This is a genomic window from Brevibacillus centrosporus (assembly GCF_046622605.1).
GTDB classification, from domain to species: Bacteria; Bacillota; Bacilli; order Brevibacillales; family Brevibacillaceae; genus Brevibacillus; species Brevibacillus centrosporus.
The window spans coordinates 5,437,672-5,668,357 of sequence record NZ_CP176856.1 but is presented as its reverse complement, the minus strand read 5'-3'; the positions used below and the strand labels follow the sequence as shown (position 1 = coordinate 5,668,357).

Here is a 230,686-nt window from a genome sequence, read left to right as displayed (position 1 = left end):
ATTCTCGACCACGTAAAAACCGCCCTGGTTGCGAATGACTTCGTTCGCCGCCACCATCATGTCATGTGGATTGTGACCGACTACCAACAGGTTGTGATTATCGTGGGAATAACTCGTCGCTACTGCTCCGCGTTTGATCGTATCGCCGCTGATCAAGCCGTAGCCGCGGTTGCCGTTTTTCCCATACCGTTCAAATACGGCAATCAGCCCATAAGGACTCTCCTGCCAGCATAGCTCGCCGTCTTTGACTTCGACAATCCCGCGATGGTCTTCGGTAAAGGTGGAGCCGTTTTGCACGAGCATCACACGGCAAGGATAACGGTTGTCTGGCGCATCCGCCTGCACTGTAAAATCGGCTTCGTTCAATGGGGACAGTTGAATGCTCGAGTAAAAATGGTCAGGGAACTGACGGGGCTGTTCCGCTTGTACGTACGCTTCCTTTGCGTCATACGCCTTTTTTCCGTTTTTGTAGACTTGATCAATCGCAAGCTCACGCAGGTCAGACACCAGCAGGAAATCCGCAATCTTTCCTGGTGCGATCGCACCGCGGTCATGCATGTTCATTCTTTTGGCCGGCGTATAGGTGCTCGCATAAATCGCACGCTCTGGCTCCATGCCCATCGCCATTGCCTTTTTCACGATGTGGTTGAGATGGCCTCGCTTGTACAAGGAATCGGTCATGACATCATCCGTCACAAAGCAGAAATGCTCGGAAACATCCTGCTTGATCAAATACTCCATGACTTCCTCGGTCATTGACTTCTCCTGAATCTCGAGGAACATTCCGGCAGCGATCCGCGCCTCCATTCCTTCCGGTGTTTGATGCGTGTGGTCGGAATCGACTCCCGCGAAGAGCATCTGGTGCAAATCCAGATCGAGCAGCTTCGGAACATGACCCTCGATCACGAGATGCGGATACTCTTTGCGAATGTGCCTTAGGATCTGATTCGTTTTGCATTCCGGGTCGGAAATGACATCCACGTAGTTCATAATCTCGCCCAGGCAAATGATCTCCTCGGAGCGCAGCAATTCATCGATATCTGCGATCTCAACGGAGCCGCCCGTCGTCTCCATCGAGGTAGCTGGAACCGAGCTTGGGATCGCGTACTTCATGTCCACGACGCAGTCACGGCTCACGCGAATCATTTCCTTGATCCCTTCGATGCCAAATACGTTTGCCATCTCATGCGGCTCAGGTACAATCGTCGTCACCCCGTTTTGAATCAGAGCGAAGGAGAACGTCTCTGGCGTCACCATCGTGCTCTCGATATGCAGATGAATATCGACCAGGCCCGGAATCAGATAACGCCCTCCACCGGCGAGCACTTCGCCCGGTTCAAACGTCCCTGTACCTTGTTTTCCGATATAAAGAAACCTTCCGTCCAGAACGGCTACGTTTCCCTCGGTAAATTTTTTGAAATAGCTATTGTAGACGCGAACGTCCTGAATCAGCAAATCAACTTTCATGAAAAACGCCTCCTGTTGTTAATCCACCAGCACCATTTTGTCTTTGGGGAACAGCAGATTGACCTTTTGGCCGCTCCTGTACGGGGTCTCCATTTCTTGATTCACCGTGAAATCGCCCAGATCCGTCTCCACGACATATTGATAGCTGCGTCCCAGGAACGTACTGACTTTGACGCTTCCCCTCAAACGGTTCATCGCTTGATCCTGTGTCTCTTCCGTCGTCACCATCAGGTCATCAGGGCGAAGCGCGCATTTTTTGCCCGACGGATTCGCGGTGCCCGGATGATTGGCTGCAAGAAACGAGTGATCGCCTACGCGCAGGCTGATTTCTCCGTTTTGATTCGTGCGTTCGGCAAACGCAATGAAGTTGGTGAAGCCGATAAAGCGTGCAATGAATTCTGTTTTTGGGTATTTAAAAATCGTTGCCGGATCGTCCAGCTGCTCGATGACTCCTTTGTTCATGATCGCCACCTGATCGGAAATGGAGAAGCACTCCTCCTGATCGTGGGATACGTAAACCGTCGTGATGCCCAGCTCCTGCTGGATGCGGCGGATTTCGACCCGCATGTTGATGCGCAGGTTTGCATCCAGGTTGGAAAGTGGCTCGTCAAACAGCAGCAGGTCCGGCTGGATAACCAGCGCACGGGCAATCGCTACCCGCTGCCTTTGCCCACCGGAAAGCTCTTTCGGATGACGCTTTTCAAAGCCGTTCAGGCTGACGACATCCAGAATGTCCATGACGCGCTTTTTCACTTCGGTTTCGTTTACTTTTCGCAGGCGAAGACCGAATGCTACGTTGTCAAAAACGGACAGGTGCGGGAACAGCGCGTAGCTTTGAAATACGAACCCGAAATTGCGCCTGTTGACCGGAACGCGCGTGTAGTCTTTTCCATCAAACAGAAACTTGCCGTCCTTCGCTTCGAGGAATCCCGCGATCAGACGCAGCGTCGTAGTCTTCCCGCAGCCGCTCGGTCCCAGCAAGGAAATGAGCTGACCTTTTTCGATGTTCAGATTGAAATTTTGCAAAATGTACTGATTGTCGTAGGCAACCGATACGTTTTCCAGCGTGAGCAATGCCATGGTTTGATGCCTCCGTTATCGTTTAGTAAAGGCAGAAAGCCCCATAAGACGTTCGATGATGAACATGAGAATGGCCGTCACGATCATGAGCAGCACGGAAATAGCAGCAATCGTCGGGTCAAAGTTGTTTTCCACGTACGTCAGCATCTGGATCGGCAGCGTGCTTACCCCAGGACCTGTCATAAAGACGGAAATATCTACGTTATTGAACGACTCCAGAAAGGCGATCAGGATCGCAGCAATAATCCCGGAGCGAATGTTCGGCAGCACAACTTTAAAGAACGTTCCCAGGCGTCCTGCTCCCAGACTCAGCGCCGCTTCCTCGACGGCAAAATCAAAGTTGGACAAGCTCGAAGCCACGACTCGGATAATGAACGGCAGCATGACGACGGTGTGTCCCACCAAGAGCCCTGCGTAAATCGGCAAATCGTACACAACGATGACGTATTTGAGCATCGCAAAGCCCATGACAATGCCCGGAATGAGAACAGGCGAAATGAAGACCGCATTGAGCGCTGCTTTGCCCTTGAACTGAAAGCGACTCAGCGCATAGGCTGCGGGAATCCCCAAGATCAATGCAAGCAGATTGCCGATCAACGAGACAAACATGGACGTCTTGAACGTCGTCATGAACATCTCTACTTTGAAAATATTTTCGTACCAGCGCCAGGAAAAGCCCTCTGGCGGAAATTTCAAAACCGTCCCCGGTTCAAATGACGTAAAGGAAATGATGATGAGCGGCCCCAGCAAAAACAGAAACACCAGAAGCGTAAACAGGGCCAACCCGCGATTTTTCTCCTGCATAGCTTCTACCCCTTCGGATTTAATTTCGTCGCCAGTTTGTTCATCAGGAAAATCACCACAAAGGTAATGACAATCATGATCGTGGCAATGACGGATGCCATGTACCAGTCATTTAGCGTAATAGCATTTTGATAGAGAAACGTGGAGATGACCCGCTGCTTCCCACCCAGCAAAGCCGGTGTCGTATAAGCGGTCAAGCTGCCTACGAATACAAGAATGCTTCCGATGATGAGTCCTGGTACACTGAGCGGCACGATGACCTTGCGAAACGCCGTAAACTTGGACGCTCCCAGGCTTTCGGCAGCTTTGATCAGGTCCGGATCGATGTTTTCCATGACCCCTACCAGCGTGATAATGATCAAAGGCAGGAACAGATGGATCAAGCCGATCATCATCGCGGTAGGCGTGTACAATATTTCCAACGGCTTTTCGATCAGCCCTATCGAGATCAGGGAGCTGTTCAAAAGCCCTTTTTTTCCGAGAATAATCATCCAGCTAAACGAGCGTACAACCGAGCTCGTCAGCAAAGGAAAAATTGCCAAGGCCAAGAGAATGCCTTTTTTGCGAGCACCCAGCTTGGAGATGTAATAGGCAGCCGGGAAGCCTAACAGGATGCAAACAATCGTGGTTACGAGACTTACCTGCAAGGTAGTCAGCAGGATCTTGATAAAATACGGATCGGTCAGAAACTTGAGATAGCCTTCAACGGTAAAGCTTCCTTCATGAAAGAAGGTGGACGCAATCGTCATCACGATCGGAATGATCATGAACAGCGTCAAAAACAGAACGCCTGGCAGCAATAACAGATAAAGACCCTTTTTCTTCATGCATTAACTCCTGTTCCCGGAATCGTCAGGCTTTCAGGGCGCGGATAAAGCGTTCAAAAAACGCTTCGGCATCCACGGCCAGGCAGACGTTCACGTTGGGTTCTTTCCCCCAGCGATTCTGGAAATCGCACACGGTTTGTCCATCACACAGCTCACTTCTCGTTTCCACATCTACGTAAAGCTTCTGGGTCGTCACGAGATTGCGGTTCAGTGCCACTCCTACAGCAAGCGGGTCATGCATGGCGCAGGCTCTCACGCCATTGCGCTCAAAATAGCGTTCCAGGTAATCGGATGTGCTCTGTTTTACGTAACGGGCAATCGATGTATCTCCCAGCTCGCGAATATGGTCTTCGTTCAGCAAAACTTTTCTTGTCACATCGAGACCGACCATCGTCAGCTCTGGGAAGCCTGCGTGCAGTACGACCTTTGCTGCTTCCGGATCGACGTACATGTTGTACTCTGCTGTTGGTGTGACATTCCCGTGTTCGCGAACGACACCGCCCATAAAAATGACTTCCTTCACATGGTGCACGAGCTCCGGACATTTCCGTACGGCCAGTGCGAGGTTGGTCAAAGGACCTGTCATGACCAAGGTCACTTCCCCCGACTGCGCAAGCACATTTTCGATGATAAAATCAGGCGCAAAGCCCTTCGTCGGCTGCGTCACGACTGTTGCCTCGCGCAAAGCTCCTCCAAGACCGTCTTCCCCGTGTACCCGATGCTCGAAAAACACTGTCCGCAATAATGGCTGGGAAGCTCCCGGCACGAGAGGAATCTGCTCTCCCACTTGAAGCAGATCGAGAATCTTGCACGTATTTTCCGTCGCCTTTCCAAGCGACACGTTACCGTTCACCGTTGTGATTCCGATCAGATCCATTTCCCCGCTTTTGACAGCGAGAATAATCCCCAATGCATCATCAATGCCGGTATCCACATCCAGAATGATCTTGTGCTTCATGAGCGAGCCTCCTGCTTTTTCTCGAAAGAAAGATCAAGGGCATAAACGAGATTGCTTCGCCTATACCCTTGTCGCTTTCCAAACGGTTTACTGGGTGATTTCGCGGTTCCAACGATCAATCCATGCTTTGGAATGCTCGTTCACGAATTTCATGTCCAGCTTGTGCAGTTTGTTGATGGTTTCTTCCCCGTACGTTACGCCTTTTGCTTCCTCGTCGGTCAGCTTCACGCCTGTGTTTACAGGAGAATCCACTTTTGCTTTTGCTGTTTTTTCTTGAACGTCCTTGCTCAGCTGCCAGTTGATGAAGTCTTCAGCGAGCTCTTTGTTTTTGCTGCCTTTTACGATGTTCACCGTATTCATGACTGCGTAGCCGCCCTCTTCTGGGGTCACGAATTTCGCTTCCGGAACAGCAGCCTGGATGTCTTTGAAGTACATTTCCATGATTGGTCCTGCCGCGATTTCTTCTTGGCTGAACATGTTTACATACTCAGAGGTCTTGTCGTAGTATTTCACGACGCCCTTGTTTGCTTCTTTCATTTTCGCGAAAGCTTGGTCTTCATTGAATTCTTTGCTGCCTGCCACTTGGGAAGCGGCAACCAGAATCATTGGGCCTGTAGTGGAAGTGATGTTTGGCAGCGTCAGCTTGCCTGCTACCTCAGGACTCCACAGGTCTTTCCAGCTTTTTATTTCCGTTTTGATTACGTTTGGATTGTAAGCAATCCCAAATTGTCCAATGGTGTAAGCCGGGCCGTAGTCTTCACCCAGCGGTGCTTTAGTGATGTCGTAGATCTCACTTAAGTTTGGAATACGGCTGCGGTCGATCTTTTCAAACGCACCACTTTCGATTCCTTGCTGCGCATAGTAGTCAGAGAGGTAGATCAGATCCACATCAGAGCTGCCTTGGCGAATTTTGTTCAGACGCTCAGCGTTGTTCCCGATTTCCAGCACGATTTTGACGTTGTGTTCTTTTTCAAATGGTTCATATACTTCTTTGCGGAAAAAGTCTTCAGAAAAGCCCCAGGTAGAAATCACCAGCTTTTGCGGTTCTCCTTTTGCCGCTCCGCCAGCTGCATTGTCTTTTGGCTGCTCGCTGCTGCCGCAGCCTGCCAGCGCCATGGAAATCATCGAAAAGGAAAGAACCCCTGTTAACCACTTTTTCATCGTTATATTCCTCCATATTTTCGTCTTCTATTGAATTGATTGTTTCCATTGGCCTTATGGGTCTATGCGCCATCACACCTTTAAAAGGAATTATCTGGTAGAAAAAGAAAAGAAAAGTGCCCTTGATTAGAACGTAGCATTCTAAACAAGAGCACTTTTCTTCGTAAACAAAGAGTAGCGACACCCGTTTTCCGTTGTCATCGGTCTTCCCCTCAGATAGATCCAAAGGGAAAATCCGAACGACTTCGTTAGGTATTCGATTGTGGTTCAGCCAAAATCACATTGGTGATCGCGATCTGCGTAGCCGCGTCGTAATCCCTCAAAACTGCTTCCATGTCGAGATTCATCTCTTCTTCCAAACGCTCTCGCAGCTTCTTTTTATAGAGCAGCGACATTCGGAAATCGACCTCGAGCTTCAGAGCAGGCGCCTCCCCTTCCAATGCAGCTGAACGCGGTGAGCGCCGATGCTTCGCATAGAAGGTGACGATATTATTTTCGATAGTTACTCTCAGTAAAGTTGTCCCAAATCCGAACAACTCCTTGGCTATCTCGTTGTAGATGGCAGACAGCCTTTTTCTGCTTTCGTTTGTGTCCTGTAAAGTCATGACATCACCTACGAGAGTAAGTATCAAGGTTATTGATTTTTTCTCATTATACATATGATAAACGTCATTATCAAGTAATCATTCGTATTTTGATCGATTTACCAAAATTCAGAATGCGAGAAAGTTGTCGAATAACATTTGACATGCATAAAAATGCGAGATATAATCCTACTATCCAAATGAGAATTGCACCTTATTAAACTTCATATCTCAATCTCTTATAAAGAGAGGCGGAGGGACTGGCCCTATGAAGCCTCGGCAACCTATCTCCTATTAGATATGGTGCCAAATCCAGCGGGAGAATTTCCGGAAGATAAGAGAGGCATGAGTAACTGACTAACTCTGACAGTTTACGACAACCTCTTCTTTCGGGAAGAGGTTTTTCTTTTACCCTCATGGTTTTATTTTTCAAAACATACACACTCAATAGAAAAAAGGGGAGAAATTCATCATGAAAAAGACGGGAATTTTGCTTAGCACACTACTGCTCGCAGCATCCTTGCTGACTGCTTGCGGCGCAAAACAAGAAGCTGCACCAGCAGCAAATGGCGCAGCTGCCGAACAAACAAAAGTGAAAGTCGGTGTAACTGCCGGTCCTCACGAAGAAATCCTAAACAAAGTAAAAGAGGTCGCAAAAGCTCAAGGCCTGGAAGTTGAAGTCGTCGTATTCAATGACTACGTACAGCCAAACCAAGCTCTCGATAAAGGTAATCTGGATGCAAACAGCTTCCAAACCATTCCGTTCCTTGACAAATTCAATGTAGACCACAAAACTAAAATTGTCGAAATTGGCAAAACAGTAACTTTCCCAATGGGTCTCTACTCCACCAAGCACAAGAAAGTGGAAGAAGTCGCTGAAGGCGGTGTAGTGGGCATCCAAAACGATCCAACAAACCGTGCTCGTGCACTGTTGCTGTACCAAGCAGCCGGTCTGATCAAACTAAAAGATGGCGTAGGCAATAACGCAACTCCATTGGATATCATCGAGAACCCGAAAAAATTGGAATTTAAAGAACTTGAAGCTGCTTTCCTGGCACGCTCCCTGAACAACGTAGAATTGGCGAGCATCAACACCAACTTTGCTATGGAAGCTGGCTACAGTCCAAAAAAGGATTCCATCTTCTCTGAAACATCCGATTCTCCATACGTAAACGTCTTGGCTGCAAACGAAGCAAACAAAGATAACCCTGCACTGAAAAAACTGGTTGAGATTTATCGTTCGGAAGAAGTGAAAAAGTTCATCGACGAACATTTTGAAGGAGCTGTGCTCCCATCCTGGTAAGCACTAAATATCGAACAACAAGGAGACTGGAGAGATGATACAGCTAACCGACATCCATAAGTCGTATACAGTAGGAAACAAGCAGGTTCAAGCCTTGAAGGGCGTCACCTTGAACGTGGAGAAAGGACAGATTTTCGGCGTGATCGGCTTCAGCGGAGCAGGGAAAAGCACCCTGCTTCGTACGATCAACCTGCTCGAGAAGCCGACCAGCGGCTCCGTCGTCGTCAACGGTCAAAATATGCTCTCGTTGAAAGAAAAGGATTTGCGCAATGCCCGCAAAAAGATCGGGATCATCTTTCAGCACTTTAACCTCTTATCCTCTTATAACGTCTTTGACAACGTAGCCGAGATTTTGCGAATGAACCGGGTACCAAAGGATGTAATCAAGAAGAAGGTAGAAGATCTATTGCGATTGGTTGGGCTTGAAGACAAAGCAAACTCCTATCCTTCCCAGCTGTCGGGTGGTCAAAAGCAGCGCGTTGGGATCGCTCGCGCCCTGGCGACGGATCCGGAGATTCTTTTGTGCGACGAAGCTACCTCTGCCCTCGACCCGCAGACGACCGAATCGATTCTCGAGCTTCTTCTGGACATTAACCGGAAATTCAATCTGACCATCGTGCTGATTACGCACGAAATGCAGGTCATCAAAAAAATCTGCGACAACGTAGCGATCATGGAAAACGGTGTGGTCATCGAACAAGGCTCTGTTCTCGATATTTTCAGCAATCCACAGCAGCAAACCACCAAGAATTTCATCAAGACCATTTTTGATGACAATGTACCAAGCGAGATTGTAGACAACATCAAGCAGAGTGGCCCTGCCGCCAAGATCCTTCGCGTGGCTTTCCGCGGCGATGCTGCACTCGATCCTGTCCTCGGTACTTTGTCGGCTCGTTTTCCGGTCAGCACCAACCTGCTGTACGGATCGATTACTTCCATAAAAGGAACGGCACTGGGCATCCTGCTCCTGCACATTTCCGGTGAGGAAAAAGATGTAGAGGCAGGCATCCAGTTTCTACGCGATTCTGTCTATAACGTAGATATCGTGTCTCGAGAGGGGGGAAGCAACTAATGGAACGTTTGGCAGAAATGATCCCGGTTTTTGGACAGTCTTTGCAGGAGACGATCATCATGGTCGGCTTCTCCCTGGTCATCGCGACATTGGTGGGGATTCCTTTGGGGATTCTGCTCGTGATCACGCAAGGCAATCATTTGTTTCCGAACAAATGGATTTACCACACCTTAAATACCATTATTAACGTTGTACGCTCCCTCCCCTTCATCATCCTGATGGTCGCGATCATTCCGTTCACGGAGCTGATCGTCGGCACTTCCATCGGAATCGAGGGGGCGATCGTTCCCCTAATCGTGTACACGGCGCCGTATATCTCTCGCTTGATGGAGACAGCCCTACACGATGTAGATCGCGGCGTAATCGAAGCTTACCAGGCGATGGGCGCATCTCGCACGCAGATTATTTTCCGCATCATGCTTCGTGAAGCACGTCCGGGTATCGTCCTTTGCTTGACGATCGCCACGATTGGTTTGATCGGAGCAACTGCGATGGCAGGTGCAGTCGGTGCAGGCGGCTTGGGTGACCTGGCACTTCGCTACGGCTACCAATCCTGGGACATCGAAGTGATGGTCATTACCGTGGTGATCCTCGTCGTCCTGGTTCAGCTGATTCAATCTCTAGGCAACTGGGCTGCGAGAAAACTGAAAAAGAGTTCCTAATTCATCGAACCTCTAACTGTCATACGGTTAGGGGTTCTTGTATGATCGTAATAGAGACGAACATTGAAACGGAGGCATTCAAAAATGAACGGCATCCCCCATACGCTTTTAGAGGATCTGAAAAAAATCACGGCAGACGACCGTGCAACCACTAATGAAACCATGCTCGAGCAGCACAGCAAGGACGAGTCCCATCATACACCGGTACTCCCTGACGTCGTTGTTTTTCCGACTACGAAAGAAGAGGTATCGGCCATTTTGAGATACGCCAATGAACACCGTATTCCCGTTGTTCCTTTTGGGGTGGGCTCCAGTCTGGAAGGACATTGCATCCCGCTTAAAGGCGGTATCTCCATCGATTTTCAGCAGATGAACCAAATCATTGAGGTGCGTCCCGATGACTTTCTCGTGCGCGTACAGCCAGGTGTGACACGCACACAGCTCAATGCCGCTTTGAAAAAGCACGGACTCTTTTTCCCCGTAGATCCAGGTGCAGATGCGACTATCGGCGGCATGACAGCTACGAATGCAAGCGGCACGACCAGCGTACGATACGGCATCATGCGCAGCCAAGTCCGTGACCTCGAAGTCGTAATGGCTGACGGCTCCATCATTCATACAGGCGGCCTTTCCGCCAAATCCTCCTCCGGCTACCATCTCACCGGTTTGTTTGTCGGTTCGGAGGGTACGCTGGGCGCATTCACGGAAATCACCCTCAAGGTGTACGGCATTCCTGAAACGGTCATCGCTGGTCGTGCGACGTTCCCTACGATTAAACAGGCTGTCGATGGGGCAATGTCCTTGCTGGCAGCCGGAATTGCCATTGCCCGTGTCGAGCTGGTGGACAGCACCTCGATCCGCCAAGTGAATCTGCATAGCGAAACGGAATATTTGGAGCAGCCTACCCTGTTCCTCGAATTTCACGGCAATGAGGCTGGACTGACGCACGATGTCTCCTTTGCCCAAGAGCTGCTCGAAGAAAATGGCTCTATCGACTTTTTGGTTGAAACAGATTCCAAAAAAAGGGCAAAACTATGGGAAGCGCGCCATAATCTCGCCTACGCCTTCAAGCACGGCTTCCCCGGTAAAGAAATGATGCTTACGGATGTATGCACCCCCCTATCCGAACTGACAGGAGCGGTCGTCTATGCTCGCGAGGTCATCGATCAAAGCGGACTGGCTGGCGGTGTTTTAGGTCACGTGGGCGATGGTAACTTCCACACCACGCTGATGTTCAACAAGCAGGATCCAGCCGAAGTACAGCTGGCCGAGGAGGTCAATGCCAAAATCGTCGAATACGCCCTGCAAAAAGGCGGTACCTGCACAGGCGAGCACGGCATTGGCATCGGGAAGAAAAAGTACCTGCAAAAAGAGCATGCGGACACGCTTCCCTGGATGAAGCTGATCAAGCAGCAGTTCGATCCCCACAACATCCTGAATCCGGGCAAAATCCTGGATTAACTGCGTCTGACGCGTCCGTTTACCATATTGTTCACGGAATGTTTGGTGGTAATCCGGGACATATTCGTGTACACTTATGTCTATAGGGTCATATCTAAGAGAGGGGCTACTACAAACACATGAAAAAACTGCTCATGCTTTTGGTTGCCGTAACACTCGTTTTCGCATCTGGCGGATTCATTGATCATGCGGACGCAAAAGGCTACAAATCCGGGAAAAAATCCTTTAATTCCAATACGGCTCCAACGAACACGCAAACACCTACAAAAGGTGATTCCAACTTAAACAGCACGACGACGAATAAAGGCACGACAACTCCTGCAAGCACACCTTCCACTGCAGCTCCAAGCAAAAGCGGCGGCTTCATGAAAGGTCTTCTGGTTGGTGGACTGGCCGGTATGCTGTTCGGTGGACTGTTTGGCAATATGGGTGCACTGGGTGCCATCTTCGGCTTCCTGATCAACATGCTGGCGATCGTTGCCTTGATCGTCCTGATCCGCAAAGTATTCGTTTACTTTAAGACGCAACGCCAGAAGAAACAGGAAATGAACGCATGGAAAAGATAAAGTTTGATGAGCAAGTCCTGATCAACGCCATCTGCCTGCATGTGGCGAGCAAGAAGCAGATTCAGCCGCAAGAGGTCGAGGTTGAACTGATGTGGGACGAGGAGTACGGCTTCTCCGCCGAGGTCTATACCATGGGTAGGAAGCAGGTTTTCATCGAGATCAACCTGATCGAAGCCATCCGCTACTATCTGGAGACACAGCTTCAGCGCAATCCCTTTTCTGCCGGGATCGAGCTGGTGCTGGACGACGAAGAAGGCATTCTCGCCTACGTAACCTATCAGGGCTAAAGGGCTCCTACCAGTTTCAAGGAAAGCCAATCCGTTAACGGGTTGGCTTTTTCTGTTGTCCACTCCCAAGAGGAATGGCCACATTGGGTTTTGCCATCACACAGTGGATGACCTCTTCCCACAGCAGGTGTATGCACACCAAGTCACGGGCAGGGTGGGCCTTAAAATAAAGAAGACCACCCTCAAGCTGTGGTTGAGAGTGGTCTTGTATTTCGGTTCTGCTGCTTATTTCAGGTCGGCCAAAATTTCATCCGCCATGTTAGCGGTAGACACCAGTCCGCCTCCGGAGAGGTACCAGTAGTTCGCATCGAGATATATGATTTGACCGTTTTTATATGCTTTTGTGTTTTTGATCAAGTCATTTTCTATCGTTTTTTGTGCTGGAGTCGCTGCATCTTTGTTTGTAGCAACTGCCGTAGTGCGGTCAACGACAAACAGATAATCTGGATCTTTCTCTACAACATATTCGAACGAAACGCTTTGACCATGCGTGGATACTTCGATGTTTTTATCTACAGCTGCAAAGCCAAACACGTCATGCAAAATACCGAAACGGGAGCCTGGGCCGTATGCGCTGAGTTTTCCTTCGTTTGCAAGTACGATCAGTGCATTTTTGCCGCTGGCAGTTGCTTTTTCATTCAGTTTTTTGATGGACTCGTTGATTTTCGCCAATTCTTCATCTACTTGTGCTTCTTTCCCAAAGATCGTACCCAATGTTTTCATGTTCTCCGTAAAGGAATCCATGTATTTGGATGTATCTACGCCCAGGAAGATCGTTGGTGCGATTTTATTCAATTCCTCGTAAGCTTCTTGCTGACGACCGGAGATGAAGATCACATCCGGCTTCATGGCATTGATTTTTTCGAAGTCTGGCTCCTTCAAGCTACCTACGTTGGTATACTTCGCGTCTTTGAACTTTTCCAGGTACGGAGGAACATTGGCTTGTGCAACCCCTGTTACTTCAATGCCCAATTTATCCAATGAGTCCAGAACACCATAGTCAAATGCAACAACGGTTTTCGGATTTTTCTTCAGCTTTGCTTCGCCCAGTTTATGTTTGATTGTGACTTCTTCATTCGATGCCTCAGGAGCCTTTGCATTCTGAGCAGGTGCTGGTGCTGGTGCTGCACTATTTGATCCGCATGCTGCTGTAAATACTGCCAGCAGAACTGCCATAAACATCATGATCCATTTCTTGTTCACTTCTATCACCTCTACGTAAGATTGGGTTTATATAAAATTACTGATGGACAAACCATCATAATAATTTTAATGAAAGAAAAAGATTCTCATTCTCAAGTGTAAGAAAAACAAAATCAGGCATAGTACACGCAGATTTTGTTTTCGTCGATGTCTTGGATCTGAATATCCATGTCATAGACATCTTTCAAGGTCTGGGCGCTGATGATTTCCTCTGTCGTCCCTTCCTTTACGACCTTGCCGTCTTTTAGTGCAACGATGTAGTCGGAATAGCATGAAGCGAAATTGATATCGTGGATGACAATAACGACGGTTTTCCCCATCTCGTTTACGAGACGTCGCAGCACTTTCATGATCTGCACGGAATGCTTCATATCCAGGTTGTTCAATGGCTCATCGAGGAGAATGTACTCTGTATTCTGCGCGACGACCATCGCGATATAGGCACGCTGTCTTTGTCCGCCACTCAGCTGATCCAAATACTTGTGCTGAATGTCCTCGAGCTCCATATAGCGGATTGCTTCATCTACATACCGCCAATCTTCCTTGGTCAGGTTGCCCTGCGAATACGGAAAGCGGCCAAAGCTGACCAGCTCGCGAATCGTCAAGCGGATGGTTATGTGATTGGTCTGCTTCAGGATCGAAATCTTCTTGGCCAGATCGTTGCTCTTGCATTGGCTGATTTCGGTTCCCTCCAAAAGTATCTCTCCCTGATCCTTCGACAGCAGACGACTGATCATGGACAGCAGGGTGCTTTTCCCCGCGCCATTTGGCCCGATGAATGACGTGATTTTCCCTTTGGCGATCTTCAGCGAAACGTTTTCCACGACATTTTTGCTTCCATACTGTTTCGAGACATTCCGGACTTCTACCATGATTTATTCTCCTTTAACAGAAGATAGATGAAGTAAACCCCACCGATGAAGTTGATGATGACGCTCAAGGTTGTGGAGAACGTAAACACGCGCTCTACAATTAACAAGCCGCCTACCAGCGCAATGATGCTGATCAGCACCGAGCCAGCTATCAAGTACTTGTGCTGGTACGTTTTCATTACCTGATGCCCAAGATTGGCTACCAATAGGCCTAAAAAGGTGATAGGACCCACGAGCGCAGTCGCGATCGATACCAGAATCGCAATGATGATCAAAAACCGCTTAATCACAAAATCGTAGGGGACACCCAGATTGATGGCCTGGTCTCTTCCCAGCGACAGTACGTCCAAATACTTTATGTACTTCTTGAAGTACAGCGTCACGCCAATCAAGAGAACTACGCTGATGATCAGCAAATCACTGTTCACATTATTAAAGCTGGCGAACATTTTATCCTGAACCACTTGGAATTCATTCGGATCAATCAGCACCTGCATAAACGTGGACAGGCTGTTGAACAAGGTCCCGAAGATGAGCCCAATCAGCAGCAGAAAGTAAATGTTTTGCCCTTCTCTTTTAAAGAGCCATTTGTACAGCAGCCCTGCAAAGAGTACCATCAACCCCGCTGAAAGCAAAAAGTTGATATTTTTGTTCATCAACGTCATATGGGTCGATCCAAAGACAAAGATGACAAAGGTCTGGATGAACAAATACAGCGAATCCAATCCGATGATGCTCGGGGTAAGGATACGGTTGTTCGTGATGGTCTGGAATACCATCGTGGAAAAGGCGATGATGCCGCCCGTCAATACGATGGCCAAAATCTTTTTAAACCTGCGTGGAAGAACGTAATCCCAGTTTCCTCCTGCATCGATGGACATAAAAATGGCTATTAGCACGATGGCGATGATCGCCAAAACCCATATCTTCGCTTTCATCGGTCATACGCCTTTCTTCTCATAAGTAGGAAAATGAAGATCCCGCTACCGATTACTCCCACCATCAATCCGATGGATATTTCGTAAGGGAAGATGATCAGGCGTCCCAATATGTCGCAGACCAGTACGAATACGGCACCTAAGAGAGCAGTGTGGGCCAAGCTTTTTTTCAGGTTATCCCCCAGGTACAACGTCACAATGTTAGGGATAATCAAGCCTAAAAACGGAATCGTCCCGACCGTCAGAATCACGACGGAGGTCACCATAGCTACAATACAAAGCCCGATATTGACTACCTGCTTATAGTTCAGACCCAAGTTGATGGCGAATTCCTCACCCATGCCTGCAATCGTGAACTTGTTGGCAAACAGGTACGCGATGATGACGAGCGGAATACTGACATACAGCAGTTCGTAGCTGCCTTTCAAAACCGAGGAAAAATCCCCATGCAGCCACGCAGACATATTTTGAATAAGGTCGTACTTGTAGGCGAAGAACGTCGTGATGGAACCGATGATATTCCCAAACATCAAACCAACCAATGGAATGAAAATCGAATCCTTGTACTTGACCTTATCGAGAATCTTCATAAAAACAAACGTACCCAGCAAAGCAAACACGAAAGCTACCAGCATCTTCAGCAGTGGGCTCGCGTCTGTGAACAGCATCATCGAGACCAAGATACCGAATCGGACAGAATCCTCCGTACCGGCCGTGGTAGGCGATACGAATTTGTTCCTCGTCAGCTGCTGCATGATCAAACCTACGATACTCATGCTGACACCAGCGATGATGATACTGATCAAACGTGGGACTCTACTGATCCACATTACCTGCGTCTTTTCTTCCGCGAGATCGAACAGCTCCAGCGGAGAAATGTCCTTCACACCAATAAACAAGGAAGCTATCGACAGCAGGATGAGTGCTATAACTAAATATCTCTTCTTCATCGCGTTCCCTACTTTTCCCCAGTAAAGATATTCATTCTCAGTAATAAAGAGATTCATTCTCAATTGCATCTCATTTGCTATATTAGCATTTCTTTATTGCTGATTAAAGAACTTTTTTGTTAGTCGGCTAATATATTTTTTGAATTGTCGCCGAAAAGTCATGATTGAAAGGATGAGTGTTATTGCGTTAACTATTTTGACTCGGATTTTAGTACCTATCCTGTCTGGGGCAGGCACGATCACAGCGAGAGATTTGTCCAACCAGAAGAAGTGGAAAAAAAGGAAATGAACGATCTCATCGAGCTGCACTTTTTTCTGAGAAAAGTGCGTGGGAAACTGGCAGGACACCTGGATGTGGGGGGCGACAAGTGAAGATGGACATCCATTCGCCTGCACACAACAAAGAGCCGCTACCTTCAACGAGGTAACGGCACTTGTTCCTGCTCTATCAGACTTTTTTGCTCCCAGATCCGACTGCGCCAGCGGAAAAACATCACGACTCCTCGTATCCATTCGTCCACAGCTACAGCCAGCCACACACCTGCCAACCCGAGATTGGCCTGAAACGCCAGGACATACCCGAGGGGCAGACTCACACCCACCATCGAGATCAATCCCATATAGACGGGAAATTTGGCATCACCGGCTGCGCGCAAGGAGCTGATCAAAATGATGTTGAATACCCGTCCGCTCTCCAGGAAAATGCTCAGCAAAATCACCTGTGTACTGATTCTGATCACGTCCGGATCTTTTGTGAACAGTCCCATGATCGGCTCCCGAAACAAGATGACGAGCAGATTGATGATCAGCGTACAGATTAATCCCCAACGCAGGCTTTTCCAGACCTGCCCGTACGCCTCATCATTCCTGCCTGCCCCCACCAATCTACCCGTGATAATCGCTGTCCCCATTCCAATCGCGACACTAAACAAGTAAATCAGCATCGAAATGTTCGATACATACTGTCTGGACGCAAGAGCCGCAGCTCCGAGAAAAGTCACGTAGTACAAAAAGATGGACTGACAGCCGTTGTACGTAATTTGTTCAAATGCCGCGGGAATTCCGACTCGGCAAATTTTACGGACGTAGGATTTGTTGATTTGGATGTAATCCTGAAAAGTGACTTTACAATCGACCAACCGGTAGTACGCCCAGAAAAAGACGAGCAGCCCTACACCTCGGCTCAAGACGGTAGAAATCGCCGCCCCCTCTACCCCGAGCTCTGGAAAACCCAGGTTTCCAAAAATCAGCAGATAGTTCCCTCCGACGTGCACGATGTTAATTCCCAAAGAGATCAGCATGCTTTCTCGCGTAAACCCGTACGTGCGAATCAAACTCGCCAGCGTATTGATCAAGGCCTGTAGAAACAAACCTCCCCCAACGATCGCTATGTACGACTTTGCCAATGACAGGATCTCGCCTTGCAGATTCATCGCCACGAGCAGCGTGTTTCCGAACAGCAAAAAACAAACGCTGATCAGAATCCCTATCGCCAAATTTAAGGTGACGGCGATCGCGCCAATTTTTGCTGCCTCCTGAAGCTTCCGTGATCCAATGTACTGCGAAACGACTATGGAAGCGCCATGTCCAATGACCTCTAATACGAGAATGGCAATGAAGACGAACTGGTTGGCTGCACCTACGGCGGATACAGCCTCATCGGAAACGCCGCTAAGCATGAAGGTATCAGTAATCCCGATCAAGGTAAACAATAGCAGCTCCAAAAAAATGGGCCAGGTTAAAGAGAAGAGTCGCAGGCCCTTTGCTTCACTGGCCATCAACGAAACGGGTTCAGTCTGGGTGTCCATGGTGTCACCTTTCTTTGGCATTGGTAGCGCCATTTTACACCGATTGCTGCACCGATTGTAGCGTTTTGGCTGTTTCTTTACATGAAATTTATCTATCCTTGACGTATATTCCCTATATTCTGGGCAGATTATCCTATAATTATCTTGCGACGTTTTTCCTACCAATGGTATTGTTAAAGGGATATCCCCCCACTACTTGGCTGGACGCACTTCAGGAGGATTTATGGCACGGATACTTATTGCTGATGACTCCATCGTCGTTCGAGAATACCTGAAAGTTACGCTGGAACGAGCGGGTCATCAGATCGTCGCAGAAGCAACCAGAGGAACCGAAGCGTTTCAAAAGTACATTGCCTACAAGCCAGACCTAGTGACCATGGACATCAACATGCCAGAGATGAATGGAATCGAAACCGTCAAAATGATTATCAATCGATTCCCCGATGCAAAAATTATCATGGTGAGCTCCCACGGCCTAAAGCCGCTTGTTTTTGAAGCAGTCTCTGCCGGTGCCACACATTACATTATCAAGCCCATCAACGAGGAGAAGCTTCTGGTCACCATCGAAAATGCCCTAATCTAAACGATCAACGAAAAACGTTCCACCCTCCAAGAACGCGATGCACTGGAGGGCTTTTTTACGTGGGCTGCAAAGTGCTTTCGGCTTCTGTGAGCGGGATTCGGAAGTGAAAGCGAGTCCCATTCCCTTTTCGGGTATTCACTTCCACTGTTCCTCCAAGCCGCTCGACCTCCCGCTTTACGATTGATAGACCAACGCCTCTGCCGGACCATTCCGTGACATGATCTTTGCTCGTGCTAATATCCTCGATAAACAGCGTATTGAGCCAGTCCTGATCGCTCCGTAAATCCACCCACCCTTTTTCCTGTCCCAATAATTTGAGTCGGTCCATGTCCACACCTTTGCCGTCATCTGAAATGATCATGTGCATGAAGTCATTCTCGCGCTTGACCTGGCAGCGGATCGTTCCCCACCGCTCCTTGTTTTGCCTCAAACGTTCTTCCTCTTGTTCGATGCCATGATCCAAGGCATTGCTGAATACGTGGATCAAGCTGCTGATAAAACGTCCAAAACGTTTCGGATCCACCCAAATATCATCAGCCTCGATCTGCAACGGGTAGACTCGCTTCTCCAGCCTCTCAGATGCCTTCGCTACGTATTCGCCATACCGGGACATCAGCTCAGTGATCGGACGATCGTGGAGCTGGGCAAACTCCTGGCGCAAGTGGCCATGTCCCTCCTCCTGCAAAAGCGACGACAGCTGGTCAGAGAATGCACTCCACCTCTCCGCAGAAAAGGAGATCGTTTGCTCATTTACCTGCAAAATGTCCTTCCCCAGCTGCTGCTTCATGAGATCCATATCTTGCCCGATCGCTGCACAAATGGAGTCGATCCCGTTTTGAATCTCGCTTTCCATGACTTTATCTTCTTCCACCTGCTTGGACATTTCGGACAATCTGGATTCCATGTCATGTATCTTTCGCGGTGTATGAATCAAATAAAATTGGCTAAAATCTCCCTTGAACTGATGGAGGCGGCTGATGATCTGATACATTTTTTCCGCAGGTGCACCTGCTTCCCTCCAGATTGCTTTCCACTCATTCGCAACGAAGGAGGTAAAGCCTTTCAAAACGGATTGAAAGAGTTCAAGACTGATTGCGACGGTGACAGACATCTTCATCCGCTGCCATTCTTGCTCCATTTTATTCTCCAGCGCCCGCTGTTCGCTTCGATCCGTCAAAATGAGCATCAAGCCACCGGAAAACTCCCCCCGGCCCTCGTCAATCTGCTTGCATTCCAGCTTCAATGGCAGTTGATTGACGGTGATCTCTGTTGGAAACAGACTGAGATACAGCTCTCTTTGTGCTTGATTTTCCAGCTGAAAATACTTGTTCAGTAAGGATTGGATAAAGCCCTGGTCCTCCTTGCTTTGCGGGTACAACAGCTCGGCTACAGAAAGTCCTGCCAGCTCCTTGTCAAAAATCCGCACGCACTCCCGGCTGTACTCGGAGTGAACCCGCAGGTCTTTGCCGAATGAAAGGAAACCCTGTCCCGCATTGTTTAGCAGGTTTTTATTGGCACGCAGCAACGACTCGATCTCATCTGTTCGCTCACCCACCATTTTCTCCAGGGAATGATTCCACTGCTCCAGCTGATGGTACAGGCGGGCGTTTTCAATGAAGGTCGCAATTTGCGAGAACAGCAACCGCAAAAGCTCGGTGCGTCCCTCGTTGAATACATGGGTCGACTCGTTGTTTTCGAGATAAACCACCCCGACCATTTTTCCTTGCTGCCATAACGGCGCACAGAGAATGGACTTGGGCATGTTTTTGGAGATGTACGGATCCTTGAAAAAGATCGCCTCCACATACGCCTCATGCAAGACAAGCATTTCCTCTGTTCGCATCACGTAGTTGACGGTCGCGACGGACAAAAGAGTGCCCTGCTCATAGGGAATCGACTGCAAAATCTCCATGTCCTCGTCGATACTGCCTGCCGCCTCGATGAACCACTCACTGTCCTTTTTCAGGATGATGAATCCTCGCTGGGCACCAGCGTTGCTCATAACCGTCCGCAGCATCGTCGTCAGCAGCCTGTCCAGCTTGATTTCACTCGCGATGGTTTGCGACGCCTTGATAACGGTCATGAAATCTACCATATCCGGGGTATTGCCTGCCACAGCCATATTCGTCATAGCCTGATGACTGCCCGTGCTCTCCAGATAATATTGGTACTTCACTTCCAGATCTCTAGCTTTGGCTGCGGCTCCCCATTGCATATAGGCAAAATGCGCTTCCGTCATGTAAATCCTCGCAACCGTGTTCATGCCCATTTGCAAAAAGTGTTTCGCAGCCAGCTCGTAGGCCAGTGCTTCGTTTTGCAGGAATCCACTCTTCTTCGCCGCCTGAATGGACTGCTCGTAGAAAGGCGTCGCTGCCTCGGGCTTGCCATTTACACGTACCCACTCCGCATACATCAACAAGTATTTGTGCTGGAAGTTATCTGCACAGTTGGCGGCCCACTTCTTCATTTTTTTCAAATTCGCTTTGATCTTTTTGCCATACTTTTGCTTGTCCGACCAGCTAGCCTGCGGATAAAGGCCAGTCAGTGCCAAAGCCTGTATAAAGACGTGCTCGCTGACCAGCAGCTGACCGCTGACCGTCTCGATCCACTGCTCAGCCTCGGTAGACATCCGCGCAGCTTCCTGGTAGTTGCCGTAGAGCAGATGCACCATCGATTTGTAGTAGTGGTACATGTAGCGCTTATAGTTGGTACCCTCCGTCCGTAGAGCTTGGACGTACACCTCTTCATCAAAGTCTCCTGCGCAAAAAGTCGTCTGGTCAACGTCCTCCCAGTGGGTCAAGCTGTGGAGCGCCTGCTTGAGCAGCAAGAGTCGGTCATCGTGATCGACTACCTTGAGCTGACGGATCAAATCTTCATACTGATCGATCTGTTGATGCAATTCTTCGATCGGCGAACCGCAGAAAAGCATCGCCTCCAGCAAACCGTGCGCACTGTAGGCGACGTAGATATTCCCGCCGCTTTCCAGCCCGTGCTGGATCGCCTTTTTCAAGAGAGGAATGTTCGTCTTGGCATGATCCCGCCAATGGTTGATCATGATGGCGAACGCCCCGTACGCTTTGGACATGGCGATCGGGTCATGGAAGCTGTCGGCTACACTGCACGCGAGCAGCCCGTAGTCATATCCTTCCTGGTACTTCCCAAACTGAGTGGCTTGCACGATCCCATATCCGGTATACCCGTTGGCCGAGGCTACATCATTTCCGTGTACGAGTGAAAGATGCAGCACCCGCAAAATAGTCAGGGCAAACCAGTTCAAGTCGACAAAGTAAGAGGAGGGACCCGCATAGCTGATCATGGTCATTGCCATCCGATAGTTTTCGTCCGGTACGTCAGGCATGTAGAGCAGCTCATCTGCTTTGCGGCCTTTGAGATTTTTCTTGATATGCCACATCTCTTTTAAAATGTCCAGCTTGCCTGGCTTTGCTGGAATGTGGACTCCCAACAGCTTCAGCGCCTGACTGGCAAGCTCGACAACCAGAGGGAACTTCGCCAGGGTAGTATACATGTGCACCTGAATTTGCAAGATCCGCACCTGCTCAGCATTGGTCTTTGCATACTCTTTCACGAGCGCAAACAAAGACTCCGCTGTCTCAAAGTTGTTGCACAAATACTCGGCTTCCGCCCGCATGGTGTACAGCTCGACCATGAGCTGGCGATTGGCTTCCCAGCCCTCCTCGCGAAGCACCTCTGTTCCATGTCGAAAAAAACGCAGCGCAGCATCAAAGGCAGTGGATAGCTTGGCTCGTTGGCCCGCCAGCAGATGACAGCGCGCGACTTGCACGCGCTCGGCCTGTTCATCGATGAGTTCTGCTCCCTCGTACATATGATTGCAGATCTCAAACAAAAGGGATGATTCGTAGGAGTTGCTCAGCTCTCTCATCATTCTTCCCAGCTTGAGATGGACCATTTTACGCTCTACCTCGGACAAAAGCGAGTACGCTGCTTGCTGAATACGGTCATGCAAAAAGGTAAAATGAATCTTGTTGTGAGCAGCCGCATCCTCCTCTTCTAGCGCTGTATAAGCTAAATAGCCGTCTCCCTCCAGCGGGTACAGCAGCCCTTCCTCGACAGCTGGCCATATATGGCGAATCGTTTCAGACTCCTTTAGATTTCGTGCCTTGGCTACCATGTGCAGATAAAAGTGATTGCCGAGGCAGGCCGCGTGCGCGAGAAGCTTTTGGGTCAGCATCGGCAGCAATCTCATCCGTTCGACCAGGAAATCGGCGACATTTTCTGCCGTTTCCAGCTTTTCGATCTCCTCTAGATTCCACGCCCATTTGCCCATATCCGGGACGTATGTCATCAGGCCCTTCTCATACAAAGATTTGATGAACTGACGGGTAAAAAACGGATTCCCCGCAGTCTTCTTGTGAACGATTTGTGCCAAGGCTTGTGTTGCTTGCGGCTCCACTTGAATGGAATCAGCCAGCAGATGCGATACTTCTCCGACCTCGAGCGGATGCAAGGAGAATTGGCGGAGGATACGACTCTGACTTCCCATCTCGATTAGCGCACTCAACAGCGGATTCAGCTGACCCTGCTCCTGTTCGCGATAGGAGCATAGCAATAAAAAGTGACTGACCTGCAGATCACTGATCATTTCTTGAATCAAAAACAGCGAGGAAGGATCCGCCCATTGCAGATCGTCCAGAAACAAAACCAGTGGATGCTCAGGCTTGGCCCAGATACGTACAAAGCGCTGCATCACCATTTGAAAGCGATTCTTTGCCTCTGCAGCAGGAAGCTCCGGCACGGACGGCTGCTTGCCAATGATCATCTCCAGCTGCGGGATGACATCGACGATTACCTGCCCCATCCCCTGCAATGCCTCCGCAATCGTCTCCCTCCACATGTGCAGTTCTCGTTCGTTGCCTGCCAGGATCTGGCGTATCAGGTCTTGAAAGGCGAGCAATATCCCCGAATACGGAGCGCTTTGCTTGAATTGATCAAACTTCCCTGAGATGAAGCGGCCTTTTCCTTGAAGAAAGGTTTTCTGTGCCTCACGCACCAGCGCGGACTTTCCTACCCCTGCACTGCCATTTAACATGACCAGACGCGTAGCACCGTTGCTGATCTGTTCAAAGGACTCGGTCAACAGGGCAAGTTCCGGCTCCCGACCGTAGAGCTTCTCCGAAATATGCAGTTTGTCCGCACGATCCTGCATACCCAGCGAAAAATCAGAAATATACCCAGCCGTCTGCAGCTGTGATAAACATTGCTGCAAATCCGCGATGAGTCCTGCGCTGCTCAAATAGCGATCTTCTACATTTTTGGAAAGGCATTTCAATACGAGATCAGATAAAACCGGGGAAATCGATGGATGTGTCTGGTTAGGGGGGACGGGCTTTCGAGCCATATGCGCATGCACCAGCTCCAGTGCATCCGTCGCAAGAAACGGCGGCTTGCCCGTCAGCATCTCATAGAGTGTGATCCCAAACGAATAGTAATCCGAACGATAATCGACCGTCCGGTTCATTCGCCCCGTCTGTTCTGGAGATATGTATCGCAAATTTCCCTGCCATTCTTTTGGGTTCATGGCACTTTGATACTCTTGATAGAGCCTTGTAGACAAGCCGAAATTGATCAGCTTCACTTCCAGCGTATCCGGGTAAACCAATATGTTCATCGGGTTGATATCTTTATGAAGGACCCGTTTCTCATGAATTGTCTTCATGCATTGGGCAATCCCCAAAGCGATGGTCAGAATCTCCATCGTCGAAAATTGTCGTGTTTTCAGCAAGCTCGAGAGCGGCAAGCCACCGTGATCCTCCGTAATCAGCAAGGTCTCTCTATCATTGTGTACGAGCTCTACGAGGGTTTCGACCGCATCGGATTGAATGGACTCCAGCACTCGATATTCATGCTTTAGCTTCCATATCGAATCATTGCGAGGGATCCCCTTTTGTTGCGTCTTAATGATCACTGGCAAATTGTCCACGATCCTGAATGCGCGGTAGATACCCATATTTACATGATTTGAGATGAATTCTTTAATCCTGTATCCAGGAATCGATAACTTGCCGCTCATTCTTTTTTCACTCCATTTTGGTAGGCCTTTTGTCTTACCGTATTGTTCGTTGCTTTGGAATCATCTATATTTAAACTATATTCTGACACAAAACACCATCTATCGAAATAATATTCGGGAGGATTGTCATGTCAAATTTAAGTCGTACGGTAGGAAATCCCCATAATGGGGAAAGCGTAACCTTTTTAAAGACTACGGAAGAAACAAATGGAGAGTATCTTTTATTCCGCACAGACCTTCCACCCAATGTTGGAATCTTCTTACACTATCATACCGAACTTGTAGAAACCTTTGAAGGTGTTACGGGGAAATTAGACCTAACAGTCGACGGAAAAACGATCACTTTGCAAAAAGGAGAGAAAGCTGTCGCTCCCCTGCACAAGAATCACTGCTTTAATAATAACACGAATGAATTGGTCAGCTTTAACGTAGAAATTCGTCCTGCTGGCAACTTTGAGGCCTTTGTACGCTGCGGATACGGTCTGGATACAGACGGAAAAAGCTTCTACATGCCATTTTTGAAGCAATACCTCCCCAAGAACATCCTGCTTTTGGGCACTCTCTTTGAAATGGGAGCATTCTATGTCCCCTATCTGCCTCTCTTTCTGCAAAAAGGAATCTTTGGTTTGTTGGCTAAGCTCTCTACGTGGACGGGTGCGGCAAAAACGTTGGAAAAGTACTATATTCCGACAAAGGAAAAGCAGCGTATCTCGTAATACCCGGACTTTTCTTCTCATGAAAAGGGCACCCTGCCCATTAATTCGCAGCAGGATGCCACACGAAAGCTCCTATCTTCCTTCCCTTTACATCAGCGCAACTTCACCAATACATGTTAACGGTCTTTTTCTTTCCTATCATGCATCTGAAGCCATAGTCATCCCGACCTGCCTCGTATTTTGCAAGCGCAGGTCGGGTAAGCTGACTACTCTGCGACTGCCCCATCATCGCTAGCTGGCTTTTCATCCGAAGCAGTAGTATCGGATTGATTCTGCTGCCATTCCAGCATGAGCTTGAATGCAGGAACGAATTCTACCTGCTGAGTCGGTTCTGGACGAGGCTGCTCGGCAACCTCTCCACCGCCCTGCGCTTCAGGAGAAACAGGCACCGAAGCAGGCATCCATAGAAAGAAGCCGCTTGCTGCCCCTACTGCAATGACAATGGCCACACTCAGGAGCGCCGTCGATTTGCGTTGAAACAGCTTCATGAAGGGACTGGATGTTTCCCTTCGTACCTCCTCGACGAGCTTGCGGAAATCTGCATGCCGTACCGTTTGCCAACGCTTCTTCCATTCCTTGTCGCGCAATCTCCTGCCTTTGTTTTCGAGCAGTAGGCCTTTGAGAGCATGTCGATAGCCAGGTGAAATGTATTTGCCTGTGAAAAACATTCGCTGTGTCATGCTCCATTGAACAAAGGAATACAGGAGCTCTTCCTCTCCGTTTTCTCCGACAAACCGCAGCATATCAGCAAAGGAAAAAGTATCCTGTCCATGGGAATCCGCCTGATAAAACACCAGTGCTACCAATGGGAAGCTATCTTGCTTCACAGGACACTCCAACAAATGGACGATCAACTGCTGCAAAGCAGAGATCTGGCTTTCATCCCACTGCCGAAAGAAATCCTCTGGCGCAGGAACATCCCGATTTCCAGCTAAGGATGCCATATGATGAATGTGTGCGAGCTTTTCTCTGCTTTCCAGATCGAGCTCCCCTATAAACGTCTGCGGCTTTTCCTCCAGCAAAGTGATGATCTTGCCAAAATCGCCCCACGCCATTTCCCCCAGCATGAGTTGTTTGAGCAGGGCTTTATCCAGCTCGTCCAGCAGCTCATCCGCATAGCTGCTCATTGCGTCCTGACGCTCAAAGTAATCGTGAATCGCTAGCGCTGCTTGCAGCTTCTCACTTTCACGGGCAAACAGTTCAAGCACTTTTTCTCGGGTAGCCGTCATAAAAAACGGATTTCGCAGGGCCAGTGGCGCCACTTGGGCCCAGAGGTTGATTTCCTGCAAAACCTGGGCAAGCGTAGAGAAGGAAGCCAGCCGCTCCTTCAGATAGTCTTCAAACAATGGCTTTACGACCTGCTTGTAGCCAAGAACGGATCGCATCAGAAAGCCAAAGAGCTCGGGATAACCCGACAGCTCCTGATAGACCTTTGCTACAAAAGCGTTTTGTCGTGTCGCCTTTCCCTTTAGCAGCACGTTCATCAAATACGTGACAAGCTCTGTGGAAATGCGGTCGTTTGGTATGGCGCAAAATGCCTTGAGTATCTGCTGGATGGTCTCGGCAGCAGGAAGCCCCTGGTCCTTCAGCGCAGTGTTTTCCAGCCGAAAGAGCACCTCGCGCAGCTCGCGTAAACGAGCTCTGTTCTCCAAGGCAGGCTGACCCAAGTATTGCTGAAGTACCTGCCAAACGCCCGCCGGATTTTGCTCGTAGCGCTCCAGGCGCCCTTTTTCCACTTCATACAAAGCGCAAAGCTCATAGTAGGTAGCCAGTCTCAGCAGGAATGACGTATCCGCCCCCTCCAGCACTTCCTCGCAAAAGGCATGAAAGTCGGCAAGTACACGTGGCTCGTCCAGATGCTCCCAAGCAAAGTCTAGGTAGGCGTGCGCTCCCTCCTGCCAATCCAGCTGCAAAATTCGCTGCTGAGCCAGATCAAAGATGTAGTCCTTTTCTGTGATGCCGGTCCCTACCCGGATGCTCCCTTTTTCCACGAACATGACGTGAATATGCTTCTTGCTCTGCGGTTCATGGCTGTACGTGAGAAAACCAAAATGCCTGCGCATCTCATAAGGCAGGCAGCTATACAAAATTTCCAGCAGCTGTCGGGCGTCTGCTGCAGCTGCCCCGACCTCTCCATCTAGGCTGATGTAGACCTTTCTTTTGGTGGAGAGCGACGTCATCACCGCATACAGGAGCTGCTTGAAAATCCGTTCATCGATGCCTATGCGGCTGAGCCATTGCTTGCGATCGGGGGTTGTCTCTGCCTGAAAGGGAAGCTCGCTGATCACCGGCAGTTCTTTGCCTGTGGAGTGATCATGATCCTGTACAAAGGCTCGCAAGCCAAACAGCCTTGCTGGTTCTTTGATAAATTCGTCCCGACGATCGGCAGGGATGACGTAATTGTGGCTGAAGAAGGTGTTTCGTTGACCGGTAAAATCCGCGCCCACGAAGACGCTTCTCCCAATTACCAGCTCGCCTGACTCCGTTCGAAAGGAGACGAGCGCCTCCGGATAGAGCGCCAAATCGCTTTCTCCACGCTCTTGCAAGGCACGAGGCGCATCGTAGGCGCAAAACGGATGAAGCGTTTTTTTAATGAATGCGTTGTCCAACGCTGCCGATTTGGCAACGGTATCGTAGCCTTCGTTAGAACGGAATATCCCCTGTCGCCCGCGGGTGTAGTATTGCTGCAAAATGGGCTGACGGCTCACTACCGCTCCCTCCCTTCGATGTAATCCAGCTGATGCATGAGCCAGATAAACGGCTCATCGACCCGGATCGGAGTCACGACTCCGCTCACCTTTTGATTAACCGGGTTACTTCCCAGCGCAGATACAGCGAAATAGGCCGTATTGGTAAAGTAGACTTCCAATGCATCCTTGAACGGTCGATCCACCTTTTCGATGAAGCGGCTGATCTCCCCGTTGATGTTTTCGAATTCCGTCATGTTCAAGTACTCTTCATGGACGAAATTGCGGAATACGTTGCTGTTGGACTTGATGTACTCACCATCGTCCTCCTTGATCAGGTGCAGCATATCGCTCTTGGTCAGGACGACCGCTGTCGGGATATCCGTCTGGCTCTGCTCCTGATAGCCGATGAAGTTCTCAAACAGTGTAATGACGACCTCGCGCGGCTCATCATAGCGGGCTGTGAATTCCCCTGGCTCATCTCCTGCACGCAGCATGACTCTGTCGCGAATCGTCCTGATCTGCAGCGGATCGACGAGGAACAGGATACCGGAAGAGTTTTTGACGTGTGCGGCGTACAGCTCCAAATACTCACGATCAACCATGCCCTCGCCCGCGACATCAAAAAAGACAAGGATGAGCGGCGCCTTTTCTTTGTCCTTAAAAATGAATTGGAAGATAAACGGCTCCTGTCGCTTCTCCTTTTGGGTAGAATCAAGGAGCTGTCCTCTTTCAAACAGAGGCGCTTCGTAATTTTCCCGGAACTTGCGGCTGATTTGGGCATTGAGCGGCATGCAAGCCGCATCGAAGTGATTCGCAGTCGTATTTTGCAGCGTGTGGATCAGCGAGGTCATGTATACTGACTTGCCGACCTGCGACGCTCCCACGATCGAGATGATGTTGCTCGGTGCCTTCCCCGCCGTGATCGGCAGCTCGTTGTGGCATTTCGGGCACAGCCTGCGCTTGGAAACGACCCCATAGCGGTCAGTTACGCCGACAAGGATGTTATCGACATACAGGTGGCTCTCTTCCGGGATGGTATCCGGATCGATGATCGCCTCCAGCTCGTCGATGGCATCCAGTCCAAATTTGTCCCGATAGCGGTTTAATAGCTCGTCCTCCTGCAGCGCGTAATCCTCGTCGTCCAGGCGGTGATGGGCAGCGCGAAATACGACCTGATCAGGCGCGTATTTGGCAAAGCAGTATGGGCAAACGATATCGTAAAAAGGCAAGCGCTCCGGTGCCGGCTGTTTCTTTTCAAACATGCTTTTCAAAAAGGTCAGCATGACGGTCCCCTCCTATTCGGGAATCAGCTCGTACAATTCCCCGTATTTTTTTCCGTCCGTAAAAAAGAGGCGGATGACATCCTTTTTTCTGACTTCAATTTCTGGCAGCAAATTCTCACCCGGCTGTATATCTCGGATAAAGGCATACTGCGTACCATCATCCTTGCTTACAGGAGTCGAGCCTTCCTTTTTGACGTAGCAAAGCACGTCCTTTGAGACAGGAATCTCTGAAAAAATGCGGATCTGCAAGGACTGATAGGCGCTAAACCAGCTTCGCCCCCGCTTGAACGAGTACCATATCTTTGCCTTTCCCGTGCGAACGTGGACGATGTGCGCCTCTCCTGGTGGGATGAGCATGACGGGCTTGCCCTGCTCCAAGCGGCACGGGAAAATGCGGTACGTATACCGCCCGATTCCCTCGCTTTTTCCCCGAAGGCCTTTATGGGCCTTGTATTCCTCTCGCGTGTACAGCTTAAGCTCGGTATCGCTGATCTGGCTTACGTCAAACGGTTCCCCATACGAAGAACGATGAACGTAAACACAGGGAACCTCATCCGCCCAATGCCAGTTGATCACGTATTCATTGCCTTGCAGCTGACAGACGACATCCTTGATGGAGAGCTGTGTAGTCTCTTCCCATTTGATCATCACTCATCATGCTCCTACTCTACAGATCAAAGCGCTTGCTGGTACGATTTCCCGACTCCAGCAGCCTTGCTGACGAACGTTTTCCCTGATCCATTCCGTTTTTGAACGAAGTCTGCCCTCCGCTCGCTGAAGCCGGAATAAAAGCGGTGAACAACGTCATCACGACAGCCAGCAAAGCGCAGGCGAGCATACGTACCGTCGTGTCCAGCCACTGCGCCGAAGTCAGTCCCGACTCCAGCAGCAAACCTGCGAGAATACCCGCTACCGCTCCCCCAATCGTGAAGCTTTTTGCGAGATGACGGTTGTCAAAAATCAGGCCCAGCGACAATCCGAGCAGGCCCCCGATGATCAGCATGCCAATAACGCGAATGATTGCAAAAAACGTGCTGTCAGCTGTTGCGCCTGTGCGTTCCGAGACAAAATTCCGGTCCTGGCGGCTCATGTCGTAGATTTGTCCAAAAATACCTGTTAGCTCTTCCGCATGGTCCACATTAAAATACGTACCGCCCGTCTCCTCGGAAATACGTTTCAGCAGGTAGGTTCCATCGGCATCCACCTGACTCATGCCCACTGTGTGAATATGCATGCCTGCTTGCTTGTAAGGCTCCATCACCTTTTGCAGATCGACGTTGCTGTAGCCATCCGACATGAGCACCACTGTGCTGTTCGGATTCAGCTGCCCCGCAGACTGCAGCTGATCCAGAGCGGCTTGCAGGGCCTCGTCGATTTGTGTCCCTCCGCTAGGTCCGGGATAGTTCTTCAACTTGGCGATGACGGTGTCCTTGACGTTTTGATCCTTTAGCAAAACAAGTGGCTGCAGCACTTCTGCCCGGCTATTAAATGTGATCACACCGACTTGCATATCACTGTCCATTTTCCCGACAACATCAGCAGCCGCTTGGAACAACTGATTGTTCGGGTCTGTCTGCTTCATGCTATCGGACGTATCCAGCAGCATGACGATATTGTCCGTACTGCTCGAGCGCTGATAGGAAAAGCCGTAAAGCAGCTGCAAAAGCATGGCAGCAACCCCTACCATGACCAAGGTGCTTGGCACCAGCATCCTCCACGATGCGCCTGCATAACGCTGCTTCCAGCCATGTCCGTTTAGACGAGGGGAGATCATTTCCGCCACCAGGCACATCAGCCCTACGAACAAAGCGAACTGTCCGAAATACAAGCCCATCAAAAGCCATTGCGGAAGCTCTGCGGACAGCTGGGACAAGATGACTTCTCCCACGACAAAGCCAATCGCACCCCCGATCAGGCTGCACACGATCATCAGCAGGCTCAGCTTTCTTTGACTCATGACAATTCCTCCTTTCCTTGGCGGTGAAAGACGTATCCGTTATCCATGTAGGAAGAATGGTATTTCTTGTTGTTTCGGTAATACATCAAGTCATCCAGGCCAAATCCACCCATCAGATTCATTTTTTCTATACCGCTCTTCCCGGCTTCGTGAATGCAGCCTTGCTTGTAGGTTCTCGTCGCTTCCGTCTCCCGCAGCACGTACTGTACGAAGTCGTTTTGAAGGTCGGCAAACCAGTATTTCTCTTCGTACCGATGCTTTTGCAGGAAATGAAAGACTTCTACATGCACGGCTGCCCGCTCTTCGAGGACGAGAGATAAGTCTTGGAACAAGTCCTCCCTCGTCAGGACTGTCCGGTTGTCGTAGGCAGCCGCTACATTCGCTCTCGCCAGCAGCTCTGCCTCAAAGGACAACGCAAACGGCGAGCGAGTCAAAATCTCTGTTCGGCAAAAAGCACAAAGGCGTTCAAGCAATCCCGATATTCCGTGCGTAAAGAGCAGCGCGCCGCTGCCAATATAACGGTTGTCCAGATAAAACCCTTGGCCGCGCTGGGATTCCTGCGATCGGATCGTCTCTGTGACGACTGACTCGTAGTACTCGTCCATGTTCTTGCCCAGGTAGTCTGCTGCTTCCTTGACGCTTTTTTGGGCAATCGCTCTCAGCTGCTTTTGCAGCTCCTCCAGCTGCGCTACCTGCTCGCCGATTCGTTTATGGAGCTGCTTGGCTTGCTGCTCGTAGCCCAACAGGACCTGCAGCACAAGCTCCCATTCCAGGATCTCCGCCTTTTTGTTATATACCTTTGCGAACAGATGGCGGACAAAGGTGCGGACGCGCTCTTTATCCCTCGTGAAGAATCCCCCTACACGAAGCTCCTGCTGATCCACCCGCTCTTGGCAGATGTCGTCCAGCTCGGCTTTTGTCAGCTCCAGCTGTCTTTGCGTTTCCTTGATTCCTGTTCGCAGCTCATCGAGCAGATTCGCCCCAATCGCTGTTTCCGAAGTGAGCTGATACGCCGCATACAGTCCGTATCGTTCATCCTCGATAATTTCCTGCGAAATCAGCTGTGCGAGTGACGACTTTTCCAGCAAGCCGTCCAGATTGCGGCGAGCCAGCTGAACGTAATGGTGCTCAAAAAAGGACTGACTATTGCCATCAAACAAGGCCAGCTCTGCCTCCCGCAGATTCATGCCAGACAGCTCACTGTAGCTGACTCCCGAGGTCATGAGCCCGTTCATTTCCGTCAAAATGTCCTGGTCAGGAAAGGCTGCGCTTACGATCCGCTGCACATCATGCGCGGTTAAACCCAGCTTTTCACGGGCTTTTGTCTTCGGCAGACTGTCACCCTCCTGCAGACGCTCCCAGTAGCGGTCGAATACGGCAGCCAGTACAGTCAGCGCGATCGCGTGGGTAGGACGCTTTACCTTGGAGAGTCCAGCTGACGCAAAGGTGGCTTGCCCGCTATCGACAGTAATACTGCGAATAAACTGCAGCTTGTTGTAGCCTTCGCTGTTCTCATCTACGGCCGTCTCCGCCTCTTTGTTGTTCAGCAGTACCAGATTGCTGATCAGCTCATCGTTCTCCGCAAGCCCACCGTCCAGAAACAGACCATGCTCAGTCTTGTCACTGAGCAGGTAGGTGAGTGAAAACAGCGGTGCTTGTGCATGCAGGGCAGGCAGCTTGATTCCATCCTCGGTGACCATCAGATTGGCCCCGTAGCGATAGTCGCTTCGTTGGAATTGATCGACCTCTTCCAAAAACTGAACCCCGAGTGCCGAGGAGAAGCCAAAGCCGTCGCCGCCGCTTTTTTCCTGCAGCAGTACATACAGATCCGCCGAAACGTTTTTGAACATCTCCTGCAAATAGCTTTTGAGTAGCATCGTCAATTCCGGCAGCAGGATGTTTGCCGGATCATCCGAGCGGGTCACTACAGCAATGTTCACCTGTTGAAACGAAGCAAACAGCTTGCCCATCTCTGCGACGCGGATGCTGACCTGCTTCATGAACTTGTTGACGTCCATGATGAGCGATTCATCCTTCATGAACCGCTCAAAGAGGGAGGCACGCATCGTCTGTCTGTTTGCATCCAGTTTTGGCAGCTGGCAGCCGAAAACCTGGGGATGCTCCCAAGTCTCCTCATTGTAGGCGTGGACGTAGAGAACGCCTTGGCTGTTTTGCCACTTTTGCTCATTGATCTCACAGACGGACTGCAGAGCCTGCCTGCTTTTGTCTCCGATAAAGAGGAACAGCACGGGATTTTGAATGCTTCGCTGTCCGTGTCCGCGATCCAGTTGTCCTTCCAAATCCGTAACGTATTCGGTTGCGAATTGCTCCATCAAATCCTTCATGCCTATCCCCCGCCAATCCGTCATTCTTTATTGCAGCGTTTTGCGCATATCATTTACCTTTGCCCACACTTTTTTGTAAAAGCGGTACAGCTCTTCGCCGTTTACGAACTCATCGCGATCGTACTCCAGGTCATTTTTGGTACCCTGGAAGGCGGCTGCGATCTCGTCGAGGCTGCTGATCAGAGCTGCTGTATCCTCAGAGGCTGTCATCGCATCGCTGCGTCTCGTCGCTTTGCGGTTGAGCAAGGCCATCTTTTTCGAATCGAGGGCACGGAATTGCTCGTAGAGAGCGTACTCCACATGCTTGTTCACCTTCATGAGATTGAGGAACGGATCCCATGCCTCTTCTTCCTCATCCTTGTCGTAGACGTAGAGCGCACCTTTTTTGTAGATCGTACCGGTGTACAGCGCCTCGATGAAGCGTGTCACAAGCTCTTCTTCTCCTTGGATCGCGCCCATCAATTGGTCCAGCTCCGCGATCTTCTGCTCGATCTCTTCGTATTTACGCACTTCCTCTTGCATCAAACGGATCAGCTCCGGATAGCGAATCAGATTTTCCTTTGCCATGTCCTCGTTGATGCTGCCAAAAATATCGCGCGTAAATTCGCGCTCCAGACCTTCCTTCATGAAGCCTTTCAGCTCTAGAAGAAGTCGCTTCATTTCACCTGGATTGAGCTTTGCGCTGTCTTTTGGCAGCTGCTGTGCCTCCAAATACGACGCGATGCTGAAAGGTTTGGTAATGATGCACTCGTAGCGGCTGCTCGTTTTGCTGTCGCTGCCTTTCTCCCGGATGCTGCCGAAGCCTTGCGCCCGATCGAACAGAGAGCGGACACCTGCATTGTACGCTTTGATCCGATTGTTTTCGTACGTATCTCCCCACGATTTCTCAGGGATAGGGGACGGCAGGTACGCCCAGTTGTTTTTCTCGGTCTGCACGAGGTGGCGACCAATCCCTTCTCGTTCCAGAATGGTGCGCTCATAGCTTTCCTCGTACACCTTCAGCGGCGTATAGACAAACAGGGGAATCCCGTTCTTGGTGTTCAGCCAGAAGATGCGGTTTTTGACTTCGCTCTCTTTGACCGTAAAGCGAGACCCGCTGATCGCTGTATCCTGATAGTTTTTGATCCCTTTGAGAATCGCCGGTGCTTTCAATGGCACCGAGACGAAGCCCCAGGAAGGGAAGTGCATGTTGCCGAGGTTGTTGCTCAGATGGAAGACAGGGATCGCCTCGTCATCCAGCTTGCTCGCAATCTTGCGCTCTACGATACGATCCAGCGTCTCGTCCTGACCGTACTTGATCACCAGGAAATCCTCCATGGACTTGGTGATCAGCTCCCCGAATTTCTCCGACAGGAAGTCTGAGATTGAGCTGACAATATCCAGCTCCTGCTCCTTGACCCATTGGTCGGAGCGCTCCAGCAGCTCGCTTGTGAAATCGCGGATCAGGTCGTCGGCATCCTTTTGCTCCAAAATATTTCCGATGACCTTGGCGATGTCCGGTACGTTCACGATGTTCCAGTAGTACGTTTTGTTGCCGGTGCGATCGCTCTCCTCGCCGCCGCCTATCAGGATGTCGCCGTTCTTTTCAAAGATCTGATTGAGCGTATTTAGCACTTCCGTAAACACGCTGTAGATGCGGTTGTTTTCCGCATTGAGCAAACGGTGGAGCTCTTCGTAAAACTCGATCATCTGCTCCAGCTTTTCCTGGTCAGCCAAGAGCTGGTATTCGTTAATCTTTGCATCGATGTAGATGTTTTTCTTTTTCTCTTTGGAAATGAAGGCACTGCGAGCGTCACCCAGCTTTTCCTGGGCTGTCTCGCGCGCTCCCTCGATCTCACGCGGGAAGCTTTCCAGATTCGCTTTCAGGCTCTCTACGTAAGACAGAATCATCTTCATCAGGCAGAAGCCTTTGTCCGATTGAATCAGACGTGATGCGTAGAAGGGACCTTGCTCGGGATGCAGGAACACCCGCTTAATCATGTCTCCGAAGACTGCGATCAGCTCACCTGGCAGCTGCTTTTTTGACTTGATGTACTGCTCTCTCGCCTTGGCCAGATAGCCTTGCTCCAGCTCGTGGTCGACGCTCACGACCTGCTGGCTGATGACGTTGCTGTAGTTCATTCGCTCGCTGTTTTCATAGCCTGGCAACGGCTCTGGTACGCGCTCCTCAAACTTGCGAGAGATCGAGTCGATATCGATGCCGAGCTTGCGTGCAAACTTCTCCGCGTCCTCTTGTGTAGGCGCTACAGTGAACATCTTCTCCATCTTTTTAAACAGGCGATACGCCAAGTAGGTCGTCATTTCCTCGATCGGCAGCACCGCAGAGGAAGCACCGATGACATTGTACTGGTAGTTGGCCGCGTACGCCTTTGGCATCTGGTTGATATTCGTACGGATGTTGCTGATATAGTCATGGATCGCAAACTCTTCGCCGGAGCGCTTTTCCTCACTCGCCATGAAGTTCGTGATATTCTCTGCTGTCACGTTCATGCAGTAATCGTAGGCGTTTTCCAGCGCTTTGCCTTCCAGATTGGTGGCTGAAATCAGGTGGCACAGGTTGAACGGCGGCATCGGCGATTGTACGTTTAGCACGCTGCCGTACTGCTGACGGAAGCGCTCGCCCCGCTCGTCTGCGTTCATCCAGTAATCCAGTTCCTTCAGCGCTGCATAGCCGTTTTTCATGATGTAGTCGCGCGTATGGGAGCTGAGGCTTTTGTTGGACAGATTGACGTCAGGCGTAAACAGATAGCCCAGCGTATTGACCTTATCCACTCCTGCGCTGCCGAAGTCGCGTTCCAGAATCCCGCGAACAATGTAGGCGATGTCGAGGAAGCAGCCGCTTCCCGTACCACCGGAAATCCCGCTCAGCAGGAAAACTGTCAGCTTCTTGTTAGTGCCTTCGCACAGCATTTTGATCTTTTTCTCGATGGTCTGCACGACCTGAGTGATTTTTGTAAACAGGAGCAAACGACCTGCCTGTCGCACACCGGATGCCCCGCTGATCCCATCCGTGATCGTCAGCTCTGGAGAAAGCCACTCCGTGATGTACGGCTCGAGAATACTGCGGTTTTGCAGCACGCCCCCGATCTCGGGATTGGAAAGCAGGACAAACTCGGTAACTGGGTCGAGCCCGATGCCCTTGTACTTCTTGTTGCGGTCATGCTCGTTGGTCTCAAATGCGATAAACTCGATGTTGTCCGGCTTTTCCTTGCGTTTCTTGGAAAGATGGTCCACCGGGAGTTTGAAGCGTCGGTTCACTTGATATTTCAGGCGCAAAAGCGCGTCGATGCCTGTCCCACCCAACCCAATCACGAGCATCGGATTGTCGATGGTGTCTACCCGAATCTTGTCGCTGACGATTCCTCCTCCAAGCGATACGTCCAACTGCTGAATATGCTCTCTTACTACTGCTTTCATATGGGATCCACTCCTAGACGATGTAGTCTACAAAAACGGACTTATTGACACTGGTCATTGAAATCTTGATGCGATCGTTTTTCTTCAGTTCCTTGCCCTGGCTCATGTCGAGGACGCGTCCAGCCTTCTCAATTCGACAGCTGGAACGGTTCTCGATGATCAGCGTATCGTTTTTGCCTGGCAACAGAATGACTTTGTCCGTCTCCTGAAACTCCGGCGCCAGCTGAAGCAGCTGATGGAGACGGACCTTGCCTTTGAAGCTGCTGAGCTTTTTGTACTGCGGGTTGGACTTGTCGCCCGTATCCTCATCCACGATCTCGATTGCTACTTGCCCAGCAAAGCCTTTGTTCGCTTTGCGATAGATGGAGAGGGCGTACAGAGCTCCTGCTGCCACGATCAGGAGAATGACTGCTCCACCTGCAACCAACAGCCACGGGAACGGCTTCTCATCTGCATCTGCTCCCGTCGTCGGCTGCCCGGAAGTAGTACCTGCTCCTGCCGTCGAAGAGGCATCGACGAGAAGAGGCGGTGTCTCCCGATAAAAACTAGCGTCCTCCGCTTTGATTTTCAATTCGTACGCGTGGTCAGCAGGAATCGTAAAGCTTCCTTCAAAGCCGCTGCCCGTGTTGGTCAAAGGCTCTTCGCTTGTTTTCTGATCGGTTTTGTCCGTGATGATCAAAGTCCCTTTCATCTGCTTGTACAAATCGGGACTGTTTACTTTTTGTCCATTGCTCACCAAAGCTGCTTTTACAGGTACCACGTCGCCCGCTTGGAAGGTCTGGTTCTTGAGCGGCTCCATCTCCAGCTGCAGGTCGTAATTGTAAATCATGTTGATGTCGATCTTTTCCTTGGGCACCCCTTTTACCTGAAGCGACCAATCGCCCTGTTGGGGTTTTACCAGCTTGAGCATCGTATACGCGCTCGAACGGGAGAGGCGAACATCGTTAGACGGAATCGCCACTTCCTTGCCCGCCGGATCGAACAATTTCAACTCAACCGATTTTTGCGACATGATGGAGATGTTTGCTTCCAGCACATTTGCATTCGGAATGTTGATCGGCACTTCCTGGATTTGACCGTTGGAAGTGAAGCTTTTTATCGGCACGACCTTTAGCTTGAGATGGTTGGCAAAGATTTCGCTTAAAATGGCAGGCAGCTTGTCCGCCGTGCTCGTTTCAAAAAACTTCCCCTTCGTCTGCGTCGCGATCTGCTGCAGGGTCGTCCGGTTCAGCTGTCCATCCGCATTCAGACCAATCGTATAGATCGGATAGCCTTTGCTCTGTGCAGCCTTTACCGCATCCTGCAGCCTTTTGTCCGACTGGGCCGCAGATCCGCCTGCCGCTTCGTTCAGGTAGTTGTTTCCGTCAGCGAGAAGTACGATGATCGGCGCGTTTGCCGGATCATGACCCGCATCGAGAATTTTCACGGCTTCGGTGACACCGACAGATATATCCGTGTAGGCTCCCTTTTGCAGGCTGTCGATGAACGATTTGATGTCGTTCTTGTCTTGCTCGGAATTCACCTCGATCAGTGCCTTTTCACGTTCGATCTTGTCGGTATAGGAGATGATTCCAATTTTGTTCTTCTCGATCGACGTCATGTCCACGAACATTTTCATCGCTTCGTTGCTTACCTTGTTTTTATCGCTTTGGGTCATGGAGTTGCTGACGTCCACGACTAGCACGGCATCCATGTTGCTTGCGCTGGTTTGTGCAAAACTCATTTGTGTCCCCGTCAGGGCGAAGACCAGCAGCAGTGCTGTACAAACGACGTATCGACACAACACGCTGAAACGTATCATTCTTTAGAACCTCCGCTGTACACAGTATTTGCGAACTATTGCAAAAAAAGGTAGACTATGACACTATTACCACTATTTTCAGAGGTAGCAGTAGCCAAAAAGACATGTATGATTGCCTCTATCACGTAATACGATACAACCCGTTTCTTTGTTACAGATTTCGACACTATCAATTTTTAGGAGAGAAATTATGGTATCCTACTTCCTTCTCGCTGCAGCTTTTGTCCTACTTGCCGTGCGCTTTACCAAGCTGCTTCGGTTGAAGCGGCGTAATCTCTCAGCCAGAGAAATCGATCAGCATTTGCACGCCTTGCTGAATGAAAAGAGGGAACGCCCATGAGGAAAAAAATCGGGGTCCTGTTCCGGAAAACGCAAAAAACAGCCTACACCTTTGAACGCCTGAAAGCGTGCAAGCACTGCCATACCTATCACGTTTTGTGGGACACGCACTGTGAGGAGTGCGGGCGTGAATACCAGCCCATTCGCAAGCTGTCTGCCTCGGTTACCCGCCGTTATGTGCAGACGCGCTTTTTACTCATGGTCCTGTTCGTCTGTCTGGCTATCCTCTGTGCCAAATCCCTCTCGCAGATTTTGATTGCAGGCGGTGTAGGGATCTTGCTGTTTGCCCTTTTTTACTGGATGCAAAAAAAATACGGCTCCTATGAAAGAGACGCTCAGTTTCTACCTTTCCTTTCGCAAGAGCAGGACGCGATCAAGAAATCGCTCGTGCATCATCTCGAGGAGATCGGTGCGGATGTGAAAGCCGAGCGCTATAAGGAAGCGTACGAAAAGATACGTGAGATCGGGCATTTCATCCACTCGGATACGATCAAAATCCGCAAGATCATGTTTCTCAACCACTTTATCCTGCGCAAGGACATGGAGCTGGAGCTGGAGACGGTCACCCCCTCCACCTATGACAAGGATTTCGTCGAGTATTTGCGCGAGGTGATCAAGGTCCAGCCGTCTCTCGTCAAAAAGTCGGTACTCGACTACGCCAGACGCTACAAGGCCTATATCCTTTTGCAGGAAAACGGCGAGCAGCTGATGGGACAAATCGCAGGGGCAGCTCTTCGCATGAGGCCGTACATCGATCAGTATCAGGACCTGATCATCGAGTTCATCGACTTCATCCCACGCGATCGTTTTCTGCGTCTCGCCAAATTGGTGCACACCCATCGCCACGAAGGCTGGGAGCTGCTGTATGCGGCAACGAAAAGGCGCGTAGATGCACAGTTCGCTTTTGACCCCGACTTTGCCGGTATCTCGTAAAGGAGCGCGAAGCCATATGATTTCCTCCTATCAAAAATCGCTTTGGTCTCGCAATCTGATGCTGGCACTCGTCGTGGTTGCCATAATCGGCGTCGCGCTGAAAATCGGGTGGAGCCTGCAAAAGATCAAGCTGTATGATCAGGCGCTGGCTTACTACGAAGCCAAGGATCTGGTTAAAGCAGAAGAAACCTTCGCAAAAGCAAATGAACATGCAGGCATCGAGTACGGGGATGAGGCGTGGACTACTCAGATGTCGGGTCTGACGGACATTCGAGAGGAGCTGGAATCCCTCTCCAGGCAGGCTCAGCCTGCTATCAAGGACAACCGGGAAGAAGAGGTTCTCCAAGCCTATCGCAGCTATCAATCCTTCAAACGAGAGGTAGAAGGGCGACAGGAAGCACAGGCCGCTACCTTTTTTCAGACGATCTCTACTCGGCTTGGCCTGGAAAAGGGCTGGAGTGCGTACTACCAGCAAGCAATCCAAAAAGCGAAAGCTCAAATGCAGTCCTTGCAGGTCAGCGATCAGCAAGCCTTGATCCATACGCTCGTCCTCGTTCCTGATGAATATTTCGGAGGCACGGAAAAGAAGGCGCAAGAGCTCGAAACACTCTTCCGCCGCTATGAAACGGCCAAGCTTCAAGAACGGGCGGATTCGCTCTCGTTTCTGGATGTCATCACGCAAACCGCCAAGAGCATCGAGCTGTACAGACAGGAGGGAATATCCTCCGATTGGCTCCAAAAGCAGCTCGAGCGCTATGCCAAAGGCGAAATTGGGCGAGTCATCAGGCAAAACGACCTGCCGGGCTTTGTCGCCATGGCAAAGGCGTACCGGCAAATCCAAAATGTGCTGCCGGATAAATCGGAGGTCTTAGCGACGATCGAGTCCCATTTGCAGAGTCTGATCGAGCAAGCGGAGAATTACGCCAAGCAGCATAAATTCACGAAGGCGACAGACCTGTACCAGGAGCTCAGCGGTTTATTGGACACCTCCTCACTGCTGACTGGAGTGGACGAGCTTTGGACGCAGTTTGATCCCTCTCGTCTCCTGCAGCAAAAATACCCGGATCAAGCGTTCGATCCGGTTTTTACAGGCAGCGACCACTGGGGTGCGAAGACCTATGCGATCGGCGTCGATCAGAAGGAGCGCCGCATCTATTTTGCAGCAAAGCCCACCGAGAACGAGGCTCCCGTATCCTTCGATCTAGCCTTGGACATCGATACAGACTTTACCTTTACGCTCTCCAAGCTGGAGGATGATCGCGATAGCCCCGTCCTCCTCGTTCAGTCAGTAGGGAAGGAGCGCGCTTACGTATATACAGGTCTCGTTCCGCAGCTATCCAAAAACAGTTTCGATACGCGATTCGTCATCGAAGCAGATGACTTGACCGTAGAAGATGCGGCGCGGGTCATTGTGAAGAATGCTGTAGGACCGGGTGAAAACGAGTTGGCTTCGTTTGAATTCGGCAGAAAAGGCTTGGAGTATGTAGAAAAGCTCGAGGATCTTCAGCCGGAATCCGAAGAGCCAGCTGATCCTGCCGTGCCCTCTGCGACTGAGGAAGAAGGGGACTCTCAAAGCGGGCAAGGCACCCCAGAGCTTCCAGGCGCGCCATCAGTAGAGGTGCCTCACACTCCATCTGCAGGGCATTCAGTAGACGTTTATGCCGGTCCTGGCAAGGAATACAAAGTCATTGGCCAAGTCTCTCTGGACAGTTCCATCCAGGTCGTTACCGATCTGAATGGCTGGTACCAAATCCAGTTTGACGGCAAGGAAGGCTGGATTGAGACGCCGAAAACAGCGAACTAGCCCTGCCAAAAACGAAAAGCTTCAGTAGCAGGAAGGCACCCCTTTCCTTCCTACTGAAGCTTGTATTTTATAATGGCCTCGCTCTTCGTCAGGATATCGAGATGGTTGGCCTCTACCACGTATTTCTCCCCTTGCAGGGCAAAGACGCTATCCATCATCACGTTCCCGTCTCCCATATCGCTGTGGATCGCACCCACGACACGTCCGTCGACCCATTTTACCGGGGAGAGGGGAGGCACCGTTTTGAGGTACTGAACGGTATTTTGGCCAATTCCGGCAACGAGCGTGACAGGAATGCCCCTGGCGGGAATGATGTGCATCTGTTCATTTAATTCATCCAGCACTCTGTTTTTGACGAGCAAGGAGTCGTACGGGACGAACATCTCGATTCCGTCCCTTCTCTCCAGCAAATAGTCCCCGTACGCGCGGGCAGGCACGAGATCGAGCAGACTGGGGAAATTGCGGTGAATCGCCTCGATCTTGTTGCGGGGCAGCCCACGCTCCAAATACGCCAGATACACCGTCATGTACAGCTCCACTACGTTCTTTGTCGGGGCAACGGATTGCGGCAGCTTTCCACCAGCCCAGTAGCAATAGCTGACCGGAGATCCCGCATTCGGCGTAGCTAAAATAATCATCTGTGCGACATCGTTTTGATACGCATCGCTTTGTACGTAGGCACGCCCCACAAGTCCGCCCATGCTATGGCAAATCAAATGGACCATGTCAAATCCCGTTTCCTGCTTTGCCCAAGCGATCGTCTGCATGAGGTACTCGGCCGTATAGGCGATAGGCTGTCTCCAGTCGTAAAAAGCGATGAACAGCTCTTTCCCCATACGATAGCCCATGCTCTCCAAGAGCTGCATCATCGGCTCGTAGGCTGTTTTCGCCAAACCAAAATTCCAATCCCCTGTTCCGGGCACAATCTGATCACTCATGGAACCAAACAAGCCAGGAACAAAAACAATCGGCATCTTTTGCGTGTGGAGGTAGACCACGTTTCCCTTCCTCTCTTTGCTGCGTGGAAAAATCGCTATGTCTTTGCCTATTCCGGTTTGGCTTGGATGGTTCCGAGCTATTCGGATCGCGAGTGCGAATCTATGAAAATGATACAATTGTCCCCTCTTTCTATCGAAACAAAGCGCTATAATAAACGTCTAACGTTACAGAATCCCTATACGGTTTGAAACGTTTCCTTTTGGATGAAAAACATTACTTGTCGGAGGATTGGCAAAATGAAGTTGCGCAAGTGGTTTACGCTTTTGCTCATGTTCGTCCTGTGCATACCCGCGATAGGCCTATCCGTGCAGGCACAATCAACACCCGAGATCAGCATTTACTTAGACGGACAGCAGGTCAAAAGTGACGTCGCTCCGTACATACTTCCCAAAGTAAACGTCACAATGGTGCCCCTGCGGGTAATCAGCGAAAGTCTGGGCGCCGAAGTTTACTGGGATCAAAACAAGCAAACCGCAACGATCTTAAAAGATGACACCGTTCTGTCCATGACGGTCAACCAAGCATACGCGCTGGTCAACGATGGAAGCGTACCGCTGGATGCTTCCGCACAAAACAAACAAGGCCGCGTCATGGTCCCCCTCCGCTTTGTTTCCGAGCAGCTTGGCCTCAAAGTCAGCTGGGAGCAGTCGACGCGAACCATTACCTTGCGCACGGACACAATCGACATCGATGCACCTGCCAATGAGGAGATCGACATCCCCATAACTGATCAAGAAATCGATCCTGTTCCGGTCCCTGTTCCGACTACACCTGTCGATACGGGAGGCTCCATGCGCGGTGTTTGGATCTCCACGGTTTTCAATCTCGACTGGCCGTCCACCGGCTCTTACAACAATCAAACCAAACAGCAGCAGGAGTACGTCCAGCTGCTCGATGAACTGCAAGGCATGGGCATGAACACCGTATTTGTGCAGGTACGCCCTTCAGCAGATGCGCTGTATCCGTCCTCCCTCGTTCCTTGGTCAAAAGTTTTGACGGGTACACAAGGCAAAAATCCGGGATACGACCCGCTCGCTTTCATGATTGAGGAAACACATAGACGCGGCATGGAGTTCCACGCCTGGTTCAACCCGTTCCGAGCCAATACAGACGCCAAGACGGATCAGCTCGCCGCCAATCATGTCGTGAAGCAGCATCCAGACTGGATCGTCAATTCCAGCAGCAAGCTGTACATCAATCCAGGGATTCCGCAGGCGCGTCAGCAGATCATCAGAGAAATCATGGAAGTGGTCTCGCGCTACGACATCGATGGTGTCCACCTGGATGACTACTTCTATCCATCCAACGGCACCTTTAACGACGATGCTACCTATAAAACCTACAACAGTAAAAAAATCGCGAACAAAGCCGACTGGCGCCGCGACAACATCAACCAGTTTGTCCAGCAGCTGAACGCATCGATCAAAAGCGCGAAGCCAGGTGTACAGTTCGGTATCAGTCCGTTTGGTGTTTGGCGGAACATAGCCGTCGATCCAACCGGTTCCGATACAAAAGCGGGTGTCACCGCGTACGACAACATGTATGCAGACGTGCGGACTTGGATCAAACAAGGCTGGCTGGACTACGTGACTCCGCAAATTTACTGGAGTATGTCCTTTGCACCAGCTCAATACGACAAGCTCGTCACCTGGTGGTCCGACGAGGTACGCGGTACGAACGTGAAGCTCTACATCGGTCACTCTCCTTACAAGCTGGGAACCGCCGAGGCTGGCTGGCAAAATGCACAGGAAATCATCAACCAGCTCGATTACAACGCTCTTCATCCAGAAGTGAAGGGCAGCATCTTCTTCAGTGCCAAAGACTTGCGGAAAAACCCGCTCGGTCTGATACAGGCGCTCAGCAGCTACTACAGCCGCTAGGTTAGATAGCAGCAAAAACCCCCGAGCAGGAGCAGCGCATAATCGCTGTCAGGTTCGGGGGTTTCCTATTGGCATCTTCCATGCTGTATTCAGCTATATTTGGGGGGAATCCGGCTTTGCCTGGTAGTGGAAATTCGGCGATTCCATCCGGTTATCGTAGGAGCTGTGAAAAATGTGCGTAGCTGCAGGTGAAATCGGTGGAATCAGCCACGTCCAATCCCCTGTAACCGCGCGCTCCTTTTTCTTTTCCCGCTCTTCAAACCGCTGGAATTGCTGGCTCGCCGTGTGGTGATCGACAATAGACACGCCTTGCTCCCTAAAAGAATGCAGCACCGCTACGTTCAGCTCGATCAGCGCTTTATCCCTCCAGAGTGTTGATTCGCGGCTAGTGTCCAGATTCAGGAGATCGGCTACTTTCGGCAGCAGGTTGTAGCGCTGCTCGTCCGCGAAGTTTCTCGCTCCGATTTCCGTTCCCATGTACCAGCCGTTGAACGGCGCCGACAGATAATTGATGCCCCCAATTTCCATGCGCATGTCCGCGACAATGGGGACCCCGTACCACTTCAACTGCAAATCAGCAATTGATGCGTGCTCGGGATGCACGATCGGGACCTCGATCACCAGCTCTCGCGGAATTTCAAAAAACTGTGGACGGTTGTCCCCCAGCTGAAGGACCAGCGGCAGGATGTCGAAGTGAGTGCCTTCTCCCTGCCAGCCCAGGCTCTCGCATAGTCGGGTCAGCGCAAGCGACGCCGGATCGCCCAGCACGCCGTATTCCGTCTCATAGCCAGCATACCGGATCAACTGGTGATTCCAAATACGCAGCTGCGGCTGGCCCTCGCGATGAGGCGCAAATACGGTAATGGTCGGACGTATCTTCCCGCCGTTTGTCGCGTACTCGATATGATGAAACAAGGCTTTGGCCATCTGTTCCTCGGTTTTGACCTCGCGTGCATTAAATACATGCAGCGTTTCCCAAAAAAATCGTCCGATGCAGCGATTGCTGTTTCGCCATGCCATTTTTGCTCCATGGCGCAGCTCCTCGGCTGTATGCTCATACGTTCCATGTGCCGCGATCGATTCGCGCACTTCCTGCAGGCGTTTTTCCAGCTCTTGCGGTGTTTTCTCCAGCTCGCCGTAGCACGTGTGGATGAAGCGCTCAGCGGCCGCTAACAGTTCTCGATGTTCCATAGTGCCCTCTTTTCACGCTCGTGTTGTCCCCATTATAGTTTTTTACCGGGCTCATTACCAATCTCCTAGCACATACGTCACAGATCTGTTAGAAACCCCGTTACGCAGCATTATTTTGGTGCTTCCGCCCGCCGCAGCTACCGCACCACTGGGACAAAATACATCCAGATCGCCACCAGCACAATCAAAGAACCCGAGATCACAAACCACATCGCTACTCCCAATACCTCTGCCAGCCCAGATACGCCCATCAGGCAAGCGATCACGACGAAAGCGATATAGCCGGAAGTCGGCAAAAGGCCCGATCAACGCCTGCGGCAAAAAGCCCGCCATGGATGCCTACTCGATAAGGGAAAGTGTGTCAATTGGAAGTCACGACCTTATTTGGACATAGTAGTGACATAATCCATGGTTATCCTACATATTGAGGTGTTTTTTTATGAAGCTGTTAATTATTGAAGATGACCATCATCTGTCGGATACGATCAAGGAAACGGCACAATCCCTGTTTGAAACGACGCAGGCCTTTGACGGCGAGGAAGGCTTGTTTTTAGCTGCACAAAACATATTTGATGTCATCATTCTGGACATCATGCTGCCCCATTTGAACGGCTATGAGGTGCTCGAACAGCTCCGCGCGCAGCACGTAACGACTCCCGTCATCATGCTTACCGCCAAGGACGGGATTGATGACAAAATCCACGGCTTCAAAAAAGGAGCCGACGATTATTTGGTGAAGCCGTTTCACCGGGAGGAGCTCCTTCTGCGTCTCGAAGCTCTCGTACGTCGCAGAGTCGGTGATTTTAACGACCAGACGCTGCGCTTTTTGGACCTACAAATCAACACGAAAAACTATCAGGTCAGCATCGGCGACGAAGTACTCAAATTGAGCGGGAAACAATACGACCTGCTGGAATACCTGCTCAACAACCGCAATACCATCCTGACCAAGGAGCAGATTTTTGATCGCATCTGGGGCTTTGACTCCGATACGTCCACGTCAGTCGTCGAGGTGTACGCCAGCAACCTCCGCAAAAACCTGAAGAAGTACGGCTACGACAAGTACATCAAGACATTTCGCGGACTCGGGTACATGCTGACGGAATCCGGTGATGGCGATGAGTGAGAATAAAATCATTACCCGGCAGAAAATGACCTTCGTGATCTACAATTTCATCGCCTTCACCCTGATCTTTTCCATATTCGGTCTGATCATTTTCAGCCAGATGAAGCTGACGCTGTACTCCAAGACGGATGTGGACCTTTTTTCGTTCAAAAGAAACATCGAGCAGCAGGGTTTGCCTCCGCTGCAAAAGCGAACCTACGGCCCACCTGATGAAAGACAGCGCGGTCCCATGCCGTTCATGCCTAATCCGCGCATCACGATTCTTACCTGGAATCAAAACGGTGAATTAATCAACACGGAAGGCAACATCGGATATTACGGAGATATTTTCTCAGATCTGGCTTTGGTGCCGAGTGATCCGCCAACGACCATTGTCATCGATGGACAATACCACTTTCGATCACTGACGCTGCCTGATCCCAATCCACAGGACGAGATTGCCACCATTCAGCTTTTAGTCAACGTCGATGGGGAGCAGAACGTCATTCACAATTTTCAAACCATCCTGATCATCTGTTCCGTTCTTTTCATTCTGTTGTCGTTGGCAGCGAGCTTTATTTTGTCCCGCCAGACAATGAAACCCATCATACGCTCGTGGAACAAGCAGGTCGAATTTGTGGAAAACGCTTCGCACGAGCTGCGCACGCCGTTGACGATTATTCAAAACAAGGTTGAGCTTTTGCTCACGACACCTTATGAAAAGATCATGGACAGGTTCGAGTCAATCGCTCTGGTTCTCTCCGAAACACGCCGTTTATCCAAGCTCACGACTGATCTACTGACTTTGGCGAGAGCCGACTCCAGCGAGACACAGCTGGTCAAGCAACCCCTTGAGCTCGATCCTTTTGTCCAGGAGGTTTGTGAGCCGTACATCGAGCTGGCGCAGTCGCAATCCAAGCATCTATGGGTCGAGGCACAATCTGGCGCGACCCTTCAAGCGGATAAGAGCAGAATCCATCAGCTCCTGGTGATTCTTTTGGACAACGCGATCAAATACACAGGAAAAAACGACAGCATCCTCGTCAAAACCAGCTCAGACGACCACTTTGTCCACTGTGAAATCAGCGATACGGGGATTGGCATCAGCGAGGAAGGACTGCAGCAAATTTTTGACCGATTTTATCGCGAGGACAAAGCACGCTCCCGGGAAAAAGGAGGCGCCGGACTCGGGCTCTCCATCGCTCAGTGGATCGTGAACAGTCACCACGGGACGATCAAGGCCCTTCACAACCAGCCAAAAGGAACGATCATTCGAATCAAGCTGCCAAAGTAACGCTATACAAAACGACCTGCCTCAACCGTCGCGACGATGGCGGATGGCAGGTCGTTTTTTCTTGTCCGGGCGTTTTAAGCTTTCTTTAAGTTTTAGTAAATATACTGTGAATCAAGCAAGAGACAGCCTGACATAAAGGAGTGTGAGCAGCGATGCACAAATCGGAACAGCCTGCATTCAAGGGGCGTGTAGAGCTCAAGCATGAGATTTCCAAGATGGATTGCTTCCTTCTTCGACATAATCTTCAGCACATGATGAAGCCTGATCCCCATGCGAATGAAAACGGAAGGTACGTAATCCGCAGCGTTTACTTCGACAATCTCGATGACAAGATCATGACGCAAAAGAAAGAGGGCTTCTATCGCCGCGACAAATATCGGGTAAGGCTGTATGACTACAATACCGAGCTTTTGCATCTGGAGAAAAAGTCCAAGGTCGACAACCTGTGCCAGAAAACAAAATGCAGAATCACCGCCGAGGAATACGAACGCATGCGGCACGGGGATATCGAATGGATGCACGCCGACCCCCGCGACCTGATCCGGGAGCTTTACGTGCAGATGACCCTGTATCAGCTAAAACCCGTTACCATCGTCGATTACGAACGTGAGGTCTTCATCTATGAGCATGGGAATGTTCGCGTGACCTTTGACAGCTCGATCAAAACCAGCTTCCGGAACAATGATCTGCTGAATCCAGACGTGATCATGATCGATACACTCGAACCAAACATGGTCGTGCTGGAAGTGAAATACGACGAATACCTGCCCGATATTATCCGGAAAATGCTGCAGGTGACGGACCGCCGTAAAAGCGCTTTTTCCAAATACCAGATCAGCAGAATGTTTGGATAACAACTACTTAGGAGGATCAGAAAGATGAACACCAATACCATCAACTTTAGCGACATTTTCAAGTCGAGCTTTCTTGAGAATACGACCAGCTTTTCCGTCGTCGACTCCCTGATTTCGCTCGCAGCGGCTTTTGCCGTCGGACTCTTTATCTACGTTGTTTACAAAAAGACCTTTGCAGGTGTGATGTACTCGCATACATTCAGCATCTCCCTCATCGTCATGACGATGGCTACGGCCCTGATTATTATGGGTGTCTCTTCCAACGTCCTGTTATCTCTCGGGATGGTCGGTGCACTGTCGATTGTTCGTTTCCGTACGCCGATTAAAGACCCGATGGACATCGTCTACATTTTCTGGGCCGTTGCTTCCGGTATCCTGTGCGGCGCTGGCTTCATCCCGCTGGTCATTATCGGTGCCATCCTGATCGGCTTGGTTCTCTTGTTCTTCATCAACCGTCTGACCGTCGAAAATCCGTTCCTGCTGATCGTACGCTACAACGATCCTGCTATCGAAACTTCGCTAGCGCACATCGTGTCTGCCCAAGCCATCAAGCACTCTGTCAAATCGAAATCCGTAACACCTGGCAACGATCTGGAGATGATTTACGAGATTCGCGTTAAGAAAAACGACACGGGGTTTGTGAATAAAATCTCGAGCATGGAAGGTGTGCAGTCGGCCATGATGCTCAGCTACGACGGCAATTTCACTGCATAGAAAAGGTTCCCAGAAAGCGAGCATGGATCTTTCCTCTATGCTCGCCTTTTTTCTAGGGAAACGAAAGGAGTACTATGGCATGAAAAACAAGTACATTGTGGCCTCCGTCGCTTTTATGCTGGTCATTTTCATCGTCGTCATGGGCGTGCTTCCCAAGCTCGGTGTCACCATCAACGGGCAGGGGCAAACGTACGCGACCGATGTATTTGACCAAAGCAAAGTGACGACTGTCGATATCACAGTCGATGAGGCGGATTTTAAAAAAATGCTGGAAAGTCCACTGGATGAAGAGATGTACTCCGCCGATGTCGTCATCAACGGCGAGAAGGTAGAAAATGTAGGCTTTCGGACAAAAGGGAACCTGACCTTGCGTTCCGTGGCGCAAATGGAAGACTCTGATCGTTACAGCTGGAAGATTGATTTTGACAAGTACGTGGATGAACAAAATTTGCACGGCTTAAAAAAGCTGAATCTCAACAATAACTACTCGGATCCATCACAAATGAGGGAGTATTTGGCGTACTCCTTGATGAAAAAGATGGGGGTCCCCACTCCGAATTTTTCGTACATGTACGTCACGATTAACGGCAAGGAATGGGGCTTGTACCTCGGTGTGGAAGCGATTGAGGAGACATTCCTGCAGCAAAACTTCGAAAATGCCCGGGGCGATTTGTACAAGCCGGATGGAACCGGCAGTGACCTGAAGTGGATCAGCGACGACATCTCCGATTATTCTGGGATGAATCTGAAAACCAACAAGGACACGAAAGACCAGTCCGAGCTGATCGAAATGCTCGATGCCATCAATCACGGCGGCGACATTGAGAAGTACTTGGATGTGGACGAGATGCTCCGCTACTTCGCTGTAAATACAGCCGTGGTCAATCTGGACCATTATCAGGGCAACCTAAAGCACAACTACTACCTGTATGAAGAAAACGGCGTCTTCTCCATCTTGCCGTGGGACTACAACATGTCGTTTGGCGGCTTCGGAGTCGGCGGTATGGGGGGCGGAGGTGGAGGCAGACCAGGGGAAGCTGGGCAGCAAAACAACGCAGGCAAGCAGGCAGAAAATAAAGCAAATGCTCAGCAAGCTGCTAACCCGAACGCCAACCAAGCCGCCGCTAACAAAGCGGGGAACGGGCAAAACAACATGCAGAGAGGACAATTTCCTGGCGGTGGCGGCGGAATGGCAGATATGGCTGCCAATTTTATGAGTGAGGATAACATCAATTTCAGCATCACGACGCCTGTCTCCGGTACCACGCTGGAAGACCGTCCACTGCTGAATGCCCTCTTGTCTAACGATGAATATCGGGCGAAGTATAACGAGTATTTGCAAGAGATCGCTACCGACTACTTTACGGAAGAATACATGGGGACGATGACCGCAGACATCGCCAACCTGATTACACCGTACGTTGAAAAAGATCCGACCAAATTTTATACGACCGAGCAATTTAAAGAGAGTGTGTCGGGTGAAAAAAGCTTGGTGCAGTTCGCGGTGAAACGTGCAGCCTCCATTTTGGCACAGCTGTCCGGGGAGCTGGTAGTAGAAGCCAATACCACGGGCGGAATGGGCGGCCCCGGAGAGATGCCTCAAATGGGTGACGGACAGAACCAGGGAAATTGGCAACCACCTCAGATGGGCGATGGGCAGAACCCTGGCAACATGCAACCGCCTCAGATGGGCAACGGGCAAAACCGTGGCGAACGCCCACCTATGGGGGCTGGTGGTACCGGTGGCAAAGCTGCGGCCAACCAAGGTTACTCGATGACTACCATCATGGAAATATCGAGCTTCATCGTCATCCTCCTAGTAGGGATCGTCTACGCGTTCTTTTACAAACGCAGGAGATCGTAGACATAGTAAAGCCCGAGCGCTTCTGCCTCGGGCTCTTACTTTATACCTGCTCCTGCTCCGTCAAGCTTCTTCTTTTGCAGCTATTTCTTCTTCCTGCCAAAAAGCAAAGCCCCGACAGTCCCCACCAGCAAGACTACCAAAATAACAGGCACGAACGGAAAACCTGCGCCCTCCTCCTGTACTGCGGGATCTGTCTGCCCGTGATTCGCATGATTGGCATGATCGTTATCCGCTGTCTGACTCGCTGCTTGCTGTGCCTGCTCTGTCGATTTTGTGAATTGAATGAGCTGAAGCTGCTTTTCCTGACTGCCGTCGCTGCTCACCATCCACGATTCCTCTATGGTTCTCCCTTCCCATTCGGTAGGGTCCACAGGTGCCTGTACAATTTTCGGGTGCGCCGTGATCTTGTATGGCTGGTCAGCGATTTTCACGATATACGACTTCGTGCTATTCCCAGCCGCATCCTTTTCCTCCAGAGAGGTCACCTTGTCCACTTTTCCCACTGGTCCCTGGGAGAAGCCTGCCTGCTCGTAGAGTGTTTTTCCTCGATGCTCATAGACAAACTGGGCAAATGCCTCTCGAGTCACTTCGTCCTTTGCTTTCTCTACTTGAACCTTCCCTTGGAGATAGGCTAGGTTTACGTCCTCGTAGGTCGCATTCCCATCCAGGGAGGAAACGAGTCCTTTTGCAACAGCTGCCTGTGCGATTTCCTCATGCTTTGCTTCTTTTCCTGCCAATTTGAAAAAAGAGCCTGCCCAATAAGCGAGATCGGCGCGCGTCAGTTTTTCCTTTGGCGAGAACAAGGCTGTCCCGTGATCAGCCGCGATGACTCCCAGGCCGCTCAGGTAGACGATCTGTGCTTTCGCCTCCGAATATTGCAGGTCTTCGTATAGATTTTGCTCGTTGGTGATATGCGCCAGCGCATTCGTAGGCATGATCAGCGCGAGCAGCATGCACAGTAATAACAGACTTCTTTTCATTCGTTCTTTTGTCCCCTTCCTGCTGAAGTTCGTTACGGTTTTTGTAAAAGCAGTGCTCCGCTGGACTGCTGTACATGAATGTCTTTCTGGACTCCCGGCAAAAGCTGCAGCTGCTCGGTCGGGATCCGGAATCCTTTTAGCTCCTCAATGAGCGTACCCGGCATGAGAAAGCCGTTGAAAAATCCCGCTTCATACGTCAACGTGGCGACTCCGTCCTGCGCTTTCAACACCTGACCAATCAAAATGACGTGCAGGCTGGGCTTTTGAAAGACGGTGTAGATATGATCGGATCGGAAAAAGTATTTCAGCTGGCTTCGTTCATTCAGCCATGTTTCCGGCAGCTTGTAGCCATGGCCCTCCTGTGCAGACATCGCCCATTCCCTTGTGTGCTGCTCGGTCAGCGAGCGGTCCTCCTCCAGGAAAGCCATAAGCTTGGGCTCAACCTCTGACATCCAGTCGATATCCAGATAGTTGGCAAGCTGATCGAGCGGCAGCTCTGGGTTGTCAGCCAAAAAAGCTCCTCTCGCCGCCAAATTCTCCTGGATGACAGCCAGCAGTTTTTCGTGGCCAGCAAGCGTTTCTTTCGTGGTCACGAGCTGCTTGTACTCCAGGTAAAGCTGATCCAAATCACGCATGTACGCGTCGAGGCTGCGTTCAATCAGCCACTGACTTCCCATGACATCGGCTGGCGAGCTCTCCTGCAGCAGCAGCGAAAGCCATGTATCGAGCCCCATTTCGCTGTAAAATTGCAGCTTGTCCACCGCGACCTGCCGATTGCCTTCGTACTGCGATTTCATCTTCTCGATCCGAGGAGTCAGCTCGCTGATTTGCTGTTTGGTATTGGCTACTTCCTGCTTGAGCTTTGCCGTGGTGCTCTCATCGTTCACCGTAACCAAAAAATCAGCGAAGGCTCCCGTCAAATGCGCGTAAACCGTCGATGCCACTGACAAGGCCAACACAGCGAAGAGTGTCAGAATGGCTCTTTTACGCATGATCGATCTGCTTCCTCGTCGAAACATAGCTGGCAGCCAGCCCGACCAGCGAACCTGCAACCACGACGGCCACCATGGTGAGATAGACCCCATTCATCGAGAACTGAAGGGCAAATGGGAACTGCAGCTGCAAGGGAACCAGCAAGCCCGTGAAAAAGAAATAGACGACAATTGCAGCCAAAAGACTCCCGATCAGTCCGATCAGCCAACCCTCGAACAAGAATTGGCCTCTCACCTGTGCCGGCTTCGCACCGATTAACATCCGAACGCGGATTTCCCGCCTCCGCTGATAGAGGGCGAGACTCATGGCGATGAAGACCATGCCAAACGCCAAAATGACGAACAACGCGAGCAGCAGTATCCCATACTGATTGATTTGCTCCGACCATTTCAGGATCGTCTCTGCAAATTGCTGCGGGTAAACGACCTTGATGATCTCCTTCATGCCTCCCAGCTGTTCTGCAAACAGCCCCATCTGCGACTTGTCCGCAAGCTCCAGCCGAATCGCATCCGGTATGTCACTTTCCTGAAATGAAAGCAGCAAATGCTCTCGGCCCGTAAAGAAAAAGGAGAGGCGTTCGAGCATCTGCTCCTTGGTCTCGACCTCTGCCGTTTTCACATAGCTGTTGTTCTGCAGGATCTTCGCGACTGCCTCCGTATCCACGGACGGATCGAGGTAGACCTTCATCGTTACCTGCGATTCCAGATAGTGCATGAGGTCGCCGACGCCCAAACGCAAGAGCAGCAAAATGCCGCAGAATGCCATCGCCACAAAAATCAAGAGCGCCGCTGACGTGGCCGCCCCCAGATTTCGCATGATCCCTTCCCTTGCATCCCTGAGCATGTACATGACTCTTTGATTATTCATGTTCACGTACCTGTCCATTTTCCATCACCCATGTCTTCGCGGGAAATTGTTCGATGAGCGTATCCGAATGCGTCACGATCAGCATCGCCGTCTGTTCCTCTTCATGCAGTTCTTTCAACAGCCTCATAACATCCAGCGCTGTCTCGTTATCCAGATTTCCTGTTGGCTCATCTGCCAAAAGCAAGCTGGGGCGATTCAGCAAAGTGCGGACGATCGCGACCCGCTGCTGTTCTCCACCTGAAAGCTGCTTGGGGAAGCAATCCTTTAGCCCCTTCAAGCCCACTCTCTCCAAGAGACGACTGGCCTCAGGCTTGATCTGCTCCCACGTCTTTCCCATGACTTCGCCTGCCAAAGCCACGTTTCCTTAACGGTCTTACGCTCCAACAGCTCGAAGGATTGAAAAATGATGCCCATCTGCCTGCGCAGCTCGTATTTGGGGATTTGTGTGATCGGAGCCCCGTTGATCTCGATCTGACCGGAGAAATCCTCGATATCCCGATAGAGCAGCTTTAGCAGCGTACTTTTCCCTGACCCCGATCTCCCCTGTAAAAATGCAAATTCTCCAGCCCCCAGATGAAACTGGAGGTTCTGGAGAATTGCTTGTTGCCCGTAGAGCTTGGAGACGTCCTGCAAACGAATCATCAGACCTTGCCTTCCGCAAGCCATGGCAGAAATCCGTCCAAAAAGCGCTCTGTCGCAGGCATGAAGTAAGAGCCGAAATGAAAGTCGGGGTCAAGCGTTGTCACGATCCACGTACCTTTGGAGCTCACTTTGTCTACGTAGAGCACAGCGCCGTCATCTTCTGTGGAAACGAGAATGTCTGCACCTTCTGGCGGCCAGTATACCCCGTGCTGATGCCAGGTTGCATCCTCCAGCGTGATGTAGTTTTTGAACAGATCGTATTCCGGGTTCTTCAGCACAAGGCCGCTCTTCGCGTCCTTCTCCAGCCACCACCAGAAATTCGTGGGACGCAGCTCCCAGTTTTGTCCCGGGATCCACTCTTTTGGCTGCGGGCCGAAAGCCACGACGATTCCGCCGTTGTCAGCAAACGCCTGAATCTTCTCTTTGTTTTTCATGATCAAGCCCATATGCAGCTGGGAAGGAACCAGCAGGGCGTCAAATTCGTCCAGCGACGTCTTCTCCAAGTCTGGCAGGTAGATCACTTTTTCAAAGTAACGATGGTATTTCGGCTCGTGTATGCTCCGGTAATGCTGGGAGCTTCCCCCGTATAAGACCGCTATTTTCCTCATACCTGCACACCTCTTTCTTGAAGCTGGCTGTACTCGTCACGGACCCACTGAGTAAGCTGGAACGCGATTCGTCCTGTAGATTTGACAGGAGAATTGTAGCCAAACAAATCCCCGCCTGCGTGCACCAGGATCGTTCCGTTTGTGCTGTGACGGTCAATATAAGTGATCGGCTCACCGCCCGGCAGGTTCAGCAATACCTCGGCACCCTCCGGAAGCGGGTGATGACCTCTGGCAAAGAAACCGGCCACCCCTTTGTTGTAGGTCATATCTTCCGTTTTGACCCCTTCAAAAATAGGGTGCGGCTTCGTGATGGAAACATCGTAATCGTTGTGGTTGCGAATCGTTTTGGGCACGAAGCTGGAGCCGCCCGGCAGCCAATCCAGGAACAGATTGCCCCCGAAGACCAGCACCTTTCTCATGTCGAGGAACTCGCGAATCTTTTCCTTGTGGCGATACAGGAACTCCTGGTCGATTAGTCCGGTAATCACCAGGCATTTGTAAGAGGACAGGTCATGATCCGGCAAATCGTAAATATCAATAAAGTCCATCAAGTCTTGAAAATTCGGGTCGCTCAGGCGCGCTTCACCAAAACAGCAGCCGGAATCGAGCATCAGAAAGTCATTCGTCTTCTGCTTCACAATGGGCCTCCTCTGTCGTGTCTTTTCTATGGTTTCCCTTCTTTAGCCACTCGGGTTTTCTCTTCTCGCATTAAAAGGAATCCAGCTCCAGCAGTGCCGAGATAAAGCCTTGCGTGAATGGATGCTGCGGCTGTTCGGTAATATCTTCGGGAGTTCCCGTCTCGACGACTTTTCCCTGATCCAAGACGAGCAGCCGATCGCAAAATCCACGGGTCAAAGCGAGATCGTGGGTAACAAACAAATAGGCGATGCCGTGACGCTCACTCAGCTCTTTCATGAGCTGCAAAAGATCAAGGCGCAGCGATGTATCGAGCATGGAGGTCGGCTCGTCAGCCACAATCAGCTTCGGGCAAGTAATGAAGGCTCTGGCCAGTCCGACCCTTTGGCGTTCACCGCCTGACAGCTCATGCGGATAGCGCTGCATGTAACGATCCGGCGAGAGGGATACCTCTGCCAAAGCCTCCCGGACGGCATGCCGCCTTTGCTCGGGATCTTTCGCATACAGCTTTTGAATCACGAGCGGCTCGGCCACCAGCTGTTCGATGGTCATGCGCGGCGACAGTGATTCGTATGGATCCTGATAGATCATTTGGATCGAAGAAGTTGCCTGTTTGCGCTCCTTTGCGCTCATACGCTGCAAATCTTTGCCCTGATAGATCAGCTGACCGCTATCCGACGTCTCCAAGCCAGCGATGATTCGCCCGATCGTGCTTTTGCCCGCTCCGCTCGCGCCTACCAGCCCTACGGTTTCGTTCGGCTTGATCGAGAGGCTGAACCGTCCAGCACCGTCATTTTGTATTTGTTCGATCCTTTGATCGCATAGGTTTTTCGTAAGGCTCGCACCTGCAGCAGGTCTTCCTGCCACAGATTCTCTGCTGCTTTCGCGTTTGCGCTCATCAGTCCATGCCCTCCGTCCGATTATCGTTGCTTTAGCCGTGGAATCGAGTCGATCAGGCGTCTCGTATACGGGTGCGTAGAATGGTGCGCCACCGTAAGCGTCTGTCCTTGATCCACAATCTTGCCCTGATTCATAATCACGACACGATCTGCCAGGCTGAGAACAACAGGAAGGTCATGTGAAATGAAGATCATGGACAAATTCAGGCGCTGCTGCAGATCTTTCAGCAGCTTAATGATTTCCACCTGTACTTTTACATCCAAGCCGGTCGTCGGTTCATCCGCGATGACCAGTTCCGGTTCGTTGATCAGGGCCATGGCGATGACGGCGCGTTGACGCATCCCTCCGCTCAATTCATGGGGAAAAGCAGCGCCCCAGCGCGGAGTCAGACCGACCTGCATCAGCACTTGATCGATTCTCTCCTGGATCTCTTGCTTGCCAGCCTTGCGATGGGAAAGGATGGCTTCAGCCAGCTGCTCGCGTACACTCATGACCGGGTTGAGCGCATTCATCGCCGCTTGGGGAATGAGCGCAATCCGATTCCCGCGAATCTGCCTCATCTTCACCGGAGACAGACGGGACAGATCGCGGTCTGCGAAATGTATCCCCATCTGCTCTACCATGGCAGGAGGCTTCAATAGCTGCATAACTGCCGCAGCGACGGTCGATTTTCCACTTCCCGATTCCCCGACCAGCCCCAGCACCTCTCCTTTTTTGATCACAAAGCTGACGTCATCCACAGCAGTCATGGTGCTGTTTTCTTTCGGATAACGGACAAACAGGCTCTCTACCGCAAGCAAATCAGCAGTAGACGTGCCCGGTAAGGCAGCTTTCACGGCAGATTTGGCACCCTTCAGGGAAGCCGCCTGGTAGGCACGCAAGCGAGGATTTACCCGCTCCTCCAAGCAATAGCCGATGAAGGAGAAGGCCAGTACCGTAATCACGATGCACAGCCCCGGTGGAATGACCCACCACATCCAGGCTTCTGTCAAAAATGCACTGCGCGAGTTGGCGTAGAACAGCATACTTCCCCAGCTCTTGGACAAGGGATCCCCCATACCGAGAAAGCTGAGCGACGATTCCATCATGATGGAGACATTCACAGCCTGCACGAATTGCGGAATCACGAGAGGCAGCATGCTCGGGAATATGTGCTTCCACAAAATGTAGAAGTGCCCGGCGCCCATCGACTGTGCAGCCAGGACAGCTCCCCTACTGCGCAGGGACAGCGTCTGCGCCCGAATCTTACGCGCTTTTCCTGCCCACATGACGAGGGTAATGACCATCACCTGCGTAATCAGACTCGGACCCATGTAAACCCCGATCACGATCATCAAAGGCAAAAACGGCAGCGTGAGACAAATGTCTACGATTCGCATCAGGAGTGAATCGACCCAGCCACCTGAGTAACCGGATACAAGGCCAATCGCCGTTCCGATCAGAGTCGCGAGCAACGCGGCGGCTATCCCGATCGTAAGCGATGTACGCGCCCCGACGACCAGCTCTGCCATGATGTCCTGCCCCATGTCGTTTGTTCCTAGCCAATGCTCTGCTCCAGGCGGTTGGAAAGGCATCCCTGTCTGTTTTTCTGCGTCGTGCGTCACAACATACGGTCCGATCAAAGCGAGCAGGAACACGATGACCAGCATGAGGACACCTGTCCAGCCAATCCATTTGGCACCCTTGCTTATCATGCTGTCTCCTCCTCTATTTGCTTGCTGGAACTGACCTTCCGCGACCACGCACGTGAACGGGAACGTGGGTCAAACAACGGGTACGTCACATCTGCGAGCAAATTGGCCGCAATCACTCCTAACGTAATAATGAGAAAGACGCCCTGCATCATCGGATAGTCCCGTGCGATCACACTCTCATACAGCAGCCGACCGATCCCGGGGTACGAGAAAACCGACTCTACTACCACAGCACCACTCACGAGAATGCCGAGACTCATCGTGATATGGGTGTAAACCGGCAGCAAAGCATTGCGCAAAGCGTGGTTAAAAATCAAACTCCGCTTGCTGGCACCCTTGGACTCCGCCATGTATACGTAATCCTGGCCCAATGTTTCCAGCATGGATGAGCGCGTGAGCAAAAAGTTCCCGCCCACTGTCGAAAGCGTAATCGTAATAACCGGAAGGATCATATGGGTAATGATCTCGCCCACATATTCGGCGGTACCACCGGTAAAAGCGAGGGGCACCGCACCAAAGGACGGCAGCCACCCCAGATTGACCGAGAAGATCGCGATGAGCAGCATGCCGATCCAAAATCCCGGAATCGATTCTACTGTCAGCATTGCAGATAAAAAGAACAAGTCACGTCGCTTCCCGCGATTCCAGGCAGCGTAGGCACCGATTACGATGCCGATCACTGCACTGATAATCAGCGAGGGGGCGACCAACAGAACGGTCCACGGCAATCGGTCCGCCAACACCTCTGTCACTGGTTTTCCGTATTTGATCGAGCTCCCCAGATCGAAGTGGAAAACTCCTGTCATAAAATCTGCGTATTGCTCCCACACGGATCGGTCGAGACCCAGCTCATGAAGGGCCCGCTGACGCTGTTCCGGGGTCAATTCGTTAATCGTGGTCTCCCCGAAAAAGAATTCCAGTGGGTCCCCCGGCGCCAATCTGGGGAGCGCAAAATTGATCGACAGGGCAACTGCCAAAACAAGCACGTATTGAATTAGCTTTTTCCCGAAGGTGGAGGAGAACCATGAACCGTCCATTTATTGACTCTCCTTTGTTTTACTGTTCGGCTTTCGCTTTTTTCGCACCATCCGGCAGCAGCGAGTATTTATTGATGACACCGTAGCCTTTTGATTCCACCCACTGATCGTAACGATCGGAGCGATATGCGAATTTTTCTTCTGGATAGAACAGCGCGACGCTGGTCGGCTGCTTATTGAACAATTCCTGCATGGCAAAGCCGATTTCCTTGCGTTTGTCTATGCTGGTTTCTGCCATCCATTGCTTTTGCAGCGCATCCATTTCAGGATATGGAATGGTTTTGTTCCACAGATAAGAAGAACGGTGAGACATCACGAACTGATCTGGGTCGGCTACGCCGTGTGCACCGATGTTGCTGATTACGAGATCAAAGTCACGAGTTTGACCTACGGTTGCCATCGTTCCGGAATCCAGAACTTCAACGGTTACCTTGACTCCTACTTTGGCATATTGGTCTTTCAGCATTTCCGCTGCACGAATCCAGGAAGGCTCAGTAGAAGGAACTTTCAGCGAGAAAGCAAGCGGCTTGCCATCTGGCATTTCTCTCACGCCGTCATTATTGGCATCTACGAATTTCAGGCCGTCCATGACCGATTTTGCCTTTTCTGCATCGTATGGCGTGCTCAGGTTCGGGTTGGTCCATGGCGAGTCAGGATGCGGATATCCTTTCAAACCAGCTCTCCCTTTTCCGAGCATCACTGTATCCAAGATCGCTTGGCGGTCTACTGCAAGAGACATGGCGTTACGGAACTCAGGTGTATTGAATGGCGCTTTGTCATAATTCAGTTTCAGCTCGATGATGGAAAGTGGGGAAGTTTCTGCTACTTTCATGTTTGGTGCGTTGGTAAAGGAAGCTTCCAGCTCTGGCGGCAGCGGTCTAGCAGAAATATCGATCTCGCCGGAGCGCAGCGCGTTAAAGATCGCGGTAGGGTCCTTGATCACAGGCATGACCAGGGTGTCTACCAAAGGAGTGCCTTTGAAATAGTCTTTGTTCGCTTCAAACTTGTAGTATTGATCTGCTTTGTACTCCACGAGCTTGTATGGTCCAGTACCTACTGGCAGGTCCGTAAATTTGCGTGGGTTTTCTACCTTTTCCCAAATGTGCTTCGGCAGGATTGGCAGGTCAGCAAACGTGATTCTTTCCAAAGACGGGCAAGCGTACGCGCAAGTAAAACGAACGGTAGATGGGTCATCCAGCTCGATTTTCTCAATGTGCGGCACTTCGCTTACGTGGTGGGTGTGGCGGTTAGCCGGTCCATCGCGGTAGTATTCGTACGTAAACTTCACATCTTCCGCAGTAAAAGGGGTACCATCGTGCCATTTGACTCCATCGCGGATTTTAACCACCCAGGTCACATCATCCAGCTGCTTGGCGGATTCAGCGAGCCAAGGCTCTGGTTTATCGACATAAGGTGATGGCGAGAACAATTTATCGAAAACGAGTTCAGTCAAATAATCGATGTTGCCTGTGTAGATGTTGATTGGGCCTGCATCACTTGGCAGACCGATTTTCAATTCGGAAACCGTTTTGGCTGCAGGCTCTGCTGCTGTGCCTTGAGCGCCTTGTGCTTGATCCTGGCTTGGCGCCGGTTGGCTCTGGTTGGATTGGCAGCCCAGCACAAACATCGATAGCAGTAAAAGATAAGTAAGCATAAGTCCAAAAGACTTGCGAGTAAACAAACCGATAACCTCCCTAATTATTTGTAATGTTCTTTCTAGGAACCTAAGAAATGCGCTTTACAATCAACAGCTCGTCTACAGATAACGCCAAAGCACGTTCAGACAGCTCCAGCTTCAGTCGATCAAAATCTTCTTCGTCCTGTTCTGTCATTGCGTTTTCTCAGCCCTTTTTCAAATATTCGTAGAAAGCGGACGGCAGGAAATCTTGGCGCAAAGCAGCTTCTACTGCTTTGCCATCCGCTGTGGAGATGACATACGCATAGGATTGCGGACGATAGGGATCGTGCTGGGCTACCGGATACTCAACGTTCACGGTATAAACGCCGCGGGTCAATGCACGAGTCACAAACTCGAAGACGTCACGAAACCCTGGGCCAGCATGACCAGACATGATCGAGATGTCCTTGCGATTTGGCACTTCCTCCCCGTACAGCTCAGCGAAGGCTGCCTGCAGCGTGCGATACCCAACGGCAACCGCCATCAGCGCTACGCTCCCGTGATATTTTTTTACATCGGAATAGCTGATTTCCAGTACTTCCTTCCGATCCCTAATGCAGATGACAGACATGAATGGAACCCCCTTAGAAGTTGACACGCAACGGTGCTCTCAAAAACTAGATTCATCTTAATTTAACTGATAATGAATATCAATCCCACACAAAATGAGCAAAGGCTAATAAATCCTTTTTACACGAGCGTTTGCATGCTCAAATAATATTTTTGAATCTATCTATTCAATTTTTAAATAGCATAAATACTTCCAAAACCGTGGTATATCAAGGGTTTTGACCACCTAATATCTTACAAAAAGCAAAAGACCCTCCACGTCGAAGGGTCTTGAATGGGGCTTTACACGTCCTATACAGAACGCAAATAACGCTCCACATTTTGGCAGAAAATACGATCTTCCTGCGTGAGCTTGGCATTTTTGCGGAACACGAAGCCGTTCTGTCTCTTGATTTGAATAGAAGAGATCGGTTTGTATACCAGCTCTCCCCGCCTGATTTCCTCTTTGACCGCTCCATGCGGAAGAAAAGCGATCCCATGGTGCGATTTCACTGCCTGCTTGATCATTTCAAAGTTGCTCATCTGCAGGAAACGCGCCTTTACCTGCCTGCTTTCCAGATGCTCCATCACGTACTGCTGCAAATACTCGCTCTTTGGCAGGAGCACCGTTTCGTTTTGCAGATCCCGGGCGTACAGCAGTCTGCGGTTTGCGCAGGAATGATCAGCGGGAAGCACGAGCAGCAGCTCTTCTTCAAAGAGGACGGAGGTCTCAAAATTTTTGCGGATGTAGTCATCCTCTGGGTAGATGGGCATCAGCGCATACTGCGTCCTGCCCTCTTGAAAGCAACGAATCAAATCACTATAGCAATACGAGTTAATCTCCAGCGGTCTTTGCGGTGAAATGGTATGAAATTGATTGAGAATATCGGAGAAGTAATACCCGGCAATGTAGTTGCTCACATAGACAGACAAAACCTGCTCCTGCTGCGAGACCCTCTTTAGCTGAATAGAAGCTTCATCGACCAGATTGGTAATTTGCTTGGCGTACTGCAGCAAGACCTCTCCCTGCTTCGTCAGCTCGACCTGCTTTCCCGAACGGAAAAAAAGCTGCGAAGAAAACTGCTGCTCCAGCTGCTGGATATGGTGACTGATGGTCGGCTGTGAGCAGTACAATCGCTTTGCTGCCTCCGTAAAGGAGCTGCACTCCGCAAGAACGATGAAGGTCTCCATTTTTTCCAATGTGTTCATCCCAAAATTCCACCTCACTAAAGGAGCGCAAGAAGGTAATATTTTACTGAAAATGATAATTGTTATCAATTATAATTTTACTTGATAAAGACTTTGGTGTCCATGCTCAAATGTTCTACCCTTTCGCATACAAAAAGTGGCCCCTGCTTTCGGGACCACTCTACTTGCTTTTCTTCTATTTCCAAGGGATCAGCTTGCGCTCCAGCCATTGCAAAACGCGATTAAACGTTAGGCCGAGCAAGGATAAAATCAATACCCCTACCATCAGCTTGGTCGTAATCATGAGGTTTCCATAGTGCAAAACCATCGCACCGATCCCTTCCTGCGCAGCTACCATCTCGGCAGACACCAGGAGCAGCAGGGACGTACCTGCAGACAGCTTCAGACCGGCAAAAATCATCGGCAGAGAGGCTGGCAGGATGACCTTGCGAATGACATTCAGATGATTGGAGCCAAACGTCACAGCTGCCTTGATCAGCATCGGATCTACGTTCTTCACGCCGGAAAAGGTGTTGATGACTACCGGGAAAAAGACCCCCAGCGCGATAATCGCGATCTTTGGCATTTCACCGATCCCCATCCACAGGATGATCAACGGCAGCAAAGCGATTTTCGGAATCGGGTAGATCGAATAAACGATCGGCGACGCAATCGCATCGGTCCAGCGGGAGAACCCGAGAATGAGCCCCACGAGGACACCCAGAGCCGCACCGATCGCATAGCCAACCCCGATCCGGTAAAGACTTGCGATCAAGTCTTTATACAGCTCACCACTTGCGATCATATCCCAGCCTGCCAGCAAAATGGCAGTAGGTGCCGGCAAAAACAGGGGTGGTACGATTTCCAGTCGACAAATAATCTCCCAGACTACGAGCAGGCAGACAATCCCTAGGACGGCTGCGTAGCTTGGGATTTTTGTCTCCAAAAAGGCGACACGGTTGGTTATGATTTGACGTTGTTCAGACATCATTTTACCCCTCCCTCGATGCTTCTTGGGCATCGTGGCGAATGAGCTGCCAGATCTGATCGGCATACTGCTCGAATTGCGCGCGGTACTGCTCTTGATCCCGCCCGATCTTCGGCATGTCAATCTGAATGATGCTCTTGATCTGACCCGGATGTCTCGACAGGACAATGACCCGATCCGCCAAATAAACGGCTTCCTGAATGTTATGCGTCACGTAGAGCGTGCTCAGCTTGGTACGATTCCAGATGGTCAGGAGCTCTTCCTGCATGATCGTACGCGTTTGCGCATCCAGCGCGGAAAAAGGCTCGTCCATCAGCAAGAGGTCAGGCTCAATCGCCAGTGCACGGGCAATCCCGGCACGCTGTCTCATCCCACCGGACAGCTGCTTCGGATAGGCATTTTCAAAACCGCTGAGGCCGACCATCTCGATGTATTGCTTCCCTTTTTCCTGCTGCTCCTGCTTGCTGGCTCCCGCTTCCTCCAGCCCGAAGATTACATTTTCATAAACGCTCCGCCAAGGAAACAACGCGATTTCCTGAAATACGATCCCCAAGCTCGGCTTCTTGCCATTGGTTCCTTCGAAGTATACCGTTCCGCTCGTCGGCGACATCAGACCGCCTACGATGTTCAGCAGCGTGGACTTCCCACAGCCGCTCGGTCCGACCAGAACCACGAACTCTTCTTTTTCAATAGAAAAATTGATATTCGTAAGGGCAGTGACTTCTCTTTTTTTCGAGTCTACAAACGTTTTATCGACGTTTTCAACAACGATCCTCATTGCATTCACTTCCCTAGCTTCTGCACAGCTTCTTCAAGCAATTGGGTGTTCACGATCTCGGTCGTGTCGATTGCTTTGTCGATCAGCTTTTCTTTTGCATACCAATCTACCTGTGTCTTGATGTCGGATTCCAGCAGTTTTCCATCACGGTCGATGTAAGGCAGACCTTTTTTGATCATGTCCGGCTCTTGGTCGGTGTACTTCGCGATAATGCCGACTACCTCATCGTAGTTGGCACCTGGTACGATTTTTCCGTCCTTTTGAGTCAAAACAGCGTCGTAGTAGTAACGAGTTGCTTTTGCGTAGGCTTTCAGGAAGCGCTCAGCTGCATCCTTGTTTTCAGCCAGCTTCGGAGAGAAGAAAATACCGGAAGTCTGGTAGTCCATCTCGTCGCCTACTTGTGCGATGACTTTTCCGTAGCCTTCTTCTACTACCGTAGAGATATTTGGTTCGTTCAGCAAAATCGCGTCGACTTGTTTGCTTTTCAGCGCTTCCATCAGACCTTTGATGCTGTTCAGTGGTACGAGCTGTACATCGCTTAAGGTTAAACCGTGATTTTCCAACAGTCTTCCTGCCATGTAGTGGTAGGTAGAACCTGTTTGGGTGATTCCGATCTTTTTGCCCTTTAGCTCTTCAATGCTTTTAAGAGGTGAATCGCTAGGGAACAACAAAGCCGAGGATGAGTAGCCCTTCTGCTCTCTTCCTTTATCTGCAACGATGAGCAGCTTCTGTCCGCCTGCAACCATGTTGTAAAGGCTGGCTGTAATTCCTGTTGCGCCTACATCCACGCTGCCTGCAGCCGTTGCCACTGCGATCGGCTGAGCAGCCTCAAACCATTTCGCTTGCGCATCGATGTTCTCTTCTTTAAAGAAGCCTTTTTCAATCCCGATAAAAAGCGGCGCCGAGCTGGTCAGCTTCAACATCCCAATATCAACCTTTACAGCTTCAGCTGCTTGCCCTGCCTGCTGCCCTGTTGCTTGATCCCCTTCCGACTTACCACAGCCCACGATTGTCAAGGACAGTGCCAATGCTGCACCTAGCAGTATTCTTGCTGACTTTTTCACAGTACATTACCCTCCATTTTGTTTGTAGTTGTTCCTATCTAATTTCAATTATATTTCGACAAAGTAACATAAAAAAGTGTATAGATCAATGTTTCCATCGCAATAAATGCTCGTCTCCTTCCTGTAATATCCTCGTCATGTATACAATCTGACCTGTGTGATAGGAATAGTGGGAAGTTGTATGGTAAAGAAGTTCCATAATTGTCTTCTGATAGGAGGCGATCCCTGCCCCTGGCGGATAAGCAATCGTGACTTCTCTATGGAAGTCCTCCTCCGTTAATTTCTCGATCACCTGGCGCGACTGTGCACGTACGTCAAAAAGGCGCTCGCGCAGCTGTGCCGATGTATAGCTCCCCATAGCCAAAAATTCCGCAGAGCGCTCACGAACAAAGGGCTTGCTCCCGATGCCGCTCACTACGTTCTGATATTCGTTTCCCGCCAAATGCAGACACAAATTTCCGATGCTGTTGGTGCTCTCCCTTCCCTTTTTCCAGATCTGCTCATGAGAAAGCCGATCCAGCGCTATATGGATCCGATCCAGCTCCGTATCGAGCAGCTGCAAGGTTTGCTTGTAAAACAAATGCATGTTCGTTCCCCTTCTCTCTATGTTTATTCATGTGAAATTTCTATTCATCTTACCATTACTTTCTAGCAATCACGAATGCTTCAGAAGGCCCTTAGAGCGTTGGCGTTGACATTGATAATGATTATCAATAATATTGTTTTAAGAATAAGGAATCCGGTAAGAAAGGAAATCCATTATGGCACAACAGCAACAGATTCATCCATTCTTGCAGAACACGATCGTAGAAATCAAAGAATCGGGCAAACGCACTTACTCACCCGAATGCCCACGCTGCGATGACATCGTCCAGAGCCATACTCTCCTGTACTGTACAAAAGGAAAGGGAGAGGTGGTCATCGACGGCTCCTCCTCCAAATTTGCCCGCAAATCGTTGCTGTTGCTTCCTCCACAGATCGGCTATGAATTCACGCATTCCTCTTCCCACGGGATCGAAATGCACGCTCTTTCCTTTGACCTCTATCGCCTCTCTGTTTCCGAGGATCATCGCAGAGTTTACGAACGTGAGCTTTCCTTTCCTCTACATGGAGTGATTGAAAAGACCGGTTCCCGGGTGCAGTACCTGCTCCGTCAATTTTCCGGCCAATCGGCTCCCCCGAAAAGAAGCCAGTCGTTGTATCAGCTGGATGAATTGTACGAGCTGCTTGAATTGGTTTTGCTGGAGAATCCTGATGAGGACCTGCCAGCTGCGCCGCTGTCCGATGCGCCAGAGCAATGGCTGCCACTTACCGTTCAATACATGCAGGAGCATTACGACCGCGACATCACCGTAGAAAAGCTGGGAGAGCTGGCAGGGATGCATCCTGCTTACTATTCGCATTTGTTCAAGCAGAAAATGAACAAGACTCCCTATGAATTCCTCACGAATCTACGAATGAACAAAGCAAAGGAAATGCTGCTCGTCTCTGATAAAAAGGTCAAAGATGTTGCACGCGAAGTCGGCTATATCGATGAATTCTATTTCAGTCGCCGTTTTAAAACCTCCAGTGGCTATGCGCCCACTACCTACTCCAAGCAGCTTCCTGCCAAGATGATTTCGCTCTCGTTCCCCTACACGGAGCATCTGCTGACCCTGGGAGTCGTTCCTTGTGCCGCTCAAACGCACAAATACTTTCCCGCCGCCGTCAAAAGCTTGATGCTTCCCTTTCATGCCTCAGACCCTTGGGAGATCAGCAGGCAAGCGTTTTTAAAGCTGGACCCGGACCTGATTTTGTGCAAGGATAACGTCTCTGTGAAAGCGCGCGAAAACCTGGGTGACATCGCTCCCATTGTTACCATACCGTGGACCACCATGGATGTTTTTGGCCACTTGCAGATGATCGCCGGCATCGTGAACAAGCAGGAAGCTGCTCAGGAATGGATCGATCAGTACGAGAAAAAGGCCGAGAAAGCGCATCAGCTCGTGGCCGACCACATCGGCGACAAGCGTACCGTTGCCATTTGCGTCCTGCGGGAAACGGGCTGGCGAATGTACGGAGCACGCAATATCGGACATGTGTTTTACCGTTCCCTGCAAATGCTGCCCCCTGCGCGAATGCAAGCAGAGATGCAGAAGCATAACAACGGAAAGATGCTCACATGGGTTGCCATCTCGATCGATGAGCTGGATCAGTACGAATCGGACTATTTGTTCATGGTCGTACCATCGCGTGAGGAAGCGGAAAAGCAATGGAAGCTTTTGCAATCGAATGCAGCCTGGCAGCGTCATCCTGCTGTCATCGCCAATCGCTATTGCTTTCTCGAATGGGATCAATGGAAGGTTTATGCTCCCTACTCACTGGAGCGCCAATTGGACATGGCAGTCGATCTCCTCACGTCGCCGACAAACAATGTCAGTCTATAAGTATGCCATCCTGCCGAAACGTTTAGAAAAGTCCAAGGAGAAAAATCTTCATTTATGACATGTACGACCGCCGTCTTGGTTTTTACAATAGTTCCAAGAGATAATGATTCTCATTCTAATCCACAAGGACCGCGCATATGAAAGGAACCGTCTTTTCCACCGTATTCCTACTCGCCGTCGCCGCTCTGCTGATGTCCATGTTTCTGGCCATCTCTTACGGCGCGAAAGAGATTACGCTCTCGACCGTATGGACCACGCTGATCAACTACGATCCGTCTGACACCAGCCACCAAATCATTCACGAGCTGCGTCTGCCTCGTGTGCTTGGTGCTGCCCTGATCGGTGCCGCATTCGGAGTGGCTGGAGCACTGATGCAAGGTGTGACCCGCAATCCTCTCGCAGACGCAGGCATTTTGGGCGTCAATGCAGGAGCGACTTTTGTCGTAGCACTCAGCTTTGCCTTTTTTCCCAACCTGCCCTACTCCTGGCTGATGGTTGTCTCGTTTCTTGGCGCTGTAATGAGCACGGTGTTTATCTTTTTGCTCGGGTCGTCCACACCGGGCGGACTGACCCCTTTGCGCCTGACCGTCGCGGGTTCCGTCGTAGCCGCCCTGCTCCACTCGCTCAGCTCGGGGATCGCGATCTATTTTGAGCTGAGTCAGGACCTGGCCTTCTGGTATGCAGGTGGGCTGGCAGGGATCAAGTGGATGCATCTGCAGTGGTTAACTCCCGTGATCCTCTTGACGCTTCTGTGGACTCCGCTTCTAGGGCGCTCGATTTCTGCCATGGCCCTGGGAAACGATGTTGCGAGCAATCTGGGCATCAAGACCAAGCGGGTACAAGTCATCGCCATCATCGTGTCAGTAATTCTGGCGGGTGTCTCCGTATCGGCAGTCGGGTCCATCGGCTTTGTCGGACTCGTCATCCCTCATATGGCACGCAAGCTGGTGGGTGTGGATTACCGTTTGATCGTTCCACTCTCCGCAGTCATGGGGGCCGTCCTGCTTGTACTCGCTGATCTGGGTGCACGGATGGTCAATCCACCGAAGGAGCTTGCCATCAGTGTCATGGTAGCGATGGTCGGCGTTCCCTTTTTCCTCTATCTTGCGCGTCGGGAAAGGGGGAGCTACTAAATGAACCAGCAAGAAATCGCTTGGAAAAAACGAGTCATGCACGTAGGGATCTGGCTGATTTTGATCTGCGTTTGCGTCATTTTGTACAGCCTGCATACGGGTTCGATCCGTCTCTCCCCTTATGAGGTGCTTCGGACGCTGGTGGGTTTAGGCAGTGAGGACGATTCCCTGGTGTTGTTCGAGTATCGTCTGCCGCGAATCGTGATCACGATATTGGCTGGGATGGGGCTCGGTATTTCAGGTGCCATCCTCCAGGGGCTCTATCGGAATTCGCTTGCCGATCCCGGTGTGCTGGGACTTCATGCGGGTGCCGCTTTTGGGTTGGTCGTGTTCGTCAGCCTCTTCCGTTCCCTGGAAGGGATGATTTCGCTCGTCTTGCCCTTGTTCACGTTCGCAGGTGCCGTCTTGGTCGCTGTGCTGATCGTGCTGCTCGCGTACGACCGCCATAAAGGGGTGCTTCCCATCCGTCTGATTCTCGTCGGGATTGCGCTCGCTGCCGGTTTCAGCGCCATTACTTTGTTCCTCTCGCTGCGGTTGGACGAAGGAACGTACGCTTTTGCCGCCAGATGGCTTGCCGGTAATGTCTGGGGAAGAGAATGGGCAAACGTCCTCGCCCTTTTGCCGTGGATTGTCCTTCTCGTCCCTTACGCATGGCTCCAATCCAAGGTTTTGGACGCTTTGCTGCTCGGAGATGAAGTGGCGACCGGCATCGGGGCACCTGTACAGCGTAAACGTTTCTTATTGTTGGGTACTGCCGTAGCGCTCGCGAGCGTATGCGTCTCGATGGCAGGCGGCGTTGGCTTTATCGGACTTGCCGCCCCTCATCTCGCGCGTAGACTGGTTGGACCCCTGCACCAGTACATGCTTCCGATTGCCGGGATGATCGGTGTGGTTATTCTTGTGGCAGCAGACACGATCGGACGCTCAATCTTCCAGCCCAATGCGATTCCTGCCGGCGTCGTCGTCGCAGCAGTCGGCGCCCCGTATTTTCTATATTTGTTGGCAAAAACAAAATAATTTTGGATAGGTAGAGGATAAACGATGAAAAAATTGATGATTACCGCCATGAGCATTCTGTCCCTGCTCACCGTAGCCGCTTGCGGCCAATCTGCTCCCCAGCAAAGTGCACCTGCACAAAATGCTTCCGCTGCCAGTGCACAAGCTACAACGGAAACCCCAAAATCAGGAGCTGACCAAAAAATCGCTTCGATGTCCATTCACTTGACCAACAACCTGCTGGCATTGGGCATTACACCTGTTGGTTCTGTCATCGGCGGAGACGTCAAAGCCTTTTTGCCTCACGTAGCTGACCGCCTCAAGGATACAAAGCCGCTTGGAGTCGTGACCGATCCCGACATGGAAGCCGTGCTCGCCTTAAAACCTGACGTCATTTACCTGGATGAAGCTTACTCTGGAAAAGACGTAGCCAAATTTGAAAAGATCGCTCCAACCCATGTTTTCAACCTAGATGAGGGGACATGGAGAGATACGCTGAAGAAGACCGGGGCGCTCGTTAAACGCGAAGCAGAGGCGGAGAAGTTCATTGCCGACTACGAAGAGCAGACCAAGCGCGTAAAAGGACTCATTCACGACAAGCTCGGCGACGGAGCAAAGGTCATGGCCATCCGTGTAACCGCCAAGGAGCTGCGCGTTTTTGGCATGAAGCGCCCGATGGGACCGATCCTGTTTGAAGATCTCGGCTTGCAGCCTGCCAATGGCGTAGAAAAAATCGACAAAGCCTACGAGGTCATTTCTCAGGAAGTCTTGCCAGACTTTGATGCAGATGCGATTTTCGTGGTAGTCAACGCTGGTGACGAAGCCAAAAAGGTGTACGATCAGCTGCAGGCCAATCCACTCTGGCAAGGCCTGACAGCCGTGAAAAAGAATCAGATCTACACCATTGGCGCACAGCCTTGGCTGGATTACTCAGCGATTGGAAACAAGATGGCGATGGATGAAGCGGAAGCTTTCTTTAAAAAATAATCCCCCTATAGGAAAAGCCTTGCCTCTCACGTGCTGTGTGAGGGCAAGGCTTTTTTAGATTCGAGACTAGTACCAGCTTTTAAAATGCAACACCTTATCTATCCCTTGTACCGTATCCCTCGAGTAAGACCCGGAAAATCATCTCACTCCATTCGGCATCCTCAATGGTCTTGTTCTTCGGAATCTGGATCGATTGAAAAAGCAGGCTTGCCACCAGACTGCTCGGAATATCTTGGCGGATCGATCCCGCTTCTTTGCAAGCGTCGATTACCTCTGTCAGCACACGGGTCAACGTATGGTGCTGCTGTCGCAAGGTGACGAGATCTTTTTTGACGCTCGGGGAAGACTCGCCGTTCACGAATGGTGCAAACAGCAAGATCTGATGAAGATGTGCGTATTTCATAAACGAGTCGAAGATCCTTCTCAGCTTTTCCAGAGGTTCAGAAATGCGGTCAAGTCCCTCGTATTCCGCCATGATCGTATCCATTAGATGAACCATCAAGGAAGCGATCAGCTCGTCCTTGTTGGAAAAATATTCGTAAATGGTGCTTCGACTCACGTTGAGTTGATCGGATACCAGTTTGAAATGAAAGCCTGCATAGCCCTTTTCGACCAGAATTTTCCCTGTCACCGCATACAGCTCATTGATGTTCATTTTTTGTTTGGCCATCATCAACGCCCTCTTTACCCACTTTTCCGATGCACGGTTCTGACATTCGAATATGACCAGTGTACACTAGAAAACTTGGCTTAGCCAAGCTTTTGGGCTAAGCCTTAGTTGCACTTGTACTGGTTAAGAACCCTTGGTTCTTACTGTGCTAGAAAACTTGGCTTAGCCAAGCTTTTGGGCTAAGCCTTAGTTGCACTTGTACTGGGTAAGAACCCTTGGTTCTTACTGTGCTAGAAAACTTGGCTTAGCCAAGCTTTTGGGCTAAGCCTTAGTTGCACTTGTACTGGTTAAGAACCCTTGGTTCTTACTGTGCTAGAAAACTTGGCTTAGCCAAGCTTTTGGGCTAAGCCAAGCCTATCCATTACTTATTATCTGACTATTCATTCTTCAACATGTATGATAAGCTGATAAGTATAAAAATACCAATCGAGAAGGTGGATCCGTGAAAGTCTCACTCTTTATCACCTGTTTGAGCGATGCCCTCTATCCACGTGTAGGGGAGGCCATGGTTCGCATTCTAGCTCGCTACGGCATAGAGGTCCATTTTCCGGAAGCACAGACCTGTTGTGGTCAGCCCGCATTTAACAGCGGGTATTGGGACGAAGCGAGGACATCCGCCCAGACCTTGATCCAAGCTTTTGCCGACAGTGACTACGTCATTTCTCCCTCCGGCTCCTGTACAGGCATGATTCATCATTACTACCCAAAGCTGTTTGAAAATGACCCCCAGCTGCTCGCGAAAGCCAATGCGCTTCGGGAAAAGACGTACGAATTTACCCAATTTCTCGTAATCGTCCTGGGGATTACCGATCTTGGCGCTGTCTTCCCGCACAAGGTCACTTACCATCCTTCCTGCCATGGAAGCCGACTGCTCGGAATCAAGCAAGAGCCTTTGCAGCTGATGGAACAGGTAAAGGGTCTGGATCTGGTTCCGCTGCCTTTCGCTGAGGATTGCTGCGGCTTCGGCGGTACCTTCGCAGTGAAAATGAGTGATATCAGCGGGGCGATGGTCACGGAAAAAGCGGACCACGTTCTCGAGACGGAAGCAGAAGTATTGGTCGGGCTGGATCTCGGCTGTCTGATGAACATCTCCGGCAATCTGCGCTTCCGGGGAAAGCCTGTGCGGGTGATGCATCTGGCAGAGCTGCTGTACGAAGGGATGATGGCGAATGAGCACCAGTAAAGGGGTATCTGTCACGGAACGGGCCAAAGTGGCGCTAAACGATGAATTTTTGCGAAATGCCGTAAAGTACACCACAGAGAAGCTGCGGGACGGCAAAAGACAAGCATCGAGCGAGCAGGGAAACTGGGAGGAATGGCGTGAGCGTGGGCGGCAAATCCGGTTGCATACCATCGCCCATCTGGACTACTACCTGAACCAGTTCATCGAAAATGCGAAAGCCAATGGCGTACAGGTCCATTTCGCTGCCACCGCCGCCGAGGCTGCCAGCATCACACTCGGGATCGCACAAAAACGCCAGGCACGTACCGTCGTCAAATCCAAATCCATGGTTTCCGAGGAAGTCCATATTAACGAAACGCTGGAAAAAGAGGGCATGGAATCGATTGAAACCGATTTGGGTGAATACATCATCCAGCTGGCACACGAAATGCCTTCTCATATCATCATTCCCGCCATCCATAAAAACCGGGAGCAAATCGCAGAGCTCTTGTCCAAGGAAGCAGGGGAGACATTACCTCCCGACACCACCATCCTCGCCGGTTTTGTCCGCAAAAAGCTGCGCGAGAAGTTCCTCGAGGCCGACATCGGCATGACCGGCTGCAACTTTGCGATCGCAGAGAGCGGCTCCATCGTCCTGTTTGAAAACGAAGGAAATGCGCGCATGGTCAGTACGGTCCCGAAGACTCAAATCACTTTGATGGGGATGGAGCGCATTATCCCGACGTGGGACGATCTCGAGGTCATGGCGACTTTGCTCCCTCGCTCGGCAACCGGCCAGAAGCTGACCGTCTATATGTCCGGGATCAGCGGCCCCAGACGGGAAGCAGATAGCGACGGTCCCGAAGAAATGCACATCATCATCGTCGACAACGGGCGCTCCTTGCAGCTGGGCGATCCCGATTTTCAGGAGCTGTTGAACTGCATCCGCTGCGGTGCCTGCCTCAACGCTTGCCCGGTATACCGGCAGATCGGCGGACACTCCTACGGCGGGCCATACAGCGGGCCGATCGGAGCGGTACTCAAGCCGGCCCTGCAAAAAAACGTCGCGGAGTGGGATGACATCGCCAACGCCTCCAGCCTGTGCGGTGCCTGCTATGAGGCGTGTCCTGTGAAAATTCCTCTCCACGATATGCTCGTGTACCTGCGTAATCGCAAAGTAAAAGAGGGACATAAAGCAGCCGAGGAAAGCATCGGCATGAAGGGCTATGCGTATATCATGGCCAATCCGAAGCGTCTGCGCCGTGTACTCAGACTCGGCCGAGTAGGGCAGAAGCTGCTGCTGACAGACAATGTGATCAAAGCAAAAATCGGTCCGTTGAAGGGCTGGAATCAATACCGTCATACACCCGGACTGCCTGCCCAATCGTTCCGCGAGCAATGGCACTCGCTCGATCAGGAGCTGCAACAGACTCGCAGGGAAATGGACGAGACGATCAAGGCACGGCTGGAAAAGGAACGCACCCAGCGTGGAAAAGGGGGCTCGCACTCATGAGCGAACAACAGCAAGCTTTCATCCAAATGATCTCCAACCGCTTGGGACGCCCGATGCCTACAGAAAAGCCGCCGCATCCTTTCAAAGGTGCACCTGCCTTCTGGAAAAAGTACGAGCTGGATCTCGAGCAGCGCATCGAGCTATTCCGTGACAACTGGGCAAAGGCAGGGGGTCACTCCCATCGCTTCAGCACGATGGCACAGGTCAAGCAGTTCATCGTCGATCATGCACAGTCGCTGAAAGCCCGTCAAATCCTGCAGCAAAACCAGCCGGAGCTTTTGGCCCTGCGCCTCAAAGAGCAGCTTCCCACCTGCCAAGTAGCGACGTGGAGTCCTGGCAATCGGGACGAGCTGATCTCGCAGGCAGCCAGTGCCGATATCGGAATCGCGCTGGTGGATCAAGCAGTCGCACATACGGGCAGCATCGTCGTCACGTCCTCTGGCAACACGGGTCGATCCGTTAGCCTCCTCCCTACTGTTTTTATCGCGATCATTCCCGTCGAGCGATTGAAGACACGACTGGGTGAAGCCTTAGCCACCTTTGACGGACGGCCACGCAAGCAATTTCCCGCAGGTATTCACTTCATCTCCGGTCCCAGCCGTTCTGCGGATATCGAGAACGATCTGACTATCGGCGTTCACGGACCTGGTGTCGTCTTTGCCCTGCTGATCGGATAAAGGCCACTTTGTCCCCACCTCCCTGCCTGGCTTTGTATGCTACAATGTTGCTATTCAAAAGGAATGTACAGGAGTGTCGAGATGGACCTTTCAAAGCTGGCCAAGAAAAATCATTACGAGCATATCATCGAGCAAATCAAAGAGCTCATTCTCAGCGGAGGGCTTGCACCCGGGGATAAGCTTCCCTCTACCAAGGACCTCTCGGAACAGTTCGGTGTAGGACGTTCAACAACGCGAGAAGCCTTGAGTGCCTTGAAAGCCATGGGGCTCATCGATATTCGCCAGGGTGGCAACTGCACGGTCAAGAGCACTTCCCTCCCGTCCCCGACACTGCTTCCAGACCTTCAGCCCTTGCTCGCCAACAAACAAACCATTCTGGAGCTTCTGGAAGTGCGAAAATCTCTGGAGGTTTCCAATGCAGCCATCGCTGCCGTCAAACGCGACGAACAGGACTTGCTCCTGCTCGAGCAGATTTTGACAGAAATGTCCCAGCATATGGGCAACGAAGAGGTTGGCGAAAGTACGGATCTGCGCTTTCATTCTACGCTCGCACGCTCTACCCACAACTCGATTATGGTTCAGCTGTTTGAAACGATCGCATCCCATCTGGAGCTGGTGATCCGGGAAACACGCAGGGTAGAAATTTATGCGAACCAGGCTGTCTCCCAGCAGTTTTACGAGGAGCACCGGGCTATTTTTCAGGCTTTGAAAGATCAGGATGCCCATTTGGCGCAGGCTCGCATGAAGGATCATCTGCAGCATGTCGAAGGAATCTTACTCCGCTATCTACAAGCGTAATCACAACGTTATACGCGGCTGTCCGCTCCTGCGGATGGCCTTTTTGCATATCTGCGTGCTTGTTTTTCGTTCAACAACACTTTATCCTTTTCAACAATAAGTATCGTGAACGGCGGTGATGAGATGCTTCACCTAAAAAAAGCTGGGCTCGGCGTGCTGGCAGGACTTTTGCTGCTGTTCCTCATGGGCATGACGGTTCCCAGCGAAGTCCAGCAGGACAAAGTCATCCGTATTGCAGGTGACAACAACTTCCCCCCTTTTGAATACTTCGGCTCGTCCGGCGTCTTCAGCGGATTTAACGTCGACATCATGAACGCCATCTCCATCGAAACCGGCATGCGAATTGAATTTGTTCCTCTGCCCTGGAACGAAGCTCTCGAAGCGCTGCGCGACGGACAGGTCGATGCCATACAAGGCATGAAATACAGTCCGGCTCGTGACAAGGTGTACGATTTCTCCAACCCTTACTTCTTAAGCTCGCAGGGAATCTTTGTCCGCAAAGAAAACATGCACATCTTTGAGCTCGGCGATCTGAACGGTCGAAAGGTGTCCATCCAAAAAGGGGACATCGCCATCGACCAGCTGCGGGATCATCGCCTCATCCAGTTTATCGAGACAGACAGCCAGGAAGAAGCCGTACAGCTGCTCCTGGACGGACAAGTAGATGCATTCGTAGGAAATCGCATCACGGGTCAATACTTTCTGCAGAGAAACAACCAGCAAGGCCAAATCAAAATCGTAGGCGATCCGATCAATCCCACCGACTATGGTGTGGCTGTCCTCCCGAAGAACGCGCAGCTTTTGACTGAGATCAACAAGGCGATATCCAAAATCAAGCAAAATGGCACGTACGACAAAATCGAGCGCAAATGGTTTGGCGAATACATCATGCCCAGCACGCTGAATATGGAGCGCCTGCGCCTTTATCTCGAGTGGGGCTCTGGCATCGGCCTTCTGATCGTCATGGGAATCCTATGGTGGAACCGCATGCTCAAAAAGGAAGTCAAAAGGCGTACGGCTCAAATTCATACCATCAACCGCCAATTGGAAGAAAAGATGACGCTCCTCGAGGAAAACGTGCAGTTTCAGCAGCAGCTGCTCAATAGCACATACAGCTTTTATGTGACGTTGAACCACTCGGGCAAAATTTTTTTGATGAACAGCAAAGCTGTGCATTTCCTGCAAGTGAAGCATCCTCTTATCGGCATGCCGATGAACGGAACGATTCTTGCAGAGTTTATTCCTGAAAGCCAGGTAGACGATGTGCTGCGAGAGGGCAGTACGTATCTGGAGCAAGAGATCATCTGGGAGCAGCAAGTAGACGGGCAGGCCAAACAGCTGGTGATCCGGTATAATATTTTCCCTATTTTCAACAAAGCAAAGGAAATCACAGGCGTCATCATCAACTTCCAGGATGTGACCAAGCAAAAGGATATGGATAAAAAGCTGGAGAGCGAGCACAGACTGCGTTCATTGGGACAGCTCATTTTAGGCATCGCCCACGAGATTCGCAATCCGCTTACATCCATCCTCACGTATACGCAGCTTTTGCCAACCAAGTTTGACAACCCGAAATTCCGTGATTTCTTCGCCCAGCAAGTGCCCAACGAGATTCTGCGGCTCAACGATCTGGTGAACGACCTGTTGGAGTATGCACGTCCCAAGCCGCCAAACCCGTCTCGCTTCCGTGCGGATGAACTTATGGAGGCAGTGCTTGCTTTGTGCAGCCAAAAAATCAAAGAAAAAAACATTCGCGTAACCACGAGCTTACCGTCTGAGCTGTGCATCGTAGCTGACGTCAATCAGACCAAGCAGATCTGGATCAACATTGTGCTCAACGCCATTGAATCCATGGACGAGCAAGGAAAGCTGGACATTCGCGGCTATTCCGAAGGGCAAATGGGAGTCATCGAAGTAGCAGATAACGGCCACGGCATGTCTCCCGAGGATAAATACCGCATTTTCGAGCCATTTTTCAGTACCAAGGCAAACGGGGTAGGACTCGGGCTGTCGATCACCTACCAATTGCTCAAAGAGAACGGCGGCACCATCGACCTGACCAGTCACCTCGGTCACGGGACTACCATGATCATTCGCTTGCCTATGCCACAGGATGAAAGAGAAGGGGGTGGCTCTTATGCACCATCTATTCGTTATTGATGATGAACCAGCGATCTGTCAGTCACTTGAGTTTGCCCTCGAGGAAAAGTATCACGTCAACACGTTTACCGATCCAGAAGCAGCTCTCGCGTATCTGCAGCAAGTCGAAGTAGCGCTGGTCCTGTTAGACTTAAAAATCGGTGCTCATGACGGGACCGAAGTGCTCAAGGAAATCAAGCGCCTATCCCCAGACACTGTCGTGATTATGATGACCGCCTTTGGAAGCATCTCTTCCTCCGTAGAGGCTATGCGGCACGGTGCGTTTTACTATTTGACCAAGCCCCTGATGATGGACGAGCTGGACATTCTGCTCTCCAAAGCGGAAGAGTTCTACCAGCTGCAAACGCGCGTCAAATGGCTAAGCGAAGAGCTCGACAAGCTATCCGACAACTCCGGTCTGATCGGAAGCAGCAAAGCCATGCAGCAGACGCTTGACTTGATCGACAAGGTCAAAGACATCGATTCCAGCGTCTTGATCAACGGCGAAAGCGGCACGGGCAAAGAAATTGTCGCCCGCGCGATTCACTACCAGGGGCGACGCAGAAACAAGCGGTTTCAGGCGGTTAACTGCGCTGCCATCCCCGATAATTTGCTGGAATCAGAGCTGTTCGGCTATGAAAAGGGAGCCTTTACAGGAGCTATGCAAAGCAAACCGGGACAATTCGCGCTGGCAGACGGCGGAACGATCTTTCTCGATGAGATTGGCGAAATGGACATGTCCCTGCAAAGCAAGCTGCTGCGTGTCGTCCAGGAGCGAACCGTAACTCCTCTGGGGGGACTGGAAGAGAGAGCGATCAATGTGCGGATCATCGCCGCGACCAATCGGGACCTGTGGAAGGAAGTAAAGGCGAACCGGTTTCGCGAGGATTTGTACTACCGGCTCAACGTCATCCCGATCCAGCTCGCACCGCTGCGTGATCGAGAAGGGGACGTCCCGTTGCTCGTGCACTATTTCATCAAGAAAATCAGCGAGCGCATGGGCAAACCGATCGACGGCATCTCGCAGGAGGCGCTCCAGGCGCTGGAGAGCTACGATTTTCCCGGCAACATCCGAGAGCTGCAAAACATCGTGGAACGCGCGATTGCCCTCACCAGCTCGCCATTGATCGAAAAACGGGATTTGCCAAAGGATCTGCACAGCACGCAGCCCAAGCAAGTCACGGGCAAGCAAAAACTGATCCCCATCTACGTAGGGGAAACCCTCGAGCAGATCGAGAAAAAGGCTATTCTGCACACCTTGGCCCACCTGGAGGGAAATCGCCGAAAAACCGCCCAAATGCTGGACATGGGTGAACGAACGCTGCGGGATAAACTCAAAAAATATCAAGAAGAGCAAGACGACGAATAGGCAAAGCGGCAGAAATCGCCGGCGGCAAAATCCGCAGGGCGGCAATTTCTGCCGCTTTTTTGTGTTTTCTGAATTTGGCAGGTTCGACTCATTTCGCTTTGCAAATGGCTTCACACAGCGTTCTTTCTTCCTTCGTTGTACCTTTTTGTCGAGCTTTGTATCTTTGGCACGATTTTTGAATATAGCTAGTATTCGAAATTACTAAAAAGAATTCATAGGGGGTACACATCAATGAAAGGATTTCGTAAAGGATTGTTTTCTCTCTGTGCGCTATTGATTTCCGGTGCGCTCATCGCTGGCTGCGGTTCCAAACCTGCCGAACAACCAGCTGCATCAGGTAATGGCGGTACAGCCGCAGCAGCACCTACGGATGAAGTGCTGCAAAAAATCAAGGACACCAAGACCTTGTTGGTGGGAACCGACGCCACTTTCCAGCCATTTGAATACAAAAATGCGCAGAACGAATACGAGGGCTTCGACATCGAGCTGGTGAAGGCTGTTGCCGCTGAACTGGGAGCTGAGAAAGTAGAATTCGTAGACACCGACTTCAAAGGTCTGATCCCAGGACTGCAAGGCAAGAAGTTCGACATGATCGTATCCGCTATGTACATCACGGATGAGCGCAAGCAGACGATCGACTTCTCCCAGCCTTATTACCCAGGCGGTTTGACGATCATGGTGAAAAACGAAAATGACACCATCAAAGGTGCGGAGGACTTGAAGGGCAAAAAAGTAGCGGTCCAGATCGGTACCAAGTCTGCCAAGTTCCTGAAAGAGAAGTACCCGGAAGTGAAGCTCGTCGAAGTAGAGAAAAACGTAGAGATGTTCCTCGAGCTGGAAAGCAACCGCGTAGACGCAGTCGTAACGGGAATGCCTGCAGCCAAGGTTTACGCGAAGCAAAGCCAAAAGGTCAAAGTCCTCGATGTAGAGCTGACGCAAGAATACTACGGCTACGGCGTTCGCAAGGAAAACAAGGAATTTGTCGTGGCTCTCGATAAAGCTCTGAAAACGTTGAAAGAAAACGGCAAGCAAGACGAAATCGTAAAAAAATGGTTTGGTGAATAACGACAACATCAGGAGGTGCACCAATGGCGCTTGATTTCATGGTGATTTTTGAAGACAACAACTTAATTGCGCTTCTGGAAGGGCTATGGGTTACGGTTTCGATGACTTTCATGGCACTGATTCTAAGTGCGGTTCTGGGACTGATCATTGGTCTTGGAAGGATGTCCAAGCAAAAATGGATATCTGTACTCTGCTCCTGGTATCTGGCATGGTTTCGCGGAACACCGCTGTTGGTGCAGCTCATGATTCTCTACTACGGCTTGGCGATTGGCATGCAAGTGGATTTGAGTGCTTCTGTAGCAGGGGTACTCGGATTGGGGATGTACAGCGCAGCCTACGTATCGGAAATCGTGCGCGGAGCGATTCAATCCATCGACAAAGGACAGATGGAGGCAGGGCGTTCCCTCGGGATGAGCCATGGCATGACGATGCTGAAGGTTATTTTGCCGCAAGCCGTGCGCCGCATGCTGCCACCGCTGTGTAACGAGTTTATCGCGTTGACCAAGAACTCTTCCCTTTTGTCCGTCATTACGGTATCTGAATTGATGCGCGCAGGCAATCTGATCGTATCGAACAATTTCCGTTACTTTGAGATTTACATCGGCATTGCCGTTCTGTATTTCCTCGTCAACTACTCCATCTCCGTCATCATCGGTCGACTGGAGCGCAAATTGAGTGTAGAGGGGGCGCGTGCCTAATGATCTCGGTGAAACGAATCCATAAATCTTACGGAAAGCTGCATGTTCTAAAGGATGTCAGCCTCAACGTGGAGCAGGGCGAGGTCGTCGTAATGATTGGACCTAGCGGCTCCGGCAAAAGCACCTTGCTCCGCTGCATGAACTACCTGGAACAAATTCAAGAGGGCTCCATCGAAATTGAAGGAAAGCCGATCGGATTGATCCAAAAGAACGGAAAGCTCGTGGAAATGCCGCAGAAGGAGCTGGACAAAGTCCGCTCCGAAGTGGGGATGGTGTTTCAAAACTTTAATCTTTTCCCCCACGTGAGCGTATTGGAAAACGTCATGATGGCGCCGATGACCGTGAAAAAAACCAAGCGCGAGGAAGCAGAAAAGCTGGCTCGCGAGCTGCTGCGCAAGGTTGGACTAGCCGAAAAGGCAGACATGTATCCCGACCAACTCTCCGGCGGACAAAAGCAGCGTGTAGCCATCGCCCGCGCTTTGGCGATGAAGCCAAAGGTCATGCTGTTTGACGAGCCTACCTCTGCGCTCGACCCCGAATTGGTGGGAGAAGTGCTGACCGTCATGAAGCAGCTGGCTGCCGAAGGAATGACGATGGTGGTCGTTACGCACGAGATGGGCTTTGCCCGTGAAGTGGCAGACCGCGTCGTCGTCATGGATGGCGGGACACTGATTGAGGACGGGACACCGGAAAAAATCTTCACTGCGCCCGATCAGCCTCGCACCCAAGCCTTCCTGAGCAAAGTATTATCTCATTAATAGAAGGAGGACATCCCATGTTTTCATATCTGACGCAGCCTCCCTTTCGATTTACCCAAGGAAAAGGCGATCCGTACGTAACTCGTCTGTCCGAGTGGGTCGAGCAGTCCTATCAGCCCGGCGAAGCCTATGATTTTGCCATTATCGGGGTGCCGCTCTCGAAGAGCTCGATCAGCTTTTCCGGCGCGCATGCCCATCCGCTGCAATTCCGTCAGCTGTTAAGCTCCTTTACGACCTATAATTTCGACGAGGATGTGGAGCTCGCGTCCTTGCGTGCCGTTGACTTGGGCGATGTGGCCATGCATGTGACGGATATTGCCTGCTGTCAGCAAAACATCGAGTCAGCCTTGCAGGAAGTTACGTCCAATGTCTCCGCGCTCCCAATCATCGTAGGCGGTGACCACTCGATTACCTATCGAGCAATCACAGGAATCAAGCGAGCCAAGCCGCAGCGAATCGGCCTCATCCAGTTTGACGCTCATCTGGATGTGCGGGACACGAACTACGGCGGCACCTCCAATGGAACTCCGATGCGCAGCCTGATGGAGTCTGAGGTGATCCGCGGAGAAGATATCGTCACGATCGGTCTGCGCAGCTTCGCGAACTCCCGTGAGTACCGACAGTATGCGGAAGGCAAAGGGATGACACTGATTACAGCCAATCAAGTCAGACAGCGCGGCATCGAAGCCGTCGTCATAGAAGCCCTTCGCTACCTGGAGGCAAAATGTGATGCTATCTATATTACCTTCGATGTCGACGTCATGGATCAGTCGACAGTACCTGGTGTTCCTGCCATCGGACCAGCTGGCCTGTCCTCTGTCGATTTGCTTTTTGCTGCCCATACAGTCGGCAAATCGTCCAAGGTCATTGCCATGGATATGGTGTGCGTCGATCCTACCAAGGATGTAAGGGACATGACTTCCCGAGTAGCACTGCACCTATTCTTGCATTTTGCAACCGGGTATCACCAGCGAAAATAGACTGTTAGCTCTACCTTTGGCCATCGTATATGCGATGGCTTTTCTATTAGACTCTTCTTGGTTTTTCCAGCCAGCAAGACCCATATCAAATTTTTCACAAAAACTATTGCAAACTTCGAAAGAAAGGAGTAAGTTCTTTGTAATTGATAATGATTTTTATTCTCGGTATATAAGCAATCATTTATATGCTACGTTAAGGGGATGTTTTTCAGATGAGTAGTAAGAAATGGGTTTATCCTTTAAGTGCAGTTGTGTTGGGCTCTTCTTTGATGCTGTCCGCGTGCGGAAACGCCGAAACAGCGAAAACAGAGACAAAACCGGAAGCCGCTCAACCAGCACAGCCAGCTGCTAGCAATACTACGGCTCCCGCTGCAACGAATGCACCCGATTTGAAAGCTTCTATTGACCATTATCAAAAATGGGTGATCGAACAGACAGATCTGCTGGTAAAAGCAACAGAGGAATTCACCAACGCCGTAAAAGCAGGCGATATGGAAAAAGCAAAGCAACTGTACGCTCCAGCGCGTGCTTACTATGAAAAAATCGAACCGATCGCAGAATCTCTCGGCGACTTTGACCCTTGGATCGATGCCCGCGAAGGCGATGTACCGGATAACGAATGGCGCGGCTATCACAAGCTGGAAAAAGCACTGTGGGAAACAAAATCCGTTGCCGATCAAGGCCCAGTCGCGGATCAGCTGCTTCAGGACGTCAAACAGCTGCGCGTGAAAGTAGAGAGCGTAGAAATCGACGTAAAAATGCTCGTGACCGGTGCTGTTGAGCTGCTCAACGAAGTATCTACCAGCAAAGTAACAGGGGAAGAGGAACGCTACTCCCGTACGGATATGTACGATTTCGCAGCAAACGTAGAAGGCGCAAACGAAATCTTCAAAGTGCTGAAATCCTCCGTAGAAGCGAAGGACTCCGCTCTGGCAACAGAGATTGAAACTCGCTTCAAAGCGCTTGACGATGAAATTGCTCCTCATCGTAAAGGCGACGGTTTCGTCCTCTATAACGAAATCAAAGAAGATCAGGTGAAAAAGCTCAGTCAAGCATTGGATGCATTGGCAGAACCTCTTTCCAAAATGGGAACAATCGTAGGAGGCTAACCGAATGGATACCAAACGTCTCGAAGACATTGCGAACAAGAAAATGACACGTCGGGACGCTCTGAAGCTTGCAGGAGTCGGAGGGATCGGACTCTTGGTAGGTTCTGGCGGCATGGGAGCGATCATGCAGCCGAAATCTACCCCTACGAATACAGCTACCTCCACAGGTACGGGTGCTGTAAATGGGATCGTTCCCTTTTACGGAAAGTTTCAATCCGGAATCATTACACCTATGCAGGACTTTATCTGCATGGGTGCTTTTGATTTAACGGCTACCGATATAGCTGACGTACGCAAGCTGTTCCAGAGCTGGACCGCAGCATCCGCACGTATGACAGAAGGAAAAGGGGTAGGAGACGAAAGCGACAACCCTCACCTTCCACCAGAAGATACAGGAGAGAGTATTGGTCTTGACCCGATGCGCATGACCATTACCTTTGGACTTGGCGCTTCTTTCTTTGATAACCGTTTTGGCTTGTCGAGCAAACGACCGGCTCCTTTGGTCGATTTGCCTCACTTTAACAGCGACGATATACGCAAAGAATGGGAAGGCGGAGACATCGTCGTCCAGGTCTGTGCCAATGATCCGCAGGTCGCCTTTCACGCCATCCGCAACCTGGCGCGGATCGCCCGTGGAAAAGCAGTGCTTCGCTGGGTGCAGGATGGCTTCCAGCGGACGAATGCATCAGACCCGGCAGGCTCTACTCCTCGCAATCTGATGGGCTTCAAGGACGGCTCGAACAACCCGAAGGTAAGCGACCCCGCAGCGGCAGACGAAATCGTATGGGCACAGTCCTCTGACGATCCGTCCTGGATGGCTGGCGGCTCTTACATGGTCATGAGAAGAATCCGCATGCGCATTGAGATCTGGGACCGCTCCTCGCTCGATGATCAGGAGAGCACCTTTGGCCGACACCGCCAATCTGGTGCGCCGCTGGGCAAAACTGGAGAGTTCGACGATTTGGAGCTGCACCGCAAAGACAGCGATGGGAATCTCATCGTCCCTTCCACTTCTCATGTCGCGCTGGCCAATATGGAAGGCAAAGTTAAAATTTTGCGGCGTGGCTATTCGTACTCGAGCGGAATGGATCCAAAAACGGGCCAGCTCGATGCCGGACTGTTGTTCGTATGCTTCAACCGCGATCCACGCAAGCAATTCATACCGATGCAGCAGAAGCTGGCAGCCGCAGACCAGCTCAATGAATACATCACACACGTCGGCAGCGGCCTGTTTGCCTGTCTCCCCGGTGCGAGCGAAGGCGGATACATCGGAGACACGTTATTTTAATTTCCCATCAAGGATGGAGTGAACACCTTGAAACGCTATATGTTTATTGTTTGCATGTCCTTGCTGCTCTTCGCGTCGGGTCTCTCCGTCGTTCAGGCAGCACCGCTGCAGGCCGACCAATTGAAGCAGATGATTGCCTTCTCCAGTGATGCCCTAATCAGCAGCGGGGACCAAAACTGGGACGAAGCCAAAAAGGCAGTGGCCAGTATGAAGACTCTCTGGGCTGCCAATGACGAAAGCTCCACGGAAGCCGAGTCGCTCACAGCTGCCCTGACAGAAGCGGATCAGGCTCTTGCGAAGGTCGAAGCTGATCCACAAGCTGCAAAAGCAGCGATCTCCAAGCTCGCGAAAGCAGCAGACCGCTACGTCACATCCAAGGAAGATTCGGGTCAGCCCAAGGAAAAGGCCCACAAGCAGATTGGCGCTCTTCTCCCGCTTTTGCAGGACAGTATGAGAGCTGTAGCTGCTGGTGACGGTGCCGCTGCCAAGAATGCCTACAACAGCTTCGTGAATGGCTGGTACAAAGCGGAAAACCTGGTACGGGCGGAAAATCCTCAGGTATACGGCGATATGGAAGTCAAAATCAGCGGTGCACGGATTGCACTGAATACCGAACCACCTGACCCAGCCAAAAGCAAGGAAAAGCTGCAGGACCTGGTCACAGCCGTCGAGAACTACCTCGCCGGTAAAACAGTCGTAAGCGCCACACTGGCCTCCGGAGACCAGCCGTCCATCTCCTCCCTATTGGAGCTCTTGGACTCCGTTTCTGCCGATATCCAGAATCAGCAGGCAGAAAGCGCAGCCAACAAGATGGATACCTTTATCTCCACTTGGCCGTCTGTGGAAGGCGTCGTCATGACGAAATCGCCTGCAACCTACAGCAGTATCGAGACGAAGATGGTATCCGTTCCGACACTGATTCTGTCCAGCCCTCCCAACTGGGAAAAGGCAGCTGCGTATATCGCAGAGATGAAGACCGAGCTTCAGCCATTTGCGGATTCCTCTTCCTATACCGCTTGGGATGCAGGACTGATTTTGTTCCGCGAAGGTTTAGAGGCCATTTTGATCATCGTGTCTCTGCTGACGTTCCTGAACCGATCCGGCAATGAAGACAAACGCAAATGGATCTGGTCTGGTGCCGCAGTAGGCATTATTGGATCGGCTCTCCTCGCCATAGCACTAAGCATTGTCTTTTCCAACCTGTCTACAGGCAGCTCTCGGGAGACGATCGAAGGCATTACCGGTATTATCGCTGTGCTGTTCATGCTGACTATCGGAGCTTGGCTGCACAAGAAGTCCAATCTGCAAGCGTGGAGCCGTTTTGTGGAAAAAACGATTGGCGAGTCGCTCGCAAAAGGCACGCTGTGGTCGCTCAGCTTTACGGCCTTTCTCGCGGTCATTCGTGAAGGGGCGGAGACGATTATCTTTTACATGGGGATGGCGGCTACGATCCGCATGACCGACCTTTTCATCGGGATCGGTGGTGCTCTCGTCGTACTTGCAATCATTGCTTTTGCCATCATCAAGCTGAGCGCTCGCATTCCGATTCGTCCGTTTTTCCTGATCGCGAGCCTTTTGCTCTACTACATGGCGTTCAAATTTATCGGTGCGAGTATTCATGCCCTGCAGGTGACGGGCAGCCTGGCTGCTCACAGCTCCGACTACCTGCTCGACGCTCCATCGCTCGGCATCTATGCAAACTGGGAAACGACGATCCCGCAACTGATCGTGTTGGTCGTCGTCCTGATCAACTTCCTGCGCCACACGCGAAAACGGACAGTCAAGCCACTGCCGCAAATCAACTGATCAGCAAAGTCGCACAAAAAACCGCAGTCTGGGATTAGCATGCTCCCGGGACTGCGGTTATTCCTTTTCGCTTTAGGCGCAAGAGGCGATGAGGGAAAGCCGCCTGACAAAAAGACAGCTTCTCGTTGGCGCGTTCGAGAACTTGTGAATTCAATCCCTGCCTTCCTCGTCCGAACAATTGGATTCCACCAAAATCCCGCTGTTTGCAATATTCCAGATCAGTCTCTCAAAATTCTGACAAGTATTTGCTTAGGAGGCTACGATTCTTTTCACTGGATTTTCCGTAAATAATCGGATACCCATTCGCCTATGTCTGTCACGGGCTCTACCCCATATTCCCGGCGATACACTGCAGCAAAATGCTCGTAATGCTTGACGATTTTTCCGGTCTGTCTGTTATTCGCATAAATTTGCAGTAAAACCTGATTCATCTCTTCGTTTAAGGGATAGATCGCCAAAAAAGCATCGACCCGTTCCTCTGCTCTTTGCCAGTCTCTATTCGTCAGATCCTGCTCAACCAAATACTGTACGAGTCGGGTATACTGCTTGGTAAATCGCTCTTCTAAAGCAGTTTTCCAGAAGTAATCCTTTCCATCCAACAGTGGCCCTTGGTACATCTGGCACAGCTTCTCTGCCAAATCTGTTGGCAACGGATCCTTCGTCGCAGCCGTATAGTGCTGGATAAAGGCCCAAACATCATAGGAATGGTCGCGCCGCTCTAGCATATACCCCTCACCTGTTTTAATGATGTCCATGCCCAGCTCTTGCTCTTTCAGGATCTTTTTCAATCGGTAGACTGTAGTATGCAGATTATTCGTCGCCCGATCCTCTTTCATTTCTCCCCACAGCACATCCATCAGCTGCCATTTGCTGATATCTCTTCCAGGGTGACAGAGCAAATACGCAAACAGCTCCTCTGTCTTTTTCGTCCGCCACCGAATGATTTCTCCCGCTGGATTACGCACTTCCCATCCGCCAAAGCATTGGATGGACATCTTATTCCCGGATTTGCTGTCTTTCTCGCGCATTCCGAGCTCTTCCACCAGCCTTTTCGTCACCTTTTCGATCGCCATCGGTGCCACAGGCTTTAAGAGGTAGTGAAAAGCGTGCACATCGAAGGCATCCAAGGCATAATCCTTGTAGGCAGTAGTAAAGACAACTTTGGTGTGTGAAGATTGCTCATTAATTCTTCTTGCCAGCTCCAGCCCGTTCATCCGCGGCATTTCCACATCTAGAAAAGCCACATCTACCTGAAGCTCTTCCAGCACAGCCAATGCCTCATGAGGATTCGTAAAAGCACCGACAATCGTATAATGCTCATCTTGTCCGATAATGTACTTCATCAGGTCCAGGATCGGCTTTTCATCCTCTACTATCATGGCGCGAAACAAATGATGCACTCCTCTCACTAGCTCCACCTACTTCCATCTTCATCCGAATTGGCACAGTTAGGCATACACGGGTCCCCCGTCCTGCTTTCGACTCGATCTGCAAGTCAGCACCTGGTAGCGTCTGCAAACGTTTCTGTATATTCCGTATTCCGATTCCGCCACGCTGCTGCCCACCTGATGAATCCCACTCCATACCGACTCCATCATCCTCGATCGTTGCCTTCAGACATTCATTTTCCAGCCCTATTTTCAGTGACACACAACCATGCCCTTCTTTCTCAAACAAACCATGACGGATAGCATTTTCCACAAATGGCTGAATGCAGAGCGTCGGTATGAGCAAGCTCGTACACGATTCCTCCACCTCGCAAATGAAATCGAAGCCGTCATCGAAGCGGGCTTTTTCGATCTCGACGTACGCTTCCACCAGCTCCAGCTCCCGGTACAAAGGGACGTACTGCGTATTTCGATCCATCTCCAAAATAAAGCGCAGATACTGACTGAGCATGGATAACAGATACGCTGCCTTTTTTCCATCTGTATAGCAGAAGGAGACGACGCTGCTGAGCGCATTGTACAAAAAATGGGGCTTGATCTGTGCTTGATGAAAAGCGTATTCGCTTTGGATGGCTTCGTGAATAGACGACTTCATCGCGATCAATATCTGAATCCTGGCGATGAGAGTTTCGGCATCAAACGGCTTGGTCACGTAGTCATTGGCACCTGCTCTGTAACCGAGCACGATATCATGCGGGGTATCCTTCACGGTTGCAAATAAGATCGGCAAATCAATAATCGAATACTGCTCCCGCAAGCTCCTGCATAGTTCTATCCCTGACACCTCTGGCATCATTACATCCAGAATCACTAAGTCTACCTGTGGATGCTCCTTCAGCTTGAGGAGCGCCTCTTGAGCAGAGAAAGCTGTGATGACGTTGTAGTTGTAGCGTTTTAAAATATTTAAGAGAACCTGTATATTGGCGGCCTCATCGTCAACGATCAGAACGGTGGGCGAGGACTGATGCAAAATATCGAGAGAGAGCCTTTCCTCTGTAAAGGGCTGCTGACTCGTAGAGGTCGCAGCTATCTCCTGCTGCGAGATTGACTCTTCTGCTTTTGGCAGTGTGAACATCATGCGTGTTCCCCTGCCTACCTCGGACCAGTCTACCTGTATGCTTCCCCCCATCTGCTCGATTAGCTTTCGGCTTATGTACAGCCCTACGCCCATGCTCGTATAGCCATCCTCCGCCACAGCCGTCTCCCTTTGGTCAAAAGCCGTGAAAATAGATTCGAGTCTATCACTCGCAATCCCGGTGCCGGTATCCTCTACGTAGAGGTGGATTTGCTTCCCCACCCTTCTTTCCTTAACGGTAATGGCCCCCTCTTTGGTATGCTTGATAGCATTATGGAGAAGATTGTACATGACCTGCCTCAGTCGATTTTCATCCGCCGTTACGATGACATGGGACCCGACCCGATTGACCAGCCGCACGGATTTCCCCGCGAGCTCAAACTGCAGCACATCAAAAACCATTTGGGTCACCACACGAACATCTACCTTTTTTGCATGCAGACGCAGCCCTCCATGCTTCAGACGTGTAACGTCGATCAAATCGTGTATTAGCATGGACAGCTTGATCGAGGTATCCTTGATCAGACCAACGTTTTGCTGCTGCTCCAGGGACAGTGGGTGGCTCTCATCCTCCAGCAAATAGGCTGCAATATTCTGGATGCCGTGCAACGGAGTTTTCATTTCGTGCGAGGTATACGTCAGGAACTCGTCCTTGAGCTGATTGGCAACAAACAGCTGATGGGTCAGTAGCTCTGTCTGTTCAAAGGCACCCGTAAATCGAACCGCCAATAGCAGATTCAAGCAGGTCAGAAAGCCAATCACTGCTGTTTTACCCACCAAATCAGAGGGCACGATATTTTCTGAGTACAGGATTCCATCCGTCAAAAAGATAAGCAGGAACACGCTTGCAGCGATAAACCAGATCATTTCCTTTCTCTTAGCCGGGTCCCTCATGCTACGGTTGTACAAGACGAATAAACGCCCCAATAAGTACAAAAGCAAGATTTCCATATAAACCAGGTAGATGTATTCATATTCGCTATGAACCGGGTACGGGAGGACAAAGATCGCTGCTATGTATATGAGTATGGGGATCATCGTCATTAGCAGCTTCTTGATGGACATGATGCGATGATCAAAAGAATGCAAGAATAGCATCAGGATAATGGCACTGAGATAGACGCTCAGGTCTTGCATTTTATATGCGAAATCAAAGGGGATTTGCGGAAAAAATCGCAGCAGCACCTTTTCCCCGTAAACCATCTGCCCCATTAAAAGTGTCAGGATGTATACACCGCTGTACAAATAAGACTTCTCTTTTGTCCGCAGAAAGTAAAAGCTGAGATGATAGAATCCAAGAATGACGAGGATGATGATAGCAGCAAGATCAGTGCCCATTTGAATACTGTTCAGACGGGCTATATCTTCCGGTAACCCAAATTGAATCGAGTTAACGATGCCTCCCGTGATATACATGAAGTTGGAGACTTGAATTACGATTTCGATTTCCTTGGTACGGGCGTAGAAAAAAGTCGCGTATGGCGTATTTCCAGGAGTGTGCTCATCCAATACCGGTGCAGGATGCCCACTCTCGCCTGCTTTTTCTCCATTGATGAATAGCTGGTGGGACATACGGATGTTGCGGGTTTTTATGGCAAACATCTCGTTTGCTTCTGGCACGATGACTTTTAATCGAAACGTCCCGAAGCCCTTCCTGTTCATTCCACTGCCATCGGCTTGCTTTCCTTTCCAGGTCTGAGGAACGGTTAAATACTCCTCCTGGCTCGCGTGATTCCACTGACGAAAATCCTCCGGTCGCAAAAGCTCACCCTCGTAGAACTCCCACTCCCCGTCCAGATTGGCCAGGCCCTGCTCATGAAAGGACCATGCCGATAAATCCAGCACGCCCTGCTTTGCCAGAGGGGATTTTTGTAATGGTACAGTCTTGATATAGATAGCAAAAAACGTTACGAGAGAAAGCAATAAGATCCCTGCGATCCCGATAAGCCTGATGTAGTTTGCCCGCTTCACTGTCGCTTCTCCTTCCATCGGCATCTGATCTTCCTCATCCTATCACCTTGCCCTCACAAGTATCTCACAACACAGAGTTCCTGCATTCCTCCAAGATCGTATCACTTCAGGGAGATTACAGGTACAAAAAACAGCCCACATGGACGAATCCAAGGGACTGTTTGTAAAAACCAAATAACCTGCATCCTTTATTTATGAGGAAACAGCGGAAGCTCTTGCAGGAACAGAATATCCGTGCGCGCCGCCGCATCGCCTTCAGCCAGAATAGCTGCTCGCGCCACGACCTCGCCGCCTGCTTGTACCACCAAGTCTTCGATGGCTTTCAGCGATTTGCCCGTGCTGATTACATCGTCGATAATGGCGACTCGCTTCCCTTTGATCTCGCGGGCATCCGCCCCATCCAGACACAGAACTTGTTTTGTCTGCGTGGTGATGGAGAACACTTCGTTGACCAACGGCTGATCCATGTAGGGTTTGATGCTTTTCCGTGCTACATAGTACTTCTTCAGGTTGAGCAAGCGTGCTATTTCATAGACGAGCGGGATTCCTTTTGCTTCTGCCGTAATCAGTACATCAACCTCGGGGAGCTTTTCTACCAACAGAGGGGCCGCCGCCGCTACGATCTGGGCATCACCGAGAATGACGAAGCTCGCGATGCTCAAATCTTCCGCTACCGGCAGAATCGGCAGCTCACGGGTGACTCCCGCTACTTCCAGCTTATAGGTTTTCTCCATGTTACACCCTCCTACATTCCAAATAGACTAATCAACGCTCTCATCAGCAGGCCAGCAAGCATGCCGAAGAACGGGTCTGAAATCGCTGTAACAACCATCGTCATCCCGCCTACCAGTCCGGAAGAAGCGTCTGCGCCAGTCAAAGCAGCTGTCGCGTTCCCTGGAACCGTTACGATCGCACCCAGAACGAACAAGAAGCCGGAAATCGATTCACTCGGGATATAACGGCCGATTTTGGGCAGCAAGCCTGCAAACAGAATCGCAGCCATCAGCACCATCATCAAGACACCGGAAGCAACCGGATGCGGCGCACCTGAGGTAGCCGAAATGATCGCCTCTACTGGGGCACCGCCAAACAATGCAGATACCATGTCCGCCACGCTGCTGATGACGCTGAGCGTATCGATGTTTACATCCGTCTTGGCAATTTCTCCATTAATTTGTCCAAAGGCAATATTCGCCCCGATATTGAGGCATACCATCGCCATTGCTCCACGCAGGATTGCAGGAGAGAACGTCAACTTCTGCAGCTTCAGGCGATCATTGGCTACCGGTTGGATCGCACTGCCTTGTTTCAGAATCAAAGAGACCACGCTGGACAAAATGACGGAAACCGTAACGGTGTAAACCAAATCCTTCGTCAAAAAATACGTCAAAAGTCCGGTTGCCATCGACGTGGCGCCGACTGCCATATTATTTCGAGCCATGTCCCAGGATACACGAGCCAGCATGATTCCTACACCTGCCATCATGCCGTTCGTAATGACCGGACCGATAAAGTCGACAATTCTCTCTAAAAAGCCGAACAGACCAATAATCGTCATGATGATACCGCCCACAAAAATCATGGAGAGCCGTTCCTTCATACTCTTACCGATCGTTCCCGCAAGCGTAATCGTTTCAGCCTGGTAGGAAACGACGGCTACTGATCCTGTGACAGCGTTCCCTGCGGCACCGACCAAGAAAGCCAATGCAGTAGGAACGGATGCAAAGCCGAGAGACAGAGCCAGCAGCCCTTGCGGCAAACCGTTCAGTACCACGCTAAGCGCCGCGATAATATCCTTCCATTCCATTTTCTTTTCCCCTTTTCCAATCGAGCGATTATACAAAAAAATTCTCACGGGTTAAGTTATCATAATATCCGATCTATTTCAATTGAAATTTCTATTATTTTTCGTGTTTTAGCTAAATTATAGCATAATCAGTTGGATAACTTTCGTTTATAAATGTTATTTGCGAACGTTTCCCCTTCATGAGCGAAGCATTATACGTGCCAATATACTCGTTCTTTATAAAAATTTCTCACGCACGATCGTAAGAATCCTTTCCATCCAACTTGTCCACGCAAAAAAGCATGTGCAGGATCATACGATCTCACACATGCTTTCACTTTGGTTACGCTTCTTTTGGCAGTACAATTCCGCGATAGAGCTGAACAGTAATCCCATAGTAGACAGCGTAGATGAGCGCGAAAATCAGCGTCGGTATCCATAACTGGACGTAAGGCTCAAGCAGAATAACTGAGAACATTTTCATACCTACACATACATGCAAAAGTCCCATCAAGGCCGGGAAAATAAATACGAGGAACAGCTCCTTGTAAATCGAGCCGACCAGCCAGGACTTGCGTACCCCGATCTTGCGCAGCATCTGATACCGCCCGCGATCCCGAGTCGCTCCGGAAAGAATTTTGAACATCAGGCAGCTCGCCATCATGGCGAGAAACGCAATCCCGAGGAAGAAGCCCATGAACATCGTTCCGCTCGTAAATGCGTACAGACTCTCGTACATCCCATATTTGGTCATGAGAGTGCCATCTTCCTCGGAGGAGGACAGCAGCCCGATCTGACGCTGCTGCATGGCTTTTAACTGTGGCTTGTACTTTAGAAAATCATCGACCTTCGCGAGCAGCAGTGTATGCTCATTGCCTTTCATCGCAGCGAAGGTCGACTGGTCTACGATTTGTATCTGTCTATCTCCAAGCATCGAGTAACTGGAGATGAACTCATTTCGGATGGCCTGCTCCCACTGTTCTGGAATCGGCTCGCTATCCTTCCCACTGGTGGAGGAAATACCGGCAGGCAGCTGTGCAGAGACGCGAATCGGCTGACTATCCCGACGGTACTCCGTCATGCTGTTGCTTGAGATGAGCGGCGGATGTGCGAGCAAATCCTCTTTGACATAGGAAATGGCGTTGTCGTCTATTTTATAGCGGTACGTGAGCTGTTCCTCCACCGACATGGTTTTCAGCGCCTCCGTATCTTCTAGAGCGGGATCCTGCAGCGTGACATCGTAGACGCGAGCGACGTTTGCGATCAGGGCGACATTGTTTTGGAATGCCAGTCCACCTGCCATGGCGCCTACCCCGAGGGCGATCAGCATCGCAACGGTTGCCAGCACCTTTGTCAGGTTGTTGACGCGAAAATGCAGCTGAGCGAGCGTAAAGGCATTGAGCTTTTGATCGTTCAGCTTTTGATTTTGCTTGAGCAGCTTCATGAAAGCAGGCAACAAGGCAATGAACAACAGGTACGTTCCTACTGTGGTCGCTACAGCGCCGACCAGCAGTCCGAGTGCCAGCAGCTCCTTCATGTGAATCAGCGCGTAATAGCCCACTGCCACGAGAGCGAGCCCAAACACGGCTGCCAGTACCGTCCCGACTCCGATCGTTTTTACACGGTCATGCTGCTGCTCGGAACGAATGAGGTCCAGCTCGGTAGCTCGCGCCAGGCGAACCGCATTTACTGTAGAGGTGATCAAAAACAGCACTGTGAAAAATCCACCTGTCATCAGCAAAGCTGGTGTGTAGAATGGCTGGTAGCCCTCCGCTGAAATATCCAGCTGATCCATCAGCAGCGATCCGATCCCACCGGCAAGCCCGATGCCTGCCAAGCTTCCCACGATCAGTGAAAGGATCCCCATAGCCAGCGTTTCCAAAAACAGAATTTGGCTTATCTTCCCCCGTTTCGCTCCCAAAACCCGATACATCCCCAGCTCTTTTCTTCTGAGCGAAAGCAAAAAGGAATTGGCGTAAAAAATGTAAAAGATCGTGATGAACGCCAGTAGGAATGCCCCCACATTAAACACTAGCTGAATCGAGCTTATAATAGAGTTTTCTTTGGTAAACTCGCTGTTGAGCGCAAGGGTCTGAAACATGTAAAAAACCGAGATGGAGATGACCAGCCCGATAAGCAGGACCAGGTAGTCCTTCAACATTTTGCGCATGCTCGATAGCGATAGCTTCAGTAACATCGTTCGTACCTCCTAGTCCATTTCCTGAGATGCACCTAGCTCGGCGAGTACATCCAGAATTTGTTTAAAAAAGGAGGAGCGGTCTTCCGTGCGATGGATTTCTTTGTACAGGCTGCCATCCTGAATAAACAAAATGCGCTGGCAATAGCTCGCACTAAAGGCATCATGTGTCACCATCAGGATTGATACGTGGTGGTTTTCGTTCAAATCGCTCATCGCCGCAAGCAAGCTTTTCGCGTTTTTGGAGTCGAGTGCACCTGTCGGCTCATCTGCCAGCAAAATCGCCGGTTCATGCACGAGTGCACGAGCCGCCGCTGCTCTTTGTTTTTGTCCCCCGGATACCTGCACAGGATACTTCGTCAAAAGCTCCTCAATCCCCAGCGTTTTCGCGACCCTTTTCACCTGCTCCCGAATTTGCGGTGAAGGAATACCTTGCAGGGAAAGTGGCAGTGCAATATTTTCGTAGATCGTCAAATTCTCCAGCAAATTAAAATCCTGAAAGATAAAACCAAGGCGCTGCGATCGGAAATCTGCCAGCTGATTCTGATTCATTTTCGTGATGTCGGTTCCGGCGATTTCAATTACGCCTTCGCTCGGGCGATCCAGTGTCGAAATGACATTCAGCAGCGTGGTCTTTCCGGACCCAGATGGACCCATGATGCCAACGAACTCGCCCTCCTGAATATTCAGCGTAACTCCCTTTAGTGCATGGGATTGGCTTTCTCCCTTTGCCCCGTATATTTTTTGGACCTGTTTCACTTCTAGGACAGATGTGTTCATCAATCATGCTCCCCTCTTCTCTTTTTCGTACATACCGTTCTGGTGTGTGGCAACGGTTCTAACTGTACCGATTTTCCAGGGAGGGAGCCATTGATCTATCTAACAGTTACCTTACTCTTTTGTAAGAAACCTACAAGAAAAAAGGCACGGAATGAACCATTCCCCGCCTGAAGACCATGCTATTCAGATATTTGATCAGGGTATTGCTTGATCACTCCGTCCGAGAGAACGTCCGCCACCTGCCAAATGTGGTCGATTCCTTTATCAAACGCAGTAAAATCTGCATCCCAATCATTATTGAGTCGGGCATCCAGGATATCTGTAACCAGCTGCAGGTGCGTATGCAGCATGTCTCGCAAAACATTCAGAGACCAATTGGCATTGAGACCACTGAGGAGGTTGGCGATGTCATCGGCGTTCTGGTACCACTCCGTATTGTGCGATTTCAACTCCACCTGATTATTGCTTTTGGCTGCATCCAGAATCTTTCCGATGAGAAGGACATGTTCACTTAGCAGCTGCGCCAGCTGATTCCCGGAGTCCTCGCCATAAAAGGGCTTGATTGCATTGCCAATATCCACCTGATTTTGCAGAAGCCTTTCCAGCAGCTTGTTTTGATCCGGGAGTCCATCGATGGAGCTGGCGATGTAGCTTCTTGTCCAAGCCACCTGATCCGTCCATAGCTTCCGCATCTCATCATGCAGCACTGCACTGTCTGCTTTTAGGAAATCCTCCTGCTGGATGTGTCCACTATTCTCCTTAGCCTCCACAACAGCTGGAGAACTGAGCAATCCCTGACAGAGAAGCAGGAGTATCGCTCTTTGGAAATTTCTTTTCAACAGTCATCCTCCTCTTTCATGAATGAAGGTCCCTCATCTATTCTTAACCGAAACTGGACTTCCATTCTTAGCCAGATAAATCGTCTTCAGAAACCGCTTTTGATTTTCCATCTCATTTCGGCATTGATTCATCACCTATTTTGAATTGTTACGATAAATTTTCGATTATACAATACTTCAAAGCAAACCATCGCACGAGCAGCAAGTATATAAAGAGAGAGAATAAAAACAAGAGGAAGAAGATGAGAGGAATGGCAGCTCTGCAAGAAGAAATTCATTTGGATTCCATGAAAGTCGCACAGGAATACGTCAATGAAGTCTACGAGACCATTCAGACGCGTAATCCAGGCGAGCAAGAGTTTCACCAAGCTGTGAAAGAAATTTTCGATTCTCTGGTCCCCGTATTCGCCAAGCATCCCAAGTACATGAACAACGGCATTCTGGAGAGAATCAGCGAGCCTGAGCGTATTATCACCTTCCGTGTTCCATGGGTAGATGACTTTGGCAAAGTACGAGTAAATCGCGGGTTTCGTGTACAGTTCAGCAGTGCAATTGGTCCGTACAAAGGGGGCATTCGCTTCCACCCTTCCGTCAATGCCAGTATCATCAAATTTCTAGGCTTTGAGCAAATCTTTAAAAACGCCTTGACTGGCCAGCCCATCGGCGGCGGAAAGGGGGGCTCTGACTTCGATCCAAAAGGGAAGTCGGACGGGGAAGTCATGCGCTTTACTCAAAGCTTCATGACAGAGCTATGTAAATATATCGGTCCGGATACTGATGTTCCTGCAGGAGATATTGGCGTAGGCGCACGCGAAATTGGCTACATGTTCGGACAGTACAAACGCATTCGCGGCGGCTTTGAAGCAGGCGTCCTGACGGGAAAAGGACTGGGCTATGGGGGAAGTCTAGCCCGTACCGAAGCAACCGGTTACGGCGTCGTGTACTTTGTTGAGGAAATGCTGAAAGATCAGGGAGAGAGCATGAAAGGCCGCACGGTTGTCGTATCCGGGTCTGGCAACGTCTCGATCTACGCGATGGAGAAAGCCATGCAGCTGGGCGCAAGTGTGGTGGCATGCAGCGACTCCAATGGCTACATCTACGACAAAAACGGAATTAATCTGGAGACGGTGAAACGTCTAAAAGAAGTAGAGCGAAAACGAATCTCCGATTATGTCAAAGAGCACCCGCAAGCGGAGTATCGAGAAGGCTGCTCCGGCATTTGGGAGATTCCTTGCGATGTCGCACTGCCGTGTGCTACCCAAAACGAGATCGACGCGAATTCTGCTCGCATTCTCGTGAAAAATGGAGTGCGTGCAATTGGCGAGGGGGCCAACATGCCTTCCACCCTCGAAGCCATCGAAGTATTCCTGCAAAGCGGTGTTCTTTTTGGCCCTGCGAAAGCTGCCAATGCGGGCGGGGTTTCCGTATCAGCACTGGAAATGGCTCAAAACAGCATGCGACTGGCGTGGACATTTGAAGAAGTGGATGCCAAGCTGCACGAAATCATGATCAATATTTATCGAACCAGCATGAAAGCAGCCGCGGAGTACGGTCACCCAGGCAATCTCGTCGTCGGTGCCAATATCGCCGGCTTCATCAAAGTGGCGGACGCCATGATGGTCCAGGGTTTGGTGTAACCCCATACGATCGACATCGGCATAAATAAAGCAAGGACAGCTCACAGCGGCTGTCCTTGCTCTTTTTTCAGGCAATGATTTTCGTCTTCTTGGCGTTCTCCGTAGATTTTTTGATCAGACCACTGAGCGGACGCTTCAGCACGAGAGCGACAAACAGGCAAAGTCCGATGAAGCCGAGCAGAAAGAGAATGTCCCGTATCGCCGTCTGCCAGAGGATTCCCCCCACACCTTCACGCAGCAGGCTGATCGCATACGTAAACGGCATAAACGGATTCAAAGCCTGGAAGAAGGCCGGTGTCATGCTGATGGGAAACGTCCCGCCTGAACTGGAGAACTGAAACACCATGAAAATGATGGCGAGACCCTTCCCCACGTTGCCAAAGACGGACAAAAGCGTGTACGTAATGGTGACAAATACCGCGCTGACCAGCATGGCGAACAATACGAACGGCAGCTTATCCGCGACATAGGCTTCTAGCAAGTAGATATCCCCTAGCGTAATGAATAGCGCCTGAAACATCCCGATCGTCAAAAATGTCGCCAGCCTTCCCAGATAAAGCTGATACGGCTTGTATCGCTCACCCGGATTGTCTGCCTCCGCCTTCAGTAAAGAAATCAGCAAGGTCGCCCCCACCCATAAGGAGAGGACTCCGTAAAAGGGAGACATGGCAGAGCCGTAGTTGGGGATCGGATATTTGCGATTCTCCTGGATTTGCACAGGGCTTGCCAAAAAGTCGCTTTCCGCCTGGATGTCCCCGCGCAAGAGCTTGGCGAGAGCAGCAAACTGATTGTTCCCTTCAAACTCTCGAAGCTTATCGGCTGCCTCGGAAACCGCTCGCTCTAGCGCAGGAAGATCCTCGCGCACCAGAGCGGCAACTCGATGTACGCCTGATTCGAGCTGCGGCAGCTGGTTTCGTACAAAATCAGACAGTCTTCTGAGCTCATTTTCTGCTTTAGGCAGGTCATTTTGGATGAAGCTGGCTGCTGCATCCAGCCTCTTCCCGATTTCCGGGAGACTGCTTTTCAGCAGGGGTCCAACGGTCGTTACGATTCTGTCCAGTTGATCCACTTTGGCTGCGAGACCCTGCGACAGCTCATGGACCTTAGCCCGAATCTGCGGCATTTGCTCCTGTATCCGTTTCAGCTCTGCCTGACCAAATTCCAGACCAGCCCGTGCATCCTTTAAAATCGCGGCAAGATCCGGCAATCGCTCCTTTGCTTCCTGCAAACGGTCCGCTGCCGTACCTGTAAGCTCCCGCAGTTTTTCGATCCCCGCAGAGATTCGCGGAACGATCTGTGCGTCATAGTTGTCGAGTATGGCGCCCAAGACATCGCTTGTCCCGAGAGCATGCTGTCGCAGCTGCTCGATTGTCTCCCGAAGAGGCTTCTTTCCTTCCTCCAGTGCTTTCGCGACAACACCAAGCAGTTCTACCTGTCTGTTCAGCTTTCCAAGAGCAGCCTGCAGACGGTCTATCTGTGCCTGCAGCGGCTGACCAGGCAAGTAAGCGTTGAGGCGCTCCAGCAAAGAGGCGGTATGCGTGAGCACCCGTGCGACGGTGGTCAACCTAGTCTGTACTGCTTTCACCTCGTCTGCGGTCGGCCAGCGATCTGGATTCGTATCGAGCAAACGATCTGTCAGCAGAGCGGCCGCATCCGCAGCCTGCTGTGCAAATTCGAGGTTCTGCTTAACGACAGGTGCGATAGACTCCCACGCTCCATCATGCGCTGTCAGAAACTCGTTCATCTGATCGGCAAAAGCCGCACCCTTATCCGCTATGTCTCCGATACGTGGCAACGCATCCTGTGCCGCGGTCACGACATCCAATGCCTTGTTCGTTTTTTCGAGAGCCAGATTGACCGTCTCTTCTACCTGATGAAACCGCTGATCCAGCTCCTGCACGCGATCAGCCGCCTGATGAATCTGCGGAAGCTTGTCCTGTACGGTGAGAATCTGCGAGATCGCCTCATTGATTTTCGGCCAGTTCTGCTGGATTTTGAGCAAGTACGAAGCAGCTTGATTGATCTCGGGAATTTTTTCCTCCAGTGCAGGTATGACTTGCGCCTTTTCATGAATCTCAGGCAGCTTCTTTTCCAGCTCAAGCACCTTTTGACCCGCAGCCTCGATTTGCGGGAGATTCTTCTCGAGAGCAAAGATACCCTGTTCGATCTTACGGATTGTCGGCAGCTGTGCCTCGACCTCGATACCGATTTCCTTTAGTTTTTTCAATAACGCCCCGCTGACAGCCTCCGTGAAATTTCCGTTGATTTCCTTCGCGATCGCAGAGACCCCTGATGAGGTAATCTTGGGAGCGACTGCGTTCACTTTTTCGTTCACGGTGTAGATAACAGTAGGCCTATCAAGCCTTCCCTCCGCAATACCGGTTATCTTGGCGGAAAAGTCTTTTGGTATGAGGATGCTGGCATAGTACACCCCCGTATCTACTCCTTTTTCTGCCTCCGCTTCATCGACAAAGGTCCATCCCAGCTTTTGATTGTGCTGCAAGCTTTTGAGCAGCTCTTCTCCGATATTGATGGATTGTCCAGCTACGGTTGCACCCTCATCCTGGCTGGTGACTGCGACCTTGACACCTTGTGTATTCGCATAGGGATCCCACACCGAGCGGATATTGACCCAATCGTAGAGACATGGGAGCAGCGCAATGGCAACGATGAGAAAAACGCCCGTCGGCACCTTGAAAATGTTCAGCCAATCGGTCTTGTAAATCTGCCAAATCGAACGCATAACGTACCACCTAGTAAAAGAGATAAGGAACCCTGATTCTTCCAAGAAGATTACCATAAAAGCAAAGGAACGAGAATCCTAGTTGTAGTATGTGTTTTTTACGAAAAATAAGCGGCCAGGATTCCCCCAGCCGCTTTTGTCTTACTCATCCGGTGTGTATCGCCTGCGGATGAAACCAGATTTTATCGAAGTCGAGCCACCCGGAAGCATTGATGGAGACTCCTCGCACTGCTTCGTGGTAAGATGCGCTGCTCTTTTTGTAGACGAGATAGAGGACCGAATGGGTCTGCCTCATTAGGGATTCCAGATCGTCGAGCAGCTCCTGGCGCTTTGCGGCCACGGATTCACGAAACAAGGCTTCCGAAAGCTGGTGGACACGCTCGGCTGTATCGGGCTCATAGGCGGCAAGAAAGTAGTTTTTTTGCAGGTACATTTCCAGCTCACAGACCTCGTCACCCGTAAATACGTTCCCGAACAGCCGGCAGTCATACTGCCCCCAATCTTCGTAATCCCTCAATTCTTCCAACGGCTTCACATCGAGCTGGCTTTGGATGCCAAACGACTGCAGCCGCGCATGAATCCATTTCGCATCCTCCTGGTGATAGCTGTTGGACGCAATGCGGAAGACTTCTCCCTGATAGCCGCTCTCTTTCAGCCATTCCTGGATCTGTTCCAGACTCGCTGCATCTTCGCTCTCCTCCAGCCTCACCGCTTGCTGCGGGCGAAACCCTTTAGCTGGGAAAACGAGATCTCCACCCAAATCGGCGATCATTAGTTTCCGATCAATGATATGCTGCAAGGCCCGCCGAAAAGCCGGGTGATTGTGAGGACCCTGTTTCCATTGGTTAAAAACCAGCATCGTACAGCAAGCAAACAGCATTTCCGCATCCTGCCACCCACAATCCTCGCTGAGCTGTGCTGCCAGCTCCCCTTGGTTGGGGTCGCTATAGGAAGTGAATACGGAGGTCCAATCCGGCTCTTTCAATCGGCCAGGCTCCACAGTAGGCAGGATCAGTACCTCGACCCGATCCAGCTGCGGCCTGCCGCGAAAATGGGCGGGAAACGCCTCCAGCACACAAATCCCTTCCTGCATCCTCGCCACCTGAAACGGTCCTGTTCCCACCGGATGTCTCGCAAATTCCGATTCGCTTTTGAGCACGACTTCCTGAGGGACAATACTGGCAGGAACCGTAGACAAAAAGCGCAAAAACAACGAGTTTGCCTGCTTCAACTGAATGTGCACGGTCTTGTGGTCGAGCGCGCGCACCTGCACGATGTCGCGAAACATCCAGCTCGATTCGAACCGCTCCGGGCGCAATCGAACGCGATCCAAAGAAAAGACAACGTCCTGTGCAGTCAGCTCCCTCCCATGGTGAAAAGGAATGCTTTTTTTCAAATGGAACGTCCAGCTTTGTCCATCGGCGCTCTCCTCCCAGGAGTGGGCGATGCTCGGCTTGATCATCCGTGTTTCCTGATCGTATTCCACTAACGTATTAAAAATCTGCCCACCCATATGGGCATCGAATGTATAAAAGGACAAGGCAGGATCAAGCGTGACGATCTTGCGGTAAACGGGGAAGCGCAGTGTATCCTCCAGGCGATCGGAGACCATTTGCGTCGAGAAGCCCATTCCATCCGACAGCCAATCCATCAGACGATTCTTGACTGAGCTCTGCCCAAATCGGTTCATCAGCTCCATCGCCTCGCTTACATCGCCTTGCTCCATCCTGGTCTTCACTTCCTTCAGCAAAAGCTCTTCTGCATCGGCCAGAAGCGTCACGACCGAGGTATTTCCCCGCCCACGCCCTGCGCGCCACTCGATCCACCCCAGCTCACTTAGCTTGCGGATGATGATTTTCGTGTAGCGAGGAGTACAGTGCCATATGCCAGAGAGCTTTTCGATAGTGACAGGGAAAGGCACATGAGCTTCTCTGTCCGGAAAAGAGGAACGAAGCTCTAAAAAATGCAGAACTGGCAACATACGAACCCTCATTTCATGGAAAAAAGGTGAACGATCTCCCTCAAATCATACCCTTTTTCTCTTGTTCAAGATAGATATACTCAAAGGTACAAAGACCATACCTGAGGGGGAGACACAAATGAATGGCATTTGGCAAAAGCTCCGGACGATGGCTCACTTTCATCCCGTCGCGTGGGGCGTAATTATCGGAACCTTCCTGTCACGTACAGGCTTTTTTATGACCATACCATTCCTGGGCATCTACTTGGGAAAGGGAAAAGGAATTGATCCAGCCACCGTAGGGGCAATTCTGGCAGCGAGTTTTTTGGTCGGGACACTTTGCAGCTTCGTCGGTGGAGCTTTATCGGATCGACTGGGACGTTACCCTGTGATGATCGCCTCTATGGCAGCCTGGAGCCTCACCTTGCTAGGCTTTGCCTATGCGAATGAGACGTGGCAGTTCTTTCTGATGAGCTCGCTAAATGGACTATGCCGGAGCATCTTCGAACCGACAGCGCGAGCTCTCCTGGCAGATGTTACCCCTCCCGAAAGACGTACAGACGCTTTTCAGGCCCGGTATTTTGCCATCAACATCGGCGGTGCCATCGGTCCTCTTCTCGGCCTGAAGCTGGGTGCGGGCAGTACGTCCTCACTCGTACCGTTTTACATCAGTGCTGCTATCTTTGCCTTTTATGCGATCGCGCTGGTCGTCTTGATGCTATTGTTCCGCCAAGGGCTGCAGGAAAAGTCGAAGGCCACACCTATGCAGGAAATGGTCCGGGTCGTTTTCAGCGATAAAGTGTTTCTCTACTTTCTTTTGGGAAACGTCTTTCTCGCCGGCGCGTATTCCCATCTCGATACGACGCTTTCCCAATACATCGGCCATGATCGGATTGAAGCCTATTCGTTTTTATTTATCATCAATACGCTCTCTGTCGTGATTCTGCAATATCCGCTGGCCAAGCTGATGAAACGCTATTCTTCCCTGACGTCCCTGAAGGCAGGATGTCTGCTGTTCGGACTGGGTCTGCTCGGATTCGGAGTGTTTGAGAACCTGGTGCTGCTCGCTTTCTCGATGGTCGTATTTACTGCCGGAGAGATTCTGAGCTTTGTGATTGGCGATGTGCTGATCGGAGAGATCGCTCCCAGCCATTTGCGCGGAACCTATTATGGGGCAAGCGGGTTTGCCTTCATCGGGCAGAGCGCCAGTGCCTGGTTCGGAGGAATTTTGCTCCACTCATTAGGCTTCGGGCAAGGCCCACTTATCTTCGCGATTCTCATGCTGTTGACCTTTATCGCCTATCCGTTTTTCCATCGCGGACAGCAGCTGTGGGAGCTGCGCCTCGGTCAGTCCCGTACGAATCAGGCAAGCTGCAGTATAGAGCTGACGAAAAGCTAAATCGATCCCATTCATCCAAAGGGAGTGTTACTCATGGCAGTCATTCAACAATTTCAAGCTCTGCATCAAGCAAACGAACTGCTGTTTCTCGGAAATGCCTGGGATGTTCCCTCTGCACGCGCCTTGGAAAAGGGTGGATTTCGAGCAATCGGTACGACAAGCTGGGGAATTGCACACTCTCTTGGCTATTGCGTTGGGGAAATATCGATTTTGACCTGCATCTAGCCGTCATCAAGCGAATCGTCGAGCAAGTAAGCATACCCGTTTCCGCTGATCTCGAGTCTAGTTACGGGGAAGATGCTGCGACGATCATCGAGCATGTATTGCGTACAGCAGAAACAGGAGTCGCTGGCATCAATCTGGAGGATTCACTCAAGAGAAGCACTGGCATGCGTGACATAGCCCAGCATGGCGAACTGCTGGGCCAGATCAGGACGGCGCTCGACCACAACGGTTTTGCCGATTTCTATATCAATGCACGGATCGATACCTATTTTCAGAAAGAAGCTCCGCTGCAGGAAACGATTGAGCGGGCAAAGGTGTATGTAGAGTGCGGCGCGAGTGGAATCTTCGTTCCAGGGGTAAAGCAGGAAACAGACATCCGCACGATTGCTGCCCAAGTAGCCGCACCGCTTAATGTCCTCTCGCTGCCAGGTCTTACGGATGGCAAGCTGCTTGGGGAGTGGGGCATAAAAAGACTGAGCTTTGGCAATTTCCTGTATGATAAAACGGTCGCATTCCTGGAAAGCAGTGCCGGGCAGTTGTACCAATCCACAGACACCTCTTCGTTGTTTCAATCATAGCCTGCAAGCTTCTGATTTCCTGAAAAAAGCTTCCCTGCTATTTCTCGTGGGAAGCTTTGCTCTTTTGGCGGCTAGCAGGCTGCTTGGTTACTGCGCTACCTGCTTAAAATAGCGATAAACCCGCTCCAGCTTCTCCTGATGCCGACCCTTTGAGCTCTCCATATTGCCAAACTCAAAAAACTTCACTTTTTTCATTCCTACAAATTGAAACAGGGCTCTCTTCATCAACACTTTATGTGCATTATTGAGCCAAAGGAGCGGGTAATGCGTAGGGCCCTTCATCGTGGATATGCAGACAACCGACTTTCCCGTAAGCAACCCCTCCGGAAACAGTCCCTTTTTATCGCGGTAAGCAAACTCCGATGCAAACATCTGATCGATGTACCCGAGAAGCATGGCAGGCGGGCGTCCCCACCAGATCGGATACACCAGTACGATCTTATCTGCCCACGTAATCTGATTCCGATATCGCTCCAGCCGGGGATCACTATGCATATCCCGCCTGCGCTTCTGTTCATGGAAGACGAGAACGGGATCAAAGCCTTCCTCGTAGAGATCGAGTACCTGCACCTCCTGGATCAGGGGGTTTTCCTCGCTCCCCTGCACGACCTTTTGCAAAAAAGCAAAGCTAAGACTCTGATGGTTCGGATGAGTATAGATCACGAGCAGTTTCATCTCAACACCTCGTTAGTTATCATTTGATAACAAAAAGGTAGCACGCAACAAATATAGTTGTCAAATGATAATTGTTAAATGACAACTAATTTGTTATCGTAACGATAAGAGGTGATCTCTTTATGGACAAAACGGCTTTCTTTCAAAAATTCGTAGCCTTCACTACAGCGGTCCACCAAGTAAAGCACGATTTGACCAAGGATTTGAAACCCGCCGACATTACCCCTGTCCAATACAGCATCTTGGAGTATATAGCTGTCCAGCAGCCCGTCACCCTCAGTGAGATCAGCGACTGCCAGCATATGTCCATGCCCAATACGAGCCGCGAAATCCGCAAGCTGACGGAAAAAGGCCTGTGCGAAAAAACGGCGGTCGCCGAGGATCAGCGCAAGCAATCCATACGCCTGACCCCAGAGGGCAAAGCCATGATGGACGAAGCCTTTGCACGAATTGAGGCGCGTTTTCTCCATCGGCTTCAGGGAGCTTCCGATGAAGAGCTGAAAACGATAGAGCAAGCTTTGGACGTACTGCAAGCCAAAGTTTTTCATACCGAGTAGCGATGGCCTCACTCAAGAAGAAGCGCTCGCTGTTTATGCTCTGTCTCTTTGCTCTCCTGCTACTCCTGTTCTTTTTTCCTGCTTGGACTCCTGAAATCAGAGACGAAAACGGGGAGGCTCTGCCGAACAGTGTCGCTGCCTTGGAGGAAATCACACTCGGTGGAATCAAGCAGACGATTTTGATTCGCGGTACGGATCGTGCAAACCCCATCATACTCTTCCTGCATGGCGGACCCGGCTACCCGCAAATTGCCTACGCCCGGAAATACCAACAGGAGCTGGAGAAGGATTTTATCGTCGTGAACTGGGATCAGCGTGGTTCCGGAAAATCGTATCACTGGGGCATGTCCGATAACGAACTGAAGGTCGATACACTCATCGAGGATACAGCAGAGCTCACGAGATATTTAAAGCACAGATTCAGCCAACCCAAAATCTTTATCGTCGGACACTCCTGGGGAAGCCTCCTGGCGACAAAGACGGTACAAAAATACCCTGACCTCTTTTACGCCTATATCGGTGTCGGGCAAGTGGCAAACTCTCCCTTGGGCGAGCTGGCATCGTACCATTTTGTACGGGAAGAGGCCGAAAGACATCATAATGAGCAGGCGATGAAAGAGCTCGACTCCATCGGTCCCCCTCCCTATAAAAATCCTCGGAAAGACGCAACTCTGGAACGAAAATGGGTCACTGCTTTCGGTGGAGCAGAGAGGATGACCAATACCTATCAGGATTTGATCAACGGAGTCTTATTTGCACCTGAGTACACCTGGCTCGATGGGGTCCGTCTTGCTTTGGGAGACGCCTATTCCCGAAACGCAATTCTCCCGCAAACTCAATATACGAACCTAGCGGAGTCGATACCTGTTTGGAGCGTTCCCGTCTATTTCGTGATGGGACGGTACGATTACATGACTCCCTCTTCTGTCGCGTACAGCTATTACGAAAAGCTGACTGCACCCGAAAAACATTTCATATGGTTTGAAGAATCCGCGCACTTTCCCCATTTTGAAGAAGAGAAAAAGTTTCATGAAGTCATGCTGGAGGCAAAAAAGCACATTCTTGCTGGCAGCTAATATCGATCCAATCACAAAAAAGGGAACTGCTCTCATGCAGCTCCCTTTCTTCGTCTCTCTTAGATAAATCCGCCGTTTACACGTAGAGTCTGTCCAGTGACCCATTGCGACTCGGGGCTTGCCAGAAACAGAACCACGCGTGAGATGTCTTCGGGCTCACCGATTCTGCCCATCGCATTCATGCTGCCAATCCGCTGCGCTTCCTCTTCTGTTTTCTCAGCGGTAAACAGCTCTGTGTTCACAGGTCCTGGGGAAACCGCATTGATTGTAATGCCTTTTGGTCCAAATTCTTTAGCCAGCTGGCGCGTAATCTGTTCGACGGCTCCTTTGGTCGCAGCGTACGCACTGTACCCAGGAAACATCTGCCCTGCGACAGAAGTAGAGAAGTTGATGATTCGCCCCTGCTCGTTCATATGGAGGGCAGCCTGCTGGCAAGCGAAGTAGGTCCCTTTGACGTTGATGGCGAACTGCTTGTCAAAATCAGCCTCTGTCATGCTTGTGATTGGCTTCGTCATCATAATGCCTGCATTGTTGACGAGAATATCTACCTGGCCGTACGTCTCCAGCGTCTTTTGGAACAAGCTTTCCACCTGCGCAACCTGGCTGATGTCCGCCTGAATCGCAGTCGCCTCTCCACCCTGTTCCCTGATTTCAGCTACGACTTCCTCCGCTTTTCCAGAACTGGCAGCGTAGTTCACGACTACCTTCGCCCCTTGTCCAGCAAGCTCTATCGCTATTTTCTTCCCGATCCCTCGCGATGCTCCCGTTACCAAAGCAACTTTACCGACCAGCTTTTTCTCCATGACGTATCCCACCTGTTTTCTAAAATGGTGAATCGTACACATCGTCTCTTCATATCCCGCTTGCTCCGTTTAGGTGGCATGCCGATCAACTTGCTTGTATTATAGTGGCCCAACTCAACAACTGTCAAATGACAGATTTAGTTTTTTGTCATTTGAATGGGTTTGCATACAAAAAAACCTCTCTGCGCCGTGATCAGAAAGGTTTTTGCCTATATGCTATACGAGCCCTCTCAAGAGCAGCTCCCAGACTAATTGAAAGTCACCTTCTTCCTCGTCCGCCAGCCAATGCTGGGCATGAGCGGGATGATGAAACCTCGACGTTGCGAGGAAAATGGCTCTTGCTATCGTTTCCGGGTTACCCGGTTTCAATTCCTTCGATTGAATCCCTTGCTCGACGATCCCGGCAATCTGCTGGACCAAATGCTCGGCGTGCTCTTTGACCATCTCTACCGATCCCTCGGTTTCAGAAGCGTACATGGCAAACATTTCAGCGTCTGTCGTGAAGTACTCTTTTTTCGAGTTTCGCAGAGTGGTTAGCCACCGATACAATCGTTCTGTCGCGCTCCCTTGCGTCTCGCTTGCAATTTCCTCTAACGGGGCGCTGATACAGCCTTGGAGCCATCTTTGTGTGACAGCCTCACGCAAAGCAGCCTTGCTCGGAAAGTGTCGATATAACGTACCGTGACTGACCTGCAGCACTTTGGCAATGTCGACAACCGAGGTCTTGTCCGGTCCAAAACGCCTGAGCACTTGTTCTGCCGCGTCCAATATCATTTCCTTTGTTAATGGCAAATCATGACTCATCGGAACGTCCATCCCCCTTTATCTCTCTTTCATCATACCTTACTTTCGACAAAAGTAGAAAATCAAATGCTTGTCTTACCCTCACTCCCTCCGCTATATTTTGAATATACAGCTTCTTCCAAAAACATTTATCCGATAGGAGATTCTGATGAGTATCACTTCGACCATCCCTTCTCTTGCCACCCCGCTGCAAACACAGACACGCATCACCAAGCCATCACCCAATCTGGACCCGCACGACGAATGGTACCAGATCGAGCTTACGTCCACAGATGCGATCGAAATCCACATCAACAATCTGACTCATCCCGCCTCCTGCATCACGGTCTACGACAATTTCGGCACCCAGTGCGGGCAAGCGATGTGGACGCCAGGTTCGCCGCTCATTCTACCGTTCTTCCCCGAGAACGATGGGGTCTATTTTATTCGGCTCACCGAGGGTCCCGATACAGATCCCGATCACGTCTACCAGCTGTTCGTCGACAAGTACACCCGTTTTTCCGGAACGATGATCAACGCATCACCGCTGTCCGCCCAAAACGGGCCCTATCTCCTCGGACCCGACGATGTGGTCATTCCGCCCGGCCAAAGCCTGACAGTGGAAGCGGGAGCGACCATCAACGTCCGCGGTTCGAGCAGAATCGTCGTACAGGACTCAGGGGCGCTCTATCTTTGCGGCGAAGCGACCAACCCGATCACGATCATTGGAGCGATCGGCGACCCTGCCAAACACACGTGGAATCAGCTCGCAGCATCGCCGCAGGCATTGACCGTCCTCTCGCATCTCATCGTCCAGTACGACAACGATGAAAATGGGGCAGAATTTCTGACTACGCCCACTTCCTTTTTAGCCCTAGCTTCCTCCCTGCGAGAATTCACTGCCACAACGGAAGAGGCCACACTCTGCAAAAGGGCAAGCATCGTCCCTCCTGCTGCTCGTCTGGAATACATCAAATCTTGGTTTAAGCAGGCGAGCCCTTATCACTTTAGCTTCTTCGGAGAACTCTTGCCGATTGAGCTCTATTTTGGAAATGACGTCACGACCTTTGCAGACTGGGAAATAGAAAGTCTCCGTGTCAGCCATGAACGCTTTGAACAAGGTCACACCAACTATTGGGACTTCGTCAACGGCAACTTTACCACCGATCTCGTTGAGGCAGCCCACCTGTTTGCCAACAAGGAGAGCAGCCCTGAGCCCCGCATCCAGCGCATGATTGACTTCCTCACCATCTGCCAGAACTGGCGCCAGACGCACGGCTGCTTCAAATGGTACGATCTCATCAATCCTTTTCACAAAGCAGGAGACGAATTTGAAAAAACATTTGAGGAATTGGCTCCCGTCTTTTGGCGGGCACACAATACGTCCATCGTATATTGGGACAAGCTCGCTCGCGAATTAGGGATTTGGAAAAGGGAAAATGTGCTGGAGCAGCAGTTCATCAATTCCGTCATTATCCGGGTTCATTTCGCTGGGGATTTGCCTTTTGCCATCCCTGGCTATGGAAACAACATCCCCCCGATCGGATTTGTCGGCATCTCCATCAATCACGGTCCACTGAGCTATCCCAAGGTCTACCCGATCCCCGTCCCCGAGCACGATGTGAACTACGGCACGCTCTCGGTCGCGAATTACTTGAAGTTTTTCTTTGACACCCTGCTTAACAAAAAGACCAACTCCATTTACACCTGGTGGATTCCCTCCCAAGCGGACCAGGAATTATACGCCTTGCTTCAGGAAAAAGGGATCTCGGTCGATTCACCGCCAGAGGATTGGGATCGCGAATTCATCCAGCCTTCCCAAAAAACACTGGAAGAAATTCAGCACTACTACCTGTCGGTGCGGCCATAACCGCCAAAAGACCCGAACGCCTGCGACAGCTCTCCGCGGCATTCGGGTCTTACTCTTACTGATCGAACTTCAATTTGGACAAAGCATCTTTTAAAGCCGAGTTGATGCCCTCTGACTCCTCCTGATCTTGCCCTTTCAAAAACTTGGCGACCTCTTTTTTCGAGACCTTGCCGCCCTTTTCCTTATCCCGGCGCTCCTGGAAGGTAGTGAGCTTCTCCCGGTGTCCGCACACACACACGAAGGTCTGTTTATCGCCTTGCCCGTGAAGCTCCAGCCTTTTGTGGCATTTTGGACATCTGGCATTCGTTTGCTTGGAAAGACCTTTCCGATAGCCGCATTCCCGGTCCTGACAAACGAGCATTTTGCCCCGCTTGCCGTTTACCTCGAGCAGAAACTTGTTGCATTCCGGGCAGCGGGTTCGCGTCAGGTTGTCATGTCGGAACGTCTGCTCGCTGTTCTTGATCTCTTGGACCACCGATTTCGCGTAGGTTTTCATTTCTCCGATGAAAGCCTGCTTGCTCAGTCCTCCTTTTGCGATCGCCCCCAGCTTTTGCTCCCACTGAGCTGTAAGCGTAGGCGACTGCATTTCATCCGGAACAAGCTCGAGCAGCTGTTTTCCTTTTGCCGTCACGAAAATATGCTTGCCGCGCTTCTCGAACAGGAAGCTGTTAAACAGCTTTTCGATCACGTCTGCACGCGTCGCAACCGTGCCGAGGCCACCCGTTTCCCCAATCGTTTTGATCAAATCCTTGCTTTCACCCGCCATGTACTTCGCGGGATTTTCCATCGCAGAGAGCAGGGTCGCTTCCGTAAAAGGCTCAGGCGGCTTCGTCTCTCCCTTGGTTTGGGTGATGCTGCTGATTTTTAGACGGTCGCCTTTTGCGATCGATGGCAAAAGCTGCTCTTTGACTCCATCTCGGCTGTCCTCGTCTTCAACATCGTGGTCGTACACTTCTCGCCAGCCTTTCGCGAGCACCGTCTTTCCTCTGGCTAGGAAGAGCTCTGTGCCCAGCTTCGCCTGGATTGTCGTTTGCTCGTATTCAAAGGCCGGGTACAGAACAGCCAGGAAGCGCTTGACGACGAGGTCCAAAATCTTCCGTTCCTTGTCGCTCAGATCACTCAGGAGAACAGATTGCTCCGTCGGGATAATCGCATGGTGATCCGAGACCTTGCTGTCATCGACAAACGCTTTGTTTCCTTTGATGGGCGCTCTCAGCAGCTTCGCGGCAAACGGAGCGTACGGCTTCATCTGTACCGCTTTGACCCGATCCGGCAGCGTCTCTACGATATCGGCAGACAGATAGCGCGAGTCCGTCCGCGGATAGGTGACGACTTTATGATGCTCGTACAGCCCCTGCATGATCGAGAGCGTTTCCTTGGCCGAGTAGCCGAAGATCTTGTTGGCATCCCGTTGCAGCTCCGTTAGATCGTATAGCTGCGGCGCAAAGGTCTTTTTGTGTGCCTTGGTGATCTCGACGACTTCCGCGACGGTCTCTTTTTTGAGCGACGCCAGCAGCTGGTCCGCTTTTTCCTTGGAAAACGTTTTGACATCCTTCGTCTGCTGCTCCTGCCACTGGAGCTGAATCGGTCCCTGTGCCAATGCACTCAAGCCGTAAAAGGGCTTCGGTGTGAACTGACGAATCTCTTCCTCCCGTCTGGCCACAATCGCCAGGGTCGGCGTCTGCACACGCCCGCAGGAAAGCTGCGCATTGTGCTTGCAGGTCAAGGCACGGGTCGCATTGATCCCGACCAGCCAGTCTGCCTCTGCACGTGCTGCTGCGGAAGCAAACAGATTGTCGTATGCCTTGCCGTCCTTTAGATTGCGAAATCCATCCCGAATCGCTTTGTCCGTCACGGATGAGATCCAGAGACGCTTGATCGGCTTGTTCACGTGGGCCAGCTCGATGATCCAGCGAGCGACCAGCTCTCCCTCGCGCCCTGCGTATTTCTATGATTTTGTACATTAATTTATTGTACAATATTCGAATTATAATAAGTGCGGAAAGCGTTGATATATATAGGTATTTTAATTTTTATAATCTATTCAAAATGCTCATAAATCTCTTTATGAAGTATAATAGAAGTATAGAGTATCTACCATAAGTCGAACATCAACTAAACGTACATTATTCTCACTGGGAGGACAGTATATGGGGACTAATGTTATTTATTTGGGTGCTTCAAAGGACATTAAATTTTGTATGGTTCCTGTATGGATTGATTATGCCTTCTTTCGAACGACAGGGGAAATTAAGCAGAAGCATATCGCGTTGATTGGATTGAAGGACATGACAATGGATGTGGAGGTTATACATCCAATTAGCGATTTCATCATGGAAAATTGGAAATATAGAGAATTCAATACCCAACGAAAACATGCGAACAACACCGTAAAATTCCTCAATTACCTTTTAGAGAACAAGAGGAAATTGAATATACTTACCCTTTGGGATTTGAGTATTTCTCATGGAACTCAATACCTGAACTCGCTGTCCTTTGACGGGGTAAGCAGAGATACAGTAAAAGACGCAGAAAGAACATTAACATTCTTCTACCTGTGGTTAGTAAAAACTGGATGTATCTCTTCAATTTCAAAAGATACGTTTCAAAAGAAAGAGGGACAATTTTGTTCTTATTATGAATCACCCTTTAAACCCATATACCCATCCAAAAAACCAAGAGAAATTGAACATACACTACCACACAGTTATATACCTCTTCTATTGGAGGTAGCGATAATTGTGGCAAAACCTATTGCGTTAGGAATTTACTTTCAGATATTTGGGGGGCTTCGTGTTTCGGAAGTGGTGAACTTAAAGAGAACACAAGTCGCTCATGGAATGCGCAAAGGAGACTTCATACTGAAACTGCAAAACCAAAACTTTCGTGCTGATCTAAAAGAGCACCCCTCTGTAAAAAAAGTTAGAACTCAACAAGTCCTTCAAATAAATGACTGGGGACTCAGCTTGTTTAGTGATCACATTCAGCTATACCAGCCCATGGATGGTAGTAATGCGCTGTTCATCAATAGAGATGGACTCCCCTTATCGGGAAGAAGTTATAGACAGTACTTCGAGAAAGTAAAGAGGACCTTTATTAAATTATTGGAGCAAAAAGGAGATAGTGAACAGAAACTATTGGCACATCATCTTAAATATATCAAATGGTCTACTCACATAGGACGCGGTACATTTACGAATATGGTCGCGGAAAATGTGGAGAATCCATATGAAATCGCCCATCTCCGTGGGGACTCTAATATTAATTCAGCTCTAACCTATATGGTATCAACTAACCGTATTCATAAAAAGATTGAGAGTAAGTTTTCTCAATTGCATGAAGGTTACATCCCGAAATTAATAGATAATAATTTGGAGGACTAGTATGGAGAAATCAAATACACTAAGTCCACAAGAAGCAGCCAAAAGGTTAGGGTATAGTAGTGCAAGTGTTGTTTGGAACATGGTTATTAAATCGGGGAAATTCCCAAATGCCTTTAAGGATGACAAGAATCGTTGGCGAATACCTTTTTCTGATATTGAGAACTTTGAAAGGGAAAGGGAAAAATCAAAGAAACGGGTTATATACACCAGCCAATCTTCCTTTGATGAAATTAGAAAATATACAGAATCAATCCCCTTAAAAAAGGACCTCAATGAAACGGTAAAATTGTACATAGAATATTGTCTCTTACAAACAAATAACATGCGAGGCTCCAATCGTTACAAGAGAGACGCAATTTTATATTTCCAAAGATTTTATAAGCGCCTGGTAACTAGCATTGATAAAGAAGTTTATCTGCTCACAGATACCGAGATTAGTGAATTACTTGATGAGCACTCCCCATTTGCTAAAAAAGAAAAGTTATGGTTTACACGTTTTTTAAGATATTCCTATGAAAGAAAGAACATTCAAGATAGGGAAGATTATGTGATCTATCATAGGAATCGCAAAAAGGATATCAAAGACATATATTCCCCACAAGAATTTCATTCGCTTTATGAACACTGTAAAGATGTAATAATCAATATTCCGCACGCATTGGAAGATAGTTATTACGCAAATATGTGGGTATACACCATCTTGCTGCTGACCGATTTTATTCGGGGTCAGGATTTGATAGCCCACACTCCCAATATCAATCTAGAAGAACTTAATATTCCTTCTTTAGATTGGTTTGTAGAAAACACCTTATCTGAAACCCAAAGTCAACTCGTTATCCGGCAGTTATATCTTCACTATAGACACAAAAGAAGCAGTAAAACAGATGAATTGCTTACATTTATAGTTGCGCCCGATCTTGCTTACCCTTTGTCTAACGCACTAGTTATTTCTGAATTTCATAGAAGAATGGAAGGGAGAAACTCTCTTTTAGATACGTTTTATCAGGGCGTATACAATAAAATAACAACTCACGCTAAAATTCGGCATAAGAGGTTCTTAAAGTCTTGCCCATCATTAAGTGAATTCAAATTCAGTAGTAGAAAAATGAACCGTACAATATCTACTTACTTATTTTTCTCAATTACTGAAGGCGATGCATATGATTCGGAACTTGCCCTCCATCTCACTCAAACAGCTAGGAGCCACAAGTCACCAGACACAACTAGTATGTACATACAATCAACCAATAAAGATGGAAGTATTAACCGTGTATCCTACAATTTATTTAGACGTGGGCATTTTGGTTGGTTATTTAACTACTTGATTTTGTATGCCTCTCAGAACAAACAACTCAATTCAACATTAGAGGAACGAACTAAACTGATAGAAAAAATTCGCCAAGAGGTTTCACCTTCGAATCTAGAAAGCGTCGCTAAGTTCATTGACAATTATCTTACTTCTACACCTATTCAAAATAACTCATCAGTACAAAACTTACTAAGTGGTATTTACGAAAAACGGCGTTCTGCAGTATCTAAACTGGCTGATTTTCTACAGATGAGCTTAAAGACATCCTAGGTAAACTTGCATGTGGTGAAATGCCATCGAAGAATGAACACGCTCAATGCCTAGTGTATCCTAACTGTCCATACCCTAGATTAAATAACTGTTATTCCTGTGAGTACATTCTTCCCCGAAATTTATTATTGATCCAATTAAAGGAGGATTTTGATAGATTAATTGATAATATTCAGTCCACTGACAATGAATTTATGATTCGAAAGGAAACAAAATTTCTTCTGCATACTCTCCTGGTGTGGAAAGAAGCGAGAATTGCCTATGGAGAAGATTATGTGAGGGCTTATCTTTCGCCTACAAGCACGTGGAACAAGCTGGAAGTGATTGCTCATAAACTCCAGCTCGAAGAATATTAGGAGAGGGTTAAATGGAAATCAGGTCAGTGATAGGGGCATTTTCAGATGATGTTGTTATTGAACGAAAACAGACAGTTTACTTTAATACATTTGATTCAACTGAATATGAGGAGCTATTCCAAAAATTAGCCAAAAATAGTTATATCCTGAATGGCAATTTTAGTGACAGTCAATGGTCACTTAGTGAAGGTATCTCAGACTACCCGATAGTTATTTCGTTTGATTTAGACCTGTACCCAAATTTGAACAAAGCTCTGAGAGCCTATACAGTAGTGAGAATCATTTCAGGGAGAAATCCCTTAACCGTATATAATGAACTAGCTACACTAAAAGAAATCATCTTTGAATCTAACGGTTTTCAAGATATCAGGAAATTTGAGACGTTTTTAATTCGTTGTTGTAATAACTTTGTGTACAAAGGTTATAGGGTTGCCAAGGATACAGAAAGATTCCTTTCCTTCTACGAGGTAAAAAACAAACAACATATAATAGACATTTGTAAAAAAGTAGGCTCCTATTCAGGAACCAATAGAGATTTACCGCCATTTGAGGACATCATGATTTTTGATGATGTGTTGAATGACTACTTTCAGTCTTATCCAACGGAGCAAACTATTGAGTATTTACCTATCTTGATGTGGTGGTTAATAACCAATATTCTTCCGTTGCGTCCATCAGAATTTTTGATGTTGGGAAAGGATTGTGTCCAGTATCGTGAACACCAAAACTTTAAATATGGGATAAAAGTACCTCGAATAAAGCAAAGATCCGACACGCCCGAATTTATTACAAAGTATGATTTTGTAGAAATTGATGAGAGAACCTACAATCTCATTAATCAATCAATAAAAAAGATAGAGTTATTAGGGATTGACTCTCCTTATTTATTTCCAATCCAATTGCTTACTCATTTCAGAATCCAAAAAAGAGATAAAAAGAATAACCGAGTAAACAGAAGAGATTTTGATTTCTTGAAGAAAGAGTTTTATGAAAATGTGGTTGAGAAACTCTACGGTCATTACGGACTTGAACGAGTCAAATCAGGTGACACCAGACATTTCGCTATTATAAACATGTGTCTGCAAGGGTTCAACATGCTCTCCATCGCACGAATGTGAATGTCAATCAAAAAGTTGACCACCGTGCTCATCAAAAAATTGACCACCATGGCAAAAATCAATCCACCCTACGGGTGGGTAACTTTTTCATGATCACGATCTTTGGATGCTTTGCTTAAAGCGATAGCTGTCCCCATTCATGGCAAAGATATGGGCACGATGTGTAAGCCTATCAACTAAAGCTGCTGTCATTTGTTCATCTTTAAAAATTTGCGTCCAATCCGCAAATTCAAGGTTACTGGTGATGATGATGCTCCCTTTTTCATAGCGAGCTGCACAAAATTGAAATAATAATTCCGCCCCTGTTTTGCTTAGGGGAACAAATCCGACTTCATCTAGAATGATCAAATCGGTTTTGAGCCATTGTTTCTCCAACTGAAGGATTCGCTTTTGGGACTGGGCTTCCATGAGCTCGTTGCATATTTTCGCAGCTGTCCAAAATTGTACGGAATAACCATGGTGACAAGCCTCCTTCCCAAGAGCAATCGAGAGATGTGTCTTACCCGTACCGGAGTTTCCGATAAACATGATGTTTTCTGCCTTCTCGATGTAATCACAACGAGCAAGTTGTAACAATTTCGGTTTATTAAGAGACGGAATCATAGAAAATTCATATTGATCGAGTGTTTTCGTTGAAGGGAATTTGGCATGCTTGATCCGACTGGCGATTTGATTTGCATCCCTTTGCTGCACTTCTTGTTCCAAAAGAGCGAGAAGGAATTCCTCATAAGGGACTTGTCGTTCGGCAGCATCATTGGCCATTTCCTTATAGAAACGTTTAATAGCCGGTAATCGAAGCCGTTTAGCATAGGTTTCAAGCAAGAAAGTTGTACTCAATGCACCACACACCTCTTTTGTAACAGACGATTGTATTGGTTAAGATCGGGAGTTTTTACTTGAATACGCGGAACAGAACTATCTTCAGTCAACGAGAGTTGAGGCATACGATGCTCTGGTAACGTACGATGAAACAACAATTGCCTTACGGCATCATACTGAAACATCCCCTTTTGGCAAGCTTCCTCTAATGATTCCTCCACAAGAATAGTATCGAATTCACGATGTAATAACAGGAGTCGAACAAACTCCTTCATTCCACCTGGTCGATGGCGGCACTTGTCTAAGAACTGTTGGTAAATTGGGGGTAGCCCCGCCTGATGCAAAGGTCTGGCATACAAAACGGCACCTGGTCGAGTCAGAAGCAAATCCAGGTAGTGATCGTATTGCAAAAGCTCTTTGCCACTTTCTAAGCATCTCTCATGCTGAGCAATCAATTTGCTACCATGGTACACTTCAATCCGTTCGGCAAACACCTTGCAAGTAAGCTCGGTAGATGCGTGTGAAACAGGAACAGAATAGGCATTTTTCTCAAAGTGAAGCATAGACAAGGTATTGCTTTTCACAGACACGATACGGCAACAATCCAGTGGTTGTGGAGGCAAGGGGAGCATAACGTGCTGCTCTTGTACAAAGGCTTCTCCAACGGTTAAAGATGACCTAGGAACGGTAGTTGTCTCGTAAGAGATACATTTCTCAAGAAGGAAATGATTTAATTCCTCTAGAGAAGAGACACTTGGAACCGGGGTAAAAAACTGCTTTTGGATGAACTTTACGAGATTTTCTACTTGGCCTTTTTGATGCCCTTTTCCCGGATCGCAGAAATGACTTTCGAACAGGTAGTGAGAACGAAGCTGGACAAATCGCTCCTGTTCCTCGCGGTTCTTACCTTCCAGCACCTTCTTTACGGCTGTTGTCAGATTGTCGTACGTAACAGTCTGAGGAACAGCACCGAAAAATTCAAAGGCATCGACATGTCCTTGAAGAAGAGCTTCTTGCTTTTGATGAAAGAAAGTTTTGACAAAAATCTTTCTGCTGAAGGTGCAACGCATACAAAAGACTTGAACTTTTACCTGCTTACCCTGTAAAAGAACAGTAACCTCGCCCCAGTCAAATTGGGCAAATTTCCCTGGCGGGAAGTCGAGGGGGACGAACGCTTTTGGAAGAGAAACGCGTAGTTGTCTGACGTAACGTCGAACTGTAGATTCACCACCGGTGAATCCGTATTCGTCGACAAGTCTCTGATAGATACGGGTGGCAGTATGACGCTGCTTAGGGGGAGCCTGTTCATCTTGACGAAGCCATTCCATGATGATGGGTTGCACAGAATCAATGACTGGTTTCGGTTTTGGTTGCGAAAGCTGGTATACAGGGATCTCCGTTGATTTCAAGGCTTTTCGTATGACTTGACGGGAATATCCGGTTTCGCGAGAAATTTGCCGAATCGGCTTCCCTAGCAGAATGTGTTGTTTCCTGATAAACTCATAATTAGCCATCTGAAGCATTTCCTTTCCTCCTATACCTTGATGTCTCAGCAACTTCAAGATACAGGAAAGAGGAGCTCAGGTGGTCAACTTTTTTATGAGCGATGTACCACTAGGTGGTCAAGAATTAGATTAGCATTCACACACGAATGGCTGGACATGAAGAAATAGATAGTCAGTATGGTTATTACGCACATGCGGAGCATTTCGCTCAATCCTACGTCTATCGATTAGCGCAAAAAAAACTAGAACATTCAAAAAGCCAAAGTATTAGTGGCAGTATTATAGGTTGGAAGAGATACGTGTACGACAAAGGGAAAGCCATTTCCGTTACCGATAGGGAAAATATTGTTGGGCGAATTCAATATGGAACTTGTATAGAAAACCAAGATGTGTTCCCTAACAACTGTATTGAGTTCTGTGAATATTGTCCGAATTTCATTTTTAATCCAGTCATCAATGAACGGGAACAAGCACTTCAATGGTTAGCAGATTCATCGAAGGTTTTAGAAGTTAAAATTCGTGAATCAATCGAATTAATGAAAGAGATTTCAACGAGTCTAGCTAACTCATTAAGAAATGCAAATAATGACGTCTTAAAAACAACTTCAAGGCAGTTATTATCCTATATGGATTTAAAGGCAACCATTGACTCTAAGCTAATGGAGGAATTGGCACATGGGCAAAAAAAGCAACGGTAATACAAGAGGAAAACCACAAGAGTGGACTGATGAGCAGCTTAAAGAACTAGCTTTAGAAGTGAAATATAAAAACAAGGGTATAAAGTTGACCCCCTCGCTTCTTCAAAAGGAAACGAACGTCGGTAGAAATACTTGGAGCCGTCGAATGAAGGACTTTATTGATGAACTAAACCAACCTGCCATGAGGTCTCACAACCTCGAGGACAATGATACAGTGTACCTACCAAGTATAGATCTCATCTTCCAAAAGCATGGTAAAGACAAACAGGCTTTAAAAAATGAATTGTTTAATATTGAACTTACAATTCTTAAACAACATAATGAGTTGAGGGAATATAAAGAAAAGGACAGACTCTATCAGGAGTCGTCAAAAACAATTCAAGCATTAAAAGAAGAAGTAATGAAGTATAAAATGAAAGCGAAGACTTATGAAGATTTATATAAGAAAATTGTGGCGTCTAGTTCCTTTCCGCACCTTTATAATGATTCCCCCATACTAAACGAACATGGAGTAAAGACCAACTTAATCCGGTTCAATAGGGATAGCAATAAAGATGTTCACTTTAATAAACTGGATTCACATTTCCCAGGTGTTTCCAAATGCGAACTTATCAATGAGGAGACCATGCAAAAGGAACAAAAACAAAAAGAGAATATGAATAAGTTACTTGGCGAATTTGAGATTTGAGATTTCTCTCGAGGGTGTTTATGGAAATTTAAAAGTGCAGACTTTGGCACTATACTTATACAATCGTGGCTTTAAGGGGTACTAGATTCCATTCCATATGTGAATCTTGGGGACGTACAAGGTAAAAATATAATAATTGGCTGGGGAGGAACCTTGCTGTTCCTCCCCAGCCAATTTTTTCTGTTAAACAACGCAATAACTTGCGGACAAGGTCAATTACTGGACATAGTGCAGCATCAGGAACAGTATCCTTAACGCAGGAAAATTGACCTTTTTTACGGAAAAAATAGTGTTTTACGTCACTTCGTTGGTGGGACCCCTGAATGAGCTAAATTCAACAAATTTATTAATTATAGAATCGCGGGTATTTAGTCGTGAGCTTTTCCGCATGGCTCATTATTATTTTTTTAGTCACGTCATTTCCATGTCCTTGTATAAATACATTCTCATCGGGCCAAAAAGAAACGATAAAACTAGAGTCGTCATGAAGTTGGAAACGCAAAAAATATTTTTCACTCCTAAACATTGAAGTTTTGTAAATGTCTTTAAATGGAACATATTCTAAATTCAGAAATTCATCAATGAATTTTTTCGTAGCTTCTTCTGGAAATTCGACTGAAGGGGAGTTTTCAATAGGGTACTCGATAGTGATCTTCTTTATTTTTCCGGATATATCGAAAATGTCCCCAATTTTTTTTGCATAGGGATTTTCCAATGCTTCGTACAAATCATCACCTACGAAGATCCGAAATTTTTCTGTATATCCTTTTACTTGATAGATGGGGGTTCCAATCTCTGCCCATGTTGCATCTCCATGTTTCCTTTTGTAACCTAGGCAAACATTCCCGTTCATTTTAAACAATACTTCTCCGATTTTCTTGCCACGTTCTAACCCTTTCGTATCTGATTCATAGTTCTTCAAATATTTGATGTTATTCCACATCAATTCAGGATCATACTCATCGACTAATAAGCCGCATTCACCAGTAAATTCATTGTATTTTGATAGTTCTTCCTGCGTTACAGCATGGTGGTAGGAATTAAAAGAGTTGCTATCCATCAAGAAGATTAGTATTAGGGGAATTAACATGAGTTTCATAAGGTCACCTCCATATACTGCTGATCTTTAGATGATACTAACTTCTCTATTGTTACATCTTTATTTACGTTCGCGAATTTATATTAAAAATCCGAATGGAATTATTCCCAATCGGATTTTCATTTAATCAATCTACCAATTTATATTTTTTTACCACCTGCTCTTTTAATCTTTTAAAATGCTCTACATTTCCACCAAAGTAATCGACCTCATTTAAATCTTTATAGTCGAAACTTCTCTTCACACTTTTGCCATTTCCCTGTACTTTATTATAGTATTTCCCTTGATACATGCCAGCAATCGCGTAACCCTTTTTGTTTTTAACTGGTTTTAAAAACAATGTGTAGGTTTCCTTCTCGTCCATAAGATTATATCCATCGATAGTTACAAAAACGTCATTTTCATCTAAATAGGCTGGCTCGTACACAACGATTTGATCCTTTTTATTTAGATCGCCTTTAAATACTTTTTTGATTTCGACTAGCGAATCTGATCGGAAAAGTCTTCCTTCTGTTATATTCGGATAAACGGTTTCACGATCTCCAGTAAAAGTTGCCTGAACAATTATTGGAGCATCCTTTTCAAGATCATTCAAATCATCATACTTTATAATCTCACCAGGGTAAGAAATTATTTTTTCCTCTTTACTAGCTTCAGCAGTTAAATCATTTGTTGATAAAACGATAAATCCAATAGCTAGGACTAATATAGTAGTAACCATCGGGATTTTATTCTTAATCATAATTATCGCCACCTTTAATACTTAAATTGTAAGTTGCTAATATCTAGAGAAGTTGGACTTGTAATTGTTGATTTTCCGCCTACCATTACAGAATCGACACCGACAGGTTGGTGAACTAAAGCATAAGCATGACCTATTTCATGTACGATGGTCTTGTGTCTGTTTGTTTGGTTATAACCTTTCAGATCCATATTATCTGGAAATAAAAATACCGCCGCAGTGTCCCATCTACTCTGATAGCGTGTCTTTTCACAAGTAGGTGTTCTAGACCAGTCGCAAGGAATCATAATTCCCGGTAACCCATCATACGTGCCATCATCTTGTGTATTGAGAATTATTAGTTCTGCTTCATCAGCCCAATCAACTTCTTGGAAGTCAAAGTCGACTCCTGGGATAGAAGAATAATCAGAAAATGCATCCTCAATATAATCTCCAAATTCGTTCCAAGCATCTGGTGTTACATAATACTTCAAGTTCTCTGTTACACTCAGAACTTTGTATCCTCCTCCACTATAAAATGCGTCACTATTTCTTAGTTCTCCAGCTGCAACTGCTATCGTACTTAAAGATAGAGTCAATGCGAGAAATGTACCAATAACAAAACGCCTTTTAAATCCCATAAAAAACCCTCCTTTTACATTTTTTACTATAATATCTCAATTCCATCAATAAAACTGTCGATTTATATCGAGTATACAGAACTATACATATGATATTTTCGACATGCGCTTACGGAAAACGCAAGGTAAACTCTTAGCACGAGCCATCCTCTTTGGCAAGTAAAGAGAGTTACGACATTGGGCGTTAAAAGATCGCTCCAACGCGCCAGTGCCCTAAACATTCTAATTAACGTTAACAGTGTTTGAAATACAGTGTTTCTGGCAAAAGCAGGGGCATCAAAAAGTGAGTGGTACGTTACGTGAAGTGCTTCTCCATCATATTTCCCCACTCGGATGGAACACATCTATTTCTTGGGCGAGTACAAGTTTAACCTAAATCAGCTAGGGGACCTACAGTCATTACGGCCACTTCGTATGTAAAACAGAAAGCCGGTATTCCTTAACAAAGGAAAAACCGGCTCTTTCACTATCGTGGGTCTGACGTCGTTTCGGTGGTGGGACCCTGGTATGAGTAATTAATCCGCGATGCAAAGCTTCACTCGATATGTAATCTAGAACAAATATGGTCCTTTCGAAACGTCCCATTTTACGCAACGCTGTGGCTAGTCGGTTTTGACGTGCAAAGGAACCGAGGTTCCGCATGATAAGTAAGGCGGACACTGTTCTGTTCCGGATGGAATGGGCCAAGCGTAGCACGTTATCATAATTTTCTTTAATGATCTTTGTATTGATTTGCCCGCGCAACTGGTTATCCAGCTTTTGCAAGTCGTTCCCTTTTCCAATAGTATATAGTTTGGAATCGGCCGATCACGCAGCTGTGGAGCAAAACGAAAGCCCAACAGGTGCGTCAAACCAAAAAACTTGATCCGTGTAACCTGCTGTATTAGTATAGAATTCCTCGATCATCAGATCTGTCTCATTATGTAAGCGTCCGTCAATGATGTGATCAGCATCACGTGAGTTCTTACTTAATTACCCCTGGAGTAAACGCTGGAGAACTGAACCCTTATGAATCGGTAAATCGTTGCTCATTTACCTGAGCAGTTATAAGGACTGGCATTAGCATGTAGGGCCACAACGTCAACTTGTACACGCATCCCGTCCAAGGAGGACGCGATTCCGTCTCCCCAGTAAGACAACAGTGCTAACTTATGATGGATATTGGCGAGTACATCCTGAACTTATTATTGCATCCTCGTAAAGCCGCCATTATGCAGCGTTGGTCATTTGATGATACGAAATACCTTTTGTGAAAAAACATGAGAAATATCTCAAAATGGCTGACACAACGACTTAGGGAAGTTCCGACTATAATTTGAAATCGGAATGTGGTGACTCTGGAGGATATAAACCCGGAACGTCAACTTGAAGACAGGCTGTGAGTTAAGGTTTTGTTCAAGTACTCATTATTTTAGGTACTTCTTCAAGTGTATTACCAATTTCTTTAAACGTTTGCCCCTGGCACCATTGGAATTTACATTAATTGCCAAAACAGTTCTTTCGCCCCTTTTTAATCACCAAATATTATAATATCATTCAAATGTAGTAAAAAAGAGGAGGGATCTTGATGTTGAAGAAACTTGTCCCATTCTTCTTGTCAGTCATAATTTCTTTAACTGGTGCTTCTGCATTTGCAGAATCTCCGAACTTTGGTGAAAATGGTGTCGCCGTAAAAGAAAATCCACCTGCCATTGAAGACATCGTACCAGAAGGATATGACTATGTTCAGTTGACAGATGAGGAAATCCAAAAGAACGCGAAAACCAAAAAAACTTATGACGAATTAAAGAAGCTTGAAAACCAAAAAACAAAAGTTGAAAAAATTGAGATCTTCCGGATATTCCCGAAAGATGGATCAAAACAGACAAGCCCCCTATATGATTCAGCTGCCGAATTTAGCACTGCTGCTACCTGTGATTATGGTAGTGGATATGATCACACAGCCCATGTGACAACTTCAAGCCAATACGATAACTACGCCGTGAGACAGTACTTAGATGCCTTTATGAACGTTTACAATGCTCCTCCTGGTAACGTTGGAAGCTTGTATAAATCCACTTCACTTACCACCTGGTGGACACGATCATCTACCGCCTACACAGTTAAAAACGCAAGAATAATTCTCGACATTTTCGGTACTAACTATTGCGGTAATTCTGTAAATATAAATACAGGAGCACCAAGCAACCCGTGGACACCTACTTGGAAAGACAATTCTACATCAAATTCATGGACATGGGCTACATCAACTGTTTCGGTAGAACCGGTGTACATCAATTCCCCAAGCTATATTCAACAAGTGGTTCTGTCCGATATCTACAAAAACGGAAGCAAAGTAAAAACAGACCAAAAAACAACAATCGATCCTTCAGGAATATAAGGATGGGGCATTTTGCCCCTTTTTTTATTTGATGTTGAGAAATAAAATTATAAGAAAAGGCGGTGACACCTTGAATAAAAAATGGCGGTACATTATCCTAATCGCAATTATTGTACTATTCGTTCTCATCTATAACTCTTTTGGAAAAGGAATCAAATTAACGGGTTCGTCAGAACATTGGACGGCGACCTTCAGCGCCCATGTAATAGACGAACGTTTACAGGTAAATGACTTGGAATTATCCTATCGAAAAGATGATATACCTATCTTGATTGAATCCATAGATGCACAATTATCAGGACAATTAGATCTACATAAGCAAATAACCTATCCCAACGCTTATAAATATGACAAAAAAATTTACACCATATCGTTTTCCCCTTCAATTGAGAAGAATCCACTACTGGATAATTTAAAGAATATGTTTGAGAACTCATCTGTCACTATCAATTGGAGTGACAAAAATGGAAAATTCTATTCGGAACGTATTGAGTTACAAACACAATGACTTCTTCAAAACTCCTATTTACGGTTTACAGGAATAGGAACATCAGCTGTACATGCAAACAGGGGTAGTACCAGTGCTGGTACTACCCCTGTTGATAGACTTTTCTTACTTTTCGTTGCTCCCGAATACGGGACGACCAATCGTATGAGGCGTCTGCCCTGATCCCCAAATAAAAATCGGAACTTCCCAAAATCGTTTTGGTTTCAGTGTTCGCGGTAATTACCATGCATTTTCATGCATTTGCGTTGCACTACGCTGATATTGTGCCAAAATTAGGGGCGAACAACAAAACTTAACTGGCTTTCCGGGGTCTGAAGGATAATCCATTTTATGTAAACAAGCGTCTGAATGTCCAAATTCGGGCGTTTTTCGCCGTTTTCAGCGATTAGCACAAAACAAGCAACCATCATTTGTCCGTCAGTGGTGGACAAACCGGCTTGCACACTAAATTTTACGAACTCATTGTAGCTCCAGAATGCTCCTCTTTGCGTAAGTTGAGAAACGGAGCTGTCCGCGCTAGTTGATTACGCAAAAGGCAAGGAGCAAAACATGATTAGCTTCCCCCAAATAGAGTTAAAGTTAAGGAAAGCTAGGGCCAGGATCGGCTAGTTGCCTCTGGACAGAAGCAGGCAAGCGATCCACGCTATAGCCGCGCACAACCAGGTCAAGCAGAGCAGAAGACATAGCCTGCCGTACGTAAGCAGTCAGATGAGCAATGCGCTCACGCTTGGTAGTACGGAGACAAGTCATGAGCGTCTGCTTGAGAATGAGCCAAGTATGAGTGGCAACTTCCTTCGCAGAGAGAGGATCCAGAGAGGCAGAAGCCCAACAAGATACAGTATCACGGTAAAGATCGCCAAGGTAGAGAGGGAGCGAAGCAGAGTAGGGCGCGATCAGATCCGCAGCAGAGCCAGGCAGAACAATGCCAACAGGCACAGCCCCACCCATCGCCACTTTAATGACAACTAGATGCTCTGGCTAAAGAAAGAAAAGAATATGATTCTCTCCGAATTATTCCCGATGGGGGACAAGATTGCTACAACAATTTTGCCAGAGATTGAGGAAACTGAACGGTTTGACCACCCCAATAGCGTTTCTTAATTGTACATAAAAGCCTTATTATGAATCATTTATGTACAAATATTTATTTAAGTGCATTTTTAATTGTGTTGTCTAACCTTAGATAAATAAAGGAGTGGGATAAATTTATTGTAGTGTACATAATTAATTTATAGAGATAAACCTGGATCTGTCGCGATGACGATCTCTTTCACGTCGTTTCGCCTCATTTGCTGTTTCACGCTGTGGAACTGCTTGTTGCTTTCCTTGATCACTACCAGCTTCAGTGGAGAAGGCATGATCGGCAAATCTTCTATTTTCCAGGAGCTGTAATGCTGCCCATACACCTCTGGATCAGCCAGAGTGACGAGATGCCCCAAGGCCCACGTCACGATATATTTATCGCCTTCCAAATAACCGTTTCCTTTTTTCTGACACTGCAGCACGCGCGCAATGTCCCGTCCTACAGAAGGCTTTTCAGCCAGCACCAGTGTTTTGCTCATGTCCAACACCCTTTCCCACCAACTCATAACCAATAGTACCACACTAACTAGAAATTGCTCGGGAGTGGGTAGAAGGGGATATGAGAGCATCAACGCTTTGTGCAAAAACAATTAGAACAATCAGAAGGATCTAAAATATGGAGCATAGCGGTTTTAACGGATGGATGAGATACGTGGACGACAGAGGTAAAACAGTTTCTGTTACCTAAAGAGATGATGTTGTTGTTGGGCAAATTCATTGTGGAACCTGTATAGAAAACCGGGTTGTGTTCCCTAACAACTGTATTAGGTTCTGTGAAAATTGTCCGAATTTCATTTTTAATCCTGCCATCAATGAACGGGAACAAGCAATCCAATGGTTAGCAGATTCATCGAAGTTTTAAAAGTGAAAATTCGTGAGTCCATCGAATTATTGAAAGAGATTTCAACGAGTCTGGCTAACTCATTAAGAAATGCAAATAATGATGTCTTAAAAACTTCAAGACAGTTATTATCCTATATGGATATAAAGGCAACCATTGACTTTAAGCTAATGGAGGAATCTGCATATGATCAAAAAAGCACCCGTTATACAAGAGGAAAACCACAAGAGTGGACTGATGAGCTGCTTAAAGAACTAACCTTAGAAGTGAAACATAAAAAAGAATAGTATAAAATTGACCCCTTCCCTTCTCCAAAAGGAAACTGAAGTCGGTAGAAATACTTAGAGTCGTCGAATGAAAGACTTTATTGACGAACTAAATCAACCTGTCATGAGATCTCATGAGCTTCGGGATAAAAATACAGTTTACCTTCCAAGTAAAGAGCTAATCCGCCAAAAGCACGGCAAAGACAAACAGGCTTTAAAAAACGAATTGCTGAATATGGAACTTACATTTCTTAAACAGTATAACGAGTTGAGGGAATATAAAGAAAAGGACAGACACTATCAGGAGTCATCAAAAAACAATTCAAGCGTTAAGAGAGAGTCTGTAAAATATTTTGTGTAAACTCTCAACCTCTAAACTACAATTAGGAGTAGAAAGGTTGGGAGATTTTTATGATGTCAAAAGAGCAGATCAAGCAGTGGATCAAAGAGAAAAACATGAAGTCAGTGGACGACGTACAGTCAGCGTTAAAGGATCTATTCGCAGACACGATCCAAGAAATGCTGGAAGCTGAAATCGAGTCCTCTCTTGGATACGCCAAGCATGACATGAAAAACAAGCGGACAACCAACAGCCGCAATGGGTATAGCAAGAAAACCGTCCGTTCTGAGTACGGGGATGTTGACATCCAAGTCCCTCGAGATCGAGAGGGTGATTTTGAGCCGAACATTGTAAAGAAACATCAATCCAATGTTACAGGGATCGAAGATCAAATTCTCGCCCTCTATGCCAAAGGCGTATCCACACGCGATATCCAAGACCATTTGCAACAGCTCTATGGCATCGAAGTCTCACCAACGCTCATATCCAATGTAACGAATAAGATTGTACCGATGATCAAAGAGTGGCAAAATCGCCCCTTGCAAGCGGTTTATGCTGTTGTTTTCCTTGACGCCATTCACTTTAAGGTAAAACAGGACGGAGCTATCGTCAATAAAGCCGCCTATATGGTAATTGGCATTGACCTTGACGGCCATAAAGATGTGCTCGGGATCTGGATTGGGGAGAATGAATCAGCAAAATTTTGGCTGCATGTACTCAATGAACTGAAAAATCGTGGAGTCCAGGATATTCTCATTACTAGCGTCGATAACCTTCGAGGCTTTACAGAAGCCATTTCAGCATGTTATCCGAAGACGGAGATTCAGAAATGTGTCATCCATCAAATCCGAAACTCCATCAAGTATGTTTCCTATAAGGATCTAAAAAAGATTACGTCCGAACTGAAACCCATCTATAAGGCTCCAACGGAGCAAGCTGCACTGGAAGAACTGGAGCAATTTGAACAAGCCTGGGGCAGTAAATATCCCTTGATGGTTCGTTCCTGGCGGAATAACTGGGATGAGATTGCGACTTTCTTTAAATATCCTCCAGAGATTCGAAAGCTGATCTATACAACCAACGTCATCGAGAGTTATCATCGACAGCTCCGAAAAGTGACAAAGGGAAAAGCCATGTTTCCCACAGACGATGCCCTTCTGAAGATGCTATATCTCGTGACCATGGATGTTCTGCGAAAGTGGACGGGACGCGTCCAGAACTGGGGGCAGATTCTCTTGCAGCTATCCGTTTTCTTTGAAGATCGAGTACAGCCGTACATTCGCTAACAAATGAAAGGCTTCATCCCCGAAGGGATTATCTTTCTCTCCACCAATGCGTCAAGGGTTCGCTTCGCCTTACGCCCTTGACTCTATTGGCTTCGAAAAAGAGGTCCCAATTAGGGGGATGAAACCTTTTCATATATCGGTTGATTGAGTTTACACAAAAATCTTGACAGACCCTTAAGAGATGAAGTAGTAAAGTATAAAAAGAAAGCACTACAAAAGTCAATTTTTTCAGAACAACAAAACGTATCAAAGATAAACGAGCCTCTTGTATCACTTCTAAGGCTCGTTTCGCATTTAGGAAGACCTTATTTGTCCCCCAAAATGATTTGACTTTTCCAAAGACAATCCATTGCAACAGTCTCACATAGAGAGGCCTATTATATTCACTTGTTTTATAAACCATGTGATCCTCTAATCTATGAAGAATTCATATGATCTTTGACACTATTCAGGGTATTACTGGATGCCCTTTCTAATAACGTCGAAAGTCGAGATATAACAGCCCCCTCGTCAGTTCCTTTTTGAAAAGGGAACTGGTTGTTTCTTGTTTTTATTCCTAATATTGTAAATTTTTACAAATATGATAGAATTAGGTTGTATAAAGTAAAAATTTGGAAAAGGGGTTGTGAAGAAGTGAAACGAGTTACACTTGGATTGTTTGCTGCTTTATTATCGCTTAGTGCTTCTAGTGCTGCGATCGCTCAAACTAAAAATGTAGATGAGGTTATTCCTATGTCTGATCCTGATGATCCTTATGGTTCTTTAGGATGGAGATGGCCAACAACCCTTTATACTATTACTGGAGATTATGGTGAAAGCCGCTCGGATGGACGACATAAAGGGATCGATATTGGAGTAAAACTTAAACCAGTCTATGCAGTTGCTGATGGTGAGGTAGTTGCGGTAGGAGAATATACTTCTGCTCCTATTAAATATGTAACAATCAAACATGATGATGAGGATCCAAATGGTAATAACCTCATTACTCGGTATCTTCATGTAAATGATTACTATGTTAGTAAGTATGAAAATGTTAGTAGAGGCGAAGAAATCGCAGAATCAGGTAATACAGGGGCGCCTGGAGAGGAAGAGGACAGAGGATATCACCTACACTTTGATGTAAACAATGAAAATACTAAAACTCCGTCCTACTCAGATACAATTAATCCAGAATTTTTTTGGCCAAATGTATTGAATTTTGCTACATTAACAGCTGAAAGTGATCATGATCATTTCGATAAAAACATTGATAATCCTGAGTATTACATCGATCAGATTTTGATAGACCATGTTGGCCAAGATAAGTTCTACGAGTGGATGAACAATAATGAGCCAGACGACAGAACATTGACTAATTTTAAAAAGCACTTTAATGTAACGGACAAGGATATTAAAAAAATTGACAAAGAGGCAAAAGAAAAAGCAAAGGAGAAGAACAAAAAGAAAAAATTGAAAAACAAATAATTGATCTGAGGGGGTAAATCACCCTTATATGATATAACGTTCGGTATACGACGTTGATTTTGTCTACAACGACATCAAATTATACCACTACGATTCTAAGTCCTTGATTTTACCAGTACGCAATACCAAAGGCATAGGATGCTGCTGGTGTCTGAAGACCTCCTTACATGGCCAACGACTATACTAATAAGGAATCCCCTTCAGGGAAAGCAGGCAGGGCGAGCTACTGCCTGTTCACATGAAGGGGATTTTTCAGTCGTGCTGGGAAAAGAACTATTCTTCTTCCCCTTTTTCTTTATTATCCGTAACCGCCTTGGCAGTTTAAGTCTAATGCCTCTCCCTTTTCCGTGATGCTTCACATACGGAATGTCGACGTCGTTAGGTTCTTTGCCCAGTGTTGGTGCACATTGCGAATATCGGGCTTGTGTGATCAGTTTGTCATCCAATTGGTTGAAATCTGGAAGGTCGTGTTGTACAGTTATTTGATTTGCAAAGTTATATATTTTACAGGACTATTAGAGGTATCAAAGGTTATCTTAAATAAATAGTCACTCACAGAATACTCCAAAATGAAAGTGTTATCACCAGTATCATCTTGTATCTCCCGTGAAGGGATTCCCAGGATTCCCTTAATTTCATCAGGTGATCCGGTAAGACCGACAGTCTTTGGGTCAGCATTCATAAGTACAACTTTACTAGTTTCTTTTACCTGATCAATTGAATCAGCATAATCCTCAAATTCTAGACTAAAACCATCATAATAAAAAGTAAATCCATATTCAGAGTTCCCCGAGCGAATTGGATCCCCATATTTATCTAATACCTCTTTTTTCGTTGCTCCTAAATTGATTGAGATACCTTCTAATTCACCATTTTTCACCTTATCCAAAATACTAGATTTAACAGGAGTGGTTAAGCTATCTTCCGAGTTTATCGTGCAGCCAAATAACACCGCTACACATAACATACCCATAAAAAAAATGATCCTGTACTTTCTAATCAATGTAATCACCCTTTCCATTCTAGGGATGATTTTACCATTTTTTGGTCAATTTTCAATTAAATAACTTAAATAGGGATTTTAGAACCATATTTAGCGACTGAGTAGCCATCTCAATATCCCCTCGTATGCTTGTACTTTGGTAAAATACACCCATCCGCCAAATGTACAAATTCCCTGCATAAAATTGGAATTACATGGCTGAATTTTTATCCCCATTCAGGGACTCCAAATGTTTTCTAATTATATCTGTAAGAAATATTTAATTGCTGTATCTAAATTATAGAGAGGAGGAGAGAACACTGAAGGAAAATGAAATGATACCCGGCATGACGCTGTTAAACGAAACAATGGACTCGTCATTCGAACATCTAATGCAAGCACATCTTTACAAAGTGTATAGGCTATGTTACTGGTTAGTCAAAGATCGAACAGCTGCAGAGGATATTACACAAGAAGTGTTTTTGAGGGCATACAAGCATCTCTCAACTTTTCGAGGAGACAGCCGAATAGAGACCTGGTTATATCGAATTGCTGTAAATGAGTCTAAACGATACGTACGTTCATGGTTGTTTCGTAACATATTCTATTTCGCTCAGCCAGTGGACAAAGGAATTATTGATACTGAATCGCAAGTTATCCGAAAAGACGAACTTGCTAATTTAGCTTTACTAATTGATAAACTCCCTTTTCGACATAGGCAGATACTCATCCTCCATTATTATGAAGAGTTGAGTATTGAGACCATTAGTGAAATTCTCGGTATTTCGACAGGAGCTGTATATACACGATTGCATCGGGCGCGCGAACAAATAAAAACCTTGATAAGTAAGGAGGGAGAAATATGGATGTAGAGGACATGTTACGAAAACTTGGAAAGACTAGTCAACTGAATTTCGAAAATGACAGGGTACATGTTAAGGAGGTAGAAGAAAGAATCAATTTACGGATTAAACGTAAGGGGTCAAAATTGTTTAAGTTACCCATTCCTGCGATAGTCACTTTACTTGCTATCACCATCATAATACCAAGTTGGATGGGTTGGAATATCAGCCAGCAAAAAGGTATGAATTCTGTAACAATGCATTCCAACCTATCAATTGAAAATAATGATGCAGTTAATAACATTATCAAGATACTGCACGAATATTCTGATATAGAAGTTAATGATATAAGTAATTCTCAACTTACGAATGTTTTCTTGAGTGTAGAGAAAGTCGTTCAATTGAAGACGAACAAAGGACAAATTGATGTAGCCATATTCCCGGAAAGTGTTGATGTAGAGAGTGTAAAATTGGTTGAGGATTTTAGTGTGCCTGGGAATGTAACTTATACCTTTACAGGATTGGATATAAAGGAAGAATCTACACCACTGAAAGCTTCCGGGCCAAATTATCTGTTTAAGAAGAATCATACGTTATTCCTTACAAACAACAGTGCAATAGTAAAAAAACTGCATGATGTATATTATTTGATCGAAGTTCATGATGAAATATTTCATAGCTTCGGTCTCAATAAAGACGATTATCAGTATTATCGTCCACAAAATAACTCAAAACAAGAATTCGTTGAATCCGAAAATAATTTAGAAAAGCTTTCCTTAGAATCAATGAAAATCATTAGAAGTAAACTGAAGAAGGGGGACTTAATGCCAGCGATTTTTGTCAACAAAGTGGGAACAGAAGCAATTGTAATTTACAAGTCTTCAGATAAAACAAATCATATGTATAAATTTACATTTGAATCAACTAGTGAAAAGTGGATACTTAAAGATAATTTAAGCGTTCAGGGGGGAATGTAAATTATTTTGTGTAAATGGGTTTTTAAGAAATGAATAGCTACATCAAAGGCTTTACATGGAGGGGCGGGCATGATAGGCTGGTTCGCCGTGCGATGCATGTCTTTACAAGAATCGCCCGATCGCAAGATCTCATGCCCGCAGAGGCTCCATGTCAAGCCGGCTCAACAGTTGGATTAGGCGGACAGCTCCGCTTGCAATCGGTCTCCAAAATGGATGGCAAGCTGCGATATACATTCTTTCCAACTCCTGACTGGCATAGTCCACTTCTTCGAAGCCTCAATAGTTGCAAGATAGATGATCTTTCGTAGGGCATCGTCAGATGGATAGGCAGTTTTCGTTTTTGTTACCTTGCGGAGTTGACGGTGATATCCCTCAATAACATTCGTGGTGTAGATCATCTTGCGAATCTCTGGAGGATAGTTAAAATAAGCGGTCAACTCAATCCAGTTATTTTCCCAGGAACGTATAATAATAGGATACTTCTTCTCCCATCTGTCTTTAAAAGTAGAGAAGGCAACCTCGGCTTCTTCTAATGTAAGAGCTTGATAGACTTTCTTTAAGTCTGCCAAGACTAGCTTTTCTTCTTTGAAGGGGACATATTTCATGGAATTCCGTATCTGGTGGATGACGCATAGCTGAATCTGAGTTCTCGGGAATGCAGCATGAATTGCCTCTGAAAACCCTGAAAGTCCGTCCTTACAAGCAATCAGGATATCTTCTACCCCGCGACTTTTCAACTCCGTACACACATTTAGCCAAAAGCTAGCACTCTCGTGCTCACCAATCCATATACCCAAAATGTCCTTATGTCCAGACATGGTAATACCTAGAACGCTGTATGCTGCTTTATTGATGATCCGATTATCTTGGCGAACTTTAAAGTGGATAGCATCAAGAAATACAATGGGGTAAACGCGGTCAAGCGGTCTGCATTGCCATTCCGCTACCATTGGCATGATCTTATCCGTTACTTTACTGACCATCGCCGCTGACACCTCGATCCCATATAAATCCTTCATGTGCTCCTCGATGTCTCGCGTAGACATTCCTTTCGCATAGAGAGCAATGATTTGCTCTTCTAAACCATTTACGGTAGTCTCGTGTTTTTTCACAATATGAGGTTCAAATTCGCCGTTGCGATCACGAGGCACACGAAGTTCGGTGTTGCCAAACTTCGTTTTCACCGTCTTTTTGCTGTAGCCATTTCGACTATTGCCAGTATGGTCGCCGTCGGAACTATGCTTGTTGTAGCCTAAGTGATCATCCATTTCAGCTTCAAACAACTGCTGGATTGTGTCACGAAACAGGTCCTTCAGCATCACATGGACATCCTCGATGGTGCGGCAATCCTTTGCTAATTCTTTGATCGTAAGATCCCTTTTGTCTTGCATAAATGATCATCTCCTTAATGGCAAGTTTAACCATTTACACAAAACTTTTTACGCTCTCGTTCAGGGGGTAAAAAGCATTCCCACAAATTAGTGGAATACCTCCTTGAAAAACTCTCGTCATATCAGATCCTTTTCCTGCTTGATTTAAATAGAAAAAATACAGTCGGGTTCTCCCAACTGTATTTTTTTTGCACACAGATTGACAAAATGCTACTTGTCAATATTCTCTTTAACAAACTCTTTAAGCTTCTTTAGCTTGAGTTTTTCTACTTTTTTCCCTTTCTTTTCAGCACTTTTATCTAATTCCCATTTCCCCTTGGAAGCCGGTTTGAACCAGTAAATATGATTCTCACCAGTATCCCCCTCTTTAAAGGTAACAAATGCATCAGATCCATCATTCTTGATAAAAATACCAGGTTGGAAATCACCAGCTTTGATATCTTTCATGGCTGTTTTAAATATAGCCTTTTTAAGGGAGAGAACCGTTTTCTGATCGATTCCCTCCTGTTCTGTTGGTATAGCATGAATGCTATGGTATGTATAATCTGAAAGATTAACACCAAAACTATCAGTCGAATCTTCATAAGTATCGAACAATTTATCTTTGACCGATTTGTCTACATATTCCTTCCATGCTTTTTCTTCTTTTGTTTTAGCAACAAACTTATCAGTGCTTGCTTCAGTATGTCCTGATCCATTAAATACTACTAGCAATGCTAGTACACTTGTTATCATAATTCCTTTTACTTTCATAATTCCTTTTACTTTCATTATTTACACCCTCCGATTTCTCAATAGATTAAATGCCAGGATGTGTTTCTCCATCATAGTCCTCATCGGAATCTATCTCTTCACCATCTTCATAGAGATAACCATAAACAGACAAGTCCCACGTTATACTATCGCCTTCACGATCACTTCTGAAACTTAATGTAACAGGACTGGATCCTTCACGAGATTCATCAGAATCTATTACTTCTCCATCTCTTGTAAAAACGGAGTAGTTTTCAAGTGCTTGCGATCCAGTATTCGAACCTGATGAAGATACCTTCCCTGTGCCTTTTGCATAATAATATGAGGCGTAGTCAGTAAAAGTAACTGTTGCGTAAGCACTTACACTTGACCATGCAAAAGCCGGAGTAGCATAAGCAATTAATGCTGTAGCAACAAAAACCGGAATACCTAGTTTTTTAAGTAATGTCTTCTTCAAGTTGATTCCTCCCATATTAAGATTCTTACAAATATTACAATAAACTACATATTTTTACATGTAAATAAATTACAATTATATTTATTAGCTCTACACAGTTAAACTTGCTTAATCAGGACACAAGACTATTAACAAATCGCAGCAGTCGTTGAATATAGATATGACCATTCAGGGCATCTATAATCTTTTCAGATAATAGATGCCCTGAATGGTCAAACAAAAAGTGAAAGTGATCTTGCGAAGAGTCAGTGAGTCGTTTCGTCTTGTCGAGCGCCCAAGCTGAGAGCAACTTTCTCGGAAGGGCAGGTGAAATTTTAGCGCTTCTAAATTGCACATAAAGGAGCTTATAATCTATCATTTATGTACACCAATTAATTATGTGCATTTTGAACAGTGTTGTCTAACCTTAGAAAAATTCAGGTATAGGATAATTTTTTGTAGTGCACATTATTAATTTATAGGGATATAGCTGCATCTGTCGCGATGACGATCTCTTTCACGTCGTTTCGCCTCATTTGCTGCTTCACGCTGTGGAACTGCTTGTTGCTTTCCTTGATCACTACCAGCTTCAGTGGAGAAGGCATGATCGGCAAATCTTCTATTTTCCAGGAGCTGTATTGCTGTCCATACACCTCTGGATCAGCCAGAGTGACGAGATGCCCCAAAGCCCACGTCACGATATATTTATCGCCTTCCAAATAGCCGTTTCCTTTTTTCTGACACTGCAGCACGCGCGCAATGTCTCGTCCTACAGAAGGCTTTTCAGCCAGCACCAGTGTTTTGCTCATGTCCAACACCCTTTCCCACCAACTCATAACCAATAGTACCAAAAATACATGGGAAAGGTTAAAAACAACGAAAAAACGCAGTCCCTGGTGAGAGACTACGTTTTCGGCTTCCGTTTTCGATTGGCCATGCTGATTGTCTTGCGCGCCGTAGAAAACAGGATCGGCGTTTGGTTGATTCTATTCCGAAGCACATCTCGAAAGACAAACGCGGCTACCTGATTGAAATTGTTGAACAGGTCGGAAAGATCATCGTTGAAAAACTGGATGACTTGCGCCTTGAATACGGGGTACACGGCCGTAAAGCTGATGGATGCGCGCACTACTGCGAAGTTGAACAGACGATTCGTTCGGAACGCGGTTTGGTAGAGTGCCACAATTTCACGAGGGGTCAATGCTCGTGTGATGGGCTGTACGCGATTCCCCTCGCTGGTGACAACTCTCACCTGTATCCGTAAGTTTCCGATTTGTTTGGTCGCTATGATCAGCGTTGCGAGCGCCCGTGCTTTTTGCATGCCTTGAACACGTATCGTGATGAGAAAGTCCCCACCTGCCAGTTGACGCAGTGGCTCTACTTGAACCAACGGGTCATTGCCGATCGAGAATTTGATTTCGTTAAAGTACGTAAATTCAGGCGGCGATAAACGGATTTGAGCTCTTCTGCGATGATTCGCCATGTGTTACCTACCTCTTTCTCAGACAACTTCTTGTGTTGTTCTATCCTATTGAGAGAAAGACAGGTTTGTAACTGTACATGCCTACCGACAACGCCCTTTTTCTGACAAGCACGCGATTGCCTCGTGCAAAATCACTCGAGATTCAGCTGAAGCTTACGCGTATTTTGATCCCTTCCAGTCCAGTCGCTGCGCCAAACGTGCTGCAAAAAACTTTCTTCCCATAAAATGTAATTTTTCTAATTGACAGATTGGATCTTCCCGCTTACTGTTTGTTGTACATACAAAATAGAAATTCATCAAGCCTACCCCACGTGGAGGAAAGAAGATGACCCAACCTATGAATCAAAAGCCTGAAAAAGACGAGGCTTTTCTGCAAGACTGCCTGTACTTTACCACCAACCGTCTGAGTCGGGCGATTACGCGTATGGCCGACGAGGCGTTTGCCACCACCGGATTAGCACCAGCTTACGGGTATCTCATTCGTCTCGTGATTGGTTCCCCGGGCATTACCCAAAAGGAGCTTTCTGAAAAGCTGTCTATTACGCCTTCCACGCTGACTCGTTTCGTCGATAAGCTTGAGACCAAACATCTCGTGGAGCGTAAAGTTCACGGAAAGACCGTCATGGTATATCCGACCGAAAAGGGCATCGAGCTTGGACCGACGCTTCGCCAGGCTTCCAAAAGGCTGAAGCAGAACTACGAGGAGATCCTTGGAAAAGAACTCAGCGATCAGCTAACGGAGTACTTGACGTCGTCCAGCAAGCAGCTGGAAAAATAACCAGCTGTTATGCCTTCAACAAATTTGTATGTACAAACAAAATAATAAAGCGTGGGGTGTATGTATGGATTCTCTCAATGCGCAAAACGGCTTCAAGCCAAAATCCCGCTTGTACTACGGCTGGATCATTGTCCTCTTGACCTTCGTCACTCTTCTGGTCTCTGCCGGGATTCGCTCGCTGCCGAGTATTTTGCTCGTCCCCTTCCAGGATGAGTTTGGCTGGAGCAGAGGCAGCATCTCCAGCGTTCTCTCGATGGGGATCTTTCTGTACGGCTTGGTAGGGCCCTTCTCTGCTGCTTTGCTTTTGCGCTTCGGCGTTCGCAAGGTCGTCGTCTTATCCCTTGCCGTGCTGGCCATCAGCTTGGCCGCTACTCCCTTCATGACCGCTCTGTGGCAATTCCAGCTGTTATGGGGCCTCGTCTCCGGTCTTGCAACGGGAATGATGGCAAACGTACTGGGGGTAACGGTCAGCAATCTATGGTTCGTCAAAAGCAAAGGGCTGGTCGTAGGCCTGCTAACTGCTAGTGCCGCTACCGGTCAGCTGATCTTTTTGCCGCTGATGGCAAAGCTGACGACCGACCTGGGCTGGAGATATGCCATCTTTACGGCTGTTGCCGTCCTGATTCTCGTCTTGGTAATTGTCGCGGTCTGGATGCGGAACCATCCATCCGATGTAGACGCTGCTCCTTATGGAACCGATGAAGTCGTCCCTCCTACACCTTTTACCGGGAATATCTTTCTGGCCCCGCTGCAAAATTTGCGCTATGCGATGAAGAATTCGACCTTTTGGCTGCTCTCGGGAACCTTCTTCTTCTGCGGTTTTTCCACCAATGGCCTTATCGGTACTCATCTTATCGCCGCCTGTGGAGATTTTGGTCTACCGGAAGTAACCGCTGCTGGCTTGCTCGCCATGATGGGCTTGTTCGATCTCGTCGGCACAACGATCTCTGGCTGGTTGTCCGATCGTTTTGACAACCGCTGGCTGCTTTTCTGGTACTACGGACTGCGCGGCTTGTCCTTGCTGTTCCTGCCGTATGCGCTCGATTCCACGCCTACGATGCTCATCATCTTCTCGGTATTTTACGGCTTGGACTGGATCGCGACAGTACCGCCGACTGCCAAGCTCTCCAGCCAAGTATTTGGCAAAGAGAGGTCTGGAATGATCTTTGGCTGGATCGTCGTTGCCCATCAGGTAGGGGCTTCTGCCGCCGCCTATGGAGCGGGTGTCATGCGCGACTGGCTCGGTACGTACTCCCAAGCCTTTATGATCGCGGGCTTTGTCTGCTTCTTCGCTTCGCTCATGGCAGTCAAGATCAAGAAGCAAGTAAATGCCAAAACGGCTGCTGCTATTTAATCATAAGCTTACACACAAAAAACGGTGCCTTGCGAAACGCTCGCGTTGGCACCGTTTTTATATGAAGAATGACCTCTTTCATGCCCTCTTTCGATCAGCTATCCTGTTTCTGCTCCGCTTCCCATTCGGCGACTTCCTCACGTACTCGCGGCGCCACCTCTGTTCCCAGCAGGTGAATGGCATTCATGACATCCTCATGTGGCATCGTGCCTACAGGTACGTGCAGCATAAAACGGGTAATGCCGACCTTTTTTCGCAGATGAATGATTTTTTGCGCGACCGTCTCCGGATCACCTACGTACAAAGCACCTTCAAAGCTGCGTGCCGCATCAAAGGTGGCTCGATCGTAATGTCCCCAGCCACGCTCTTTACCAAGAACATTCATCGCTTGCTGGGTGGATGGAAAGAACTTGTCCGCTGCCGTCTCGTTATCCTTTGCAATAAACCCATGGGAGTGAGAAGCGACAGTGAGCTTGGACGGGTCATGACCGGCCTGCGCTGCCGCCCTCTTGTACAGATCCACGATTGGGGCGAATTGGACTGGACGCCCCCCGATAATCGCGAGAACAAACGGCAATCCCAACAGCCCCGCGCGAATGGCTGACTGGGCATTTCCTCCGCTGCCGATCCAGACCGGCAAAGGATTTTGGACTGGTCGCGGATAGACACCGAGATTGTGAATCGCAGGCCGATGACCGCCTCTCCAGGTCACCTTCTCGGACTGGCGAATTTTCAACAGCAGCTCCAGTTTTTCATCGAACAGCTCGTCGTAATCGTTCAGGTCGTACCCGAACAGGGGAAAGGACTCAATAAAAGACCCCCGACCAGCCATGATCTCCGCGCGCCCATTTGAAAGTGCGTCCAGCGTTGCAAAATCTTGAAACACACGAACGGGATCAGCAGATGACAGCACAGTCACTGCACTCGTAAGTCGGATCCGCTTGGTCTGAGGGGCAGCTGCTGCCAGCACAACCGCTGGAGAAGACGCCGCATAATCCTTGCGATGATGCTCCCCTACCCCAAAGACATCCAGTCCGACCTGATCCGCAAGAACGATCTCCTCCACGACATCGCGCAAACGCTGCGCATGGCTTATCACGACACCGGTCTTGGGGTCCGGTGTTGTTTCTACAAAAGTACTTAGCCCGATTTCCACTCGCGATTCCTCCTTTTCCATAGCTTGCTCTGGTTGATTTCAGAGCAATCGCATCTGTACCATCGCAATATCTCTATTTTGAGACATTATCATCTTAATTTCAAGATGTTTTATCCCGATGCCTCGTATGCCAATGATCGAATAAAGGATTTCCTGATCGTCCTGTTGTTTGTCAGCGTGCTCCAGTTTTTACGCTGGTTGAAGTCAAGGACGATGGCAAAGGAATGGATCAAGATACGATGCTTCACCGTGAAAGGGAAAAGCGGGATTGGGGTAGCAAATACGCACCGGCGTTTGACCCAGCTGTACGGTCAGGGCCTTTCCATTGCAAGCAGGCCGGATGAAGGATGAGCAGTAAAAAGTCCCTAACACGAAACCGTTAGGGACTTTTGCTTTGCTTGCTTTTCCATCACCCGAATTGCCAAACACTATGGCTCAGGTTGCCATAGCGATAACTGCGATGCAACATTTTCGCCTCACGCTCCTGATCGGCTGCACCCATCGCGTAAAAAATCGGGACAAAATGCTCGCTGCCATAAGGAGGCACAGCATACTGAGACGCTGGTGCCAATGCTCGGTAGTCAAACAGGGAATCTACATCCCAAGCCTTCAAACGACCTTCCAGCCACTCATCGAACGCCAGTGCCCAGTCGTCTGCCTGCCCGTTATCTTCCGCCCACTTCAACGCCCGCAGGTTATGGACAGTCCCCCCGCTGCCAATAATGAGAATGTCCTGTTCTCTGAGCGCTGCCAGAGCTTTCCCGATCTGGTACTGCTCTTTCGGAGCTAACTTCGAATTGACCGACATCGATATCACAGGTACATCCGCATTTGGGTATAGCAATCGCAATACGACCCATGCCCCATGGTCCAATCCGCGGCTAGTATCTACCGAAAAGGAGATTCCCTGCTTTTCAAATAGGCCTATAATTTCATGGGTGATGTCTTTCTGTCCCTTTGCCGGGTATTGAATGCGGTACAGTTCTTCGGAAAAGCCTCCAAAATCGTAAATCGTGCTGAATTCCTCTACGTCGCTTACTTGCTGCGTTTGCGACTCCCAGTGAGCGGAGAAAAGAACGATGGCTTTTGGTCTTGGCAGGGATTTTCCCAGCTCATTGATAAATTGGGTGTAATCGTTGTTTTCCAGAGCGATCATGGGCGCCCCATGCGCGATAAAAAAGGACGGAAACATGGAAATCCTCTCCTTTGTCATTGGTTCTCACTTGGTCAGTGATGCGAGCAGCCACTGCTGAAAATCGTGCAGGTTTTGGATCGAAACGGCATGCCCATCCTGATAGGATTTAAACGTAACACTTGCACCAAGTCCTTGATAATACTCATGATTCGCGACCCCCCACTCGTACGGCAGCACCTGGTCCATCTCTCCGTGGGAGATAAATAAGCTCATGTGGTCGACCGATTTCTTCCCATACTCTTCTTTTACAAATCCCGGAATGTACCCGCTGAGTGCGACAATTCCTTTGATGCGATCGCCCAGTGTCAGACCCAGTGTCAGGGACAAAATCGCACCTTGACTGAAGCCGAGCAGGTACAGCTGGCTTTGCTCCACTGGATACTGCTCTGTCGCATACTCGATAAAGCTGGTCAGCTTGCCGATGGCGTGATCAAAAACCTCGCGATGCGGCTTCCCATAGCCCTGAATCGTAAAAAACGCATAACCCGGCGGCTGCGGCAAATGCCCTCGAATGCTGAAAATGAAGAACTGCTCCTCCATCCCACGAACCAAGGACAGCATGTTTTGCTCATTACTCCCGATGCCATGCATCATGAAAAGGGCTGGGTATTTTTTGTTCGGATCTATTGTCTTCGGACGCTGCAGCTCATAAATCATGGGCGCATTCATCTGTCCATCATCCCTTCCCCAAATACGATGTATAGAGCGACACTTATTTTTAAATAGAGATATTACATTCATATCAGACAACATTGGGGCAAAAAATAAAAAACGACGCTGTAGCATGTTTCCTGATAAGAATATTATTCATCTATAAGATAACAACGATTGCTGTAGATTGTCAAATTTATTTTTGCTAATATAGGATTAAGTTTTTTATCAGGAAACATTTGAGGTGGACCATTTGGATATAGGATCAAAAATCCGTGCCATACGTAATCGAAAGAAAATCACCATCGCACAAATGTGCGAAGGAACAGGACTTTCCAAAGGATTTATCAGCAACGTCGAAAACAATAACACGTCGCCTTCCATACAGACGCTGCAGACCATCTCCAGCTTTCTCCGCGTTCCGCTTCCGTATTTACTGCTGGAAAAGGAACAGCATATGCGCGTCGTTCGCAAAGCGGAGCGTTCCTTTTCTACCCACAACAACCTGAAAATCGAGCATGTCACCTCTAAAGGCGGACTGCGCATGATGCTGGTGGAGTTCCCTCCTGGCGCTTCGATGGGCGAGGCCAATGCCCATGAGGGAGAGGAATGCCATCTGGTGCTGGAAGGAAAGGTGCTTGCCGAACAAGGGGAAGACTCGATGATTCTGGAGGAAGGCGACTCCTTCAGCTGGAACGCCAGTGTGCCGCACTTTGTGAAAAATATCGGGGATGAGAAAGCTGTTGTTTTGATCTCGGTTTATTCGGATACGGGATTGCATGACGTATTCTAGTTCTCGATCCGTGTACAAAAAAGGAGTGACCGCAAATAGGGCCACTCCTTTTTATTATCAGGCTTGCTTTAAGGTCCGCTTCAAGAACTCTCTCGTGCGCTCTTGCTTCGGCTGATTGAAAATTTGCTCCGGACTTCCTTCTTCTGCGATGACGCCTTTGTCCATAAACACCACACGATCGGATACTTCCCGGGCGAATTCCATTTCGTGCGTTACCACCAGCATCGTCAGACCAGAACCCGCCAGCTCCTTCATGACCTTCAGGACTTCTCCCACCATTTCCGGATCGAGAGCCGATGTCGGTTCATCAAAGAGCATCACATCCGGCTCCATGGAAAGTGCTCGGGCGATAGCCACGCGCTGCTTTTGACCGCCTGACAGCTGCTTTGGCATGGCATTCACGTACTTGTCCATTCCGACGACCTTCAAGTACTTCATGGCTACCTTTTCAGCTTCTTCCTTGGAGCGCTTCAGCACCTTGATCTGCCCGACTACGCAATTGCCGAGAACATTGTGGTTATTGAACAAATTAAACTGCTGAAAAACCATCCCTAGCTTTTGCCGATAAGCAAAAATATCGTGATTGTCGTCCAGGATATTCTCCCCGTGGTAAATTATTTTTCCGCCGCTTGGCTTCTCCAATAGATTAATGCAGCGCAGAAGTGTCGACTTGCCGGACCCCGAGGAACCAATGATGGTGACCACTTCTCCTTTTTTGACGGAGAAATGAATGTCCTTTAGGACCTCGTGATTCCCGTAGGATTTTTTTAGTTGCTGGATATCAATGATCGTTTCCATGTCTGTGCCCTCCTTCCTCGGTTATTTCTTGCCTGCTGTCTCTAACCCCACCATTGTATAGCTGTCAGGCCCGTCCAATTTTCTTTCGATGTAACGCAAAATTTGGGTCACGATCAGCGTCATGATAAAGTAAATGACGCATGCGACAAAGAACGATTCAAAATAGCGGAAGTTGTTTCCGGCGATCGACTTGGTTGTAAAATACAATTCTGAAACAGAAATCACGTTCAATACGGAAGTATCCTTGATATTGATGACAAACTGATTGCCCGTTGCCGGCAGGATATTGCGAATTACCTGAGGCAAGACGACATTCCACATCGTTTGCACATGATTCATCCCAATGGCTTGTGCCGCTTCGAACTGACCTTTATCAACGGAAATGATACCGCCGCGAACGATCTCAGCCATATACGCTCCTGTATTAATCGAAACGACAAAGATCGCCGCAAAAATCCGGTCCATATCGAAACCGAATGCCAAGGCAGAGCCGTAATAAATGACCATCGCCTGAACGATCATCGGCGTTCCACGGAAAAATTCAATATAAATAGAGAGAATGGCATTAACCAGTTTGAGAACCGCGCGTTTAGGGCCGCGTTCTGGCACAGGGATCGTACGGATGACCCCAACCAGGAGACCAATGATGGCCCCTACAATCGTACCGAGCAAGGCGACGAGAAGGGTCATCCCCGCTCCGCGCAGGAACATCGGCCAGTTATCGGAGACGATTTTTACAATCCACTCAAAGCTCATCTTACTCCTCCATTTCTTGATTAGAAAACTCGGCTACACTGCGCCCTTACATGTTGGACCTATCCCGTGATAAAACCGACTGCGGATCGTGCAGCCGGTTTTTGGGGAGTCGAGCTATTTTGCTGCTGGTTGATTCTTGATTGCCGCATCCATGATGCTCGTGCGCTCTTCCTCGGAGATGCCTTTCAAAATCTCGTTGATTTTGCCAGTCAGCTCGCTGCCTTTTTGTACCCCTACGGCAATCGCTGTATCGTCTTCGGATGTTTTAAATCCATCTTTAAACTCAACCATGGCAAAGTTAGGGTTTGCTGAGGAAGCACTAACTGCCTCTGGGCGCTCGGAAACGTAACCGTCAATCATACCGGATTCCAGTGCCACGCGCATTGCCGGGAAGTTGTCCATCGCAGGCTCTTGAGCGACACCCTCAATTTGATTGATTACAGAGTAGTGGAAGGTGTTCAATTGAGCCGTTACCTTCGCCCCTTTGAAATCCTGGATAGAGGTAGCTCCCTCGTATTTTCCGCCTTTTTTCACAACCATAACCAGATTGGATTTATAGTAGTTGTCCGAGAAGTCGATGGTTTGTTTACGCTCGGCTGTTGGAGACATACCCGCGATGATCGCATCGATCTTGCCGGAGGTCAGCGCTGGCACCAGACCATCCCATTCCGTTTTCACGATCACTAATTCTTTGCCCAAGCCTTTTGCAATCTTTTTCGCGATTTCTACATCGTAGCCGCCTGCATATTCGGCGTTGCCGTCAATTTTCACGCCACCATTGGCATCGTCCATTTGCGTCCAGTTAAAAGGAGCGTAGCCGGCTTCCAAGCCAACTTTGAATGTATTGTCGGATGCTGCTGGTGCGGCTGCCGGACTGCTCGTCGTGCTCGAACCACATCCTGCTAAAGCTACCATTGCGGATAGAAACACTGCCAAAAATGTAGACTGTTTTTTCATGATGATTACCCCTCTTTAAAAATTTTTGTATTTTTACAAAGCAAAAAGCGACCTGAGATTGTCTCAGGCCGCGTGAAATGCGCAGTTACCCAAAAACCTCTCTTTACCCAAATGAGATAGCACAACTCAATAAATCGGGACAATTTATTGAGACAGTCCTGCAGCTCTTAACTGCAGACCCAGCAAGTAATACCGAGCGTATTACAAGCTTCGGCGACATTTCCTTCTCCCTAGCATCACAGCGTCTCAAGCTCCGCTAAGGACTGTTAAATATCGCGCCTCTACCTCACTGATTTAAGTGAGGTCTTATTTAATTATGTTGAAAGTGTACAATGATGTGTTTCTTGTGTCAACCTGACTTATGATGAAAGTAAATGGAAATGATCCTTTCTCTCCCTAAGAATTACTTGCTCATACTAAGTATTACTTCGTATGGTACGGCCCTGAAAAGCTTCACGTCCACGACTCGATGTCTTCATCATCAATGTCATCATCGGGAATTCGTTTTTCAGGTTTCTTCCATAATGCAGCTTCCTTTATTGGAGGTGCTTCCTCTGATCGCTTGCTATTTGAATGATTCGCAATCAAAAACTCATTTTGGCGTTCTGCTGGAATATGGTTTTGTAAATTTCGAATCCCATTCGCAACCACTTCATTTTCTATGAGATAGCGAATGGAATCCATCAAATTCGTTTGGGAATTGATCCACTCTACGATTAGAGGAGATTCGTTCTTTTTTGTTTTAATACTAATATTATCCCCTGGCTTTTTAGGCTTTTTCATGGCGCACTCCTAAACGGCTTGTCTGGCTCTTTCCTTTAGTGCCTCGTAAATCTTCCCCCGCACAAAGGCATCCAATCCTTTCGCGTTCATCGTCACTGCGTACTGAGGCGGAATATATAAAAGCTTGATTTCTCTCTCCTCGCACAGTTCCTTAAGCATCGGATGAAGAATGGAACGCATGAGAATACTTCCCCCACCATACACACAAATCACGTCGATTTCGTTTCTCGCCTTTGTCAGTTGCTTTCTCATATGGGTAATGATTTGTTTGGCCTGTCCTTCGAGCGGCCTTCGCAAGGTCTTAATCGCCTTGGAATGGTATTTATGGTTCGGATTTTTTATGACGTCACTAAAGAATTGTCTCGGACTGTCTGGCAAATGAATCAGTCGATTGAATTCATCTAAGGCTTCTTCAATGGCATAACCCGCTCCGTGATTGCTTCCATGCACAAATTGCCGCAGAAGCTTATTCCCTTCCGTGATCGGATATTCCGTTGAACCATCTCCGATATCTGTATGCAAAATCCGTTTGTCTTTAAAATAGCTGCCGTTGAAGTTTTCGGGTAACGCATAGGCTTGGGCGAACTCGTTGAAAATATCACCCTCCCTCCAATTCCCTTCTTCGTCTTTCTGAAGGGCAAAGGTTACAGGCGTCGCTTCAGGGACTACTTTTGTAAAGTCGAATACAACTTTGACAGTCACCCGTAGTTTTCCCAAGTGAACGGTAACATTGTGAGGCCCCGTCATAAATCTTCTTTCAAACCTGGCTGATGCTTCGTCTGTATGCTGGGTAATCGGGAGCGCAGTCGCCATATCCACCAATACGTCGATATTTTCAGGAATGCCCTTGTCTTCTTCAAATACTTTCTGAACAGCGACTGACGCAATCTGCCCCAATGTATTTACGATGGGCAAATCCACATCATATTTGTAATCAATCCCAACCTGCATGGTGTCCAGTAACTCACCACTATCTAACGCGAACTTGCCAATGTAATACATTCCTGGTCGTGCTGAAGGTGAATCAATGGTGACAATCAGTTGATCCTGGAGGTTTTTCACAATGCTTTCCGGAGCCTGTTCTTCACTCCAAGGAAGTCCATCTACTGCACAATTCACATTCGGTTGCTGGATCAGCCTTCCGTCAACGAAAATGTCATGCTCGCTATTCCCATTGTCGTTCCCTACATAAAAGTGAAATTGCATACGTAATTCCTCCTCTTGAGTAGTTTCCATTGGCGTTACGTTGATTTCCTTTTTAGCATTACCAGGCAATACCGAGTGGCATATAGCAACACATTCTATTACGGAACCTTGGATACCACTGTAGGTTGATCATTCTAGCGGAATCTTTCGTTATCCTGCCGCCCTTCCTAGAAAAGAAACTATCGACCTATCGTCGATAAAATCGGCATTTTTCCAGTAAAAAAGGCATGGACCATTCTCCATGCCCAACGACGGAGAATGTTGCATAGGTCAGTAGTTTTTCGTAAATAGTATTTCTGTTACATAAAATGACTACTTCGTGCGGAACGGGTTGCCTATGAAAAAAGACCAAATCGCAAGTATATTCCTTCTTCAAATGATCAAGACTAGCTAGTAATTACTTCTTAATTAAAATTATTATTATTTTCATTGACAAACAGAAGAATATGAGTGATAATGGTTATCAAGTTAGAATTATTACATTTAATAATAATTCTCTACAACAAATATTTAGGAGGAATTTCAGAATGTCTCTCATCGGAAAACAAGTACTGCCTTTCAAAGCACAAGCTTACAAAAACGGTGAATTCGTAGAAGTTACAGATGCAAACTTCAAAGGTCAATGGAGCGTTGTTTGCTTCTACCCAGCAGACTTCACTTTCGTTTGCCCAACTGAACTGGAAGATCTCCAAAACCAATACGAAACATTGAAATCTATGGGAGCTGAAGTATACTCCGTTTCCACAGATACTCACTTCACTCATAAAGCATGGCATGACACTTCCGAGACTATCGGCAAAATCACTTACACCATGATCGGTGACCCAACTCACACCATCTCCCGCAACTTCGATGTATTGATCGAAGAAGATGGACTGGCTGATCGCGGTACTTTCATCATCGACCCAGACGGTGTTGTACAAGCTCTGGAAATCAACGCTGGCGGTATCGGTCGCGATGCAAGCGTAGTTGTCAGCAAACTGAAAGCAGCTCAATATGTTCGCAGCAATCCAGGTGAAGTTTGCCCAGCAAAATGGCAAGAAGGTGCTGCTACCCTGAAACCTAGCCTGGATCTCGTTGGTAAGATCTAAGGAGTGGTATAAATGATACTGGACGCAGAAATTAAAGCACAATTGGAGCAGTACCTTCAGCTGTTAGAAGGCGACGTACTGCTGAAATATAGTGCGGGCTCCGATAGCGTATCGCGTGACATGCTGGCTCTCCTCGATGAGCTGGCCACCATGTCTACGCGAATCAAGCTTGAAGAAACAACCATGCAGCGTACACCAAGCTTCAGTGTAAATCGCATCGGCGAAGACACCGGGGTAACTTTCGCAGGCGTACCATTGGGACATGAATTCACTTCTTTGGTATTGGCTCTGCTGCAAGTCAGCGGAAGACCGCCAAAGGTTGATCAGAAGCTGATCGATCAAGTGAAGGGCATCCAGGGCGAGTACCATTTTGAAACGTACGTAAGCCTGAGCTGCCACAATTGTCCTGATGTTGTACAAGCCCTGAACGTGATGAGCGTTCTCAATCCTGGCATTACCCATACCATGATTGACGGTGCTGCGTTCAAAGAAGAAGTAGAAAGTAAAGACATCATGGCTGTTCCAACTGTTCTCCTGAATGGAGAAGCCTTTGGCAGCGGCCGTATGACTCTGGAAGAAATCCTGTCCAAGCTGGGCAATGCTCCCGATGCTTCCGCTTTTGCGGACAAAGAGCCTTTCGATGTGCTCGTTGTCGGCGGCGGCCCAGCTGGGGCAAGTGCTGCAATCTACGCAGCGCGCAAAGGCATTCGTACCGGCATTGTGGCTGAGCGCTTCGGCGGTCAGATCATGGACACCATGGGTATTGAAAACTTTATCAGTGTGACGTACACCGAGGGTCCTAAACTCGCAGCAAGCCTGGAAGAGCATGTCAAAGAGTACAATGTCGATGTAATGAACCTCCAGCGTGCAAAACGTTTGGAAAAGAAAGACTTGATCGAAATCGAACTGGAAAACGGTGCTGTCCTCAAGAGCAAAACGGTGATCCTTTCGACTGGTGCTCGCTGGCGCAATGTAGGTGTTCCTGGTGAAGCCGAGTTCAAGAACAAAGGCGTAGCTTATTGCCCACACTGCGACGGTCCTCTCTTCGCTGGAAAACGCGTTGCCGTAATTGGCGGCGGAAACTCCGGTATCGAAGCAGCGATTGATCTCGCTGGTATTGTGAAGCATGTTACCGTTCTCGAATTCGCAGCTGAGCTGAAAGCCGACTCTGTTCTGCAAGAGCGTCTTTACAGCCTGCCAAACGTAACGGTGATCAAGAACGCGCAAACCAAGGAAATTACCGGTACCGACAAGGTAAATGGTATTTCCTACATGGATCGCGAGACAGAAACCGTTCACCACGTTGAGCTCGAAGGCGTATTTGTTCAGATCGGTCTTGTACCAAACACGGATTGGCTGGGCGATGAGATTGAGCGCACTCGCATGGGCGAGATCGTCGTCGACAAGCATGGTGCTACCACCATCCCTGGCGTATTTGCTGCAGGTGACTGCACGAATAGCCCGTACAAACAGATCATTATTTCGATGGGATCGGGTGCGACCGCAGCATTGGGTGCATTTGATTATCTGATTCGAAATTAATTAGAAAATTTGGCTTCGCCATTAGAACAGCGAAAGCCGCTTTGTCCTCCGTCATGGAGCAAAGCGGCTTTCTTTTTGCTACGATTCGACTGCTTCCTGAGCGGACACATTTTGCAGATGAGCAAACTGGCTGTGATACATTTCGAAATAAAAGCCCTTTTTCTGCAAAAGCTCCTCATGGGTACCCGACTCGATGATTTCCCCCAGGTGAATGACCAAGATCAGATCCGCATTTTCTATGGTTTTCAAACGGTGAGCGATGACAAAGCTTGTTCTCCCCTCCGTTAAGCGGTTGAGTCCCTTTTGAATCTCGATCTCTGTACTGGTATCGATGCTCGAGGTGGCCTCATCCAGAATCAAGATGTCGGAATCGGCAAAGATAGCTCTCGCGATGGCGAGTAATTGGCGCTGTCCCTGACTTAAGTTGGCTCCACCCGATGTTATGCGCGTCAGGTAGCCATCAGGCAGATGCTTGATATATTGGTGCGCCGAAGCCATTTTGGCTGCTGCGATGACTTCCTCATCCGTTGCTTCTAAACGTCCGTAACGAATGTTCTCCATGATCGTACCGGAAAACAGGAACGTATCCTGAAGCACGACACCGATTTTTTTCCGCAGTCCGCTAAGCTGATAATCGCGAATATCGCGGCCGTCCACTTTTAGCTCGCCAGCTGTTACATCATAGAACCTCATCAAGAGATTAATGATGGTCGTCTTTCCGGAACCAGTGGGCCCCACAAGAGCGACCTTCTGTCCTGGCTTCACCGCGAAATGGATGTCCTTTAGGATCGGTTTTCCCTTCTCATAGCCGAAGTGAACGTGAGAGAATTCCACATCGCCTCGAAAAGACTCCACTACGATGGCATCCATTTTATCAACCATATCCGGTGTCTCGTCCATGACCTCAAATACGCGCTCCGCTCCAGCAATGGCCGATTGAAACATATTAAACAGATTGGAGAGCTGGTTGATGGGTCGAAAGAATTGCCTCGAGTAGGTCACAAAGGCAGCAATAATCCCAACGGTAGCCATCCCCTTCACCGTCAGGACTGCTCCGACCAGAATCACTAGACCAAGTCCAAGATTGTTGATGAAATTGTTCACAGGACCAAGGAATCCTGAGACCGTATCAGCCGCCATCGCCGAATGACGCAATCGTTCATTGACGCCTGAAAATTCCCTGTCAAACTTCTCCTCTTTGCCGAAAAGTGTGATCACTTCGTTACCCGAAATCGACTCCTCGATAAATCCGTTCAGCACTCCCAGATCCCTTTGTCTCTTCTTAAAGTGCTTGCTGCTGTACGTGATCAGCTTTTTCGAGGCTAGCATCATGATGGGGATCACGAGCAGGGTCACGATGGCAAGGAGCCAATTGAGCGAAAACATCGCAATCGCCACTCCCACCACCATCAATACCGATGAAAATATTTGAACAACACTCTGACTAAGGGCATTATTTAAGCTATCAATGTCATTCGTTACCCTGCTCATCAGATCGCCATGCGCACGGCTGTCAAAGAAGCGCAGGGATAAGGTCTGAAATTTATCAAATAAATCCTGGCGCAAATTTCGAATCGTTTGCAGCGATACGCGAACCATCATAAACGTTTGCAGCCAAGTAAATACCACGGTTGCGATGTAGACAAGCGCAAGTAAAGCTAGAAGTCTGATCGTTCCTGCGATGTCCCTCGGTATGATGTATTCGTCCATGATTATTCCGATCAGATAGGGACCGAGGATCCCTAGCAGAGTAGAGATGATGACAAAAAAAATTGAAGCTACCAATTGTGCTTTTTGCTTCTCCATGTACAGCCAAATCCGTTTGATGGTTCCCTTCCGATCCTTTGCTTTTACCACTGGTCCACTAAAGCCCATCGGTCCCCTCGCCCGGTTCATGATGTTGGGATTAGACGCTGACGAAGGCTTGCTCATGAGTACGTAACCTCCCTTCCGCTTTGCGAAGTGTAAATATCGCGGTATACCTTGCTCGTCGCAAGCAATGTCTCGTGTGTCCCGCTCGCTTCCAGCCTTCCATCCTCCATGACCAGGATCTGATCCGCATCGATGATAGAGGATATTTTGGAGGAAATGATAAATACGGTCGAATCGGTGTAAGCCTCCCGCAGCGCCTGTTGGACAGCTGCTTCAGACAAGGCATCGATCGCCGAGGTCGAATCATCCAGAATCAAGATTTTTGGTTCCCGGATAAAAGCCCGTGCCATGGACAGCCTTTGCTTTTGCCCGCCGGATACATTCGTTGCGCCTTGCAAAAGCTGATGCCCGAATCTTCCGTCAAATCTATCAATGAATTCCGATGCCGCGGCTGCCTGTGCGGCATGCTCCATGTCATCCGTTGTAGCTTCTTCTTTCCCAAAACGCAAATTATCCTCAATCGATCCTGAAAACAGAGTCGCCTTCTGCGGGACAAATCCAATCGCGGTACGGAGCTTCTCCAACGGCATATCCTTGACGTCGATCCCATCGATGAGGACATGCCCTGCATCCGGATCATACAGACGGGGAATCAGCTTGACGAGCGTTGATTTCCCACAACCGGTAGACCCAATAATCCCGATTTTTTGACCAGCCTTAGCCTGAAAGGAGATGTCCTTTAGTACGTATTCTCCATTTTTGCTATAGCTGAAATCCACATTTCGAAACTCCACTTCTCCGCGTAGTTCTGGTCCGGCGATCGGCTGTTCCCGCTCTGTTATGTCGATTTCTGTATCAAACACCTGCACAATCCGTTCTGCGGACGAAAACGAGCGTGCAATCTGCATGAGGACATTGCTGCTGCTCACAAGTCCGTTCAACATAATGTTTAAGTAGTTGATAAAGGCTAAAATAACCCCGATCTGAAGCGTCCCTTCACTTACTTTGATCACACCCATCCATAGACCTGCCACGATTCCGATATTGACGATGAACATCATGAGAGGCATCAGGGTGACAATCAGCTTTTCGGCTGTCATGTTCCGTTTCATCAACCAATCATTGGCGGTTTGAAAATGGCTCTGCTCATAATCATGGCGATCAAAAGCCTTGATCACCCGAATCCCTGCCAGCATTTCCTGAAGCTTGGTATTCACCTGGTCCATCGCCTTCTGCACGTGGGAGAACAGCTGTCCTGACCTGACCGTAAAGAAATAGATTAGAGCGATCAGAATAGGGATCGCCACCAGCAACACCGGAAACAGCTCTCGTGCCGTAAGCCAAACGATCACGACCGACCCGATAAACAGCAGAGGTCCCCGTACAAAGACACGCAAGGTCATGATGACAGCCTGCTGCAGGGTCGCAATATCATTGGTTAGTATGGTAATTAATTTGCCAGTCCCAAAGGTATCTGTATTTTGATTGGAAAATTGCTCTGTCTTCTTGAACACATCCTGCCGAATATCGGTAGCAAAATTAACAGCTGCTTTTGCGGCATAAATCGAGCTCCCTGCCCCTCCAATCAATCCGATAATCGCACTGATCAGCATAAACACCCCGAGCTTGATCACATACCCGTTATCTTGATTGGCAATCCCGATATCGATCATCTCCTGCATGATCGTCGGCTGCAGCAGATCCATCGCTACCTCAATACACATCAAAAACGGCCCTACTATGGCAAATAACGCGTATGGCTTGAGATATCGCAACAGCTTTCTCATCGCATTCATGATACTTCCCCTTATTGATCCCTGTGGTTTTTTAAGCGATTGGTCATTTCATCGATTAACGAAATCAGCTCCTCGACACGTTCCGGGTTGCCACGTATTTGTCTCATCGTTCGTTTAAGCTGTGTTTCCCATCCCTCCAGCGCCGCTCTCAGCCGTAGCGATTCCTCGGAATTCCTCCAGACCATGCGTTCCTTCCACTCGACCCAGAAGTCCCCCTCCCCCTGGTTCGCGAATTCCATCAGCCTCTCATTGCCTTTTTCGCTGAGGAAATACACTTTTTTATCTGCACCTGATTCCAGTTCAATCATGTGTTGATCCAGCATTTCCTGAAGAGCAGGATAAATCGTCCCGGCACTTGCCGAATACGCCCCATCAGATCGTTCCTCCAGCTCCTTCATGATCTGGTAGCCATGCATGGATTCCTCTTTCAGCAAATGCAGGATGGCCAATTGGACAAACCCTCTCCGACGTCTCATTTTCATCCTCCTCCGTTATATCGAAAATAATAATCGATATATCGATTATTTTCAAACGCAACACGATTAGCATGTGCCATACAAATAAAAAAGACTTGCCCCTTGAGGCAAATCTGGTTGATGTATAAAAGATAAACGGCCTTCGTCCCGACTGATGGGGGCGAAAGCCGTTTATCTCATCTTCAATATGTTCGTTCTACTTGACGAGGGCAAGCTCTCTGGTAAGACCAAGCGTGCGCCCTGTTGAAGTATGAATTTCTTCGATCAGCTCTGGGTGTTCCATGAGAGACACGCCATAGGTAGGAATCATTTCTTTGATTTTTGGTTCCCACGATTTGATTTGCTGCGGGAAGCATTTGGTGATTACTTCGAGCATAACGTGTACGGCCGTAGAAGCACCCGGAGATGCACCAAGCAATGCTGCAATCGAGCCATCAGCCGCTGTAATGACCTCTGTACCGAATTGAAGCGTTCCTTTTCCGCCTGCTTCTGTATCCTTGATAACCTGTACGCGCTGACCAGCTACGACCAAATCCCAATCCTCGCTTTTCGCATCAGGGATAAACTCGCGCAGCTCTTCCATACGTTGTTCTTTGGAGAGCATCACTTGCTGAATCAGGTACTTGGTCAAAGACATTTCTTTTGCACCTGCTGCCAACATGGTCAATACGTTATCCGGTTTTACGGAAGTGACCAAATCGAGCATGGAACCCGTTTTGAGGAACTTTGGCGAGAAGCCGGCAAACGGTCCAAACAGCAGCGATTTTTTGTTGTCGATATAACGGGTGTCCAGATGCGGAACAGACATTGGCGGCGCGCCAACTTTTGCTTTCCCGTATACCTTTGCGTGGTGCTGTTCAACGATTTCCTGGTTCTTACAGACCATAAATAGACCGCTTACAGGGAATCCACCAATATGTCTGCCTTCAGGAATACCGGACTTTTGCAGGAGATGCAGGCTTCCACCTCCGCCTCCGATAAAGACGAATTTTGCTGTATGGCGCTCTACGCTGCCAGTATTCACATTTTTCACTTTCAATTCCCACGAACCGTCGCTCGTGCGTTTAATATCATCCACACTGTGTCCGTAGTTGATTTTCACGTTCTTCGTTTGCAGATGTTCAAACAGCATGCGTGTTAAAGCGCCAAAGTTGACATCTGTACCCGAGTCAATTTTTGTTGCTGCAATCGGCTCGTTCGAGGTACGACCTTGCATGACGAGAGGGAGCCACTCTTTCAGCTTTTCAGGGTCATCGGAAAATTCCATACCTTGGAACAAAGGGTTTTTAGACATCGCTTCAAAACGTTTCTTTAAAAACTCTACATTTTTTTGACCTTGAACCAGGCTCATATGCGGCAGTGGCATGATGAAGTCCTCTGGATTCTTGATCAATTTGCTATTTACAAGATAAGACCAAAACTGTTTAGAGAGTTGGAACTGTTCATTAATATTGATTGCTTTCTTAATATCTATCGATCCGTCTGGCTTTTCGCTTGTGTAGTTCAGCTCGCACAGAGCAGCATGCCCTGTTCCCGCATTATTCCATTCGTTAGAACTTTCCTCTCCTGCCTTTGCAAGCTTCTCAAACACTGTAATTTCCCAATCTGGTACTAATTCTTTCAGCAGTGACCCTAAAGTCGCACTCATGATTCCGGCACCAATTAAGATTACGTCTGTTTTACTCATTTTAACCGTCCTAACTAGTATAATTTGAAGAAATGTTGCAGGCGCTCCTGCTTTATGCTCCACAGCAAGCCAGGGTGAGACACCGTCACACCCCTTGTTATAGATCAATTATAACCTTATTCATATTGTATCACTATTAGTTATAGAATAAAATGTTTGTCATTATATACTATTTAAATACAAGAAAATCATATATCGTGTCTTGATTCTCTTGTATTTATAAGGAAAAAGCTGTATTTGCGCGATAATTTAACAGAATCTTCACAAAGCCTAGATTTCATTTTGTTGATGATTTAAGCTTATTGTAGAAATTTTGTTTTATTTTTCCACTTATTTTAGAGATGAAAGCGAGGTGTCTTTCCTTGAATACTATCATTGTCATACTCGTCCTCTTCTCAAGTTTGACGGCGGCAGTGACGGTCGCATTTGTAGTCAAAACCTTAGGGGCTAATAAGAAACGCTATTCGCAGCGCAAAACGATCCTCGAGCAAGGGACGTCCGCACAAGCGGTGATTAACTCGATCCAGCAAACCAAAGCACAAATGGATGATCAGCCAGAAGTCTTGCTCGATCTAACCGTCTCGATGCCGGATGGCAAGGTTATTTCTACTGTGGCAAAAACCTTTATTCCCATCATAAATGTCCCTACTTTTCAAAAAGGCAACGTCATTGAAGTAAAGGTGATGACCATAGACAATGAGCAAAAATTCGAAGTAGTGGGTTCTTATCTCCCTTGATCAGAAAAGAGTAGCACCCGCTAGAAGCCAAAGCATTAGGCAGCATCTGAACATGGCTCGGGGATATCGTCCTGGTATCCTCGCTCCCTTGCCGCGTCCATCATGCGTATATTCCTAACGGCTAGGACGACAGAAACTCGGCCACGCTGACTATCCGCACCTCATATTCAGCACCGATGCTTTTTAGCTGTTCCCCGGTTTTCGCGGCACCAGGCTCAAGTCCTTTATACACGAGTAAGGGAGCCGCCTCTAAATATGCCTTCGCTTGTGAAAAATCGCACGAGAACATTTTCTTGATGAACAGCAGCGTTTTTTTCTTATCGCTGCCCTCACCTGTCAGAAACACTTTGTAGTACTCGTACGGTTCATCTCCGCTCGTATCCCATTCCTCAAAGCCCCGCGGTACTAATACACTATGAAGAAACTCCTCAAGATTGCCATAGGCAACGGAAAAATCCCATGTGCCCATCCCGTGCGCTGCCGTATAAATGACCGTATCTCCTCTGGAAAGATCGATGCAGTAAGGGTCGCCTTCGTCTGAAGCAATCACCACATAACTGCTCGGCCAGTCCACAATATCCTCGTGGGTTACTGGATTGTAGTTGTATCCCCATTGCCCCTTCAGAAGGCCCTTTGCCCCGTAAATCTCCAAATTGGTATATTCGTCCGTACTCCAGGTCACCGACTCTGGGACATAATGCTTCAGGAAGTACACGTAGTCATCAGGCAGGCTCCATTTGTTCGTAACCTCATGTACTGCTTGATCGTCCGCTAAGGTCCCGAGATTGATTGGATACTTCGCGTAAAATTCGGGATCTTGTTCGCGCTTAGCCGTTACAACCTCTTGCATTTTCTTTATGACCGCGTCCATGTCCGTAAATTTATCTGCCAAAGCTCCACCCCTTGTCATTAGCAGATTCATAAGCTTATTCTTGTTTATGGCAGACTAAAAATGTAGGTTATGGCAGTTAATTTATGCAGACCCGTAGGGGCTGCATAAATTAAAAAAACCACTTGCCAACGTCCCCTTCTCAAAATACACTCCCAGTTGGGCAAACTGACGACGGGAGGTATAAAGTTAGGAGATGTTAGCAGTGGCAGAAATTAATTATATCAGGCATGAGGCAAACAAAAAAGGACGAGCTTATAGCAAGATTGCAAAACAAATGAATCGGGATTCGAGGACGGTTCAGAAGTATGCAGAAATGGATGATTTCAATCTTCAAGAAAAGCCCAAGCAAATTCGAAAAGCAAGGGTCATGGAACCAGTAAAACCGATTCTTGATCAGTGGATCAAAGAGGACTTGAAAAAGAAAAAGAAGTTCCGAAGAACAGCACAACGCTTGTATACACAATTAGTGGAAGAACACCAATTTACAGGATCATCTCGCTCTGTCAGACAATATGTTTCTCAACGAAAACACCAGTTAGTAGAGACAAGTGATGCTGCGGCATTGCCATTGGAGACGAAACCTGGATCAGCACAGGTTGATTTCGGAGAAGCACCATTTAAATATCTGGGGGAAAGTGTTACCTTGCCATTTCTCGTTCTCTCATTTCCTCATAGCAATACGTTTTACTTCCAAGTTTTTCAGTCTCAGAACCGAGAATGTTTTCTGGAGGGGCTAAAACGTATCTTTCACTACATAGGTGGCGTACCTAAGGTGATTCGTTTTGATAACTTATCACCAGCGGTGAAAAGAATCATGCCGAACGGTCAGCGGGAGTTGACAGAGGAATTCCAAAACTTCGTTTTTCACTATGATTTTGAATACGAGTTTTGTAATCCCGGTAGTGGTAATGAAAAAGGTCATGTGGAGGCGATGGTAAAGTACATTCGCAACAACTTTCTTCTGCCAGAGCTACAGATACACAGTCTTGATCAGCTAAACGAAACCCTGTGGAAAAAAGCCGAGAAAGATCGGGAGCGACCTCATTATGTAAAAGAAACGATGCTTTCCGAATTATATTTGGCAGACAAGGAACACCTTCTTCAATTACCTGCCAAAGAATTTGATTGTATCCGATATGAACGAGTAAAAGCTGATAAATACGGATATATCCGAGTCGAAAATAAACTCTACTCAACGTCTCCTCGTTTTGCCAAATGTACGGTTTTGGCAAAGATCTTATTTGATCGAGTGGATATTTTAACGGAAGAATATGAGCTGATTGTGCAGCATGCTAGGCTGTATGGCAAAGAGCCAAAATCAGTGATTTGGCAGCCATATTTGACATTGATGGCAAAACGGCCAACTGCCATTAAATACACAAGTTTTTATGAACAATTGCCCATCGAATGGCAAACCTATCTCTCGAATTGTACAGTCCCAGAGAAGCAAGAAGCTCTCCAGCTGCTATCCGTCATTCTAAAGGACGATGATATGAAAATACCTACGCAAGCTTTGCAGCTTGCCTCCGAGAATGGCCACCCATCCGTTGATTCTATTAAGCAGATCTATTATCAACTCATCAATGGTCGTGGACAAAGGGATACCATTCAACCGAAAGGTTTTGTTCCTGCCGTTCCAACTGCCACTAGAGGATTAGCCCATTATAATGAATTTTTTAAAGGAACGGGAGGTCATCACTAGTGGAAGCATTGATAAAGGAATATGCAAAGCGTCTCAAGTTGAGTTGGGTTCGGCAACATTACCTGGAGATAGAAGCGAAAACAAATGAAGAGTACTTACTCAGAATCTTAGAAAGAGAGCTACAACAACGAGAAGAACGAAAAATCAATCTGCTTTTCAAGCAGTCTTCCCTGCCAAGAATAACAGGAAAGCCATTTGAATGGGGCCATATTCAGATGGGACAAGGTCTCACGCAGGACCATATTCTTCATGGTGGATTCATAGAGGAGAAAGAAAATTTGATCTTTTATGGCGGTGTGGGAACGGGAAAAACGTACTTATCAACTCTCATTGGCTTACATGCCATTCAGAAGCAGGGAAAAAAGATTAAGTTCTTCACTGTCGCTGGATTAGTCAATCGGCTGTTAGACGCTCACGAGACCGGCTCGTTGAGCCGATTCTTCAACCAGATTGAGAAGTTAGATCTGTTAATACTCGACGAGCTGGGGTATATTCCCTTACACAAACAGGGAGCAGAATTGCTTTTCCAGATTATCTCCATGTGCTACGAAAGAAAGAGCATTATTATCACGACCAATCTACAGTTTGGCCAATGGAATCATATATTTGGAGATCCTATTTTGACAGAGGCAGTAATCGATCGCTTGATTCATCACTCTCATTTGATCGTCTTTAATGGAGAAAGCCATCGGTATAAAGAATCGCTACTACACGGCAAATAATTTAGGGGTTGGCAAGTGGTGCATTTTTAATTGCCATTTGCTACATTTCTTACTTGCCAAAAACATACGAAGTAAGCATATAGCGGGTTTAAAAGAAGGAGCAAAAGTTGCCGGGAATACGAAATGTGCAACTTGTGGGAAGGCTGTATCTGAGAAAGTTCAATCTTATTGTTTATCGAACGAGAGAAGATTTAAGGGAAATGTGTACTGTTTTGAACATCAAAAAGACACATAGTTGGGTTACCAAAATTGATAAGAGGGGGACGGAAATTGAGTACGATCAGTGAGTCTTTAGTACGCTCCTGTCTCTATAATTGGTTAGGATACGGAAAGTTGAATAGTCACGTATGGATTGTCGGTGTTGAAGAGGGAGTCCTTGAGATCAATTCTGGTAAACAAACACTTGAGTCCAGTTTATCCATTCGCTCAACCTTCCCCCTAGCAATGGACTTTAGGGAGGTATGGGAAGATCGTTTTGGAATTCGTCCAATTAAAGGATCCTCCCCGTGGAATTTTTCTGCACGCTTTTTGTTGGAGTTAAAGAATCGTCCAGCGACTGATGCAGACGTTAGCTCCTTCGTTCAAAATGAACTTGGTAGAGTGAACAGTGATCATTTTCTGTGTGAGTTTTTACCGCTTCCGAAACCTGGAAGATTAAACATGACAGGGTATGAAAGGGTTTGGACTAACCATCAATCTTATTGGGAAGAAGTATCCGGTCCTAGGATTCGACTCATCGAAAAAACATTACTGGAGTACCCAGAAGTCAAATTGTTAATAACCTACGATTGGCACTTTTCATCCAGAGTGTTAGAGCTGTTCCCAAGTGAACAATTACAACAATGGAAAGACGGGAAGTTTAACCTATATCGAATCAATCTTAACGAAAAGCGGAATATTATTTTATTGTCGACACCATTTTGGGGACAAGGTCAAATGTCGAAGGCAGACGTACCCATTGCAGTGAAGTACATTCAAGAGTATTTATCAGTGTTAGAGTCTTAGAAGTTGTATCATTTTTTACTAACCTGCAATTGGTAGCAAAAAGGGTTGTTGACAGTTGATTGTCCACATAATGTTGATAATAACTTTAGCAGGACTGTGGATAACTGTTTATGTGGAATCAAAAACGTATCATATCAGAAAATGAACAGTTAATATACATTTAGATAGAATCCTTGCATCCTTTTCGATGTAGGGATATTTTCATTTTCAGACACTGAAAGGATGAGTAAGTCATGTTGTTTCCGAATCTGCCAACCAAAACGGCGGGTGGCAAAGTCTTTTGGGACACCCTGGACAGGAGGAACGGGTGGAAGCTTCAGCGGAACATGTTCACCGGACACTTCCGCATCCTCGATCCCGACGACGTCAGACAGGCGTGGGGAACGGACGAGGGCGAGATGTGGCCTTCGTTCCGCAACTTCGCCGGAGCAAGGAGCGAGTGAAAGAATCCCGATGGCTAACGAAGGCTTTCGGGATTTTTGCATTTCAGGAGGTGTCTTACGATGGACCTGATTCAGCAGTTCGAACAGTACCTTGTCGAGAACGGGATCGCGTCGAAAACGATTGAATCCTACGTTGGCGACGTGAAGGGGTTTTGTGTGTTCCTGGAGGGGATGGGCGTGGAGCAGCCGACTGATCTGAAACGCTTCTACGTTTCCAGCTACAAAAGCCACCTGATGGAGAACAAGTACGCGGTGGCAACCATCAACAAAAAAATCAATTCGCTACAGGCGTTCAACCTGTTCCTGATCGACCGCAAGCTGACCACAGAACAGGTTGTCACGCTGCGGAAAGACAGGATCAAGGTGGCCGCTGGCAGCGAGGGTGAAGTGGAGGTGTTCTCCGAGCAGGAGGTGAACCAGTTGCTGTTCTTCGTCCAGGACAGAAGCAAAGTCAGCCTGCGTAACCACCTGATCGTTTGGCTGCTACTGTACACAGGCGTTCGCGTTAGTGAGTTGTGTGGCATTCAGCTCAATGATCTGGACTACCTCACCAACACGTTACGGGTAACAGGCAAGGGCGGCAAGTACAGAGAAATTCCACTTCGTCCAGATCTGGTGGATCTAATCAAAGAGTACATCCGGTCCGAACGGCAGGAGAACAAGCACAAGGACAGCTCCTACCTCCTTCTCAGTCAACGAGCGGAGAAGATGCACAAGGACGCGGTCAACACGTTGCTGGAAGGATTGGAGAAGCAGCTCGGCTACAAGCAGCTGTACCCGCATAAGTTTCGCCACACTTTTTGTTCCCGACTACTCAAGAAAGGTGTGCCGCTCACCACCGTCTCAAAGCTTGCAGGCCACGCTCACATTCAGACGACGGCCCACTACTACATCAACACCAGCAGGCAGGATAAGGAGCAGGCTGTAGCCTTGCTGTAAAACGGAATAGGAGGAGAGTGTCATGAGTTCAGTACAGGAAAAATACGAGGAGTTTGTCAACAAGGAGGATACCTTGATACGAAGTGTACGAATCTGCGAGCAAGCCATGTCCCTTTTGAAGGATGAGCTCGTCTACAAACAAAGAGGGGAAACCTGTCAGGCAACGGTTCGGGACATCTGTGAATGGATTCAACAGCGGGAAGAAAAGCTGCGGAGGGAGATCTTTTCGGTGCGGTGGGAAATGACCGTACTAGCCTGCCAATTCCCCAGTGCAAAAAAACAAGCGGAAGAAAGTCCACTGTGACTTACTTCCGCTTTTCTTCTTCCCACGTAAATACAGTTTTCATCAATGCTAAAACAAGTGCCTGATCCGTAACAGGACGTTCAGAGAGCATGACAACAATTTGCCCAAGAGGGGTGTGAGGATCAAGCGGATCAATGGAGTGCAGGAGCTGCTCCAAGGAAGTCCCTAAGCTACGGGCAATTTTCAGCAGCGTTTCGAGGGTAAGGTTCTTCTCTCCCCGCTCAATTTGACCAATGTAGTTGGTGTGCAGTCCAGACCGCTCGCTGAGCTGTTCTTGGCTGAGTCCCTGCTCCAGACGGAGACTGCGGATGCGTTCGCCTAATATTTTCGCAAGTTGTTTTGTACTCTCTTCCATTTGGTCCCACCTCTAGTCAAGCGTACTAGAGGGAAAAAATCATTTACACACACTATAAATAGTAATTGACTGTTAAATCACATCTATAACATAATGTAGGAAGATTCTACTAAATTCGGTCGAATTTCTTATGATCCGGCAGTCATGCGTGAGAAGAATAGATAGGCTGTAAGAAAGGATTGAACTACCATGAATTCTGTACGAAGCGAAGATAGTACTACCGTTCAAAATACCTCAAAACAAAGCAGTGCACCAAAAAGCATACCGATCTGGAAAAGGATTTTTAGGGGAGTACGAACCATCATCTTTTCCGTTGCTTCTCTCGTCTTTCTCATGATGGCTCTTTCATGGATCGGAATAGACGTGATGACTCCCCTTGATCGGGCATTTTCACAGTTTTCGGCACAACAAAAATACGTTGACCTTGTAAAAGAGGGGACCTTTTCGGCCCGACCAAATCAAAAAATTGGAGACGCGTTTGACAAGTTCTTTGGCTCACCAAAGTGGTCAGCGTTTGACTCAGATACCGGACAGAAGATCGTCGAGTTTACAGGGGATATGACTTATCAAGGACAACCAGTGAAAGCGAGAATGCAATTTGTCGTCACTCCTGAAACGGGTTCTTTTGAGATCCATACGATTGGTTTCAACGACATTCCACAGAACAAGCTCATGCAGGCGGCTTTGATGGCAAAAGTGTTTGAGGGAAAAGAAATCGAAACGTCTGAACAGACGACCACTGACTCTGAGGTAGCTTCGGATCAGCAGACTGTAACGACTGAAGTTCAGTCGGAAACGAATGCAGCGGATACTTCTGACCAACAAGCGGCAGCTCCAAGTCCCTCAGAAAGTACCTCCGCTGAAACAGTCGTTGAGGGGTTAGCCGTTGCCTTTCCAGAGGGGAAAGTAGTCCTTTTTGTAAATGACCAAGAGCAAGAATACCCAGTATCGAGTGATGTGAGAGTAACCGAAGGTGGTTCGCTAAGTGAATGGACAAATCTTCAGGCCAACCAACTGCTACAAGTGACCATCCAAAATGGGATCGTAGTAGCCATTGACATCATGTAACTACATTACGGCAACGGAAAAGCCTACCACCGGAGGTCGGCTACTTCTTTTCTGGATGAACAAATCTTTCCACAAGGAGATGCACAAGATGTTTGTATTCTTCCTCCTCCTATCATTTCTTTGTGTACTAGCTATTCTGGTTGGTTTGATAAAGCCAAGCTTGGTTGTAAGATGGGGGAAAACAAGAACGAGGGGCAGCGTACTGCTTCAATATGGATTGACCGCAATCTTGTTCTTTGTTCTGTTTGTGTTTTTCGTTCCTGAAACATCCCAAGATCATCAATCAATCACGACCAATCAACCCTTACAAAATCAAAAAGCTGTGAACCCAAAAAGTCTGGAACCAATAAACAAACCAAGTAGCGAAGTTGCTCCCCAAAAGCAGAAGGAAGTAAAAGAAGAACCTATACTGGAAGAAATACAGTATTTGGATAAGGATGTTGACATACTCATCAATGAATTCGGTCAACCCATCAATAAATACATGTATGAGGGAGGCAGAGTATACGAATTCGCAGGAATAGAACATTTCAGTTTCTTCTTAGATGAGCGAAATCGTGTCTCCAAGGTATCTGTAAAAAACCCGAATAGCAGCATCTTCGGCGTGAGAATCAATATGAAACAAAGCGACATCAGGAATAAGTTAACGACTTTCATTCAAGAAGGCAAAGATGAAGAATCAGGCTCGTGGATTTCAGACTACTTGGTAAACGATCAATATCTGATTTCCTTTTATTCAGATGAACCCAACTCTTCTGTTCGTGCCGCATTACTATCAACGGATTTAGAAAGTATTTTGGCGGAACAGGCGAAAAACTTAGCATCTCAAACGCTGGATGAAGAAGGAAGTGCCGAACAATCCAAAACAAAGATTGTTGGCAAATGGAAAAGTGTGGTCACAGGTTCCACTCTTCGATTCGATGACAAGCAAATTTATAATTCCTCTACCATCGACAGTTCAGGAAACTACCGGATTGAGTACGAGATTCTTCCAGAAAATAAGCTTCGAATCAAAGAGTTTTTTCCGAATAACTTTCAACCAAAGTACGATTCCGTTCAGGATTATTACTTTTATAACAACGGGAAGATTCTCCAAATCGTTTATTCAAGCAGAGATTACGCTGTTGAGGTCTACTATAAAGTAGGCGATCATTGATAAACCAGTTGAGCACAATTACTACCAATCAATAAAAATGATAAGAGGCACTTTTTCCCATGAAGAGACGGGAAAAGTGCCTTTTTCTATGAGGAGGACTTGAACGATGAGAACGATTAAAACGATTCAGGATGTACGCTTGATTCGCGCAGCGCAGGTGTTTTCCGACACACTCACGTCGTACCTGGAAGAAGAATTTCTCGGTCTGAAAGAAGCGTTTGACTTCGACGGTCTGGACGAGGAGTTTTCCCTGGATCACTACGGCTTCATGGTCGTGCTGGAGCAAGGAGACAACCTTCGGGATCTGTCCGTGGTCGGTTTGGACAGGGAAACAGGTGGGCTCTTTCGTAGCCTGCCGGAGTTTGTCGACAAGGTGGATCGTCAGGGAGAGTGCTGGTACAAGGTGGTTGTCATTTACACCAACGAGTACGCCATGTCCTTTGTCATTCCTGAGAGCACTGTAGGAGACGATGAAGAACTGAAAACTTTTTTGGAGGCGCATGTGGAATGAAAACGATCAAAGAAGCAGCAAAACGGGTAAACATCGTCCGGTTACAAATGGTACGGGAATCAAGTCTTCTGTACCCACAGCGCCGCATTCGGATGGCGAAGGATGCCGTAGGGCTGTTCCAGGCGTTTTTGCAAGAATCGGATCGGGAGCAATTTTTTCTGATTTGTCTGAATGTTAAGAATGAACCGACCGCGATTCACACCGTCTCCATAGGATCGCTGGACAGTTCGATCGTTCATCCCCGTGAAACATTCAAGGCAGCTGTCCTGGCGAATGCCAGTTCCATCATTGTCGCCCACAACCATCCATCGGGTGACCCCACTCCCTCTCAACCAGACCTAGAAGTGACAAAGAGGCTCCAAGAGGCTGGGGAGTTGCTGGGCATCCCCGTTTTGGATCACATCATCGTGGGTACGGAGGGTGCATACGTGAGCCTGAAAGAAGGAGGGTACATGTAAGGATGGAAACGCGGAAGTTGTTTTCTTCGGATCGGTACGTGACACGCGGAGTCCATGAAGTGGTTCCGTTTGAGCTGCAGCTCCTTCTGTGGAGCATCCTTGAGAAACGACAAGTACGGGGAGAGCAATTGGACTACCTGCAGGTGTTTGAACTTTCGGCAGAGTGGGTCGATGGTGAGCCGGTACAGAAGGTCGTGAATCGGCAGGAGCAGCCTTTCCAACAGGAGGTATTTTACGTGGATCACATCGAGAATCTGGCAATCGGAGTCACGGTTTGGATCATCGATTCGGGGGAGTACAGCACAGCTATACTTCCTGAAGAGTACTAGGGGGTGAAGACGTGATCATCATCAAAATCATTATCTCCATCCTTCAGATCCTGTTGGGAGCGAAACGATAAAAAATGTAAGGGTAAGGGGGATCTACTATGAATCCGCTTTTGAAAGAACTAATCTGGATCATTGCGAAACTGGTTTTGGCAGGCATGAGTCGGGAGCAGGCCATAGCCAAAGTAGCGAAAGAGCATGGACTGAACCAAGAAGAGCTTCGTTCAAAACTGCTGTAGGTTGCCGATCAGGTCACGATGTAGATTCAAGGGCAGACGTGGTTTGCCCTATTTTTTTTTTTGCTTTCACACACAGAGAAACATTTTGATAAAAGTCGACGTGCACGACGACGCGGTTGTCGATTAGAAAACAATTATGGAGGGATCAAGATGTTTGAACGACGCAGACGCAATTTGGATTTGACAGGTACAAAAGGGCAGTCCAGGAGAGAGGAATCTTCGCATGGGATCAACTGGGAAGCCGAGAAACAGAAAAGGGGTGAAGGTGAAAGTCCGTACGGTGAGGACGTAGGGATTGAATCGGGATGGGAAGAGACTGAGGACGAACCATCCGAAGAAAATCTCAAACAGCACCCGCCAATAGGCCGCTCTAGACTGGCCTTTTCAGAACGGCCAAACGTGAAAAAAGCGATTTCCGGTCAGTCCGAACCATCCTACCCTGGACTGCAAAAGAAGCCGGATTTTTACGAGCAGCATAAGAAGCTAACCATCTACCTGGACAGAGAGCTGACACAAACGATGGAAAGCTTGAAAAAGGAACGATACATTTCGAGCTACAGTTGGTTGGTTTCAGAGGCAATCCTTTTCTACCTTCAGGAGAAGGGAAAGAATAGATGAAGGAATGACCCAATGTTGCATCCCTAAAATAAGGGATGCAACACCAATTGTTAGAAAAAAGGATTGATAGGCGAAAAGGTATATGTTAGAATTTATGAACAGTTGAATACCTCGATTACGGAAGCCTCTGTCAGTCGTGCCCTCTGGGAGGGCCAGGTCAAATAGCGCCTAACTCGACAAGCTAACTCAAGTCAATCAGCCGGACAGTAACCGCGTGTGAAGTCCGTACTAGACGCCATGTAACAAGAGGAGTTTTTTCAGAGCCGTTGTGCTCGCAGGCTTATTTAAGTCTGTATGAAAAGATTCTTGTTGTTGTAGGGCGTCTTTTTTGTGTTCCGAACAGGCGTCCGAAGAATCGGGGCTGTGAAAGCAGTGTTCAACTGAAACCCAAAACAGAGGGGAGCGGTTGAATGTCACCAATTTTGCCTCGCGCCCCGACCTAAGTACCATGCCGGGGACGCAAAAACCCCTGTTCTCCCAAGGGTTCGCGACGATCGACCCTAGAGACCCTGCAAAAACGTAGAGTCGTAGAGGTGGGTCTACTGTCCACAAGACAAGATCTTTAAAGGTTCTTTCCCGTACTAGATTTCGCCGCTTCTGGCGCGGAGTTCGGGCCTTTGTTTGAGGGTAAGAGGAGTTATCCGTACTCTGTGTTGATGGTGGCGGACGTGTAAGGCGGCTCGGGGAATGATCGGTTTGATTCCTACGTGTTGCGTTGAAATGAAAACGAAAAAGGTAAAGGAGATCGTACACATGGAAAATTTGATGAATGTTGAACTTGAGATGGAAATGCAAGATATGGAAGACGCTGTTGAGGATTTTGAACCCCAGGACGATTTAGAAGTTGATGATTCGATCGACGATGATCAAGACATCGACCTGTCCGAATTTACGCCATCTGTTTGCAATCAGCAGGGAAGAACAGTCGCTAAAGCAGGGGCTATGTCGATTGTGTCTTCAAAAAACGGGACAAGAGTCGCGCTAAGCCAAGATGTAATGGAACACCTCCATCATCCAGATTCCGTTCAGATTGGTTTTTCAGATCATCAGATCGCGATTGCTGAGCATCTTGGTGACCACTACACGTCTTATTCATTTAGCCAGAGTGGTACAAAGAGCATCATCTATCGCAAAGAATTGGTCAAACAGATTACGGAACGATATGGGCTGGATTTTCGCAATCGAACGTCCATCACACTCTCTGAAGTGAAATATGTGGGGAATGGTAGTAGCACGATTGCGTTCATTCAAGTGGATAAGCGGTAAACACCTCTTTGCTCATGAATGTTAACCGTCATATGAAGCCTGTTCAACGAAGCATGTGAATTCGAGAGAGCCTGCTATGGGCTTTCTCGAAAATAAAAGAAGGATGGATGGAGGACTAATAGATGAATTTTGATCACTTACCCGCACAAAAGAACCGTTTGAGGAGTCAAACCGTTGACCCGACGAAAATCGACTTGGATTTGGATTTAACTGAGCTGGAAGATGCTACTACCGATGATGACGACATTTATCTGGACTTAGATGAGGACGAAACGGAGACATCCCTTGAACCATCAAAAGCAGTAGTCGACCCGGTGGTGGAATTAGTGACTTCTGACCAGACCGGCCAGCATCTAAATAAGAAAAAGAAGCAGGGAAACTGGAAGCCTTCGACTACTGAGTACCGCTACAAACAGTTTGTGGGACGTGGGACTGACCTATTCATCCTGAAAAAGGACGATAGCGGCAAATGGGTGGAAGAATTTCTTGCGGATCTGGTGTATATCAAGGAAATTCAGGAGAACATCGACGAGCAGACGTTTCAGTTCATGCTGCAGTATTGGTATCGATACAAATGGCATGAATTGACGGTAAAACGATCCCAGCTTCAATTAAACGAACTGACGAAGTTACTTGATCACGGTATCGACGTACCCAATTACAAGGCAGGTCAGGTCGCTAAATTTCTTTCCTTGCAAGAAAAAGATGCGCCAATAAAACAGGTTCACCACAAGCTGGGATGGGCTGATCATAACGGGGCCCTGACGTATAAACACCAAGAAATTATCGGTTCCAATTTGCCGTATTCCTCTACCTATGTTGGAAACCTATTACTACAAAACGGAACATTCGAGGGTTGGAAGCAAGTGGTTTTGCACGAGGTGCTGGGACACATACCCCTGGAATTTGCGTTAACATGCGGGTTTGCTTCTCCCGTAGTTGCTCTCATTGCTCGATTCATTGACCTGGAGGTACTCCTTTTCCATGCTTATGGGGATACTTCACAGGGAAAGACGACGGCAGGACGGGTTTTTGTGTCTCCCTTTGGCCTTCCATCTAAACGGGAAGGTGGTCTCATTCTTCAATGGTACGGTACCAAAAACGGCTTGGTGTCTCAGATCGCGGAGAAGCATGGTATTCCAATCGTTTTGGATGAAGCATCCATGAACCGGATCAAGGATTTTACGGATGTACTATACTTGCTCGCCGAAGGGCGTGAGAAGGCCCGGATGACCAAAGAAATTGAAGAACGCAAACGTGCTTCATGGAGTGGTTTCTTTTTCTCGACAGCGGAACATTCTTTGCAACAAAAATCCAACCAGAACAGTGGACTTATGGTTCGCTTGCAGGAGAAGGGAAACGTCGCGTGGACTCGTTCAGCCGAGAATGCAAACAAGATAAAAGAGGGTCTCCTCCAGCACTATGGTCATGCAGGGCCGATCTTTGTTCAATTCCTACTCACCAAAGGCAAAGCTGTCATCCTAGACGTTTGGAAAAAGTGGGCGAAGATCTGCTATAGCAAGATGGAGCATAAAGATGGTCTATCTGATCGCATGGCTGACAAATTTGCGCTTATCTTGGCTACAGCTGAATTGATGAACGAATGCTTTGATTTCTCAGTAAGCATTGACGGTATCCTGGAATTTTTGCTGGAGATGGATCAGGAGAATATCGAAGGACGTGATCTTGGGGAACGAACGTACCAGTACCTAAAGCAAATGGTTATTCAATACCAGTCCCACTTTATCATGGATGGTGTACCAGCTAGTAGAGATTGCTGGGGAACCATTACCCGTAAGTTGGGAAAAGGGGTCGAGGTGACATTCATGAAAGAGTCGTTTAAAAAACTCATACATGAAGGCGGGTTTGACGACAGCTCCGTAGTGCTCGGTAAGTTGAAAGCAAAGGGCTATTTGGATCACGAGGCAAATAAGCTGACCAGAAAACGGAAGCTCGATCCGGACAAACCGCGTCTAGATGTCCATATTCTTATGTTTGATGATTCCTTACTTGAAATGTTGAAAAAGGAGCCGCTTCCTTCTTCATTCGTTACCAGCAAGACGAAATCGGTTCGTAATCGGCCATTAGATGATCGGGATGATTACGAAGAAGCAATTCTGCCGGATTTGGACTGACCGCCACCGTTTAGGGTCGAGCCCCAGTCCCCTGAACCGCCTGAGGACGTGCGATTATGATGGCTTCCAAGTGTTTCGTGGCACTGACCCACCCGACCCAGCGTTGGGTGGATGCCATTGACAAGGAAGTTCGAAAACGCAGCCTCTTGGTTTGGCAAGATACCGAACCTGTACCAATCCTTCGTGACAAGCGAAACCGCATCGTGGGAATGGTTTCCTTCGGAAAAGGGCTGGTTGGAAAAGAGCATTCACCTTCAATCAGACACACAAAAAATGTATGTATTTCTCAAAAAAATGATTGGGTCCACTGGGTCGCTGGGCGGCTTTTCTTGACACGCAAGGCTTTTGCCGTGACCTAGTCTGGTACAGACGATGGGTCTTGTCCCACAAAAACGTCTTGAAAAAATTTACAGTTAGATATTATTCCTATGAAGGATCTAAAAGGGAGAGTGGAGTTATGTACCTGTTTACTGACATTATTAAAAAGTTTCTAAAGCACATGAAAGCCATTGAGCGGAGCCCTGAAACAATTAGCGGCTACACGAAGGATCTCATGGCATTCAATCGTTTCTTAGAAAAGAGGTACAACGGAGCGGTTTACACCACGGAGATTCTCGTGGGAGATCTGGAGTCGTTCCTGGAACAGTTACAAAAACAGGGCCAAGCACCTGCCAGCCGTTCCCGGAGGTTGTACACACTCCGTTCTTTCTTTGCCTACGCCTATAAAAAGGAGTTTGTGAAGCGGAACATTGCCCTTTCCGTAGATCCACCTAAGTTACAGCAAAAGGAGCGGATCTACCTGTCTGAGGATGAGGTGATGGAATTGGTTGATGCGATTGATCATCCACTGATTCAGATCGTTGTCTTGACCTTGTACTATACGGGGCTACGTATTTCTGAATGCCTGAACCTGACCCTGTACACAGTTGATTTGGATAAACAACTGATTCATGTCGTGGGTGGAAAAGGTAATAAGGATAGGATGGTTCCCATTTCCGACAAGCTGCTTCCTGTCCTGGTTGATTATGTTCAGCATCACCGTCCGAAGGTCGCCTCCACTTACTTCTTTGCCACAGGCAAAACAGGGATGCTTTCGCCGGTGTACGTAAACAGGGTGCTTGGTGAAACCATTGAAAAACTTGGTTGGAAAAAGAAGGTGACTGCACACATCCTGCGTCACAGCTTTGCCAGCCAACTGGTGAAAAAGGAAGTCAATCTGGTCAAAATTCAGAAGCTGCTTGGGCATTCATCCTTGAAAGTGACCAGTATTTACACCCATAGCAATATGGAAGAACTGAGCGAAGCCGTTAATGTCTTGTAGTTGGGCCAACGTAGCGGGACGAGCGAGTCCCGCTTCTTTTCTAATCGAATTTCGATCACTATATAATTAAGGAAAGGATGCGGTTGAAATGGCTTTGCTAGAGGATAAAAAACCTGTGTACGACGAACGAGTGAATGCAATCTTGCGGGGGTTAGCGGAGGGAAAATCCAGGGACGAACTTGCTATCGAATTCGCGCACAAAAACTACAAGTCACTAGACCAGTACATGAGACGGAAATACTTTATGTGGGATCGGGTGAAACAAACGTACGTTCCCGAGTTTAGTCGTTTGGACAAGGAGTCAGTCCAATCTGGTCCCGCTCCGTCGGCTAAAGTAGCCAATGTCCTTTCATTCTTTGAGAAGGAAGAAGCTGACCCAAGAGTGATTGCGAAGCAGTTAGGCTTTTCTGACCATCGGGAATTGGCTGACTACATGAAGGGGAAAGGCTACGAGTGGTCATCTGAGAAGAAAAACTACATCCGAAAGTTCGGTCTAGTCGACAAGAAAAGCGACTCTGCCTCCGACGAGGAAAAGCTTGTGGTACTGCCAGACCCAATCAAACCACAAGTGGACTCAGTCGGTTATGTCAATGAGATAGAGGCGACGGACTTGATGCGTTTTCTTCCACTTCTTGAGGTGTTAGAGAAAAACAAAGACAAGCTCTACGGACTCATTCTGCCGGGACTGGAAGAAGGTAAGGTTCCACGTTACATGGTTCCAGGGAACCTCATTACAAAGTCCGTTCACATGCCTCACACGTTGGACTATCTTGTGAGGGAGTACGCGAGAGAGAAAAACATCAGCCAGCGGGACATCTTCCAAGTGGCTCTAATCGACTTCTTCCGGCAGTATGGGTACGAGAGGGAGATCGACACGCTGCTTGGGGAAAGGTGAAACGTACGGGAAGCCACAGCTCTGTTCAGAAACACGCAGGGTTGTGGCTTCTTTTTTTTCGTGACAAAGCGTGGAGGAAACAAAGAGTGGGGTTTGCTCTGCAACAAACTAGCAACATCGGTTTTCTGGACAAAGACAACGAGCAAACCCCTTGAGTTGCTTGGGGAGAGCGCCCTTTCTACTGAAAATGGAATGGAAAACGATCTTCTGGAAACGGTTGTTTCCACTTTCTCCTGGTTTCCTTTCTTTTGCAACTTGATGGTTCCATTCTCTCCTGATCTACAAATGGTTGTGCAACACGTTTGGCGGAATCCTTGAGCCGCTTGAGATTTGTTTCAGAAAATTATGACAAAATTTCTGGTTGGGGTTGTGCTATTAACCCTAATGAGGTAAAAGTAGTTTTCAATAACGAACTTGATAAGAGTTCCGCTGAAAAATCTACTAACTACACTGCAACGGTTACAGGTGGTTTGACTGTTACTGGAGCTAAACTGCAAGCTGACAAAAAATCTGTTGTACTCAAATTGAGCGGTACTTTGGCTGTTGGTAACACTTACAAGGTGGCGGTTGCTAACGTTCTTGATTCCAACTTCACTAAAGTAACAGATTTTGCAAGTGACACTTTGGTGTTTACTGATAGTAAAGCTCCAACTCTGGTAGATGTTAAATTTGATGGTACCGCTGCTGTATTGACTTTTGATGAGCCTGTTAAAAACACTATGGTTGTCAAAGTTGATGGCGTAGTAGTAAATGATGCTGATGCTGGTACTGCTGCTCCGAATGTAACACCTGGAACTCTTCTTGGTGATTACACTGCAACTACAGCTGCACTGCCTGCTTCCGCTAAAACAGCTGGTGTTCACACCGTAACTGTCTATGATGCTGAAGACGTACTTGCAACTGGTGCTAACAAAACATCTGTTCAAACAAAAACTTACACTGTAACAACTGATACGACAGCACCAGCTGTTTCTAGTGTAACTGCAATTTCCAAAGATAAGTTTGTAGTTAAATTCAGTGAGAAATTGAAGGGTAACCCTGCTAACTTGGGAGCGTTGTTGGCATCTGGAGACCTCGTAGTTAAAAAAGGTTCTTACACATTCACATCTGCTCGTTTTGATAGCACTAACCAAGATGCAGCTGATGTTTCCGGAACAACTTATATCATTGATTTGAATGATTCCGATGCAAGCAACCCTGTGTTTCCAACTGGTGAAACTTCTGTAACTCTTAGCGTTACTGTTAAGGGATATAAAGATGAAGCAGATCTTTATGGTCCAGAATTCAACGGTAATGTAACACTCACAGGAGATGCTACAAAACCTTATGTTCTTTCTAAGAACACTAACAGCGTTGCGGGTGCTGTATTGAGCATTAAGTTCAGTGAAGCACTGGCAGGCACTTTTGATCAATCCAAAGTGGTTGTTAAGAAAGACGGTGTAGTTGTTCCTTTGGCTGCAACACCACTTTCCTTGAATGCTGCTGATACTTCTAACAAAACTCTTGATGTCACTCTTGCTGCTGCAGCGACTACAGGCTCTTATTCTGTAGAGTTGGGCGCAGGTGCTGTACAAGATCTTGACGGAAATAAAAACGATGCGCTCTCTACTACAGTTGACAATGCAGCAGCAGAGGTTGCTCTTCCTTTGGTAGCTCAAACAACTCCTGGTACTGTAGCAGCTGGTGAAGTTGGTATGGATGGCACTGAATACAATGTCATCACTATTAACTATGGTGAAGCAATGGAAGATAGCGCTGTAGCTCTTTCCAACTACAAACTGGATGGTGCATCGTTCCCAGCAGGTACAACAGTTGCTTTCTATGGTAGCAAACAAGTAGTCAAGATTACATTGCCTGCTAACCATTTCGCAATCGATACTGCTGCTAAAATGTCCGTAAGCCGCAACATTAAGTCCGTTGCTGGTAAAGTAGTTGAAGCAAGTGCTACTACTAAAGCAGAAAACGAAGTTATGGTTAGCTTTGCTGACAACATCGTTCCTGAACTGACTTCAGCGAATTTTGTTTTGGCTGCTCCAGCTGACACTACAACTGACACAATCAAATTGACTTTCAATGAAGGCCTAGCCGCAATTTCTGCTAACGAAGCAAGTCTCATTGATGACCTCGTTGTAAAAGTTGGTGGAAACAAAGTTGCTGTAAATGGAAATACTGCAGTTATCGCGGGTGAGAACGAGATCGTGTTTACTGTAGCAACTCCAATCAACCTGAGCCAAGGTGCAACTGTAGATGTCGTTGCTAAAGGTTCTAGCAATGCAGCATTGGCAATTACTGACGATTCCGCACTGCTGAACAGCGTAAAAGCTGTATCTGGTGTAACTGTTACTAAGTAATCGAAACGTTACTTCATAAGCTTTTAGAGCGAACGAAGTAGAGAAGAACCCCATACGCAGAAATGAAGTGCACCCCTTAGAATAGACATTGGAAAAACCCCTAGGGAAATCCGATGTAATTCTAGGGGGTGTATTTTTATGGCAATGAAAGGTCAGAAGTATAAGTCGTATCCTGAATCCATGAAAATGGAGGCGATTCGTTTACATCTCGAGGAAAAGTGGACTTATCGGCAGATCACCGAGCACTTTGGTATTCAAGATAAAGACCGCGTAAAGAAATGGATGAAAAAGTATAAACAACTTGGAGAGTTTGGCTTTCTCGATCAGCGAGGTCGACGCCAGGCGTATATCGACCAGGATCGATATGTTCAACAATTGAGGCGGGAGAATCACATGCTAAAAAAGTGTTGGGAAATTTGGATGCGGGAGGTGCAGCACAGAAGTACTCCATCATAAAAGCAGCAGTTGGCGAGTACAGCGTCACGGAACTTTGCAAGCTGTTTGGCGTTTCAAGAAGTGGATACTATGCGTATGTAAAGCGACAGAATGTTGATCGAGACAGACCGGTGAGAGATCTCATCCAGAGTGTGTATACGAAGTATGATGGGAAATATGGATATCGACAAATCCAATTGTTTTTGCTGCACGATCATGGAGTGTGGATCAATCATAAGAAGGTTCTGCGTTTGATGCAAGAAATGGGACTCCGTTCTCGAATTCGTCGCAAGCATCGTAATCATTATGCTTCATCTGAAGGAGGACGAGTTGCTGAGAATGTACTGCAGCGTGATTTCAGAGCACAGGCTCCCAATCAAAAGTGGGTAACCGATATCACGCAGTACCGTGTGAAAGATACTTGGCTGTACGTATCGGCCATTAAAGATTTATTCAATAACGAGATCGTGGCTTATCACATGGACGTTAAAAATGACAGACAACTCGTCCTTCAAACCTTTACGAAAGCCTTTGAAAAGACGAAAGACGTGACTGGACTGATCGTTCATAGCGACCAAGGATGCCAGTACACGTCCTACGATTACCACGACATGCTGCCTACGGTTGGCGCCCAAATCAGCATGTCGAGGAGAGGCAATTGTTACGATAATGCCTCTATGGAGAGCTTCTTCTCGCATCTCAAAACGGAAGGACTCTACCCTTATGATATCCGAAATCTGGATGAGGCACAAAGACGAATTGAAGAATATATCCAATTTTATAACGAAAGTCGGCCGCAACGAAAACTGAAAAAGCTGACGCCGGTAGAGTACCGACGCCAGCATACTGCCTAGGGCTTTTTTCAATGTCCACTAAATGGGGTCTTGACCAGAAATGTGTGTGGGGTCTTTTTCAAACTGTCTTATCAAATTGACAGGTGAAAGCCCTGTCCATGCCAACAGCCTTTAGCCATGTGCCTAATCCTCCTGCATCCAGTGAGGCTCTACCGTAGTCGAAGGGGTGAAGTCAGGTGAAGACGTACTCGAAAGAGGCGGGGCTCCATAAAAGGTGACTATGGTTAGGCGACGAACCCATGTTGAGGGGTTAGAATGTGAACAAGGCTGTTAAAATGCTAACAGTTCGGTCTTGTTTCCTGCATCTGCGATGATGCAGCGGCAACCGGCATAATTTCGGCTGTTAAACCGGTTGAACTTTCTAATGAGCAGTGGGAACCTACGGTCATCAAAAAGAGGGATAGATGGGACGGAACGTTTGAAGTTTCATGTGGGGAGACGGGGTAGCGTCAGAGATCCAGGTGAAATGGCGGCGGGTTCGTAGTAGTGTGGATGGCTTGCCGTTTGAACCCGTAGTGGCAACACAGGCGGGGAGGAGAAAACGGGCCGGAGCGAAGGAACCCAGTCAGCGAGTATAGTAAAACTTAAATAGTAACTTCTGAGAGCATACTAATATGACCTGCAACATCGTGATCTACTATGTTGCAGGAAATTTTTTGCCATTCTTGGTGGTAAAAAAGACCTACATAAGAATATTTAGGTTGATACTATAGTACTTGTTGATGGAACGCCGTGTGCGCTGAAAGGCGCCCGCACGGTGTAGGCCTGACCGAAAACCACTTGCTGATGTGGTTAGGCAGGAATAGCAAGGATGGAGGAGGTTCTACACCTCCTGCGATTCAATCAGCTACATTTGGTTCCACTTATAATGGACAAACGATTACAAATAAGACCTATAATAACGTGACAATTACTGCAGGTACTTTCACCTTGAAAAACACCCGTGTAAAAGGTAACCTGACGATTAGTGCTTCTAGCAATGTTACTCTGGATAGCGTTGTAGTTGACGGAGCAACCATCTTTAATTAATCTGGCTTGAATTAATCACAGTCATGGCTGTTAATCTTTGATTAACAGCCTCTCCCCAACTACAATTTGGAAAAGAGGTTCTTAATTGTGAAAACAGCTAAAAAAATAGTAGGACTGTCCTTACTGTCAGCAGTTGCCTTTAGCACGTTACTGACCCCTGCGTTCGCAGTAGGACCAGAAATTACGATTGCAGGCGGTTCTACCCTGAGTCGCGGCCTTACAATCTTAGCACCAACTGTGCTGAATGTGCAAGGTGGCGTAAATTTACCAGGAAACATTGTTGTAAAAGATGTTTTAACTATCAATCCAGATCCAATTGCCAAGACTAGCGCGTTTACCGGTGCCAACTTCCAACTGTCTCCTACGAGTGCTGGAACTGTCATTAACCTAGGTGGCGTTACCAATGGTGGAATCACTGTGGGAAATGGAAATGTAACACAGATTAATGGGGTACAGCCTTCTTCGCATGTGACATTGGGAACAGGAGTAACAACAACGCCAGTACTTACTGGTCCAGATGGATTCACACTAATCTACCCTGTGGTCGTGCAAGATTCAGCTAACGTTGACATTGATTTTGAAGGTTTGGATAATGTTTTAGCTGGTCAAGAGACTGAGTTTCAGGTTACCGCAACGGCAACGAACATCCCTCAAGATAAACAGTATCGCTACAAAGCAACGCGTACAACTGATGCTGGTGTACCAGTAGCTAATCAGGAGATTAGTTATCAAGTTGGTGGCACGTGGCTTACCTTCACTACTGATTCTGATGGAGTAGCTTACTTCGGCCCATCACAGGGCTTTAAAACGCAAGCTATCGGTCTACAGAATGGCATCACCACTAATTTTAAATCAACAATCGCGAATGCCGGCGACTACACCCTGTCTGTTGGGTTGGTGAATGTTAGCGATGATGAATTGGTAGACGACGCAGGTAGCTTTGATTTCACTGTAGATGCCCCTGAATAAAATTACGAAACGTTACTTCATAAGCTTGTAGAAGCGAAAGAAGTGGAGATTACCCCCAAGTGACATTGGGAAATCTCTAACTATCTTGTTGAATTGATTGGTGTAAATCCAATCCTTGAGAACAGCCGAACACTCATGTGCCTAATCCTCCTGCACACGGATGAGTCCTTACCCGATTCGGCGTGTGAAGTCAGGTGAAGTCGTACTTGCTGGAAGCAAGGCGGGGCTCCTTAAAAGTTGGCTATGGTCAGGAGACGAATCCATGTAGACCCAATACGAGATAACTGTCGCTAGGAAGTAAGAGCTAGGGGCTTGACGACAGTCGATGTACGCGAGATCGTACAGACGAAGCAGGAACAATTCAGGCTGTTAAACCTGTTTTTCTCGTATTGTATAGTGGGGACCTAAGGTCAGCAAAAGAAGGGATAGACAAGGTGGAACGTTTGAAGTCTTATCAGAAGAGGTGGGGTAGCACCAGTGAGGCTGATAAGATGGCGGCGGGTTCGTAGTAGTGAGGATGGCTTGCCGTTTGAACCCGTAGTGGTAACACAGGCGGGGAGGAGAAAACGGGCCGGAGCGAAGGAACCCAGTCAGCGGATAAGAAGGATACGAGAACTTACAATGGGCGTTGTTAAGTTTTCCTCATCTTCTACAATTGAAAACCAACTACCAGGATTGCGGAAAAGAAACAGGGCTGCAGTCCTGTTTGTGTTTTTAATTTCCTTCTTGTACGTTGATGGAACGCCGTGTGCGATGAAAGTCGCCCGCACGGTGTAGGCTCGAAAGAAAGCCCTCTGAAAAGAAGGGGATAAGTCGAGAATAGCAACCAAGTCCCAATTGTTCAAGATTTGATTTCAGCCCAGCTTGCGTCCGTGGATGATGGAGAATTCACCGTAGACGCAATTCATGCATTTCGTGATGATGGCGGTGACCCGCTTGAGTTGACAGCTGTTTCGGATGATGCATCGGTCGCAACCGTTCGCATCCAGGGAACAGATCTCGTTATAACACCAGTAACAGCCGGGATCGCGAACATGACGTTAACGGCAGATGATCAGAAAGGCGGAACCGCTTCTCAGATGTTTACCGTGACAGTAACGAACACAACACCGGCTAATGCAGCGATAACTGATCCTGGGCATAACTGGTTTACAGAGTTAGAAGTTACGTTTGACGAGCCTTTAGATGATGAGACCACAGCGATAATCAACATGAATGACCTGATTGAAAATGCACGAGTCGATTTTTATTATCCTGTAAATGATACGACAGACACGATCGAGGTTAAGTCAATCAGATGGGATCTCTCCAATCGTAATCGTCCAATATTACATCTTGAGACTGAACAGAGAGCACTTGGTCAAGGCTATTTCGAATTGGAGATGACTTTTGTTCCGAATCAAGTGAAGGATTTGTCTGGTGATGTAACCAGCAAAGCGACAGGTGTTGTTCATTAATAGGACAAATACTTCTGCTGCGTACAAGGTAACGGAAAAAGAGCATACCTCAAAAAAAGGTGTGCTCTTTTTTGCTGGAATTAGAACAAATTAGACTTATCATATCTCTGGAACTCTATATGATGAAAACGGGAACGGCTCTTCCAACACCGGTCATTTTCTACTACGGGGTGAACCTGTTATTGCTAAAGGCACGGTGACAGACGTTGTTATATACGATAATGGATCATTTTCATTTACGTATAATCCTGCTGACCATGGGCCAGAAAACAAGAATTGGCAAGATAAATTTTTGATTTTTATAAATGGACTAGCGACCTCTTCATTTTGGACTGAAGGTTTTGTACAAAAAGTGAAAACACACTTGAAGATTTAGGTACAATGAACTATCATGAATATGCCCATTGTATATTTCTAAAGCCTTTTATTCGTTGATGGAACGCCGTGTGCGATGAAAGTCGCCTGCACGGTGTAGGCTCGTTATAGAATCGGAAGGTTTAAGACGAGAATAGCGTACCAAATGGAGTTAGTGCACCTACTGTTGTTCAGCAGAAGGTAGGTAGCATATCAGTTGCAAGTGTGAAGATCACAGATACAGATTATAATACACAAGGCGTGACGAAGTATCGCGTTTATGCAAAAATTGGTGCGCCTGCAACGGAAGCAGACCCGTACCAAGAAGTTACTGCACCTGGTTCGTATGGTATCGATTTGTCTGCGTTGTCCATCTATCCGGCCAATGCAGATCCAGTCCATTTTTTAGTGGTTGCTTTCGATGCTGATGGAAGAAAATCCACACCAACTGTAGACGACCGTTCATCGGTAAGTTGGGATATGGAAGGACCTAATCAACCAACCGGTCTTACCCTGGTTGACAATGGTGATGGCACCATGAAGTATTTGTGGAGTGACCAAAGTACCGATGATGATCTTGATCATTTTGTAGTCTACTTCAACAAGGGTGCAGAAGCTACGCCAACAAACGGTGCGATAATGACAGGACCGTATTTAAAAAATTATAAAGGAAATAACCTGCTTTCTGGTAATAATTATATTCTTGATAGACTAGGTGCACAGAATGGCGATGTGATCCATGTTACTGTTTATGCTGTGGATCAATACGGCAATCAATCAGAGCCTGCAAAAGCTAGTGAGACGTTCTCGGGTAAGGTTTTAGCTAACTAGTGAATCTAGAACCCTTTAGGAGAAATCCTAAGGGTCTTTTTCTTTGATCAATTATTGATTCGGTGCCTGTCATCAATCAAAGTTTGGCTCAAGGGTCTGTCTCGGATTGAGGCAGGCCCTTTCTCTTATTGCTTGAACTAACTGCATAACGCTCCAGAAACTCGCTGAAAAAGGATTCCACTCAACAGAGGCCACTCCGCTTTCTATTTCCTGTGGGAAACCCGTCCATTTTCTACTCGATTCTATTTATAAAAACTGCAGTTAATGATTCTTTTTGCCTAATCTGTTAGTCCTGTTAAGCCGATACGCAGGATATAGAAATCATTCCCATTGTTGTAAAATGACGATTCGTATCACAAAATACCAGTTGGAGGGAAACATGAGATCAGTACGTAGTTATATTTTTGCACTTGTCCTAATTCTGAATACTATGGTTTGCCAAAATGTTATTGCTTCTGAAACGAATGATGTTGTCTCGTCAGATGCCGTAACAGAGAAGGAGCTAACGGGACTAAAAGCTAATATAACTAGGCTGACTGTATCCGAGTGAGAAACTGCTTCCCTAATGATAACCGCAACCTATAAAGACAAAACGACAGAGGATGTTACTAGTAAGGTGACCTGGACAAGTAGCAAGAAAGACGTCGCCACTGTCGAGAAAGATACTATAAGTGCAAAGAAGGCCGGTTCTACCACTATGAAAGCAACATAATTGAACGAACAGATTGATGAGTTAAAAAAAGAGAATGAAGAGCTAAAAGAAGAGAATGAAGAGCTAAAAGAAGAGCTTGAAAAGGCAGCGGATGGCACACTTATTGATGATTTAAAGGAGCAAATTTCTGAAAAGGAACAGGAGATTGAACGGCTTAAAAAGCAGTTGGAGAATAGTGGTGAAGAACTTTCTTGGGACACCTATGAAACGAAGCATATGACGATCAATCTTGCTTCAGATATAGCAAAAAAGTACGAGTACATTCCAAAAGAAGGGGAAGAAATACTTAAAACGCATGAGAAATATTTTGGTACGAATTCTTTGGGGAATAACAAAATAACATTATGGATTCATGGCACCGGAGGGTTCTGGGATCTTTTGAACAGTGGCTATTATGCACACTGGCTAAAAGCAATAAAGATTAGTACAGCTGTAGCAGAGGAGAATTGGTCAGCAGGTGACTTGCGGTTCGTATTTGCTCACGAAATGGCACATGCGTACCAGATTCATAAGTGGGAGAAAATAAACAGTGCAGCGCATTCCTGGCTTATCGAAGGACAAGCTGACTTCGTCGCCAAAAAGCTCCTTGGATTTAAGCAATATGAGTATGAAAAGGCAGGCAATGCTCGTGATCTTAAATTTTATATTGATGAAACAAAACAAAGACAATCATGGGGGCCAACTAATTGGGGAGAATACGATAAATTGTCTGACTTGAATTTAAATCGAGATAATTATTTTGCTTTTGAAGCGATGGTTTTCTTCCTTGATCAAAACTATGGTGGAGAAAAGTATAATAAGCTGCTGGAACGAGTTAATGCAGGTGATGATTATGATACGGCATTCTTGAGAGTATACGGTAAATCATCTGAAACGTTGATGGCGGAATATAAAAAATACTTTAAAATTGATCAATTAAGTATGAGATCATCTAAAATACTAAAGCAGGAGTACTTCCCCAGCAGCGTTGAAGAATTCAATCTTGATGGACATCTCCCTCACTAATTAGGTATCTTTCGATTTGCCCTTAGTCTTTTATCGGACTAAGGGATTTTTTTGAACTGTGCCCATACAAAAAGCCAGCTGAGGAGGTCAGCTGGCAATCAAATTAAATCCCCAAAATATTTGATTCGGCATGATTAGTTTAGCAATACAGTACTATTGTGTAAATGCTCAATACTTGTCCAGAATGTACCATTTATCGATTGATTATTCAATACCTTCTAACAGGCAGAGTATAGTAAGGTTCAATTTACATTTTGTGAGTAAGAGTGTTCATATTTTTGTGTACAAATCATATTTATCCAAAGATAACCGTAACAAACCAAAAATCAAATATATATTATTTTCCTGATATCATCCCCATACCTGAAAGGAGGTAGAAAGATCAGTAGACTTCACTCCTACGTTTACAGAACAAATACACAAACGTATACATCTACGTTTCGTGTTCGTAGTTGAAAACGAAACATCCGAGTAGGAGTGGACAAAATGAGAGAAGACATGAGAACTGTTTTTGCAAGAGTGGCAGCGGAACACCAAGCAGAAAAGGCAGCAATGGAGCAGAGCAGAGCCAATCCGAGCAAAAGGAGGCTTCACCAGAGAAAGGAATTGTAGTACCCACCAAGGCGGTAGAGGAAAATGGACAAGAGAGAAAGAATCTTGCACCGAATCTGAAACCGACTGAACTGACTTCACCGAAGAGAGTCTAGCCACTTCCAAAAAACAAACTACAAGGAACCGCCGAACCCTATGTCCTAACAGATGTAGGGATTTTTTCATATAAGAAGCTGAGAAGGAGTTGTTTTGCACGCTTTATCATAATCTGCCAACCAAGACATTAGGATATAGTTATTTCTGGCCCTTCTGGGTAGGAAAAGAGGCTTGACGGTTGGCGTACGTTTTCCGGCGGTGCAGAACACATCACCTTGCCCAATGTTGGCGATCTGTCAGATCCGTATCTGATCAAATTCACAGTTATAATTAACTTTAGTTAGGTCCTTATATATTGCATTCTTTGGTAAACTATTCAGGTAAAAATGATAGGAGGAGAAATACAAATTTAATCTATTTCCATGATGTTAAACATGTCTATGCATTCAATGTGATACAATTTGGGTAATTTTGATCAATTATATGAAACTTTTAGACTACTATTCTTAAGGAGAATACTTATGAAAAAATTAGTGACCCGAGTTATTCTCACGATGCTGCTGATCCAGCTTCCACTTTCCTTGATGGTTGGACATGGGTATGCTGAAATGCTAACCCCCATAAAGCCATCAGCAGATGCAAACTGGGATAAATCGCAAAAATGGGAGTATGAACCAGAAAACTATGTTGGATATAATGCTGACCCTGAAATTGGAGCAGAAAAGGCAGTGATTCAATTTGAATTGCCTCCCAATCTTCAAGCCATACGTAAGGCAGTATTAAAGTACAACGTAACCGGCTCCGGTTACTCTGATACCGAGATCCCTTACGTTTCCTATTATGGACTTACAGATCATACTTGGGGTCCAAATTTTCCTCAACTTCCTCCCGAACCTTTAAATAATAATCCGATCAATATTCAGGTAGGTTGGAATGAGTGGGATGTCACCTCATATGTAGCAAGTCAGTTAGCTGATAAAAAGGTATCGTTTGCTTTGCTTGGACGTCAAACAGGTAATTGGTCAGAATTCCGATTCGCTTCAGATAATGATCCTAATCCAGCAAATCGACCCCAATTGGTGATAGACTCAGGCTATCCGAACTCATTAAAGCCGAATGCAACGAGTATCTCATTTGCCGAAGATACGCAATCTCCTGCAGATATTGTGATTACCCCCGATTCATCTGACAATACCCCAGTTACGCATTTTAAGATAACTGGAATTGCTGGCGGGCAGCTGTTTAAACATGACGGTGTTACCGAGATTCGCAACGATGAATTTATCACGCTTACCGAGGGATCGGATGGAGTAAAATTCACTCCATTTCCAGACCTGAATAATGAATTTGATTCGGTTGAGTTCTCTGTGCAGGCCGCACAGGACGCAGGCGGCACAGGGCTGAGTACGAATAAGACGAAACCCTATATGCTAGTGTATCGGGTAAATGATAAGCCGACAGCGAACAACGACACATGGACTTCTGTTGCCGAGAATACACCAAGCGTATCGATTCCGGTCTCGCATCTACTTAGCAATGACTCGAAGGGTCCCTCGAATGAGTGGAACCAAACGCTGACGGTCAATCTGGTTGAAAACAGTGAGGTTGGTGGCACGGCAATTATCTCCAACAACAACGTGATATTTACACCTACTACAAACTTCCGTGGGCCAGCCAGCTTTGGGTACAAGGTGGTAGACAATGGTTATACGTATAACTCCCTTGATCCCCAAACATCTAACGAGGCTACCGTCTCCTTTATGATTGACCCGAGGGCTGACAAACCCATTATCAGCTTTCCTAATGATACGAATGAGGATACGATCACACCAAACGGCATCGTGATCACCCCGGGAAGTGGTGGTGCAACGACCAATTACTTTAAAATCAGCGGGATTACAGGGGGCACGTTGTACAAAAGCAACGGTTTAACACCGATTTTGGAAAATGAATTCATCACCGTTTCGGAAGGGCTGGCTGGCTTAAAGTTCAAGCCGAATGCGGATGCGAATGGAACTACTGGCTTTTCATTCATGGTGCAAGGAGCGCCATTAGCGGACGGTGCGAAGCTGAGCGATCCGGAAACCGCAACCATTATTGTTAAAGAAGTAAACGATGCACCAACGGCGTTAAACGCAACGCTCCCTTCTATTGCAGAGGATTCCGGACCAACATCGATCGCTGACTCTTCCCTGAGAGCGTTCGTTTCATCCGGCGTGACAAACGAAAGCAATCAGACACTGACGATTACACCTGTGGAGGGAAGCGCTACAGGGGGAACAGTCACAATCGACGGCGATACGAATCAGATTGTCTTTACTCCATATCCCAACTTTAATGGTACGGCTACATTCCGTTATCAGGTAAAGGACAATGGAACAACCGAGGGTAGTCCTGATCCGAAAACAGCGGAAGCGACTGCTTCAATCGTGGTCACACCGGTGGCGGATACCCCAGATGGGACGAGCACGATTACGGAGGAAGACACCCGGACTACAGAAGGGCTGGTTATCAAACGGAATCCAGCGGACGGAACAGAAGTCACTCATTATAAAATCTCGGCAATTACCAACGGAACCTTATATAAAAACGATGGGACTACTCCCATCCACAACGGTGACTTTATCACTGTGGATGAGGGGGAAGCAGGTCTGAAGTTCACCCCGGCAAAAGATGCGAATGGTAAAACTCCAACAAATAATGAATTTTATTTCAATGTACAAGCAGCTCTAGATGGAGCAGGATCCGGGCTGAGTGAAGCGTTGATTTTGGGGTTGGACGTGATTCCTGTAAATGACGATCCAGATGCAGTTGACGATGTATTACCTGAGGTAGCAGAAAACTCTGGTGAGCATGCGATTCCAATTGCCGATCTTCTGGCAAATGATACTCCAGGACCAGCGAATGAGAGCAGCCAGCAACTGACGATAAAGGATGTCAGCAATCCAAGCGGTGGAGCAGTACGGATGCAGGATGAATATGTATATTTTGAGCCTACACTTAACTTCAATGGTACGGCGAGCTTTCAATATACAGTAGAGGATGATGGTACGACAGGTGAGACACCCTATCCATTGACCGATCAGGCTACGGTTACCATCCCGGTGCTTTCAGTCGCGAATCAGCCAGTGGTAACGGGAGCACAGACAACTGAGGATACACAAAGCAGTTCCGGCCTTGTCATTACTCCGAATTTAGCAGATAGCGATGTGACCCATTTCAAGATCACAGGAATCACAGGCGGGGAGCTGTTTAAGGATAATGGAGCAACATTGATTCAGAATGGTGACTTTATTACTGTAACGGAGGGTTTAGCTGGATTAAAGTTCACCCCTGCCTCGAATGCAAATAGTAAAGCGAATGATACTTTCACCTTCGATGTACAAGCTTCACTGGATAATAGTGGAACTGGGTTAAGTAACGCGGCAAAAGCAACGATTACCGTAACAGAAGTCAACGACACGCCAGTAGCTGCAGGCGAAGACCTTTCTTCAGTGAATGAAAACTCTGGCGAACAGGTCATTCCTTTTGCTGATCTGGTTCAGAATGACGTAGCAGGGCCTGCAAATGAAAATAATCAGACCTTAACTGTGAAGTCAGTTGGTAATTCCATCGGCGGGACAGTCCGTATTCAAGATACAGATGTGCTCTTTACTCCGGATAACCATTTTGTTGGAACGGCAAGCTTCGAATATACCATCGAAGACAATGGCCTGACAAACGGCATGGCTGATCCCAAAACGGATACAGCGACAGCAACGATGCCGGTTCTTGACTTATCTAGTAATGCTAATCTGAGGAACTTGACCATCAGTGCTGGCGATCTCACTTTTGACCCCAACACCACCGATTACACGCTAGAGGTCGGTAGCTCGGTAACCAAGGTGGATTTGACTGCCATTGTAGATGATAGCACGGCAAGGTTGGTGATCAACGGAAATGCGGTAGATAGCGGCAATACGGCGCAAGTAGCGTTACGTGTTGGAAAAAACACGAGCACCATTATAGTTACTGCACAAGATGGAACGACAAAGACCTATACTCTCACAGTGAATCGGAAACAACCTCCTGTAATTCCGACACCACCTACGAGCGGAGGGGGCAATGATCAGGGAATTGTCGAAGATCAGCTCGACTTGAATAAGGATGCTTCCGGGGACATAGCCAATTCGACGGATGGATCGGCTGTCCTGGATGTGGTGGACAACGTCTTTGAGAAACTGAAAATAGTGACCGAATCCAAGGAAGTCTCAACCGCTGATAAATTGAAGGTTCTCTCCAACACAGTTACAGACGTACTAGGACCGCTGATGGATAAAATGAACGAGGGATTGGTAAGTAGTGACGATGCCGTCGATAGCACGAGGGAGCTACTCACTGAATATGTGAATGAAATTATCCACGAGGTTTCCGCATCGGATGATGACTTGCTTCAGCAAAGTACAGAGCTTCTCGCGGATTTTGCCAGCACGGTTATCTCCAAGCTGGACAAGGACGATCTCAACAAGTTGAAAGAGGAGTATACCGAATCGGTAACAACACTAATAGATAAGTCAAATCAAGTGGAAGTGGATACAGGTGATACGATAAGTGATCTGGATGACAAAATCGCACGTGTGAACCGTCTCATTACCAGTATTACTCGCAACCTGGGGGATGCAGCAGATAAATTCTCGTTTTCCAAACGGATCGTCCTAACGATCTTGGAAGAACAGAAAAACAAACTGAGAGCAAAAAGCGAAGCTACCATCACTGTAAAATTACCCAAGGAAGTCGTCAATCAATTGGTGTACAAGCAATTTATCGTTGTGGTAAGAAACCAGCAGGAAAACAGCATGGAGCTGACAGATGAAGTATTGGCGAAATTGAAGAATAAGAATGTCGAGCTATCGGTGGAAGAAAATAAGTCTGTTAAAATACCTGATTCGTTTGGTGATCATAGTGGCGCATACCATTTTACTATCTTGGCAGACGACAAGGAGTTCACTCAGTTTGGCAAGTCAAACCTGCATGTGACCATCGCCTATAAGGAAAAAGCTCGCGACTTGGTTGCCTACTACTATGATGCAAAGAAGAAGAGCTGGAAGCAGCTGACCGATTCAAGAGGCAAGGTAGTTGTCGTGAGCAAATCCAAAGGACTTGCCTCCTTTGATACGACGCGGGTAACGACTTTCATGGTCGCAGAGGCACCTTTACGGAGTTTGAAGGTCACGCCCAAAACGGTGAAGCTGCTGCCAGATGAAAGCTCTCACTTAAATGTAGAGGCGACGTTGAGCAATGGAAAGAAAGTAGATGTGACCTCTGAGGAAGCAGGAACCACTTATAAATCCAGCAATGAGAAAGCTGTAAAGGTAACTGAGGAAGGAGTGCTAGCCGTCGCAGAGGATGCCAAATCTGGAGATAAGGCATCAATCACTGTCTCGAACGGAAATAAGAAAGTAACAGTAAAGGTTACTGTAGTTACGCTTTCGTCTATCTCCGCATCGGCAAGTAGACGGACAGTCTTCGCGGGAGACAAAATAGCGGTGAAGGTAAAGGGCTTATTAACGGATCGGAGTTCTATAGACCTGACCAAAGATAAAGACACGGTCTATATTCTTGAGGATAACGGGTATGCAAATGTTAATGGGGATGGATTACTGGTGATTAGTAAGGAAGCACCGAAGGGTACGATTATCAAGCTGATGGTACAGAACTCAGATCTTACGGATGAGTTAGAGATCACAGTAAAATAGCTGAAAAAACAGTCCGAAGCTTTTTCGTGTAAACTGCATCTCCAATTGTTAGGTGTGTCTAACAATTGGGGTACGGTTCAACTAAACATTCAGCGTTACATAAAGAATGGAGCCAGCTGCCGGTTATCGGTAGCTGGCTTTTTCTGAAGAAATTATCTGAATAATCATTTCGTTCATTTTGTTTCTCTTAAATATTTTTGCCGTTGATGGAACGCCGTGTGCGATGAAAGTCGCCCGCATAATGTAGGCCAGTACGAAAACTATGGCAATTTCTCAAATCATTCCTGCTAATAATTTTCCTTAGTCCACTTCATCGGTGTATTACGGTAGCGAGGTGGATGATTTTCCGTAGGGCATCTCGGGATGGGTAGGCTGTTTTTGTCTTTGTAATGCATGATCTGCTCCCTCCAAGGTAAGAGCTTGATAGACCTTCTATTAATCTGTTAGGACACCTTTTCTTTCATACACCTCCACCCTCTCGCAACACGCTTGCACAAAAGCCTCAAACAGCCTCAAGTACTCACCATGGCGATCAATCATCATTTCAGGATGCCACTGAACAGCAACGACGAAACGCTCGCCGGGTGCCTCGATGCCTTCCACCAATCCATCCGGAGCGGTCATAGTAACCTTTAGACCTTGTCCCAGCTTGTTCACTGCCTGATGGTTAAAGCTGTTTACCCAAAGCTCCTGCGTCTGAAAAATAGCTTCGAGTCGTGAGCCTGGCAGGACTCCTGCAGGATGCGTGGGGTGGTATTTGGGAGCGTGCTTTAATGTGTGCGGCATTCCCTCTGGGCGTTCCAATTGCAAGTCCTGGTAAAGCGTACCGCCCATCGCTACATTCAGCAGCTGACTGCCGCGGCAAATTCCGAGCACGGGTAGATTGGTTTCATTCAGAACCTTTTTGATGAGCGCGATCTCGTGCTTGTCGCGCTTGGGATCAATCTCTCCCAGACCGGGTCTCGGCAGCTCGCCGTAATAGGTGGGCTCGATATCGGAGCCGCCACTGAACAATACGCCGTTAAGAACAGACAAGAGGGGATGCAGCGTCTCCGGGGAGTCTGTCACCGGCAAGATGAAAGGAACACCTCCACTTCGTTCAATGGCTTTGACGTAATCATCGGCGAGCACCTGCCATTCCTGGCCAGGTAAACCGAGGCCGCTCTTGGTTCCTACGCTGTCATCAATCGTGTAGTTGGCACAAATACCAATCAAGGGCTTCATTTCTCTTTCCTCCTAACCTATGGATCAGTCTGTCAGCATGCAATCATCAAGCTATGTATTTGCTTTTGCAGAAGTAATATTACGAATATTGTAACACACGGGCATTCCACGATAGACACCATTCGTGAGGCAAAAAAGGACGGCTATATAATAAGGAAGGTACTCGTATGGTGAAAATGTTTAACCATGTTTACGTGGGAGGTGGGCCATTCTCTATTTTTTTTCTAAAGTAAATCAAACACTTTCCTAGTACACTGGAGAATAGCAGACAAACACGCGTGTCTTCTATAACGGGTACGAAAACCAGAGAAGAAAAAGGGGAGAGTGAGAACAATCGTCGCGAAACTAGGCTTTAAACCATTACTGCTCGCTCTGGCTGTATGCAGCTTGTCCGCTCAAACGGGATTGACACCTGTATATGCGGCTTCAACGGATATGGATACGCCTTCACCTTCACACGAGGCCGCGGGTGTTCCCACAAGCGAAACCGGAGAATATATCGTCAAGCTCCGTGAAGGGTCGGCAAAACAGACAACGAAGCTCCGCTCGATGACGAAAGGAGCCGTCTACACGGAACAAACCGACCAGCACATGCTCATTCGCTTAGATGGCAGGACGGATGCGGAAGTTTTGAATTCCTTGGCGGCTGATCCGCAGGTCGAGTACATCGAGCCGAACATGCGCATGTATGCTACTTCCACGATCGACGATACATACTATTCAGAACAATGGGGTTTGGGGCAGATTCAGGCACCAGAGGCATGGGAGGAAGTCACGGGAGATGCGCAAGTCACGGTGGCTGTCATCGATACGGGCGTAGACTACAGTCATCCGGATTTGAAGGGCAGAGTGAATACGGCGAATGACTATGACTACGTGAATAAAGACAAGGATGCAAAAGATGACGAAGGGCATGGAACGCATGTAGCCGGGATCATTGCAGCCCAGCTGAACGCACAGGGAATAGCAGGAGTAGCCGGAAACAGCTCGGTAAAAATTCTCCCCTTAAAGGTGTTGGACGAGGAGGGGGAAGGAGACCTCTATGATGTAGCGAGCGCCATTATGGATGCAGCAGATTTAGGAGCCGATGTGATCAACCTGAGCCTAGGCGCAGAGCTTGGGGATAATCAGAAAAAGGCACCGCAAACGCTGGTGGACGCTATTACATACGCGATGAAAAAAGGGGCCTTGGTCGTGGCAGCAGCTGGCAACGAGAGCTCCAACGCCGACCGCTTCGTTCCTGCATCCATCGCGGGAGTGGTTACGGTGAGCGCGATTGATTCGGACAGGACGCTTGCTGACTTCTCGAATTATGGCTCCAGTGTAGATATTGCAGCTCCAGGGGTGGATATAATCAGCACTTATCCTGGAGGAAGGTACGTACACGCGAGCGGGACTTCTCAAGCGACACCGTTTGTATCCGGGGTTGCAGCACTACTCAAGACAAAGGAACCCGACTTGACCGTAAAAGAGCTTACAGATCGTCTGCTAGCGACCGCTACGGACTTAGGAAAGACTGGGCGAGATTCGTTATACGGATATGGTCTGGTTAATGCCTATCGGGCCGTACAGGCGGATTCTTCTGATTCAGAGCTGCCTGAAGAACCGGTCAGTGTAAAAAGCGTGAAGGCAGATAGAAGCAAGCTGTCCTTGTCCCCAAATCATACGGGGACCATCACGCTGACAGCCACGATGACAGACGGTACTAAGGCTGCTGTAGATGCCAAAGACGTCGAATGGAAAACAAACAATACAAAGATTGCTGTTGTAGAAAATGGAGTGGTGACCGCAACAGGGACAGGAAAGACGAGCATTACCGCTGCCTATCAGGGGAAAACCGTCTCCATTCCCGTAGAAATTGTCCTCACGAAGCTTGCAGCATCCAAAACATCACTTACGATGAAGCCGGACGGCGAGGCGACGGTGCAGCTGACAGCGACGTATGGAGACAAAACTCAAACAGTGCTCTCACCGGATGAAATCGAGTGGACAACGCAGGATAAGGATATTGCAGTTGTTCAGGATGGTTTGATTACGGCCAAAAACATTGGCAGCACCTACATTGTAGCGTCATATGCAGGCAAGAGCGTGAAAATACGGGTAAGTGTCAGCATAACCAAGCTAGTCGCCAGTGCGAGTAAGCTGCTTTTAAAGCCAGATGAATCGGCTCCCGTCGAGATTACCGCTTTCTATGGGGAGGACCAGGAAGCAGTCACATCCGAAGTAGAATGGAAGACTACCGATGCGCGTGTGGCTGTCTACAAGGATGGGGAGATCGTTGCAAAAGGCTTTGGATCAACCACGATCACGGCATCCTACAGAGGAAAATCTGTAAGGATCAGCATTGATACTCGGCTTAAGCAGCTGCAGGCAGATGAGACACGACTGTCCCTGCAGGTGAATCAAACTGTTACCCCTGTGCTGAAAGCGACCTATAGCGATGGCTCGAGCGAGCAAATAGAGGACGGAATCTCTTGGACCTCCTCGAATGAGAAAGTAGCAGCCGTAGCGAAGAGCGGGGAAATCACTACAAAAGCAAAGGGCACCGCAACGATCACGGCCCAATACGGAGGAAAATCAGTTCGAATTTCCCTCACAGTAAAAGAATAGAGCCAAAGGAAGCATAAAAAACCGCCAGACAGCGAATAGTCTGGCGGTTGTCCTATCTTTTAAAGAAAATGGGAAGAGAGTAAAAAATGGCCAGCTGAGGAGGTCAGCTGGCGATATGTATCCCCAAGAAATTCATTTATCATCATTATTTTAACAATAGAGAGCATTTATGTAAACCTCATGCTTATATGGTAAATAATACATGATTACTGAATGTGAAATATCCCATAAGCACTGCCTGTCATTCCTTGACATCACCTATGCTTACGGGTATCCTTACAAATATTACCCATCGGTCGGATGCGAGTGCAGAGGGACGTCCCTGCTATGCAAATGAACAGGCTTTCATGAGTCAGAATGCCAACTTTTCAAGGTTGCAAAAGGTTGGCACTGTGCTATAGTGAATGACGAACAGAACTCTATATAGAGGTAGAGAAAAGTTGGGAGAGACGTTATGTTATCCTTCTTGAAAAATTTACTCGGGAATACTCCCACATCCGAAGAAGTCAGACAGCAGATTCAGGAAGAGTCTATCCTGCCCGCTACTGCTGAACACTCACAGCAAGGGAAGCAATCTGCACCGGCAGGCGTCGTGACATCCCTTTCTTTGCATCCCTCGTGGGAAGATAAGCTTAGTTCACAGGAGAAATATGCGCTCTCTTTTATGGCGCAAGAGCTGGAGCCTTTGGCAGAGGGAAGTATTTCGCTCGCGGGTACCTCACTTGTTCCCCATGATGCAGGGGTTGAAGTGACAGCATTTATCCGCAATAGCTCTGATCGTCCGATGACTTTGAATGAAATGACGCTCGTTGTATTATTTGGAGATCAACAGTTGTTTACGCGCCAGAAATTTGACTTGGCTGAAATAGGTGAGATTCCGCCGCGATCTGCAAGACCGTGGTCATTTGTATTTGAAAGGGAGCATTTTCTGCAAGTGGATGTCCTGCTTGTAAACTGGAAAATTGCTTTCGAAATGGCACAGAAAAAGATGGTTTTGCCACAGCAGCTGGAGCTGGAAGAGTCATGGATCAAAGCATTGTCGGATGAACAGAAAAACTCTCTTATTGAACTAGCCAAACGTCTTCCTTCCATTAAAGAAGGGGAAGTTAATATTCAGAGCATGCAGATTCGTACGGAGGAATCAGGCGCCCTGAATGTCATGCTTTTGATCCGTAATGGCTCTAGTCAATCGCTATCCTTTGAAAAATTGCCATTGGTACTGTATGATGCCACCGGTGAAAAAGTAGCGGAAGGTTTGTTTGAGCTTGGTAGCCTGACGGTTCATGCAAGTACGAGTAAACCATGGCTTTTTATCTTTCCGCCAGAAAGTATTCAGAAGCAAGATGCTGATTTTTCACGTTGGAAAGTCAGCGTACCACAAAGCTAAGGAAAGACTAAGTTTGGCAAGGTGCGATTTGCTCGGGTTCAATCCAAAGGTTATGATATTATTGTAGAGTTTCGGTCGCGTCCGGACGTGTGAGGAGGTAACACATGTTTTCATTCTTAAAGAACTGGTTTGGGAAAGACGAAAGTCAATTGAAGAAAGAGCTTCAGGAAGAGGCAGCCATTGATTTTCACGAATTGAGCGATTCTGAAGCAGATGTGGAGAAAGAGGTAGCTTCGAATGCAGCTCCAGTAGTTACGAAGGTGCATACGGAGCTTTCGCTGCACCCAGTATGGGAGCAAGAGCTGGATGCTGAGAAAAAATATACGCTCCGCTTCCTGCAAGCTGAGTTGCCGGATATGGTAAAAGGGATGATCAGCGTAACGGGTTTCAGTATGATTCCTGGCCCGAATGGATTGACGGTGACCATGTTCTTCCGCAACTCATTGGATCATCCTGTTCGGTTCAAAAATATCCGCATGGCGATTTATTTGGACGACAAGCCGTTTGCTCGTATGAGGGTAGACTTGTCTGAAATGGGAGCTATTCCGCCACGTTCCAGCCGCCCTTGGGAGATGTTATTCCCGGAAGAGACATTCTTGCATGATAACTTCTCGTTCAAGCGCTGGAAGGTGGTAATGAAGGCGGGGAGAAGCTCGCATGTTTGGCCGAAACAGTTGGAGCTGGATCCAGAGATGGAAAAACGCATGACAGAGCGACAAAAAGATCGGCTGGAAGCATTGACCCATTCATTGCCGCCTATTCCTGCTGACACCGTTCAAGTAACTGGCTTTGATATTACACTGGCGAACGACGGCAGATTGATTGCAGGCATGCTGTTCCGCAACGGCATGAGAGAAATGTATAACCCGGAAAAAATTCAGCTAACCATCTCTGATCAAGATGGAGATGTGGTAGCGAAGGGTTCCGTGGACGCAAGCACGGTCAAAGTAAAGCCTGGCCACAGCCGTCCGTGGATTATCGTATTCCCGCCGAATGCCGTAAAAAAACCAAATGCGAACCTGCGCAGATGGGTGCTGGAAGTAAAGTAGCACGAGTAAAGTTCATTCTGCAGCAGGGCTTGGGAGGTTGACATATGAGTTGGTTATTGGAAAATTGGTTTGGATCAAAGGAAAGTCTGGAGCAAGTGCGAGAGGATATTCACGAGCATTTGCATAAAGAATTTTATTTGGGTATCTCCGGGATTGATAATCCTGAGCAGTCCTCCACCCGCATTCCATCTACTGAGCTGGAATTGGTCATGAATGGCCCATGGGACAACAGGCTGGAAGAAACGGAAGCAGAGCTGCTGCAATATATTCACGACGAGCTGCCAGCCGTGGTGCGTGACGAGGTTGGAGTTGTTCCTTTCTTTACACAAGTAACAGATGATGGCTATCTGGTACTGACCTATATTCGCAACGCTACAAACAGGAGCGTCTTGCTGCAAAAGCTGCCTTTGACGCTGATTACGAATGAAGGCGAAGTCGTCGCGAAGAAGACCTTTGACTTGATTCCAGCAGGTCCAATTGGCGATTTGACCAGCCGTCCTTTTGAATTCCTGTTTCGCTGGGACGAATTCAGCAAGCTTCCAGAGCAGGAAGTTCCTCTGACGTTGACTTATCAAAAACCTGCTGCGCCAAAAGCAGTGGAAGAGATGACTCAAGGTCTGACGAAGGAAGAGAACGAGAAGTACTTGAAGCAGGCAAAGGAACATTCACCGCTTGCAGCCGGCCAGGTTGACCTGCAGGTGCTCGATATCACGAAAGGCGAAGAGGACGGTCTTCGAGTGATTGTAGCGTTCCGCAACGGTTTGGAAAAACGTCTGGAATTCACGGAAGTGCCGATCATCGTCAACGATGAGGAAGGCAACAACGTGGCTCGTATCCAGTACACCTTGGCAAACATGAAGGTAGAGGCGAATAGCAACCGCGTGTGGGCATTCGATATTCCTTCGACGTCTATCAAACAAGACGATTATGATGTGAGCAAGCTGACAGCCGTCATCCCAAAAGCACGTCAAAGTAAAAAGCAGCCAGCTGTTAATCCGACAGTGGAGAACAATAAAGGTTTATTGCAATAATGGAAAGACCCTTTTTGCCCACGGTGAAAAGGGTTTTTCTACTAGGTGAACATTCCAAATATTGGATATTCGAACTTGCATGTCTCCCTTTCGTTCCGCTATGCTTAGAAAAGAAGTAGAATACCTGAATTCCTTTTAGACTGCACCTTCGGCAGGGGAGAGAAGGAAGGACTGTTTTTCATGAGGAAATGGACACGAGCAGCATTTGCGCTCGCGATAGGCTTCACGATGACGCTGGTTGATGTGAAGCCGATGGTTGCTTTCGCTGATTCCAATGATCGCTACTACGATAACCAGCAGCATCTCACCCAGATTCGAGCAGACAAGGCATGGCAAACAGTGAACAGCAATACAGCAATTACTATTGCGGTACTGGATACTGGTGCAGACTACAATCATCCGGATCTGAAAGGGAATTTGTTACCGGGCATCAATCTTGTGAACGCTGGACGTTCCGCACAGGACGACAACGGGCATGGTACGGAAGTCACTGGCGTACTCGCTGCCAAGGGGAACAACAGCATCGGTGTTTCTGGTGTCTTGTGGAACGCGAAAGTTTTGCCGATTAAAGTATTGGACAGCAGGGCAGTTGCTGATTTGGATGTCGTAGCGAGGGGCATCAATACTGCGCTGGACCGAGGAGCCAAGGTAATCCTCATGTCGGTGAGCAGCATGTCCTATTCCAAAGCGCTGACCAATGCCGTTAACCGTGCAGAGGCGAGCGGGGCTGTACTGATTGCAGCGAGTGGAAACGAGGGGAACCGCGTTGCTTATCCGGCTGCTTATCCAACTGTGATAGCTGTAGGGGGAGTAAAAAGCAACAACGAGCCTATCTACGAGTCGAACTCAGGGCCAGAGCTGAATTTGATGGCACCGGGCCTAAACGTTTACACGACCAAGCTTGGCAGCACGTACGGTTCTTTTAGCGGCACGTCTGCTGCTGCACCTCAAGTGGCTGGCGCTGCGGCTTTGATCATGGCCCGTTATCCCAAGCTAAGGCCTATCGATGTGAGGCAGCTGCTTTATCAAACGGCGACCAATCTGGGCGAAAGCGGATGGGACAAGCGGACGGGCTACGGATTGCTCAACGTAGAAAAAGCAGTAACCTCAGCAATGTCCCAGGACTTTTTAGAACCAAACAACGTATTGTCGCGTGCCAAGGCATTTCCGATCGAACAGCAAATACGTGGAAATCTTGGTCCGAACGACACCACCGACTGGTTTAAAATGGACGTTCCGTACGATGGAAGAGTCAGCTTTACGGCATCGGTGAATTCGACTGTATCTTCCCCGATGGCGGCTACCTTTTATTCAGAAAATCGGACGCCGGTCACACACTACATCGGAAACGGCGACACGATTACCGTTTCGGCAAAAGCGGGACGCATGGACATCAGGCTCGTGCGAAATGGGGGCGTAAATGCCTTTTCCTACGTGCTGACCAGTAGATTCAGCATCAATCCGGACCGTAATGAGCGCAATGACACCAGCGGAACGGCCAGACCGCTTGTAGGCAACCAGATCAGTGTGAACGGAAGCTTCCACACCGAGGGAGATCAAGATTGGTTCTCCTATTATGTCCGTGAGTATGGGCATCTGGATGTGACCGTGACACCAGACAACAAGCGTATGGATCCGGTACTTGCGATTGGCAAGCAGGGCCAGGGAAATAGCACGACATGGGATCCGCTGTATGATAACGGTGATCGTGACGACCCAGCGGAGCATGCATCCAAAGAGGTATCTCCTGGTAAGTACCTCCTCCGTGTAAGTGAGTATGAACAAAATGCAGTGAATGGCGAATACAGGCTGGACTTGAGCTTTACGCCTGTGAAAAAAGATGTAAACGAGCCGAATGACGCGTATCGTCAGGCATCCTATCTGGCGGGTGGTACCGTCATGACAGGGACGCTGCCGACCACTACCGATTCTGACTGGTTCCAATTTACTGTCGGTTCAGAGTCGTACGTCTATGTACGCGCTCCCTTTATTCCGGTCTCATCCGGCGTGAGAATCGCCTTGTACAGTGCAAATAATTTCAATTATGCATTGGCCTCCACGAATGAAGTGGCAGAGCTTTCCGATCAGGGCAAGGATATTTTCGGACTGCGTTTGCAGCCTGGCAAGTATTATATTCGTCTGAACAGTGGCGTTCCGTTCAAATACGATGCTTACCGTTTAACCGTGAACCAGCAGGTGCTGGTCGGTGGGTATCGAGACATTTCCAGCCACTGGGCCCGTTCTGAGATCGTCCGCCTGAGCAATCGTGGGATAGTCAAAGGCTTTGCAGACGCGACGTTCAAGCCAAATCAGGCTGTGACACGGGCACAGTTTGCGACGATGCTGATTTCGGCCATGCGTTCGGATGGGTTGCCAGTAGCTTCCTCTTATACGGGCAAAACGACCTTCCGTGATCTGCCGAAAAAGCACTGGGCGTATAACAACATGGGTATCGCTTATCAGGTAGGAATCATGAAAGGCTATCCGAACAAGCAGATGAAGCCCGATCAGCCGATAACCCGTGCAGAGATGGCTTCCATGATTGCACGTGCGCACAATGTACTGCTGTACAAACGCAGCACGTCCAGCTATCGGGATGTACCGACCAGTCACTGGGCTTCCCCAGCCATTGAGGCATTGACTTCACGCAATTGGTTAAACGGTTATGGTTCCACGTTCAAGCCACAGGGTATTGCCACTCGGGCAGAGGTTGTGGTATTGATTACAAAAGCTTATAAATTTTAACCGCAAAATCTGGGGAGGATAAAAAGGATGAAACCAGTCACAAAAGGCCTGCTCGCAGCTGCGATTGGGGGAACAGTAATATTTGCCTCTCAGGCGATGGCAGATGGCGTGGGAGGCGTACCCGGTTCTGTAGACGATCCTGTGGTTACCAAAAGCTACGTCGACCAGCAAATTCAGGCAGCCGGCGGTGGAGGCAGTACGCTGACAGTCGTTGAGGTAAATCCTGGACAGACGCTGTACGGCTTTGAAGGCACAGAATTTATTGTTCGCACAGGAAAAGTACAAGCTGTAGCGGGCAACAATGGAGATGGTCTGACTGACCTGACAGCGGGTGTAGACCTTCGCGGTGGAGCTGTGGTCGGTACGAATCACCTGCTTCTGATTGCCCGTTCTGACAACCGCGGATTGCGTCTCGCACCTGGTTACGATGGGATTTCTCACGTGATGGTTCGAGGGAAATATACACTCCGATAAAAGTCTATTGACACCATAGAGAAAAACAATTATTCTATAATCCGTAATGGATACTCTTATCCAGAGCAGGCGGAGGGACTGGCCCTATGAAGCCCGGCAACCGACGAAAGAGCGGTGCTAACCAGCAGAACGGACATCTGTTCTGGCCGATAAGAGGATGAAGGAAGCATAAAGCGCTCAAACCTTTTCCTCCGACTTGTTGGAAAAGGTTTTTTTATTGCGTTTACGTCGATAAAATCCTGACTCGGCTACCACACTATTTGTATGAGGTCAAAGGAGGTATTTTCTCATGGCTTTGCAAAAAGGTCGTCGTCTGTTCACATCTGAATCCGTAACCGAAGGACATCCGGATAAAATTTGTGACCAAATTTCCGATTCCATCTTGGATGCGATCCTGTCCAAGGATCCAAACGCTCGTGTCGCTTGCGAAACATCCGTAACAACAGGTCTCGTACTGGTTGCTGGTGAAATCACCACAAATACCTACGTAGACATTCAAAAGCTGGTTCGCGAAACCATTCGCGGCATTGGCTACGATCGTGCGAAATTTGGTTTTGACGCTGATACTTGCGGTGTAATTACTGCAATCGGCGAACAGTCTGCTGACATTGCTCTTGGTGTTGACCAAGCTCTGGAAGCACGTGAAGGTCAAATGTCCGACGCTGAAATCGAAGCAATCGGTGCTGGTGACCAAGGTCTGATGTTCGGATTTGCTTGCAACGAGACACCTGAACTGATGCCACTGCCAATCAGCATGGCTCACCAACTGGCTCGCCGTCTGACAGAAGTACGTAAAAACGATACCCTGTCTTACCTGCGTCCAGATGGAAAAACGCAAGTAACGGTTGAATACGACGGTGACAAACCAGTTCGTATCGACACCATCGTTATTTCTACTCAACACGCTCCTGAGACCACTTTGGAGCAAATCAAGAAAGACCTCGTAGAGCACGTAATCAAGCCTGTTGTTCCTGCTGAATTGCTGGACGCGGATACTAAATACTTCATCAACCCAACTGGCCGTTTCGTAATTGGCGGACCACAAGGGGATGCTGGTTTGACTGGCCGCAAAATCATCGTAGATACCTACGGCGGTTATGCACGTCATGGCGGCGGTGCGTTCTCCGGTAAAGATCCAACAAAAGTGGACCGTTCCGGCGCATATGCTGCTCGTTATGTAGCGAAAAACATCGTAGCTGCAGGTCTGGCTGATAAATGCGAAGTTCAAGTGGCTTATGCCATTGGGGTAGCACAGCCTGTATCGATCGCAGTCGATACTTTTGGCACAGGAACCGTTTCCGAAGAAGATTTGGTAAAATTGGTTCGTAAACATTTTGACCTGCGTCCTGCTGGTATCATTAAGCAACTGGACCTGCGTCGTCCGATTTACAAACAAACTGCAGCGTATGGTCACTTCGGCCGCAACGACCTGAATGTTCCTTGGGAGCAAACAGACAAAGCAGATGCACTGAAGCAAGATGCTGCTGCACTCGTGAAATAAGAAGGAACAGACGAAAGAGCCTAGTTTATCCGCTAGGCTCTTTTTTTGTGTGGTAAAAATTTGCTCTGATTTCTAAGGCTTATTGCGGTCAAATTTTCTACTCCGCAAGCGAGCCGTCCATTTATTGGGGAGCCGATTACAAAGGATTTTGTAGGACTATGTCGAATCATCTTATGAGGGAAGTAAAGGGGGAGTATTGGCTGAATAAAGGCTCTTCCTTTTTTGCAGATAAACATTTTGACCGAAAACGTGACCGTTGGAATCATGGGCGAGGGATCGAAAGAAAAAAATGTGCCTGAAGTGCAACCTTTTCCCCATGTTGATACGTCTATAAGCATAAGCGTAGCCAAGAGTGCTGAGCCAAACGTCATGCCCTAAAAAAAAGCAACAACAAAACCGAAACAATAGTATAGAGATTTTGGTAGTTGTATGGACGAAAGCAGACCTCCATCAGCTGTTCACGAAAGCGAAATACTTGTTTGAAGGAGAGCAATCATGAACAAGGCGATTGACATTAGCGTGCTCGATGGAGTTATTAAACGAACGATTGAAACGGTAGAAACAAGCAAAACCCAAATATTTGATATAGCCGAAAACGCAAGACAGCAAGGGAATTCGTTAAAGCTCGATTTGCATGAGCTGCGTCAGGAAATTTCAAAAGTCATTCAAAAGGTAGATGCGCTGGAGCTGGCGTATCGCAAATCACGCAACCGACTTGCCCTGGTTAGCCGCAACTTTCAGATGTACACGGAGGAAGACATCCGGATTGCCTATGAAGAAGCGAGCCGTATCCAGGTCGAGCTATCGATTTATCGGGAGCGGGAAAACAACCTGAAGCGTAGACGCAATGATTTGGAACGTCAGCTGCGCACGCTGGAAGAGACCATCGATCGTGCGGAAAAGCTGGTGTCCCAGATGGGAGTGGTTTTGGGTTACCTCACTGGTGATCTGAGCAAGATCGGAGAAGCGTTGGAATCAGCTAAGCAGCATCAATTGATGGGGTTGAAAGTCATCCAGGCTCAGGAGGAAGAACGCAAGCGGGTAGCGCGTGAAATCCATGATGGTCCTGCACAGTCGATGGCGAATGTAGTGCTGCGCTCGGAGATCGTTGAAAAAATGTTAAAGAACGAACGGATTCTGGAAGCACAGATGGAGTTGCATGAGCTGAAAGAAATGGTTCGGATGAGCTTGGCCGATGTGAGAAGAATCATTTTCGACCTGCGCCCAATGGCATTGGATGATCTAGGCCTGGTACCAACACTGCAGAAATACATACAAACTTGCGAAGAGCGTATCGAGTCTTCCATTGATCTGGTAGTATTTGGTGTGGAGCCTCCACTTCGCAGCTCGGTGAAAGCCGCGATTTTCCGTTTGGTTCAGGAATGTCTGAACAATGTGGAAAAGCATGCGCGAGCAAACACGGTTCAAGTGAAGCTTGAATTTGTTCAGGAGTCCTTGAGTCTTGTAGTAAAGGACGACGGTGTCGGTTTTGATCTGGAGAAGCGATTGGCAAACGGCGGCTCGTTCGGTTTGCTGGGCATGAGAGAGCGCGTTCAGCTGCTGGAAGGCTCTGTTGAAATGCAATCGGCGCCAGGTGAAGGAACGAAGGTTATTTTTCAAATACCGCTTAAAATGTGAAAAAATATAGAACTTACACAGGGGGATGAGTCATGGATAAGAGACAGCAAGAGCTCCGTATCGTGATTGTGGACGACCATCAATTGTTCCGCGAAGGCGTGAAGCGTATTTTAGAAATGGAAAACGATTTTAAGGTTGTCGGTGAAGGAGCAGACGGTGGAGAGGCTGCCCTGCTGGCAGAAGAGCATAAGCCAGACGTATTGCTGATGGACATCAACATGCCGAATATCAACGGGGTTTCCGCAGCGGAGAATGTGATTTCGGTAAGTCCAAATACGCGTGTGATCATGCTCTCGATTCATGATGACGAAGGCTATGTATATCGCACGCTTCGCTCGGGAGCTTCTGGCTACCTGTTGAAAGAAATGGGGACGAGCGACCTCGTAGACGCTGTGCGCGTTGTAGCAAGCGGTGGAGCTTATATCCATCCAAAAGTAACGGGCAAGCTGATCGAGGAATTCCGTCGCTTGAGTGAACAGGAAGGGGCGGCAGAACGCAGCTTCTCCCTGGATGACTCGCAGATGATCGATCCAAAAGTGATCGAGTCTTTGACACGCCGCGAGCGTGAAGTGCTGCAGCTGATGGCAGAAGGCAAAAGCAACCGGGCTATCGGGGAGTTTTTGTTCATCAGTGAGAAAACGGTAAAGAATCACGTCAGCAGCATCTTGCAAAAGCTGAATGTGCAAGACCGTACGCAGGCAGTGGTTATCTCCATTAAAAACGGTTGGGTGAAACTGTAGCGAAAAAAGGCTGTCCGGCATACCTTGTTAGTGGAGGAGGTATGACCGTGATGGAAGAACTTCTACTGTGGCTGTTAGCGGCATATGGCTGCTCCTCTTTGCTTGTGCTTTTGGCTGACAAATGGGCGAGAAGCATGAAAAGGGATGCAGAAATCCCGCAGCAGCACTATAAAGTATTGGTACGGGATTCCGAGCAAGTGCTGGAGAGAGTGATTCGACGCTTGCTGTTTCGTTCCTATTGGAGTGGCAAGCCTATCCGCATATCCTTGATTGACGCTGGATCATCAGATCATACTAGACGTATGGTCAGCATCTATGAGCGCTACCCATACCTCTTTCGGTTATTGGAAGAGGGACAGGAGGAGCAGAATCAGCCAGACATCGTCATTGATTTGCGACAGGAATCCAGTACGTGAAAAAATGGAACAAAAAGCACTGCTCACGGGCGGTGCTTTTTTCGTACAAAAATATTTGCCGACGCTCCCTGTCTTTTTGCACACTGAGGGCAAATGAGTTCGATTCGGGAGGGAAGCTGTGTGCGCGAGTATTTGCTCTACATCAAGACAGGAGCGGAAAAGATGCTGTCTGCACAAGCCTATGTGACGCCCTGCTTTGCCGTAGATCAGTCGTTTTGGCAAGAGCGGGAGGGGTGTCAGCTGCATGTCATCGGCAAGAGTCCGTCACTAGCTCTGGCTTTTTCGTTGCGGGAGATTGTCAACGCACGCCTGAAGGAGCAGTACGGGACTTCCCATCCGATGAGCGAGGAAGGACTTGCCGAATTGCGGGAGCTGGCCGTACAGCAAGTGCGGGAGACAGCTGTCCTTTACGGGCGTGACATGGCGGGAGTGGAATCTCCAGGACCTGAATGGTTTACATGGGAGACGGGGGATTGGTCGGTCTCGGTAACCCCGGAGATAGTGGGAGACGATGGGCAGAAGCTGAAGCTGCGCTTGGCGACTGCGACAATTCAAAAGGTCCTCGACGGCCGTGCCTTGCTGTGGGAGGAGACTGAGACGCTGCTATTGAAGAGAGAGGCTCCTATTCACGACTTGACTGCCGTTTTGCAAAGGATGGTTTTGTCTGAGCGAGCACAGTGGCGGCCAGGAATACGTTTCGCGATTAAAAAGAGCTGGTGGAAGCATCGGCTGGAAATGAGCTGCGAAAGGTGCGGGAGCAGGGCTAAGGATATTGAATACACCGTATGTCATTCCTGCGGGCAGGGCTGCGCCTATTGTACGGTTTGCCTGGGGATGGGCCGAAGCAAGTGCTGCACACCGTACTTGCTAGTTCCCGCGACGAGGGAGGCAGCCAGTGACGAGCGTGAAGCAGGGCGGAAGACAGCAAGGCTGCACTGGTCGGGTAGCTTTTCCCGCGATCAGGCGGTAGCTGCAGAACAGGCAAGAAGATACGTGGCCAATCCCCGCCCCGGTTTGTCGCAGTTTCTTATTTGGGCTGTTTGTGGAGCGGGCAAGACTGAGCTTCTTTTTCCATCGATCGAAGTGGCGTTATCGACGGGAGGCAGGGTTCTGATCGCAACTCCCCGCAAGGATGTGGTTCTAGAGCTTGCTCCGCGCTTGCAGCGGGTCTTTCCTGATGCTCGTGTCATTGCTGTCCATGGATCCAGTCAGGAAAAGTGGGAGGAAGCGGATATTACGATTGCGACCACACATCAGGTCATGCGCTATTATCAACGCTTTCCGCTCGTGGTACTCGATGAGGTGGATGCTTTTCCCTACCATAACAATCCAATGCTGGAGAGGGCGGTAGCCAGAGCGGTAAAGCCCGAAGGAAAGCTGCTTTTTTTGAGCGCCACTCCCCCGCAATACCTCCAAAAAAGACTGGTTGCCGAAAGAAAAGGGAAGCTCGTTTTAAAAAGGGCTAAACTCCCGCTCCTGCGGTCCTCTACCCATGTACTGCTGCCTGGGCGCTATCATGGTTCTGCGCTCCCGGTCCCGCGCATCGAGACCATCCCAGGCTTGTACAAGCGCATGCGGGCAAACAGGCCTATCTCCTCCCTGCTTCAAATCGTACGAAGCACGCTCGCGGAGGGGAGGCAGCTGTTCTTGTTTGTTCCGCGGATTGACGATGTGGAGCGTGTCCTTGCCTATTTGACGACTTTCTTTCCGGACTTGGCCTCCCAAATGGCAGGTGTGCATGCTGCCGATCCACAGCGTGACGAGAAGGTCCGCTCTTTCCGGGAAAAACGTTACCGTCTCATGGTAACAACCACGATTTTGGAGAGAGGCGTCACGATCCCGCGAAGTGATGTTGTGGTACTGGGAGCAGAGGCTCCTGTTTTTGACGAAGCGTCCCTGGTGCAAATTGCGGGACGAGTAGGACGGTCCAGCGATGATCCTACGGGTGTAGTGCTGTTTCTGCAGGCTGAGAGCGCTGCCTCTCCAAAAGCGGCAGTCAAGCAGATCAAGCGTATGAACCAGCTTGCGAAGCTGCAAGGGGCACAGGAGGAAAGAGCATGAGAAACGATACTTGCCTAGGCTGTGGCGGCCACTTAAACGAGCGAGTAAAAGAGTCAGCTGTTCGCAGTCTGGCGGGTCAGCTAGCCAGTCGAACTCGCTACCCGGTCATGTATCGTTTGGTAGCTGGCATGGCGCTATGTGGAATCTGCATGAATCAGCTGCCCGTAATGTTTGGACCAAGCTGTCTGCAATGTGGACGGGAAGGAAGCCAATTGTGTTCGGATTGTCATAATATCACGGCAGAAACACTTCAAAGCAACCGCAGTTTGCTCCGATATAATGAATGGGGAAAAAATTTGCTGAGCACGTTTAAATATCGTGGCGAGGAACGATTGGCTGATTTTTTTGCCAAGCTGCTAACGATTGCGTTTTATCGTTATTACGAAGCGATCGCGTTTGATTGCATCACGACAGTCCCTCTTCATGCCCAACGTTTGCAGGAGAGAGGCTTCAATCAGGTTGATCTCCTGGCAAAGCGCCTGAGTGCCGATCTAGGAATCCCTGTTCGCTCGCTTCTGGTCCGTACAAAAATGACCGCCCAGCTAAGCAAGCAGGCAGGCCGTACCGCTCGTGTAGAAAGCATGGAGGGTGCGTTTTCGTGGGCGGGTGAGCGTGTCCAAAAGAACGTGTCTGGTTCATACCGCGTTCTTTTGCTAGATGATATTTACACGACAGGATCTACATTGCGTTCATGTGCAAAAACAATCCTTGCACACGCAGGTCCCCATGGCAGCATTTATTCCCTGACGATCTATCGATAGCCAGTCTGTGAAAACTGGAGTATCATTAGAAAATACATCAAGTTGAACGGAAAATTTATGGAAGGAATGTAGGGGGTGGCATTATGTCTTTGGGCAAACTTGCCAATTGTTCGCGTTGTGATGCACTTTTTGTACAAGCTGTCCGCGATATTTGTCCGAAGTGCTATCAGCAGGTGGAACAGGAGTATGAGCTGTGTGCGCGGTTTTTGCGCAAACGGGAAAATCGAGGCTCTAACATTTACCAGGTGAGTGAAGTAACTGGCGTCAGTGTGAAGCAAATCACGAAATTTATTAAAGAAGGCCGTATATCCATTGCTGGCAACCCGCATCTCGGATATCCATGCGAGCGTTGCGATTCTTTGATACACACCGGTAATCTTTGTGATTCATGCATTGATAGTTTGAAGCATGATATCACGCAGGATTTGGAAGTCATGAGACGTCTTGATGAGGAGAAAAATCCAGGGAATTCGACAGCGGCCTATCGAGGAAAGAGGAATACTGACGAATAGTTTTGTAACAAAAAAACTAATCGGGCGCAGCGAAATTGCCGATGATACTACTAAGAAGTATCATCGGTTTTTTACATCATTCATGTCCGGTGGTTTGAGAGGATGGTTTTCACATGCGGATTAATGAGCCCAATCGTATCGGTATGATCAATGCCTATAACAAGACTGGTAACTCCCAGGTAGGTAAATCCGGCAAGATCCCGATGGGGAAAGATGAAGTGAACATTTCAACCGAGGCGTTGGAAATGCTGAAGCAGCTGGAAGATCCAGATTCGCCGCAGCGTCGGGAAAAAGTAGATCAACTGAAAAAGCAGGTAGAAGAGGGAACGTATCGCGTGCCGAGTGAAAAAATCGCAGAGAAATTCCTTTCCTTCTGGCAAAAGAACAAATAGGCTCTCCAGGGAAGACGAGGGAGAATTCAACGATGACGAAAATGGAAATGCTCTACGAGCTGCTCGACAACTTGATCCAGTTGCACAAGGCCTTGTACACCTTGGCTACGCACAAGAAAGATGTGCTAGTTAAAGGAAATGTGAATGAGCTTGTGGCGATAACGAGCCAAGAGCAAAAGCTGATCAAGGGAATTACAGCAGCAGAAACAGCCCGTCTGAATGTAGTAAGAGAGCTGACAACCGAAAAAGGCTTTACGCTGCAGGAAGGCACACTGGCTGAATTGATCAAGTTGACGACCAGTGCGGAAGAGAAAACGCGACTGACCGTCTGTCGCAACGAACTAAGCCGGATTGTTTACGAACTGCGTGATGCGAATGAACTGAATCAGCAGTTGCTAAAGCAATCCCTTTCTTTTGTAAACATGACGCTCGACCTGATCACCGATACACCGGAGGACGATTTCATATACGGCAATCCTGCCTCCGAAGGCTATCGTCAGGCGAATCGAACTTTTTTTAATAAAAAAGCGTAAAGAGGTGTCAATATGCGCTCTACCTTTCATGGTATAGAAGTTAGTAAGCGCGGTTTGTTCGCACAGCAATCCGCCTTAAATACAACGGGCCACAACATTGCGAATGCAAATACAGAGGGCTATAGCCGCCAGCGTGTAAACATGCAGGCGACGACGGGGCTTCCGTATGTGGGCATGTTTCAAACGATCGAGCCAGGCTTACTTGGTACAGGGGTACAGGCAGACAGCATTCAGCGCCTGCGCGAGGAGTTCCTGGATATTCAGTATCGCAATGAATACAAGCGTCAAGGCTATTGGGATGCACGAACGGAAACACTGGAAAAAGTCGAGGGCATCATGAACGAGCCTTCTGATACCGGCCTGCAAAAGGTCATGGACCAGATGTGGCAGGCATGGCAGGATTTGGCGAAAGACCCGACTGATACATCTGCTCGTGCGGTTGTTCGCGAGCGAAGCAAAGCGGTAGCGGATACGTTTAATACCACTTACAAGCACCTGCAGGAAGTCCAAACCGATCTGGACAATGTGGTAAATGTGAAGGCGATGGAGATCAATTCGATCGGTCAGCAGCTTGCCAGCCTGAACAATCAGATTTCCAATGTGGTTCCGCATGGGTATCAGCCCAATGATTTGTACGATCAGCGGGATGTTCTCTTGGACAAGCTCTCCAAGCTGGTGGACATCAAGGCGACGCAGTCTACGGCTGGCATGGTGAACGTCACGATTGAAGGACGGGATTTTGTAACAGGAATCACGTCTCAGCCTTTTGCTGCGGTACAAAACCCGCTTACCGGCGTGAGCGATTTGACATTGGGTGGCGCTGCATTTACGCCGACTTCGGGATATATGGCAGGCACGCTGGAATCCCGCGACCAGATTGTTCCTAACATTTTGAAGCGCCTCGACGTTTTGGCAGTGAACCTGACAAAAGAGATTAACGACATCCACCGTGCAGGTGTGAGTTTGTCGGATATAAATAATGGTACGGTGCAAGACTTGCCGTTCTTCGTAGACACGACCGCGCTTGCAGGGAACGCAGCGACCAAGGATTATCCAAAAGGCGCCCTTAACATCACCATCAACCCTGAAATCACAAAGAGCCTGGACGCCATTGCAGCAGCGAAACCGGAAGCAACCTCTACTCCTGTTGGTAACAACGAGACAGCACTGGCAATATCTTCCATCAAATTCAAAGTACTGGCTGCAGGTACAGGTCCAAACGACTTGGCGGAAAGCTCAACTCTGGATAACTACTATCGTTATACGATCAGCCAATTGGGTGTAGATGCCCAGGAAGCGACGCGAAATCAAGCAAACTCGGAGATGCTTGTCGGAACGGTAGACAACCAGCGCCAATCCGTATCTGGAGTCTCCATCGATGACGAGATGGCGGAAATGGTCAAATACCAGCACGCATACAGCGCCTCTGCGCGTGTCATGACGAGTATGGACGAAATCTTGGACAAAGTCATCAACGGCATGGGCCGTGTGGGTCTCTAATAGGAGGGGTTAGTAGTGGCGGTACGCGTAACGCAAAATATGTTGAACAGCAACATGCTGCGTAATTTGCATAAGTCGATGGGGACTATGGACAAGCTGCAGCAGCAGCTTTCGTCGGGCAGCAAAATCAACAAGCCTTCTGATGACCCCGTTATTGCCGCTCGTGGTATGTTCTATCGCTCCTCTTTGATGGAGAATGATCAGTATAAGCGCAATGTCGACGAGGCACAGTCCTGGATGGATATGACGGATACGACGATGGATGAGATGGGTAGTATTATGAAGCGGGTGAAGGAGATCCTCGTCTATTCCGGCGATGGTGCCGTTTCCCCTGATGATCTAAAAGCAATGGGATCAGAAGTAGAAGAGCTGAAAAAGCATATGGGCACATTGGCGAATCAGCAAATCAACGGGAAATATATTTTTGCAGGTACGGATACAAATAAACCCCCTTACGATGCAACAGCAAAAGCTGGTGCTGGGGACTTCGTCAGCACAAATAGCTCTCCCATTAATTTGGAAGTGAGTCAAGGTGTGTTTGTAACGTCAAACGTGAATGCGCAAAATATCTTCAACTACCCGGATAATGCCAATAATATGTTCACAGTGCTGAACAATATTATTGGGGCACTGAGCAGCGGAAACTCGGCCACCCAATTCCAAACAGCAATGGATGACCAGTATAACAAGCTTCTGTCTGAGCGGGCATCTTTAGGGGCCAACGTAAATCGTGTTGAACTGATTGCAGAACGTTTGGATTCCCAAGAAGTAAACATTACGGGTCTGATGTCCAAGAACGAAGACGCCGATATGGCGAAAGTCATGACAGATTTGAAAACACAGGAAAGCGTGCACTCTGCTGCATTAGGCTCGGGCGCACGTATTATTCAGCCTACATTGTTGGACTTTCTGCGCTAGGCTGTCGGGAGGAAGGTAAGCCATGAATATCCCGAAAATCCAAATGCAAAGCACGTTTGCTCAGCTAGGGTTAAATATCAACAAGCCTGTTCAAGAAATCAAGCAACCGCAAGCTGAGATGAACTTGAAGCAAGTACCTGCGACGTTGAATATCGAGCAAGCACGTATCGTACTGCAAATAGATTCTAGCCAAGCTCGAGCGAATATAGGTATCATGACTTCCATGCAGTTTACAGATAGCCTAGCTTCTTATGGTAAGCAGAAAGCACTTCAAGCGATTGCGGAAAAGAGTCAAGAGGGCGATCGCCTGATGCGTATCTATACAAAAGAAAATGCTATTGCAAATATTGGTAGAGAAAAAGGACTACGGGCACTAGAGGGGGGCTATACGCCCCCCGCGGCTTCGGAGGATGAAGGTGTAGATATAAGTGCAGAGCTCAAACCTGTCGTGATAAACGTGCAGCGAAATGGTATGAGTATGGACCCGGTTACGAAACCGCCTGAGTTGTCTTATACACCAGGCAAGGTCGAGCCATATATGATACAATACAATAGTCTGAAAATAGATGTGGTAGGCGGTCAACTGGATCAAATGATGTAAGCGAGGGGAAAACATGAGCGCAAGTCAACAAGTGGAATTGGGCAAGCTATTTTTTGAAGATGGCATCCCGGGGTTTTCCCATTTGCAGTTTTTTCAATTGATGCAGGAAGAGGAGAGTCCCTTTTTTCTGATTCAGTCGACGGAAGAGAAGGATGTGGGTTTTTGGGTCATTGATCCATTCTCCTTTTTTTCTGAGTACAAGTTTGAGCTGTCAGAGGTAGCAAAAGAAGCCTTACGAGTGGAAGATCAGTCGCAGATAGCGGTTTTTACAATCATAACGATTCGCGAAAACAACCTGGCAACAGTCAATTTAAAGGCTCCAATCGTAGTGAATCTGTCCAATCGGATGGGGCGCCAGGTGATCTTGCAGGAGGATACATATTCCATACGTCAGCCGTTGTTTGAACAACAAGCTGGTGATCGAAAGTAGGTGGTGCTCAAGTGTTGGTCCTTTCCCGAAAGAAGAACGAATCGATCATGATTGGGGACACCATTGAAATCAAAATTATCTCTGTTGAAGGAGATCAAGTGCGGATAGGCATTGATGCTCCACGTAATTTGGATGTGTATCGGAAGGAAATATACGATGCGATTCAGGAAGAGAATCTCCAGGCGATGCAGAGCCAGGGGAATTGGGCAGCTTTAAAACAGTTGATTCAAACCAAAAAGGAGTCAAAAGATGGTCAATAGATCATCTTTTTTGTTTTTTTGCAGAAAAAAGTAGAAAAAGCACTAAACACCCAAATCCTGTGAGCCGATAATATTAGTGTAGGGACAAAGTCACAAGCGCGCGATTGTGATTGGTCTCAATTATATGTAGCAGTCACAGGGACGTGACTGTCGACAACTCAAGGAGGAACTTTACATGATTATCCAACACAATATGTCTGCTATGAACACTCATCGTCAACTGGGTGCAAACGGTGCAAACCTGGCTAAAAACGTAGAAAAACTGTCTTCCGGCTACCGCATTAACCGTGCGGCTGACGATGCTGCAGGTCTTTCCATCTCTGAGCGTATGCGCGCACAAATCCGTGGTATGGAACAAGCTTCCCGTAACTCCCAAGACGGAATCTCCTTGATCCAAACTGCTGAAGGTGCTCTGCAAACTGTAAACAACATGCTGGTTCGCATTAAAGAATTGGCAACCCAATCAGCAAACGGAACTTACGATTCCACGAATGACCGCGCTCGTCTGCAAGAAGAATTGACTGAGCTGACGAAAGAGGTTACAAACATCAAGGATACTACGAAATTCAACGGTATTTCCTTGCTTGCTAACAATGCTGGTTCGATCGCGATCCAAATCGGTCAAGAAGCTGGTCAAAAATTGACTTTGGATGCTACTAAGTTCTCTTTGGGTGGCGTATCCACTGCTCTGGAAGCATGGAGCATTGGTTCCGCTGGCGGAGCATCCAATGTATTGGCTAGTATCGACGATGTTATCAATCTGGTGAGTGCAGCGCGTTCTTACCTTGGTGCGAACCAAAACCGTTTGGAAAACACAATCAACAACCTGAATATCACTTCTGAAAACCTGACTGCTGCTGAATCCCGTATCCGCGACGTAGATATGGCGAAAGAGCAAATGCAGTTCACGAAGAACAACATCCTTACACAAGCTTCTCAAGCAATGTTGGCGCAAGCTAACCAGTTGCCACAAGGCGTACTGCAACTGCTTCGTTAATTTACATCAGAAAAAACATAGACTTCTGTCAAACAGAGGTCTATGTTTTTTGTTTTTTCATTAAGAAAATCAGTGGGGATCATTTCCTTTAATCAAGATGAAGGGTTTTTCCGATAAAGAATATAGAAGGACAAAAGCAGGGGGTATTCTACATGCGCTTAACAATTTTAAATCAGGAATTTTCATTAGATAGCCAAAAAATATCAGCAATCGATACAATCGAACTCATTCGTGAGAAAACAAAAAACTCCACACTGATTTTTAGTCATTTACGAATAGACGGAGTCGATGTATTTCATGAACATATTGAATACCTTACCGCAAATTTGGCTGAGATTGTACATATAGAAGTGATCATGGTGAAGGTTGAAGAATTAATTACGGACATGCTGGAGTCTGCTCATCAATATGTTCAAGGAGCCATTCCAGCTATAAAAGCTTTATCAGACGAGTTTTACAAAAGTGGATCTGATCAGGTGTGGGTAAAGCTAGAGCAATTAGTAGAGGGGATCCAGTTTTGCCAAGAGACATCTCAGTTTATAAAACAACAAAATGCAAAAGAATCCCATTCACAATATGAAGTTTTGCTAGACTTCACGAACGAAGTGGAAGTCCTTATGGAGGCCGTGCAACAACAAGATGCCATCCTTATAGGGGATATCTTGCAGTATGAAATCTTGCCTAAGTTTGAGCAAGTTTCAGCGGGTTTGCCACAAATTAATGCTAATGAGGTCGTTAGTAATGATCTTAATTGATAACATCTCATTTTTGAAAAAGAAATATCCAGAGGTTTGGCAAACAGTAAATGAACACCAAGAGAATCTGGATTTAGAGAATATCAGAGTAGAGATGGCGAAAAATGGGTTGCCTACCCTTATGGTTCAAACAGGTTCTATATCGAATTTTTTGCATAGCAAATATGACCCGGTTAGTGAAGCAGAGAAAGTCATTGCACAGTTTCAAAATATTGATAGTGAGAAACATGTGGTTTTCTATGGAGTGGGACTGGGTTACCATATTGAAGCTTTTATTCAGCAGCATCCTTCCACTTCTTTTAGTATCTATGAACCGAATGTTACTATTTTTACTCAGTATGCCAGTCACAGACAGATCAATAAAATAGCAAATAATAATTTAAAAAATATATACATGGGTATAGATTCGGACGTGCTCACGAAGAATCTTAAGCATCTTATTGATCATGTGAAAGCAGAAATGGTTATGATTGTCCTCCCTACTTACGAAAGGATCTTTAGCGAGCAAACCAAGTATTTTATTGAAGAATTCCGTGATAAGGTATTTTTGAAACGTGCAACCATTAGCGCTAATTTAAGCTTTGCCAAGCGCCTAACAGTAAACAGCATTATGAACATGCCGACAGCCATCCGAACGCCCAATCTACTTCATGAGAAACCGAGTGAGTTCTGTGGGAAGCCCGCTATTTTGGTCTCGGCAGGACCATCGTTGGATGTAGAAATAGAAAATTTGCGATATATAAAAGAGAATGGTCTAGCCTATATTTTTTCAGTTGGTACGTCAATCAATACGTTAATTGAGAATGGTATTGAACCTGATGCTGCGTTTACCTATGATGGCAGTGTGGAAAATCAAATGGTCTTTGAAAAGGTAATAGAGCGAGATTTAAAATCAATTCCTTTAGTTTTTGGAAGTATCGTAGGCCATGAGTTAATCCCCAAATATCCAGGACCGCTGTTGAATTTTGTTGTTGCTCGTGACTATCTTACCCCTCTTTATTTGAAACGCGAAGATGGGAAGAGTATAGATTTTGTTGATAGTTCAAAATCAATTGCCATTATCACTTTGCAGATACTTTACAAGTTAGGGTGCGATCCAGTTGTTTTGGTAGGGCAAAACTTAGCTTATTTGGGTGACAGCTGGTATTCAAAAAATATTACCTATGTTGGAAAAGTTGATGAAAAACAAAGGAAGGAGGCTATTGTTGTAAAAGATGTCGAAGGAAAAGACGTCTATACGAACAGAGGTCTTGATATGTTCCGGAAAGAAATGGAACATTATGTGAATATGTACTCTGACTTGGAGGTAATTAATACCACTAAAGGCGGAGCGCATATCGAAGGCACTACCTATGTGTCGTTAGACAAAGTGATCGCAGAAAAACTAACTGAACGAAATATCGTAAACAAAGATTGGATAAATAAACACGAAGTGAAATACGATTTACCCCATTTTCAAGAAAAAGCGAAATGGATGAATGAGCTTCAAACCAAACTTGATAATGTTTACCGTACTTTTCATTTATTGTTAGCAGACATGGAATTTGCATTGAAACGTAAAAATGCAAAGGAACTTGAGCGGTTATTCAATAAGTTCGATAAGGCATTTGATAAGCTGCAGGCTAATCATTTTTTTGTACTATTGATCCAGAGTATGAATATAACGGAATTTGAGTTTCTTATGAATACGTTTAAGGAATTGCGGTTTTCAAAAGACCCATTTGAGAAGGCGGAAAGAGTTACAGGGGAATTCCGCTCCTATTTGGACAATTGCCGGGTGGATATAGATAATGTGAAAGATATGCTTGCAGCCATGCATAAAGAAATGGAAGAATACGCTATGTGCGTGAAATAAGTGGGAGTAGCCATGAAATATAAAGGGAAAAAGATACTCGTAACCGGCGCAGATGGTTTTATTGGGTCACATCTGACGGAGGAGCTAGTGAACCGAGGGTACGATGTGAAAGCCTTCGTGTATTACAATTCGTTTAATTCCTGGGGGTGGCTGGACCATTTGCCCAAAGATGTATTGAAGCAAAGTGAGATTTTTTCAGGGGATATTCGTGATCCATATGGTGTGAAAACGGCCATGCAGGGTTGCGATGCCGTATTGCACTTGGCTGCCTTAATCGCGATTCCTTACTCGTACCACTCACCGGATACATACGTGGACACAAACATAAAAGGAACGCTCAATGTTTTGCAGGCAGCACGAGAGCTTGGCGTGGAAAAGGTGGTGCATACATCTACTAGTGAAGTATATGGCACGGCCAAATTTGTGCCTATTACAGAAGAGCATCCCTTGCAGGGGCAATCTCCTTACTCAGCGAGCAAGATCGGTGCCGATCAGCTAGCATACTCTTTCTACAGCTCATTTAACATGCCTGTTTCGATTATCCGACCGTTCAATACCTATGGTCCTCGGCAATCAGCGAGAGCTGTCATACCGACAATTATTTCTCAAATTGCTAGCGGTCAAAGAAGCATTAAGCTGGGCTCTATACACCCAACACGGGACTTTAACTATGTAAAAGACACTGTTAGCGGTTTTATTTCCATCCTGGAATCGGAGCATTCGAATGGGGAGGTCATCAATATTGGGAGCAATTTTGAGGTTTCTATTGGAGAAACAGCTCATTTGATAGCCGGGCTCATGGATATGGAAATAGACATCGTTACCGATGATATCCGATTGCGGCCAGAAAAAAGCGAAGTCGAGCGCCTTTGGGCGGACAACTCAAAAGCAAAACGAATTTTGGGTTGGGAACCAGCTTACGGCGGAGGTGACGGCTTTAAAAAGGGGTTACGGGAAACTATTGAATGGTTCTCAGACAGACAAAACTTGGCACAGTATAAGGCGGGGATCTATAACCTATGACACAGTCACATCTTCCCGAGACGATCGTTGGTATCCTTCAAGAACTGAAATCAAGTGAGAAGGAATTCCTTGCATTACATGAGCCTAGTTTTCAAATGAATGAATGGAATTACGTAAAGGAATGCCTAGATACAGGTTGGGTATCTTCTGTCGGGAAGTATGTGGATCAGTTTGAAAGCATGCTTCAGGAGTATACAGGTGCGAAGCGGGCCGTTGCTGTTGTAAATGGGACGGCTGCGTTGCATATTTCTCTGCTGCTGGTGGGTGTTCAGGCAAATGACGAGGTTCTCATACCATCACTCACGTTTATTGCAACAGCAAATGCGGTTTCGTATTGTGGAGCGATTCCACACTTTGTGGACAGTCAGGAAAGAACTTTGGGCCTAGACTCGGGAAAACTCTCCTCTTATTTGGAGGAAATAGCTGTCGTACGGCCAGAGGGGTGCTTCAACAAACATACGGGAAGACGCATAAAGGCAGTCGTCCCTATGCACACCTTTGGGCATCCGATTGAATTGGATACCTTACTAGAGGTATGTGAGAGATATCAGATCGAGCTTGTCGAAGATGCAGCTGAGTCTTTGGGGTCCTATTATAAAGGAAAGCATACAGGAAACTGGGGAAAAGTATCAGCACTTAGCTTTAATGGCAACAAAATTATTACCACGGGTGGCGGAGGAGCCATTTTGACAAATGATCAGAAACTGGGTGAAATGGCAAAACACCTGACAACTACTGCAAAAATCAAGCACCAATGGGCTTTTATTCATGATCAAGTGGGTTACAACTATCGGTTGCCAAATATAAATGCAGCACTTGGTTGTGCACAAATGGAGTCACTCTCTTTTTTTGTTGAACAGAAGCGCCGCCTGGCTGAAAGATACAAAGATGTCTTTGCCAAAATACCGGGAGTCACTTTTTTTACCGAACCTCCGTTTGCAAAAAGTAACTACTGGTTGAATGCCATTTTACTCGACGAGGCAATGACGTGTTACAGAGACGAACTCCTCGAGGTTTCAAATAAAGCTGGGGTAATGACCCGCCCAGTATGGAGTCTTTTGCACGAACTCCCTATGTATAAGCAATGTCCTAAAATGGACTTGTCAGTTGCTTTAAGCTTGGAAAAAAGAATTGTAAATATCCCAAGCAGTTCCTTTTTGGGGGAGAGATCATGCTAAAACGAAAAATCTGTATTGTAACAGGGACCCGTGCTGAATATGGGTTACTCTATTGGTTATTAAAAGAAGTGGAAAGTGATCAAAATTTACAGCTGCAGCTGGTTGTTACCGGCTCCCACCTCTCCCCTGAATTTGGAATGACGTACGAGCAGATTGAGAAAGACGGATTTACCATTAATGAAAGAATAGAGATGCTTCTTTCAAGTGATACGCCTGTTGGAGTAACAAAGTCATTGGGGTTGGCTACTATCGGATTTGCGGAAGCATTTGATCGGCTCAAACCGGACATTCTGGTTGTTCTGGGAGACCGATATGAGATATTGGCAGCAGCGCAAGCCGCTATGATAGCCCGTATCCCAATCGCGCATATATCAGGGGGAGAGACAACTGAAGGTGTTATAGATGAAGCTATTCGACATTCAGTGACAAAAATGTCTCATTTTCATTTTGTGGGCGCGGAAGAGTATCGAAGAAGAGTCATTCAGTTGGGGGAATCGCCGGATCGTGTTTTTAATTTCGGTGATATTGGGTTAGATAATATCAACAGACTGAATTTTATGAGCAAGTCAGATTTTGAAGAGAGCATAGGATTTCAATTAGGCGAGACAAATTTTCTAGTCACATACCATCCTGTGTCTCTTAGCTCCGAAAATCCTCAGCTTGCAGTAGAAGCCCTTTTTTCTGCCTTAGACAAATTCAGGGATGCGAGGGTTATTATAACAAAACCGAATGCAGACCCTGGCAGTAGAGGGATTCTGGAAATGATTGACCAGTATGCAGCCAGTCAACCAAGCAGGGTCTACGCTTGTACATCACTGGGACAAATTAGGTATCTGAGTGCAATGAGATTATCCGATGTAGTCATTGGGAATTCTTCCAGTGGTATTGTTGAGGCTCCAGCACTAGGGAAACCTACCGTAAATATTGGGAAAAGACAAAGTGGGCGATTAAAGGCTAGTTCGATCATAGATACCGGAGAAACTTGTGAAGAGATTTATAATGCTATTAATATGGCATGTTCGTTAGAATTTCAAAAGGTTGCTGCATGTACGACTTCAGTATACGGAGTTGGAAACACTTCGAAGCTAATTAAGGATTTTTTTAGCTCGGTTGATTTAGATAATATCTTAATGAAAAAATTCTATGATTTGTAAGGAATAGGTGAGGGGATGGAAAAGGAATTTCGGATAGGTGGAGAGTTCGATCTTACATGGGAACACTATCTTTCAAAGCCAACTAGCCAGGAACCATTACCTTATATTAATAATGATCACTATTTGTTTGTCGATACGGGACGATCAGCTTTGCTACTAGCCTTACTGAGAATTCGATCCTTAGGGGGAAAAGCTGAGGCTTGGCTCCCAGTCTACTGCTGTGAATCTGTCATTCTACCATTTAGGCAACTAGGATTTGAATTGCATTTTTATTCTACGGGTGAGGATCTTCAATCTCCAAGCTATCTGCCAGAAAAACTGGATGGACAAACCTTTCTTTTTATAAACTATTTTGGAATCAAAAATGAGGGAATTATTAATTGGTTAAATGACATAAATGGAAGGGATTCCTGTTTTATTATTGAGGACAATGTGCAGGCTGGTTTTAGCAATAATGTAGGGAATACTGGCGATTTCGTGATCTATAGTTATCGAAAGGTATTACCACAACCGGACGGTGCCGTTTTGGCGTACCGTGGCGAACCGGCTAGTTTTGTACTGGAAGAGCCATGTGAAGAGTTTATTTCCTCAAAGGTAATGGGAAAATTGATTCGGGCAGCTAATGGAGATGCTCACTCTTTTCTCCCATTATTAAATGAAGCAGAATCTATAATTGACGACAGAATTATTCCTCGCCAAATGTCAGCTTTTTCCCGATATCTATTCAACAGAACAAATTTTAAAGGAATAAAGGAAAAGCGGCGAGAGAATTGGCTATATATAAAGGATTTAATGGAGCAAGAATGCGGAAAAATAGGTTCCTTTAGTCAACTATTTGATAATCTCTCTGAAGACGAAGTTCCTCTCGGCTTTCCCATCCAGATACATAGGAATCGCGATGAATTAAGAAATTATCTCATAACACAAAACGTATTTTGCCCCATACATTGGCCAATAGCGGATGAGAGATTAGAACTTGAAGTGGGCAAAGCAGACAACAAATTAAGTTCCATGCTTTTAACCATCCCGATAGATCAGCGAGTGTCCAAACGGGATATTGAATATTGTGTTGATAGACTAGCTCAATTTTTAAGGAGATCGATCTGAATGGAAAGACAGAGGACATTTATTATTGCGGAGGCAGGAGTAAATCATAATGGCTCGGTAGAGATGGCAAAGCAATTGATTTTAACTGCAGCAAAGGCAGGAGCAGATGCGGTAAAATTCCAGACCTTCAAATCAGAAAAGGTTATTAGTAAATATGCTGAAAAGGCAGACTATCAAAAGCAAACTACCCAAAATGACGAATCGCAACTGGAGATGGTAAAGAAGCTTGAATTGAGCGAGGCAGACCATCAGGAATTAAAAAGATACTGCGAAGATTGCAACATTCAATTTTTATCAACCCCATTTGATTTAGAAAGTGTTGATTTACTAGTTGATAAAATGAATGTTCCTCTCCTGAAAATTCCATCGGGTGAAATAACGAATGCCCCCTTACTGCTAAAAATAGCTAAAACAAGGCTCCCTGTTATTTTATCTACTGGGATGTCTACTTTGGGGGAGGTTGAACAGGCACTTGGAGTTCTTGCTTACGGGTACACTCAAGTTGATATTCCTGGCTCGATTCAGGAGTTTCGCGAAACATTCCTAAGTGAAGCAGGACAACTAGTACTTAATAAAAAAGTGAGATTATTGCATTGCACCACAGAGTATCCAACACCATATGAGGATGTTAATTTACATGCAATGGACACTTTATCTCACGCATTTGGCTTACCAGTTGGGCTTTCAGACCACACAGAGGGAATAACAATCCCGATAGCGGCAGTGGCACGAGGCGCAAAGATTATAGAAAAGCACTTTACGCTAGACAAGGATTTACCTGGTCCTGATCACAAGGCTTCTCTCAATCCTGATGAGTTGTTTACCATGATACAAGGAATTAGACAAGTTGAAATGGCTTTGGGATCATCTGTGAAGTCACCAGCTCCTTCTGAAGTAAAGAATATAGCTATAGCAAGGAAGAGCTTGGTTGCTGCGTGCGAGATACGATGTGGGGAAATTTTTACGATAGATAACATAACTGCTAAACGCCCGGGAAAGGGAATTTCACCCATGTATTATTGGAGTCTATTGGGGAAAAAAGCAGATCGGAATTACAAGGAAGATGAGAGCATAGATGCAAATTGGATATGAGCAAGCTCTAAAAATCTATAAACAATTAAAGAACACAGAAAAATGTCCTTCCCACCATCCTTTCTACCTTCTGATTGATGCTAAGAGAAATCCGGAACTAAAACCTATCTTCTTCGTGTATGAAAAAAATGGTGAGGTCTTCTTTAACTCGTTTCATATGTCGAGGGTACCGGATTCTGATTACTTTGACCTGCAATCTCCATATGGTTACGGTGGTCCCATTGCAACTACTGAGGATGAAGCTTTTCTGGAGCGAGCTTGGCTGGAATACGAAAAGTGGTGCAGGACAAACGGTGTTCTTGCCGAGTTTGTTCGTTTCCATCCGATTTTAGAAAACTGGCGTTATTATGGAGGAGAAGTGATTCAGGATCGTTCCACAGTTTGGGTAGACCTGAACAAAGAAGATATGATGCTCGGCTATCAATCACGCGTAAGGAACATGATACGTAAAGCAAAAAAGAACGATCTCCATATAGAGTGGACTGACGCAACAGAATTCTTTCGTTGGTTTCCCAAATTGTATCAAGACCTTATGGTATCGATCGGGGCTGACGACTTCTATCTATTTTCAAATGAGTATTATGATTCTTGGAAGTCTGTGTTTGGAGCATCTTATTGTTTATGCAAGCTAAATGATGAAGTCATAGGTGCTTCTATCTTTTTCGATAATGAATTTATTATGGAATATCATTTATCGGCTTCAAATGAAGTTGCGAAAAAATTGGCCGGAACAACTTTAATGATTCATGAAGCTGCTTTACGTGCAAAAGAGCGTGGGTGCCAAAGATTGCATTTAGGCGGCGGAACAAATAGTAACCCGGATAACGCACTCTTGTACTTTAAAGCTGGATTTTCTGATAAAAAGGCTGATTTCCGAATTGGAAAATGTATTCATATGCCTGAAGAATACCGAAGTTTAAAAAATAAGTGGGAACAAAAAACAGGACTTACTTCAAATCGAGTACTGTTTTATCGATAGGAGGAAAATTATGAGTTGGGATGGGGTATGGGAAAAAATATTTCAAGAACAGGAATGGGGCAAGTATCCTGGTGAGGATTTAATTCGGTTCATTGCTAGGAATTTTTATAGCACTCCGAATAGGAGCGAAATAAAACTCCTGGAGGTAGGGTGTGGTCCCGGGGCAAATCTTTGGTATGCCGCAAGAGAGGGTTTTACCGTTTATGGAGTAGACGGTTCGGCAACTGCCATAAATAGAGCTTCAAACAGACTAGAACGTGAATGTCCAGGTTGGTCGGGAGAGTTAGTGGTGGGAGACATTCTTCAGCTTCCCTTTCCAGATGATTTTTTTGATGCAGTTATCGACAGTGAAGCGGTTTATTGCAATTCTTTCAGGCATTCTCAAGAGATATACAATGAAATGGCCCGAGTAACGAAAAAGGGTGGCAAACTATTCTCCAGGACATTTGCGACGGGTAGCTGGGGAGATCAAACTGGAGAAAAAGTTGAGCATAACTCGTATCTTGTCAATGAGGGGCCACTTGCGGGAAAAGGAGTTAGTAGGTTTACAGACTACAAAGAAATACATGAGTTAATTCAGCGCTTTGAAATTAGTGAAATTCAATTAATTACTCGAAAGTATATGGCAATTGATCGTGAAGTAAAAGAATGGGTTATTACTGGCGAAAAGAGATAAAGTACGACAGTTTATCATAAAGGTGTGAGACATCGATGAAAGATTGGAAAAGTATTATGATTGGTCCCGAGGCTCCCATTCTACAGGTAATCGAAATTATAGATACCGGAGCCAGGCAATTGGCTTTGATCGTCGATGAGAATCAACGTTTGCTGGGAACCGTTACCGATGGGGATATTCGCAGGGGGCTTCTAAAAGGTAAGCTTCTTAGTGAGCCAGTGTCACTGGTTATGAATACTTATCCAACTGTAGCGTCTCCATTTGATACACGTGAAAATATATTGGCCTTGATGAAAGTAAGGCAGTTGCACCAAATACCTGTCGTAGATGAGGAGGGGCGAGTTATTCATGTAGAAATGCTGAATGATTTACTACGCCCCAAAAGAAAAGAAAATGCAGTTGTATTGATGGCGGGTGGGTTAGGGACCCGATTGCGCCCATTGACCCAAGAATGTCCAAAGCCCCTATTAAATGTGGGAAATAAACCACTATTGGAAACGATTCTGCTCAATTTTATAGAATATGGCTTCTATCGCTTTTACATCTCTGTAAATTATAAAGCCGATATGATTAAAGAACACTTTGGGGATGGATCCAGATGGAATGTACAGATAGAGTACATTAATGAAGAGAAAAGCTTGGGAACAGCAGGAGCTCTTAGTTTATTACCTGAGCCACCTTCACTTCCATTTTTTGTAATGAACGGAGACTTGCTCACAAAGGTGAATTTTGAACAATTACTGGATTTTCATATAGCACACCAAGCAAGTGGGACGATGTGTGTGCGAGACTATGATTACCAGGTCCCTTACGGGGTGGTGAAAGTAGACAAGCAGCGGTTAATAGGTATTGAAGAAAAGCCGGTTCAGCGATTTTTTGTGAATTCTGGAATTTACGTCTTGGATCCGGATGTAGTTGGCTTGATTCCATATAACAGTATTTTTGACATGCCAAGCCTGTTTGACGTGTTAATGAAACAGAATAAAGAGACAATCGCCTTTCCAATCAGGGAGTATTGGCTGGATATCGGACGTATCTCAGATTTCGAACGAGCAAATATAGAGTTCGAGGAGGTCTTTGGATGATACAAGGGAGTACGGTTCTAGCCATTATTCCTGCTCGAGGTGGGTCAAAGGGAGTTCCACGAAAGAATATCAAGCTTCTTGCCAGTAAGCCTTTGATTGCGTGGACGATTGATGAGGCGAAAAAATCGACATATATAGACCGCCTAATTGTCTCCACGGATGATAAGGAGATAGCATCCATTTCTGCCCAGTATGGATGTGAAGTTCCGTTTATGCGTCCACCTGAATTAGCAAAGGATGATACTCCAGGAATTGAGCCTATTTTGCATGCGATGAAGCTACTAGGTGCCTACGATTACGTAGTATTACTACAGCCAACTTCTCCACTTCGCACAGTGGAGGATATAGATGGATGTATCGAAAAGTGTATGGCAACATCGGCAAAGGCTTGTGTATCGGTCACAGTTTCTGATAAAACACCATATTGGATGTATCATTTGTTAGCGGATAATACCATGAAACCGTTGATTGAGTCTGATGGACGGATCAATAGAAGGCAGGATGCACCGGATGTATACGTGCTGAATGGAGCGGTATACGTCGCACAAGCAGATTGGTTATACAAAAGCCGATCATTTGTAGAGAGGGATACAATTGGATACCCAATGCCAAAAGAACGCTCCCTTGATATTGACACAAAAATGGATTTTCTGGTAATTGAGGAACTTCTTAAATCAAAAATAGTAACCTAGTAAATTCCCGAACAAATTATTCCGATACATCTACTATAGGGATAATTTAGGGAGGGTATGACGTGAGTATCGGTGGGAATAGTTCGATTGGCCCAAGCATCTCAGGATATTCGGAAAAAGTGCTAACAGGTTCAACAACTAGAGATACGGGCGGGTCAAGTGAGTTTGTACCAGTTGATCCAGCTACCAAAAAAGAAAATCGCAAAGATATTGAAAAAGAATTGGAGAATCTTAATAAGTTTCTACAGCCAAGCAGTACGCATCTTAAGTTCACATTACATGAGAAACTAAACGAATACTACGTACAAGTGCTGGATGGGAATGATCAAGTCGTTCGAGAGATTCCGTCTAAAAAAATAATGGATATGGTTGCAAATATGCATGAAGCGCTAGGAATTTTATTCGATGAGAAGAGATAGGAGGTAGTCATTATGGGAATTCGTATTAGTGGTATGGCATCCGGGATGGATACTGAAAAAATAGTTAAAGATTTAATGAAGACACAGCGTGAACCCTTGAATCGTTTAACTCGACAAAAGTATGTGAATGAATGGAAGCGGGATGCCTATCGTGATTTAAACACGGTTCTGGCTGATTTGCAGACTTCGATTAACAGCATCCGATATGCAGCAAATTTCAGTAAAAAAATAGCTACATCGGAAAATGATGCGATTGTGTCTGCAAAAGCTACTGGCTCTCCAAAGTCATCTTCCTATGCGATTGAAGTGACACAATTGGCAAAGGCTGAAATGCCTGCAGCAGTTGCACTTTCCATCGATCCTAGCATCACGAGTTCCGGCCAAGAAATAGGTTCTGCTTTTAAATTTACTATTGAGGGTACAACGATTAATGTAGCAGCTGACGATACGATCGATAAAGTGATTCAATCCATCAACGGAGCGGGAATAGGTGTTGAAGCTCAATATGTCGATAATAAGCTGGTGATTAAATCGGCAGCGAATGCGTCATCGGGAGCTATTCTGGGAGATAATAAATTCTCTGTACAGGTGGTTGCTGGGTCCGGAGACGGTAGTAAATTAGGTATGACTACAACTCCGATTGATTCGAGCGAGCGTACGGCAGGTCAATCAGCGATTGTGAAAATCAATGGTGTGACACAGACTGTTACTAGTAACACAGTAAAATATGATGGCATGGAATTTACCATTAAACAAACTAACCAAAATAATCCTATTTTGGTTAGTACTAGAGCGGACGAGGACGCAACCTTTAATTCTATCAAGGGATTTATAGATAAATACAATGCTGCAATTGAAGTTATTAACAAAAAAATATCTGAACCAAAATATAAAGGATATAAACCTCTGTTAGATGAGGAAAAGGAAGCACTTGGCGAAAAAACCGCTGAGAAAATGGACGGTATGGCCAAAAGTGGAATATTGCTCCGAGATCCGATTTTAACAAGTGCATTGAATGAAATGCGCCGTTCGATTAGCACGAAACTGTCTGGCACAGGTGTGAATGCTTCCTTTGATACCCTTTCGGAAATTGGAATTGGAGGAGCTCCAGCAGGAAAAAATGCCTATCTAGAAAACGGGAAGCTTTATATTGATGAAACAAAATTGCGGGATGCTATTACGAACAATGGTGATGATGTCATCAAATTGTTTACCAATTTTAGTTCTAGCACTGATAAGACTGTGAAATATAACGAGAGTGGAATCGCAGATCGTTTGTTTAATAATCTATCAAAAGCAATTAAGGATGTCACGAAGGAAGCGGGTAGCGCTACTTCTGTTTATGACGATAGCTATCTTTCACGGGAAATTACGAGGAATGATGAGGATATTGCGGTTTGGGAAGATCGATTGAAAGTAATCGAGGACAGATACTATAAGCAGTTCGCGGCAATGGAAAGTGCCATGTCAAAAGCGCAGTCTCAGGGACAATGGTTCGCAAACATGCTGGGGCAACAATAACAGGGAGAGATGCAGATGTTACAAAATGCTGCTCAGACATACCAAAATAATCAGGTAACAACGGCTTCTCCTGCTGAATTAACTCTTATGCTTTATAATGGTGCTTTAAAATTTATTAAGCAGGCAAAAGTTTGCATGGAAGAAAAAAATGTGAGTCAGGCACACGAGTGCTGTTTGAAGGTACAAAATATCTTGTACGAATTAATGTCTACTCTGAATAACGAGTATGAAATTTCTAAGGAATTACAGAAATTGTACGATTATCTGTTACATCGAATGATCGAAGCTAATATACAAAAAGATACAGATATTTTAAACGAGGTAGAAGGATTTTTTATAGAATTTCGGGACACGTGGAAGCAAGCCATGATCCTCGTGAAAAAGCAAGGGTGAGGTTGCAAATGAATCGGATGGATGAGCTTGCAGACGAATTACTTCAGTTAACCCTTCAAATTCAGGAACAACTTCTTACAGAAGATTCAGACCCGAATGAGTGGTTGAATTTCTTAGATAAGCGTGATATTGTGATGTCGCAAATTGATCAGTTAATGGCAGAGGGTTTGACCTTATCGGATTCGCAGAAACAGGTACTACAAAATGGGTATCAACTGAACCAAAAGATTTTACCGCTCATGGATGCTCGTCTACAAAAATTACAAGGTAAAATGGCTGTGCTTCAAAAAAGTAAGATGGCGGTTAGTACGTACAATGATGTTGATACAGGTCCTAATGGATATGGTGCCTTTTTTGATCGCAGAAAATAATGAAACGGCCGGAAGCCTCGGCCGTTTCATTCGTTATTAGAATAGGTCTTTTATGATGGAGGTCTTCATGGAAACAATTATCGTTTTTAAAGGCAGTAGTCAATATGATGTTCTCCGATATTTTGCCAATGACTTAGCTCGTGCTTTTGGGAAGTTCAATTATGAAGTGGAAATAATCGATCTTAATCAAGACCATTGGGATGAA

204 protein-coding genes, 5 pseudogenes and 3 riboswitches (2 of these 212 running past the window's edge) are annotated in these 230,686 nt (G+C 47.6%); of the genes and pseudogenes, 125 read left to right on the top strand and 84 right to left on the bottom strand.

From position 1 onward, the window contains the following. The 7 genes from ACLIN2_RS28350 to ACLIN2_RS28320 all read right to left on the bottom strand — a co-directional run. A protein-coding gene (locus ACLIN2_RS28350) for an adenine deaminase C-terminal domain-containing protein (protein ID WP_411502804.1) crosses the window boundary here: on the bottom strand, window positions 1-1,467 show its 5' portion. 243 nt of this gene lie to the left of the window's left edge; only the first 1,467 of its 1,710 coding nucleotides appear in the window; the start codon lies at window positions 1,465-1,467; the stop codon falls past the left edge of the window. An 18-nt stretch (window positions 1,468-1,485) separates the two neighbouring features. Continuing rightward, window positions 1,486-2,547 (bottom strand): ABC transporter ATP-binding protein, encoded by a 1,062-nt coding sequence (locus ACLIN2_RS28345; RefSeq protein WP_411502803.1) that lies wholly within the window; start codon window positions 2,545-2,547, stop codon window positions 1,486-1,488. 15 nt (window positions 2,548-2,562) lie between these two features. After that, window positions 2,563-3,351 (bottom strand): ABC transporter permease, encoded by a 789-nt coding sequence (locus ACLIN2_RS28340; RefSeq protein WP_092271923.1) that lies wholly within the window; start codon window positions 3,349-3,351, stop codon window positions 2,563-2,565. Window positions 3,352-3,356: 5 nt separating this feature from the next. Further along, window positions 3,357-4,178 carry an ABC transporter permease gene (locus ACLIN2_RS28335; RefSeq protein WP_092271920.1) on the bottom strand — a complete coding sequence of 274 codons (822 nt, stop codon included), beginning with the start codon at window positions 4,176-4,178 and terminating at the stop codon, window positions 3,357-3,359. Window positions 4,179-4,203: 25 nt separating this feature from the next. Continuing rightward, on the bottom strand, window positions 4,204-5,136 hold the full coding sequence (locus tag ACLIN2_RS28330) for a nucleoside hydrolase (RefSeq protein ID WP_092271917.1): 933 nt from the start codon (window positions 5,134-5,136) through the stop codon (window positions 4,204-4,206). An 87-nt stretch (window positions 5,137-5,223) separates the two neighbouring features. Then, window positions 5,224-6,297 (bottom strand): ABC transporter substrate-binding protein, encoded by a 1,074-nt coding sequence (locus tag ACLIN2_RS28325; protein WP_411502802.1) that lies wholly within the window; start codon window positions 6,295-6,297, stop codon window positions 5,224-5,226. Between the two features lie 248 nt (window positions 6,298-6,545). Further along, window positions 6,546-6,902 carry a DUF2294 domain-containing protein gene (locus ACLIN2_RS28320; RefSeq protein WP_092271911.1) on the bottom strand — a complete coding sequence of 119 codons (357 nt, stop codon included), beginning with the start codon at window positions 6,900-6,902 and terminating at the stop codon, window positions 6,546-6,548. Window positions 6,903-7,117: 215 nt separating this feature from the next. Further along, window positions 7,118-7,222: riboswitch (SAM riboswitch) on the top strand. Between the two features lie 131 nt (window positions 7,223-7,353). On the opposite strand from ACLIN2_RS28320, the gene ACLIN2_RS28315 reads away from it, so the two are divergent. The 6 genes from ACLIN2_RS28315 to ACLIN2_RS28290 all read left to right on the top strand — a co-directional run bounded on the left by ACLIN2_RS28315 (window position 7,354) and on the right by ACLIN2_RS28290 (window position 12,232). Beyond that, a complete protein-coding gene (locus ACLIN2_RS28315; RefSeq protein WP_400583543.1) occupies window positions 7,354-8,184 on the top strand; it encodes a MetQ/NlpA family ABC transporter substrate-binding protein in 831 nt (276 codons plus the stop codon). Between the two features lie 34 nt (window positions 8,185-8,218). Further along, on the top strand, window positions 8,219-9,256 hold the full coding sequence (locus tag ACLIN2_RS28310) for a methionine ABC transporter ATP-binding protein (RefSeq protein ID WP_092271905.1): 1,038 nt from the start codon (window positions 8,219-8,221) through the stop codon (window positions 9,254-9,256). After that, entirely contained in the window at window positions 9,256-9,918 is a 663-nt protein-coding gene (locus ACLIN2_RS28305) for a methionine ABC transporter permease (protein WP_092271902.1), read from the top strand. Before ACLIN2_RS28310 ends, ACLIN2_RS28305 begins: the two co-directional genes overlap by 1 nt. Before the next feature lie 84 nt (window positions 9,919-10,002). Then, entirely contained in the window at window positions 10,003-11,379 is a 1,377-nt protein-coding gene (locus ACLIN2_RS28300) for an FAD-binding oxidoreductase (RefSeq protein WP_411502801.1), read from the top strand. A 119-nt stretch (window positions 11,380-11,498) separates the two neighbouring features. Further along, window positions 11,499-11,945, top strand: a complete 447-nt coding sequence (locus tag ACLIN2_RS28295) for a hypothetical protein (RefSeq protein ID WP_092271896.1) — start codon at window positions 11,499-11,501, stop codon at window positions 11,943-11,945. After that, window positions 11,933-12,232 carry a YxcD family protein gene (locus ACLIN2_RS28290; RefSeq protein WP_122926318.1) on the top strand — a complete coding sequence of 100 codons (300 nt, stop codon included), beginning with the start codon at window positions 11,933-11,935 and terminating at the stop codon, window positions 12,230-12,232. Before ACLIN2_RS28295 ends, ACLIN2_RS28290 begins: the two co-directional genes overlap by 13 nt. Window positions 12,233-12,457: 225 nt before the next feature. On the opposite strand, the gene ACLIN2_RS28285 is transcribed toward ACLIN2_RS28290, so the two are convergent. The 5 genes from ACLIN2_RS28285 to ACLIN2_RS28265 form a co-directional block, all read right to left on the bottom strand. Further along, the gene (locus ACLIN2_RS28285; RefSeq protein WP_411502800.1) at window positions 12,458-13,435 is read right to left on the bottom strand and encodes a siderophore ABC transporter substrate-binding protein; all 978 of its coding nucleotides are present in this window, start codon (window positions 13,433-13,435) and stop codon (window positions 12,458-12,460) included. Window positions 13,436-13,548: 113 nt separating this feature from the next. After that, window positions 13,549-14,307 carry an ABC transporter ATP-binding protein gene (locus ACLIN2_RS28280; RefSeq protein WP_411502799.1) on the bottom strand — a complete coding sequence of 253 codons (759 nt, stop codon included), beginning with the start codon at window positions 14,305-14,307 and terminating at the stop codon, window positions 13,549-13,551. Further along, entirely contained in the window at window positions 14,301-15,245 is a 945-nt protein-coding gene (locus tag ACLIN2_RS28275) for an iron chelate uptake ABC transporter family permease subunit (protein WP_411502798.1), read from the bottom strand. The genes ACLIN2_RS28280 and ACLIN2_RS28275 overlap by 7 nt, the downstream gene beginning before the upstream one ends. Further along, window positions 15,242-16,195 (bottom strand): ABC transporter permease, encoded by a 954-nt coding sequence (locus tag ACLIN2_RS28270; protein ID WP_400583562.1) that lies wholly within the window; start codon window positions 16,193-16,195, stop codon window positions 15,242-15,244. The genes ACLIN2_RS28275 and ACLIN2_RS28270 overlap by 4 nt, the downstream gene beginning before the upstream one ends. 416 nt (window positions 16,196-16,611) lie before the next feature. Beyond that, on the bottom strand, window positions 16,612-18,003 hold the full coding sequence (locus ACLIN2_RS28265; protein WP_411502797.1) for an MATE family efflux transporter: 1,392 nt from the start codon (window positions 18,001-18,003) through the stop codon (window positions 16,612-16,614). A 223-nt stretch (window positions 18,004-18,226) separates the two neighbouring features. Here ACLIN2_RS28265 and ACLIN2_RS28260 point away from each other — a divergent pair, with 223 nt between their 5' ends. Continuing rightward, window positions 18,227-18,586 carry a response regulator gene (locus ACLIN2_RS28260; RefSeq protein ID WP_122926324.1) on the top strand — a complete coding sequence of 120 codons (360 nt, stop codon included), beginning with the start codon at window positions 18,227-18,229 and terminating at the stop codon, window positions 18,584-18,586. A gap of 55 nt (window positions 18,587-18,641) precedes the next feature. On the opposite strand, the gene ACLIN2_RS28255 is transcribed toward ACLIN2_RS28260, so the two are convergent. Next, on the bottom strand, window positions 18,642-24,635 hold the full coding sequence (locus ACLIN2_RS28255) for an AAA family ATPase (protein ID WP_411502796.1): 5,994 nt from the start codon (window positions 24,633-24,635) through the stop codon (window positions 18,642-18,644). A gap of 128 nt (window positions 24,636-24,763) precedes the next feature. Between ACLIN2_RS28255 and ACLIN2_RS28250 the strand changes: the two genes are divergently transcribed. After that, entirely contained in the window at window positions 24,764-25,351 is a 588-nt protein-coding gene (locus ACLIN2_RS28250; RefSeq protein ID WP_092271870.1) for a cupin domain-containing protein, read from the top strand. Window positions 25,352-25,557: 206 nt separating this feature from the next. Here ACLIN2_RS28250 and ACLIN2_RS28245 read toward each other — a convergent pair whose 3' ends face one another. Genes ACLIN2_RS28245 through ACLIN2_RS28215 form a run of 7 tightly spaced genes read right to left on the bottom strand, consistent with a single transcriptional unit; the run spans window position 25,558 to window position 38,844 of the window. Then, complete coding sequence (locus ACLIN2_RS28245) at window positions 25,558-28,059, bottom strand: hypothetical protein (RefSeq protein ID WP_411502795.1); 2,502 nt, start codon at window positions 28,057-28,059, stop codon at window positions 25,558-25,560. Beyond that, window positions 28,059-29,324, bottom strand: coding sequence for a TRAFAC clade GTPase domain-containing protein (locus tag ACLIN2_RS28240; protein WP_092271865.1), 1,266 nt, complete (start codon window positions 29,322-29,324; stop codon window positions 28,059-28,061). Before ACLIN2_RS28240 ends, ACLIN2_RS28245 begins: the two co-directional genes overlap by 1 nt. 12 nt (window positions 29,325-29,336) lie before the next feature. Then, on the bottom strand, window positions 29,337-29,972 hold the full coding sequence (locus tag ACLIN2_RS28235) for a beta-mannanase (RefSeq protein WP_411504608.1): 636 nt from the start codon (window positions 29,970-29,972) through the stop codon (window positions 29,337-29,339). Between the two features lie 19 nt (window positions 29,973-29,991). Further along, window positions 29,992-31,281 carry a vWA domain-containing protein gene (locus ACLIN2_RS28230; protein WP_411502794.1) on the bottom strand — a complete coding sequence of 430 codons (1,290 nt, stop codon included), beginning with the start codon at window positions 31,279-31,281 and terminating at the stop codon, window positions 29,992-29,994. Further along, window positions 31,278-33,626 (bottom strand): hypothetical protein, encoded by a 2,349-nt coding sequence (locus ACLIN2_RS28225; protein ID WP_411502793.1) that lies wholly within the window; start codon window positions 33,624-33,626, stop codon window positions 31,278-31,280. The genes ACLIN2_RS28230 and ACLIN2_RS28225 overlap by 4 nt, the downstream gene beginning before the upstream one ends. Window positions 33,627-33,653: 27 nt before the next feature. Then, window positions 33,654-37,043 (bottom strand): tubulin-like doman-containing protein, encoded by a 3,390-nt coding sequence (locus ACLIN2_RS28220; protein ID WP_411502792.1) that lies wholly within the window; start codon window positions 37,041-37,043, stop codon window positions 33,654-33,656. Window positions 37,044-37,056: 13 nt separating this feature from the next. After that, window positions 37,057-38,844, bottom strand: coding sequence for a vWA domain-containing protein (locus tag ACLIN2_RS28215; RefSeq protein WP_411502791.1), 1,788 nt, complete (start codon window positions 38,842-38,844; stop codon window positions 37,057-37,059). 190 nt (window positions 38,845-39,034) lie between these two features. Here ACLIN2_RS28215 and ACLIN2_RS28210 point away from each other — a divergent pair, with 190 nt between their 5' ends. From ACLIN2_RS28210 to ACLIN2_RS28200, 3 genes are read left to right on the top strand one after another with little or no spacing between them, the layout of a single operon-like run. Beyond that, window positions 39,035-39,184 carry a hypothetical protein gene (locus tag ACLIN2_RS28210; RefSeq protein ID WP_170184335.1) on the top strand — a complete coding sequence of 50 codons (150 nt, stop codon included), beginning with the start codon at window positions 39,035-39,037 and terminating at the stop codon, window positions 39,182-39,184. Further along, window positions 39,181-40,116, top strand: a complete 936-nt coding sequence (locus ACLIN2_RS28205) for a hypothetical protein (protein ID WP_411502790.1) — start codon at window positions 39,181-39,183, stop codon at window positions 40,114-40,116. The genes ACLIN2_RS28210 and ACLIN2_RS28205 overlap by 4 nt, the downstream gene beginning before the upstream one ends. Window positions 40,117-40,132: 16 nt before the next feature. Next, window positions 40,133-41,920, top strand: coding sequence for an SH3 domain-containing protein (locus ACLIN2_RS28200; protein ID WP_411502789.1), 1,788 nt, complete (start codon window positions 40,133-40,135; stop codon window positions 41,918-41,920). 50 nt (window positions 41,921-41,970) lie between these two features. Here ACLIN2_RS28200 and ACLIN2_RS28195 read toward each other — a convergent pair whose 3' ends face one another. Next, window positions 41,971-42,894 (bottom strand): esterase/lipase family protein, encoded by a 924-nt coding sequence (locus tag ACLIN2_RS28195; RefSeq protein ID WP_411504607.1) that lies wholly within the window; start codon window positions 42,892-42,894, stop codon window positions 41,971-41,973. Window positions 42,895-43,155: 261 nt separating this feature from the next. On the opposite strand from ACLIN2_RS28195, the gene ACLIN2_RS28190 reads away from it, so the two are divergent. Then, complete coding sequence (locus ACLIN2_RS28190) at window positions 43,156-44,799, top strand: family 10 glycosylhydrolase (RefSeq protein WP_411502788.1); 1,644 nt, start codon at window positions 43,156-43,158, stop codon at window positions 44,797-44,799. Between the two features lie 93 nt (window positions 44,800-44,892). On the opposite strand, the gene ACLIN2_RS28185 is transcribed toward ACLIN2_RS28190, so the two are convergent. Beyond that, complete coding sequence (locus ACLIN2_RS28185; RefSeq protein WP_411502787.1) at window positions 44,893-45,990, bottom strand: nitric oxide synthase oxygenase; 1,098 nt, start codon at window positions 45,988-45,990, stop codon at window positions 44,893-44,895. Between the two features lie 137 nt (window positions 45,991-46,127). Beyond that, entirely contained in the window at window positions 46,128-46,286 is a 159-nt protein-coding gene (locus ACLIN2_RS28180) for a hypothetical protein (RefSeq protein ID WP_411502786.1), read from the bottom strand. Between the two features lie 143 nt (window positions 46,287-46,429). On the opposite strand from ACLIN2_RS28180, the gene ACLIN2_RS28175 reads away from it, so the two are divergent. From ACLIN2_RS28175 to ACLIN2_RS28155, 5 genes are all read left to right on the top strand, one after another. Further along, entirely contained in the window at window positions 46,430-47,116 is a 687-nt protein-coding gene (locus tag ACLIN2_RS28175) for a response regulator transcription factor (protein ID WP_411502785.1), read from the top strand. Beyond that, the gene (locus ACLIN2_RS28170; protein ID WP_411502784.1) at window positions 47,109-48,389 is read left to right on the top strand and encodes a sensor histidine kinase; all 1,281 of its coding nucleotides are present in this window, start codon (window positions 47,109-47,111) and stop codon (window positions 48,387-48,389) included. Before ACLIN2_RS28175 ends, ACLIN2_RS28170 begins: the two co-directional genes overlap by 8 nt. Window positions 48,390-48,541: 152 nt before the next feature. Next, window positions 48,542-49,243: a polyphosphate polymerase domain-containing protein gene (locus tag ACLIN2_RS28165; RefSeq protein WP_122960980.1), complete on the top strand. Its 702-nt coding sequence runs from the start codon at window positions 48,542-48,544 to the stop codon at window positions 49,241-49,243. 24 nt (window positions 49,244-49,267) lie between these two features. After that, window positions 49,268-49,957 (top strand): DUF4956 domain-containing protein, encoded by a 690-nt coding sequence (locus ACLIN2_RS28160; protein ID WP_122926341.1) that lies wholly within the window; start codon window positions 49,268-49,270, stop codon window positions 49,955-49,957. A gap of 79 nt (window positions 49,958-50,036) precedes the next feature. Continuing rightward, a complete protein-coding gene (locus ACLIN2_RS28155; RefSeq protein WP_411502783.1) occupies window positions 50,037-51,821 on the top strand; it encodes a CotH kinase family protein in 1,785 nt (594 codons plus the stop codon). A gap of 80 nt (window positions 51,822-51,901) precedes the next feature. Here ACLIN2_RS28155 and ACLIN2_RS28150 read toward each other — a convergent pair whose 3' ends face one another. The 17 genes from ACLIN2_RS28150 to ACLIN2_RS28070 all read right to left on the bottom strand — a co-directional run bounded on the left by ACLIN2_RS28150 (window position 51,902) and on the right by ACLIN2_RS28070 (window position 67,009). Then, a complete protein-coding gene (locus ACLIN2_RS28150) occupies window positions 51,902-52,801 on the bottom strand; it encodes a hypothetical protein (RefSeq protein WP_411502782.1) in 900 nt (299 codons plus the stop codon). Between the two features lie 32 nt (window positions 52,802-52,833). Beyond that, on the bottom strand, window positions 52,834-53,793 hold the full coding sequence (locus ACLIN2_RS28145; protein ID WP_411502781.1) for a hypothetical protein: 960 nt from the start codon (window positions 53,791-53,793) through the stop codon (window positions 52,834-52,836). Further along, the gene (locus ACLIN2_RS28140) at window positions 53,786-54,661 is read right to left on the bottom strand and encodes a cell division protein FtsX (protein ID WP_411502780.1); all 876 of its coding nucleotides are present in this window, start codon (window positions 54,659-54,661) and stop codon (window positions 53,786-53,788) included. The genes ACLIN2_RS28145 and ACLIN2_RS28140 overlap by 8 nt, the downstream gene beginning before the upstream one ends. Continuing rightward, complete coding sequence (locus ACLIN2_RS28135; protein ID WP_411502779.1) at window positions 54,654-54,938, bottom strand: ATP-binding cassette domain-containing protein; 285 nt, start codon at window positions 54,936-54,938, stop codon at window positions 54,654-54,656. Before ACLIN2_RS28135 ends, ACLIN2_RS28140 begins: the two co-directional genes overlap by 8 nt. Then, on the bottom strand, window positions 54,935-55,303 hold the full coding sequence (locus ACLIN2_RS28130) for an ATP-binding cassette domain-containing protein (protein WP_411502778.1): 369 nt from the start codon (window positions 55,301-55,303) through the stop codon (window positions 54,935-54,937). The genes ACLIN2_RS28135 and ACLIN2_RS28130 overlap by 4 nt, the downstream gene beginning before the upstream one ends. Beyond that, window positions 55,303-55,911: a hypothetical protein gene (locus ACLIN2_RS28125; protein WP_411502777.1), complete on the bottom strand. Its 609-nt coding sequence runs from the start codon at window positions 55,909-55,911 to the stop codon at window positions 55,303-55,305. The genes ACLIN2_RS28130 and ACLIN2_RS28125 overlap by 1 nt, the downstream gene beginning before the upstream one ends. Continuing rightward, window positions 55,908-56,549 carry a phosphate starvation-inducible protein PhoH gene (locus tag ACLIN2_RS28120; protein WP_411502776.1) on the bottom strand — a complete coding sequence of 214 codons (642 nt, stop codon included), beginning with the start codon at window positions 56,547-56,549 and terminating at the stop codon, window positions 55,908-55,910. Before ACLIN2_RS28120 ends, ACLIN2_RS28125 begins: the two co-directional genes overlap by 4 nt. Before the next feature lie 70 nt (window positions 56,550-56,619). Next, window positions 56,620-57,414, bottom strand: coding sequence for an ABC transporter ATP-binding protein (locus tag ACLIN2_RS28115; protein WP_411502775.1), 795 nt, complete (start codon window positions 57,412-57,414; stop codon window positions 56,620-56,622). A gap of 53 nt (window positions 57,415-57,467) precedes the next feature. After that, on the bottom strand, window positions 57,468-59,141 hold the full coding sequence (locus tag ACLIN2_RS28110; protein ID WP_411502774.1) for a dipeptide/oligopeptide/nickel ABC transporter permease/ATP-binding protein: 1,674 nt from the start codon (window positions 59,139-59,141) through the stop codon (window positions 57,468-57,470). Then, window positions 59,138-60,178, bottom strand: coding sequence for an ABC transporter permease (locus ACLIN2_RS28105; RefSeq protein ID WP_411502773.1), 1,041 nt, complete (start codon window positions 60,176-60,178; stop codon window positions 59,138-59,140). The genes ACLIN2_RS28110 and ACLIN2_RS28105 overlap by 4 nt, the downstream gene beginning before the upstream one ends. 19 nt (window positions 60,179-60,197) lie before the next feature. Beyond that, window positions 60,198-61,859 (bottom strand): ABC transporter substrate-binding protein, encoded by a 1,662-nt coding sequence (locus tag ACLIN2_RS28100; RefSeq protein ID WP_400583631.1) that lies wholly within the window; start codon window positions 61,857-61,859, stop codon window positions 60,198-60,200. A 160-nt stretch (window positions 61,860-62,019) separates the two neighbouring features. Next, window positions 62,020-62,427 carry a hypothetical protein gene (locus ACLIN2_RS28095; protein WP_411502772.1) on the bottom strand — a complete coding sequence of 136 codons (408 nt, stop codon included), beginning with the start codon at window positions 62,425-62,427 and terminating at the stop codon, window positions 62,020-62,022. A gap of 290 nt (window positions 62,428-62,717) precedes the next feature. Next, complete coding sequence (locus ACLIN2_RS28090) at window positions 62,718-63,614, bottom strand: LysR family transcriptional regulator (protein ID WP_411502771.1); 897 nt, start codon at window positions 63,612-63,614, stop codon at window positions 62,718-62,720. Between the two features lie 175 nt (window positions 63,615-63,789). Beyond that, a complete protein-coding gene (locus ACLIN2_RS28085; protein WP_411502770.1) occupies window positions 63,790-64,581 on the bottom strand; it encodes an ABC transporter permease in 792 nt (263 codons plus the stop codon). 4 nt (window positions 64,582-64,585) lie between these two features. Continuing rightward, window positions 64,586-65,359, bottom strand: coding sequence for an ABC transporter ATP-binding protein (locus ACLIN2_RS28080; RefSeq protein ID WP_092271838.1), 774 nt, complete (start codon window positions 65,357-65,359; stop codon window positions 64,586-64,588). A gap of 5 nt (window positions 65,360-65,364) precedes the next feature. Continuing rightward, on the bottom strand, window positions 65,365-66,423 hold the full coding sequence (locus ACLIN2_RS28075) for an ABC transporter substrate-binding protein (protein ID WP_122960967.1): 1,059 nt from the start codon (window positions 66,421-66,423) through the stop codon (window positions 65,365-65,367). 85 nt (window positions 66,424-66,508) lie between these two features. Further along, window positions 66,509-67,009 (bottom strand): DinB family protein, encoded by a 501-nt coding sequence (locus ACLIN2_RS28070; protein ID WP_411502769.1) that lies wholly within the window; start codon window positions 67,007-67,009, stop codon window positions 66,509-66,511. Window positions 67,010-67,184: 175 nt separating this feature from the next. Between ACLIN2_RS28070 and ACLIN2_RS28065 the strand changes: the two genes are divergently transcribed. The 4 genes from ACLIN2_RS28065 to ACLIN2_RS28050 all read left to right on the top strand — a co-directional run bounded on the left by ACLIN2_RS28065 (window position 67,185) and on the right by ACLIN2_RS28050 (window position 71,965). Beyond that, window positions 67,185-68,849, top strand: a complete 1,665-nt coding sequence (locus tag ACLIN2_RS28065) for a helix-turn-helix domain-containing protein (protein WP_411502768.1) — start codon at window positions 67,185-67,187, stop codon at window positions 68,847-68,849. A 137-nt stretch (window positions 68,850-68,986) separates the two neighbouring features. Further along, the gene (locus ACLIN2_RS28060) at window positions 68,987-69,982 is read left to right on the top strand and encodes a FecCD family ABC transporter permease (protein ID WP_411502767.1); all 996 of its coding nucleotides are present in this window, start codon (window positions 68,987-68,989) and stop codon (window positions 69,980-69,982) included. Beyond that, window positions 69,983-70,999 (top strand): FecCD family ABC transporter permease, encoded by a 1,017-nt coding sequence (locus tag ACLIN2_RS28055; RefSeq protein ID WP_411502766.1) that lies wholly within the window; start codon window positions 69,983-69,985, stop codon window positions 70,997-70,999. Window positions 71,000-71,023: 24 nt separating this feature from the next. Beyond that, window positions 71,024-71,965, top strand: a complete 942-nt coding sequence (locus ACLIN2_RS28050; RefSeq protein ID WP_411502765.1) for an iron-hydroxamate ABC transporter substrate-binding protein — start codon at window positions 71,024-71,026, stop codon at window positions 71,963-71,965. A 94-nt stretch (window positions 71,966-72,059) separates the two neighbouring features. Here the strand turns inward: ACLIN2_RS28050 and ACLIN2_RS28045 are convergent, their stop codons facing one another. Then, window positions 72,060-72,635 carry a TetR/AcrR family transcriptional regulator gene (locus ACLIN2_RS28045; protein ID WP_411502764.1) on the bottom strand — a complete coding sequence of 192 codons (576 nt, stop codon included), beginning with the start codon at window positions 72,633-72,635 and terminating at the stop codon, window positions 72,060-72,062. A 442-nt stretch (window positions 72,636-73,077) separates the two neighbouring features. Between ACLIN2_RS28045 and ACLIN2_RS28040 the strand changes: the two genes are divergently transcribed. The 13 genes from ACLIN2_RS28040 to ACLIN2_RS27980 all read left to right on the top strand — a co-directional run bounded on the left by ACLIN2_RS28040 (window position 73,078) and on the right by ACLIN2_RS27980 (window position 87,997). Further along, window positions 73,078-73,818, top strand: a complete 741-nt coding sequence (locus tag ACLIN2_RS28040) for a (Fe-S)-binding protein (protein WP_411502763.1) — start codon at window positions 73,078-73,080, stop codon at window positions 73,816-73,818. Next, window positions 73,805-75,310: a LutB/LldF family L-lactate oxidation iron-sulfur protein gene (locus ACLIN2_RS28035; protein WP_327931113.1), complete on the top strand. Its 1,506-nt coding sequence runs from the start codon at window positions 73,805-73,807 to the stop codon at window positions 75,308-75,310. The genes ACLIN2_RS28040 and ACLIN2_RS28035 overlap by 14 nt, the downstream gene beginning before the upstream one ends. Then, entirely contained in the window at window positions 75,307-75,987 is a 681-nt protein-coding gene (locus tag ACLIN2_RS28030; protein WP_400583653.1) for a LutC/YkgG family protein, read from the top strand. Before ACLIN2_RS28035 ends, ACLIN2_RS28030 begins: the two co-directional genes overlap by 4 nt. A gap of 81 nt (window positions 75,988-76,068) precedes the next feature. After that, on the top strand, window positions 76,069-76,785 hold the full coding sequence (locus ACLIN2_RS28025) for a FadR/GntR family transcriptional regulator (protein ID WP_411502762.1): 717 nt from the start codon (window positions 76,069-76,071) through the stop codon (window positions 76,783-76,785). Window positions 76,786-76,908: 123 nt separating this feature from the next. Then, entirely contained in the window at window positions 76,909-78,945 is a 2,037-nt protein-coding gene (locus tag ACLIN2_RS28020) for a transporter substrate-binding domain-containing protein (RefSeq protein WP_411502761.1), read from the top strand. Continuing rightward, window positions 78,923-80,293 (top strand): sigma-54-dependent transcriptional regulator, encoded by a 1,371-nt coding sequence (locus ACLIN2_RS28015; RefSeq protein ID WP_411502760.1) that lies wholly within the window; start codon window positions 78,923-78,925, stop codon window positions 80,291-80,293. The genes ACLIN2_RS28020 and ACLIN2_RS28015 overlap by 23 nt, the downstream gene beginning before the upstream one ends. Window positions 80,294-80,524: 231 nt before the next feature. Continuing rightward, window positions 80,525-81,358: a transporter substrate-binding domain-containing protein gene (locus ACLIN2_RS28010; RefSeq protein WP_092271800.1), complete on the top strand. Its 834-nt coding sequence runs from the start codon at window positions 80,525-80,527 to the stop codon at window positions 81,356-81,358. A gap of 23 nt (window positions 81,359-81,381) precedes the next feature. After that, complete coding sequence (locus ACLIN2_RS28005) at window positions 81,382-82,056, top strand: amino acid ABC transporter permease (RefSeq protein ID WP_400583665.1); 675 nt, start codon at window positions 81,382-81,384, stop codon at window positions 82,054-82,056. Next, window positions 82,056-82,814, top strand: coding sequence for an amino acid ABC transporter ATP-binding protein (locus ACLIN2_RS28000; RefSeq protein ID WP_092271795.1), 759 nt, complete (start codon window positions 82,056-82,058; stop codon window positions 82,812-82,814). The genes ACLIN2_RS28005 and ACLIN2_RS28000 overlap by 1 nt, the downstream gene beginning before the upstream one ends. Before the next feature lie 17 nt (window positions 82,815-82,831). After that, window positions 82,832-83,794, top strand: a complete 963-nt coding sequence (locus ACLIN2_RS27995; RefSeq protein ID WP_411502759.1) for an agmatinase family protein — start codon at window positions 82,832-82,834, stop codon at window positions 83,792-83,794. A gap of 212 nt (window positions 83,795-84,006) precedes the next feature. Then, complete coding sequence (gene efeO, locus ACLIN2_RS27990) at window positions 84,007-84,903, top strand: iron uptake system protein EfeO (RefSeq protein ID WP_411502758.1); 897 nt, start codon at window positions 84,007-84,009, stop codon at window positions 84,901-84,903. Window positions 84,904-84,907: 4 nt separating this feature from the next. Beyond that, window positions 84,908-86,191, top strand: coding sequence for an iron uptake transporter deferrochelatase/peroxidase subunit (gene efeB / locus ACLIN2_RS27985; protein WP_411502757.1), 1,284 nt, complete (start codon window positions 84,908-84,910; stop codon window positions 86,189-86,191). A gap of 18 nt (window positions 86,192-86,209) precedes the next feature. Beyond that, window positions 86,210-87,997 (top strand): FTR1 family iron permease, encoded by a 1,788-nt coding sequence (locus ACLIN2_RS27980; protein ID WP_411502756.1) that lies wholly within the window; start codon window positions 86,210-86,212, stop codon window positions 87,995-87,997. A gap of 269 nt (window positions 87,998-88,266) precedes the next feature. On the opposite strand, the gene ACLIN2_RS27975 is transcribed toward ACLIN2_RS27980, so the two are convergent. The 7 genes from ACLIN2_RS27975 to ACLIN2_RS27945 form a co-directional block, all read right to left on the bottom strand. Beyond that, window positions 88,267-89,388, bottom strand: coding sequence for a response regulator (locus tag ACLIN2_RS27975; RefSeq protein WP_411502755.1), 1,122 nt, complete (start codon window positions 89,386-89,388; stop codon window positions 88,267-88,269). Continuing rightward, on the bottom strand, window positions 89,360-92,515 hold the full coding sequence (locus ACLIN2_RS27970) for an ATP-binding protein (protein ID WP_411502754.1): 3,156 nt from the start codon (window positions 92,513-92,515) through the stop codon (window positions 89,360-89,362). Before ACLIN2_RS27970 ends, ACLIN2_RS27975 begins: the two co-directional genes overlap by 29 nt. A 164-nt stretch (window positions 92,516-92,679) precedes the next feature. Next, a complete protein-coding gene (locus ACLIN2_RS27965; RefSeq protein WP_400583683.1) occupies window positions 92,680-93,225 on the bottom strand; it encodes a phosphoribosyltransferase family protein in 546 nt (181 codons plus the stop codon). 11 nt (window positions 93,226-93,236) lie between these two features. Continuing rightward, on the bottom strand, window positions 93,237-94,298 hold the full coding sequence (locus tag ACLIN2_RS27960) for a solute carrier family 23 protein (protein ID WP_122926370.1): 1,062 nt from the start codon (window positions 94,296-94,298) through the stop codon (window positions 93,237-93,239). A 322-nt stretch (window positions 94,299-94,620) separates the two neighbouring features. Beyond that, window positions 94,621-96,474, bottom strand: coding sequence for an FtsX-like permease family protein (locus ACLIN2_RS27955; protein WP_411502753.1), 1,854 nt, complete (start codon window positions 96,472-96,474; stop codon window positions 94,621-94,623). Between the two features lie 12 nt (window positions 96,475-96,486). After that, complete coding sequence (locus tag ACLIN2_RS27950; RefSeq protein WP_411502752.1) at window positions 96,487-97,254, bottom strand: ABC transporter ATP-binding protein; 768 nt, start codon at window positions 97,252-97,254, stop codon at window positions 96,487-96,489. Window positions 97,255-97,433: 179 nt separating this feature from the next. After that, window positions 97,434-98,093 (bottom strand): glycosyltransferase, encoded by a 660-nt coding sequence (locus ACLIN2_RS27945; protein ID WP_411502751.1) that lies wholly within the window; start codon window positions 98,091-98,093, stop codon window positions 97,434-97,436. A 251-nt stretch (window positions 98,094-98,344) separates the two neighbouring features. On the opposite strand from ACLIN2_RS27945, the gene gdhA reads away from it, so the two are divergent. Continuing rightward, window positions 98,345-99,730 carry an NADP-specific glutamate dehydrogenase gene (gene gdhA / locus ACLIN2_RS27940; protein WP_400583781.1) on the top strand — a complete coding sequence of 462 codons (1,386 nt, stop codon included), beginning with the start codon at window positions 98,345-98,347 and terminating at the stop codon, window positions 99,728-99,730. Between the two features lie 67 nt (window positions 99,731-99,797). Here the strand turns inward: gdhA and ACLIN2_RS27935 are convergent, their stop codons facing one another. Together ACLIN2_RS27935 and ACLIN2_RS27930 are read right to left on the bottom strand one after the other, a co-directional pair. Next, window positions 99,798-102,473 carry a YhgE/Pip family protein gene (locus ACLIN2_RS27935; protein ID WP_411502750.1) on the bottom strand — a complete coding sequence of 892 codons (2,676 nt, stop codon included), beginning with the start codon at window positions 102,471-102,473 and terminating at the stop codon, window positions 99,798-99,800. 145 nt (window positions 102,474-102,618) lie between these two features. Continuing rightward, a complete protein-coding gene (locus ACLIN2_RS27930) occupies window positions 102,619-104,454 on the bottom strand; it encodes an SgrR family transcriptional regulator (protein WP_411502749.1) in 1,836 nt (611 codons plus the stop codon). Window positions 104,455-104,572: 118 nt separating this feature from the next. On the opposite strand from ACLIN2_RS27930, the gene ACLIN2_RS27925 reads away from it, so the two are divergent. The 3 genes from ACLIN2_RS27925 to ACLIN2_RS27915 are packed head-to-tail and all read left to right on the top strand — an operon-like array spanning window position 104,573 to window position 106,635. Beyond that, the gene (locus ACLIN2_RS27925; protein WP_411502748.1) at window positions 104,573-105,832 is read left to right on the top strand and encodes an MDR family MFS transporter; all 1,260 of its coding nucleotides are present in this window, start codon (window positions 104,573-104,575) and stop codon (window positions 105,830-105,832) included. Window positions 105,833-105,865: 33 nt separating this feature from the next. Beyond that, window positions 105,866-106,057 (top strand): isocitrate lyase/phosphoenolpyruvate mutase family protein, encoded by a 192-nt coding sequence (locus ACLIN2_RS27920; protein ID WP_411502747.1) that lies wholly within the window; start codon window positions 105,866-105,868, stop codon window positions 106,055-106,057. Beyond that, window positions 106,021-106,635, top strand: coding sequence for an isocitrate lyase/PEP mutase family protein (locus ACLIN2_RS27915; protein WP_400583703.1), 615 nt, complete (start codon window positions 106,021-106,023; stop codon window positions 106,633-106,635). The genes ACLIN2_RS27920 and ACLIN2_RS27915 overlap by 37 nt, the downstream gene beginning before the upstream one ends. Before the next feature lie 87 nt (window positions 106,636-106,722). On the opposite strand, the gene ACLIN2_RS27910 is transcribed toward ACLIN2_RS27915, so the two are convergent. Then, entirely contained in the window at window positions 106,723-107,310 is a 588-nt protein-coding gene (locus ACLIN2_RS27910; protein ID WP_092271759.1) for an NAD(P)H-dependent oxidoreductase, read from the bottom strand. Between the two features lie 122 nt (window positions 107,311-107,432). Between ACLIN2_RS27910 and ACLIN2_RS27905 the strand changes: the two genes are divergently transcribed. Continuing rightward, the gene (locus ACLIN2_RS27905; RefSeq protein WP_411502746.1) at window positions 107,433-107,867 is read left to right on the top strand and encodes a MarR family winged helix-turn-helix transcriptional regulator; all 435 of its coding nucleotides are present in this window, start codon (window positions 107,433-107,435) and stop codon (window positions 107,865-107,867) included. A gap of 2 nt (window positions 107,868-107,869) precedes the next feature. Next, complete coding sequence (locus tag ACLIN2_RS27900; protein ID WP_411502745.1) at window positions 107,870-108,943, top strand: alpha/beta fold hydrolase; 1,074 nt, start codon at window positions 107,870-107,872, stop codon at window positions 108,941-108,943. Window positions 108,944-109,002: 59 nt separating this feature from the next. Here the strand turns inward: ACLIN2_RS27900 and ACLIN2_RS27895 are convergent, their stop codons facing one another. Both ACLIN2_RS27895 and ACLIN2_RS27890 read right to left on the bottom strand, forming a co-directional pair. Continuing rightward, window positions 109,003-109,746: an SDR family oxidoreductase gene (locus tag ACLIN2_RS27895; protein WP_122960951.1), complete on the bottom strand. Its 744-nt coding sequence runs from the start codon at window positions 109,744-109,746 to the stop codon at window positions 109,003-109,005. A 216-nt stretch (window positions 109,747-109,962) separates the two neighbouring features. After that, window positions 109,963-110,550 carry a TetR family transcriptional regulator gene (locus tag ACLIN2_RS27890; RefSeq protein ID WP_246070849.1) on the bottom strand — a complete coding sequence of 196 codons (588 nt, stop codon included), beginning with the start codon at window positions 110,548-110,550 and terminating at the stop codon, window positions 109,963-109,965. A 148-nt stretch (window positions 110,551-110,698) separates the two neighbouring features. On the opposite strand from ACLIN2_RS27890, the gene ACLIN2_RS27885 reads away from it, so the two are divergent. Next, window positions 110,699-112,399: a PPC domain-containing protein gene (locus ACLIN2_RS27885; protein WP_411502744.1), complete on the top strand. Its 1,701-nt coding sequence runs from the start codon at window positions 110,699-110,701 to the stop codon at window positions 112,397-112,399. A 55-nt stretch (window positions 112,400-112,454) separates the two neighbouring features. Here the strand turns inward: ACLIN2_RS27885 and ACLIN2_RS27880 are convergent. Beyond that, window positions 112,455-114,341 (bottom strand): annotated as a pseudogene (locus ACLIN2_RS27880) (DNA topoisomerase III); the annotation flags it as partial. 208 nt (window positions 114,342-114,549) lie between these two features. On the opposite strand from ACLIN2_RS27880, the gene ACLIN2_RS27875 reads away from it, so the two are divergent. The 3 genes from ACLIN2_RS27875 (at window position 114,550) to ACLIN2_RS27865 (ending at window position 118,835) form a co-directional block, all read left to right on the top strand. After that, window positions 114,550-115,782 carry a hypothetical protein gene (locus ACLIN2_RS27875; protein WP_411502743.1) on the top strand — a complete coding sequence of 411 codons (1,233 nt, stop codon included), beginning with the start codon at window positions 114,550-114,552 and terminating at the stop codon, window positions 115,780-115,782. Window position 115,783: 1 nt separating this feature from the next. Next, entirely contained in the window at window positions 115,784-117,361 is a 1,578-nt protein-coding gene (locus tag ACLIN2_RS27870) for a helix-turn-helix transcriptional regulator (protein ID WP_411502742.1), read from the top strand. A gap of 367 nt (window positions 117,362-117,728) precedes the next feature. After that, complete coding sequence (locus ACLIN2_RS27865; protein ID WP_411502741.1) at window positions 117,729-118,835, top strand: hypothetical protein; 1,107 nt, start codon at window positions 117,729-117,731, stop codon at window positions 118,833-118,835. A 93-nt stretch (window positions 118,836-118,928) separates the two neighbouring features. Here ACLIN2_RS27865 and istB (ACLIN2_RS27860) read toward each other — a convergent pair whose 3' ends face one another. Then, the gene (gene istB / locus ACLIN2_RS27860; RefSeq protein WP_411502740.1) at window positions 118,929-119,672 is read right to left on the bottom strand and encodes an IS21-like element helper ATPase IstB; all 744 of its coding nucleotides are present in this window, start codon (window positions 119,670-119,672) and stop codon (window positions 118,929-118,931) included. Further along, window positions 119,669-121,177, bottom strand: a complete 1,509-nt coding sequence (istA, locus tag ACLIN2_RS27855) for an IS21 family transposase (protein WP_411502739.1) — start codon at window positions 121,175-121,177, stop codon at window positions 119,669-119,671. The genes istB (ACLIN2_RS27860) and istA (ACLIN2_RS27855) overlap by 4 nt, the downstream gene beginning before the upstream one ends. 128 nt (window positions 121,178-121,305) lie before the next feature. Here istA (ACLIN2_RS27855) and ACLIN2_RS27850 point away from each other — a divergent pair, with 128 nt between their 5' ends. Both ACLIN2_RS27850 and ACLIN2_RS27845 read left to right on the top strand, forming a co-directional pair. Next, entirely contained in the window at window positions 121,306-121,857 is a 552-nt protein-coding gene (locus ACLIN2_RS27850; protein WP_411502738.1) for a hypothetical protein, read from the top strand. Next, a complete protein-coding gene (locus ACLIN2_RS27845; protein ID WP_092271733.1) occupies window positions 121,835-122,545 on the top strand; it encodes a hypothetical protein in 711 nt (236 codons plus the stop codon). The genes ACLIN2_RS27850 and ACLIN2_RS27845 overlap by 23 nt, the downstream gene beginning before the upstream one ends. Before the next feature lie 346 nt (window positions 122,546-122,891). Here the strand turns inward: ACLIN2_RS27845 and ACLIN2_RS27840 are convergent, their stop codons facing one another. From ACLIN2_RS27840 to ACLIN2_RS27830, 3 genes are all read right to left on the bottom strand, one after another. Continuing rightward, window positions 122,892-123,644, bottom strand: coding sequence for a hypothetical protein (locus ACLIN2_RS27840; RefSeq protein ID WP_122960468.1), 753 nt, complete (start codon window positions 123,642-123,644; stop codon window positions 122,892-122,894). A 127-nt stretch (window positions 123,645-123,771) separates the two neighbouring features. Further along, window positions 123,772-124,386, bottom strand: coding sequence for a hypothetical protein (locus ACLIN2_RS27835; protein WP_092271727.1), 615 nt, complete (start codon window positions 124,384-124,386; stop codon window positions 123,772-123,774). Window positions 124,387-124,400: 14 nt separating this feature from the next. After that, the gene (locus tag ACLIN2_RS27830) at window positions 124,401-125,006 is read right to left on the bottom strand and encodes a hypothetical protein (RefSeq protein ID WP_092271724.1); all 606 of its coding nucleotides are present in this window, start codon (window positions 125,004-125,006) and stop codon (window positions 124,401-124,403) included. 133 nt (window positions 125,007-125,139) lie between these two features. Here ACLIN2_RS27830 and ACLIN2_RS27825 point away from each other — a divergent pair. Then, window positions 125,140-125,426 (top strand): annotated as a pseudogene (locus ACLIN2_RS27825) (Tn3 family transposase); the annotation flags it as partial. Here the strand turns inward: ACLIN2_RS27825 and ACLIN2_RS27820 are convergent. Together ACLIN2_RS27820 and ACLIN2_RS27815 are read right to left on the bottom strand one after the other, a co-directional pair. Next, window positions 125,406-125,960 (bottom strand): annotated as a pseudogene (locus ACLIN2_RS27820) (Tn3 family transposase); the annotation flags it as partial. The pseudogenes ACLIN2_RS27825 and ACLIN2_RS27820 sit on opposite strands and share 21 nt — an antisense overlap. Window positions 125,961-126,034: 74 nt before the next feature. After that, window positions 126,035-126,145: a hypothetical protein gene (locus ACLIN2_RS27815; protein WP_373863384.1), complete on the bottom strand. Its 111-nt coding sequence runs from the start codon at window positions 126,143-126,145 to the stop codon at window positions 126,035-126,037. Between the two features lie 428 nt (window positions 126,146-126,573). Here ACLIN2_RS27815 and ACLIN2_RS27810 point away from each other — a divergent pair, with 428 nt between their 5' ends. Both ACLIN2_RS27810 and ACLIN2_RS27805 read left to right on the top strand, forming a co-directional pair. Then, window positions 126,574-127,386: a hypothetical protein gene (locus tag ACLIN2_RS27810; protein ID WP_092271721.1), complete on the top strand. Its 813-nt coding sequence runs from the start codon at window positions 126,574-126,576 to the stop codon at window positions 127,384-127,386. A 70-nt stretch (window positions 127,387-127,456) separates the two neighbouring features. Beyond that, a complete protein-coding gene (locus tag ACLIN2_RS27805; RefSeq protein ID WP_139228100.1) occupies window positions 127,457-127,894 on the top strand; it encodes a hypothetical protein in 438 nt (145 codons plus the stop codon). A gap of 579 nt (window positions 127,895-128,473) precedes the next feature. Here ACLIN2_RS27805 and ACLIN2_RS27800 read toward each other — a convergent pair. Together ACLIN2_RS27800 and ACLIN2_RS27795 are read right to left on the bottom strand one after the other, a co-directional pair. Then, a complete protein-coding gene (locus ACLIN2_RS27800; RefSeq protein ID WP_139228099.1) occupies window positions 128,474-128,830 on the bottom strand; it encodes a hypothetical protein in 357 nt (118 codons plus the stop codon). A 305-nt stretch (window positions 128,831-129,135) separates the two neighbouring features. Further along, window positions 129,136-129,456 (bottom strand): annotated as a pseudogene (locus tag ACLIN2_RS27795) (toprim domain-containing protein); the annotation flags it as partial. 385 nt (window positions 129,457-129,841) lie between these two features. Between ACLIN2_RS27795 and ACLIN2_RS27790 the strand changes: the two are divergent. From ACLIN2_RS27790 to ACLIN2_RS27775, 4 genes are all read left to right on the top strand, one after another. After that, on the top strand, window positions 129,842-130,105 hold the full coding sequence (locus tag ACLIN2_RS27790; RefSeq protein WP_139228098.1) for a hypothetical protein: 264 nt from the start codon (window positions 129,842-129,844) through the stop codon (window positions 130,103-130,105). A 67-nt stretch (window positions 130,106-130,172) separates the two neighbouring features. Further along, window positions 130,173-130,445 (top strand): hypothetical protein, encoded by a 273-nt coding sequence (locus ACLIN2_RS27785; protein WP_411502737.1) that lies wholly within the window; start codon window positions 130,173-130,175, stop codon window positions 130,443-130,445. Window positions 130,446-130,495: 50 nt separating this feature from the next. Further along, the gene (locus tag ACLIN2_RS27780; RefSeq protein ID WP_411502736.1) at window positions 130,496-131,710 is read left to right on the top strand and encodes an IS256 family transposase; all 1,215 of its coding nucleotides are present in this window, start codon (window positions 130,496-130,498) and stop codon (window positions 131,708-131,710) included. 633 nt (window positions 131,711-132,343) lie between these two features. Further along, window positions 132,344-133,174, top strand: a complete 831-nt coding sequence (locus tag ACLIN2_RS27775; protein ID WP_139228097.1) for a M23 family metallopeptidase — start codon at window positions 132,344-132,346, stop codon at window positions 133,172-133,174. 478 nt (window positions 133,175-133,652) lie between these two features. Here ACLIN2_RS27775 and ACLIN2_RS27770 read toward each other — a convergent pair whose 3' ends face one another. After that, the gene (locus tag ACLIN2_RS27770) at window positions 133,653-134,195 is read right to left on the bottom strand and encodes a DUF4309 domain-containing protein (protein WP_174769338.1); all 543 of its coding nucleotides are present in this window, start codon (window positions 134,193-134,195) and stop codon (window positions 133,653-133,655) included. 296 nt (window positions 134,196-134,491) lie between these two features. On the opposite strand from ACLIN2_RS27770, the gene ACLIN2_RS27765 reads away from it, so the two are divergent. Together ACLIN2_RS27765 and ACLIN2_RS27760 are read left to right on the top strand one after the other, a co-directional pair. Then, a complete protein-coding gene (locus tag ACLIN2_RS27765) occupies window positions 134,492-135,028 on the top strand; it encodes an RNA polymerase sigma factor (RefSeq protein ID WP_411502735.1) in 537 nt (178 codons plus the stop codon). Beyond that, window positions 135,019-135,975 carry a hypothetical protein gene (locus tag ACLIN2_RS27760; protein WP_411502734.1) on the top strand — a complete coding sequence of 319 codons (957 nt, stop codon included), beginning with the start codon at window positions 135,019-135,021 and terminating at the stop codon, window positions 135,973-135,975. The genes ACLIN2_RS27765 and ACLIN2_RS27760 overlap by 10 nt, the downstream gene beginning before the upstream one ends. Before the next feature lie 173 nt (window positions 135,976-136,148). Here the strand turns inward: ACLIN2_RS27760 and ACLIN2_RS27755 are convergent, their stop codons facing one another. The 5 genes and pseudogenes from ACLIN2_RS27755 to ACLIN2_RS27735 form a co-directional block, all read right to left on the bottom strand. Continuing rightward, window positions 136,149-137,366 carry an IS256 family transposase gene (locus tag ACLIN2_RS27755; RefSeq protein WP_411502676.1) on the bottom strand — a complete coding sequence of 406 codons (1,218 nt, stop codon included), beginning with the start codon at window positions 137,364-137,366 and terminating at the stop codon, window positions 136,149-136,151. A gap of 210 nt (window positions 137,367-137,576) precedes the next feature. Next, the gene (locus ACLIN2_RS27750; RefSeq protein WP_092271694.1) at window positions 137,577-138,137 is read right to left on the bottom strand and encodes a hypothetical protein; all 561 of its coding nucleotides are present in this window, start codon (window positions 138,135-138,137) and stop codon (window positions 137,577-137,579) included. A 28-nt stretch (window positions 138,138-138,165) separates the two neighbouring features. Continuing rightward, window positions 138,166-138,576 (bottom strand): hypothetical protein, encoded by a 411-nt coding sequence (locus ACLIN2_RS27745; RefSeq protein WP_092271691.1) that lies wholly within the window; start codon window positions 138,574-138,576, stop codon window positions 138,166-138,168. Between the two features lie 470 nt (window positions 138,577-139,046). Beyond that, a pseudogene (locus tag ACLIN2_RS27740) lies at window positions 139,047-139,364 on the bottom strand (toprim domain-containing protein); the annotation flags it as partial. Between the two features lie 95 nt (window positions 139,365-139,459). Next, on the bottom strand, window positions 139,460-140,038 hold the full coding sequence (locus tag ACLIN2_RS27735) for a hypothetical protein (protein WP_092271687.1): 579 nt from the start codon (window positions 140,036-140,038) through the stop codon (window positions 139,460-139,462). Between the two features lie 325 nt (window positions 140,039-140,363). On the opposite strand from ACLIN2_RS27735, the gene ACLIN2_RS27730 reads away from it, so the two are divergent. Together ACLIN2_RS27730 and ACLIN2_RS27725 are read left to right on the top strand one after the other, a co-directional pair. Beyond that, complete coding sequence (locus tag ACLIN2_RS27730) at window positions 140,364-140,816, top strand: MarR family winged helix-turn-helix transcriptional regulator (protein WP_092271684.1); 453 nt, start codon at window positions 140,364-140,366, stop codon at window positions 140,814-140,816. Window positions 140,817-140,880: 64 nt separating this feature from the next. Then, on the top strand, window positions 140,881-142,170 hold the full coding sequence (locus ACLIN2_RS27725; protein WP_411502733.1) for an MFS transporter: 1,290 nt from the start codon (window positions 140,881-140,883) through the stop codon (window positions 142,168-142,170). A gap of 94 nt (window positions 142,171-142,264) precedes the next feature. On the opposite strand, the gene ACLIN2_RS27720 is transcribed toward ACLIN2_RS27725, so the two are convergent. Next, entirely contained in the window at window positions 142,265-143,326 is a 1,062-nt protein-coding gene (locus ACLIN2_RS27720) for an LLM class flavin-dependent oxidoreductase (RefSeq protein ID WP_092271678.1), read from the bottom strand. A gap of 213 nt (window positions 143,327-143,539) precedes the next feature. On the opposite strand from ACLIN2_RS27720, the gene ACLIN2_RS27715 reads away from it, so the two are divergent. Continuing rightward, window positions 143,540-143,677: a hypothetical protein gene (locus ACLIN2_RS27715; RefSeq protein WP_170184531.1), complete on the top strand. Its 138-nt coding sequence runs from the start codon at window positions 143,540-143,542 to the stop codon at window positions 143,675-143,677. 58 nt (window positions 143,678-143,735) lie between these two features. On the opposite strand, the gene ACLIN2_RS27710 is transcribed toward ACLIN2_RS27715, so the two are convergent. After that, on the bottom strand, window positions 143,736-144,518 hold the full coding sequence (locus ACLIN2_RS27710; RefSeq protein ID WP_411502732.1) for a DODA-type extradiol aromatic ring-opening family dioxygenase: 783 nt from the start codon (window positions 144,516-144,518) through the stop codon (window positions 143,736-143,738). Window positions 144,519-144,545: 27 nt separating this feature from the next. Then, window positions 144,546-145,190, bottom strand: coding sequence for an alpha/beta hydrolase (locus ACLIN2_RS27705; RefSeq protein ID WP_411502731.1), 645 nt, complete (start codon window positions 145,188-145,190; stop codon window positions 144,546-144,548). Between the two features lie 235 nt (window positions 145,191-145,425). Here ACLIN2_RS27705 and ACLIN2_RS27700 point away from each other — a divergent pair, with 235 nt between their 5' ends. Further along, entirely contained in the window at window positions 145,426-145,965 is a 540-nt protein-coding gene (locus ACLIN2_RS27700) for a cupin domain-containing protein (protein WP_092271952.1), read from the top strand. 57 nt (window positions 145,966-146,022) lie between these two features. Here the strand turns inward: ACLIN2_RS27700 and ACLIN2_RS27695 are convergent, their stop codons facing one another. The 5 genes from ACLIN2_RS27695 to ACLIN2_RS27675 form a co-directional block, all read right to left on the bottom strand. Further along, window positions 146,023-146,763, bottom strand: coding sequence for an amino acid ABC transporter ATP-binding protein (locus ACLIN2_RS27695; RefSeq protein WP_411502730.1), 741 nt, complete (start codon window positions 146,761-146,763; stop codon window positions 146,023-146,025). Between the two features lie 21 nt (window positions 146,764-146,784). Then, window positions 146,785-147,519, bottom strand: a complete 735-nt coding sequence (locus ACLIN2_RS27690) for an amino acid ABC transporter permease (RefSeq protein WP_328211292.1) — start codon at window positions 147,517-147,519, stop codon at window positions 146,785-146,787. Between the two features lie 114 nt (window positions 147,520-147,633). After that, window positions 147,634-148,476, bottom strand: coding sequence for a transporter substrate-binding domain-containing protein (locus tag ACLIN2_RS27685; protein WP_122960459.1), 843 nt, complete (start codon window positions 148,474-148,476; stop codon window positions 147,634-147,636). A gap of 109 nt (window positions 148,477-148,585) precedes the next feature. Continuing rightward, window positions 148,586-148,768, bottom strand: a riboswitch (Lysine riboswitch). Between the two features lie 161 nt (window positions 148,769-148,929). Then, window positions 148,930-149,259 (bottom strand): hypothetical protein, encoded by a 330-nt coding sequence (locus ACLIN2_RS27680; protein ID WP_411502729.1) that lies wholly within the window; start codon window positions 149,257-149,259, stop codon window positions 148,930-148,932. Window positions 149,260-149,268: 9 nt separating this feature from the next. Beyond that, window positions 149,269-150,465 (bottom strand): hypothetical protein, encoded by a 1,197-nt coding sequence (locus ACLIN2_RS27675; RefSeq protein ID WP_411502728.1) that lies wholly within the window; start codon window positions 150,463-150,465, stop codon window positions 149,269-149,271. Between the two features lie 527 nt (window positions 150,466-150,992). On the opposite strand from ACLIN2_RS27675, the gene ahpC reads away from it, so the two are divergent. Beyond that, window positions 150,993-151,556 (top strand): alkyl hydroperoxide reductase subunit C, encoded by a 564-nt coding sequence (gene ahpC, locus ACLIN2_RS27670; RefSeq protein ID WP_400588519.1) that lies wholly within the window; start codon window positions 150,993-150,995, stop codon window positions 151,554-151,556. A gap of 12 nt (window positions 151,557-151,568) precedes the next feature. Next, window positions 151,569-153,098: an alkyl hydroperoxide reductase subunit F gene (ahpF, locus tag ACLIN2_RS27665; protein WP_092271651.1), complete on the top strand. Its 1,530-nt coding sequence runs from the start codon at window positions 151,569-151,571 to the stop codon at window positions 153,096-153,098. A 78-nt stretch (window positions 153,099-153,176) separates the two neighbouring features. Here the strand turns inward: ahpF and ACLIN2_RS27660 are convergent, their stop codons facing one another. The 4 genes from ACLIN2_RS27660 to ACLIN2_RS27645 form a co-directional block, all read right to left on the bottom strand. Beyond that, window positions 153,177-154,994, bottom strand: a complete 1,818-nt coding sequence (locus ACLIN2_RS27660) for an ABC transporter ATP-binding protein (RefSeq protein WP_411504606.1) — start codon at window positions 154,992-154,994, stop codon at window positions 153,177-153,179. 32 nt (window positions 154,995-155,026) lie between these two features. Further along, on the bottom strand, window positions 155,027-156,766 hold the full coding sequence (locus ACLIN2_RS27655) for an ABC transporter ATP-binding protein (RefSeq protein ID WP_122960457.1): 1,740 nt from the start codon (window positions 156,764-156,766) through the stop codon (window positions 155,027-155,029). Window positions 156,767-156,777: 11 nt separating this feature from the next. Next, the gene (locus tag ACLIN2_RS27650) at window positions 156,778-157,242 is read right to left on the bottom strand and encodes a PadR family transcriptional regulator (RefSeq protein WP_170184529.1); all 465 of its coding nucleotides are present in this window, start codon (window positions 157,240-157,242) and stop codon (window positions 156,778-156,780) included. 196 nt (window positions 157,243-157,438) lie between these two features. Then, window positions 157,439-158,929 carry a malate:quinone oxidoreductase gene (locus ACLIN2_RS27645; protein ID WP_092271641.1) on the bottom strand — a complete coding sequence of 497 codons (1,491 nt, stop codon included), beginning with the start codon at window positions 158,927-158,929 and terminating at the stop codon, window positions 157,439-157,441. Window positions 158,930-159,291: 362 nt separating this feature from the next. Here ACLIN2_RS27645 and ACLIN2_RS27640 point away from each other — a divergent pair, with 362 nt between their 5' ends. Beyond that, the gene (locus tag ACLIN2_RS27640; protein ID WP_092271638.1) at window positions 159,292-159,666 is read left to right on the top strand and encodes a hypothetical protein; all 375 of its coding nucleotides are present in this window, start codon (window positions 159,292-159,294) and stop codon (window positions 159,664-159,666) included. Window positions 159,667-159,787: 121 nt separating this feature from the next. On the opposite strand, the gene ACLIN2_RS27635 is transcribed toward ACLIN2_RS27640, so the two are convergent. Next, the gene (locus ACLIN2_RS27635; protein ID WP_411502727.1) at window positions 159,788-160,558 is read right to left on the bottom strand and encodes an SMI1/KNR4 family protein; all 771 of its coding nucleotides are present in this window, start codon (window positions 160,556-160,558) and stop codon (window positions 159,788-159,790) included. A gap of 193 nt (window positions 160,559-160,751) precedes the next feature. On the opposite strand from ACLIN2_RS27635, the gene istA (ACLIN2_RS27630) reads away from it, so the two are divergent. The 6 genes from istA (ACLIN2_RS27630) to ACLIN2_RS27605 all read left to right on the top strand — a co-directional run bounded on the left by istA (ACLIN2_RS27630) (window position 160,752) and on the right by ACLIN2_RS27605 (window position 165,673). Then, entirely contained in the window at window positions 160,752-162,260 is a 1,509-nt protein-coding gene (gene istA, locus ACLIN2_RS27630; protein WP_411502516.1) for an IS21 family transposase, read from the top strand. Beyond that, entirely contained in the window at window positions 162,260-162,982 is a 723-nt protein-coding gene (gene istB / locus ACLIN2_RS27625; RefSeq protein WP_411502515.1) for an IS21-like element helper ATPase IstB, read from the top strand. Before istA (ACLIN2_RS27630) ends, istB (ACLIN2_RS27625) begins: the two co-directional genes overlap by 1 nt. A gap of 270 nt (window positions 162,983-163,252) precedes the next feature. Further along, window positions 163,253-163,987 carry a hypothetical protein gene (locus ACLIN2_RS27620; RefSeq protein WP_411502726.1) on the top strand — a complete coding sequence of 245 codons (735 nt, stop codon included), beginning with the start codon at window positions 163,253-163,255 and terminating at the stop codon, window positions 163,985-163,987. Window positions 163,988-164,220: 233 nt separating this feature from the next. Continuing rightward, a complete protein-coding gene (locus ACLIN2_RS27615) occupies window positions 164,221-164,430 on the top strand; it encodes a hypothetical protein (RefSeq protein WP_411502725.1) in 210 nt (69 codons plus the stop codon). Window positions 164,431-164,490: 60 nt separating this feature from the next. Further along, on the top strand, window positions 164,491-165,369 hold the full coding sequence (locus ACLIN2_RS27610; RefSeq protein ID WP_411502724.1) for a tyrosine-type recombinase/integrase: 879 nt from the start codon (window positions 164,491-164,493) through the stop codon (window positions 165,367-165,369). A gap of 22 nt (window positions 165,370-165,391) precedes the next feature. Continuing rightward, window positions 165,392-165,673 (top strand): hypothetical protein, encoded by a 282-nt coding sequence (locus tag ACLIN2_RS27605; protein ID WP_411502723.1) that lies wholly within the window; start codon window positions 165,392-165,394, stop codon window positions 165,671-165,673. Between the two features lies 1 nt (window position 165,674). Here the strand turns inward: ACLIN2_RS27605 and ACLIN2_RS27600 are convergent, their stop codons facing one another. Beyond that, the gene (locus ACLIN2_RS27600) at window positions 165,675-166,028 is read right to left on the bottom strand and encodes a helix-turn-helix domain-containing protein (protein ID WP_092268232.1); all 354 of its coding nucleotides are present in this window, start codon (window positions 166,026-166,028) and stop codon (window positions 165,675-165,677) included. Between the two features lie 189 nt (window positions 166,029-166,217). Between ACLIN2_RS27600 and ACLIN2_RS27595 the strand changes: the two genes are divergently transcribed. The 20 genes from ACLIN2_RS27595 to ACLIN2_RS27500 all read left to right on the top strand — a co-directional run bounded on the left by ACLIN2_RS27595 (window position 166,218) and on the right by ACLIN2_RS27500 (window position 192,401). After that, window positions 166,218-167,096, top strand: a complete 879-nt coding sequence (locus ACLIN2_RS27595) for a hypothetical protein (RefSeq protein ID WP_411502722.1) — start codon at window positions 166,218-166,220, stop codon at window positions 167,094-167,096. An 88-nt stretch (window positions 167,097-167,184) separates the two neighbouring features. Continuing rightward, a complete protein-coding gene (locus tag ACLIN2_RS27590; protein ID WP_411502721.1) occupies window positions 167,185-168,252 on the top strand; it encodes a hypothetical protein in 1,068 nt (355 codons plus the stop codon). A gap of 106 nt (window positions 168,253-168,358) precedes the next feature. Beyond that, window positions 168,359-168,763, top strand: a complete 405-nt coding sequence (locus ACLIN2_RS27585; protein WP_411502720.1) for a hypothetical protein — start codon at window positions 168,359-168,361, stop codon at window positions 168,761-168,763. After that, window positions 168,760-169,221 carry a JAB domain-containing protein gene (locus ACLIN2_RS27580; protein ID WP_411502719.1) on the top strand — a complete coding sequence of 154 codons (462 nt, stop codon included), beginning with the start codon at window positions 168,760-168,762 and terminating at the stop codon, window positions 169,219-169,221. The genes ACLIN2_RS27585 and ACLIN2_RS27580 overlap by 4 nt, the downstream gene beginning before the upstream one ends. Window positions 169,222-169,223: 2 nt before the next feature. Further along, complete coding sequence (locus ACLIN2_RS27575; RefSeq protein WP_411502718.1) at window positions 169,224-169,550, top strand: DUF960 family protein; 327 nt, start codon at window positions 169,224-169,226, stop codon at window positions 169,548-169,550. 98 nt (window positions 169,551-169,648) lie between these two features. After that, complete coding sequence (locus tag ACLIN2_RS27570) at window positions 169,649-169,786, top strand: hypothetical protein (protein ID WP_411502717.1); 138 nt, start codon at window positions 169,649-169,651, stop codon at window positions 169,784-169,786. Between the two features lie 150 nt (window positions 169,787-169,936). Beyond that, window positions 169,937-170,404: a CopG family transcriptional regulator gene (locus tag ACLIN2_RS27565; RefSeq protein ID WP_411502716.1), complete on the top strand. Its 468-nt coding sequence runs from the start codon at window positions 169,937-169,939 to the stop codon at window positions 170,402-170,404. Between the two features lie 753 nt (window positions 170,405-171,157). After that, a complete protein-coding gene (locus ACLIN2_RS27560) occupies window positions 171,158-171,670 on the top strand; it encodes a hypothetical protein (protein ID WP_411502715.1) in 513 nt (170 codons plus the stop codon). A gap of 122 nt (window positions 171,671-171,792) precedes the next feature. Then, window positions 171,793-173,805, top strand: coding sequence for a DUF927 domain-containing protein (locus tag ACLIN2_RS27555; protein WP_411502714.1), 2,013 nt, complete (start codon window positions 171,793-171,795; stop codon window positions 173,803-173,805). 56 nt (window positions 173,806-173,861) lie between these two features. After that, window positions 173,862-174,164, top strand: coding sequence for a hypothetical protein (locus ACLIN2_RS27550; RefSeq protein ID WP_411502713.1), 303 nt, complete (start codon window positions 173,862-173,864; stop codon window positions 174,162-174,164). A gap of 98 nt (window positions 174,165-174,262) precedes the next feature. Beyond that, complete coding sequence (locus ACLIN2_RS27545) at window positions 174,263-175,126, top strand: tyrosine-type recombinase/integrase (RefSeq protein WP_411502712.1); 864 nt, start codon at window positions 174,263-174,265, stop codon at window positions 175,124-175,126. Between the two features lie 88 nt (window positions 175,127-175,214). Then, a complete protein-coding gene (locus tag ACLIN2_RS27540; RefSeq protein ID WP_411502711.1) occupies window positions 175,215-176,021 on the top strand; it encodes a hypothetical protein in 807 nt (268 codons plus the stop codon). Window positions 176,022-176,323: 302 nt separating this feature from the next. Further along, window positions 176,324-178,372: an Ig-like domain-containing protein gene (locus ACLIN2_RS27535; protein WP_411502710.1), complete on the top strand. Its 2,049-nt coding sequence runs from the start codon at window positions 176,324-176,326 to the stop codon at window positions 178,370-178,372. A 138-nt stretch (window positions 178,373-178,510) separates the two neighbouring features. Continuing rightward, window positions 178,511-178,828 (top strand): helix-turn-helix domain-containing protein, encoded by a 318-nt coding sequence (locus ACLIN2_RS27530; protein ID WP_122923884.1) that lies wholly within the window; start codon window positions 178,511-178,513, stop codon window positions 178,826-178,828. Next, a complete protein-coding gene (locus ACLIN2_RS27525) occupies window positions 178,789-179,661 on the top strand; it encodes an IS3 family transposase (protein WP_411501818.1) in 873 nt (290 codons plus the stop codon). Before ACLIN2_RS27530 ends, ACLIN2_RS27525 begins: the two co-directional genes overlap by 40 nt. Window positions 179,662-180,777: 1,116 nt before the next feature. Next, a complete protein-coding gene (locus ACLIN2_RS27520) occupies window positions 180,778-181,659 on the top strand; it encodes a hypothetical protein (protein ID WP_411502709.1) in 882 nt (293 codons plus the stop codon). Window positions 181,660-182,531: 872 nt separating this feature from the next. After that, the gene (locus ACLIN2_RS27515) at window positions 182,532-183,116 is read left to right on the top strand and encodes an Ig domain-containing protein (RefSeq protein ID WP_411502708.1); all 585 of its coding nucleotides are present in this window, start codon (window positions 182,532-182,534) and stop codon (window positions 183,114-183,116) included. Between the two features lie 579 nt (window positions 183,117-183,695). Then, window positions 183,696-184,301 (top strand): hypothetical protein, encoded by a 606-nt coding sequence (locus ACLIN2_RS27510; RefSeq protein ID WP_411502707.1) that lies wholly within the window; start codon window positions 183,696-183,698, stop codon window positions 184,299-184,301. A gap of 712 nt (window positions 184,302-185,013) precedes the next feature. Then, window positions 185,014-186,018, top strand: coding sequence for a basic secretory protein-like protein (locus tag ACLIN2_RS27505; RefSeq protein WP_411502706.1), 1,005 nt, complete (start codon window positions 185,014-185,016; stop codon window positions 186,016-186,018). Window positions 186,019-187,187: 1,169 nt separating this feature from the next. Beyond that, a complete protein-coding gene (locus ACLIN2_RS27500; protein WP_411502705.1) occupies window positions 187,188-192,401 on the top strand; it encodes a cadherin-like domain-containing protein in 5,214 nt (1,737 codons plus the stop codon). Window positions 192,402-192,836: 435 nt separating this feature from the next. Here the strand turns inward: ACLIN2_RS27500 and ACLIN2_RS27495 are convergent, their stop codons facing one another. Further along, complete coding sequence (locus ACLIN2_RS27495; protein WP_411502704.1) at window positions 192,837-193,625, bottom strand: gamma-glutamyl-gamma-aminobutyrate hydrolase family protein; 789 nt, start codon at window positions 193,623-193,625, stop codon at window positions 192,837-192,839. Window positions 193,626-193,949: 324 nt separating this feature from the next. Between ACLIN2_RS27495 and ACLIN2_RS27490 the strand changes: the two genes are divergently transcribed. The 37 genes from ACLIN2_RS27490 to ACLIN2_RS27310 form a co-directional block, all read left to right on the top strand. Beyond that, a complete protein-coding gene (locus ACLIN2_RS27490) occupies window positions 193,950-196,235 on the top strand; it encodes a S8 family serine peptidase (RefSeq protein WP_411502703.1) in 2,286 nt (761 codons plus the stop codon). 454 nt (window positions 196,236-196,689) lie between these two features. Then, on the top strand, window positions 196,690-197,622 hold the full coding sequence (locus ACLIN2_RS27485; RefSeq protein ID WP_411502702.1) for an accessory Sec system S-layer assembly protein: 933 nt from the start codon (window positions 196,690-196,692) through the stop codon (window positions 197,620-197,622). A gap of 104 nt (window positions 197,623-197,726) precedes the next feature. Further along, the gene (locus ACLIN2_RS27480) at window positions 197,727-198,671 is read left to right on the top strand and encodes an SLAP domain-containing protein (protein WP_092275425.1); all 945 of its coding nucleotides are present in this window, start codon (window positions 197,727-197,729) and stop codon (window positions 198,669-198,671) included. Window positions 198,672-198,715: 44 nt separating this feature from the next. After that, entirely contained in the window at window positions 198,716-199,702 is a 987-nt protein-coding gene (locus tag ACLIN2_RS27475) for an SLAP domain-containing protein (protein WP_122960739.1), read from the top strand. A 228-nt stretch (window positions 199,703-199,930) separates the two neighbouring features. Then, the gene (locus ACLIN2_RS27470; protein WP_411504605.1) at window positions 199,931-202,447 is read left to right on the top strand and encodes a S8 family serine peptidase; all 2,517 of its coding nucleotides are present in this window, start codon (window positions 199,931-199,933) and stop codon (window positions 202,445-202,447) included. A gap of 27 nt (window positions 202,448-202,474) precedes the next feature. After that, window positions 202,475-202,921: a hypothetical protein gene (locus tag ACLIN2_RS27465; protein ID WP_411502701.1), complete on the top strand. Its 447-nt coding sequence runs from the start codon at window positions 202,475-202,477 to the stop codon at window positions 202,919-202,921. Window positions 202,922-202,974: 53 nt separating this feature from the next. Next, a riboswitch (SAM riboswitch) is annotated at window positions 202,975-203,077 on the top strand. 133 nt (window positions 203,078-203,210) lie between these two features. After that, window positions 203,211-204,422 (top strand): methionine adenosyltransferase, encoded by a 1,212-nt coding sequence (gene metK / locus ACLIN2_RS27460; protein WP_122921990.1) that lies wholly within the window; start codon window positions 203,211-203,213, stop codon window positions 204,420-204,422. Between the two features lie 495 nt (window positions 204,423-204,917). Beyond that, window positions 204,918-206,060, top strand: coding sequence for a sensor histidine kinase (locus tag ACLIN2_RS27455; protein WP_122960737.1), 1,143 nt, complete (start codon window positions 204,918-204,920; stop codon window positions 206,058-206,060). A gap of 32 nt (window positions 206,061-206,092) precedes the next feature. Beyond that, a complete protein-coding gene (locus tag ACLIN2_RS27450; RefSeq protein WP_092275442.1) occupies window positions 206,093-206,800 on the top strand; it encodes a response regulator in 708 nt (235 codons plus the stop codon). A 50-nt stretch (window positions 206,801-206,850) separates the two neighbouring features. Continuing rightward, complete coding sequence (locus tag ACLIN2_RS27445) at window positions 206,851-207,216, top strand: glycosyltransferase family 2 protein (protein WP_411502700.1); 366 nt, start codon at window positions 206,851-206,853, stop codon at window positions 207,214-207,216. A gap of 120 nt (window positions 207,217-207,336) precedes the next feature. Continuing rightward, on the top strand, window positions 207,337-209,277 hold the full coding sequence (locus tag ACLIN2_RS27440; RefSeq protein ID WP_411502699.1) for a DEAD/DEAH box helicase: 1,941 nt from the start codon (window positions 207,337-207,339) through the stop codon (window positions 209,275-209,277). Further along, window positions 209,274-210,038, top strand: a complete 765-nt coding sequence (locus ACLIN2_RS27435) for a ComF family protein (RefSeq protein WP_411502698.1) — start codon at window positions 209,274-209,276, stop codon at window positions 210,036-210,038. Before ACLIN2_RS27440 ends, ACLIN2_RS27435 begins: the two co-directional genes overlap by 4 nt. A gap of 83 nt (window positions 210,039-210,121) precedes the next feature. Continuing rightward, window positions 210,122-210,550 carry a TIGR03826 family flagellar region protein gene (locus tag ACLIN2_RS27430; RefSeq protein WP_092275453.1) on the top strand — a complete coding sequence of 143 codons (429 nt, stop codon included), beginning with the start codon at window positions 210,122-210,124 and terminating at the stop codon, window positions 210,548-210,550. Window positions 210,551-210,663: 113 nt separating this feature from the next. Continuing rightward, window positions 210,664-210,942: a flagellar biosynthesis anti-sigma factor FlgM gene (gene flgM / locus ACLIN2_RS27425; RefSeq protein WP_092275456.1), complete on the top strand. Its 279-nt coding sequence runs from the start codon at window positions 210,664-210,666 to the stop codon at window positions 210,940-210,942. A gap of 41 nt (window positions 210,943-210,983) precedes the next feature. Beyond that, window positions 210,984-211,475: a flagellar protein FlgN gene (locus ACLIN2_RS27420; protein ID WP_092275663.1), complete on the top strand. Its 492-nt coding sequence runs from the start codon at window positions 210,984-210,986 to the stop codon at window positions 211,473-211,475. Between the two features lie 12 nt (window positions 211,476-211,487). Then, window positions 211,488-212,975, top strand: coding sequence for a flagellar hook-associated protein FlgK (gene flgK, locus ACLIN2_RS27415; RefSeq protein ID WP_411502697.1), 1,488 nt, complete (start codon window positions 211,488-211,490; stop codon window positions 212,973-212,975). A gap of 15 nt (window positions 212,976-212,990) precedes the next feature. After that, on the top strand, window positions 212,991-213,893 hold the full coding sequence (flgL, locus tag ACLIN2_RS27410) for a flagellar hook-associated protein FlgL (RefSeq protein ID WP_411502696.1): 903 nt from the start codon (window positions 212,991-212,993) through the stop codon (window positions 213,891-213,893). Between the two features lie 22 nt (window positions 213,894-213,915). After that, on the top strand, window positions 213,916-214,494 hold the full coding sequence (locus ACLIN2_RS27405; RefSeq protein WP_411502695.1) for a DUF6470 family protein: 579 nt from the start codon (window positions 213,916-213,918) through the stop codon (window positions 214,492-214,494). A gap of 13 nt (window positions 214,495-214,507) precedes the next feature. Beyond that, entirely contained in the window at window positions 214,508-214,924 is a 417-nt protein-coding gene (gene fliW, locus ACLIN2_RS27400) for a flagellar assembly protein FliW (RefSeq protein WP_400588177.1), read from the top strand. Between the two features lie 11 nt (window positions 214,925-214,935). Then, window positions 214,936-215,184 (top strand): carbon storage regulator CsrA, encoded by a 249-nt coding sequence (csrA, locus tag ACLIN2_RS27395; protein ID WP_400588178.1) that lies wholly within the window; start codon window positions 214,936-214,938, stop codon window positions 215,182-215,184. 175 nt (window positions 215,185-215,359) lie between these two features. Beyond that, window positions 215,360-216,181 (top strand): flagellin, encoded by an 822-nt coding sequence (locus ACLIN2_RS27390; protein ID WP_411502694.1) that lies wholly within the window; start codon window positions 215,360-215,362, stop codon window positions 216,179-216,181. Between the two features lie 152 nt (window positions 216,182-216,333). Next, window positions 216,334-216,936 (top strand): hypothetical protein, encoded by a 603-nt coding sequence (locus tag ACLIN2_RS27385; protein ID WP_411502693.1) that lies wholly within the window; start codon window positions 216,334-216,336, stop codon window positions 216,934-216,936. Next, complete coding sequence (locus ACLIN2_RS27380; RefSeq protein ID WP_411502692.1) at window positions 216,923-218,791, top strand: motility associated factor glycosyltransferase family protein; 1,869 nt, start codon at window positions 216,923-216,925, stop codon at window positions 218,789-218,791. The genes ACLIN2_RS27385 and ACLIN2_RS27380 overlap by 14 nt, the downstream gene beginning before the upstream one ends. Window positions 218,792-218,803: 12 nt before the next feature. After that, entirely contained in the window at window positions 218,804-219,814 is a 1,011-nt protein-coding gene (locus tag ACLIN2_RS27375; RefSeq protein ID WP_411502691.1) for an NAD-dependent 4,6-dehydratase LegB, read from the top strand. Beyond that, on the top strand, window positions 219,811-220,992 hold the full coding sequence (locus ACLIN2_RS27370; RefSeq protein ID WP_411502690.1) for a LegC family aminotransferase: 1,182 nt from the start codon (window positions 219,811-219,813) through the stop codon (window positions 220,990-220,992). The genes ACLIN2_RS27375 and ACLIN2_RS27370 overlap by 4 nt, the downstream gene beginning before the upstream one ends. Beyond that, on the top strand, window positions 220,986-222,146 hold the full coding sequence (gene neuC / locus ACLIN2_RS27365) for a UDP-N-acetylglucosamine 2-epimerase (protein ID WP_411502689.1): 1,161 nt from the start codon (window positions 220,986-220,988) through the stop codon (window positions 222,144-222,146). The genes ACLIN2_RS27370 and neuC overlap by 7 nt, the downstream gene beginning before the upstream one ends. A gap of 15 nt (window positions 222,147-222,161) precedes the next feature. Continuing rightward, window positions 222,162-223,253 (top strand): hypothetical protein, encoded by a 1,092-nt coding sequence (locus tag ACLIN2_RS27360; protein ID WP_411502688.1) that lies wholly within the window; start codon window positions 222,162-222,164, stop codon window positions 223,251-223,253. Then, entirely contained in the window at window positions 223,254-224,345 is a 1,092-nt protein-coding gene (gene neuB / locus ACLIN2_RS27355; protein WP_411502687.1) for an N-acetylneuraminate synthase, read from the top strand. Continuing rightward, window positions 224,329-225,324 (top strand): peptidoglycan bridge formation glycyltransferase FemA/FemB family protein, encoded by a 996-nt coding sequence (locus ACLIN2_RS27350; RefSeq protein ID WP_411502686.1) that lies wholly within the window; start codon window positions 224,329-224,331, stop codon window positions 225,322-225,324. The genes neuB and ACLIN2_RS27350 overlap by 17 nt, the downstream gene beginning before the upstream one ends. A 10-nt stretch (window positions 225,325-225,334) precedes the next feature. Next, the gene (locus ACLIN2_RS27345; RefSeq protein ID WP_411502685.1) at window positions 225,335-226,000 is read left to right on the top strand and encodes a class I SAM-dependent methyltransferase; all 666 of its coding nucleotides are present in this window, start codon (window positions 225,335-225,337) and stop codon (window positions 225,998-226,000) included. A 35-nt stretch (window positions 226,001-226,035) separates the two neighbouring features. Continuing rightward, window positions 226,036-227,085, top strand: coding sequence for a nucleotidyltransferase family protein (locus tag ACLIN2_RS27340; RefSeq protein WP_411502684.1), 1,050 nt, complete (start codon window positions 226,036-226,038; stop codon window positions 227,083-227,085). Then, entirely contained in the window at window positions 227,082-227,777 is a 696-nt protein-coding gene (locus ACLIN2_RS27335; protein ID WP_411502683.1) for a cytidylyltransferase domain-containing protein, read from the top strand. The genes ACLIN2_RS27340 and ACLIN2_RS27335 overlap by 4 nt, the downstream gene beginning before the upstream one ends. Before the next feature lie 62 nt (window positions 227,778-227,839). Further along, entirely contained in the window at window positions 227,840-228,196 is a 357-nt protein-coding gene (locus ACLIN2_RS27330) for a flagellar protein FlaG (RefSeq protein ID WP_411502682.1), read from the top strand. 12 nt (window positions 228,197-228,208) lie between these two features. Next, a complete protein-coding gene (gene fliD / locus ACLIN2_RS27325) occupies window positions 228,209-229,717 on the top strand; it encodes a flagellar filament capping protein FliD (RefSeq protein WP_411502681.1) in 1,509 nt (502 codons plus the stop codon). 15 nt (window positions 229,718-229,732) lie between these two features. Next, the gene (gene fliS, locus ACLIN2_RS27320; protein WP_411502680.1) at window positions 229,733-230,110 is read left to right on the top strand and encodes a flagellar export chaperone FliS; all 378 of its coding nucleotides are present in this window, start codon (window positions 229,733-229,735) and stop codon (window positions 230,108-230,110) included. Window positions 230,111-230,118: 8 nt separating this feature from the next. After that, window positions 230,119-230,481: a flagellar protein FliT gene (locus tag ACLIN2_RS27315; RefSeq protein ID WP_411502679.1), complete on the top strand. Its 363-nt coding sequence runs from the start codon at window positions 230,119-230,121 to the stop codon at window positions 230,479-230,481. 67 nt (window positions 230,482-230,548) lie between these two features. Further along, window positions 230,549-230,686 carry the beginning of a glycosyltransferase family protein gene (locus tag ACLIN2_RS27310; RefSeq protein ID WP_411502678.1) on the top strand. It continues 1,092 nt past the right edge of the window, so the window shows 138 of its 1,230 coding nt (coding positions 1-138); its start codon is at window positions 230,549-230,551; its stop codon lies beyond the right edge, outside the window.

Excerpts from the sequence above, each read along its gene's own strand:
- ACLIN2_RS28345 (WP_411502803.1), bottom strand. The coding sequence starts at position 2,547 with ATGGCATTGCTCACGCTGGAAAACGTATCGGTTGCCTACGACAATCAG.
- ACLIN2_RS28340 (WP_092271923.1), bottom strand. The coding sequence starts at position 3,351 with ATGCAGGAGAAAAATCGCGGGTTGGCCCTGTTTACGCTTCTGGTGTTT.
- ACLIN2_RS28335 (WP_092271920.1), bottom strand. The coding sequence starts at position 4,178 with ATGAAGAAAAAGGGTCTTTATCTGTTATTGCTGCCAGGCGTTCTGTTT.
- ACLIN2_RS28330 (WP_092271917.1), bottom strand. The coding sequence starts at position 5,136 with ATGAAGCACAAGATCATTCTGGATGTGGATACCGGCATTGATGATGCA.
- ACLIN2_RS28325 (WP_411502802.1), bottom strand. The coding sequence starts at position 6,297 with ATGAAAAAGTGGTTAACAGGGGTTCTTTCCTTTTCGATGATTTCCATG.
- ACLIN2_RS28320 (WP_092271911.1), bottom strand. The coding sequence starts at position 6,902 with ATGACTTTACAGGACACAAACGAAAGCAGAAAAAGGCTGTCTGCCATC.
- ACLIN2_RS28315 (WP_400583543.1), top strand. The coding sequence starts at position 7,354 with ATGAAAAAGACGGGAATTTTGCTTAGCACACTACTGCTCGCAGCATCC.
- ACLIN2_RS28310 (WP_092271905.1), top strand. The coding sequence starts at position 8,219 with ATGATACAGCTAACCGACATCCATAAGTCGTATACAGTAGGAAACAAG.
- ACLIN2_RS28305 (WP_092271902.1), top strand. The coding sequence starts at position 9,256 with ATGGAACGTTTGGCAGAAATGATCCCGGTTTTTGGACAGTCTTTGCAG.
- ACLIN2_RS28300 (WP_411502801.1), top strand. The coding sequence starts at position 10,003 with ATGAACGGCATCCCCCATACGCTTTTAGAGGATCTGAAAAAAATCACG.
- ACLIN2_RS28295 (WP_092271896.1), top strand. The coding sequence starts at position 11,499 with ATGAAAAAACTGCTCATGCTTTTGGTTGCCGTAACACTCGTTTTCGCA.
- ACLIN2_RS28290 (WP_122926318.1), top strand. The coding sequence starts at position 11,933 with ATGGAAAAGATAAAGTTTGATGAGCAAGTCCTGATCAACGCCATCTGC.
- ACLIN2_RS28280 (WP_411502799.1), bottom strand. The coding sequence starts at position 14,307 with ATGGTAGAAGTCCGGAATGTCTCGAAACAGTATGGAAGCAAAAATGTC.
- ACLIN2_RS28275 (WP_411502798.1), bottom strand. The coding sequence starts at position 15,245 with ATGAAAGCGAAGATATGGGTTTTGGCGATCATCGCCATCGTGCTAATA.
- ACLIN2_RS28270 (WP_400583562.1), bottom strand. The coding sequence starts at position 16,195 with ATGAAGAAGAGATATTTAGTTATAGCACTCATCCTGCTGTCGATAGCT.
- ACLIN2_RS28265 (WP_411502797.1), bottom strand. The coding sequence starts at position 18,003 with ATGGACACCCAGACTGAACCCGTTTCGTTGATGGCCAGTGAAGCAAAG.
- ACLIN2_RS28260 (WP_122926324.1), top strand. The coding sequence starts at position 18,227 with ATGGCACGGATACTTATTGCTGATGACTCCATCGTCGTTCGAGAATAC.
- ACLIN2_RS28255 (WP_411502796.1), bottom strand. The coding sequence starts at position 24,635 with ATGAGCGGCAAGTTATCGATTCCTGGATACAGGATTAAAGAATTCATC.
- ACLIN2_RS28250 (WP_092271870.1), top strand. The coding sequence starts at position 24,764 with ATGTCAAATTTAAGTCGTACGGTAGGAAATCCCCATAATGGGGAAAGC.
- ACLIN2_RS28240 (WP_092271865.1), bottom strand. The coding sequence starts at position 29,324 with ATGCTGACCTTTTTGAAAAGCATGTTTGAAAAGAAACAGCCGGCACCG.
- ACLIN2_RS28235 (WP_411504608.1), bottom strand. The coding sequence starts at position 29,972 with ATGATCAAATGGGAAGAGACTACACAGCTCTCCATCAAGGATGTCGTC.
- ACLIN2_RS28230 (WP_411502794.1), bottom strand. The coding sequence starts at position 31,281 with ATGAGTCAAAGAAAGCTGAGCCTGCTGATGATCGTGTGCAGCCTGATC.
- ACLIN2_RS28225 (WP_411502793.1), bottom strand. The coding sequence starts at position 33,626 with ATGAAGGATTTGATGGAGCAATTCGCAACCGAATACGTTACGGATTTG.
- ACLIN2_RS28220 (WP_411502792.1), bottom strand. The coding sequence starts at position 37,043 with ATGAAAGCAGTAGTAAGAGAGCATATTCAGCAGTTGGACGTATCGCTT.
- ACLIN2_RS28215 (WP_411502791.1), bottom strand. The coding sequence starts at position 38,844 with ATGATACGTTTCAGCGTGTTGTGTCGATACGTCGTTTGTACAGCACTG.
- ACLIN2_RS28210 (WP_170184335.1), top strand. The coding sequence starts at position 39,035 with ATGGTATCCTACTTCCTTCTCGCTGCAGCTTTTGTCCTACTTGCCGTG.
- ACLIN2_RS28205 (WP_411502790.1), top strand. The coding sequence starts at position 39,181 with ATGAGGAAAAAAATCGGGGTCCTGTTCCGGAAAACGCAAAAAACAGCC.
- ACLIN2_RS28200 (WP_411502789.1), top strand. The coding sequence starts at position 40,133 with ATGATTTCCTCCTATCAAAAATCGCTTTGGTCTCGCAATCTGATGCTG.
- ACLIN2_RS28195 (WP_411504607.1), bottom strand. The coding sequence starts at position 42,894 with ATGCCGATTGTTTTTGTTCCTGGCTTGTTTGGTTCCATGAGTGATCAG.
- ACLIN2_RS28190 (WP_411502788.1), top strand. The coding sequence starts at position 43,156 with ATGAAGTTGCGCAAGTGGTTTACGCTTTTGCTCATGTTCGTCCTGTGC.
- ACLIN2_RS28185 (WP_411502787.1), bottom strand. The coding sequence starts at position 45,990 with ATGGAACATCGAGAACTGTTAGCGGCCGCTGAGCGCTTCATCCACACG.
- ACLIN2_RS28175 (WP_411502785.1), top strand. The coding sequence starts at position 46,430 with ATGAAGCTGTTAATTATTGAAGATGACCATCATCTGTCGGATACGATC.
- ACLIN2_RS28170 (WP_411502784.1), top strand. The coding sequence starts at position 47,109 with ATGAGTGAGAATAAAATCATTACCCGGCAGAAAATGACCTTCGTGATC.
- ACLIN2_RS28165 (WP_122960980.1), top strand. The coding sequence starts at position 48,542 with ATGCACAAATCGGAACAGCCTGCATTCAAGGGGCGTGTAGAGCTCAAG.
- ACLIN2_RS28160 (WP_122926341.1), top strand. The coding sequence starts at position 49,268 with ATGAACACCAATACCATCAACTTTAGCGACATTTTCAAGTCGAGCTTT.
- ACLIN2_RS28155 (WP_411502783.1), top strand. The coding sequence starts at position 50,037 with ATGAAAAACAAGTACATTGTGGCCTCCGTCGCTTTTATGCTGGTCATT.
- ACLIN2_RS28150 (WP_411502782.1), bottom strand. The coding sequence starts at position 52,801 with ATGAAAAGAAGTCTGTTATTACTGTGCATGCTGCTCGCGCTGATCATG.
- ACLIN2_RS28145 (WP_411502781.1), bottom strand. The coding sequence starts at position 53,793 with ATGCGTAAAAGAGCCATTCTGACACTCTTCGCTGTGTTGGCCTTGTCA.
- ACLIN2_RS28140 (WP_411502780.1), bottom strand. The coding sequence starts at position 54,661 with ATGAATAATCAAAGAGTCATGTACATGCTCAGGGATGCAAGGGAAGGG.
- ACLIN2_RS28130 (WP_411502778.1), bottom strand. The coding sequence starts at position 55,303 with ATGATTCGTTTGCAGGACGTCTCCAAGCTCTACGGGCAACAAGCAATT.
- ACLIN2_RS28125 (WP_411502777.1), bottom strand. The coding sequence starts at position 55,911 with ATGAGGAAAATAGCGGTCTTATACGGGGGAAGCTCCCAGCATTACCGG.
- ACLIN2_RS28110 (WP_411502774.1), bottom strand. The coding sequence starts at position 59,141 with ATGATAAGCAAGGGTGCCAAATGGATTGGCTGGACAGGTGTCCTCATG.
- ACLIN2_RS28105 (WP_411502773.1), bottom strand. The coding sequence starts at position 60,178 with ATGGACGGTTCATGGTTCTCCTCCACCTTCGGGAAAAAGCTAATTCAA.
- ACLIN2_RS28095 (WP_411502772.1), bottom strand. The coding sequence starts at position 62,427 with ATGTCTGTCATCTGCATTAGGGATCGGAAGGAAGTACTGGAAATCAGC.
- ACLIN2_RS28090 (WP_411502771.1), bottom strand. The coding sequence starts at position 63,614 with ATGAACACATTGGAAAAAATGGAGACCTTCATCGTTCTTGCGGAGTGC.
- ACLIN2_RS28085 (WP_411502770.1), bottom strand. The coding sequence starts at position 64,581 with ATGTCTGAACAACGTCAAATCATAACCAACCGTGTCGCCTTTTTGGAG.
- ACLIN2_RS28080 (WP_092271838.1), bottom strand. The coding sequence starts at position 65,359 with ATGAGGATCGTTGTTGAAAACGTCGATAAAACGTTTGTAGACTCGAAA.
- ACLIN2_RS28070 (WP_411502769.1), bottom strand. The coding sequence starts at position 67,009 with ATGCATTTGTTTTACAAGCAAACCTTGCAGCTGCTCGATACGGAGCTG.
- ACLIN2_RS28065 (WP_411502768.1), top strand. The coding sequence starts at position 67,185 with ATGGCACAACAGCAACAGATTCATCCATTCTTGCAGAACACGATCGTA.
- ACLIN2_RS28060 (WP_411502767.1), top strand. The coding sequence starts at position 68,987 with ATGAAAGGAACCGTCTTTTCCACCGTATTCCTACTCGCCGTCGCCGCT.
- ACLIN2_RS28055 (WP_411502766.1), top strand. The coding sequence starts at position 69,983 with ATGAACCAGCAAGAAATCGCTTGGAAAAAACGAGTCATGCACGTAGGG.
- ACLIN2_RS28050 (WP_411502765.1), top strand. The coding sequence starts at position 71,024 with ATGAAAAAATTGATGATTACCGCCATGAGCATTCTGTCCCTGCTCACC.
- ACLIN2_RS28045 (WP_411502764.1), bottom strand. The coding sequence starts at position 72,635 with ATGGCCAAACAAAAAATGAACATCAATGAGCTGTATGCGGTGACAGGG.
- ACLIN2_RS28035 (WP_327931113.1), top strand. The coding sequence starts at position 73,805 with ATGAGCACCAGTAAAGGGGTATCTGTCACGGAACGGGCCAAAGTGGCG.
- ACLIN2_RS28030 (WP_400583653.1), top strand. The coding sequence starts at position 75,307 with ATGAGCGAACAACAGCAAGCTTTCATCCAAATGATCTCCAACCGCTTG.
- ACLIN2_RS28025 (WP_411502762.1), top strand. The coding sequence starts at position 76,069 with ATGGACCTTTCAAAGCTGGCCAAGAAAAATCATTACGAGCATATCATC.
- ACLIN2_RS28020 (WP_411502761.1), top strand. The coding sequence starts at position 76,909 with ATGCTTCACCTAAAAAAAGCTGGGCTCGGCGTGCTGGCAGGACTTTTG.
- ACLIN2_RS28015 (WP_411502760.1), top strand. The coding sequence starts at position 78,923 with ATGCACCATCTATTCGTTATTGATGATGAACCAGCGATCTGTCAGTCA.
- ACLIN2_RS28010 (WP_092271800.1), top strand. The coding sequence starts at position 80,525 with ATGAAAGGATTTCGTAAAGGATTGTTTTCTCTCTGTGCGCTATTGATT.
- ACLIN2_RS28005 (WP_400583665.1), top strand. The coding sequence starts at position 81,382 with ATGGCGCTTGATTTCATGGTGATTTTTGAAGACAACAACTTAATTGCG.
- ACLIN2_RS28000 (WP_092271795.1), top strand. The coding sequence starts at position 82,056 with ATGATCTCGGTGAAACGAATCCATAAATCTTACGGAAAGCTGCATGTT.
- ACLIN2_RS27995 (WP_411502759.1), top strand. The coding sequence starts at position 82,832 with ATGTTTTCATATCTGACGCAGCCTCCCTTTCGATTTACCCAAGGAAAA.
- efeO (WP_411502758.1), top strand. The coding sequence starts at position 84,007 with ATGAGTAGTAAGAAATGGGTTTATCCTTTAAGTGCAGTTGTGTTGGGC.
- efeB (WP_411502757.1), top strand. The coding sequence starts at position 84,908 with ATGGATACCAAACGTCTCGAAGACATTGCGAACAAGAAAATGACACGT.
- ACLIN2_RS27970 (WP_411502754.1), bottom strand. The coding sequence starts at position 92,515 with ATGCCGATGGAAGGAGAAGCGACAGTGAAGCGGGCAAACTACATCAGG.
- ACLIN2_RS27965 (WP_400583683.1), bottom strand. The coding sequence starts at position 93,225 with ATGGAGAAAACCTATAAGCTGGAAGTAGCGGGAGTCACCCGTGAGCTG.
- ACLIN2_RS27960 (WP_122926370.1), bottom strand. The coding sequence starts at position 94,298 with ATGGAATGGAAGGATATTATCGCGGCGCTTAGCGTGGTACTGAACGGT.
- ACLIN2_RS27955 (WP_411502753.1), bottom strand. The coding sequence starts at position 96,474 with ATGTTACTGAAGCTATCGCTATCGAGCATGCGCAAAATGTTGAAGGAC.
- ACLIN2_RS27950 (WP_411502752.1), bottom strand. The coding sequence starts at position 97,254 with ATGAACACATCTGTCCTAGAAGTGAAACAGGTCCAAAAAATATACGGG.
- gdhA (WP_400583781.1), top strand. The coding sequence starts at position 98,345 with ATGGCAGCTCTGCAAGAAGAAATTCATTTGGATTCCATGAAAGTCGCA.
- ACLIN2_RS27935 (WP_411502750.1), bottom strand. The coding sequence starts at position 102,473 with ATGCGTTCGATTTGGCAGATTTACAAGACCGATTGGCTGAACATTTTC.
- ACLIN2_RS27930 (WP_411502749.1), bottom strand. The coding sequence starts at position 104,454 with ATGTTGCCAGTTCTGCATTTTTTAGAGCTTCGTTCCTCTTTTCCGGAC.
- ACLIN2_RS27925 (WP_411502748.1), top strand. The coding sequence starts at position 104,573 with ATGAATGGCATTTGGCAAAAGCTCCGGACGATGGCTCACTTTCATCCC.
- ACLIN2_RS27920 (WP_411502747.1), top strand. The coding sequence starts at position 105,866 with ATGGCAGTCATTCAACAATTTCAAGCTCTGCATCAAGCAAACGAACTG.
- ACLIN2_RS27910 (WP_092271759.1), bottom strand. The coding sequence starts at position 107,310 with ATGAAACTGCTCGTGATCTATACTCATCCGAACCATCAGAGTCTTAGC.
- ACLIN2_RS27905 (WP_411502746.1), top strand. The coding sequence starts at position 107,433 with ATGGACAAAACGGCTTTCTTTCAAAAATTCGTAGCCTTCACTACAGCG.
- ACLIN2_RS27900 (WP_411502745.1), top strand. The coding sequence starts at position 107,870 with ATGGCCTCACTCAAGAAGAAGCGCTCGCTGTTTATGCTCTGTCTCTTT.
- ACLIN2_RS27895 (WP_122960951.1), bottom strand. The coding sequence starts at position 109,746 with ATGGAGAAAAAGCTGGTCGGTAAAGTTGCTTTGGTAACGGGAGCATCG.
- ACLIN2_RS27890 (WP_246070849.1), bottom strand. The coding sequence starts at position 110,550 with ATGAGTCATGATTTGCCATTAACAAAGGAAATGATATTGGACGCGGCA.
- ACLIN2_RS27885 (WP_411502744.1), top strand. The coding sequence starts at position 110,699 with ATGAGTATCACTTCGACCATCCCTTCTCTTGCCACCCCGCTGCAAACA.
- ACLIN2_RS27875 (WP_411502743.1), top strand. The coding sequence starts at position 114,550 with ATGGGGACTAATGTTATTTATTTGGGTGCTTCAAAGGACATTAAATTT.
- ACLIN2_RS27870 (WP_411502742.1), top strand. The coding sequence starts at position 115,784 with ATGGAGAAATCAAATACACTAAGTCCACAAGAAGCAGCCAAAAGGTTA.
- ACLIN2_RS27865 (WP_411502741.1), top strand. The coding sequence starts at position 117,729 with ATGGAAATCAGGTCAGTGATAGGGGCATTTTCAGATGATGTTGTTATT.
- istA (WP_411502739.1), bottom strand. The coding sequence starts at position 121,177 with ATGCTTCAGATGGCTAATTATGAGTTTATCAGGAAACAACACATTCTG.
- ACLIN2_RS27850 (WP_411502738.1), top strand. The coding sequence starts at position 121,306 with ATGGCTGGACATGAAGAAATAGATAGTCAGTATGGTTATTACGCACAT.
- ACLIN2_RS27845 (WP_092271733.1), top strand. The coding sequence starts at position 121,835 with ATGGGCAAAAAAAGCAACGGTAATACAAGAGGAAAACCACAAGAGTGG.
- ACLIN2_RS27840 (WP_122960468.1), bottom strand. The coding sequence starts at position 123,644 with ATGAAACTCATGTTAATTCCCCTAATACTAATCTTCTTGATGGATAGC.
- ACLIN2_RS27835 (WP_092271727.1), bottom strand. The coding sequence starts at position 124,386 with ATGATTAAGAATAAAATCCCGATGGTTACTACTATATTAGTCCTAGCT.
- ACLIN2_RS27830 (WP_092271724.1), bottom strand. The coding sequence starts at position 125,006 with ATGGGATTTAAAAGGCGTTTTGTTATTGGTACATTTCTCGCATTGACT.
- ACLIN2_RS27810 (WP_092271721.1), top strand. The coding sequence starts at position 126,574 with ATGTTGAAGAAACTTGTCCCATTCTTCTTGTCAGTCATAATTTCTTTA.
- ACLIN2_RS27785 (WP_411502737.1), top strand. The coding sequence starts at position 130,173 with ATGAAAGACTTTATTGACGAACTAAATCAACCTGTCATGAGATCTCAT.
- ACLIN2_RS27780 (WP_411502736.1), top strand. The coding sequence starts at position 130,496 with ATGATGTCAAAAGAGCAGATCAAGCAGTGGATCAAAGAGAAAAACATG.
- ACLIN2_RS27770 (WP_174769338.1), bottom strand. The coding sequence starts at position 134,195 with ATGGAAAGGGTGATTACATTGATTAGAAAGTACAGGATCATTTTTTTT.
- ACLIN2_RS27765 (WP_411502735.1), top strand. The coding sequence starts at position 134,492 with ATGATACCCGGCATGACGCTGTTAAACGAAACAATGGACTCGTCATTC.
- ACLIN2_RS27760 (WP_411502734.1), top strand. The coding sequence starts at position 135,019 with ATGGATGTAGAGGACATGTTACGAAAACTTGGAAAGACTAGTCAACTG.
- ACLIN2_RS27755 (WP_411502676.1), bottom strand. The coding sequence starts at position 137,366 with ATGCAAGACAAAAGGGATCTTACGATCAAAGAATTAGCAAAGGATTGC.
- ACLIN2_RS27750 (WP_092271694.1), bottom strand. The coding sequence starts at position 138,137 with ATGAAAGTAAAAGGAATTATGAAAGTAAAAGGAATTATGATAACAAGT.
- ACLIN2_RS27735 (WP_092271687.1), bottom strand. The coding sequence starts at position 140,038 with ATGGCGAATCATCGCAGAAGAGCTCAAATCCGTTTATCGCCGCCTGAA.
- ACLIN2_RS27730 (WP_092271684.1), top strand. The coding sequence starts at position 140,364 with ATGACCCAACCTATGAATCAAAAGCCTGAAAAAGACGAGGCTTTTCTG.
- ACLIN2_RS27725 (WP_411502733.1), top strand. The coding sequence starts at position 140,881 with ATGGATTCTCTCAATGCGCAAAACGGCTTCAAGCCAAAATCCCGCTTG.
- ACLIN2_RS27715 (WP_170184531.1), top strand. The coding sequence starts at position 143,540 with ATGGCAAAGGAATGGATCAAGATACGATGCTTCACCGTGAAAGGGAAA.
- ACLIN2_RS27710 (WP_411502732.1), bottom strand. The coding sequence starts at position 144,518 with ATGTTTCCGTCCTTTTTTATCGCGCATGGGGCGCCCATGATCGCTCTG.
- ACLIN2_RS27705 (WP_411502731.1), bottom strand. The coding sequence starts at position 145,190 with ATGAATGCGCCCATGATTTATGAGCTGCAGCGTCCGAAGACAATAGAT.
- ACLIN2_RS27695 (WP_411502730.1), bottom strand. The coding sequence starts at position 146,763 with ATGGAAACGATCATTGATATCCAGCAACTAAAAAAATCCTACGGGAAT.
- ACLIN2_RS27690 (WP_328211292.1), bottom strand. The coding sequence starts at position 147,519 with ATGAGCTTTGAGTGGATTGTAAAAATCGTCTCCGATAACTGGCCGATG.
- ACLIN2_RS27685 (WP_122960459.1), bottom strand. The coding sequence starts at position 148,476 with ATGAAAAAACAGTCTACATTTTTGGCAGTGTTTCTATCCGCAATGGTA.
- ACLIN2_RS27680 (WP_411502729.1), bottom strand. The coding sequence starts at position 149,259 with ATGAAAAAGCCTAAAAAGCCAGGGGATAATATTAGTATTAAAACAAAA.
- ACLIN2_RS27675 (WP_411502728.1), bottom strand. The coding sequence starts at position 150,465 with ATGCAATTTCACTTTTATGTAGGGAACGACAATGGGAATAGCGAGCAT.
- ahpC (WP_400588519.1), top strand. The coding sequence starts at position 150,993 with ATGTCTCTCATCGGAAAACAAGTACTGCCTTTCAAAGCACAAGCTTAC.
- ahpF (WP_092271651.1), top strand. The coding sequence starts at position 151,569 with ATGATACTGGACGCAGAAATTAAAGCACAATTGGAGCAGTACCTTCAG.
- ACLIN2_RS27660 (WP_411504606.1), bottom strand. The coding sequence starts at position 154,994 with ATGAACCGGGCGAGGGGACCGATGGGCTTTAGTGGACCAGTGGTAAAA.
- ACLIN2_RS27655 (WP_122960457.1), bottom strand. The coding sequence starts at position 156,766 with ATGAATGCGATGAGAAAGCTGTTGCGATATCTCAAGCCATACGCGTTA.
- ACLIN2_RS27650 (WP_170184529.1), bottom strand. The coding sequence starts at position 157,242 with ATGAGACGTCGGAGAGGGTTTGTCCAATTGGCCATCCTGCATTTGCTG.
- ACLIN2_RS27645 (WP_092271641.1), bottom strand. The coding sequence starts at position 158,929 with ATGAGTAAAACAGACGTAATCTTAATTGGTGCCGGAATCATGAGTGCG.
- istA (WP_411502516.1), top strand. The coding sequence starts at position 160,752 with ATGTTAGCAGTGGCAGAAATTAATTATATCAGGCATGAGGCAAACAAA.
- ACLIN2_RS27615 (WP_411502725.1), top strand. The coding sequence starts at position 164,221 with ATGTTGTTTCCGAATCTGCCAACCAAAACGGCGGGTGGCAAAGTCTTT.
- ACLIN2_RS27610 (WP_411502724.1), top strand. The coding sequence starts at position 164,491 with ATGGACCTGATTCAGCAGTTCGAACAGTACCTTGTCGAGAACGGGATC.
- ACLIN2_RS27605 (WP_411502723.1), top strand. The coding sequence starts at position 165,392 with ATGAGTTCAGTACAGGAAAAATACGAGGAGTTTGTCAACAAGGAGGAT.
- ACLIN2_RS27600 (WP_092268232.1), bottom strand. The coding sequence starts at position 166,028 with ATGGAAGAGAGTACAAAACAACTTGCGAAAATATTAGGCGAACGCATC.
- ACLIN2_RS27595 (WP_411502722.1), top strand. The coding sequence starts at position 166,218 with ATGAATTCTGTACGAAGCGAAGATAGTACTACCGTTCAAAATACCTCA.
- ACLIN2_RS27590 (WP_411502721.1), top strand. The coding sequence starts at position 167,185 with ATGTTTGTATTCTTCCTCCTCCTATCATTTCTTTGTGTACTAGCTATT.
- ACLIN2_RS27585 (WP_411502720.1), top strand. The coding sequence starts at position 168,359 with ATGAGAACGATTAAAACGATTCAGGATGTACGCTTGATTCGCGCAGCG.
- ACLIN2_RS27580 (WP_411502719.1), top strand. The coding sequence starts at position 168,760 with ATGAAAACGATCAAAGAAGCAGCAAAACGGGTAAACATCGTCCGGTTA.
- ACLIN2_RS27575 (WP_411502718.1), top strand. The coding sequence starts at position 169,224 with ATGGAAACGCGGAAGTTGTTTTCTTCGGATCGGTACGTGACACGCGGA.
- ACLIN2_RS27570 (WP_411502717.1), top strand. The coding sequence starts at position 169,649 with ATGAATCCGCTTTTGAAAGAACTAATCTGGATCATTGCGAAACTGGTT.
- ACLIN2_RS27565 (WP_411502716.1), top strand. The coding sequence starts at position 169,937 with ATGTTTGAACGACGCAGACGCAATTTGGATTTGACAGGTACAAAAGGG.
- ACLIN2_RS27560 (WP_411502715.1), top strand. The coding sequence starts at position 171,158 with ATGGAAAATTTGATGAATGTTGAACTTGAGATGGAAATGCAAGATATG.
- ACLIN2_RS27555 (WP_411502714.1), top strand. The coding sequence starts at position 171,793 with ATGAATTTTGATCACTTACCCGCACAAAAGAACCGTTTGAGGAGTCAA.
- ACLIN2_RS27550 (WP_411502713.1), top strand. The coding sequence starts at position 173,862 with ATGATGGCTTCCAAGTGTTTCGTGGCACTGACCCACCCGACCCAGCGT.
- ACLIN2_RS27545 (WP_411502712.1), top strand. The coding sequence starts at position 174,263 with ATGTACCTGTTTACTGACATTATTAAAAAGTTTCTAAAGCACATGAAA.
- ACLIN2_RS27540 (WP_411502711.1), top strand. The coding sequence starts at position 175,215 with ATGGCTTTGCTAGAGGATAAAAAACCTGTGTACGACGAACGAGTGAAT.
- ACLIN2_RS27530 (WP_122923884.1), top strand. The coding sequence starts at position 178,511 with ATGGCAATGAAAGGTCAGAAGTATAAGTCGTATCCTGAATCCATGAAA.
- ACLIN2_RS27500 (WP_411502705.1), top strand. The coding sequence starts at position 187,188 with ATGAAAAAATTAGTGACCCGAGTTATTCTCACGATGCTGCTGATCCAG.
- ACLIN2_RS27495 (WP_411502704.1), bottom strand. The coding sequence starts at position 193,625 with ATGAAGCCCTTGATTGGTATTTGTGCCAACTACACGATTGATGACAGC.
- ACLIN2_RS27485 (WP_411502702.1), top strand. The coding sequence starts at position 196,690 with ATGTTATCCTTCTTGAAAAATTTACTCGGGAATACTCCCACATCCGAA.
- ACLIN2_RS27480 (WP_092275425.1), top strand. The coding sequence starts at position 197,727 with ATGTTTTCATTCTTAAAGAACTGGTTTGGGAAAGACGAAAGTCAATTG.
- ACLIN2_RS27475 (WP_122960739.1), top strand. The coding sequence starts at position 198,716 with ATGAGTTGGTTATTGGAAAATTGGTTTGGATCAAAGGAAAGTCTGGAG.
- ACLIN2_RS27470 (WP_411504605.1), top strand. The coding sequence starts at position 199,931 with ATGACGCTGGTTGATGTGAAGCCGATGGTTGCTTTCGCTGATTCCAAT.
- ACLIN2_RS27465 (WP_411502701.1), top strand. The coding sequence starts at position 202,475 with ATGAAACCAGTCACAAAAGGCCTGCTCGCAGCTGCGATTGGGGGAACA.
- metK (WP_122921990.1), top strand. The coding sequence starts at position 203,211 with ATGGCTTTGCAAAAAGGTCGTCGTCTGTTCACATCTGAATCCGTAACC.
- ACLIN2_RS27455 (WP_122960737.1), top strand. The coding sequence starts at position 204,918 with ATGAACAAGGCGATTGACATTAGCGTGCTCGATGGAGTTATTAAACGA.
- ACLIN2_RS27450 (WP_092275442.1), top strand. The coding sequence starts at position 206,093 with ATGGATAAGAGACAGCAAGAGCTCCGTATCGTGATTGTGGACGACCAT.
- ACLIN2_RS27445 (WP_411502700.1), top strand. The coding sequence starts at position 206,851 with ATGGAAGAACTTCTACTGTGGCTGTTAGCGGCATATGGCTGCTCCTCT.
- ACLIN2_RS27435 (WP_411502698.1), top strand. The coding sequence starts at position 209,274 with ATGAGAAACGATACTTGCCTAGGCTGTGGCGGCCACTTAAACGAGCGA.
- ACLIN2_RS27430 (WP_092275453.1), top strand. The coding sequence starts at position 210,122 with ATGTCTTTGGGCAAACTTGCCAATTGTTCGCGTTGTGATGCACTTTTT.
- flgM (WP_092275456.1), top strand. The coding sequence starts at position 210,664 with ATGCGGATTAATGAGCCCAATCGTATCGGTATGATCAATGCCTATAAC.
- ACLIN2_RS27420 (WP_092275663.1), top strand. The coding sequence starts at position 210,984 with ATGGAAATGCTCTACGAGCTGCTCGACAACTTGATCCAGTTGCACAAG.
- flgK (WP_411502697.1), top strand. The coding sequence starts at position 211,488 with ATGCGCTCTACCTTTCATGGTATAGAAGTTAGTAAGCGCGGTTTGTTC.
- ACLIN2_RS27405 (WP_411502695.1), top strand. The coding sequence starts at position 213,916 with ATGAATATCCCGAAAATCCAAATGCAAAGCACGTTTGCTCAGCTAGGG.
- fliW (WP_400588177.1), top strand. The coding sequence starts at position 214,508 with ATGAGCGCAAGTCAACAAGTGGAATTGGGCAAGCTATTTTTTGAAGAT.
- ACLIN2_RS27390 (WP_411502694.1), top strand. The coding sequence starts at position 215,360 with ATGATTATCCAACACAATATGTCTGCTATGAACACTCATCGTCAACTG.
- ACLIN2_RS27385 (WP_411502693.1), top strand. The coding sequence starts at position 216,334 with ATGCGCTTAACAATTTTAAATCAGGAATTTTCATTAGATAGCCAAAAA.
- ACLIN2_RS27380 (WP_411502692.1), top strand. The coding sequence starts at position 216,923 with ATGATCTTAATTGATAACATCTCATTTTTGAAAAAGAAATATCCAGAG.
- ACLIN2_RS27375 (WP_411502691.1), top strand. The coding sequence starts at position 218,804 with ATGAAATATAAAGGGAAAAAGATACTCGTAACCGGCGCAGATGGTTTT.
- ACLIN2_RS27370 (WP_411502690.1), top strand. The coding sequence starts at position 219,811 with ATGACACAGTCACATCTTCCCGAGACGATCGTTGGTATCCTTCAAGAA.
- neuC (WP_411502689.1), top strand. The coding sequence starts at position 220,986 with ATGCTAAAACGAAAAATCTGTATTGTAACAGGGACCCGTGCTGAATAT.
- ACLIN2_RS27360 (WP_411502688.1), top strand. The coding sequence starts at position 222,162 with ATGGAAAAGGAATTTCGGATAGGTGGAGAGTTCGATCTTACATGGGAA.
- neuB (WP_411502687.1), top strand. The coding sequence starts at position 223,254 with ATGGAAAGACAGAGGACATTTATTATTGCGGAGGCAGGAGTAAATCAT.
- ACLIN2_RS27350 (WP_411502686.1), top strand. The coding sequence starts at position 224,329 with ATGCAAATTGGATATGAGCAAGCTCTAAAAATCTATAAACAATTAAAG.
- ACLIN2_RS27345 (WP_411502685.1), top strand. The coding sequence starts at position 225,335 with ATGAGTTGGGATGGGGTATGGGAAAAAATATTTCAAGAACAGGAATGG.
- ACLIN2_RS27340 (WP_411502684.1), top strand. The coding sequence starts at position 226,036 with ATGAAAGATTGGAAAAGTATTATGATTGGTCCCGAGGCTCCCATTCTA.
- ACLIN2_RS27335 (WP_411502683.1), top strand. The coding sequence starts at position 227,082 with ATGATACAAGGGAGTACGGTTCTAGCCATTATTCCTGCTCGAGGTGGG.
- fliD (WP_411502681.1), top strand. The coding sequence starts at position 228,209 with ATGGGAATTCGTATTAGTGGTATGGCATCCGGGATGGATACTGAAAAA.
- fliS (WP_411502680.1), top strand. The coding sequence starts at position 229,733 with ATGTTACAAAATGCTGCTCAGACATACCAAAATAATCAGGTAACAACG.
- ACLIN2_RS27315 (WP_411502679.1), top strand. The coding sequence starts at position 230,119 with ATGAATCGGATGGATGAGCTTGCAGACGAATTACTTCAGTTAACCCTT.